The 222,410-nt window shown below is 62.6% G+C and carries 223 protein-coding genes, 11 tRNA genes and 4 pseudogenes (1 of these 238 running past the window's edge); 83 read left to right on the forward strand and 155 right to left on the reverse strand.

The genetic code is table 11. The features are described 5' to 3' along the window. The 4 genes from H4I97_RS08255 to H4I97_RS08270 form a co-directional block, all read left to right on the forward strand. Positions 1-353: the end of a hypothetical protein gene (locus tag H4I97_RS08255; protein ID WP_244658745.1), read on the forward strand. It extends 445 nt beyond the left edge of the window; only the last 353 of its 798 coding nucleotides appear in the window; its start codon lies off the left edge, out of view; the stop codon is at positions 351-353. Positions 354-476: 123 nt separating this feature from the next. Continuing rightward, on the forward strand, positions 477-1,955 hold the full coding sequence (locus H4I97_RS08260; protein WP_182307585.1) for a D-alanyl-D-alanine carboxypeptidase: 1,479 nt from the start codon (positions 477-479) through the stop codon (positions 1,953-1,955). A 51-nt stretch (positions 1,956-2,006) separates the two neighbouring features. Continuing rightward, the gene (locus H4I97_RS08265; RefSeq protein WP_182307410.1) at positions 2,007-2,276 is read left to right on the forward strand and encodes a hypothetical protein; all 270 of its coding nucleotides are present in this window, start codon (positions 2,007-2,009) and stop codon (positions 2,274-2,276) included. Between the two features lie 41 nt (positions 2,277-2,317). Then, entirely contained in the window at positions 2,318-2,845 is a 528-nt protein-coding gene (locus tag H4I97_RS08270; protein WP_182307411.1) for a gamma carbonic anhydrase family protein, read from the forward strand. A gap of 21 nt (positions 2,846-2,866) precedes the next feature. On the opposite strand, the gene H4I97_RS08275 is transcribed toward H4I97_RS08270, so the two are convergent. From H4I97_RS08275 to H4I97_RS08285, 3 genes are read right to left on the reverse strand one after another with little or no spacing between them, the layout of a single operon-like run. Further along, a complete protein-coding gene (locus H4I97_RS08275) occupies positions 2,867-3,262 on the reverse strand; it encodes a Fur family transcriptional regulator (RefSeq protein ID WP_182307412.1) in 396 nt (131 codons plus the stop codon). Positions 3,263-3,274: 12 nt separating this feature from the next. Continuing rightward, complete coding sequence (gene znuB / locus H4I97_RS08280; RefSeq protein ID WP_182307413.1) at positions 3,275-4,084, reverse strand: zinc ABC transporter permease subunit ZnuB; 810 nt, start codon at positions 4,082-4,084, stop codon at positions 3,275-3,277. Further along, a complete protein-coding gene (locus H4I97_RS08285; protein ID WP_182307414.1) occupies positions 4,077-5,003 on the reverse strand; it encodes an ATP-binding cassette domain-containing protein in 927 nt (308 codons plus the stop codon). The genes znuB and H4I97_RS08285 overlap by 8 nt, the downstream gene beginning before the upstream one ends. 103 nt (positions 5,004-5,106) lie before the next feature. Between H4I97_RS08285 and znuA the strand changes: the two genes are divergently transcribed. After that, entirely contained in the window at positions 5,107-6,072 is a 966-nt protein-coding gene (znuA, locus tag H4I97_RS08290) for a zinc ABC transporter substrate-binding protein ZnuA (protein ID WP_182307415.1), read from the forward strand. 91 nt (positions 6,073-6,163) lie between these two features. Continuing rightward, entirely contained in the window at positions 6,164-7,363 is a 1,200-nt protein-coding gene (locus tag H4I97_RS08295; protein ID WP_182307416.1) for a GTP-binding protein, read from the forward strand. Between the two features lie 27 nt (positions 7,364-7,390). On the opposite strand, the gene lpxB is transcribed toward H4I97_RS08295, so the two are convergent. From lpxB to H4I97_RS08365, 14 genes are all read right to left on the reverse strand, one after another. After that, on the reverse strand, positions 7,391-8,575 hold the full coding sequence (gene lpxB, locus H4I97_RS08300; RefSeq protein ID WP_182307417.1) for a lipid-A-disaccharide synthase: 1,185 nt from the start codon (positions 8,573-8,575) through the stop codon (positions 7,391-7,393). Continuing rightward, a complete protein-coding gene (locus H4I97_RS08305; protein WP_182307418.1) occupies positions 8,572-9,450 on the reverse strand; it encodes an LpxI family protein in 879 nt (292 codons plus the stop codon). Before H4I97_RS08305 ends, lpxB begins: the two co-directional genes overlap by 4 nt. Positions 9,451-9,455: 5 nt before the next feature. Continuing rightward, positions 9,456-10,271 (reverse strand): acyl-ACP--UDP-N-acetylglucosamine O-acyltransferase, encoded by an 816-nt coding sequence (gene lpxA, locus H4I97_RS08310; protein WP_182307419.1) that lies wholly within the window; start codon positions 10,269-10,271, stop codon positions 9,456-9,458. After that, positions 10,268-10,735, reverse strand: coding sequence for a 3-hydroxyacyl-ACP dehydratase FabZ (fabZ, locus tag H4I97_RS08315; protein ID WP_182307420.1), 468 nt, complete (start codon positions 10,733-10,735; stop codon positions 10,268-10,270). The genes lpxA and fabZ overlap by 4 nt, the downstream gene beginning before the upstream one ends. Further along, positions 10,728-11,792: a UDP-3-O-(3-hydroxymyristoyl)glucosamine N-acyltransferase gene (lpxD, locus tag H4I97_RS08320; RefSeq protein WP_182307421.1), complete on the reverse strand. Its 1,065-nt coding sequence runs from the start codon at positions 11,790-11,792 to the stop codon at positions 10,728-10,730. Before lpxD ends, fabZ begins: the two co-directional genes overlap by 8 nt. Before the next feature lie 50 nt (positions 11,793-11,842). Continuing rightward, the gene (bamA, locus tag H4I97_RS08325; RefSeq protein WP_182307422.1) at positions 11,843-14,173 is read right to left on the reverse strand and encodes an outer membrane protein assembly factor BamA; all 2,331 of its coding nucleotides are present in this window, start codon (positions 14,171-14,173) and stop codon (positions 11,843-11,845) included. Positions 14,174-14,367: 194 nt separating this feature from the next. Then, positions 14,368-15,498 carry an RIP metalloprotease RseP gene (gene rseP, locus H4I97_RS08330; RefSeq protein ID WP_182307423.1) on the reverse strand — a complete coding sequence of 377 codons (1,131 nt, stop codon included), beginning with the start codon at positions 15,496-15,498 and terminating at the stop codon, positions 14,368-14,370. Positions 15,499-15,522: 24 nt separating this feature from the next. Then, positions 15,523-16,356, reverse strand: coding sequence for a phosphatidate cytidylyltransferase (locus H4I97_RS08335; protein ID WP_182307424.1), 834 nt, complete (start codon positions 16,354-16,356; stop codon positions 15,523-15,525). Between the two features lie 2 nt (positions 16,357-16,358). Next, complete coding sequence (locus H4I97_RS08340; RefSeq protein ID WP_182307425.1) at positions 16,359-17,102, reverse strand: isoprenyl transferase; 744 nt, start codon at positions 17,100-17,102, stop codon at positions 16,359-16,361. A 47-nt stretch (positions 17,103-17,149) separates the two neighbouring features. After that, positions 17,150-17,710, reverse strand: coding sequence for a ribosome recycling factor (gene frr, locus H4I97_RS08345; RefSeq protein ID WP_182307426.1), 561 nt, complete (start codon positions 17,708-17,710; stop codon positions 17,150-17,152). Positions 17,711-17,768: 58 nt separating this feature from the next. Next, positions 17,769-18,491 carry a UMP kinase gene (gene pyrH / locus H4I97_RS08350; protein ID WP_182307427.1) on the reverse strand — a complete coding sequence of 241 codons (723 nt, stop codon included), beginning with the start codon at positions 18,489-18,491 and terminating at the stop codon, positions 17,769-17,771. A gap of 95 nt (positions 18,492-18,586) precedes the next feature. Then, positions 18,587-19,513: a translation elongation factor Ts gene (gene tsf, locus H4I97_RS08355; RefSeq protein ID WP_182307428.1), complete on the reverse strand. Its 927-nt coding sequence runs from the start codon at positions 19,511-19,513 to the stop codon at positions 18,587-18,589. Positions 19,514-19,774: 261 nt separating this feature from the next. Further along, positions 19,775-20,542 carry a 30S ribosomal protein S2 gene (gene rpsB, locus H4I97_RS08360; protein WP_112689767.1) on the reverse strand — a complete coding sequence of 256 codons (768 nt, stop codon included), beginning with the start codon at positions 20,540-20,542 and terminating at the stop codon, positions 19,775-19,777. 199 nt (positions 20,543-20,741) lie between these two features. Beyond that, positions 20,742-21,566 carry a cell envelope integrity EipB family protein gene (locus H4I97_RS08365; protein ID WP_182307429.1) on the reverse strand — a complete coding sequence of 275 codons (825 nt, stop codon included), beginning with the start codon at positions 21,564-21,566 and terminating at the stop codon, positions 20,742-20,744. Between the two features lie 120 nt (positions 21,567-21,686). Here H4I97_RS08365 and H4I97_RS08370 point away from each other — a divergent pair, with 120 nt between their 5' ends. The 4 genes from H4I97_RS08370 to H4I97_RS08385 are packed head-to-tail and all read left to right on the forward strand — an operon-like array spanning position 21,687 to position 24,571. Further along, positions 21,687-22,154 (forward strand): RidA family protein, encoded by a 468-nt coding sequence (locus tag H4I97_RS08370; RefSeq protein WP_182307430.1) that lies wholly within the window; start codon positions 21,687-21,689, stop codon positions 22,152-22,154. Next, positions 22,151-22,882 (forward strand): glycerophosphodiester phosphodiesterase, encoded by a 732-nt coding sequence (locus H4I97_RS08375; protein WP_182307431.1) that lies wholly within the window; start codon positions 22,151-22,153, stop codon positions 22,880-22,882. The genes H4I97_RS08370 and H4I97_RS08375 overlap by 4 nt, the downstream gene beginning before the upstream one ends. A 10-nt stretch (positions 22,883-22,892) precedes the next feature. Continuing rightward, positions 22,893-24,086 carry a GNAT family N-acetyltransferase gene (locus tag H4I97_RS08380; RefSeq protein ID WP_182307432.1) on the forward strand — a complete coding sequence of 398 codons (1,194 nt, stop codon included), beginning with the start codon at positions 22,893-22,895 and terminating at the stop codon, positions 24,084-24,086. Positions 24,087-24,145: 59 nt separating this feature from the next. Further along, the gene (locus tag H4I97_RS08385) at positions 24,146-24,571 is read left to right on the forward strand and encodes an HIT family protein (RefSeq protein ID WP_182307433.1); all 426 of its coding nucleotides are present in this window, start codon (positions 24,146-24,148) and stop codon (positions 24,569-24,571) included. Positions 24,572-24,739: 168 nt separating this feature from the next. Here H4I97_RS08385 and H4I97_RS08390 read toward each other — a convergent pair whose 3' ends face one another. Next, positions 24,740-25,594 (reverse strand): urea carboxylase-associated family protein, encoded by an 855-nt coding sequence (locus H4I97_RS08390; RefSeq protein ID WP_182307434.1) that lies wholly within the window; start codon positions 25,592-25,594, stop codon positions 24,740-24,742. A 116-nt stretch (positions 25,595-25,710) separates the two neighbouring features. Here H4I97_RS08390 and H4I97_RS08395 point away from each other — a divergent pair, with 116 nt between their 5' ends. Next, on the forward strand, positions 25,711-26,592 hold the full coding sequence (locus tag H4I97_RS08395) for a LysR substrate-binding domain-containing protein (protein ID WP_182307435.1): 882 nt from the start codon (positions 25,711-25,713) through the stop codon (positions 26,590-26,592). 3 nt (positions 26,593-26,595) lie between these two features. Here the strand turns inward: H4I97_RS08395 and H4I97_RS08400 are convergent, their stop codons facing one another. The 8 genes from H4I97_RS08400 to cysE all read right to left on the reverse strand — a co-directional run bounded on the left by H4I97_RS08400 (position 26,596) and on the right by cysE (position 33,089). After that, entirely contained in the window at positions 26,596-26,925 is a 330-nt protein-coding gene (locus tag H4I97_RS08400; RefSeq protein ID WP_182307436.1) for an AzlD domain-containing protein, read from the reverse strand. Further along, positions 26,922-27,674 carry an AzlC family ABC transporter permease gene (locus H4I97_RS08405; RefSeq protein ID WP_182307437.1) on the reverse strand — a complete coding sequence of 251 codons (753 nt, stop codon included), beginning with the start codon at positions 27,672-27,674 and terminating at the stop codon, positions 26,922-26,924. Before H4I97_RS08405 ends, H4I97_RS08400 begins: the two co-directional genes overlap by 4 nt. Before the next feature lie 119 nt (positions 27,675-27,793). Continuing rightward, positions 27,794-28,210, reverse strand: a complete 417-nt coding sequence (locus H4I97_RS08410) for a nuclear transport factor 2 family protein (protein ID WP_182307438.1) — start codon at positions 28,208-28,210, stop codon at positions 27,794-27,796. A gap of 116 nt (positions 28,211-28,326) precedes the next feature. Further along, complete coding sequence (gene clpA / locus H4I97_RS08415) at positions 28,327-30,774, reverse strand: ATP-dependent Clp protease ATP-binding subunit ClpA (protein WP_182307439.1); 2,448 nt, start codon at positions 30,772-30,774, stop codon at positions 28,327-28,329. 9 nt (positions 30,775-30,783) lie between these two features. Continuing rightward, complete coding sequence (gene clpS / locus H4I97_RS08420; protein ID WP_182307440.1) at positions 30,784-31,131, reverse strand: ATP-dependent Clp protease adapter ClpS; 348 nt, start codon at positions 31,129-31,131, stop codon at positions 30,784-30,786. Positions 31,132-31,373: 242 nt separating this feature from the next. Then, positions 31,374-31,733 carry a phasin family protein gene (locus tag H4I97_RS08425; RefSeq protein ID WP_182307441.1) on the reverse strand — a complete coding sequence of 120 codons (360 nt, stop codon included), beginning with the start codon at positions 31,731-31,733 and terminating at the stop codon, positions 31,374-31,376. 192 nt (positions 31,734-31,925) lie between these two features. Continuing rightward, positions 31,926-32,129 carry a DUF3126 family protein gene (locus tag H4I97_RS08430; protein ID WP_182307442.1) on the reverse strand — a complete coding sequence of 68 codons (204 nt, stop codon included), beginning with the start codon at positions 32,127-32,129 and terminating at the stop codon, positions 31,926-31,928. Positions 32,130-32,264: 135 nt separating this feature from the next. Further along, entirely contained in the window at positions 32,265-33,089 is an 825-nt protein-coding gene (gene cysE, locus H4I97_RS08435) for a serine O-acetyltransferase (RefSeq protein WP_182307443.1), read from the reverse strand. A gap of 73 nt (positions 33,090-33,162) precedes the next feature. On the opposite strand from cysE, the gene H4I97_RS08440 reads away from it, so the two are divergent. Next, a complete protein-coding gene (locus tag H4I97_RS08440) occupies positions 33,163-33,966 on the forward strand; it encodes an enoyl-CoA hydratase-related protein (protein ID WP_182307444.1) in 804 nt (267 codons plus the stop codon). Positions 33,967-33,978: 12 nt separating this feature from the next. Here H4I97_RS08440 and H4I97_RS08445 read toward each other — a convergent pair whose 3' ends face one another. Beyond that, positions 33,979-34,764: an alpha/beta fold hydrolase gene (locus H4I97_RS08445; protein ID WP_182307445.1), complete on the reverse strand. Its 786-nt coding sequence runs from the start codon at positions 34,762-34,764 to the stop codon at positions 33,979-33,981. A gap of 175 nt (positions 34,765-34,939) precedes the next feature. On the opposite strand from H4I97_RS08445, the gene H4I97_RS08450 reads away from it, so the two are divergent. Together H4I97_RS08450 and H4I97_RS08455 are read left to right on the forward strand one after the other, a co-directional pair. After that, on the forward strand, positions 34,940-35,185 hold the full coding sequence (locus H4I97_RS08450; RefSeq protein WP_182307446.1) for a zinc-finger domain-containing protein: 246 nt from the start codon (positions 34,940-34,942) through the stop codon (positions 35,183-35,185). A 30-nt stretch (positions 35,186-35,215) separates the two neighbouring features. Beyond that, complete coding sequence (locus H4I97_RS08455) at positions 35,216-36,379, forward strand: FAD-dependent monooxygenase (RefSeq protein WP_182307447.1); 1,164 nt, start codon at positions 35,216-35,218, stop codon at positions 36,377-36,379. Between the two features lie 2 nt (positions 36,380-36,381). On the opposite strand, the gene H4I97_RS08460 is transcribed toward H4I97_RS08455, so the two are convergent. Next, positions 36,382-37,572 (reverse strand): cystathionine beta-lyase, encoded by a 1,191-nt coding sequence (locus tag H4I97_RS08460; RefSeq protein WP_182307448.1) that lies wholly within the window; start codon positions 37,570-37,572, stop codon positions 36,382-36,384. A gap of 359 nt (positions 37,573-37,931) precedes the next feature. On the opposite strand from H4I97_RS08460, the gene H4I97_RS08465 reads away from it, so the two are divergent. The 4 genes from H4I97_RS08465 (at position 37,932) to H4I97_RS08480 (ending at position 42,203) form a co-directional block, all read left to right on the forward strand. Beyond that, complete coding sequence (locus tag H4I97_RS08465; RefSeq protein WP_182307449.1) at positions 37,932-38,960, forward strand: amino acid ABC transporter substrate-binding protein; 1,029 nt, start codon at positions 37,932-37,934, stop codon at positions 38,958-38,960. Between the two features lie 104 nt (positions 38,961-39,064). Further along, positions 39,065-40,258 (forward strand): amino acid ABC transporter permease, encoded by a 1,194-nt coding sequence (locus H4I97_RS08470; protein ID WP_182307450.1) that lies wholly within the window; start codon positions 39,065-39,067, stop codon positions 40,256-40,258. 1 nt (position 40,259) lies between these two features. After that, positions 40,260-41,417, forward strand: a complete 1,158-nt coding sequence (locus H4I97_RS08475; protein ID WP_182307451.1) for an amino acid ABC transporter permease — start codon at positions 40,260-40,262, stop codon at positions 41,415-41,417. A 15-nt stretch (positions 41,418-41,432) separates the two neighbouring features. Continuing rightward, entirely contained in the window at positions 41,433-42,203 is a 771-nt protein-coding gene (locus tag H4I97_RS08480; protein ID WP_182307452.1) for an amino acid ABC transporter ATP-binding protein, read from the forward strand. Positions 42,204-42,291: 88 nt separating this feature from the next. Here the strand turns inward: H4I97_RS08480 and H4I97_RS08485 are convergent, their stop codons facing one another. The 6 genes from H4I97_RS08485 to H4I97_RS08510 all read right to left on the reverse strand — a co-directional run bounded on the left by H4I97_RS08485 (position 42,292) and on the right by H4I97_RS08510 (position 44,918). Continuing rightward, entirely contained in the window at positions 42,292-43,053 is a 762-nt protein-coding gene (locus tag H4I97_RS08485) for a nuclease (protein ID WP_182307453.1), read from the reverse strand. Between the two features lie 127 nt (positions 43,054-43,180). Next, positions 43,181-43,257 (reverse strand) — tRNA-Arg (locus H4I97_RS08490). 55 nt (positions 43,258-43,312) lie between these two features. Beyond that, entirely contained in the window at positions 43,313-43,618 is a 306-nt protein-coding gene (locus H4I97_RS08495; RefSeq protein WP_182307454.1) for an ETC complex I subunit, read from the reverse strand. 66 nt (positions 43,619-43,684) lie between these two features. Continuing rightward, positions 43,685-43,761 (reverse strand) — tRNA-Pro (locus tag H4I97_RS08500). Between the two features lie 93 nt (positions 43,762-43,854). Next, positions 43,855-44,328: a DUF192 domain-containing protein gene (locus tag H4I97_RS08505; RefSeq protein ID WP_182307455.1), complete on the reverse strand. Its 474-nt coding sequence runs from the start codon at positions 44,326-44,328 to the stop codon at positions 43,855-43,857. A gap of 11 nt (positions 44,329-44,339) precedes the next feature. After that, positions 44,340-44,918, reverse strand: a complete 579-nt coding sequence (locus H4I97_RS08510; RefSeq protein ID WP_182307456.1) for a cold-shock protein — start codon at positions 44,916-44,918, stop codon at positions 44,340-44,342. Positions 44,919-45,102: 184 nt separating this feature from the next. Here H4I97_RS08510 and gloA point away from each other — a divergent pair, with 184 nt between their 5' ends. The 4 genes from gloA (at position 45,103) to H4I97_RS08530 (ending at position 46,973) form a co-directional block, all read left to right on the forward strand. Beyond that, positions 45,103-45,543, forward strand: a complete 441-nt coding sequence (gloA, locus tag H4I97_RS08515) for a lactoylglutathione lyase (protein ID WP_182307457.1) — start codon at positions 45,103-45,105, stop codon at positions 45,541-45,543. Between the two features lie 120 nt (positions 45,544-45,663). After that, positions 45,664-46,383 (forward strand): hypothetical protein, encoded by a 720-nt coding sequence (locus H4I97_RS08520; protein WP_182307458.1) that lies wholly within the window; start codon positions 45,664-45,666, stop codon positions 46,381-46,383. Positions 46,384-46,620: 237 nt separating this feature from the next. Further along, positions 46,621-46,695 (forward strand) — tRNA-Glu (locus tag H4I97_RS08525). 203 nt (positions 46,696-46,898) lie between these two features. Further along, positions 46,899-46,973, forward strand: a tRNA-Glu gene (locus H4I97_RS08530). A 32-nt stretch (positions 46,974-47,005) separates the two neighbouring features. On the opposite strand, the gene recJ is transcribed toward H4I97_RS08530, so the two are convergent. From recJ to H4I97_RS08550, 4 genes are all read right to left on the reverse strand, one after another. After that, entirely contained in the window at positions 47,006-48,808 is a 1,803-nt protein-coding gene (gene recJ / locus H4I97_RS08535) for a single-stranded-DNA-specific exonuclease RecJ (RefSeq protein ID WP_182307586.1), read from the reverse strand. Positions 48,809-48,917: 109 nt separating this feature from the next. Next, the gene (locus H4I97_RS08540) at positions 48,918-50,240 is read right to left on the reverse strand and encodes a homoserine dehydrogenase (RefSeq protein ID WP_182307459.1); all 1,323 of its coding nucleotides are present in this window, start codon (positions 50,238-50,240) and stop codon (positions 48,918-48,920) included. Positions 50,241-50,339: 99 nt separating this feature from the next. Beyond that, positions 50,340-51,563, reverse strand: a complete 1,224-nt coding sequence (locus tag H4I97_RS08545) for an LL-diaminopimelate aminotransferase (protein ID WP_182307460.1) — start codon at positions 51,561-51,563, stop codon at positions 50,340-50,342. A gap of 220 nt (positions 51,564-51,783) precedes the next feature. After that, positions 51,784-52,194: a gas vesicle protein GvpG gene (locus H4I97_RS08550; RefSeq protein ID WP_182307461.1), complete on the reverse strand. Its 411-nt coding sequence runs from the start codon at positions 52,192-52,194 to the stop codon at positions 51,784-51,786. 161 nt (positions 52,195-52,355) lie between these two features. Between H4I97_RS08550 and H4I97_RS08555 the strand changes: the two genes are divergently transcribed. From H4I97_RS08555 to radC, 4 genes and pseudogenes are all read left to right on the forward strand, one after another. Continuing rightward, positions 52,356-54,203 carry a PHA/PHB synthase family protein gene (locus tag H4I97_RS08555; RefSeq protein ID WP_182307462.1) on the forward strand — a complete coding sequence of 616 codons (1,848 nt, stop codon included), beginning with the start codon at positions 52,356-52,358 and terminating at the stop codon, positions 54,201-54,203. A gap of 10 nt (positions 54,204-54,213) precedes the next feature. Then, positions 54,214-54,942 carry a DNA/RNA nuclease SfsA gene (sfsA, locus tag H4I97_RS08560; protein WP_182307463.1) on the forward strand — a complete coding sequence of 243 codons (729 nt, stop codon included), beginning with the start codon at positions 54,214-54,216 and terminating at the stop codon, positions 54,940-54,942. A 33-nt stretch (positions 54,943-54,975) separates the two neighbouring features. Then, a complete protein-coding gene (map, locus tag H4I97_RS08565) occupies positions 54,976-55,812 on the forward strand; it encodes a type I methionyl aminopeptidase (protein ID WP_182307464.1) in 837 nt (278 codons plus the stop codon). Positions 55,813-55,910: 98 nt separating this feature from the next. Next, positions 55,911-56,651 (forward strand): annotated as a pseudogene (radC, locus tag H4I97_RS08570) (RadC family protein); the annotation flags it as partial. Between the two features lie 17 nt (positions 56,652-56,668). On the opposite strand, the gene H4I97_RS08575 reads toward radC, so the two are convergent. The 23 genes from H4I97_RS08575 to H4I97_RS08685 all read right to left on the reverse strand — a co-directional run bounded on the left by H4I97_RS08575 (position 56,669) and on the right by H4I97_RS08685 (position 79,354). After that, positions 56,669-57,973, reverse strand: a complete 1,305-nt coding sequence (locus tag H4I97_RS08575) for an ATP-binding protein (RefSeq protein WP_244658746.1) — start codon at positions 57,971-57,973, stop codon at positions 56,669-56,671. Positions 57,974-58,019: 46 nt separating this feature from the next. Beyond that, entirely contained in the window at positions 58,020-59,477 is a 1,458-nt protein-coding gene (locus H4I97_RS08580) for a sigma-54-dependent transcriptional regulator (protein ID WP_182307588.1), read from the reverse strand. After that, positions 59,477-61,132: an enoyl-CoA hydratase-related protein gene (locus tag H4I97_RS08585; RefSeq protein ID WP_342344138.1), complete on the reverse strand. Its 1,656-nt coding sequence runs from the start codon at positions 61,130-61,132 to the stop codon at positions 59,477-59,479. Before H4I97_RS08585 ends, H4I97_RS08580 begins: the two co-directional genes overlap by 1 nt. Positions 61,133-61,173: 41 nt before the next feature. Next, entirely contained in the window at positions 61,174-62,226 is a 1,053-nt protein-coding gene (gene hypE / locus H4I97_RS08590; protein WP_280527688.1) for a hydrogenase expression/formation protein HypE, read from the reverse strand. Further along, positions 62,223-63,380 carry a hydrogenase formation protein HypD gene (gene hypD / locus H4I97_RS08595; RefSeq protein ID WP_182307467.1) on the reverse strand — a complete coding sequence of 386 codons (1,158 nt, stop codon included), beginning with the start codon at positions 63,378-63,380 and terminating at the stop codon, positions 62,223-62,225. Before hypD ends, hypE begins: the two co-directional genes overlap by 4 nt. Beyond that, on the reverse strand, positions 63,377-63,604 hold the full coding sequence (locus H4I97_RS08600) for a HypC/HybG/HupF family hydrogenase formation chaperone (RefSeq protein ID WP_182307468.1): 228 nt from the start codon (positions 63,602-63,604) through the stop codon (positions 63,377-63,379). The genes hypD and H4I97_RS08600 overlap by 4 nt, the downstream gene beginning before the upstream one ends. Positions 63,605-63,606: 2 nt before the next feature. Further along, complete coding sequence (gene hypF, locus H4I97_RS08605) at positions 63,607-65,871, reverse strand: carbamoyltransferase HypF (RefSeq protein WP_182307469.1); 2,265 nt, start codon at positions 65,869-65,871, stop codon at positions 63,607-63,609. Between the two features lie 2 nt (positions 65,872-65,873). Beyond that, positions 65,874-66,794, reverse strand: coding sequence for a hydrogenase nickel incorporation protein HypB (gene hypB / locus H4I97_RS08610; protein ID WP_182307470.1), 921 nt, complete (start codon positions 66,792-66,794; stop codon positions 65,874-65,876). Next, positions 66,794-67,135, reverse strand: coding sequence for a hydrogenase maturation nickel metallochaperone HypA (gene hypA / locus H4I97_RS08615; protein WP_182307471.1), 342 nt, complete (start codon positions 67,133-67,135; stop codon positions 66,794-66,796). The genes hypB and hypA overlap by 1 nt, the downstream gene beginning before the upstream one ends. Continuing rightward, positions 67,128-68,225, reverse strand: coding sequence for a nickel-dependent hydrogenase large subunit (locus H4I97_RS08620; protein WP_182307472.1), 1,098 nt, complete (start codon positions 68,223-68,225; stop codon positions 67,128-67,130). The genes hypA and H4I97_RS08620 overlap by 8 nt, the downstream gene beginning before the upstream one ends. Further along, positions 68,222-68,743 (reverse strand): [NiFe]-hydrogenase assembly chaperone HybE, encoded by a 522-nt coding sequence (hybE, locus tag H4I97_RS08625; protein ID WP_182307473.1) that lies wholly within the window; start codon positions 68,741-68,743, stop codon positions 68,222-68,224. The genes H4I97_RS08620 and hybE overlap by 4 nt, the downstream gene beginning before the upstream one ends. Continuing rightward, positions 68,733-68,948: a rubredoxin gene (locus tag H4I97_RS08630; protein WP_182307474.1), complete on the reverse strand. Its 216-nt coding sequence runs from the start codon at positions 68,946-68,948 to the stop codon at positions 68,733-68,735. Before H4I97_RS08630 ends, hybE begins: the two co-directional genes overlap by 11 nt. Then, entirely contained in the window at positions 68,945-69,793 is an 849-nt protein-coding gene (locus H4I97_RS08635; RefSeq protein ID WP_182307475.1) for a hydrogenase expression/formation protein, read from the reverse strand. The genes H4I97_RS08630 and H4I97_RS08635 overlap by 4 nt, the downstream gene beginning before the upstream one ends. Next, positions 69,790-70,239, reverse strand: a complete 450-nt coding sequence (locus tag H4I97_RS08640) for a thioredoxin domain-containing protein (protein WP_182307476.1) — start codon at positions 70,237-70,239, stop codon at positions 69,790-69,792. The genes H4I97_RS08635 and H4I97_RS08640 overlap by 4 nt, the downstream gene beginning before the upstream one ends. 190 nt (positions 70,240-70,429) lie before the next feature. Then, the gene (gene hypC / locus H4I97_RS08645; protein WP_182307477.1) at positions 70,430-70,720 is read right to left on the reverse strand and encodes a HypC/HybG/HupF family hydrogenase formation chaperone; all 291 of its coding nucleotides are present in this window, start codon (positions 70,718-70,720) and stop codon (positions 70,430-70,432) included. Positions 70,721-70,792: 72 nt separating this feature from the next. Then, positions 70,793-71,374, reverse strand: coding sequence for a HupE/UreJ family protein (locus H4I97_RS08650; RefSeq protein WP_182307478.1), 582 nt, complete (start codon positions 71,372-71,374; stop codon positions 70,793-70,795). A 10-nt stretch (positions 71,375-71,384) separates the two neighbouring features. Next, a complete protein-coding gene (locus tag H4I97_RS08655; protein WP_182307479.1) occupies positions 71,385-71,987 on the reverse strand; it encodes a HyaD/HybD family hydrogenase maturation endopeptidase in 603 nt (200 codons plus the stop codon). Beyond that, positions 71,988-72,710: a Ni/Fe-hydrogenase, b-type cytochrome subunit gene (cybH, locus tag H4I97_RS08660; RefSeq protein WP_182307480.1), complete on the reverse strand. Its 723-nt coding sequence runs from the start codon at positions 72,708-72,710 to the stop codon at positions 71,988-71,990. It lies immediately after the preceding gene. A 12-nt stretch (positions 72,711-72,722) separates the two neighbouring features. Continuing rightward, a complete protein-coding gene (locus tag H4I97_RS08665; protein WP_182307481.1) occupies positions 72,723-74,513 on the reverse strand; it encodes a nickel-dependent hydrogenase large subunit in 1,791 nt (596 codons plus the stop codon). 16 nt (positions 74,514-74,529) lie between these two features. Continuing rightward, on the reverse strand, positions 74,530-75,615 hold the full coding sequence (locus H4I97_RS08670; protein WP_182307482.1) for a hydrogenase small subunit: 1,086 nt from the start codon (positions 75,613-75,615) through the stop codon (positions 74,530-74,532). 331 nt (positions 75,616-75,946) lie between these two features. Continuing rightward, complete coding sequence (locus H4I97_RS08675; RefSeq protein WP_182307483.1) at positions 75,947-77,389, reverse strand: nickel-dependent hydrogenase large subunit; 1,443 nt, start codon at positions 77,387-77,389, stop codon at positions 75,947-75,949. Further along, on the reverse strand, positions 77,386-78,378 hold the full coding sequence (locus H4I97_RS08680) for an NADH-quinone oxidoreductase subunit B family protein (RefSeq protein ID WP_244658747.1): 993 nt from the start codon (positions 78,376-78,378) through the stop codon (positions 77,386-77,388). The genes H4I97_RS08675 and H4I97_RS08680 overlap by 4 nt, the downstream gene beginning before the upstream one ends. A 97-nt stretch (positions 78,379-78,475) precedes the next feature. Next, complete coding sequence (locus H4I97_RS08685; protein WP_182307485.1) at positions 78,476-79,354, reverse strand: LysR family transcriptional regulator; 879 nt, start codon at positions 79,352-79,354, stop codon at positions 78,476-78,478. Between the two features lie 224 nt (positions 79,355-79,578). On the opposite strand from H4I97_RS08685, the gene ampC reads away from it, so the two are divergent. Then, positions 79,579-80,754, forward strand: coding sequence for a class C beta-lactamase (gene ampC, locus H4I97_RS08690; protein ID WP_182307486.1), 1,176 nt, complete (start codon positions 79,579-79,581; stop codon positions 80,752-80,754). A 67-nt stretch (positions 80,755-80,821) separates the two neighbouring features. Here the strand turns inward: ampC and tig are convergent, their stop codons facing one another. The 4 genes from tig to H4I97_RS08710 form a co-directional block, all read right to left on the reverse strand. Next, positions 80,822-82,303, reverse strand: a complete 1,482-nt coding sequence (tig, locus tag H4I97_RS08695) for a trigger factor (protein WP_182307487.1) — start codon at positions 82,301-82,303, stop codon at positions 80,822-80,824. A 185-nt stretch (positions 82,304-82,488) separates the two neighbouring features. Then, positions 82,489-82,573 (reverse strand) — tRNA-Leu (locus tag H4I97_RS08700). Between the two features lie 113 nt (positions 82,574-82,686). Next, a complete protein-coding gene (locus H4I97_RS08705; RefSeq protein WP_182307488.1) occupies positions 82,687-83,280 on the reverse strand; it encodes a GDYXXLXY domain-containing protein in 594 nt (197 codons plus the stop codon). Next, the gene (locus H4I97_RS08710; protein WP_182307590.1) at positions 83,277-84,380 is read right to left on the reverse strand and encodes a DUF2157 domain-containing protein; all 1,104 of its coding nucleotides are present in this window, start codon (positions 84,378-84,380) and stop codon (positions 83,277-83,279) included. The genes H4I97_RS08705 and H4I97_RS08710 overlap by 4 nt, the downstream gene beginning before the upstream one ends. Before the next feature lie 600 nt (positions 84,381-84,980). Between H4I97_RS08710 and H4I97_RS08715 the strand changes: the two genes are divergently transcribed. The 3 genes from H4I97_RS08715 (at position 84,981) to trmFO (ending at position 87,083) form a co-directional block, all read left to right on the forward strand. Beyond that, positions 84,981-85,127, forward strand: coding sequence for a DUF1127 domain-containing protein (locus H4I97_RS08715; RefSeq protein ID WP_129331061.1), 147 nt, complete (start codon positions 84,981-84,983; stop codon positions 85,125-85,127). Positions 85,128-85,398: 271 nt separating this feature from the next. Next, positions 85,399-85,542, forward strand: coding sequence for a DUF1127 domain-containing protein (locus H4I97_RS08720; RefSeq protein WP_112688511.1), 144 nt, complete (start codon positions 85,399-85,401; stop codon positions 85,540-85,542). A 128-nt stretch (positions 85,543-85,670) separates the two neighbouring features. Next, on the forward strand, positions 85,671-87,083 hold the full coding sequence (trmFO, locus tag H4I97_RS08725) for a methylenetetrahydrofolate--tRNA-(uracil(54)-C(5))-methyltransferase (FADH(2)-oxidizing) TrmFO (RefSeq protein WP_182307489.1): 1,413 nt from the start codon (positions 85,671-85,673) through the stop codon (positions 87,081-87,083). A gap of 12 nt (positions 87,084-87,095) precedes the next feature. Here trmFO and H4I97_RS08730 read toward each other — a convergent pair whose 3' ends face one another. The 5 genes from H4I97_RS08730 to yajC all read right to left on the reverse strand — a co-directional run bounded on the left by H4I97_RS08730 (position 87,096) and on the right by yajC (position 91,921). Then, entirely contained in the window at positions 87,096-87,554 is a 459-nt protein-coding gene (locus tag H4I97_RS08730; protein WP_182307490.1) for a hypothetical protein, read from the reverse strand. A 117-nt stretch (positions 87,555-87,671) separates the two neighbouring features. Beyond that, positions 87,672-88,514 carry a phytoene/squalene synthase family protein gene (locus H4I97_RS08735; RefSeq protein ID WP_182304293.1) on the reverse strand — a complete coding sequence of 281 codons (843 nt, stop codon included), beginning with the start codon at positions 88,512-88,514 and terminating at the stop codon, positions 87,672-87,674. Positions 88,515-88,538: 24 nt separating this feature from the next. Next, entirely contained in the window at positions 88,539-88,907 is a 369-nt protein-coding gene (locus H4I97_RS08740; protein WP_182307591.1) for an Mth938-like domain-containing protein, read from the reverse strand. A gap of 38 nt (positions 88,908-88,945) precedes the next feature. Then, positions 88,946-91,507 (reverse strand): protein translocase subunit SecDF, encoded by a 2,562-nt coding sequence (gene secDF / locus H4I97_RS08745; RefSeq protein WP_182304294.1) that lies wholly within the window; start codon positions 91,505-91,507, stop codon positions 88,946-88,948. A 63-nt stretch (positions 91,508-91,570) separates the two neighbouring features. Beyond that, positions 91,571-91,921, reverse strand: a complete 351-nt coding sequence (gene yajC, locus H4I97_RS08750) for a preprotein translocase subunit YajC (protein ID WP_182304295.1) — start codon at positions 91,919-91,921, stop codon at positions 91,571-91,573. Positions 91,922-92,136: 215 nt separating this feature from the next. Between yajC and H4I97_RS08755 the strand changes: the two genes are divergently transcribed. Then, entirely contained in the window at positions 92,137-93,009 is an 873-nt protein-coding gene (locus H4I97_RS08755) for an ATP-binding protein (RefSeq protein WP_182304296.1), read from the forward strand. 60 nt (positions 93,010-93,069) lie between these two features. Here the strand turns inward: H4I97_RS08755 and H4I97_RS08760 are convergent, their stop codons facing one another. The 14 genes from H4I97_RS08760 to H4I97_RS08825 all read right to left on the reverse strand — a co-directional run bounded on the left by H4I97_RS08760 (position 93,070) and on the right by H4I97_RS08825 (position 109,240). Then, positions 93,070-94,599, reverse strand: a complete 1,530-nt coding sequence (locus H4I97_RS08760) for a peptidoglycan DD-metalloendopeptidase family protein (protein ID WP_182304297.1) — start codon at positions 94,597-94,599, stop codon at positions 93,070-93,072. Positions 94,600-94,728: 129 nt separating this feature from the next. Then, a complete protein-coding gene (locus H4I97_RS08765; protein ID WP_378143284.1) occupies positions 94,729-95,370 on the reverse strand; it encodes a protein-L-isoaspartate(D-aspartate) O-methyltransferase in 642 nt (213 codons plus the stop codon). A gap of 8 nt (positions 95,371-95,378) precedes the next feature. Continuing rightward, complete coding sequence (gene surE, locus H4I97_RS08770; protein ID WP_182304299.1) at positions 95,379-96,155, reverse strand: 5'/3'-nucleotidase SurE; 777 nt, start codon at positions 96,153-96,155, stop codon at positions 95,379-95,381. A gap of 16 nt (positions 96,156-96,171) precedes the next feature. After that, the gene (gene serS / locus H4I97_RS08775) at positions 96,172-97,455 is read right to left on the reverse strand and encodes a serine--tRNA ligase (RefSeq protein ID WP_182304300.1); all 1,284 of its coding nucleotides are present in this window, start codon (positions 97,453-97,455) and stop codon (positions 96,172-96,174) included. Between the two features lie 102 nt (positions 97,456-97,557). Beyond that, a complete protein-coding gene (gene tatC, locus H4I97_RS08780) occupies positions 97,558-98,376 on the reverse strand; it encodes a twin-arginine translocase subunit TatC (RefSeq protein ID WP_182304301.1) in 819 nt (272 codons plus the stop codon). Then, positions 98,373-98,987: a Sec-independent protein translocase protein TatB gene (gene tatB, locus H4I97_RS08785; protein ID WP_182304302.1), complete on the reverse strand. Its 615-nt coding sequence runs from the start codon at positions 98,985-98,987 to the stop codon at positions 98,373-98,375. The genes tatC and tatB overlap by 4 nt, the downstream gene beginning before the upstream one ends. 224 nt (positions 98,988-99,211) lie before the next feature. Further along, positions 99,212-99,406, reverse strand: a complete 195-nt coding sequence (locus tag H4I97_RS08790; RefSeq protein WP_182304303.1) for a twin-arginine translocase TatA/TatE family subunit — start codon at positions 99,404-99,406, stop codon at positions 99,212-99,214. Between the two features lie 41 nt (positions 99,407-99,447). Continuing rightward, a complete protein-coding gene (locus tag H4I97_RS08795) occupies positions 99,448-100,551 on the reverse strand; it encodes an ABC transporter ATP-binding protein (protein WP_182304304.1) in 1,104 nt (367 codons plus the stop codon). A 94-nt stretch (positions 100,552-100,645) separates the two neighbouring features. Next, on the reverse strand, positions 100,646-101,368 hold the full coding sequence (gene scpB / locus H4I97_RS08800) for an SMC-Scp complex subunit ScpB (protein ID WP_182304305.1): 723 nt from the start codon (positions 101,366-101,368) through the stop codon (positions 100,646-100,648). Positions 101,369-101,372: 4 nt separating this feature from the next. Beyond that, positions 101,373-102,245: a segregation and condensation protein A gene (locus tag H4I97_RS08805; protein WP_182304306.1), complete on the reverse strand. Its 873-nt coding sequence runs from the start codon at positions 102,243-102,245 to the stop codon at positions 101,373-101,375. Further along, on the reverse strand, positions 102,242-103,258 hold the full coding sequence (gene nagZ, locus H4I97_RS08810; RefSeq protein WP_182304307.1) for a beta-N-acetylhexosaminidase: 1,017 nt from the start codon (positions 103,256-103,258) through the stop codon (positions 102,242-102,244). Before nagZ ends, H4I97_RS08805 begins: the two co-directional genes overlap by 4 nt. 118 nt (positions 103,259-103,376) lie before the next feature. After that, positions 103,377-106,130, reverse strand: a complete 2,754-nt coding sequence (locus H4I97_RS08815) for an SPOR domain-containing protein (RefSeq protein WP_182304308.1) — start codon at positions 106,128-106,130, stop codon at positions 103,377-103,379. 67 nt (positions 106,131-106,197) lie between these two features. Further along, entirely contained in the window at positions 106,198-107,958 is a 1,761-nt protein-coding gene (argS, locus tag H4I97_RS08820; protein ID WP_182304309.1) for an arginine--tRNA ligase, read from the reverse strand. Between the two features lie 64 nt (positions 107,959-108,022). Further along, a complete protein-coding gene (locus H4I97_RS08825; protein WP_182304310.1) occupies positions 108,023-109,240 on the reverse strand; it encodes a deoxyguanosinetriphosphate triphosphohydrolase in 1,218 nt (405 codons plus the stop codon). A gap of 188 nt (positions 109,241-109,428) precedes the next feature. On the opposite strand from H4I97_RS08825, the gene erpA reads away from it, so the two are divergent. Continuing rightward, the gene (gene erpA / locus H4I97_RS08830) at positions 109,429-109,761 is read left to right on the forward strand and encodes an iron-sulfur cluster insertion protein ErpA (RefSeq protein WP_182304311.1); all 333 of its coding nucleotides are present in this window, start codon (positions 109,429-109,431) and stop codon (positions 109,759-109,761) included. 56 nt (positions 109,762-109,817) lie between these two features. On the opposite strand, the gene H4I97_RS08835 is transcribed toward erpA, so the two are convergent. Beyond that, positions 109,818-111,320: a nucleobase:cation symporter-2 family protein gene (locus H4I97_RS08835; protein WP_182304312.1), complete on the reverse strand. Its 1,503-nt coding sequence runs from the start codon at positions 111,318-111,320 to the stop codon at positions 109,818-109,820. A gap of 211 nt (positions 111,321-111,531) precedes the next feature. Here H4I97_RS08835 and xth point away from each other — a divergent pair, with 211 nt between their 5' ends. Then, on the forward strand, positions 111,532-112,326 hold the full coding sequence (gene xth, locus H4I97_RS08840; protein ID WP_182304313.1) for an exodeoxyribonuclease III: 795 nt from the start codon (positions 111,532-111,534) through the stop codon (positions 112,324-112,326). Positions 112,327-112,335: 9 nt separating this feature from the next. Here xth and exoR read toward each other — a convergent pair whose 3' ends face one another. Further along, positions 112,336-113,133, reverse strand: a complete 798-nt coding sequence (gene exoR, locus H4I97_RS08845) for an exopolysaccharide production regulator ExoR (protein WP_182304314.1) — start codon at positions 113,131-113,133, stop codon at positions 112,336-112,338. Positions 113,134-113,208: 75 nt separating this feature from the next. Here exoR and H4I97_RS08850 point away from each other — a divergent pair, with 75 nt between their 5' ends. Continuing rightward, the gene (locus H4I97_RS08850; RefSeq protein ID WP_182304315.1) at positions 113,209-113,682 is read left to right on the forward strand and encodes a hypothetical protein; all 474 of its coding nucleotides are present in this window, start codon (positions 113,209-113,211) and stop codon (positions 113,680-113,682) included. Here H4I97_RS08850 and H4I97_RS08855 read toward each other — a convergent pair. From H4I97_RS08855 to H4I97_RS08880, 6 genes are all read right to left on the reverse strand, one after another. Beyond that, positions 113,672-114,829 (reverse strand): OmpP1/FadL family transporter, encoded by a 1,158-nt coding sequence (locus H4I97_RS08855; RefSeq protein ID WP_182304316.1) that lies wholly within the window; start codon positions 114,827-114,829, stop codon positions 113,672-113,674. The two genes, H4I97_RS08850 and H4I97_RS08855, sit on opposite strands and share 11 nt — an antisense overlap. Before the next feature lie 398 nt (positions 114,830-115,227). Beyond that, a complete protein-coding gene (locus tag H4I97_RS08860) occupies positions 115,228-118,071 on the reverse strand; it encodes a valine--tRNA ligase (RefSeq protein WP_182304317.1) in 2,844 nt (947 codons plus the stop codon). Between the two features lie 143 nt (positions 118,072-118,214). Next, on the reverse strand, positions 118,215-118,967 hold the full coding sequence (locus H4I97_RS08865) for a PopZ family protein (RefSeq protein WP_182304318.1): 753 nt from the start codon (positions 118,965-118,967) through the stop codon (positions 118,215-118,217). Between the two features lie 148 nt (positions 118,968-119,115). Beyond that, positions 119,116-120,444 carry a TolC family outer membrane protein gene (locus H4I97_RS08870; protein WP_182307592.1) on the reverse strand — a complete coding sequence of 443 codons (1,329 nt, stop codon included), beginning with the start codon at positions 120,442-120,444 and terminating at the stop codon, positions 119,116-119,118. Positions 120,445-120,750: 306 nt separating this feature from the next. Beyond that, positions 120,751-121,422 (reverse strand): protein-L-isoaspartate O-methyltransferase family protein, encoded by a 672-nt coding sequence (locus H4I97_RS08875; protein WP_244658608.1) that lies wholly within the window; start codon positions 121,420-121,422, stop codon positions 120,751-120,753. A 218-nt stretch (positions 121,423-121,640) separates the two neighbouring features. Continuing rightward, positions 121,641-121,715 (reverse strand) — tRNA-Asn (locus H4I97_RS08880). Between the two features lie 161 nt (positions 121,716-121,876). On the opposite strand from H4I97_RS08880, the gene H4I97_RS08885 reads away from it, so the two are divergent. The 7 genes and pseudogenes from H4I97_RS08885 (at position 121,877) to sseA (ending at position 127,809) form a co-directional block, all read left to right on the forward strand. Beyond that, positions 121,877-122,155: a PGPGW domain-containing protein gene (locus H4I97_RS08885; protein ID WP_182304319.1), complete on the forward strand. Its 279-nt coding sequence runs from the start codon at positions 121,877-121,879 to the stop codon at positions 122,153-122,155. 128 nt (positions 122,156-122,283) lie between these two features. After that, positions 122,284-122,357, forward strand: a tRNA-Cys gene (locus tag H4I97_RS08890). 210 nt (positions 122,358-122,567) lie between these two features. Next, on the forward strand, positions 122,568-122,909 hold the full coding sequence (locus H4I97_RS08895) for a hypothetical protein (RefSeq protein WP_182307716.1): 342 nt from the start codon (positions 122,568-122,570) through the stop codon (positions 122,907-122,909). 76 nt (positions 122,910-122,985) lie between these two features. Beyond that, on the forward strand, positions 122,986-124,434 hold the full coding sequence (locus tag H4I97_RS08900) for a cryptochrome/photolyase family protein (RefSeq protein WP_182304320.1): 1,449 nt from the start codon (positions 122,986-122,988) through the stop codon (positions 124,432-124,434). Positions 124,435-124,572: 138 nt separating this feature from the next. Further along, a pseudogene (locus tag H4I97_RS08905) lies at positions 124,573-125,609 on the forward strand (cysteine synthase A). Positions 125,610-125,619: 10 nt separating this feature from the next. Beyond that, positions 125,620-126,357 (forward strand): alanyl-tRNA editing protein, encoded by a 738-nt coding sequence (locus tag H4I97_RS08910; RefSeq protein ID WP_182304321.1) that lies wholly within the window; start codon positions 125,620-125,622, stop codon positions 126,355-126,357. An 18-nt stretch (positions 126,358-126,375) separates the two neighbouring features. Beyond that, entirely contained in the window at positions 126,376-127,809 is a 1,434-nt protein-coding gene (gene sseA, locus H4I97_RS08915) for a 3-mercaptopyruvate sulfurtransferase (protein WP_182304322.1), read from the forward strand. Between the two features lie 15 nt (positions 127,810-127,824). On the opposite strand, the gene H4I97_RS08920 is transcribed toward sseA, so the two are convergent. Further along, positions 127,825-128,655, reverse strand: a complete 831-nt coding sequence (locus H4I97_RS08920) for a DUF4344 domain-containing metallopeptidase (RefSeq protein ID WP_182304323.1) — start codon at positions 128,653-128,655, stop codon at positions 127,825-127,827. 167 nt (positions 128,656-128,822) lie between these two features. Here H4I97_RS08920 and H4I97_RS08925 point away from each other — a divergent pair. After that, positions 128,823-129,292, forward strand: a pseudogene (locus tag H4I97_RS08925) (DUF1203 domain-containing protein). 103 nt (positions 129,293-129,395) lie between these two features. Here H4I97_RS08925 and ald read toward each other — a convergent pair. Then, a complete protein-coding gene (gene ald, locus H4I97_RS08930) occupies positions 129,396-130,514 on the reverse strand; it encodes an alanine dehydrogenase (protein ID WP_182304324.1) in 1,119 nt (372 codons plus the stop codon). 155 nt (positions 130,515-130,669) lie between these two features. On the opposite strand from ald, the gene H4I97_RS08935 reads away from it, so the two are divergent. The 3 genes from H4I97_RS08935 to H4I97_RS08945 all read left to right on the forward strand — a co-directional run bounded on the left by H4I97_RS08935 (position 130,670) and on the right by H4I97_RS08945 (position 133,746). After that, entirely contained in the window at positions 130,670-131,131 is a 462-nt protein-coding gene (locus H4I97_RS08935) for an Lrp/AsnC family transcriptional regulator (RefSeq protein ID WP_114363049.1), read from the forward strand. Positions 131,132-131,291: 160 nt separating this feature from the next. After that, a complete protein-coding gene (locus H4I97_RS08940) occupies positions 131,292-131,561 on the forward strand; it encodes a PilZ domain-containing protein (RefSeq protein WP_244658609.1) in 270 nt (89 codons plus the stop codon). A gap of 199 nt (positions 131,562-131,760) precedes the next feature. Further along, positions 131,761-133,746 carry a bifunctional 2',3'-cyclic-nucleotide 2'-phosphodiesterase/3'-nucleotidase gene (locus tag H4I97_RS08945; RefSeq protein ID WP_182304326.1) on the forward strand — a complete coding sequence of 662 codons (1,986 nt, stop codon included), beginning with the start codon at positions 131,761-131,763 and terminating at the stop codon, positions 133,744-133,746. Positions 133,747-133,773: 27 nt separating this feature from the next. Here the strand turns inward: H4I97_RS08945 and H4I97_RS08950 are convergent, their stop codons facing one another. Then, the gene (locus tag H4I97_RS08950; protein ID WP_182304327.1) at positions 133,774-135,039 is read right to left on the reverse strand and encodes a GGDEF domain-containing protein; all 1,266 of its coding nucleotides are present in this window, start codon (positions 135,037-135,039) and stop codon (positions 133,774-133,776) included. Between the two features lie 230 nt (positions 135,040-135,269). Continuing rightward, a complete protein-coding gene (locus H4I97_RS08955; protein WP_182304328.1) occupies positions 135,270-135,593 on the reverse strand; it encodes an HlyU family transcriptional regulator in 324 nt (107 codons plus the stop codon). Between the two features lie 100 nt (positions 135,594-135,693). Here H4I97_RS08955 and H4I97_RS08960 point away from each other — a divergent pair, with 100 nt between their 5' ends. Further along, positions 135,694-136,731: a glycerophosphodiester phosphodiesterase family protein gene (locus H4I97_RS08960; protein ID WP_182304329.1), complete on the forward strand. Its 1,038-nt coding sequence runs from the start codon at positions 135,694-135,696 to the stop codon at positions 136,729-136,731. Here H4I97_RS08960 and ilvA read toward each other — a convergent pair. Next, positions 136,724-137,974, reverse strand: coding sequence for a threonine ammonia-lyase (gene ilvA / locus H4I97_RS08965; protein WP_182304330.1), 1,251 nt, complete (start codon positions 137,972-137,974; stop codon positions 136,724-136,726). The two genes, H4I97_RS08960 and ilvA, sit on opposite strands and share 8 nt — an antisense overlap. Before the next feature lie 100 nt (positions 137,975-138,074). Here ilvA and H4I97_RS08970 point away from each other — a divergent pair, with 100 nt between their 5' ends. The 3 genes from H4I97_RS08970 to H4I97_RS24535 all read left to right on the forward strand — a co-directional run bounded on the left by H4I97_RS08970 (position 138,075) and on the right by H4I97_RS24535 (position 140,205). Then, complete coding sequence (locus H4I97_RS08970) at positions 138,075-139,529, forward strand: TrkH family potassium uptake protein (protein ID WP_182304331.1); 1,455 nt, start codon at positions 138,075-138,077, stop codon at positions 139,527-139,529. A 70-nt stretch (positions 139,530-139,599) separates the two neighbouring features. Then, complete coding sequence (locus tag H4I97_RS24530; protein WP_244658610.1) at positions 139,600-139,839, forward strand: hypothetical protein; 240 nt, start codon at positions 139,600-139,602, stop codon at positions 139,837-139,839. A gap of 105 nt (positions 139,840-139,944) precedes the next feature. Next, positions 139,945-140,205, forward strand: coding sequence for a hypothetical protein (locus H4I97_RS24535; RefSeq protein WP_244658611.1), 261 nt, complete (start codon positions 139,945-139,947; stop codon positions 140,203-140,205). Positions 140,206-140,229: 24 nt separating this feature from the next. Here H4I97_RS24535 and H4I97_RS08980 read toward each other — a convergent pair. The 3 genes from H4I97_RS08980 to wrbA form a co-directional block, all read right to left on the reverse strand. Next, positions 140,230-140,314, reverse strand: a tRNA-Leu gene (locus H4I97_RS08980). Positions 140,315-140,393: 79 nt separating this feature from the next. After that, entirely contained in the window at positions 140,394-140,639 is a 246-nt protein-coding gene (locus tag H4I97_RS08985; RefSeq protein WP_182304332.1) for a PilZ domain-containing protein, read from the reverse strand. A 145-nt stretch (positions 140,640-140,784) separates the two neighbouring features. After that, entirely contained in the window at positions 140,785-141,381 is a 597-nt protein-coding gene (gene wrbA, locus H4I97_RS08990) for an NAD(P)H:quinone oxidoreductase type IV (protein ID WP_182304333.1), read from the reverse strand. A gap of 190 nt (positions 141,382-141,571) precedes the next feature. Between wrbA and H4I97_RS08995 the strand changes: the two genes are divergently transcribed. From H4I97_RS08995 to gpt, 3 genes are all read left to right on the forward strand, one after another. Continuing rightward, on the forward strand, positions 141,572-142,357 hold the full coding sequence (locus H4I97_RS08995; RefSeq protein ID WP_182304334.1) for a competence/damage-inducible protein A: 786 nt from the start codon (positions 141,572-141,574) through the stop codon (positions 142,355-142,357). A 111-nt stretch (positions 142,358-142,468) separates the two neighbouring features. Then, positions 142,469-143,311: a universal stress protein gene (locus H4I97_RS09000; protein WP_182304335.1), complete on the forward strand. Its 843-nt coding sequence runs from the start codon at positions 142,469-142,471 to the stop codon at positions 143,309-143,311. A 214-nt stretch (positions 143,312-143,525) separates the two neighbouring features. Then, positions 143,526-144,023, forward strand: a complete 498-nt coding sequence (gene gpt, locus H4I97_RS09005) for a xanthine phosphoribosyltransferase (RefSeq protein ID WP_182304336.1) — start codon at positions 143,526-143,528, stop codon at positions 144,021-144,023. 85 nt (positions 144,024-144,108) lie between these two features. On the opposite strand, the gene H4I97_RS24780 is transcribed toward gpt, so the two are convergent. Together H4I97_RS24780 and H4I97_RS09015 are read right to left on the reverse strand one after the other, a co-directional pair. Continuing rightward, on the reverse strand, positions 144,109-145,845 hold the full coding sequence (locus H4I97_RS24780) for a M10 family metallopeptidase (RefSeq protein WP_182304337.1): 1,737 nt from the start codon (positions 145,843-145,845) through the stop codon (positions 144,109-144,111). Positions 145,846-145,862: 17 nt separating this feature from the next. Beyond that, complete coding sequence (locus H4I97_RS09015) at positions 145,863-146,327, reverse strand: hypothetical protein (protein ID WP_182304338.1); 465 nt, start codon at positions 146,325-146,327, stop codon at positions 145,863-145,865. 611 nt (positions 146,328-146,938) lie between these two features. Here H4I97_RS09015 and H4I97_RS09020 point away from each other — a divergent pair. The 9 genes from H4I97_RS09020 (at position 146,939) to H4I97_RS09060 (ending at position 158,506) form a co-directional block, all read left to right on the forward strand. Beyond that, positions 146,939-150,754 (forward strand): vitamin B12-dependent ribonucleotide reductase, encoded by a 3,816-nt coding sequence (locus H4I97_RS09020; RefSeq protein WP_182304339.1) that lies wholly within the window; start codon positions 146,939-146,941, stop codon positions 150,752-150,754. A 265-nt stretch (positions 150,755-151,019) separates the two neighbouring features. Next, the gene (locus tag H4I97_RS09025) at positions 151,020-151,208 is read left to right on the forward strand and encodes a hypothetical protein (protein WP_182304340.1); all 189 of its coding nucleotides are present in this window, start codon (positions 151,020-151,022) and stop codon (positions 151,206-151,208) included. A 700-nt stretch (positions 151,209-151,908) separates the two neighbouring features. Beyond that, positions 151,909-152,451, forward strand: coding sequence for a Holotricin-3 precursor (locus tag H4I97_RS09030; RefSeq protein WP_182304341.1), 543 nt, complete (start codon positions 151,909-151,911; stop codon positions 152,449-152,451). 157 nt (positions 152,452-152,608) lie between these two features. Beyond that, entirely contained in the window at positions 152,609-153,106 is a 498-nt protein-coding gene (locus H4I97_RS09035; RefSeq protein ID WP_182304342.1) for an HIT family protein, read from the forward strand. Between the two features lie 67 nt (positions 153,107-153,173). After that, positions 153,174-153,536, forward strand: a complete 363-nt coding sequence (locus tag H4I97_RS09040; RefSeq protein WP_182304343.1) for a hypothetical protein — start codon at positions 153,174-153,176, stop codon at positions 153,534-153,536. A 97-nt stretch (positions 153,537-153,633) separates the two neighbouring features. Beyond that, complete coding sequence (locus H4I97_RS09045) at positions 153,634-155,139, forward strand: multicopper oxidase family protein (RefSeq protein WP_182304344.1); 1,506 nt, start codon at positions 153,634-153,636, stop codon at positions 155,137-155,139. 206 nt (positions 155,140-155,345) lie between these two features. After that, entirely contained in the window at positions 155,346-157,436 is a 2,091-nt protein-coding gene (locus tag H4I97_RS09050) for a copper-transporting P-type ATPase (protein WP_182307594.1), read from the forward strand. Beyond that, complete coding sequence (locus H4I97_RS09055; protein ID WP_182304345.1) at positions 157,433-157,975, forward strand: SRPBCC family protein; 543 nt, start codon at positions 157,433-157,435, stop codon at positions 157,973-157,975. Before H4I97_RS09050 ends, H4I97_RS09055 begins: the two co-directional genes overlap by 4 nt. A gap of 99 nt (positions 157,976-158,074) precedes the next feature. Then, positions 158,075-158,506, forward strand: coding sequence for a GNAT family N-acetyltransferase (locus H4I97_RS09060; protein ID WP_182304346.1), 432 nt, complete (start codon positions 158,075-158,077; stop codon positions 158,504-158,506). A 42-nt stretch (positions 158,507-158,548) separates the two neighbouring features. Here H4I97_RS09060 and H4I97_RS09065 read toward each other — a convergent pair whose 3' ends face one another. Beyond that, positions 158,549-158,785, reverse strand: coding sequence for a hypothetical protein (locus H4I97_RS09065; protein WP_182304347.1), 237 nt, complete (start codon positions 158,783-158,785; stop codon positions 158,549-158,551). A gap of 170 nt (positions 158,786-158,955) precedes the next feature. Here H4I97_RS09065 and H4I97_RS09070 point away from each other — a divergent pair, with 170 nt between their 5' ends. Further along, a complete protein-coding gene (locus H4I97_RS09070) occupies positions 158,956-159,270 on the forward strand; it encodes a DUF1883 domain-containing protein (RefSeq protein ID WP_182304348.1) in 315 nt (104 codons plus the stop codon). 7 nt (positions 159,271-159,277) lie between these two features. Here H4I97_RS09070 and H4I97_RS09075 read toward each other — a convergent pair whose 3' ends face one another. After that, positions 159,278-160,594, reverse strand: a complete 1,317-nt coding sequence (locus H4I97_RS09075) for a replication-associated recombination protein A (protein WP_182304349.1) — start codon at positions 160,592-160,594, stop codon at positions 159,278-159,280. Beyond that, positions 160,591-162,000 (reverse strand): DegQ family serine endoprotease, encoded by a 1,410-nt coding sequence (locus H4I97_RS09080; RefSeq protein ID WP_182304350.1) that lies wholly within the window; start codon positions 161,998-162,000, stop codon positions 160,591-160,593. Before H4I97_RS09080 ends, H4I97_RS09075 begins: the two co-directional genes overlap by 4 nt. 305 nt (positions 162,001-162,305) lie before the next feature. Here H4I97_RS09080 and H4I97_RS09085 point away from each other — a divergent pair, with 305 nt between their 5' ends. The 6 genes from H4I97_RS09085 (at position 162,306) to H4I97_RS09110 (ending at position 165,653) form a co-directional block, all read left to right on the forward strand. After that, entirely contained in the window at positions 162,306-163,439 is a 1,134-nt protein-coding gene (locus tag H4I97_RS09085; protein WP_182304351.1) for a cytochrome b/b6 domain-containing protein, read from the forward strand. After that, complete coding sequence (locus H4I97_RS09090; protein ID WP_182304352.1) at positions 163,436-163,840, forward strand: DUF1924 domain-containing protein; 405 nt, start codon at positions 163,436-163,438, stop codon at positions 163,838-163,840. Before H4I97_RS09085 ends, H4I97_RS09090 begins: the two co-directional genes overlap by 4 nt. A gap of 13 nt (positions 163,841-163,853) precedes the next feature. Then, positions 163,854-164,354 (forward strand): diheme cytochrome c, encoded by a 501-nt coding sequence (locus H4I97_RS09095; RefSeq protein ID WP_210297071.1) that lies wholly within the window; start codon positions 163,854-163,856, stop codon positions 164,352-164,354. 308 nt (positions 164,355-164,662) lie between these two features. After that, positions 164,663-164,986, forward strand: a complete 324-nt coding sequence (locus H4I97_RS09100) for an ArsR/SmtB family transcription factor (protein ID WP_182304353.1) — start codon at positions 164,663-164,665, stop codon at positions 164,984-164,986. Next, positions 164,983-165,393 carry an SRPBCC family protein gene (locus tag H4I97_RS09105; RefSeq protein WP_182304354.1) on the forward strand — a complete coding sequence of 137 codons (411 nt, stop codon included), beginning with the start codon at positions 164,983-164,985 and terminating at the stop codon, positions 165,391-165,393. The genes H4I97_RS09100 and H4I97_RS09105 overlap by 4 nt, the downstream gene beginning before the upstream one ends. A 47-nt stretch (positions 165,394-165,440) precedes the next feature. After that, positions 165,441-165,653, forward strand: coding sequence for a hypothetical protein (locus tag H4I97_RS09110; RefSeq protein ID WP_182304355.1), 213 nt, complete (start codon positions 165,441-165,443; stop codon positions 165,651-165,653). Positions 165,654-165,748: 95 nt separating this feature from the next. Here the strand turns inward: H4I97_RS09110 and ilvD are convergent, their stop codons facing one another. Next, complete coding sequence (gene ilvD / locus H4I97_RS09115) at positions 165,749-167,584, reverse strand: dihydroxy-acid dehydratase (protein ID WP_182304356.1); 1,836 nt, start codon at positions 167,582-167,584, stop codon at positions 165,749-165,751. Between the two features lie 270 nt (positions 167,585-167,854). Between ilvD and msrP the strand changes: the two genes are divergently transcribed. Beyond that, positions 167,855-168,805 (forward strand): protein-methionine-sulfoxide reductase catalytic subunit MsrP, encoded by a 951-nt coding sequence (gene msrP / locus H4I97_RS09120; RefSeq protein ID WP_182304357.1) that lies wholly within the window; start codon positions 167,855-167,857, stop codon positions 168,803-168,805. Continuing rightward, the gene (msrQ, locus tag H4I97_RS09125) at positions 168,805-169,437 is read left to right on the forward strand and encodes a protein-methionine-sulfoxide reductase heme-binding subunit MsrQ (RefSeq protein ID WP_182304358.1); all 633 of its coding nucleotides are present in this window, start codon (positions 168,805-168,807) and stop codon (positions 169,435-169,437) included. The genes msrP and msrQ overlap by 1 nt, the downstream gene beginning before the upstream one ends. Here msrQ and H4I97_RS09130 read toward each other — a convergent pair. Continuing rightward, a complete protein-coding gene (locus H4I97_RS09130; protein WP_182304359.1) occupies positions 169,423-170,367 on the reverse strand; it encodes a helix-turn-helix transcriptional regulator in 945 nt (314 codons plus the stop codon). The genes msrQ and H4I97_RS09130 overlap by 15 nt on opposite strands. 129 nt (positions 170,368-170,496) lie before the next feature. Between H4I97_RS09130 and H4I97_RS09135 the strand changes: the two genes are divergently transcribed. Continuing rightward, positions 170,497-171,705: a serine hydrolase domain-containing protein gene (locus H4I97_RS09135; protein ID WP_182304360.1), complete on the forward strand. Its 1,209-nt coding sequence runs from the start codon at positions 170,497-170,499 to the stop codon at positions 171,703-171,705. Positions 171,706-171,750: 45 nt separating this feature from the next. Here the strand turns inward: H4I97_RS09135 and lhpI are convergent, their stop codons facing one another. Continuing rightward, positions 171,751-173,484 (reverse strand): cis-3-hydroxy-L-proline dehydratase, encoded by a 1,734-nt coding sequence (gene lhpI, locus H4I97_RS09140; RefSeq protein ID WP_182304361.1) that lies wholly within the window; start codon positions 173,482-173,484, stop codon positions 171,751-171,753. A gap of 210 nt (positions 173,485-173,694) precedes the next feature. On the opposite strand from lhpI, the gene H4I97_RS09145 reads away from it, so the two are divergent. The 3 genes from H4I97_RS09145 to H4I97_RS09155 are packed head-to-tail and all read left to right on the forward strand — an operon-like array spanning position 173,695 to position 175,891. Continuing rightward, entirely contained in the window at positions 173,695-174,132 is a 438-nt protein-coding gene (locus H4I97_RS09145) for a YciI family protein (RefSeq protein ID WP_182307596.1), read from the forward strand. Between the two features lie 23 nt (positions 174,133-174,155). Then, positions 174,156-174,578, forward strand: a complete 423-nt coding sequence (locus H4I97_RS09150; RefSeq protein ID WP_182304362.1) for a VOC family protein — start codon at positions 174,156-174,158, stop codon at positions 174,576-174,578. Between the two features lie 47 nt (positions 174,579-174,625). Beyond that, a complete protein-coding gene (locus tag H4I97_RS09155) occupies positions 174,626-175,891 on the forward strand; it encodes an RNA polymerase sigma factor (protein ID WP_182304363.1) in 1,266 nt (421 codons plus the stop codon). 12 nt (positions 175,892-175,903) lie between these two features. Here H4I97_RS09155 and H4I97_RS09160 read toward each other — a convergent pair whose 3' ends face one another. Next, positions 175,904-176,719, reverse strand: coding sequence for a DUF817 domain-containing protein (locus H4I97_RS09160; RefSeq protein WP_244658768.1), 816 nt, complete (start codon positions 176,717-176,719; stop codon positions 175,904-175,906). Between the two features lie 114 nt (positions 176,720-176,833). On the opposite strand from H4I97_RS09160, the gene H4I97_RS09165 reads away from it, so the two are divergent. Beyond that, positions 176,834-177,253, forward strand: coding sequence for a DUF2809 domain-containing protein (locus H4I97_RS09165; protein WP_182304365.1), 420 nt, complete (start codon positions 176,834-176,836; stop codon positions 177,251-177,253). A 62-nt stretch (positions 177,254-177,315) separates the two neighbouring features. Here H4I97_RS09165 and rplQ read toward each other — a convergent pair whose 3' ends face one another. From rplQ to rpsL, 31 genes are all read right to left on the reverse strand, one after another. After that, positions 177,316-177,738 (reverse strand): 50S ribosomal protein L17, encoded by a 423-nt coding sequence (rplQ, locus tag H4I97_RS09170; RefSeq protein WP_112684647.1) that lies wholly within the window; start codon positions 177,736-177,738, stop codon positions 177,316-177,318. 116 nt (positions 177,739-177,854) lie between these two features. Next, complete coding sequence (locus tag H4I97_RS09175) at positions 177,855-178,865, reverse strand: DNA-directed RNA polymerase subunit alpha (protein ID WP_112684649.1); 1,011 nt, start codon at positions 178,863-178,865, stop codon at positions 177,855-177,857. A 100-nt stretch (positions 178,866-178,965) separates the two neighbouring features. Then, positions 178,966-179,355 (reverse strand): 30S ribosomal protein S11, encoded by a 390-nt coding sequence (gene rpsK, locus H4I97_RS09180; protein ID WP_015915761.1) that lies wholly within the window; start codon positions 179,353-179,355, stop codon positions 178,966-178,968. A 119-nt stretch (positions 179,356-179,474) separates the two neighbouring features. Next, the gene (gene rpsM / locus H4I97_RS09185; RefSeq protein ID WP_182304366.1) at positions 179,475-179,843 is read right to left on the reverse strand and encodes a 30S ribosomal protein S13; all 369 of its coding nucleotides are present in this window, start codon (positions 179,841-179,843) and stop codon (positions 179,475-179,477) included. A gap of 224 nt (positions 179,844-180,067) precedes the next feature. Further along, positions 180,068-180,724: an adenylate kinase gene (locus H4I97_RS09190; RefSeq protein ID WP_182304367.1), complete on the reverse strand. Its 657-nt coding sequence runs from the start codon at positions 180,722-180,724 to the stop codon at positions 180,068-180,070. Next, a complete protein-coding gene (gene secY, locus H4I97_RS09195) occupies positions 180,721-182,061 on the reverse strand; it encodes a preprotein translocase subunit SecY (RefSeq protein WP_182304368.1) in 1,341 nt (446 codons plus the stop codon). The genes H4I97_RS09190 and secY overlap by 4 nt, the downstream gene beginning before the upstream one ends. Positions 182,062-182,286: 225 nt before the next feature. Then, on the reverse strand, positions 182,287-182,766 hold the full coding sequence (gene rplO / locus H4I97_RS09200; RefSeq protein WP_182304369.1) for a 50S ribosomal protein L15: 480 nt from the start codon (positions 182,764-182,766) through the stop codon (positions 182,287-182,289). 16 nt (positions 182,767-182,782) lie between these two features. Beyond that, on the reverse strand, positions 182,783-182,992 hold the full coding sequence (rpmD, locus tag H4I97_RS09205) for a 50S ribosomal protein L30 (RefSeq protein WP_113462293.1): 210 nt from the start codon (positions 182,990-182,992) through the stop codon (positions 182,783-182,785). 14 nt (positions 182,993-183,006) lie between these two features. Next, positions 183,007-183,576, reverse strand: coding sequence for a 30S ribosomal protein S5 (rpsE, locus tag H4I97_RS09210; protein ID WP_182304370.1), 570 nt, complete (start codon positions 183,574-183,576; stop codon positions 183,007-183,009). Between the two features lie 146 nt (positions 183,577-183,722). Next, positions 183,723-184,085, reverse strand: a complete 363-nt coding sequence (gene rplR, locus H4I97_RS09215) for a 50S ribosomal protein L18 (protein WP_182304371.1) — start codon at positions 184,083-184,085, stop codon at positions 183,723-183,725. A gap of 12 nt (positions 184,086-184,097) precedes the next feature. Then, complete coding sequence (rplF, locus tag H4I97_RS09220; protein WP_182304372.1) at positions 184,098-184,631, reverse strand: 50S ribosomal protein L6; 534 nt, start codon at positions 184,629-184,631, stop codon at positions 184,098-184,100. Positions 184,632-184,674: 43 nt separating this feature from the next. Then, positions 184,675-185,073, reverse strand: a complete 399-nt coding sequence (gene rpsH / locus H4I97_RS09225; RefSeq protein ID WP_129331153.1) for a 30S ribosomal protein S8 — start codon at positions 185,071-185,073, stop codon at positions 184,675-184,677. A 12-nt stretch (positions 185,074-185,085) separates the two neighbouring features. Then, positions 185,086-185,391, reverse strand: a complete 306-nt coding sequence (rpsN, locus tag H4I97_RS09230; RefSeq protein WP_182304373.1) for a 30S ribosomal protein S14 — start codon at positions 185,389-185,391, stop codon at positions 185,086-185,088. A 33-nt stretch (positions 185,392-185,424) separates the two neighbouring features. Next, entirely contained in the window at positions 185,425-185,982 is a 558-nt protein-coding gene (rplE, locus tag H4I97_RS09235) for a 50S ribosomal protein L5 (protein WP_112684671.1), read from the reverse strand. Further along, positions 185,975-186,283 (reverse strand): 50S ribosomal protein L24, encoded by a 309-nt coding sequence (gene rplX / locus H4I97_RS09240; RefSeq protein WP_129331156.1) that lies wholly within the window; start codon positions 186,281-186,283, stop codon positions 185,975-185,977. Before rplX ends, rplE begins: the two co-directional genes overlap by 8 nt. A 14-nt stretch (positions 186,284-186,297) precedes the next feature. Continuing rightward, positions 186,298-186,666, reverse strand: coding sequence for a 50S ribosomal protein L14 (gene rplN, locus H4I97_RS09245; protein ID WP_182304374.1), 369 nt, complete (start codon positions 186,664-186,666; stop codon positions 186,298-186,300). A 233-nt stretch (positions 186,667-186,899) separates the two neighbouring features. Beyond that, positions 186,900-187,136 (reverse strand): 30S ribosomal protein S17, encoded by a 237-nt coding sequence (rpsQ, locus tag H4I97_RS09250; protein ID WP_182304375.1) that lies wholly within the window; start codon positions 187,134-187,136, stop codon positions 186,900-186,902. A 14-nt stretch (positions 187,137-187,150) separates the two neighbouring features. Next, positions 187,151-187,351 (reverse strand): 50S ribosomal protein L29, encoded by a 201-nt coding sequence (rpmC, locus tag H4I97_RS09255; RefSeq protein ID WP_028735898.1) that lies wholly within the window; start codon positions 187,349-187,351, stop codon positions 187,151-187,153. A gap of 11 nt (positions 187,352-187,362) precedes the next feature. Continuing rightward, positions 187,363-187,776 carry a 50S ribosomal protein L16 gene (gene rplP, locus H4I97_RS09260; RefSeq protein ID WP_129331158.1) on the reverse strand — a complete coding sequence of 138 codons (414 nt, stop codon included), beginning with the start codon at positions 187,774-187,776 and terminating at the stop codon, positions 187,363-187,365. Between the two features lie 38 nt (positions 187,777-187,814). Beyond that, the gene (gene rpsC / locus H4I97_RS09265) at positions 187,815-188,537 is read right to left on the reverse strand and encodes a 30S ribosomal protein S3 (RefSeq protein ID WP_129331159.1); all 723 of its coding nucleotides are present in this window, start codon (positions 188,535-188,537) and stop codon (positions 187,815-187,817) included. Continuing rightward, complete coding sequence (rplV, locus tag H4I97_RS09270; protein ID WP_182304376.1) at positions 188,537-188,926, reverse strand: 50S ribosomal protein L22; 390 nt, start codon at positions 188,924-188,926, stop codon at positions 188,537-188,539. Before rplV ends, rpsC begins: the two co-directional genes overlap by 1 nt. A gap of 3 nt (positions 188,927-188,929) precedes the next feature. Then, positions 188,930-189,208: a 30S ribosomal protein S19 gene (gene rpsS, locus H4I97_RS09275; protein ID WP_062282885.1), complete on the reverse strand. Its 279-nt coding sequence runs from the start codon at positions 189,206-189,208 to the stop codon at positions 188,930-188,932. Between the two features lie 15 nt (positions 189,209-189,223). Continuing rightward, positions 189,224-190,060 (reverse strand): 50S ribosomal protein L2, encoded by an 837-nt coding sequence (gene rplB, locus H4I97_RS09280; RefSeq protein WP_182304377.1) that lies wholly within the window; start codon positions 190,058-190,060, stop codon positions 189,224-189,226. 17 nt (positions 190,061-190,077) lie between these two features. After that, positions 190,078-190,371: a 50S ribosomal protein L23 gene (locus H4I97_RS09285; protein WP_182304378.1), complete on the reverse strand. Its 294-nt coding sequence runs from the start codon at positions 190,369-190,371 to the stop codon at positions 190,078-190,080. Next, positions 190,368-190,988: a 50S ribosomal protein L4 gene (rplD, locus tag H4I97_RS09290; protein WP_182304379.1), complete on the reverse strand. Its 621-nt coding sequence runs from the start codon at positions 190,986-190,988 to the stop codon at positions 190,368-190,370. Before rplD ends, H4I97_RS09285 begins: the two co-directional genes overlap by 4 nt. A 13-nt stretch (positions 190,989-191,001) precedes the next feature. Next, a complete protein-coding gene (gene rplC / locus H4I97_RS09295; protein WP_182304380.1) occupies positions 191,002-191,643 on the reverse strand; it encodes a 50S ribosomal protein L3 in 642 nt (213 codons plus the stop codon). Positions 191,644-191,815: 172 nt separating this feature from the next. Further along, positions 191,816-192,124, reverse strand: a complete 309-nt coding sequence (rpsJ, locus tag H4I97_RS09300; protein ID WP_006728688.1) for a 30S ribosomal protein S10 — start codon at positions 192,122-192,124, stop codon at positions 191,816-191,818. A gap of 363 nt (positions 192,125-192,487) precedes the next feature. Continuing rightward, complete coding sequence (gene tuf / locus H4I97_RS09305; protein WP_182304381.1) at positions 192,488-193,663, reverse strand: elongation factor Tu; 1,176 nt, start codon at positions 193,661-193,663, stop codon at positions 192,488-192,490. A 72-nt stretch (positions 193,664-193,735) separates the two neighbouring features. After that, positions 193,736-195,835, reverse strand: coding sequence for an elongation factor G (gene fusA, locus H4I97_RS09310; RefSeq protein WP_182304382.1), 2,100 nt, complete (start codon positions 195,833-195,835; stop codon positions 193,736-193,738). A 34-nt stretch (positions 195,836-195,869) separates the two neighbouring features. After that, the gene (gene rpsG, locus H4I97_RS09315) at positions 195,870-196,340 is read right to left on the reverse strand and encodes a 30S ribosomal protein S7 (RefSeq protein WP_129331165.1); all 471 of its coding nucleotides are present in this window, start codon (positions 196,338-196,340) and stop codon (positions 195,870-195,872) included. 79 nt (positions 196,341-196,419) lie between these two features. Continuing rightward, complete coding sequence (gene rpsL / locus H4I97_RS09320; protein ID WP_003507760.1) at positions 196,420-196,791, reverse strand: 30S ribosomal protein S12; 372 nt, start codon at positions 196,789-196,791, stop codon at positions 196,420-196,422. Between the two features lie 498 nt (positions 196,792-197,289). Between rpsL and H4I97_RS09325 the strand changes: the two genes are divergently transcribed. Next, positions 197,290-197,583, forward strand: a complete 294-nt coding sequence (locus H4I97_RS09325) for a transcriptional regulator (protein ID WP_182304383.1) — start codon at positions 197,290-197,292, stop codon at positions 197,581-197,583. 69 nt (positions 197,584-197,652) lie between these two features. On the opposite strand, the gene H4I97_RS09330 is transcribed toward H4I97_RS09325, so the two are convergent. From H4I97_RS09330 to H4I97_RS09395, 14 genes and pseudogenes are all read right to left on the reverse strand, one after another. Beyond that, the gene (locus H4I97_RS09330) at positions 197,653-198,705 is read right to left on the reverse strand and encodes a cytochrome-c peroxidase (RefSeq protein ID WP_182304384.1); all 1,053 of its coding nucleotides are present in this window, start codon (positions 198,703-198,705) and stop codon (positions 197,653-197,655) included. 155 nt (positions 198,706-198,860) lie between these two features. Further along, entirely contained in the window at positions 198,861-203,075 is a 4,215-nt protein-coding gene (gene rpoC, locus H4I97_RS09335; protein WP_182304385.1) for a DNA-directed RNA polymerase subunit beta', read from the reverse strand. 196 nt (positions 203,076-203,271) lie between these two features. Continuing rightward, positions 203,272-207,407, reverse strand: a pseudogene (gene rpoB / locus H4I97_RS09340) (DNA-directed RNA polymerase subunit beta). A 262-nt stretch (positions 207,408-207,669) separates the two neighbouring features. Next, on the reverse strand, positions 207,670-208,053 hold the full coding sequence (rplL, locus tag H4I97_RS09345) for a 50S ribosomal protein L7/L12 (protein WP_182304386.1): 384 nt from the start codon (positions 208,051-208,053) through the stop codon (positions 207,670-207,672). 58 nt (positions 208,054-208,111) lie between these two features. Beyond that, complete coding sequence (gene rplJ / locus H4I97_RS09350; protein WP_182304387.1) at positions 208,112-208,630, reverse strand: 50S ribosomal protein L10; 519 nt, start codon at positions 208,628-208,630, stop codon at positions 208,112-208,114. A 341-nt stretch (positions 208,631-208,971) separates the two neighbouring features. Then, on the reverse strand, positions 208,972-209,670 hold the full coding sequence (gene rplA / locus H4I97_RS09355; RefSeq protein ID WP_182304388.1) for a 50S ribosomal protein L1: 699 nt from the start codon (positions 209,668-209,670) through the stop codon (positions 208,972-208,974). Between the two features lie 2 nt (positions 209,671-209,672). Next, on the reverse strand, positions 209,673-210,104 hold the full coding sequence (gene rplK / locus H4I97_RS09360; RefSeq protein ID WP_099057545.1) for a 50S ribosomal protein L11: 432 nt from the start codon (positions 210,102-210,104) through the stop codon (positions 209,673-209,675). Positions 210,105-210,250: 146 nt separating this feature from the next. Beyond that, positions 210,251-210,781 carry a transcription termination/antitermination protein NusG gene (gene nusG, locus H4I97_RS09365; RefSeq protein WP_112691121.1) on the reverse strand — a complete coding sequence of 177 codons (531 nt, stop codon included), beginning with the start codon at positions 210,779-210,781 and terminating at the stop codon, positions 210,251-210,253. Positions 210,782-210,797: 16 nt separating this feature from the next. Beyond that, positions 210,798-210,998 carry a preprotein translocase subunit SecE gene (gene secE / locus H4I97_RS09370; RefSeq protein ID WP_112691122.1) on the reverse strand — a complete coding sequence of 67 codons (201 nt, stop codon included), beginning with the start codon at positions 210,996-210,998 and terminating at the stop codon, positions 210,798-210,800. Between the two features lie 184 nt (positions 210,999-211,182). Further along, positions 211,183-211,258, reverse strand: a tRNA-Trp gene (locus H4I97_RS09375). 126 nt (positions 211,259-211,384) lie between these two features. Next, positions 211,385-212,050, reverse strand: coding sequence for a hypothetical protein (locus H4I97_RS09380; protein WP_182304389.1), 666 nt, complete (start codon positions 212,048-212,050; stop codon positions 211,385-211,387). Positions 212,051-212,261: 211 nt separating this feature from the next. Next, on the reverse strand, positions 212,262-213,437 hold the full coding sequence (tuf, locus tag H4I97_RS09385) for an elongation factor Tu (protein ID WP_182304381.1): 1,176 nt from the start codon (positions 213,435-213,437) through the stop codon (positions 212,262-212,264). 222 nt (positions 213,438-213,659) lie between these two features. Then, positions 213,660-213,733 (reverse strand) — tRNA-Gly (locus tag H4I97_RS09390). Between the two features lie 22 nt (positions 213,734-213,755). Next, positions 213,756-213,840, reverse strand: a tRNA-Tyr gene (locus H4I97_RS09395). A 205-nt stretch (positions 213,841-214,045) separates the two neighbouring features. Between H4I97_RS09395 and rlmB the strand changes: the two genes are divergently transcribed. Next, positions 214,046-214,930 carry a 23S rRNA (guanosine(2251)-2'-O)-methyltransferase RlmB gene (rlmB, locus tag H4I97_RS09400; protein ID WP_182304390.1) on the forward strand — a complete coding sequence of 295 codons (885 nt, stop codon included), beginning with the start codon at positions 214,046-214,048 and terminating at the stop codon, positions 214,928-214,930. On the opposite strand, the gene H4I97_RS09405 is transcribed toward rlmB, so the two are convergent. After that, on the reverse strand, positions 214,927-215,238 hold the full coding sequence (locus H4I97_RS09405) for an MliC family protein (protein WP_182304391.1): 312 nt from the start codon (positions 215,236-215,238) through the stop codon (positions 214,927-214,929). The two genes, rlmB and H4I97_RS09405, sit on opposite strands and share 4 nt — an antisense overlap. Positions 215,239-215,480: 242 nt before the next feature. Between H4I97_RS09405 and H4I97_RS09410 the strand changes: the two genes are divergently transcribed. The 6 genes from H4I97_RS09410 (at position 215,481) to H4I97_RS09435 (ending at position 222,343) form a co-directional block, all read left to right on the forward strand. After that, positions 215,481-216,116 carry a hypothetical protein gene (locus tag H4I97_RS09410; RefSeq protein ID WP_182304392.1) on the forward strand — a complete coding sequence of 212 codons (636 nt, stop codon included), beginning with the start codon at positions 215,481-215,483 and terminating at the stop codon, positions 216,114-216,116. A gap of 13 nt (positions 216,117-216,129) precedes the next feature. Further along, positions 216,130-218,034: a DNA primase family protein gene (locus H4I97_RS09415; RefSeq protein WP_182304393.1), complete on the forward strand. Its 1,905-nt coding sequence runs from the start codon at positions 216,130-216,132 to the stop codon at positions 218,032-218,034. Further along, on the forward strand, positions 218,031-218,513 hold the full coding sequence (locus H4I97_RS09420; protein ID WP_182304394.1) for a hypothetical protein: 483 nt from the start codon (positions 218,031-218,033) through the stop codon (positions 218,511-218,513). The genes H4I97_RS09415 and H4I97_RS09420 overlap by 4 nt, the downstream gene beginning before the upstream one ends. Before the next feature lie 890 nt (positions 218,514-219,403). Further along, the gene (locus H4I97_RS09425) at positions 219,404-219,811 is read left to right on the forward strand and encodes a hypothetical protein (protein ID WP_182304395.1); all 408 of its coding nucleotides are present in this window, start codon (positions 219,404-219,406) and stop codon (positions 219,809-219,811) included. A 5-nt stretch (positions 219,812-219,816) separates the two neighbouring features. After that, positions 219,817-220,347 carry a hypothetical protein gene (locus H4I97_RS09430; protein ID WP_182304396.1) on the forward strand — a complete coding sequence of 177 codons (531 nt, stop codon included), beginning with the start codon at positions 219,817-219,819 and terminating at the stop codon, positions 220,345-220,347. Positions 220,348-220,432: 85 nt separating this feature from the next. Next, positions 220,433-222,343 (forward strand): phage tail tape measure protein, encoded by a 1,911-nt coding sequence (locus H4I97_RS09435; RefSeq protein ID WP_182304397.1) that lies wholly within the window; start codon positions 220,433-220,435, stop codon positions 222,341-222,343. Positions 222,344-222,410 lie beyond the last annotated feature (67 nt).

Raw genomic sequence — 222,410 nt, forward strand, 5'->3', positions numbered from 1 at the left:
GGCCGGCGGAGAAGGGGCTGTACGGCCTCACCCTCCACCGCCTGAAATCCGACGCCGGCTATGGCAATGAGGTCCTCCTTACGGCACCGCGACCGGGCGGGCCCGACTTTGCCGTGCGCTGCCTGCTTCCTGCCGCGGGCACTCCCGCCAGCAGTGGTGACTGCCAGCGCGACGTCCACGTCGGACGCGACCTCAGCGTCCTCTACCGCTTCTCGAGCAGTCTTCTTTCCGACTGGGCCGAGATCGACGACGCCGTCCGTCGCTACGTCACCGCACGGATCGACGCGGAGCCGCAACTTCCATCTAATTCTCCTAAAATTCCCGAGAATCCGGCAAGAAATGATTCATTATAAACCTCTTGGTAAGGCTACCGCCGTAAGCTCCGGCAAATTGGTCGCGTGGGGGCGCGCCCAAATTGTCCTGGTCAGCATACGAAGAGTTTCGCGGTGAAAAATATCAAGAATTCCCTCGACTTGATGTCCATCTTCTCGGCGTCGGTGCGCAAGGTGGCTCTGGTGGTCATGGCGGTCGCGGCACTGTCATTTGCCTCTTCGGCGCCAGCGAGCGCGGCTCCCACCTATGCTGGGATCGTCGTCGACGCGAAGACAGGCAAGGTCCTCTACAGCGAGAACGCCGACAGCCTGCGCTATCCGGCCTCGCTCACCAAGATGATGACGCTTTACCTGACGTTCGAGGCGCTCGAATCGGGCAAGATCAGCCTCAGCAGCCGCGTTCCCGTCTCTGCCAATGCCGCTGCGGAACCGCCGTCCAAGCTCGGTGTCGGCGCCGGGCGCTCTGTGACTGTCGAGCAGGCGATCCTTGCGCTCGTCACCCGTTCCGCCAACGATATCGCAACCGCGCTCGGCGAGTATCTCGGCGGCTCGGAGACACGTTTTGCCAAGATGATGACCGCAAAGGCCCGTAGCCTCGGCATGAGCAAGACGACCTATCGCAATGCCAACGGTCTGCCGAACACGGCCCAGATGACCACGGCGCGCGACCAGGCACGCCTCGGTATCGCCCTGCGTCAGCATTTTCCGCAGTATTACGGGTATTTTTCGACCCGCAGCTTCAAGTTCGGCAAACAGGTCATCGGCAATCATAATCGCCTGCTCGGAGCCGTGCGCGGTGTGGATGGCATCAAGACCGGTTATACCCGCGCAGCCGGTTTCAACTTGGTGACGTCCGCACAGGCTGACGGCCACTCGATCGTCGGCGTCGTCATGGGCTCCTCCTCCGGGGGCAAGCGCAACGAGACGATGAAGCAGCTGGTGCTTCGCTATCTTCCGAAAGCGTCGCGGTCCGGCAATGGCGACTTTGTCGTCGCTCGCAGCGAGTCGACGATCGCTCCGGAAGCGGCTGTTCCGGCAGCGCCTTCGGCGGCCATTGCATCCGCGTCCGCAGCCGCTGTCGATCTTCCCTCGCGTGGCCCGCTTCCGGAAATCCGTTACCAGCCAGCCGGCATGCAGACCGCATACGCAAGCACGGGCGGCACAAGTCCTGCTCTCGAAGCGGTCACCGCCCCTGTCGCCGCTCCGCCGGCCGCAAGTCTCCCTGTGCCGGCGCCTGCCCCTGCCTACATGCCCGAATCGAGCCTGAAGACGGCACGCATCACCAACGAGCAGGCGTCTCTTGAGCCGGTGGCGGCGCCTGCGCCCGCCGCCGAAGAGATCGACAACACCGTCACCGCTTCCACTCCGAAGATACCGTCGGGATGGGTTATTCAAGTCGGCGCTGCCGCCGACAAGAAGCTGGCAATGGAACTTCTGCGCAAGGCGCAGGACAAAGGCGGCAAGGTATTGCGTTCCGCCTCCCCCTTTACCGTCGCCTACAGCAGCGGTTCCGAACAGGTCCACCGTGCGCGCTTCGGCGGGTTCGCCGACCAGAAGACGGCTGTCAACGCCTGCAAGGCGCTGAAGAGCAAAGGATTTGGCTGCTGGGCTTCCCTGCAGTAAGCAGGAGGTCCGTCGGCCACCTCGAAATGTAGTGAGTACGAGGTAGCAGACATGGCATCGAACGAGAACCGCTTCGGCCTCTTTCCCCATGGCGGAGAGACGAGAAGGCCGTATCGTCCAGCACTTCATCCGCTTCATGAGGCGGCAATGCGGATTGCCGACCTCGGGCTCGGCCGGAAACGGTCGATGACCAAGGACCTGATCGGTCTGCTGCTCTGCCACGGCGCGCGCGCCTGGCGCTATTCGCAGCCCGAGACCAATATCCACCTGCATGTCTGCGCACCCGGAGGCCGGGCGCCGGTGGTGCTGAGGCTCCGCTGACCCGACGCAATCGACCACGGCCGGTACAACGGAGACCCGCGATGCCCCTTTACGCGCTAGGAAATTTCGTCCCGAAGACGCCGACCCAAGACCGGTTCTGGGTTGCACCGGATGCCCATGTGATCGGGCAGGTCGAGCTCGGGCTTGATGTCGGCATCTGGTTCGGGTCGGTACTGCGCGGGGACAACGAGCCGATCATGATCGGCGACGGGACCAATATCCAGGAAGGCGCAATGGTGCACGTCGATCCGGGTTTTCCCGTGCGGATCGGTAAGGGCTGCACGATCGGCCACCACGCGATCATCCACGGCTGCACGATCGGCGACAATTCGCTGATCGGCATGGGGGCGACGGTGCTCAACGGTGCCAGGATCGGCAACAACTGCCTGATCGGTGCCAACGCGCTGGTGACCGAGGGAAAGGAATTCCCCGACAATTCGCTGATCGTCGGCTCGCCGGCGCGGATCGTTCGCACGCTCGACGAGCGGGCCTCCGCGGGCCTCAGGCTCTCGGCGGAGAACTACATCCGCAACTGGCAGCGGTTTGCTCGCGAGCTGCGGCCGCTCTGAAGGGGCACTTGTCGCCTACCCTCAGCTACACTGGCGGCAGAGACCGCGGATCTCGATGGTCGTCTTCTCCGCCTTGAACTGTTGTCCCTTGGCCCATTCGGAGAGCCGATGGTCGATCGAGTGGTCGTGAAACTCGGTGACGCCGCCGCAGCTGTTGCAGATCGCGAATGCCACAGTGCCGTGGCGGCAGCAGTCCTGCGCCGGGTGGGAGCAGGCAACGAAGGCGTTGATGCTCTCCAGGCGGTGAACCAGCCCGAACTCCACCAGCTTCTCGAGCGCGCGATAGACCTGCAGCGGTGCACGAAATCCGTGGTCGCGCAGCCGGTCGAGGATCGTATAGGCCGACATCGGCCCTTCCGATTTCATGAGCGTGTCGAAAACGAGAGACTGGTTGCGTGTCAGTTGCGGTGTCGTCATGCTCTCCTCCGCTCAGCGGCCTGCGGTTTCGCCGGCCCGCAGCCTGAACGGCAGCAGGCTTGCGAGGAACAAGATAGTCGCGGCAACAACGATCGACGGTCCGGACGGCGTGTCATAGGTCAACGATCCGAACAGGCCGCCGGCGACGGCAAGCGCGCCGATCAGCGAGGCGAGCACGGCCATGATCTCCGGCGTCGACGAAAAGCGGCGTGCGGCGGCAGCCGGAATGATCAGCAGTGACGTGATCAGCATGATGCCGACGATCTTCATCGCAATCGCGATCACCAGCGCCATCAACAGCATGAAGGCGAGCCGCGACCGCTCGGGATTCATTCCTTCAGCTTCCGCAACCTCGGGATTGACGGTCGCCGCAAGCAGCGGCCGCCAGAGCCAGACGACGAGAGCCAGCACGACCGCGCCGCCGCCCCAGATGACGGCGATATCGGTGGGCGTGACCGCGAGAATGTCGCCAAAGAGGAAGGCGATGAGATCGAAGCGGACCCAGGACATGAAGGCGACCATGACGAGCCCGACCGCGAGCGTCGCGTGGCTCAGTATGCCGAGAAGCGCGTCGGCCGAAAGCGCCTGACGCCGCTGCAGGAGAAGAAGGACCAGCGAGACTGTGACGGCCACTGCGAAGACGCTCGCCATCAGGTTCACCGAGAAGAGCAGTGACAGGGCGACACCGAGCAGCGCGGAATGCGCCATCGTGTCACCGAAATAGGCCATTCGGCGCCAGACGACGAAGCAGCCGAGCGGCCCGGCGGTCAGTGCAAGACCAATGCCGGCGATCAGCGCGCGGGTGAAGAAGTCGTCAAGCATGGCGGCCGCCCCTTCTCTCTTCGCCGTGTGCCGGGCCGCTGGCAGCCTCATGCTGATGGGCGCCACCATGATCGTGGTCATGACCGTGATCATGATGATCGTGTCCCGCGTGGCCGTGATGACCGTCGCCGGGATAACAGTGTTCCGTCACCGAACCGTCGGCATGGAGTACCCGCCCGTCCGGCAAATGGGTATGGTCGTGTTCGTGACGATAGACGGCGAGCGTACCGGCCGCTCTTGCCCCGAAGAGACGCATATATTCCGGGCTCTGGCTGACATGGGCCGGCGTGCCGCGGCAGCAGACATGCCCGTTGAGGCAAATGACCGTGTCCGTCTCCGCCATGACGACATGCAGGTCGTGCGAGACCAGCAGGATGCCGCATCCGGTGCGGTTGCGGATGGAGGTTATGAGGTCGTAGAGCGCGATCTCTCCGGCGAAATCCACCCCCTGGAGCGGTTCGTCGAGGACCAGCAGGTCGGGCTTGCGGGCGATCGCCCTTGCCAGCAGGGCGCGCTGGAACTCACCTCCCGATAGGTGCTGGACCTCGGCACCCGCAAGATGGGCGATGCCGACGGCATCCAGCGCTTCGAGGATATCCCGTTCGGAAAGCCTGCTCGTCAGCGTCATCAGTCGACGTACGGTGAGCGGCATGGTCCAGTCGACGGCGAGCTTCTGCGGAACATAGCCGACGGTCAGGCCGGTCTCTCGCGCCGCCTGCCCCTCGTCAGGCCGCAGGACACCGATCGCCATCTTGGCGCTGGTCGATTTTCCCGATCCGTTCGGCCCGATCAGCGTCACGATCTCGCCGCGGTGAACGGCGAAATCGACGCCGCGGACGAGCCAGCGACCGTTACGGCGGACTCCGGCGCCGGAAAGACTGACGAGCGGCTTGCCGCCCGGTTTGGCAGAATGAAGCATGGTGACCCGACGTTTTGCTGTTGCGAACGGCTATGACACACGTTATAGCATTACGCAATTGATGTAATAACATTACATACCGTTCGCAAGCTGGAGTCACGAAATGAATCAAAGCCTCATCCGCGCGGCAGCATCGGCCGCCGCGCTGCTCGTCATGCCGTCCCTCGCCGCAGCCGAGGTCCGGGTCGTCGCCTCGGTCAAGCCGATCCATTCGCTGGTCGCCTCGATCATGCAAGGCGCGGGAGGGCCCTCGCTTATTGTGAGCGGCGCCGCTTCGCCGCATACCTACTCGTTGAAGCCATCGGACGCGCAGAAGCTCGAGGATGCCGACGTCGTCTTCTGGATCGGACACGATTTCGAAGCCTTTCTCGACAAGCCGCTCGAAGCACTGCCCGGCGACGCCAGGGTCGTCGCCCTGAGCGAAACACCCGAACTCATCAAACTTCCCTTTCGCGAGGGCGGCCCCTTCGAAGCCCATGACGACGGCGACCATGAGGACCACGCGGCCGAGGCGGGCGGCGAGGCCGAACACCACGACGACCACGAGCATGGCGGCATTGACATGCACCTGTGGCTCGATCCGATGAACGCCAAGGCGATGGCCAAGCAGATCAGCGATACCCTCGTTGCGGCCGACCCCGCGAACGCCGACATCTACCGGAAGAATACCGAAACGCTCGACAAACTGCTCGACGCGCTCGACAAGGAAATTGCCGCCACCGTCGAACCGATCAAGGACAAGCCCTTCATCGTCTTCCATGACGCCTACCAGTATTTCGAAAACCGCTATCATGTCCGCGTGGCCGGCTCCGTCACGGTCAGCCCCGAAACGATGCCGGGGGCCGAGCGCCTTTCGGCAATACACGCCAAGATCGGCGAACTCGGTGCGGCCTGCGTCTTCGCGGAACCGCAGTTCGAGCCGAAACTGCTGAACGTCGTCACCGAAGGCACCGCCGCAAGATCCGGTGTCCTCGATCCGGAAGGCGGGGCACTCACCGAAGGCCCAGCTCTCTATGGCGGCCTCCTGCGCGCGATGGCAGCCTCGCTCACCGAGTGCCTTTCCAAGTAATCCGTTGAACCAGACGAGGGCGGATGGCGACATCCGCCTTCTTTGGCTCTCAACTTGTTATAGTATTACATTTTTACAGGTAGGACATTCTATGAACAAGCTCCCCGTCACCGTTCTCTCCGGCTTCCTCGGCGCCGGCAAGACGACCCTGCTCAATCATGTGCTGCGGAACCGCAGCGGCCTCAGGGTTGCCGTCATCGTCAACGACATGAGCGAGATCAACATTGATGCCGCGCTGGTGCGGGACGGCGGCGGCGCCCTGTCGCGTACCGACGAACAGCTCGTGGAAATGAGCAACGGCTGCATCTGCTGCACGCTGCGCGGCGACCTGTTAAAGGAGGTGCGCGATCTCGCCGCGCAGGGCCGCTTCGACTACCTGCTGATTGAGGCGACCGGCATCGCCGAGCCGTTGCCGATCGCGGCTACCTTCGAGTTTCGTGACGAGGACGGCAGGAGCCTCTCCGACATCGCCCGGCTCGACACCATGGTCACCGTCGTCGATGCAGCGAACCTCCTGCGTGACTATAGCTCCTCCGACTTCCTCGTCGAGCGTGGCGAAGCGGCCGGCCCGGAGGATAATCGCACGATCGTCGACCTGCTGGTGGAACAGATCGAATTCGCCGATGTGGTCGTGTTGAACAAGGTCTCGCTTGCGAGTGAACAGGACCGCGATACCGCACGCAAGATCATCACCGGCCTCAACGCCGATGCCAGGATCATCGAGGCAGACTTCGGAGCGGTGGCGCCGGGCGACATCCTTGGAACCGGGCTCTTCGACTTCACCCGGGCGGAGACGCATCCACTCTGGTTCAAGGAGTTGCACGGCTTCAGAGACCATGTGCCGGAGACCGAGGAATACGGCATCTGTTCCTTCGTCTACAAGGCACGCGCGCCCTTTGATCCGGTCCGGTTTCAGGCTTTTCTCGACAGCCCGTGGCCCGGGGTCATTCGCGCCAAGGGCTTCTTCTGGCTCGCAACCCGGCCGCACCATGTGGGCGAACTCAGTCAGGCCGGACCGCTCGTCCGCACCGGCCGGATGGGGCTCTGGTGGGCGTCGGTGCCGCGCGCGCAGTGGCCGGACGATCCGGAGTTTCTGCGCGCAATGACGCCCTTCCTCGATCCCGTCTGGGGCGACCGCCGGCAGGAGCTCGTCTTCATCGGATGCGATCCGATGCGCGAGGAGAATATCCGCGCCGAGCTCGACGACTGCCTCGTTCCTGCAGAAGGTTTCACGCCGGAGGCGTGGCGCAACCTGCCCGATCCCTTCGCCTCCTGGACGACGCGTGCCTAGAGGCGCGCGTCACCCTGCACGCCCGGCTCAGAGAGACGAGACGACGCCCTTCTGCCGCAGAAGATCGAGAACGATCTCTGCGGCGGCCTCGCCCGGCGCGGTCTCGGTCTTCATCCTCATCCAGACTTCATCGAAGCCTGCAAGCATGGCCTTGCGCTCGAGGGTGTCGGAGGAAAGCCGCTCCAGCCAGCGGACGAGCGGACCGGGCCGCACCGCATCGTTCAGGTATTCCGGGACGACAGGATAGTCGGCGATGATGTTCGGCAGGGCCGCGGACCAGACCTTGATACGGTTCCTCATGAGCGTGATCAACCAGTCCGCCTTGTAGGCGGAGACGGTCGGTATGCCGGCGAGCCCGAGCTCCAGGATCACCGTGCCGGACGCCGCCAGCGCGACATCGGCCGCTTCGAAGGCCCGCCACTTCTCCACCTCCCCGAGAAGGATCTCCGGCTTCACGGCCCACGTATCGGTGATTGCGCGGATCCGTTCCACCTGCTTCGGGACAGCCGGCAGCAGAAGACGGGCCGGGCCGTTGCGCTCGACGAACTCCCGCACGACTTCGCCGAAGATCGGAAGGAGTGTCGTGACCTCGGCCTTGCGCGATCCCGGCAAGAGGAGAACCGTCCGCCTCGCGCCTTCGACAGGAGTGCCTCTGGCGATGCGGGCGGCGCGGGTCTCGACGAGCTTCGGATAGGCCGTCAACCGGTGACCGACGAAGCGGGTGTCCGGGCCACCGAGCCGCTCCATCACCCCGGGTTCGAAGGGCAGGATGGCAAGCACACGGTCGACGTAGGCGAGCATGTCGCGGGCCCGGTATTCCTTCCAGGCCCACACGCTCGGGCAGACATAATCCACGACCGGCAGATCGGGCAGAGCCTTGCGGACCTTCTTCGCCACGCGATGGGTGAAATCAGGGCTGTCGACGATCAGGAGCAGGTCGGGCTTTTCGGCGATGATCGCCTCGGCCGTCCACGAGATGAGCCTGATGAAGCGTGGCAGCCGCGCGAGCACCTGAGTCAGCCCCATCACCGACAGTTCGGAGAAGTCGAAGAGCGAGGTGAGCCCCTGCCCCTGCAACGCCTCTCCCCCGACACCGACCAGGTTCACCGGCCCCGGATACCGCGTCTTGAGCGCTGCCACGAGATCGCCGCCCAGGAGATCGCCCGAAACCTCCCCCGCGATGACGGCGATCTTGAGGGGCTTTGCGCTCACATCAGCTCTCCCGGCAGACCAAGATCGATCCCGCAGACGAAGATTCCGGCCGCGTCTGCGGCCTCCAGCACCGCCGCCCGCTCGATCACGAGCGCACGGCCCGCCTCAACGGCGATGCCCGCAAGTCCGGCCTTCACGGCGTTCTCGACCGTCGATCGACCGATTGTCGGCAGGTCGGCCCGGATATCCTGCTGCGGCTTGCAGAGTTTCACAAGCACGCCCTTGCGGTAGCTCGATATGCGGCCCTCAGCGCGAAGCCGGGCGACGCGTGCCAGCATAGCGTCCGTCCCCTCAACTCCCTCAAGCGCCACGATGCGGCCGCCGACGCTGACGGCGCCCTGCCCCACATCGAGCCGTCCGAGCGCCTCCGCAGCCTCGGCGGCCCGGGCGATGTCGCGCATGTCGTCGCTCGACGGCTTGATGCTGCCGAGCGGCCCGGTTTCGGCCAGCAGATCAGGAGCAATTTCGTGGGCGCCGAGCACCTTGCAGCCCTGCGCCTCGATCAACGCGATGACCATCTTCAAGACAGCATCGTCGCCGCCCGCAAGCAAGGTCTTCACTGCCATCGGCAGCTTCATCAGCGAGCGCAGGTTGACGTGGATGTCTCGAAAGGCCGGGCGGCGCTTGACGCCACCGGAAAGCACCACGCGGCCGATACCCTTCGCTTTCACGAGGCGGGAAAGCCCGGCCATGTCGCCAACGCCGATCACTGCGCTGTCGAAACCGTCCCATACCTGGTCGGATTCGTTACTGAGCCGGAAGATGAAGGGATCCTCGCCCGCCTCGCGGGCGGCTTCCGCTACGAAATGCGGAAGCATGCCGCTGCCGGCGACGATCGCCAGCCGACCGTCATCCTTTCCGGCAGGGGCTGACATCGCCGTCAGTTCTTTCCACGGAAGGGCGAGGAAAGCGCCCGGTCACTCTCGGCGGCGATGAAATCCAGGATCTCGATCACCTGCGGACAATCGAGATATTCCTCGCGAATGGCCGCAGCATTGGTGCGCGCAGAACCCTCACCTTCGAAGATCTGCTTGAAAGCGCGACGAACACGGTGGATGACCGCGCGCTCGACACCGGCGCGCGTCATGCCGACGACGTTCAGGCCGCCGAGCACGCCCGGGTTGCCGTTCAGCATGCCGTAGGGGATGACGTCGTAGCTAACCGCCGACAGTCCGCCGATGAAGGCGTGACGGCCAACGCGGGTGAACTGGTGCACGGCCGAACCGCCGCCGAGGATCGCCCGGTCCTCGACCGTGACGTGGCCCGCCAGCATGACGTTGTTCGACAGGATGATGTGATCGCCGAGCTTGCAGTCGTGGGCGACATGCGAGTTGGCGAGGAAGAGGTTGTTACTGCCGACCACGGTCTTGCCGCCGCCGCCGACCGTGCCGGCATTCATCGTCACGCCTTCACGCATCGTGCAGTTGTCGCCGATCGAAAGCGTGGTCTCCTCGCCTTCGTGATGAATGCTCTGCGGCTCGCCGCCGATGACGGCGCACGGAAAGATGCGTGCGTTGCGGCCGATCGTCGTAAGCCCCGTCACCGAAACGTGCGAAAGCAACTCGCATCCGTCGCCGAGCGCAACCTTCGGGCCGACATGGCAGAACGGCCCGATCTTCACGTTTTCGCCGATGACCGCGCCGTCCTCGACGACGGCGAGCGGATGGATGACGGCGCTTGCTGCGATGCCGCTCATTTATCGTCCTTGCGCATGATCATGGCGCCGATATCGGCCTCCGCTGCAAGCGCGCCGTCGACCTTGGCCTCGCAATGGAACTTCCAGATGTTGCCGCGCTGCTTCTGTTTCACGACGTGGAACTCGACGCGGTCACCGGGAACGACAGGCTTACGGAAGCGCGCGTTGTCGATCGTCATGAAGTAGACGAGATTACCGCCCTCGCCCTGCTTGCGTGCGCAGATCGCACCCGCCGTCTGGGCCATGCCCTCGACCAGCAACACGCCCGGCATGATCGGAGCATCGGGAAAATGGCCGGTGAAATGCGGCTCGTTTGCGGTGACGTTCTTGATGCCGATCGCGGAATTGTCGCCGTCGATCTCGATGATCCGGTCCACGAGCAGGAACGGATACCGATGGGGCAAAAGTTTCATGATCTCGAGGATATCCGCCGACCCTAGCGTCGGCTTCAAGTCTTCAACCATTCTTGCCCCCTTTCTCCTTCGCGCGGCTGTCGGATTGACCGAGCATGGCCGCCACGTCGCGCAAATAATCCTTGAGCGGCCGAGCCGGCACGCCCCCGTAGCGTTCGCCGGGCGGGACGTCCGAGAGGACGCCGCTCATCGCCGCGATCTGGGCGCCGTCTCCAATCGTAATGTGCCCATTGACGCCGCAGGCACCACCGATCATCACGCCGTCGCCGATCTTCGTGCTGCCGGCTATACCGACCTGGCTCACGATGCCGCAATGGCGCCCTATCTGGACGTTGTGGCCGATCTGCACCAGATTGTCGATCTTGGTGCCCTCGCCGATGACCGTGTCGTCCATCGTGCCTCGGTCGATCGTCGTGTTCGCGCCGATTTCGACGTGATCCTGAATGATGACCCGTCCGACTTGGACGATCTTCAGCATCCCGCGCGGACCCGGCGCATAGCCGAAGCCATCCTGCCCAATGCGGGCACCGTTGTGGATGATGACGTTGTTGCCGATCAGCGCCGCGAGAATAGACGCACCGGAGGCGATCGAACACTCGCGCCCGATACGCACGTGCTCGCCGATCACCGCGCCGGCACCGATCCGCGTCCCGCTGCCGATCTCAACATGGGCGCCGATCACCGCCATCGGCTCGACGACGACACCCGGCTCTAGTCTTGCCGTCGGATCGACGAACGCGGCCGGTGAGACGCCTTCCGACGTCCCGGCCGTCGTAAGAGGCCGCATCGCCTTCGGATGCAGGATCGCGCCCGCCATTGCGAAGGCCGTGTGCGGTGTCTTCGTCAGAAGGACGGGGACATGATCGGGAACGAGAGAGCGCAGCGCCTTGTCGCACAGGATCGCTGAGGCCTCGCAGGTCTGCAACTCATCGCGGTTCTTGCGCGACAGGATGTAACAGATCTGGCCCCGTTTCGCCCGGTACACGGGCGAAACGGAGTGGATCAGTCGATCTGCGTGATTCTCGTCTTCGAGTTCCGCCCCGATCTGCGCAGCCAATGAAGCCAGGCTTATGCCGTCATGGGGCGGGAAAAAATACTCATGCTCCATAAGCCATAGCCCCAGAACGTATTACTGCCTGCAGTCCGGGAGCACTCAACTCAGAACTGGTTCGCCATGCTGAAGCGGAAGTTCTGAACCTTGTCGAAGTCTTCCTTGACGACCGGCACGGCGTAATCGAACCGCAATGGCCCGAACGGCGATACCCAGACGATACCGGCACCGACGGACGCGCGCCACGACAGGTCCGTTCCGACGGCACCTGCGCTATTGGCAACGTCGTTGCCGTAGAGCGTACCGGCATCGGCAAAGACCGCACCGCGCAGGTTGAAGTCCTGCGGAATGCCCGGCATCGGGAAGCTCGCTTCAGCCGAAGCCGTAAAGTACGTCGTACCGCCGAGCGCATCGCCGTTTGCCATACGCGGGCCGATACCGCTGCTTTCGAAGCCACGCAGGTCCTTGCCGCCGATCATGAACTGGTCGAAGACCTTGAGCGATCCATCGGTCGAGACCACGTGGCCACCACCGAGCGAGACCGAACCGATGATGTCCATCTCGTCGGACAGACTGTGGAAATAACGGAAGCGTCCGTAGATCTTGTAGAAGTCGGAATCGCCACCGAGGCCGGCATATTCCTGCGTGACGTTCAGGTACATGCCTTCGCGCGCGATGATGCGGTCGTCCAGCGTGTTGTAGACCCAGGTATTGCCGATGATCGACTGCTTCCACGGGCTGCCGTCCACCAAATCCTGATAGGGAGCCGAAAGCGCTGCGTATTCCGAAGCGCTCGCGCTGTAGTCGATCTTCTTGTAGGTATACTTCAGCGTCGTCGCCAGATCTTCAGTGATCGGCGCCGTCACACGAACGGTACCGCCCTGCTCATCGTAATCATAGTTGTCATTGCTGCTGGTCGAGTTCTTGAAGAGATCGAAGCCGGCTGCGAGGCGGTAACCGAGGAAATACGGCTCGGTGAATGAGAAGTTGTAGCTACGGGCATTCTGGAAGCCGCCACCGGCCGCCAGGCGGATGAACTGGCCGCGACCGAGGAAGTTCTTCTCTTCGATCGAAGCTTCGAGCACGAAGCCGTCACCACCGACGGAGTAGCCGGCGCCGATACCGAACGAACCGGTCGGCTGATCCTCGACTTCCACGACGACGACGACACGGTCCGGAGCACTGCCCGGCGCAGTCGAGATATTGACCGTCGTAAAGTAACCGAGCGCTTCAAGACGGCGCTTGGCAGCCGAAATGGTTTCCTGGTTGAAGGCGTCGCCTTCACTGATGTCGAACTCGCGACGGATGACGTAGTCACGCGTACGGGTGTTGCCGCGAATCTCGACGCGTTCGACGTAGGCGCGCTCGCCCTGATCGACGAGATAGGTGACGCCGATCGTATTGTTTTCGAAATTGCGGTCGCCGCGCGGGACGACGCGCGCAAACGGATACCCTTCCGACGAGACGCGACGGGAGATCGCCTCCATCGACTTCTGAACATCCTTGGCGCTGTAGGTGTCGCCGGCACGCGACTCGACGTAGCGCTTCAGTTCTTCGCCATCGACGCCTTCGACGGTCGATTCGACGTTGATGTCGCCGAACTTGTAGCGCTCGCCTTCATCGACGGTCAGCGTAATCGTGTACTCGTTGCCGGCCTCGTTCAGGGACACATCGGAGGAAACGACGCGGAAGTCGGCATAGCCGTGATTGTAGTAGAACTGGCGCAGCGCCTCTTCGTCGGCGCGCAGCTTGTCCTCGTTGTAAACGTCGCGACGGGTCAGGAACGACAGCATGTTCGAGCGCTTCGTCTGGATGACCGAAGCAAGGCGACCGTCGCTGTAGGCCTGATTGCCGACGAAGTTGATCTGCGAAATCTTGGTGCGCTCACCTTCATTGATCACGAAGGCAAGATTGACGCGCCCCTCGCCCACTTCGGCGACCTGGGTCGTCACTTCGACATCGCTGCGGCCGATCGCGGAATAGGCTTCCTTGATGCGCTGGATATCGGCGGTGATGAGGCTTTCGCTGTAAGGGCCGAGCGACTGCGTCTGCACGACCGTCTGCAGCTTGTCGTCCTTGATTTTGCGGTTGCCGTTGAAGACGACCTGATTGACCAGCTTGTTTTCCACGACGGAAACCACAAGCGTGCCGCCGGAGACGGAAATCCGCACGTCGGAGAAGAATCCGGTCTCATAAAGACGCTTCACGGACTCGTCGATATCCGCATTCGAGAAGCTCTTGCCCGGTCTGATGGTGATGTTGGAACGCACAGCTTCGACACCGACACGCTGGGCACCACGGACATCGATACGCTGAATGACCGCCGCTTCGGCAACAACCGCCGATGCGAGAAAGGCGACACCTGCGCCAGATGAAACAACACCAGCAGACAACGCGACCGCCGATACTGCGTTCAAAAACTTTGAACCAGCCTTCATGTGTATTTCCAACCTTCTTCCCAATGTCCCGCAGCCGTATGCCGACTCCGGCCCGTGAGTGGTTTTAACGGGTTTTACCCTACAAGCAAGTGTGGACGTTAATTTCTATTTACTTCGTTTGTATCCGTGACCCAATCGCCACTACGAGTTTGAATCATCGTAAACAAATCGTATCGCACCTTTCAAGGAGGCCCTCATCCGATCAGCCGGCTGATGTCGTTCCACGTCGCGAAAACCATCAGTGAAAGGATCATCGCCAACCCGATCCGGAACGCAATTTCCTGGGCCGCCGCCCCGACCGGTTTCCCGCGCAGGGCCTCAAGCGCGTAGAGCACCAGATGGCCTCCGTCAAGGACCGGAACTGGCATCAAATTCAATAGTCCAAGCGAAACCGACAACACGGCCGCAAGATTGAGCAGAGCCAGAACGCCGAGTGTGGCCATCTGGCCGGACGCCTGCACCACCCGGACCGGCCCGCCGAGCTGGTCGGCATTCATCCGTCCTGCGAACATGTTTCCAATATAATCGACGGTTCCGGTAACGATATGCCAGGTCTGGCGGAAACCTTCTCCCACGGCCTGCACCGGCGACAGCGGCTCGATGCGGAAATTGCCGCTGTCCTTGTTGGTGACGATGCCGATCTGGCCCACTTCCATCGTGTTGCCGAAGCGATCGGTCGTCACCGTCCGGCGAGGCACCATTTCGAGATCCAGCAGGCTCCCGTCACGCTTTACGGTCACGACAACCGGGATTTCCGGCCGCATGGTGATGTAGCGAACGACGTCGTCGAACGTCTCTACCTTGGAACCGTCCAGCGCCACCAGCAGGTCCCCCGGCTTGACACCCGCGGCCTCCGCAGCACTCTCCGCCTTCACCTCGGCAACCACCGGATCGGCGACCGGCTTGCCATAGGCTCCGAAGATTGCCGCGAAGATCACGATCGCGAGTATGAAATTGGCGATCGGTCCGGCGGCGACGGTGATCGCGCGCTTCCACAGCCGGGCACCGGCAAGCGTCTGTTCCCGCTCCGCCGGAGTGAGACCGTCCAGCTCTCCGCCCGGACGGCTTGCCGCATCGGCATCGCCGAAGAACCGGACATAGCCGCCGAGCGGGATGGCGGAAATCTTCCAGCGCGTTCCGTGCTTGTCGGTATAGCCAACCAGCTCGGGGCCGAAGCCGACGGAAAAGGCGAGAATGCGGATGCCGGACCAGCGCCCGGCGAGATAGTGCCCCATTTCATGCACGAAGACGAGCAGGGACAGGATGATCACATAGGGCAGGATGTAGCCCGTGAGAAATCCAAAAAATGCCGTGATCTGATCCATTTCCGCTCCCTTTGATGGTTTGCGTCAGAGGCCGAGCAGGAAGCCGCCGAGCGAGTCTATTCCGGCGCCGGTGACCGCCGAATAGCCGACAGCCAGAAGGAAAGCCGAAAAACAGGCAAAAACAAGTCCGTCCACGCGGTCCATGACTCCGCCGTGTCCCGGAATGATCCGTCCGGAATCCTTCACGCCGAAGCGACGCTTTATGAAGGATTCGAAAAGGTCGCCGATCTGGCTCGATACAGAGAGGGCGAAGGCTACGGCCGGCACCCACAGCGCGATACCCTGGAAATAGGTAAGCACGACGGCAACGCCACCGGCAACCCCTGCTATCGTACCACCGATAGCACCGGACCAGGTCTTACCGGGCGATATTCTCGGCGCCAGTTTCGGCCCGCCGAAGGCGCGGCCGACGAAATAGGCGAGAATATCAGTGCCCCAGACGACGGCAAAGACGAAGAGCATCGCAACGAAGCCTGGCGAATCCTCGCCGCGGATCGCCGACAGCGAAATCGCGCTCAAGCCGGCGTAGAGGACGCCTCCGGGCTGCCACCAGCTCCATCGGCCGGCGATTGCCGGCAGCGCCGCCGTCAACACGAGCCCGGCGAAGAGCGGAACCGCCATTTCTCCGGAGGTCAGCAACAATGTTGCCGTGACCGCGAGAATAGAGAACCATCCCCATGCGTTGCCTCGCACGCTCTTTTCGGCGAGCCGCGTTATCATCGACCATTCGTAATAGACGAGCAGACCGATCACAGAGGCGACGGCGCGAAAGGCAAGGCCGCCGACCCAGGTCGCGGCCAGCACGATCGCGGCAAGGACGATCGCCGAATAAATGCGAAGACGGAGTTCACGGGTCATCGTTACGAGCTCACCGCCACGGGCGTGGCCGAGAGCCCGCCAAATCGCCGGTCACGTGCCGAATAGCGATCGAGTGCCGAAAAGAAGATTTCGCGTGTGAAATCAGGCCAGTATTCCGGCACGAACATAAGTTCAGCATAGGCCGCCTGCCACAGCAGGAAATTGGAGAGCCGCTCCTCGCCGCTGGTGCGGATAACGAGATCCGGATCCGGAATGCCGGCGGTGTCGAGCCTGTCGTTGATCATCTGCGCGTCGACATCCGACGGCTGCAGACGGCCTGCCTGGACGTCCGCGGCGATGCCCGCGCAAGCTCGTGCGATCTCGTCCCGCGAGCCGTAGTTGAAGGCGATGATCAAGGTCAGCGCACGATTGGCACGCGTCGTCTCTTCAGCCTCGAGCAGGAGCAGGCGGATGTCGTCGCGCAGGTGCACGCGGTCGCCGATCACCCGGATGCGCACGCCCTTGCGGTGAAGTTCGGCAAGGTCGCGCTGCACGAAGGTCTTCAGAAGGCCGAAGAGGTCGTTGACCTCAGCCTGTGGACGCCGCCAGTTCTCCGAGGAAAAGGCGAAGAGCGTCAGATATTTGACGTCCGCATCGGCGGCTGCCTGCACGACCTCACGGACCGCTTCGACCCCCTTGCGGTGCCCGACCGCCCGCGGCAGACCGCGCGCGTTCGCCCAGCGACCGTTGCCATCCATGATGATCGCAACGTGCTGCGGGGTAGCGCGGTTCTCGGATGTGGACATGTTCGATCCGGTTCTCCGTTCGGCAGGACGACAGGGACGGCGCGCCCTCAGACCTGCATGATTTCCTTTTCCTTCTCCACGAGCAAGCGGTCGACCTCAGAAATAGTATCGTCGGTCATCTTTTGCACTCTGTCCGACTGCGCGCGGCTCTCGTCCTGACCGATAACGCCGTCCTTCTCGGCCTTTTTAAGGCCGTCCATACCGTCGCGACGCACGTGGCGCACGGCGACCTTCGCCTTCTCGGCGTAGTCGTGGGCGATCTTCACCAGCGACTTGCGGCGCTCCTCGTTCAGTTCCGGCAGCGGAATACGGAGGTTCTGGCCGTCGATGATCGGATTGAGGCCGAGATTCGATTCGCGGATCGCCCGGTCGACGGCCCCCACCATCGACTTGTCCCAGATGGAAACGCCGAGCATGCGCGGCTCCGGGACGGTGATGTTCGCGACCTGATTGAGCGGTACCCGCGAGCCGTAGGCTTCCACCTGGACCGGATCAAGCAGGTTGGACGAAGCGCGTCCGGTGCGCAGCGACGCAATGTCGTGCTTGAAAGCGTTGATTGCGCCTTCCATCCGGCGCTTCAGATCGTTGAGATCAACCTCTGCAGTCATGATCATACTCCTGTAGTCGATATGGCCGGCAGCCTGGAGAAGGAATGCCCCGGCGTTTTCAGGTATCGGAAACGACCGTCTTCCTGCCGCCGCCGGCGAGAATGTCACGGAACCCGCCCTTTTCGTGGATGGAGAAGACGATGATCGGAATGTGGTTTTCGCGTGCCAGCGCGACGGCGGCGACGTCCATTACCGCAAGGCCCTTCTGGAGAACCTCGTCATGGGTCAGCGTTTCGAAGCGGGTGGCCGACGGATCCTTCTTCGGATCGGCCGAATAGATGCCGTCCACCTGGGTTCCCTTGAAGATCGCCTCGGCGCCCATTTCGGCGGCACGGAGCGCGGCAGCCGAATCGGTCGTGAAGAAGGGATTGCCGGTGCCGCCCGCGAAGATGACCACGCGGCCGAGCGAAAGGTGGTAGAGCGTCGCGCGCTGCGAAAAGCTCTCGCAGATTTCGGGCATGGCGATGGCCGAAAGCACTACCGTGTCGATGTCGAGTTTGCGGAGCGAGGTTGCCAGCGCCAGAGCGTTGATCACGGTCGCGAGCATGCCCATGTGGTCGCCGGTCACCCGGTCGCCCCCCTTGGAGGCCACAGCGACGCCGCGGAAGATGTTTCCGCCGCCAACCACGACGCCGACCTCCACACCCATGGCCCGCGCTTCGGCGATATCGGAGGCGATACGGTCCGCCACCGCCACATCGATACCGAAACCCTGGCTACCCATCAGGGCTTCGCCGGAGGCTTTCAGAAGAACGCGTTTATAGAGAGGTGCGGAAGGCATGATCGCTCCTTGAATGACTAGATGCCGGATACACGAAGGGCATCGCGTTGTCACGCGATGCCCATGTTTTTCCCAATGAAGGACGAAAGGGCGGATCAGCCCTTGGCAGCGGCTGCGACTTCGGCGGCGAAGTCGGAGGCTTCCTTCTCGACGCCTTCGCCGAGCAGCAGGCGAGCCATGCCGGTGACTTCGATAGGCGCGCCGACTTCCTTCTCGGCTTCCTTGATCGCAGCGCCGACGGTCAGGTCGGGATTGATGACGAAGGCCTGGGACAGCAGCGCGACTTCTTCGAAGAACTTGCGCATGCGGCCTTCGACCATCTTCTCGATGATGTTGTCCGGCTTGCCGGAAGCGCGGGACTGCTCGATGAAGACGTTGCGTTCGCGTTCGGCGACGGCGGCGTCGACTTCCTCGGCACGGATCGCGAGCGGGTTGGTGGCGGCGATGTGCATGGCGACCTGGCGACCGATGGCGTTCAGCGCATCCTTGTTGCCGGTGGACTTCAGCGCGACCAGCACGCCGAGCTTGCCGAGACCGTCGGCAACGGCGTTGTGGACGTAGGTGGAGACAACGCCGTCTTCGACGGAAAGCAGGGTCGCGCGACGCAGCGTCATATTTTCGCCGATGGTGGCGATCGCGTCCTTCAGGCTTTCGGCGACGGACTTGCCGGTTGCCGGGTAGGCGGCGGCGGCAATCGCGTCAACCGAACCGTCGGTCGAAAGTGCAACGCCGGCAATGCCACGAACGAGGTCCTGGAAGGCGTCGTTACGGGCGACGAAGTCGGTCTCGGAGTTCAATTCGACGACGACGGCCTTGGTGCCGGCGCTGGCGATGCCGATGAGACCTTCCGCTGCGGTGCGGCCGGACTTCTTGTCAGCCTTCGCGATGCCCTTGGCGCGCAGCCAGTCGATGGCGGCTTCCATGTCGCCGTTGTTCTCGGCGAGGGCCTTCTTGCAATCCATCATGCCTGCGCCGCTCTTTTCGCGCAGTTCCTTCACCATTGCAGCAGTGATCTCGGTCATTGTTTGCCTCTTGTCGGTTCAAGCGGTGCGCCCGCCCCGAAACGACGGAAGGCGCCCTGTTTGGGGCACGAACTGTACCCGGAAGTATGACAACGTGATGAAGCGGTGCCATCACGATAATAAACTCTGGTGACTATCGCGGCGGCGAGTTCGAAACGTCCGCGCTGCAAAGGAACAGGCCGCCACCAGCATTGCTGAGAGCGGCCCCGTCCCGTCAGGAAAACGCGGCGACAACCAAAAAGGCTCCGCCGCTCGCCATCGTCAGGCGCCGGCTTCGTCTTCGAGCGCCGGCTCGATCGGAGCTTCGGCGGAAGCGCCGATGTCACGACCGGAGGCACCCTGCTGACGTGCGATACCGTCGATGGCCGCGCGGGCGATCAGGTCGCAGTAGAGAGCGATGGCGCGCGAGGCGTCGTCGTTGCCGGGGATCGCGTAGTCGATCTGGTCCGGATCGCAGTTCGAGTCGATGATAGCGACGACCGGGATACCCAGGCGCTTGGCTTCATCGATTGCGATCTTTTCCTTGTTGGTGTCGATGATGAACATCAGGTCCGGGGTGCCGCCCATATCGCGGATACCGCCGAGAGCCTTGTTCAGCTTTTCGCGTTCGCGCTCGAGGTTGAGGCGTTCCTTCTTCGAATAGCCCTGGGCTTCCGAAGCGAGGATCTCGTCGAGCTTGCGCAGGCGCGCGATCGAGTTCGAAATGGTCTTCCAGTTGGTCAGCATGCCGCCGAGCCAGCGGGAGTTGACGTAGTACTGGGCCGAACGCTTTGCGCTGTCGGCGATCAGGTCGGAGGCCTGACGCTTCGTGCCGACGAACAGCACGCGACCGCCGCGAGCAACGGTGTCGGAAACGACCTGCAGGGCGCGCGAAAGCATCGGCACGGTCTGCGCGAGGTCGATGATGTGGATGTTGTTACGATCGCCGAAGATGTACGGCTTCATCTTCGGGTTCCAGCGGTGGGTCTGGTGGCCGAAGTGAACACCAGCTTCCAGAAGCTGGCGCATGCTGAAATCAGGCAATGCCATGCCTTTTTCTCCTTTTCCGGTTGAACCTCCGCAAGGCGAACAGCACCCTCTTCGAGAATGCCACCGGCGGAAACGTCCGGATTTCTCCCGGACAATCCCATGCCTTACGTGTGGAATGCCGCTCGCCATATAGCGAGTTCGTCAGGAAATCAAGGCTTTTGTCGGCAAAGACCGTTTCGACGAACCGCTATGGGCAGGACTACTTGCAGCCGCGGTCCTCGAGCATCTCCAATTTCGAGAGATGACCGCTCAGCGTGAAGTCGCCGTAGTCGAGGGTGAGGTCGCGGGTGACGCCATTCTCGTAGAGCTTGAAGGACTGGGTATAGACCGGCAACTGGTCTCCGGCCGTCTTGTCGTCGTAGTAGGCGATCGAGACCGGCCAGTACTTCGCCCGGGCCATTGCGCCGGCCTTTCCGGCGTCCGGTTCGTCCCTGCCCGGTTCGGTCGCATGGCCGACGATCGTCGTCGTCAGGTAGCTGCGGTCGCCGTCCTCCGAGCCGTCGAAGATGCGCGCCTCGAAAAAGGTCTCGCCCTTCCTCGCCCTGTCGATGACCTCCAGCATGTGTTCGGCCGGGAAGCGGCTGTCAGCAAGTTCCACCGCACGCTTGGCCGGACCGTCGATCTCGATCTTGACCCGGCCGTTCTCGTCCGCAGCCCTGCCCTTCACGTCCTTGTCGAGCTGGTCGTCGGTGAAGGACTTCGTTTCGAAGCGGAACCTGCCTTTGGCGATATCCTCGAAGGTGCGGCTCTGCTGGTCGGTTACCCGCACCTGTTCGCCTGTGTCGATTCGCGTCACGAAGCGGAAGTTGGTCGTGTAACCCTTGCACTCCGACCCGTCGAACTCATAGACCATGCGGCCGCGTATTGCCTCGATGCCGGCCCGTTCGGAGGCTTCCTTCAACTCGACGTCGTAGACGGCCCTGTGGGGCGCCAAACGCCCGGCGGCAGCTTCCGCCCCGCTCGCCGCCCAACCGGCGGCTCCGAGGGTGGCTAGAGCGGCAACCGCATAGCTCGAGCGAAACATTCAAAACCTCCTGTTGGACTGGCCGGGGATGATATAAGAACTGTCCCGGCGAAAGCGAGGCACGCCTTCGTGTAATGCAAGATTCTTTTTCGATGTTTACAACAAAACCGGGAAACTAGAATGTCCGAGACAATCGACAATCGTCTGGAAGCCATGGGTATCCGCCTGCCGGTCGCCGCCGCACCGGCTGCGAACTATGTTCCGTACGTCATCAGCGGCAACCTGCTTTACCTTTCCGGCCAGCTTCCCATGGAGGACGGCAAGATCGCCGTGACCGGCCTCGTCGGCGGCGACGTCGATCTCGCGGCTGCGCAGCGGGCCGCGGAACTCTGTGCCATCAACATCCTCGCACAGGCGAAAGCCGCGATCGGCGATCTCGGCCGTATCGCCCGCGTCATCAAGCTCAACGGGTTCGTCGCTTCGGCGCCCGGCTTCACCGAGCAGCATCTCGTGATCAACGGCGCCTCCAACCTCATCGCCAATGTTCTCGGAGACGCCGGCAAGCACGCCCGCGCCGCCGTCGGCATGGCCGCCCTGCCGCTGAATGCCGCCGTCGAGATCGACGCGATCCTGGAGATCGGCCAGTGACCGACGCGAGCTGGATCAAGGACCTGCCGGTCGCCCATCGCGGCTTCCACGACATGAACAAGGCCGTCTGGGAAAACACCCTTTCGGCCTTCCAGCGGGCGATCGACGCCGGCTTCGCGATCGAATGCGACGTGCAACTGTCGGCCGACAGCGTCCCCGTCGTCTTCCACGACCATGACCTGCAGCGGCTTTGCGGCATTGCCGGCGAGGTGCGCGAGCGCACGGCGTCCGAGCTCGGCCTGCTGTCGGTCGGAGGCACCTCCGATCACATTCCGACGCTCCGGCAGATGCTGGCGCTCGTCAAGGGCCGCGTTCCGCTGGTGATCGAACTCAAGGGCACCAGCGCCGAGGAAGATGACGGCTTTGCCGTGACCGTGCTCGACGTGCTCGAAGGCTACGAAGGCAAGGTCGCGCTGATGAGCTTCGACCACTGGCTGCTGAAGGACCTGAAGGCGCTCGACTGCCCCTACCCCGTCGGCCTGACGGCAGAAGGCGCCAAGCCGGAAACCTTCTTCGTGCATGACGAAGCGATGCAGTTCGGGCTCGATTTCATCTCCTACTGTGCGGCGCATCTTCCGAACAGCTTCGTCACCGCCCAGCGCGAACGCGGCATTCCGGTCATTACCTGGACGGTCAGGGATGAAATCATGCGGCAGCATACCTATAAATATGCGGAGCAGATGACCTTCGAGGGGTTCGACCCCAGGGAAACGGTCGCGACCGCCTGACGGGAGCAGCATGACGCAACAGGTATCCATCCGGATCGAACAGTCCTTTACAGCGATCCCGCCCGATCTCTGGGCCACGCTTGAGGGGGCTAGCCGCGACGAGGCCGGCGGGGCTTACAACCCCTTCAACGCGCATGGATACCTCTCCGCACTCGAAGCGTCGGGATCGGCGGCCGCCGAAACCGGCTGGCTCGGCCATCATCTGCTGCTGGCGGACGCCGCCGGAACCCTGATCGGCGCCGTCCCCTGCTATCTCAAGAGCCACAGCCGCGGCGAATACGTCTTCGATCACGGCTGGGCCGATGTCTACCAGCGCGCCGGCGGGCGCTATTATCCCAAGCTGCAGGCCGCCATTCCGTTCACCCCGGCGACGGGGCCGCGACTGATGGTGGCGCAAGGCCGACACCAGGCCGAGATCCGCGCGCTGCTCGCCGCAGGCCTGCGCCAAGTCACCGAGAAACTCGGCGTCTCCTCTGCCCACGTCACCTTTCTGCCGGAACACGAGCTCGGCGCCTTCGAGGGACAGGACTACCTTCACCGGACCGATCAGCAGTTCCATTTCCTGAACGCCGGCTACAGGGATCACGACGATTTCCTCGACACGCTTGCCTCGCGTAAGCGCAAGGCGCTGAAGAAGGAGCGGCGTGCGGCGCTCGAAAATGGCATCACGATCGACTGGCTCACCGGCTCCGATCTCACCGAGTCCGTCTGGGACCAGTTCTTCGCCTTCTACATGGACACCGGCAGCCGCAAGTGGGGGCGTCCCTATCTCACACGGGACTTCTACTCGCTGATCGGAGAACGGATGGCCGACGACATCCTGCTGGTGATGGCCAAGCGCGAGGGCCATTACGTCGCCGGTGCGATCAACTTCATCGGCGGCGACACGCTCTTCGGCCGCCACTGGGGCTGCATCGAGGAGCATCCGTTCCTGCATTTCGAGGTTTGCTATCATCAGGCGATCGACTTCGCCATCGAGAAGGGCCTCAGGAAAGTCGAGGCCGGCGCGCAGGGAGAGCACAAGCTCGCCCGCGGGTACCAGCCGGTGACCACCCACTCCGCCCACTTCATCGCCCATCCCGGCCTCAGGCGCGCGGTCGCCGACTATCTCGAACACGAGCGCCGGGAAGTCGAACAGATCGGCGAGTATCTCGGCGAACACACCCCCTTCAGGAAGGGCGAGCGCCAGTGTCGCGACGACTGACGGACGCTTGATCGGTCGCCTCGGTCGCGTTAGGTACGCAGCAAAACGAGGAGACAGAGATGACCAGCCCGGCCTACGACCCGAACAACATCTTCGCCAAGATCCTGCGCAACGAGATTCCCTCGGTCCGTCTCTACGAGGACGATCACACGCTCGCCTTCATGGACGTGATGCCGCAATCGCCGGGCCATCTTCTCGTCATCCCGAAAGAAGGATCGCGCAATCTGCTCGACGCCGATCCCGCAGTCCTCGCCCGCACGATGCCGGTCGTCCAGAAGCTGGCCGTCGCCGCCAAGGAGGCGCTCGACGCCGACGGCATTCTCGTCACCCAGTTCAACGAGCTCACTGCCGGTCAGACGGTCTTTCACCTGCATTTCCATGTCATTCCCCGTTACGAGGGCGTGTCGCTCCGGCCGCATTCCGGCCAGATGGAGGATATCGAGGTGCTGAAGGCCCACGCGGAGAAGATCAAGGCGGCGCTGTAAGCGCCACCCTCCCCTTGAGGAGGAGGGTCGGAGCGCAGCTCCGGGTGGGGTGACCTTTCAACGTCAAGATCACCCTTGGCACGCAACTTCACCCCCACCCGCGCGTCCGCGCGACCTCCCCCTCAAGGGGGAGGTGTCGATTCGGCCGGCCGCCGAAGTGTCCGCCCCCTATTCCGGATTGCGATAGCCGTTCCTCTCGGGGAACGGCCAATCTTTCAAAAGCTCCATGTCCGGCCGGAATATCTCGACCTTCAGCGGATAGCACGCGGCAGCGTCGCTCGAATGGGTGGCGCTGCAATCGCCGCCCGGGCAGGCAGAGAGCGCGCCGATGAGGTCGATTTCGGCGAAGAACTCGATGTAGTCGCCGGGACTGACCGGGCTCGCCTTCATGAAATACTGGTGCGTGTCGCTGGTAAAGCCGGTGCACATGAAGACGTTGAGCACGTCGTGGACATGCGGCTCGGCCTCGCGGAAGCCGAGGTGCTTCGCTCCGGCGAGCGCGCGCGTCAGGTTCGAATGGCAGCAGTGGTGATAGTCGCCACCGGAAAGCAGCCTGTTGGTATAGGGATCGCAGCGCGTGCCGATGACGTCGTGCAGGCCCGCCCCGTCGTCGTCCCAGCCGTACCAGGCGAGCGTATCGTGGGTGATCGTCGCCATCGGCCGCAGATGCGGCAGCGAACTCCAGAGCCGGTCGCCGACCGAAACATGGGTCGCGTGCAGCGCCCGCGTCTTACCGCTGAAGAAGCGTTCGGAGAGGTCCGCCGCGTTCCAGAGGTTGAGGTCACCGACCTGCGGTCCCTCGATGCTGACGACACGGAAGAAATGCCCCTTCGGCACTTCGAACGCTCCGCCTTCGCGCGGCGGGACGACGATTTCGTCGATCTTTTCAAGTGTTGCGCGGGCTTCTTCGAGTTGTGCTATGTTCGGAGCCTGCAAGGTTCCGTTAGGGTAGACGACGACGGGGCGACGGGCGCGACGCTCGGCGGCATCGGCGGGGGCCTTGACGGTGGACTTGGCGGTCATGAACGATCCTGCGCTCTCTTGGACGAATATCGGCATGGACACTGCACGGCCGCAAGGTCGCTGGCAATACGGCTTTTTCTTGCCATAAGGATAAGCATGACTTATCCTTCTTCTCCATGAAGCTCCCACCGCTGCCAAGTCTTCGCGCCTTCGAATCCGCCGCCCGCAACGAGAACTTCCGGCAGGCGGCCGCCGAGCTCGGCATGACGCCCGCCGCCGTCAGCCAGCATGTACGTAGCCTCGAGGACTGGCTCGGTGTCAGCCTTTTCGAGCGCCGCGCCCGCGGCGTGCGGCTGACGCCCGCCGGCCGGGAATTCGGCAAGGCGGTGACCGCAGGATTCGGAACGATTGCTGCTGCCGCCGAACGGCTCACCGCGGGAGCAAGAAGCCGCACCGTGCGTCTCGCCTGCCTTCCCTCGGTCGTCACCCATTGGCTGGCGCCCAGATTGCCGCGCTTCCGCGCCGCACATCCGGACATACAGGTTGCGATCTCCTACGCAGCAGGCGCAAAGACGGCGTCGGAAGCCGCGGCAGATCTGCTGATCCAGCACGGCACCCGTCCGGATACCGGAGCGGTACCGATCCTCTCCGGTGCAACACGCCCGACCTGTGCGCCGGTCTATCTGCATCGCAGAGGCCCGATCAGCGATCCCCGAGAGCTTCTCGAGGCCGATCTCCTGCATGACGAAAGCCCGGCCGCCTGGCGACGGTGGTTTGCCGAAGGAGGTCTCGAAAGCCCGCGCGAGGCAGGGCCGATCTTTGCCGATTTCAACCTGCTCCTGAGTTCGCTGACGGCCGGGCTCGGCGTCGCGCTCTGCCCGACCGCACTCATTGCCGACGAGCTTTCGAAGGGGAAACTCGAAATCCTGTTCGATCGCCCAACGGACGTGGAGAAGGCTTACTGGCTGACGGAAGCGGCAAGCCTCTCACCAGAAGCAGTGCTGATGCGCGACTGGTTGCTGGCGGAGGCAGCGGTCGCGATCCCTCCGGACGGCTGAGGCTCAGACGAAGGCGAGGCCGAGCGCCAGGAACGCCACGGAGACCACGACAGCGACGACGACCCGCTGCCCCGCGGCAAGGAACGCGACGAAGCCTAGCCCCGCCGCGGCGAGCCGCAGCCAGAGTGGCGAGGCTTCGAGACTGCCGGTCGGGAAGACGATGAGCTTCGCCGTCACCGCCATGACGAGCGAAGTGGCGACCGCCCTCACCCATTTCAGCGCCTCGGAATCCTCGTTCATGCGGTTGCCGGCGACCACGCCGAGCCAGCGCCAGACATCCGTCGCCAGCCAGCCGGCGACGAGGATGACGCCATAGATCGTATAGTCGTTCATCGGCTTTCTCCCTCGCGACGCTTCTGCCGAGCGGAGATGATCAGGCGGTCGACGAGGTAGGCGACCGTCCCGCCGCCGAGGCCGGCAATCAGCACGTCCATTCCAGGGACCACAAGCGAAAGCAGCGGCCCGCCGACGATCCCGATGAGAAACGCCAGTTTGAGGACAGGCTGGCGCGAGGTCGCCCAGATCGATGCGACGAAATAAATGGGCGTCAGAAAGAACAGAACCCCGGCCACCAGCGGCGGAAAGGTCTCGACGAGGCCGTAGCAGACGCCGACCAGGAGTGTGTTGGTGAGCGTCAACGTGATCGCGAAACCGGCAAAGTAGACGGTCCGATGCTCGCGCGGAACGGCACCGATGTGCTGGGTGGTGAACACCCAGGCGGTGATCGCGATGAAATGGGAAAGAAAGAGCAGCAGCCAGACCGGGGTGCGCGGCGTGCGGATTTCCGGAACGAGCGAGGCCACCATCGGCATCATCCGGATCGAGGAGAGCGAGACGGCGACGATGATCGCGAGAATATGGGCGCCGCTCGCGAGCATCCCGGTCAGGATCATCTTGGCCGGAAGCGCCCAGATCATCAGCGTCATGAACATCGCCGCGCCGCGAGAAATGCCGGCCTCGAGCGCGAAGGCGGCGAAACCGACGAAGGAGGTCATCAGGATCAGCGCCGGCAGGCTGAAAATGCCGCTTGCACCGCGCCGGAACCAGCGAAAAGATTCGGAATCGGCAGTCTGAAACGGCATCGGCAGATCCCAGGGAAGACGGCGGAGACCGACGAGAGACGCCGCCGGCACAGGTTTGCGCAAGCAATACCGGCGATTCCCGGCACGAGACAGCGGTTTTCCGCAACCCGGCCATTCCCTCAGCGCATGCCGTCGGGCCCGCCGCTCACCGAAATCATCAACCAGCTCCGTCCGCGCCGCTTGTACACTTCCGTCCAGCGACCGGCGACGGCCTGAGACGCGCCGCCTGCAGCCTCGACCTCCGCCTCGTAACGATAGTGCACGACGCCGACTTCGTGATCGAAGACCGTGACTTCAAGAGGCTGCAACCTGTAGCGGAGTATGCGCGGCGAACCCGGCCCGACGGACGTCACCGCCGCCTCGTAGTCATGCGGCCTGTCGAGGCCAGTCACCCAGCCGGTATAGTCGGGATGGAGAAGCTTGCGGACCGGTGCCGTCTCGCGCCGGCGGGCGAGCTCCCACAGCATCTCGACGTGCTCCCAGAGCAGCTGCTCCTCATCGCCGAGACGAGGTACCCCGCCGCTCTCATGCTCCATCTTCCGCTCCCCCAGTTTGCCGTCGACAGCACCGACGAGAAAACCCTCGCAGCGTGGCTGCGAGGGGTCAATTCACCTCTTCGTATAGCAAGGGACTACCACTCGAAGACCAACCGCTATTTCTTCTTCGGCACCTTGGGAACCGAGCCCCGTTTCTTCGGAGCCGGGCCTTCCTCGCTCGGCTCCTCTGCCGATGGTTTCGTCTTGCGGGCAGCCTTGGCCTTGCCGACGGTTTCGGCCTCCGCCTTCGGCTTGACCGGCGCGACATCCGGAACAGCATCGAGATCAAGAACCTCGGCGCCGGTCTCGTCCTTCTTGACTCCGACCTTGACGACGCCACCCTTCTTCAGCTTGCCGAAGAGGATCTCGTTGGCGAGCGGCTTCTTGATGTGCTCTTGAATGACCCGTGCCAGCGGACGGGCCCCCATCTTCTCATCGTAGCCACGAGTGGCGAGCCAGGCGATCGCTTCCGGCGCGAGGTCGAAGGTGACGTTGCGCTCGGAAAGCTGCGCCTCGAGCTGCATGACGAACTTCTGTACCACCTGGTGGATGACCTCGGTCGGTAGCGGGGCGAACTGGATCGTCGCATCGAGGCGGTTGCGGAACTCGGGAGTGAATAGGCGGTTGAGTGCTTCCTCTTCCTCGCCCGTCCGCTTGGACGAACCGAAACCGATCGCCGCCTTCGCGCCCTCCGACGCTCCGGCGTTGGTCGTCATGATCAGGATCACGTTGCGAAAGTCGATCTTCTTGCCATTGTGGTCGGTCAGCGAGCCGTGATCCATCACCTGCAACAGGATGTTGTAGATGTCCGGATGCGCCTTCTCGATCTCGTCGAGCAGGACGACCGAATGCGGGTGCTGGTCGACGCCGTCGGTCAGGAGACCGCCCTGGTCGAAGCCGACATAACCGGGAGGCGCACCGAGCAGCCGCGAGACGGTGTGGCGTTCCATATATTCCGACATATCGAAGCGCAGCAGTTCGACGCCGAGTGAAGCGGCAAGCTGCTTTGCGACTTCGGTCTTGCCCACACCCGTCGGGCCGGAGAAGACATAGCAGCCGATCGGCTTGTTCGGTTCGCGCAGGCCGGCGCGGGCAAGCTTGATCGACGTCGACAGCGCCTCGATCGCCTTGTCCTGGCCGTAGACCACCGAACGGAGCTCCTTCTCGAGATTGGCGAGCACCATCTCGTCGTCCTTGGAGACCGTCTTCGGCGGAATGCGCGCCATCGTCGCGATCGTCGCCTCGATCTCGCGCTCGGTGATCAGCTTGCGTCGCTTGGAAGCGGGCAGCAGCATCTGCGCCGCGCCGGTTTCGTCGATCACATCGATCGCCTTGTCCGGCAGCTTGCGGTCGGAGATGTAGCGCGCCGAAAGCTCGACCGCCGCCTTGATGGCCTCGTTCGTGTAGCGGAGCTTGTGATAGTCCTCGAAATAGGGCTTCAGGCCCTTCATGATCTCGATCGCGTCGTCGATCGAAGGCTCGTTGACGTCGATCTTCTGGAAGCGACGGACGAGCGCCCGGTCCTTCTCGAAGAACTGCCGGTATTCCTTGTAGGTCGTCGACCCGATACAGCGGATCGCACCCGAGGAGAGCGCCGGCTTCAGGAGGTTCGAGGCGTCCATGGCGCCGCCCGATGTCGCACCCGCACCGATGACAGTGTGGATCTCGTCGATAAAGAGCACGGCGCCCGGATACTCCTCGAGTTCCTTGACCACCTGCTTCAAGCGCTCCTCGAAGTCACCGCGGTACCGGGTGCCGGCGAGCAGCGTCCCCATGTCGAGCGAGAAGATCGTCGCATCCTTCAGCGCGTCGGGGACCTTGCCCTCGACGATGCGCTTGGCGAGACCTTCGGCGATCGCCGTCTTGCCGACGCCGGGATCGCCGACATAGAGCGGGTTGTTCTTGGAACGGCGGCAAAGCACCTGGATCGTGCGGTTGACCTCGTCGTTGCGGCCGATCAGCGGGTCGATCCGACCGGCGCGGGCCTTCTCGTTGAGGTTGACGCAGTAGGCCTTGAGGGCTTCCTGTTTGCCCTTGGAGGCGCCCTCTTCCTGGTCGCGCGCCTGCTTGGCCTCAGCTTCTCCCTCCTCGGCACCACGCGGCGGGCGAACCTGCGACGCGCCCGGACGCTTGCCGATGCCGTGGGAAATGTAGTTGACCGCGTCGTAGCGGGTCATTTCCTGCTCCTGCAGGAAATAGGCCGCGTGGCTCTCGCGCTCGGCGAAAATCGCAACCAGCACGTTGGCGCCGGTCACCTCTTCGCGGCCGGAGGACTGCACATGAATGACCGCGCGCTGGATGACACGCTGAAAGCCGGAGGTCGGCTTGGAATCCTCGTCATAACCCGTCACCAGGTTCGACAATTCGTTGTCGACATAGTCGCTTACAGTCTTACGAAGCACATCGAGGTTGACGTTGCACGCCCCCATCACGGCCGCCGCATCAGCATCGTCGATCAGCGCGAGCAGAAGGTGTTCGAGCGTGGCATATTCGTGATGCCGCTCGTTCGCGTAGGTCAGTGCCTGGTGCAGCGCCTTCTCGAGGCTCGGAGAAAATGTTGGCACGTCAAATCCTCACTTCTTTTCCATCACACATTGCAGCGGGTGCTCGTGCTGCCGGGCGAAATCCATCACCTGGCTGACCTTGGTTTCGGCAACCTCGTAGGTGAAGATGCCGCACTCCCCGACGCCATGATTGTGAACATGCAACATGATGCGCGTGGCCGCCTCCCTGTCCTTCTGGAAGAAGCGCTCCAGGATGTGGATCACGAATTCCATCGGGGTGTAGTCGTCGTTGAGCAGCAGCACGCGATACAGATTCGGCTTTTTGGTCTTCGGCTTCGTGCGCGTGATGACGGACGTGCCGCGACCCGCGTTGTCCCCGTCACCTTTCTGCTGCATGAAGACCGGCGTGGCGATCATGTTCTTCCATTCTCCAGTGGTTCGCCGGACGGCTGGCGCCGAAGCGAACACTTAGCACATTAAGGTAGTTCGTAATTTGGTGATTTTAAGCCCCCCGCAAAGGAGTGCAAACACATTTGCGTCGTAACGGCCGCGACCGCAGAGAAAAGCGGGGACAGCACAAGGGAGAACGCACAAGGCCGGCCACGGGTCCCGTGGCCGGCCTTGGTTTATTCGGATGCGCGATGGCGCGTAGGTTTGCCTCAGGCGGCCGTCGCGGCCGGGACACCGGCGGACTTCGACGCCTTCGCGGCCGGCGTCTCGTACGGCTTGTAGGCACTCTTGGCCAGGTCTGCGTACATTTCCGTCAGCTTCGTCGCCTCGGAAACGAAGCCCTCGTAGGCGCCCTTGACGAAATTCGTCTGCAGTTCGAGCGCACCTTCGACGCTCTTCACGCCTGTCAGGCTTTCCATATGCGCAACCGCATCCTGGAACGACTTCTTCGAATACTCGGTGGCTTCCGTCGCGATGGCCTGGAAGCCCTTCGCGATCTCTGCATAGTTCTTCAGCATCGCGTCCATGGCTTCCTTGCCCTTCGTGTTCGCATCATCGAAATTAAACATACGGCAGTGTCCCTTCTGCTTCATTTCGCTGCTGACCCACATAGCACATGCACAATTTTTGTCAATTGTTTTCCGCGATGCAATATCCCGCATTGGTTGTATACACCGGTAAAACAAAAGGCCGCCCGAGATGCGGAACGGCCCTTTTTGCTGATAAGGCAGACATATATCAGTAAATCTGCAACTTCAGGCTTAGAGATCGACGTCGAGGATCGCCATCGAGAAATTGTAGGAGAGATCGCCGTCCTCGTCGTCGCGGAAGACGACGCCGAGAAACTCGTCACCGAGATAGACTTCCGCGGAGTCGTCCTTGCGGGGACGAGCCTTGACCACGATGGCCGGGTTGAACGTCCGCTTGAAATAGGCGTCGAGCTTCTTGATTTCGTCGGGCTTCACTACAGTTCTCCATGGGGCGATTCAAGTTCGGGGCGCTTGTCGCACGGCCGCTCGGATGATGTAAAGACGCGGCTGCGGACAAATGACCACCGACCGGATCCCCTCGTCCGCCGTTATCGGCGCGGTTCTTCTGGTTCACGCCTCCGAGGCGAGTATCTGGTCCATCGAACGGGCCGGCTCGGCGCAGCCCGCCTCGCCCACGACCCGGGCCGGAACGCCGGCCACGGTCGAGCCCTTCGGAACCGGCTTCAAGACCACGGAGCCGGCAGCGACACGCGAGCAGCAACCGACCTCGATATTGCCGAGCACCTTCGCGCCCGCGCCGATCAGCACGCCGTCGCCGATCTTCGGGTGACGGTCGCTTCCCTCCTTGCCCGTACCGCCGAGGGTGACGCCGTGCAGGATCGAGACATTGTCGCCGATCCGCGCCGTCTCGCCGACAACGAGGCCCGTGGCATGGTCGAGGAATATCCCCTTGCCGATCCGTGCCGCCGGGTTGATATCCGTCTGGAAGACGCTGGAAGAGCGGCTCTGCAGATAGAGCGCGAAATCGCGCCGTCCGCGGTTCCAGAGCCAGTGTGCGAGGCGGTGGGTCTGGATTGCATGGAATCCCTTGAAATACAGGACCGGCTCCATGAAACGCGTGCAGGCAGGGTCACGGTCGTAGACCGCCTGGATGTCGACGCGCATGATCTGGCCCCATTCCGGCCAGTCCCTCACCATTTCCTCGAACGTCTGCCGCAGCAGGATCGCCTGAAGGTCCGCATGATCGAGCCGTTCGCAGATCCGGTAGATGACGCAGTCTTCAAGCGAGCGATGGTTGAGGACAGTCGAATAGAGAAAGGCGGCCAGGAGCGGATCATGCTCGGCTGCCGTGCGGGCCTCGTGGCGAAGCGAATCCCAGATGGGGTCCATCGACTTGATATGTTCGCCGTGGAGGACTTCTGTCTTTGCGGCCATTGCCGGTCTCCTCTGTTCCATCGCCTGTATATTATATAGGCTAACGCCGACGCAAACCAGATGGGCAGGACCGATGAAGCAAATCCGTGATTTCGCTGCAGGAAGAATTCGCGCCGAAAGCCGCGAAGGCATCGGCTTCCTGACCATCGACAATCCGGAGCGCAAGAACGCCATCACCGCGGCCATGTGGCGGGCGATCCCGGACGCCATTCACTGGCTGTGCGGTGAGGCCGGCGCGCGCGCGATCGTGCTGTCGGGTGCAGGCGAACACGATTTCAGCGCGGGCGCCGATATTTCCGAGTTCCCCGTCGTACGCAACGACACCGCGACCGCACGGCTTTATGAGGCCGACAACAGTGCAGCCTTCGCCGCTGTCAGGGAAGCGCGTGTGCCCGTCATCGCCGCGATCCGCGGCATCTGCTACGGCGGCGGCTTCGGACTTGCGGCGGCGTGCGACATCAGGATCGCCGACGAGACGGCGGCCTTTGCGGTGCCGGCCGCGCGCCTCGGCCTCGCCTATCCGGCCGACGCCGTTCAGGACTTTGCGCGATCGCTCGGCGATCAGATGGCGCGCAAGGTGCTCTATACCGGGCGCGCAATGCGCACCGCCGAACTGCTCGCCTGCGGCTTCCTGCTCGACGTCACGGCGCCGGAGACGCTGAGCGACAGGGTTTTCGCGCTCGCCGAGATGATCGCCTCCAATGCCCCGCTTTCGGTGCAGGCGTCGAAGCTCGCCCTGAGAGCCGTCGCTGAAGTCGATGACGACCTTCTGCGCGAAGCGGAGGTTGTCGGAGCCTCGACCTTCGACAGCGCCGACTATGCCGAGGGCCGGCGCGCCTTCTCGGAAAAGCGTAAACCGGTGTTCACCGGTGAGTAGACGAGGCGACGGTCACTGGCGACCGATCTCGCGATAGAAATCAAGCACGGCCTTCTTGAAGACCTTGTCACCGACCGCAAGCATATGGTCGCGGTTCGGAATATCGACCGCCCTCGCGTCCGGCATCAGCGCCGCCAGTTCCTCCGGAGAACCGGCGATGTCGTCCCTGGTGCCGACGGCGATCAAGGTCGGGACATCGACGCGCGCGATATCGGCGCGATCGACGAGCACGCGGGACTCCTGGATGCAGGCGGCGAGCGCAATGCGATCACTGCGGGTCTGTTCGGCAAAGGCCCGGAACATTCGTCCCCTCTCATGGGTCACGTCGGAAATCGACGGCGCCAGCAACGCCTCGGCGATCGGATCCCAGTCGCCGACGCCATCGCAGAGCCCGATGCCGAGCCCGCCGAAGACCAGCGAACGCACGCGGTGGGGATGCTCGAGCGCCATGAAGGCGGAAATCCTGGCCCCCATCGAATAGCCCATCACGTCGGCATCGGGCAGGCCGAGATGGGTCAGCAATGCGGCGGCATCCGCCGCCATCCGCGACGGATGATAGGCCTCCGGCTCATGCGGCCGATCGCTGGCTCCATGGCCGCGATTGTCGATTGCGATGACGCGGTAGCCGGCCTCCCCCAGCGTCTTCAGCCAGCCCGGATGAACCCAGTTCACCGTCGCCGTCGAGGCAAACCCGTGGATCAGCAGGATCGGCGGGCCGGACGGATCGCCGGCATCGAAATAGGCGAGCTGCAAGCCGTCGTGATAGAAAAGGGAGAATGCCGGCGCATTCAGGTTCATCGCTTCGATCCATGTCTTATTCGGGGCGTGACGGCGCGCACCTTAGTGAAACGTGCCCGCGCATCAAAGGCGCATTGCTCTCTTTTCTGTGGGTTTGGCGCGTGTTTGTCTCTACACATTCGCGGCGAAGGAGGATAATGTCCGCCGCAAAGCAAAAAGGCATTCGGAGAGACATATGGCCGGGCACACCATTCCCCACTTCCAGAACGACGGCGGACACCGCATGATCGAGATCGGCGTGAAGGAGTTCATGTGCACGGGCGCTTCCGCTCCCTTCGATCACCCGCACATCTTCATCGACATGGGCGACGACAACGAAAAGGTCTGCTCCTACTGCTCGACCCTCTATCGCTATAACCCGTCGCTGAAGGCCGAACAGACCGACCCCGCCGGTTGCGTCTATCACGTCAAGGCGGCCTGACGCCCCCCGCATTCCACGATCGGCAAGGCCATGTCCACCAACGTCGTCGCCATCATCGGAGCCGGGATGGCGGGGCTTACGGCTGCCCTGTCGCTGGCGCGACACGGGATCCGTAGCGAAATCCTCGAACAGGCACCACAGCTCGGCGAGGTCGGAGCCGGCCTGCAGATTTCGCCCAATGCCTCGCGAATCCTTCGCGAACTCGGCGTCCTCGGCGAGATCGAGAAGCGGTGGTGCGAGCCGCAAGAAATCCGGTTGAAATCCGGCGTGACACTTGGGGCACTGGCCGCCGTCCCGGTCGGCGCCTTCGCACGGGAGCGCTGGGGCGCACCCTACGGCGTCCTGCACCGATCGACGCTGCAACAGGCGCTGCTTTCGGCGGTCTTGCGCAATCCGCTCTGCAAGGTTCACCTCGGCTGTCACATCGAAAAGCCGGGCGACACGGAGATCGCCCGCGCGATCGGTGAGCAGCCGGATCTCGTCATCGGCGCCGACGGCGTCTGGTCGAGAGCCCGCGCCCGCATCCCCGGGGCACCGAAGTCATCCTTTTCCGGCAACATCGCCTGGCGCTTCACGATCGCAGGAGGAGGCGCGCCGAACTTCCTCGATCCGCTGAATGTCACTGCCCTCCTCGGCCCGAACAGCCACCTCGTCTGTTACCCGCTGAAAGAGATCGGCGGTTTCAACGTCGTGGCGATCGCCGCGGGCGTCGACCCCGGAGAAACCTGGTCGGAGGAAGGCAGCGAGCGACAGAGGCGCACGCTCACCGAGCAATTCTCCGGGTGGAACCCCGCTATCCGGACCCTGCTTTCGAGTTTGCGCGGCGCAACCTTCTGGCCGCTCTACCAGGCGGGCCCTGGCCGATGGCAGAACGGTCGCGACACGGTGCTGATCGGTGATGCGGCGCATGCGATGATGCCGTTTGCGGCGCAGGGGGCGGCGATGGCCATCGAAGACGCCTTCGAACTTGCCGGTCTCGTCGCGCGCACGCCGCTCCCCGAAGCACTCGCAACCTACGAGAACGTTCGCCAGGCGCGCGCCGCGCGTGTCGGCAAACGCGGTGCGTTCAACCGCTTCGCCTATCATGCGCGCGGCCCTGTGCGCATCGCCCGCGACCTAGTGCTTGCGACACGATCGCCGCAGAGCCTCGCCGCCGATCTGGACTGGCTCTACGGCTATCACGCAAAGGGCTGACGTCAGGCCGCGACGGCAGCCCTGAACCCGCGTTCGAGGTCGGCGATGATGTCCTCGACGTTCTCCAGCCCGATCTGCAGGCGAATGACCGGACCTTCGGCCGGCGCGGTGCGAATCTTGCGGTCGGAGAGGTCGACCATGACAGCCAGGCTCTCGTAGCCGCCCCAGGAATAGCCGAGCCCGAAGAGCGAGAGTTCATTGAGGAAGGCCCGCGCCTTCGGCTTGAAGTTTTCCCGCTCATCCACCTTCAGGACGAAGGAGAAGATGCCGCTCGCGCCCTTGAAGTCCCGCTTCCAGATGTCGTGGCCGGGGCAACTCGGCAGGCCCGGGTGCAGGACCGTCGCGACGTCGTCGCGAGCCTCAAGCCACCTGGCGACAGAAAGTGCGCTTCTGTTGTGATGTTCCAGCCGGAGATTCATCGTCCGCAGCCCGCGCAGGATCATGTAGGAATCGTCCGGCGAGCCGCAGATGCCGAGCGTGCCGTTTGCTTCCTTCAGCTGCGGCCAGTGGGCGGCATTGGCCGAGACCGTTCCCATCAGGATGTCGGAATGGCCGGACGGGTACTTCGTCGCCGCATGGATCGATATGTCGACGCCGAAATCGAGCGGCTTGAAATAGAGCGGCGTCGCCCAGGTATTGTCCATCGTGACGACACAGCCATGCCTGTGCGCAGCCTCGGAGATCGCGCGGATATCCTGCATCTCGAAGGTGTTGGAACCCGGTGCCTCCGTGTGGACGAGTTTCGTATTCGGCCGGATCAGCGCCTCGATCCCGGACCCGATCGCCGGATCGTAGTATTCGACGGTCACGCCGAGGCGGATCAGCATCGTGTCGCAGAAGTGGCGGCAGGGGCCGTAGACCGAATCGACGATGAGTGCGTGATCGCCGGCCGACAGGAAAGCGAGGAACGGGACCGTGATCGCCGCAAGGCCGCTCGGGACCAGAATGGTGCCGGCCGACCCTTCGAGCTCGTCGATCGCCTCGCAGAGCGCGTCCGTCGTCGGCGTGCCCCGCGTGCCATAGGTATACTTCTGCGACCGCGTTTCCATGGTCTCCACATTCGGGAACAGAACGGTCGAGGCATGGACCACGGGAGGGTTGACGAAGCCGTAATAGCTCATCGGATCATGGCCGACGTGGCACAAGCGCGTGTCCGTACCGGCGGCCGCCAGCATCTCTTTTCTGTCTCTCATGAGAACCAAGCCTTTCCTCGGGGATATGACGAGCGGATTTGTCGTATCCTCGAGGAAGGACGTCAAGGCGCGTCGAGGCATCCTCAACCGGAGTTTCGATGGTGGTTATGCGGTAAATCGGTGCTTTTTTAGCCAATTTCCGATTTTTTCCGCCATTTTCTGCCTGATTTTGATGCGGATAAGGCATTTTTCCAATTTTCTGCCCCATTTCGCGGACCGCAGTCTTGACCGTGGTTCATTTTAAGACTGTGATAGCGCGGCTCGCACCGGGAGGTCAGCGGGCCGGCGGAGGCATGAAATCGTTACAGCGAAGCGTGACCGTCGAATATTTCAAGAACAATAGACAAAGGTTGGGAAAAATGAACAAGAAGCTTCTGTCAGTCGCTCTCGGCGCTGCAGTCGTCGGCTTTGGCGCACCGGCTGCATTCGCCGGCACGCTCGACGACGTGAAGGCAAAGGGTTTCGTGCAGTGCGGCGTAAACGGCTCCAATCTCGCCGGCTTTGGCGCCCAGGACTCCTCGGGCAACTGGTCCGGCCTTGACGTCGATGTGTGCCGTGCCGTTGCCGCTGCCGTTTTCGGCGATGCGACCAAGGTCAAGTACACCCCTCTCTCGGCTAAGGACCGCTTCCCGGCCCTGCAGTCGGGCGAAATCGACATGCTGGCCCGTAACACGACCTGGACCGCCAGCCGCGACTCGCAGCTCGGCTTCGACTTCCGCGTCGTCAACTATTACGACGGTCAGGGCTTCATGGTTCCGAAGAGCCTCAACGTAAAGTCGGCACTCGAGCTCTCGGGCGCTGCCGTCTGCGTTCAGTCCGGCACGACGACCGAACTCAACCTCGCCGACTATTTCAAGGCCAACGGCCTCGAGTACAAGCCGGTCGTGTTCGAAAAGCAGGAAGAAGTCGACGCCGCCTATCAGTCCGGCCGTTGCGACGTTTACACGACCGACCAGTCCGGCCTGTATTCGATCCGTCTGTCGCTGGCCAACCCCGACGATCATATGGTTCTGCCGGAAATCATCTCCAAGGAACCGCTCGGCCCGGCCGTTCGCCAGAACGACTCCAAGTGGCTCGACGTCGTAACCTGGGCCCATTTCGCCATGGTCGCTAGCGAAGAGTTCGGCATCACTTCCGCCAACGTCGACGAAATGGCGAAGTCCGAAAACCCGGACATCAAGCGCTTCCTCGGCGAGGAAAAGGACCAGACCATCGGCAAGGACCTCGGCCTTGACGAAAAGTGGGCCTACAACATCGTCAAGCAGGTCGGCAACTACGGCGAGTCCTTCGAGCGCAACGTCGGCGCGGGCAGCCCGCTGAAGATCGAGCGCGGCCTGAACGCCCTGTGGACCAAGGGCGGTCTGCAGTACGCTCCGCCGATCCGCTAAGCGGTCGCAACCAGCATACCGGGAAGGCGCCTCGGCGCCTTTCCGATCGACAGAGTGAAAAAAGGCAGCTACGAAAAATGATGGCTGCGAACAGGGGATAATGCATGGCAGTGGTCGCCTCGGGCCGGGACGGCAATAGCCGTTCGGTGCACTCTTTGCTGTACAATCCAGCTTTCCGTCAGTTCGTCTATCAGGGACTGACTCTTGTCTTCATCATCTGGCTGTTCTGGTTTGCCGGAACCAACGCCGCCCAGAACCTCGCCCGCGCCAACATGACGGCCGGGTTCGAATTTCTGAGGAACCGCGCGGGCTTCGACATCGCCCAGACGCCGATCGCCTACTCAAGCGACAATACGTATCTGCAGGCGCTCACGGTCGGCCTCGTCAACACCTTGATCATCGCCGTGAGCGGGATCATCACGGCGAGCATCATCGGCCTGATCGTCGGCATCGGTCGACTGTCGCACAACTGGCTGATCTCCCGCCTTGCGACCGTGTATGTCGAGATATTCCGCAACATCCCGCCGCTGCTCGTGATCTTCTTCTGGTACAAGGGCGTACTGTCGCTGTTGCCGGAGGTCCGCTCGGCGCTGGCACTGCCGCTCTCCGTCTTCGTGAGCAACCGCGGCATATACATGCCGGCACCGGTCTTCGGCGAGGGCATAGGGCTTGTCGTCGCCGCCTTTGTCGCAGGCATCGTGGCCGCGATCCTTTACTCGCGGTGGGCGACGAAGAGACAGCTCGCTACGGGCAAGCGTCCGCCGGTCCTCTGGACCAACATAGCATTGATCGTCGGATTGCCGCTCGTCGTCTTCGTCGTCCTCGGTGCGCCGATCACTTTCGACATTCCGGAGCTCGGCAAGTTCAACATGCGCGGCGGCACCGTCATCGGTCCGGAGTTCCTGTCGCTTTACATGGCACTGTCCTTCTACACGGCGGCGTTCATCGCCGAGATCGTGCGCGCCGGCATCCGCGGCGTGTCGAAGGGCCAGACGGAAGCTGCGAGCGCGCTCGGCTTGCGCAGCGGTCCGACGACGCGTCTCGTCGTTCTGCCACAGGCGCTGCGGATCATCATTCCGCCGCTCACCTCGCAGTACCTGAACCTGACCAAGAACTCCTCGCTTGCCGTTGCCATCGGTTATGCCGATCTGGTCGCGGTCGGCGGCACGATCCTCAACCAGTCGGGCCATTCGATCGAGATCATCGCGATCTGGATGCTGATCTACGTGTCGATCAGCCTCGCGACCTCTCTCTTCATGAACTGGTTCAACGCCAAGATGGCTCTGGTGGAGCGCTGACATGAGCGAAAACAACGTCTCCTATCTCCGCCAGGAGTTCCTGGCACCCCGCCCCGCCCCGCTGAGTGATCGCTCGGTGTTCGGCTGGGCCCGCAAGAACCTGTTTGCGAGCCCGCTCGACGCGGTCACGTCGGTCATCTTCGGCACGATCATCGTCTGGTTCGTCGTGTCGACGTTCGACTGGCTGTTCATCTCGGCGGTCTGGACCGGCGAAGGCCGCGCAGACTGCGCCACAATCGCCCAGGGCGGGATCCAGCCGAATGGCTGGAGTGGCGCCTGCTGGGCCTATGTCGGCGACTGGTTCACCCAGTTCATGGTCGGCTCCTATCCCCGCGATCAGCTGTGGCGTCCGATCCTTGTCGCCGTCCTCTTCGTGGGCCTGCTCGTTCCGCTGCTGGTTCCTTCAGTGCCGCGCAAGGGGCTCAACGCCCTTCTGCTCTTTGTTGCGCTGCCGATCGTCGCCTATGTGCTGCTACTCGGCGGCTGGTTCGGCCTCTCCCATGTGGAAACCAGCCAGTGGGGCGGCCTGATGGTGACGCTGCTGCTGTCCTTCGTCGGCATCGTCGTCTCCCTGCCCTTCGGCATCGTGCTCGCGCTCGGGCGTCGCTCCGACATGCCGATCGTACGCTCCGCCTCGATCGGCTTCATCGAGCTCGTCCGCGGCGTGCCGCTGATCACCGTGCTCTTCATGGCGAGCGTGCTGCTGCCGCTCTTCCTGACGCCCGGCAACAACATCGACAAGTTCGTGCGCGCACTTGTCGGCGTCTCGATCTTCGCCTCGGCCTACATGGCCGAAGTCATCCGCGGCGGCCTGCAGGCCATTCCGAAAGGTCAGTACGAAGGGGCTGACTCGCTCGGCCTTACCTACTGGCAGAAGATGATCCTGATCATCATGCCGCAGGCGATCAAGCTGGTCATTCCGGGCATCGTCAACACCTTCATCGGCATGTTCAAGGACACCTCGCTCGTGTCGATCATCAACATGTACGACCTGCTCGGCATCGTGAAGGCGAGCTTCGGCGACGCCAGCTGGCTGACACCGGTGACGCCGCTCACCGGCCTGATCTTCGCCGGCTTCGTATTCTGGCTGTTCTGTTTCGGGATGTCGCGCTACTCGGCTTTCGTCGAGCGCCGCCTGGACAGAGGCCACAAGAGATAAATGAGAGGAACAAACATGGCCCAGCAAGCCGTTCAACCCGGAATTTCGCAGACGGAAGTCGCGGTCGAAATCGTCAACATGAACAAGTGGTACGGGGATTTCCACGTGCTGCGCGACGTCAACCTCAAGGTCATGAAGGGCGAGCGCATCGTCATCGCCGGTCCCTCGGGCTCCGGCAAGTCGACCATGATCCGCTGCATCAACCGGCTTGAGGAGCATCAGGCCGGACAGATCGTCGTCGACGGCATCGAACTCACCAACGACCTGAAGAAGATCGATGAAGTCCGTCGCGAAGTCGGCATGGTGTTCCAGCACTTCAACCTCTTCCCGCACCTGACGATCCTCGAGAACTGCACGCTTGCCCCGATCTGGGTTCGCAAGATGCCGAAGAAGGAAGCCGAGGAAGTCGCCATGCACTTCCTGACGCGCGTGAAGATCCCGGAGCAGGCCAACAAGTACCCGGGCCAGCTCTCCGGCGGCCAGCAGCAGCGCGTGGCGATCGCGCGCGCGCTCTGCATGAAGCCGAAGATCATGCTCTTCGACGAGCCGACCTCTGCGCTCGACCCGGAAATGGTCAAGGAAGTTCTCGATACCATGGTGGGTCTCGCCGAAGAGGGCATGACCATGCTCTGCGTGACGCACGAAATGGGCTTCGCCCGCCAGGTCGCGAACCGCGTGATCTTCATGGACCAGGGTCAGATCGTCGAACAGAACTCGCCGGCCGAGTTCTTCGACAATCCGCAGCACGAGCGCACGAAGCTGTTCCTGAGCCAGATCCTGCACTGAGCGGCAGGCTCCGCGCCGATACGAAAACCCGCCCGGCTGGTCGCCGCGGCGGGTTTTTCTTTGCTTCCCGGCCGTTCGCGAACGCGACCTAAGGACACCAGCCCTTGCGTTCCCCGGTTCGCGGCGCCGCCAGCCCTTCATTGAGCAGGATCGCTCCGAGCGAGCGGCCATTGCGCAGGACGACCTTGAATTCACTGCCCGAAGCGGCGACCGGCATGCCCGGAGCGACGAGATCGAAGGCGCCGGCGTTGAGCAACTCCTTGAGCCGGACCTTGGCGGCAAAGCCCTTGTCGCGTTCCGTCTGGCACTTCGCCCTCTCGGTCTGCGGCGCGACGGCATCGGCGAGCACGATCCTCGTCTTGCGATGCCAGAAGGTGTCGCCACTCGCGACACAATTGTCGAGCCCGGATGTCCCGCAATAGTAGAAGGTCGCGGCAAATCCCCTGCCCTCAATAGCGCCCTCGCTTGGCCGTTGCTGCGGCAGCGCTTGCGGCAAGGTCTTGCCCACGGGCGCGGGCGGGATCAGCGCCGCCGTCGTTCGCCCCGGTTCGGACTTCGGCTTCGGTGACGCACCGACAGGCGCCGGCGGAACGGGCTTCGCGGACGATGATTTGCTCGCGGTGGCGCTGTCCGCTTTCTTACCGGTTCCGCCACTCTTCGGCTGCACCAGAGCGGCAATCCTCGGCCAGTTCGCCTGCCACTGGTCACGATTGTCGTAAACGGCGATGGCGCCGGCAACGACGATCAGCGCGCCAGCCCATGGCCAGAGACTGCGGGACGAACGCGAGCTGGACGACTTGCGCCGCTTGCGCGGCGCGCGCTTGGATGACGAAGACGGAGAACGAGCCATGCGAATACCTCACGTCCCGCCCTTATCACGGCACGGGAGTCGTCGCCAGAGGGCGCGGGAACGGGACAGGAACAAGGTGACAATGGGCACCGCGACGATGGGCGCGGGAGCGGGAAAACCGGAGGATTGGCGACCCCTGTTGGACTCGAACCAACGACAACCTGCTTAGAAGGCAGGTGCTCTATCCAGCTGAGCTAAGGGGCCTCCGTGCGCCACCTCTGTCCGGCGGACGGCGACGGTCCTGAAAGGCCGGACGCGGTCAGTGCGTCCAGGGCTGCAGGCGGTTATAACGGAAATTGTCGGTATAGGATACGACCTGGCGCTTGGCTTCCTTGGGCAGGATCACCCGGTATTCGATGCCGTTGCGCCTAGCGAAAGCCTCTGCCTGTTCGAGCGTCTCGAAGGTGACCTTGACCTGCTGGCGCGTATCGGCCGAGCTCGTATAGCCCATCATCGGCTCGACCTTGCGCGGCACTTCCTGCTCGTATTCGAGCAGCCAGAACTGCGTCTTGGCCTTACCCGACTGCATGGCGGTCTTGGCGGGGCGATAAATCTTGGCGGTCATGTCGCAACGAGCTCCAAAGGACTGCGAAGGAAGATCCCTTCCCTGACGATCGCAGGACCACCGCGGTGGTCGGAGTGGAGAGATTCGAACTCCCGACCCTCTGGTCCCAAACCAGATGCGCTACCAGACTGCGCTACACTCCGTTCCAGCGATCATTGCCGAAATACACGGTTCACCCGCCGTGGGCAACAGCTAAAATCGACTTTTCGTCACCGTTCACAGTGACAAAAACGCTGTCATTTCAACGATGCCCGGGCTGCGTCGATGTCAACCCGGCTCCCCGGCACGATACCGAGGGCAGCCGACCGGCCGCCGTTGATCTCCAGCACATAACGAACAGGCCCCGGAGAGGCGATGATATCTTGCGAATAGGGCACGGTGCGCTCGGCGATACGGCTGACGACACCCTCCTCGTCGATGAAGAGCATGTCGAGCGAAAGCGGTGTGTTCTTCATCCACATCATCACCGTCCGCGCCAAGCCGAAATCGAAAATCATGCCCGCATCGGCGTCGAGTTCGGCCCTGAACATCAGGCCATGCTCGCGCTCCGCGGCCGTTCCCGCCCATTCGACCTGAAAGACATGGCGCTTGCCGCCCGGCGTTTCAATCGCCAGTGCCGCCTTGCGCAGGCCGGCCTCTTGCGCCGAAGCCGCGACCGGAAGCAACAAAAAAAGCGCCAGGACAGCGCTTCTCCAGATTTCACTGATCATAGGACGCAGCCTCAATGGGCGCGGGTCGCCGGGCCCGGATTGTCGGGATGGATCTCGGCGGCCATCAGCCCCTTCTCACCATTGCCAAAGCGTATCAGAACGCTCTGTCCCGGCCGAAGTTCCGTCAGGCCATAGCGCCGTAGGGTCTCCATATGGACAAAGATGTCCTCGGTCCCCTCGCCGCGCGTCAGGAAGCCGAAACCCTTGGTGCGGTTGAACCACTTCACCAGCACGCGCTCCAGCCCGCTCGTCGGCGTCACCTGCACATGGGTGCGCACCGGCGGCATCTGCGAAGGGTGGATCGCCGTCGACTGATCCATGGAGAGAATGCGGAAGGTCTGGTAGCCGCGTTCACGCTTCTGCACCAGCGCAACGATGCGCGTCCCCTCGAGGATGGTCTGGTAGCCGTCGCGCCTCAGGCAGGTCACGTGCAGGAGGACATCCTGCATGCCGTTGTCCGGAACGATGAAGCCGAATCCCTTGGCGACGTCGAACCACTTGACCACACCGGTGATCTCGAGAAGTTCGACGGCTTCCCCGGACAGCTCTTCGAACTCGGCGAGCCCTTTCGATGAAATCCTGTCGGCCATTTCCTCACGCCCCTCGAAAACGCGTCACATAGGTTCGTTAACTGATTCTTGACGATCAGATTAACATTTGCCCGTTGGTGTCGCGCAAGTCCCTGTCTAAGATATACCCAAATCCTTTTGACGCTTCATCCTTGCTCGAAGCTGTCGTCTGCTCCATATCCGGACACGTTATTAGGAGGACATCATGCGCTATCTTCACACCATGGTGCGCGTCAAAGATCTTGATGCGTCACTCGACTTCTACTGCCGCATCTTCGGCCTCGCCGAGGTGCGGCGCATCGAAAACGAAAAAGGCCGGTTCACACTCGTGTTTCTGGCCGCTCCCGGCGACGTCGAGGCAGTGCGCGACAAAAAGGCACCGTGCCTGGAGCTTACCTATAACTGGGATACCGAGGACTATACCGGAGGACGCAACTTCGGTCACCTGGCCTACGAGGTGGACGACATCTACGCCACCTGCCGGCGACTGATGGAGAACGGCGTGACGATCAACCGTCCGCCCCGTGACGGCTACATGGCCTTCGTGCGCTCGCCTGACGGCATCTCGATCGAGATCCTGCAAAAAGGCGAAGGCCTCGCACCGGTAGAGCCGTGGCTCTCGATGCCGAATACCGGAAGCTGGTAACGACCTCGGCCCGCCTCGCACAAGCTTGGCGGGCTATCACCCTGCTGAATACGCGGCTGGACGCAGTTTGTCTTCTGTTTCGGTCTCTGCCGCTTTCAACCAGTTCCGTGGGGTTTTCCAATGACCTGCCTGCCGAAATTGTCGGTGCGTCGCCGGATTGCGTGCCGGATCGTCCTCTGCGGCGTCGCCCTGACGGCACTGCAAGGCTGCGCGAGCACGGGCGAAAAAGCATCTGCAGCAGCGACAACCGATTCGGCGCCCGAGGTCGCAACGCTGCCGACTGGGACGATTGGAAGGAAATCGGCCGCGAAAGGCTCCGGCTATTCCGATCCGTCCGTCGTCGCGATGGCCGGCGACCGGCAACAGACGCCGGCGGCCGCTACGGCACAGAGGATTCCGGCCGCTTCAGGAGCGGCCACAGCCGGTCTCGCGGACGCCGTAATGCAGCCTGCAGCGATCAACGCCGGCCGTTCCAGCATCTTCGCACAGCAACAGGAGCCGGTGCCGGCGGACGCCGCCGCGTCGATGATGACCGCGGCGAGCCTCGTTCCGGCCGAAATGCCGACACGCCGCGTCAGCCCGATGACCGGCAGTCTGTTCAGTGCCCCGCAATATGCTTCCGCCGATCCGGTGGACCTCCCCGCCGACGAGCAAGTCACCCCTCAGCCGCTCGGGGACGACTCGCCGACCGTCACGGCCGGCGCTCCGGCAGAGCCGGACGCTAAAGAAGCTGCAAATTCCGAACCGGCTGCGCCCATTGCCGAGGATGCACCGGCGGAGCCGTCAAAGAAGACGCTTTTCCCGATTCTCGGGCGATTGCTCGGCAAGTCAAAGTCGTAGGACGCCCACTCTCAGCAACTCGTTCGGAGGGCGCGTCCTGTTCGTTTCAGCCGCCTTCCGCAAGGTAATGTTACCTGAGCATGCTTCAGAATTCATGCCTATCCATCTGACACCTAAGAACTTTTTCATAGACGCATCGTCAGAATCCACAGCCGTCACATTTTTTGCAAAAAACGAAAGAAAGCCGCTTGCGGGATTCCGAAGCCCTGACTATAAGGGCGCCACAACGAAGCGCACGCGCCCTTCGTCTATCGGTTAGGACACCAGATTTTCATTCTGGGAAGAGGGGTTCGACTCCCCTAGGGCGTGCCACTTTCTTTCCCTTGCGAGTAGACTGACATAGCCGCGACGCTGCCTCGTGCGCTCGCTCATCATGTGTCGCCACAAGCATTTTCGTCAGTTTTTCCCGTAACTTGACCGTCTCTCGATTTTTTTCGCGGACGGCCGGAAAAATGCATTTTTCCGCTTGCGGGATTCCGAAGCCCTGACTATAAGGGCGCCACAACGAAGCGCACGCGCCCTTCGTCTATCGGTTAGGACACCAGATTTTCATTCTGGGAAGAGGGGTTCGACTCCCCTAGGGCGTGCCACTTCCAATCTTCCGTACATCGTCGGATATCGCTCAGAACGCTTTCGCTGCGTCGGTGACACGTATCTGCACGCGCCGCGTTCCCTGCCAGTGCTCGGCACTGAGCGAGCCCGCGAGATGAACCTGATTGCCCCGCGAGGACAGCAGGAAATCGCCGAGTGGCGTTTCGGCGGCGCGGAAGGCTATCCCATCGAGCCGCGATCCGTCCTGCGCCTCGACGGTCACCTTCACATGATTGACACCGACAAGGCGCGAATCCCGCAAGCGATGCGCAGGAATGGCGAAGCAAGGTTGCGGGTGGCCGGCGCCATAGGGACCGGCCGTCTCCAGCTGGTCGATCAGCGCGATGGTGGCGCCGGATGCACCCAGCGCTCCGTCTATCTTCAGGCTGCGATTGGCGGCAAGCGTCGATACCTGGCTGCCTGCTGCCTCGTCGAAGAAGGCGCGCAGCCGGCCGAGATTGGCGCGTTCGACGGTCAGGCCGGCCGCCATGGCGTGACCGCCGCCCTTGACGAGCAGGCCGGCGTCGACCGCCGCCCGAACCATGCGCCCGAGGTCGAAGCCGTTGATCGAACGTCCAGATCCCGTTCCCTTGCCGGAAGAATCGAAAGCGATCGCAAAGGCCGGCCGCTTGAACTTCTCCTTCAGGCGGGCGGCAAGCAGCCCGACGATACCGGGGTGCCAATTATCGTGGGCCGTGACGATGACGGATGCCGTTTCGCCGGTGCCGTATTCGGCAAGCGCCTCCGCTTCCGCCTCCGCCAGCATCGCGGTTTCCATCGCCTGCCGCTCGCGGTTGAGTTCGTCGAGCCTCGCTGCGATTTCACCGGCGGCGGTGGCATCATCGAGCGTCAGCAAGCGGCTCCCGAGCGCGGCGTCACCGATGCGACCGCCGGCATTGATTCTCGGACCCACGAGAAAGCCGAAATGATAGGGCGTCACCGGCCCGCCGATACCCGCCACGCTCAACAGAGCCGCGAGACCGGCATTCTGCTGATGGCGGGCTGCGATCAGCCCCTTCACCACATAAGCGCGGTTGAGGCCCCTGAGAGGAACGACGTCACAAACGGTCGCGAGCGCCACGAGATCAAGCCAGGCGAGCAGGTCGATCGATCCGGCGCGACGGTCGCCCTGCTGTCTCAGCAGCCGCAGCGTGGCAACCAGCACGAGGAAGACGACACCCGCGGCACAGAGATGCCCCTGCCCCGACAGGTCGTCCTCGCGGTTGGGATTGACCAGTGCGTGGCAGGTGGGCATGGCGTGCGCCATCTGGTGGTGGTCGATGACGACGACGTCGATGCCGCGCCGGCGCGCCTCCTCCAGCGCCTCGAAACTGGTCGAACCGCAGTCGACGGTGACCACCAGCCGCGCGCCGCGCTCGATCAGCTGCCCGATCGCCACCGGGTTCGGGCCGTAGCCCTCGAAAATACGGTCGGGAATGTAGATCTCCGCCTCCGCGCCGAAATGCGCGAGAAAACGATAGAGGAGCGCTGAGGAGGCAGCACCGTCGACGTCATAGTCGCCGAAGATCGCAATGCGCTCGCCGCCGGCGATCGCCCGCACGATCCGCGCCGCCGCGGCCTCGCAATCGGTGAGCGATGCCGGGTCCGGCATCAGGGAGCGGATTGTGGGATCGAGAAAGGCCGGCGCTTCGTCGACGCCGACGCCGCGGCCTGCCAGCACGCGCGCCAGGATTTCCGGCATTCCATGAAGCTGGGCGATGGCGAGTGCGCGGTTCTGTCCGGCCTGATCGAGGCGCGAGACCCATCGCTGGCCGCTCACCGAGCTTTCCACGCCGAGGAATGCGCGCGGCACCGGATCGACCGGTTCATTCATGCCCATTTTATCTTCCCGCCCGTCGTCATTCCAGGTTTATCGCCCGCTGAAACACATACAGCAAGCCATCGGCAGCCTCGCCACCCCGCCCGGAAAGGCAGGAGCGCCGTCACACCGTCTTCGGCCGCTCGATGCGGATCGTCTGCGGTTCGCCGATAAGATATCCCTCCGCGCGGATGGCCGAGACCGCCTTGCGGACCGACTCCTCCATCGTCGCATGGGTAACGAGAATGATAGTCACCGGCGCGCCAATCTCTCCATCCGGCTGCGAGCGCTGCACGATCGATTCCAGCGAAATACCGTTGTCGGCCATGCGGGTCGCGACATTGGCGAACACGCCGATCTTGTCGGCAACGGTCAGCCGGATGAAATAACCGCCTTCGTGGCTGCGCATCTGCGCCCGGCGATAGGGTTCGAGCAGATGGGCCGGGCGGCCGAGTACCGGCACCTGCTGCGCGCCCGGACGGCTCTTGGCGATGTCGGTGATGTCGCCGAGCACCGCTGATGCCGTGGCACTGCCGCCGGCGCCGGGGCCGACCATCAACAGCTCGCCGAGAATGTCGGATTCCAGCGCTACGGCATTGGTAACACCGTCGACCTGCGCGATCACCGAATCGAGTGGCACCATCGTCGGGTGCACGCGCTGCTCGATGCCCGTGTCCGTCTTCTGCGCCACGCCGAGGAGCTTGATGCGATAGCCGAGCTCGTTCGCCGCGCGGATGTCCTCGATCGAGATATTGGTAATGCCCTCGAGATAGATGTCATCAGCGGCGATCTCGCTGCCGAAGGCGAGCGTCGTCATGATCGCGAGCTTGTGGGCGGTGTCGTTGCCCTCGATGTCGAAGCTCGGATCGGCCTCGGCATAGCCGAGCCGCTGTGCATCCTTCAGGCACTCGCCGAAGGAAAGGCCCTCCTTCTCCATCCGGCTGAGGATGTAGTTACAGGTGCCGTTCATGATCCCGTAGACGCGGGAGAAATGATTGCCGGTCAGCGACTCGCGTAGCGCCTTGATGACCGGAATGCCGCCGGCGACCGCCGCCTCATAATTGAGGAGAGCACCGTTTTTCTCCGCGATTCGCGCCAGTTCGACGCCGTAACGCGCGAGCAGCGCCTTGTTGGCGGTCACCACATGCAGACCGCGCGCCAGCGCTGCCCGAACGGACGCCTCCGCCGCACCGTTGGCGCCGCCGACCAGTTCGACATAGACGTCGATCTCGGCATTGGCGGCGAGGTCGAGGGGATCGTCGTACCAGGCGATTCCGGAGAGATCGATGCCGCGATCCTTGTTCCGGTCACGGGCGGACACCGCCGCAATCTCGATCTTCCGGCCGCAGGAAATGGCAAGCTCGTTGCTGCGCTGTTGAAGAATGCGAACCAGCGCGGCACCGACGGTGCCCAGACCCGCAATGCCAATCCTGAGGGCATCCGCCATAGATCAATTTCCCGAAACTTACGAATTGCATGAAAGGCGGCCGCGAACGGGCCGCCTGGACCTGATGGTCGGCGAGGTTATCGTCGTCGGCCGGAAAGCTCAACCTTGGCGGTGGGCGTTCAGCGAAATGACGTTGTGCATGGTTTCGTCGGCCGTCGACAGGAAGCGCTTGAGATTGCGCGCGGCCTGGCGGATGCGGTGCTCGTTCTCGACCAGCGCAATACGAACATAGTCGTCACCCATCTCGCCGAAGCCGATGCCGGGGGCGACGGCGATGTCGGCCTTCTCGACGAGAAGCTTGGAGAATTCGAGCGAGCCGAGCGGACGGAACTTCTCCGGGATCTTCGCCCAGGCGAACATGGTCGCCGCCGGCGGCGGCACTTCGAAGCCGGCCTTGCCGAAGGTCTCGACCAGCACGTCGCGGCGGCGCTTGTACACCGATCGGACTTCGGCGATGTCGGAACCGTCGCCGTTGAGGGCGTGGGTCGCCGCCACCTGGATCGGCGTGAAGGCACCGTAGTCGAGATAGGACTTTACGCGGGTCAGCGCCGAGATCAGCCGCTCGTTGCCGACGGCAAAGCCCATGCGCCAGCCGGGCATCGAGAAGGTCTTCGACATCGAGGTGAACTCGACGGTGATGTCCATTGCGCCGGGAACCTCAAGAACCGATGGCGGCGGGGTGTCGTCGAAGTAGATTTCCGAATAGGCAAGGTCGGAGAGCACGATCAGGTCATGCTTCTTCGCGAACGCGATCACGTCCTTGTAGAAGTCGAGCGAGGCGACGTGTGCGGTCGGGTTCGACGGATAGTTGATGATGAGCGCCAGCGGCTTCGGGATCGAATGGCGCACGGCACGTTCGAGCGGCGGAAAAAAGGTCTCGTCCGGCTCGACCGACATCGACCGGATGACACCGCCGGCCATCAGGAAGCCGAAGGCGTGGATCGGATAGGTCGGATTCGGGCAGAGGATGACGTCACCCGGTGCGGTGATCGCCTGGGCCATGTTGGCGAAGCCTTCCTTCGAGCCTAGCGTCGCGACGACCTGGGTTTCCGGGTTGAGCTTCACGCCGAAGCGGCGGGCGTAGTAGGCAGCCTGGGCGCGGCGGAGGCCCGGGATGCCCTTGGAAGACGAATAGCGATGGGTGCGCGGGTCCTGGACCACTTCGCAGAGCTTGTCGACGATCGCCTTCGGGGTCGGCAGGTCGGGGTTGCCCATACCGAGGTCGATGATGTCGGCGCCACCGGCTCGCGCGCTAGCTTTCAAACGGTTGACCTGTTCGAAAACATAGGGCGGCAGGCGCCGAACTTTATGAAACTCTTCCATCTCAAACCCCGTGGGATCGCGCGGTAGCATCCGCGCCAAGCGGGTTCGTTTGTTGCTCGTGACATGTTCCGTAACGAACCCGAAACCGGAACAGACCCTTTTGTGTGATGCAATGGCGAAATGCTGCGGCAAATCTGTGTCCGTCGACAAAGGACAAACCAGCCGAAGCGAGCGGTCGCACCCCGATTGCTTTGCTTCCAAATTGCAGCAAAGGCAAGCGCTATTTGGCCAGCGCCGCCTGTACGTCGACGCCGTGCTCTGCGGCGAGCTTGCGCAGCTCTTCCACTCGCCGCTGGTACTCGGCCTCAGAAATCGTGCCCGACTTGCGGGCGGAGGCGAGTGCCGACAGCTTCGCCTGCAGCGCCACCGCCTCCTCGTCGCTCATCTGAACGCTTGCGGCCGTCAGCGGCTGCGAGAAATCCGGATAGCCGTCCGGAGAGGTGCCGAGCGCCGGCGTCTGGGGGCTGCGAGCCCCATCGCTGACGGTGACGTCGAGCACGGAGGACCGCGGCCCGGCCGCAGCCGTCTGCCCGCCCGTCGACGAGCATCCCGCGGCGACCCCGAGTGCACCGGCCAGTGCCAGACCGGAAGCAAGACGCCACGTTTTCATCGCCCACATCGCTGCAATCATACCCATATATCCCAAACCGGCGCCGCAATGCATCCGGCGGTTGATCCCCGCTTCCGAATACGTCAGGAATGGCTTTCGTATTGCTGGAACTTGTAGTCGTTTTCAGGCAGGATAAGCAAACATAAAAGAGGACTCGCACGAGCACTCTCGGGAGGAACAGCTTGAGCAGAGACACCGAAGACGGTGCCACATCCGGTGCTACGGCCCAAGGCTTCGATCCGAAGCTGATTGAACCCTACATCGTCAAGGATCCGGAAGCGCTGGCAATCAATGTCGCCCGTGCCCTCGAAAACCTCGGCAAGGCCGCTTCGACATGGCTTGCGCCGCGCGAGCGCGGCGAGATCGTCGACCCGGTGTCGCAACCGCTGACGGAACTCGTCAAGACGATGTCCAAGGTCACCGAGTACTGGATGTCGGACCCGAAGCGGACGCTGGAAGCGCAGGGCCTTCTGCTGGCCGGCATGTTCGGCGCCTGGACGCGGACCGCGCAGAGGCTCGCCGGCGGCGAAGGCGCGGAGCCCGCGCCGCAGTTCCCGAACGACAAGCGATTCGCCGACGAGGACTGGCAGCGCAACCCGTTCTTCGACTTCCTGCGTCAGGTCTATTTCATCGGCAGCGACTGGGCCGAGCGCATGGTGCGCGATGCCGAGGGGCTCGACGAGCACACCCGGCACAAGGCCGCCTTCTACGTCCGGCAGATCACGGCTGCCCTTTCGCCCGCAAACTTCGTCGTCACCAATCCGCAGGTCTACCGCGAAACGGTCGCGAGCCACGGCGACAATCTCGTGCGCGGCATGAAGATGCTCGCCGAGGATATCGCGGCCGGCGGCGGCGACCTTCGTCTTCGCCACACCGACTACAGCAAGTTCGCCGTCGGCGAGAACATGGCGGTCACGCCGGGCAAGGTGATCGCCCAGAACGATATCTGCGAAATCCTGCAATACGAAGCGGCGACCGGCACGGTTCTCAAGCGGCCCCTCCTGATCGTGCCGCCGTGGATCAACAAATTCTACATCCTCGACCTCAACCCGCAAAAGTCCTTCATCAAGTGGTGTGTCGACCAGGGACATACGGTCTTCGTCATTTCCTGGGTCAATCCCGACGAGCGGCATGCCACGAAGGACTGGGAAGCCTATATCCGCGAGGGCGTCGATTTCGCCCTCGAGACCGTCGAGAAGGCGACCGGCGAGACCAAGGTGAACGCGATCGGTTACTGCGTCGGCGGCACGCTGCTCTCCGCCGCACTCGCCCTGCACGCCAAGGAGCGCAACAAACGCATCGCAAGTGCAACGCTCTTCACCACCCAGGTCGATTTCACCCATGCCGGCGACCTCAAGGTGTTCGTCGACGAAGAGCAGCTCGACGCGATGGAAGAGCGCATGCGGGCAAGCGGCTACCTCGAAGGCTCGAAGATGGCATCCGCCTTCAACATGCTGAGGGCCTCCGAGCTCATCTGGCCCTACTTCGTCAACAACTACCTGAAGGGCGAGGAGCCGATGCCCTTCGACCTGTTGTTCTGGAATTCGGACTCGACCCGGATGGCGGCCGCCAACCACTCCTTCTATTTGCGCAACTGCTATCTCGACAATGCGCTCAGCAAGGGACGGATGAAGATCGCCGGCAAGACCCTGTCGCTGAAGGACGTGAAGATCCCGATCTACAATCTCGCGACCCGCGAGGATCACATCGCGCCGGCCAAATCGGTTTTCGTCGGCAGCGGCCTGTTCGGTGGACCGGTCACCTTCGTGCTCAGCGGTTCCGGCCACATCGCCGGCGTGGTCAACCCGCCCGGCAAGCAGAAGTATCAGTACTGGACCGGCGGTGCGCCCGCCGGCGCCTTCGAGGAGTGGCTGGAAAGAGCAGAAGAGACACCGGGCTCCTGGTGGCCGCACTGGCAAACATGGGTCGAGTCGCTCGACGGCAAGCGGGTCCCTGCCCGCAAGGTCGGCGGTGGTGCGCTGAATGCGATCTCCGACGCGCCCGGCACGTACGTGCGCGAACGGGCGTGACTCCTACGCGATGAAGTTCGATCCCCCTCTCGTCCCTGCCCGGCTCATCCGGCGTTACAAGCGCTTCCTGTTCGACGCGCTGCTCGACGACGGAAGCGAGATCACCGGTTTTTGCCCAAACACCGGCTCGATGCTGGGGTTGACGGACGCCGGTTCGCGTATCTGGCTTTCCGATCACGCCGGCTCGGCGCGCAAACATCGCTATGCCTTCGAGCTGATCGAAGCCGACGATACCGTCGTCGGTGTCCACGCAGCCCTTGCCAACCGGCTCGGCGAAGAGGCGATCCGGATGGGCCTTGTCGACGATCTTGCGGGCTACGAGACGTTGCGGCGCGAACAACGCTATGGCCGGAACTCGCGCATCGACTTTCTTCTTTCCTCACCCGGACGGGCGGATGTCTATGTCGAGGTCAAGAACGTGCATTTCATCCGCGAGAATCGGCTTGCCGAATTTCCGGACACCGTGACCGCACGCGGCACCAGGCACCTCGAAGAACTTGCGGCGATGGTGGATGCCGGCCACCGTGCCATCATGCTCTATCTCATCCAGCGCGAGGATTGCGACCGCTTCCGTCTTTCGGGCGACCTCGATCCCGCCTATGCCCGCGCCTTCGCCGAGGCGAGACGGCGCGGAGTCGAGGCCTACGCCGTCAAATGCCGGGTGAGTGCCGCGGAAATCGCACCGCTTCAACTCATCGCAATGGACGAAGCCGCCCCTGCTGCATTATGTACGGTGTGACAATCGGAATGCATCCAACCTGAAAGCGGATGAATGGTAAATTACATCGACGCGGCAACGGCGCCGCTCAAGAATACGGGAGCGATCAGGCTCTACGGCCCCGAAGCCTTTGAAGGCATGCGCAAGGCTTCGCAGCTGACCGCGCGCTGTCTGGACGAACTCGCCTCCGTCGTGAAGCCCGGCGTCACGACGGACGCGATCGACCGCTTCGTCTTCGAATTCGGCATGGACAACGGGGCGCTCCCGGCCACGCTCAACTACCGCGGCTACACGAAATCCTGCTGCACCTCGATCAATCACGTCGTCTGCCACGGCATTCCGAACGACAAGCCGCTGCGCGAAGGCGACATCGTCAACATCGACGTTACCTACGTCCTCGACGGCTGGCACGGCGATTCGAGCCGCATGTATCCGGTGGGCGAGATCAAGCGCGCCGCCGAACGGCTGCTCGAAGTCACCTACGAGTGCCTGATGCGCGGGATTGCCGCGGTGCGCCCCGGCGCCCGCACGGGCGCCATCGGCGAGGCGATCCAGACCTATGCAGAGGCCGAGCGCTGTTCCGTCGTGCGCGATTTCTGCGGCCACGGCATCGGACAGTTGTTCCACGACTCCCCGAACATCCTGCACTACGGCCGGGCCGACGAGGGTCCGGAACTGCGCGAGGGGATGATCTTCACCATCGAGCCGATGATCAACCTCGGCCGCCCGCACGTGAAGGTGCTCTCCGACGGCTGGACCGCGGTCACCCGCGACCGCTCGCTGACCGCGCAATACGAGCACGCCGTCGGCGTGACGGCGACGGGCTGTGAAATCTTCACGCTTTCACCCGCCGGTCTCGACCGTCCCGGACTGCCGCCGCTTCGAGGCTGACGATGGGCAAACCTCCTTCCCTTTTCCCGGCAGACGATGAAGACGACAAAACCGTCGTTCCGGACCGGGAAGAGGCGGAGGAGGATACTGCCGCCGTCGATGAACGAAGCTTCTTCGCCGAGCAGCCTTCGAAACCACGGCCGATCTCCGGCGCGAACGCTCAGGAAGAGGCGCATTATATCGGTCATCGCGACAGGTTGAGAACGCGCTTCCGCGAAAGCGGCGAGGCGGCGCTCGCGGACTACGAGCTCCTCGAACTTCTGCTTTTCCGTCTCATTCCGCGCCGCGATACCAAGCCGATCGCCAAGGCGTTGATCGGCCGCTTCGGCACGCTCGCCGGCGTGCTCGGCGCACCGCCTGCCCTGCTGCAGGAGGTGAAGGGGATCGGCGAGACGGTGGCGCTCGACCTAAAGCTCATCGCAACCACGGCGCAGCGAATGCTGAAGAGCGAGCTCAAGGAGCGGCACGTGCTCTCTTCGTGGTCATCGGTGATCGACTACTGCCACGCGGCAATGGCCTACGAGACCACGGAGCAGTTCCGCATCCTCTTCCTAGACAAGCGCAACGCGCTGATCGCCGACGAGGTGCAGGGGCGCGGCACGATCGACCACACGCCCGTCTATCCCCGTGAGGTTGTGAAGCGGGCGCTCGAACTTTCCGCGACGGCGATCATCCTCGTGCACAATCACCCGTCCGGAGACCCGACACCGTCACGCGCCGACATCGACATGACGAAGACCATCATCGATACCGCAAAGCCGCTCGGCATCACCGTCCACGATCACATCATCATCGGCCGGCAGGGTCATGCGAGCTTCCGGGGCCTCCGGCTGATCTGAACGGCCCCTGCCCTTGCTTATGAGCGCCCATCGGCCACCGGCAGGACGACCCTGAACTCGGCGCCACCGTCCTTCGAGCGCCCGGCGGTGATCGTGCCGCCGAAATCCTCGATGATAGTGAAACTGATCCAGAGGCCGAGCCCGGTGCCCTCGCCGACCGCCTTGGTCGTGAAGAAGGGCTCGAAGATCTTGCTCATGTCCTCCTCGGCGATACCCGGCCCGTTATCCGCGACGGTGATCTCGATCGCGTGATCCAGCCGTCGTGCGGCGAGCTGTACCCGCGCACCATCTCGCCCTTCGACGGCATGGAGGGCGTTATCGGTCAGATTGACGATCACCTGGTGCAACTGCCCCTCATGTCCCTCGATGACGAGGTCCGGATCGCCGTCGACGACAATTTCGGCCTGCGCGTTCTTCGCTTTGGCCGCCAGGTGGGCGGAATTGCGCAAAAGCCGGCCGACATCGACCGCCTGGCGCTCGCCGGCCTTGCTGAAGGAGAGCCGCCGCAGGTTCTTGACGATGTCGCTCACCCGGTTGGCACCTTCGATCGTACCTTCGAGCAGCGATCCGACATCGGCGGTGATGGCATCGATCTTCAGGCTCTTGCGCAGCTCGGCGAGCCGTTCCGGCGCTTCACCGCGATGAATGGCGTCGAGATAGAAGATCAGGTTCTTGCGGTAGCGGTCGAGCGTATAGATGTTGCCGTAGACAAAGCTGATCGGATTGTTGAGTTCGTGGGCGACGCCCGCGACGAGGCGGCCGAGGCTTGCCATCTTCTCCTGCTCGATCAGCCGGCGTTGCGCCTGCTGCAGGTTCATGTGGGCGCGATGCAGTGCCTCGTAGGCCTGCTTCAACTCGCTGATCGGACGCCCGGTCAGGACCGCGCCGATGCGGCGGCGGCCGGCATCGAACAGTGCCGCACAGCGGATGGCGAGGCATTCCTCGTGGCCGTCGGCTGCGACGAGGTGCAGATCGCCCTCCATGACGTTGCCCTGGTGTCCGGCGGCGATCAGCCTTTCCGCCTGCGGCCGGTCGCGTTCAGCGAGATAGCCGAAGATTCGGCTTCCGAGCACCGCCTTCTCCTCATGCCCGGTCAGCTTCAGGAATGCGGGATTGACCTTCTTGATGCGGCCGTCGGCGCTGCAGGCGATCAGGACGTCCGATACCGACGCGATGACGCTCGAAATAAAGGTCTGTGCCTCCTCGAGCTCGGCATTCTTGCGCTCGAGGTCGGTCTCGTTGCGCAGGAGCTCGGAATAGACCTCGTCCATCCGACGGATGACGTCCACCCACATGGCTTCACTCGCCTGGTCGAGTTCCATCGCACCTCGAACGGAGCCTGTTCCATTGGAATGTCCGGGCATTGCCTCAGTCGGCGTCATCGTCGTCCTGGCCACGTCGCAGATCGTATCGTTCGAGTTTGCTTCGCAAACCAACGCGCGACAAGCCCAATTCGTCCGCCGTGCGGCTGATATTGCCGTGGTTGCGCTCCAGGCTCGCCTGGATTGCCACCCGTTCGACGTCCGCGACGATGTCCTTCAACTGCTTCACCCCGCAGTCGTTCACACCGTTCGGTTTTCGCTCGAGCACACCCACGATTTCCGGTGACAGCAGTGACGGCTCCAGCGGTGCATTTTCGTCGGACAGCACCACCATTCGCTGGATCTCGTTGTGCAGTTCGCGGACATTGCCCGGCCAGTGATAGGCATTCATGAGATCGAGCGTGCGCGGGTGGAAGCCGGGAACCTGGCGGTTGAAGGACTGGTTGATCTGCATGAGCATCCGCGCGGCGATGACCGGGATGTCCTCGGCGCGCTCCTTCAACGCCGGCATGTGGATCGGGAAGGCCGCAAGACGATAATAGAGGTCTCGGCGGAAGCGGCCGGCAGCCACCTCGGCGAGAAGGTCGCGATTGGTCGCGGCGATCACCCGGACATTGACCTTGCGCGGCCGCTGCGCGCCGAGCGGACGGATCTCCCCCTCCTGCAGCACGCGCAGGAGCTTCACCTGGAAGGCGGGCGAGGTTTCGCCGATCTCGTCGAGGAAGATCGAGCCGTTGTCGGCGAGTTCGAAGAGGCCGACGCGATCCTGATAGGCGCCCGTGTAGGCCCCCTTCTTGCAGCCGAAGAGTTCGCTCTCCAGCAGATCGTCCGGCAGGGCACCGCAGTTCTCGACGACGAAGGACTGGTCGGAACGGGCCGATTCCCGGTGGATGGCGCGTGCGAGCAGCTCCTTGCCGGTGCCCGAGGCGCCGGTGATCAGCACCGAAACGTCGTAGCGCGCCGCCTGTCGGGCGAGCCGGATCGAATGGACGAGCGGGCTACCCGGCGTATGGACGATCCGGTCGAAGCCAAAACTCTTCTGGGCGTTGCGGCGCTTGTCGGTGACGACTTTCTCCAGCCGGTCGCTCGCCGGCTTCACCTCGACATTCACCTCGCCCGCCGCATGTTGCAGCCGCCAGAGGCTGGCACTCTCGCGCAGGCAGGTCAGCAGTTCGTCCGGGTTCCAGGGCTTGGTGATATAGCGATAGATGCCGGCCTTGTTGACGCCGTCGATGATGTCTTCCGAGGCGGTATAGCCGGAGATGATGATGCGGATCGTGTCCGGCCAGAGTTCGCGGGCACGTCGCAGGAACGAGACACCGGATTCGCCCGGCATCCGCTGGTCACACAGGATGATCTGCACCAGTTCGCCGTTGAGAACGGCCTCCGCCTCCTCGGCGTTGCGGGCGCAGATGACCTCGAACTCGTCGCTCAGGATGCGCTGGATCGCCTCCAGCGAGCGCACTTCGTCGTCGACGACCAGAACGGTCGTGTGGGTATTGATCAAGGCCTGCACCCTGCGCCCCCCTGTCTGCCACCGTCGCCGGCGCGGTGAACGGCCAGCGTCGCCGGCGTTCTCGACTTCGCTATCTTATGGATAAAATTGAACCGCGCCACATGGTAGCTCGGATCGAAGCCGTAGAAATTGCGCCGCATGCGGGCAAGCTCCTCGGCCCGGTAGGCAGAGAGCGGTTTTTTCTCCTCGTCCGCAGCGAGCCGCGCCCGCTTCGCCGCAATCCGGTCATCGAGATCCGGTGCCGCGGCAAGCGCCTTCGCCGCCGTTCCGAGCGCTTCGAGCGCCTCCGCCCGTGCCCTCGGCAGCCGGCAGCTGCAAAGGCCGAGGCTCTCTGCCTCCGAAACGCCCATCGGCAATCTCGCCTGCGTAATCACACGCGCCCGCGTCTCGCCGACCCGGGCGGGAAGCAGGTAGGTCCAGTATTCCGACCCGTAGAGATTGCCCATGTCCTTGTAGTGCGGGTTGAGGATCACGCCTTCGCGCATCCAGACCTCGTCGGCTGCGAGCGACAGGAAGACACCGCCGGCACCGGCATTGCCGAGCACGGCGGCGATCACCAGCCGGTCGTCGGTGCGGATGATCGCCTCGACCAGATCGTTCATAGCGTTGATGTTGCGCCAGGATTCATCGGCCGGACTTTCGGCGTTTTCGATCAGCGAGAGATGAATGCCGTTCGACCATGCCTCGAAACCGCCCTGCAGTACAAGGACGCGCGTCGGCCGGGCCACTGCTGTGAGGAAAGCCTGCCGCAGTTCCTCGCAGTCCTCAGAGGACATCGCCCCGTTGTGAAAGGAAAAGGAAAGGAAACCGACTCCCTCCTCCTCCCGATAGGAGGTCCGCGACGGTGCGGCCAATTCCGGCACGCCCGCCAAGTGATCGGCGAGGAGCATCGCGGCCGGCAGTTTCAGCTGCTGCACGCCCGGTTCCCGCAGATGACCGAGCCACAGCGCGCCGTCGGCAAAGGCAATCGCGACCGCATCGCCGCTTCGTGCGACGACCGTGCCCGCAGGACCTGAACATTCCTCGGCAGGGCGCGCGTCATAGGCGCGAAACGTTCGCCCGGCGATCTCGATCATCGCGCCGGGGTCTCCGTCGGAGGCGTGGACGATCCGCAGTGCCTGCACGACCGTCATTGTCGAAGGATCGAGCGCGCGACGTTCCCGCGGCACCGACGGGCGGAGACAACCCTCGCCATCGTTCGCCTCCGCAAGCGGTGTTCGGTTTCCCGCCGCGATCCGCCCGATCGTCTCCAGCACGCAGGCGGTGGCGGCATCGGTCACCTCCTCGCGGTAGAGATCGGACTTGCGGGCCTCATGCATAGGGAACTCCCGAAAGGCCCACACCGGACCGGCATCCATCGCCTCCCGGGCCTCGACGAGCGTGACACCCCAGACGGGCTCATCCTCGAGAATCGCCCAGTCGAGCGCATTCGGTCCCTTGTCGCCGCGAATACCCGGATGCACGATCAGGCAGAGAACGCGCGACCAGATATCCTCCGGGATCGCCCGTTTGAGGAACGGCGCGACGATCACGTCCGGGGAGAAGAGATCCACCGCCTCGCGCGTCCGGTCGTCGTGGATGTCGAGTTCGACCGAGACGACGTGTCCCGCCTCCCGAAGCTCTACATGAAGACGCTGAGACAACGAATTGAAACTATGACATATCAGCAGGATGCGCATAGCGGTCAGCAGATGCGCGGCAGCTGCTCGCCCGACAGCCAGTCGACGATCCTGCCGCCACCGAAAGACGTCTCCATCTGCACGAAGCAGTGCTCGTCCGAGACCGCGTGGCCGATGATCGCAGCGTCCCGGCCGAGCGGATGGTTTCGCATCGCCGCGAGGATCGCCTCTGCTCCTTCGGGTGCAACGACCGCCACCAGCTTGCCCTCGTTGGCGACATTCAACGGATCGAGCCCGAGAAACTCACAGGCCGCGGCTACCTCCGGCCGCATCGGAATGCCATCCTCGTCGATCCGGAAACCGACCTTCGACTGGTTGGCGATCTCGTTCAGCGTCGCCGCCAGACCTCCGCGGGTCGGGTCGCGCATCAGCCGGAGATGTGCCCCGCCGGCCCCGACCATGGCGGCCGTCAGCCCATGCAGCGCCGCCGTGTCGGAGACGATGTCGACCTCGAACTCCAGGTTCTCGCGCTTGGACATCACCGCCACGCCGTGCTCGCCGATCGAGCCGGAGACGATGACTGCATCCCCCGGACGGGCGGCATCCGAGCGCAGGTCGAGACCCGGCGGAACCACGCCGACGCCGGCCGTCGAAATGAAGACGCCGTCCGCCTTGCCGCGCTCGACAACCTTGGTATCGCCGGTGACGATCGGCACGCCTGCCTCACGCGAGGCTTCCCCCATGGTCTCGGCGATCCGCGCGAGGTCGGCGAGCGGAAAGCCTTCCTCGATGATGAAACTTGCTGAGAGATAAAGCGGCGTGGCACCTGCCATGGCAACGTCGTTGATGGTACCGTGAACGGCCAGCGAGCCGATATTGCCGCCGGGGAAGAAGAGTGGCGAGACGACATAGCCGTCCGTGGTCATCACCATACGCCCGGCCGGCACCTGGAAGGCCGACTGGTCGTTGCCGGCGCGCAGCCAGTCGTTGTCGAAGGCCTTGTGGAAGATGCCCTCGATCAATTGCCCCATCGCCCGGCCGCCGGCACCATGGGAGAGATCGACCAGACCATTCCGGATGTCGAGCTTACGCCTGTAGGCTTTCAGAACCATGTTCACGCGACAGCCCTCCCCGCATTCGCTTCCTTTGCCTTTTCCCGGAAGCGGCCATAGGTCCAGTGGGCGGCGCAGGCCCCTTCCGACGAAACCATGCAGGAGCCCATCGGCGTGTCCGGCGTGCAGACGGTACCGAAGAGCTTGCAATCGGCCGGGCGCTTGACGCCGCGCAGGATCGCGCCGCACTCGCAGGCCGGGTTGTCGCTCGCCGCCGGCGTTTCAAGGTCGAAGCGCTTCTCGGCGTCGAAGCGGGCATATTGCGCGCGCAGCCGCAACGCGCTGTAGGGCACCTGCCCCAGCCCGCGCCACTCGAAGCTCTCCTTGAGTTCGAAATAGGTGGCGACCTCGGCCTGCGCCTTCTCGTTGCCGAAGATGGTGACGGCGCGGATATACTGGTTTTCCACCTCGTGGCGGCCGTCGTTCACCTGCTTCACCAGCATCAGGATCGCCTGGATCACGTCGAGCGGCTCGAAGCCGGCAACGACCACCGGCTTGCGGAACTCCTCGGCGAAGAATTCGTAAGGCTCGGTGCCGATCACCGTGGAGACGTGAGCGGGACCAATGAACCCGTCGATCTTGACCGTGCCGAGTTTGCGGACATCCGGGCTTTCGAGGATGTTCTGGATCGCCGCCGGCGTCAGGACATGGTTGCAGAAGACGGAGAAGTTCGGCAGATCCCTGGCGATCGCCATCTTGATCGCCATGGCGGTCGGCGGCGTCGTGGTCTCGAAGCCGATTGCGAAGAACACCACCTCTCGCTGAGGCTCCTGCTCGGCGATGCGGATCGCGTCGAGCGTCGAATAGACCATGCGGATATCGGCGCCGGCGGCCTTCGCCTTCAGGAGGCTCGATCCCTCCGAGCCCGGCACGCGCATCAGGTCGCCATAGGTACAAAGCGTGATTTCCGGGCGCATGGCGAGCGAGATCGCCGCATCGATCCGGCCGATCGGCAGCACGCAGACGGGACAGCCCGGCCCGTGGATCATCCGCACATTGGCCGGCAACAGGTCTTCAAGGCCGTAGCGCGAGATCGCGTGGGTATGACCGCCGCAGAACTCCATGAAATGGTAGGACCGATCTGGATCGGCGAGCGCGGTGATCTGCCGGGCGATGTCCTTGGCCAGTCGGCCGTCACGATATTCGTCGATGTACTTCATGCCGCCGCCCCTTCTGCCGCCTGCCGGATCAGTTCCAGCGTCCGTTCCGCCTCTTCCGGCTCGATCTTCGCGAGCGCATAGCCGACATGCAGCACGAGATAGTCTCCGGGCTGAACGTCGTCGACGAGGGCGGTCGAAATGACCTTCGAGACCCCATCCAGCGTCACCCTCGCCATCTCGCCGGGAAGCACTTCCTTCACCTGAACGGGTATCGCAAGACACATGCCTACGGCTCCTCCACTTGTGTTCTGTCGTTCGCGACGACGTGCCGCGCAAAGGCCGCCTGGCCGAGTGACAGGCCACCATCACCGGCGGGCACCGCCTGCGGCAGCCAGGTTTCGATGCCGGCAGCCGAGAGCCTTGCACGAAGGCCCTCCGCGAGCCTTCGGTTGGCGAGGCAGCCGCCGGAAAGCACGACGCGGTCGAGTCCCTCGGCCCTCGCGGTCGCGAGCGTCCATTCGGCAAGCCCGGCGACGAGCGTCGCATGAAAAAGGCTGGAAGCGTCCACTCCCTTGAGCCCTCGCTCGGCCATTCCTATCAGCAGCGGCCGGAAGTTGACGACACCGTTCTCGACCCGGTAGCCCCCGGTATCCGCCTCCACCTCGCGCGCAAGAGCCTCGAACTCCATCGCCGCCTGTCCTTCGAAACTCTGAACCATGCGGGTCCCGGCGATCGCCGCCGCCGCATCGAAGAGCCGGCCGAGGCTAGACGTTTCGGCAACACGCATGCCGCCTTCCAGCATCGCTGCAAGCCGCCCCGCCTCCGGCAGGTGGCCGAAGGTTTCCCGGGCGAGATCGCCGCGTCCGGCAGCGACCAGCGCGCCGACGCCCATCCGCCAGGGTTCACGCGCCGCACGGTCGCCGCCGGCGAGCGGCAGCGTCGCGAGATGACCGGCACGCCGCCAGCAGCAGCCGTCGAGCATCAGCAGTTCGCCGCCCCAGATGCCGCCATCGGCACCGTAACCGTGGCCGTCGAGGGCAAGCCCCAGCAAGGCGCCCTCCAGCCTGTGCTCGGCCGCGACCGCCGCGACATGGGCGACATGGTGCTGCACGCGCACCAGCGGCAGGCCGATATCTTCGGCAAGCCGGACCGAGCGGAAATCCGGATGCAGGTCGCAGGCGGCGTATTCCGGGCGGATTGCCAGAATGCGGCAGAGATGCTCGACCGCTTCGCGCTGGAAACGAAGCGTCTCGGCATTGTCGAGGCCACCCACATGCTGGGAGAGGAAGGCCTCGCGGCCGCGAGTCAGGCAGACCGTGTTCTTGAGGTCAGCACCGAGCGCGATTACCAATGGACCGTCCGAACCGAGGTCGACCGGCTCCGGCACGAAGCCGCGGGCGCGCCTCAGGAAGGCCGGGGCACCGGCCGCGACTTGCATTACCGAATCATCCGCCCTGACGAGGATGTCGCGGTCATGGGTGACGATAAGGTCGGCGATCGTCGCGAGCCGGCGCTCCGCGTCCTCGTTGGAGGCAGCGAGCGGCTCGCCACCCGGATTGGCGCTCGTCGCCACCAACGCAACCGGCTCTCCCGGAAATCGCCGCGACAGTTCGTCGAACAGCAGATGATGGACCGGCGCATAGGCGAGCATGATGCCGATACGGGAAAGACCGGGCGCAATTCCCGCCGGCAGCCTGCCCCGCCGATCGACGAGCACCACCGGACGGGCAACACTCGACAGCAGGTCCTCCTCCGCCGCGCTCGGAGCGGCGAAGCGGCGCGCCGCTTCGATATCCGCGACCATCACCGCAAAGGGCTTCTCGTCGCGGGCCTTTCGCCGGCGCAGCTCCGTGATCGCCTCGGCGTTCTGCGCGTGGCACATCAGGTGGAAGCCGCCAATCCCCTTCAGCGCGACGATCTTGCCGTCGAGGAGCGCTTCGGCGATCTCTTCGATCCGGTGGCTGAGGCGCGGACCGCAAGCCGGACAGGCGACCGGCTCGGCATGGAACCGTCGGTTTTCAGGATCGCGGTAGTCGGCAGCGCAGGCCGGGCACATCACAAAACCCGCCATCGACGTCTGCGCCCGGTCATAGGGCAGCGCACGGGTTATGGTGTAGCGCGGGCCGCAATGGGTACAGTTGACGAAGGCGTAGCCGAAGAAGCGGCTTTTGGGATCGCGCAGTTCCCGCAGGCAGTCCGGACAGGTGGCGGCATCGGCGCCGATCCGGGTTGCCACCTTGCCGCCGCGGCTTTCTGCAATCACGAAATCCGCATCGTGACCGAGCGGCCGCTCCTCGACCTCCACCGCATCGATGCGGGCGAGCACGGGTGCCTCAGCCCGCAGCGCCGTGCGGAACTCGTCGACCGCACCGCCCTCGATTTCGATTAGGACGCCTTCGCTGTCGTTCAACACGAAGCCGCAAAGCCCGTAGCGACGGGCGAGCCCGAAGGCGAATGGGCGGAAGCCGACGCCCTGCACGACGCCGCGCACCCGCAGGCGGAGCCTGCGCGGCGGCATCGAACGGGAGGAGGCCGGGTTCCGCTGCAGCATGCTCAGCCTGCCTTCGCGAGCGCGCGGGTGACGGCCATGGCAGCGTTCGCCTCGAGCCAGGAATAGAAGGCCGGCATGCCCTCACCGGTCCTTACCGAAACGACCAGCGTCTGCAGTCTCGGGTTCACCCGGAGCGCATTGGCGATGCAGGCCCCGACATCGAAATCGAGGTGCGGCAGGAGGTCCGCCTTGTTCAGGATCATCAGGTCGGCGGCGGCGAACATGTCGGGATACTTGAGTGGCTTGTCCTCGCCTTCCGTCACCGAAAGCAGCACGACCTTGTGTGCCTCGCCGAGATCGAAGGCGGCGGGGCAGACGAGGTTTCCGACGTTCTCGATGAATAGCACGCTGTTCTTTGCCGGCGCCAGTTCCTCGACGGCATGGCCGACCATGTGGGCGTCGAGGTGGCAGCCCTTGCCGGTATTGACCTGGATCGCCGGCGCACCGGTCTCGCGAATACGCGCCGCATCGTTGGAGGTCTGCTGGTCGCCTTCGACGACACTGATCGCCAGCCGCTCCTTCAGGTCGCTGATCGTTCGCACCAGAAGGCTCGTCTTGCCGGAGCCGGGGCTCGAGACGAAATTCAGGGCGAAGATGCCATTGGCCGCGAAATAGGCCCGGTTTTCCGCGGCAAAGCCGTCGTTCTTCGACAGGATATCGCGCTCCACCTGGATGATGCGCTCCTGGCTCATGCCGGGGACGTGGATGCCGGCGATTCCCTGCCCGTAATGGATGAGCCCCTCCTCGCCATGATCATGGTGTTGGTGATGCTCATGATCGTGAAAATGGTCATGGCCATGCGGATGCGCGTGGTCGTGATGATCGTGGTGATGATGGTCGCCGTGATGATGTCCGTGCCCGTGAGCGTGGCCATGACCCTTTTCGACAACGGGCTCCGTCCCGCAACCGCATACCGTGCACATTATATCACCTCCAAATCCCTGATCTTCAATTCGTCGCCTGCCGTCATCTGCACATGATACTGCCCGCATTCCGGACAGGCCCCGAACCGCTCCGCGAGCGGCACCGTCTTGCCGCAGTCGAGGCACCAGCCTTCACCTGCCACCCGGTTGATGCGCAGCTCCGCTTCTTCGGCGAAGCTGCCGCGACGAACCGCGTCGTAGCAGAAGAAAAGTGCGTCGGGGTCGACGTGGCTCAGCACGCCGACATCGAGGCGGATCACCTGCACCCTGGCGGCGCCGGCCTTTTGCGCCGTCTCGCAGGCGATCTCCACGACACTTTCCATCAGCGACATCTCATGCATGCGCTGCCTCCTTCAACCTGATCTCGAACGCCACGCAGGGATCGAAGAGCGCCGCAAGCTGCGAAACCGTGGTGCGGGCGGTCTCACCCTCCCCGATGCGGCTCGACAACAGCGTTTCGACGAAGGGTCCGGCGGGGTGAAAATTCCACTCCGTCGGAGCGAGGATGCGATAGGCAGAAAGCCTGCCGTCCGCGCCGATCTCCGCCTCGTGATAAAGCCTCCCCCGCGCGCACTCGACCGCGCCAAAGCCGGTATTGTGGGACAACTCCCCCTGGCGCATCAAGCCCGCGATATCCTCTGCCTTTCCTTCCGCGAGCGCCCGCATCGCATTCAGGCTCTCGCGGACATCCTCGAGACGCGCGGAGAACCGGGCAGCGAAATGCGGACCGTGCACTGGCAGGATGCCGCCGAGGCGGGCATAGGCGCCGGTCTCGACCACCCGTCCGTCGAGATGCGGCCGCGCGCAGAAGCCGGCATCGCGGCGCATGAGGTCCGCGACCACATCGTCCTCGTCGGGCGAGAGCGCGTCCGCGGCCCGGCGGGGGAAACTGTCGATGCCCCGCAATTCGGCGAGGATCGCGCCGCACAGGGTATCTGCGGACGGAAGTTCCGCCTTCCCCGCACCCAGCGCAGCCGCGGCATCCGTCAGCGTCGCCACGGATACGGCCGTCTCGACGTTCGTTGCCGCTCCGGCGATGATTGATTGCGAGGCGGCAAGCGCCTTGCGCAGCGCGGGTGCAGCCTGGGCGGCAAAGCGCGCACCGGTATTTGTCGGCCATTGCATGACGAGCGCGCGCAGTGTCTCGAACACCCGCTCCGCCAGCACGCCCATGGCGAGATTGCGCCGCCTGTCACCCGACACCGGCTCACCTCTTGCTGCGGCGACGGCGAGCGTCGATGCCGTCGACTGGGCAAAGCCGCAAAGAGAGAAGAGCCGACCCGCGAGCTGTGGTGCCTCCTGCGGATTTCGGCCGACGAACATCTGCGCCAGTCCCTGCGGACGATCGGCGGAAAGCGCGACCGCGCAGACCTGCCCGCGCGATACGGTCACGTCGATCCTGATCGAGCCGGCGCCGAGCGCGAAGGTCATGGCTGCGCCTCCTCGCGGGAGCCGAAATGCCCTCGCAGGAGGTCGCGCCGATTGACCGCAGGTGCCGACGGTGGTGGCTCGGCGAGCGCCTCGGGATCGAAGAAGGCGTCGGCCGCTTCCATGGCGGTCGCGACTGCCGCTTCCATCGTCGAAAATTCGAAGACCGGCGAGAAGAGCGAGCAGGCGTCCACCCGGCCGATACCCTCCAGCTCACCGGCGATCAGCTCGACTTCGCCCGCGGGAAGGAAGGCACGCACCGTCGTGCCGTTTGCCGCCGGCGGGCTTTCCGTTCCGGGCAGATCGACCGCGAGCAGGTTCATGAACCACGGCGTGACGACGACACCGAAGGCGCGGCCGCCCCAGGGACGGAAGCCGCAGCTTGCGACGCCGAGCGCGGCATTGCAGATCGGCACGTCGGCCATCGCCGTCTCGGCGATCGCGCGGTAACGTACCTCCAGCCGCCGCGCGATCTCGGCCGCCTGCATCTCCGCGGTCTGCCGGTCCGCTTCAGCGTCCATCGCCGAGCCTCATAAACTTTTCCTGCGGGGCATCGCAGTTCGGGCAGCGCCAGTCCGGCGGCAGGTCGGCAAAGGCCGTCCCGATGTCGATCTGCCAGACGGGATCGCCTTCGGCCGGATCGTAGACATGCCAGCAGATCCCGCATTCCATGCGGTCGGCAGCGTCCATCGTCTCGCGCTTGCCGAAATTCTCGAAGCCGCTCATTTGAAATAAGCCTCCTCGATCTCCCTGAGGCGGCTTTCGGAATCGCGAAAATCCTCCTCCGCGGCGATCGCGACGGAAGGCGTCCCGCCGATTTCCAGCGTATCGAGGATGATCGTGTCCATGGCGTTGTAGAACTGCACCGACCATACATGGCGGACACCGGTCGCAAGAATCCGGCAGGTGCCGTAGCCACGGGACGTCAACTGCACCGGACCGGGGCCGAGCGTATCCTGCAGGAAGCCCATGTCGTCCGGGCTCATCGGCAACAGCGAGAAGGTGATCGTGTGAGACGGATCACCCTCGCCATAGGCCGCGACGCGCTCGCCGATTTCGTGCAGGACGGGCATGACGTTCATGGCGCCGGCCGGCGGCTCGCCGACGGCAAGGACCGTCGGCAGCGCGGACGGCGCTTCGCGGACGGCGGCCGGGATCGCGGCAACCTCGATGTAGTCGGCAAGGAGAACTCCGTCCGTACTCGTGAAGCGGATGCGCCAGACGCCGGCCATCACCGCTTCCTGGATCTGTGCAAGGACGCCGTTCCGCAACGCGACGACGCCAGCAACCTCACCCTCGCCTAAGGTCTGCGAGATGAGCTCGCGGTCGTCCTCGGGAAAATCGGTGATGTCGAAGAGCGTCCCCGGCTCGTCGGCCTTCTGGACCGCCAGCGCATCGGCGATCTTCGGCAACAGTTCCGCAGTCCTCCGGCAGCGGCGGATCATCTCCTCCGCACTCGCGGTCGCGAGATAGTTCAGCCTGCGGGTGGCCGTCGGCGGCTCCGCGTCGATCGGCATGACGGTCATTGCCGCATCCTCGCCCTCCGGGGCGACCCAAAACCCGGCCTTCATGCCCTTGCTCCCTTACCTGAATAGTTGATTTCCACCTTCGGCCCCGTGGATGGCTGCAGGCCCGGCGCGCCGGGCAACAGCCAGCGGCCGATCTCCTCGATATATTCCGACCAGTCGCGGATACACGGCAGCACGCCGAGTACCGCGTCGCCACGCGTGACCACGAGGCTCGGCATCATCACGACGTGGAAACGGGCCTTCAGCTTCTCTTCGGCATGACGGGCGACCACCCCACCCTTGAGCCGCCCCTGAAAACTCTGCAGGATCTCCGGCATCACCACCGCGACGTCGTTGCTCTCGCTGCGCTGCGCCGGATCACCGGTGAAAAACAACAGGCTATGCTCGGGCTCGGACGCCTCCTTCGCGAGGAAGGCGTCAATTGAGGTGTCATCTATGACGGGTAGTTTCATCCGCTCGCTCAAGGCGCGGACCAGAAATGACGGCATTCACTCCTCCCATACCGGCGTGACCGAAGGTCTCCGCCCTATACGGAGCAAAGCCCGTGCCAGTTGGCAGAAAAGTCACATTCCATTGAAATGAAAGCGATATTTCCAGTCCGGCATACACGGAAAATGACAATGGCGGAAACTTTCTTTCCGCCATTGTCATTTTACTTTCCATTTACCCGGCCTGAGGTCACCGCAGGTGTTCGGGCAATTCCGGTTCGCGCGAAATCAGGTCTTCGAAAAGCGCCTCGAAGGGACGCCCGCCGACCGCCTCCGAAAGGCCGGTGAGCGCGTTGTCGATCGCACTCGCCTCCTCCGCTCCGAGCGCCCGGATTGCCGAACCGAGATGGGTCAGCAGGTAGGTGCCGGGCTCCTGGGTACCGACAAGCATTAATGAGACGCGATACCGCTCACCGTGGCGCTCGCACAGCGCCTCGAATTCGCCTGCCTCGACGACCCGCATGGGAATTCCGATGCACATCCGCCTTCTCCGACACTGTGTTCCGCGACGCCGGAAAGCCCCCAGCCCCCGGTTGGAACATTTTTCGATCCGTCAGCCAGCCAGCAACGCTAGGCCCGCGACGGCAACGAGGCCGCCCGCTGCCCGCCGCAGCATCCCTTCGGCGTTACCGAAGCGCGCCATGCCGAGACCGAGGCCCACGGCATGCAGAAGACCGGTTGCGAGCACGAAGCCGGCAACATAGCTCCACTGGTTTGCCATGGCCGGCAATTCGACCCCATGGGCTTGGCCATGGAACAGGGCACAAGCGCCGACGAAGGCCGCGGCGAGCGGCGTCGGCACCCGGACATTCAGGAGGACGACAAGACCGATCGCAGCGACCGAGGCGGCAATCAGCGTCTCCACCATCGGCAAGGCAATGCCGGTGATGCCGAGGAGTCCGCCAGCGACCATCACGCCCATGAAGGAGAGCGGAACGAGGTATCGCGCCCGCCCGCCTAGGCTCGCGGCCCAGAGGCCGACGCCGATCATCGCCAGCATGTGGTCGAGCCCGGTGAAGGGATGCGAGAACCCGGCCTCGAGTCCGTGACTGTGAAGTCCGACGCCGGTGTGTGCCTCGGCGGTCGCGGGAAGCGCCGCCAGCACGAACAGCGCAAGTGTACGAAATCTCTTCATTGTCGTTCCCCTAGAGGTTGGCGCCGGCAGCGCGCGCGGTGCGCCGCTCGTAGCTGTCGAAATCGATGTCGTTTTCCAGGAGCGGCGGCACCGTCGCCCCCTCGGGACGCCGCGTCACCGCGACACCCCAGCGTCCGAGAATATCCGCCGCCAGTTCGACGGCTGCGGGTATCACCGCTGCGACCGGGCCGGTCAGCGGACCGCCCCAGTCTTCGAGGTCCACCGGCTGGCAGCCGATCAGCGCGAGCCGCTCGGGATACCGCCCCATCAGATCGGCGGCACTCAGCACCTCCTGAAAGCCGGTCTGGTGCAGGCTCATCTTCTTGGCGCCGGTGAATTTCGGCACCTCGTCGTCCTCCACCAGCTTCAGCGTCGCAGGTTCCAGGCCGTAGTCGATCGCGTCGAAGACGATCAGCCTGTCGTGCTCATTGACGAACTGGACGAGATAGAGCCCCTGCGTGCCGCCATCGAGCACGGTGACGTTCTCCGGCACCTCGAAGACCCTGTGAAAGGCCTCCACCGCCCGGACGCCGAAGCCCTCGTCCGCCCAAAGGATGTTGCCGATCCCGAGAACGAGGATCCTCGGCGTGGTCGTCGCGACCGCTTCCGCCATTCAGTCCTCCCTGTCCTTGAACATGCGCTCACCGGAAATCATCGAGGAGATGATGCTCTGGCGGCTCATGATGTCCTCGCGGACGGCCACGTAGATATGGACCATCACGAAGAGCAGGATCACCCACATGCCGAGATGGTGCCAGGTGTGCAGGTCCTGGCTGTTCGGGAAGATCGAGAACACCCAGCCGAACAGCGCATATTCCCAACTGTCACGCCCGGCCCCTTCGCTATAGAGGGCGAACCCGGTCACCACCATGAAGACGAGCGGCAGCGTAAAGGCGAGGAACATCGTGAACTGTGCCAGCGGATTGTGGCCGACATACTTCTTCGGCTTGGAGGTGAGGAAAGTGTACCACTTCACCTCATGCCACCATTCCTTCCAGTACTGCCCCTTCCAGAAGGGCACGTAGAAAATCTGCCGGGCGTGCACGTTTCCGACGAAAGCCCAGTAGATCCTGAGAAGCAGGAAGACCGCGAGCACCTGCCCGGCGGCGAAATGGGCAAAGCGGATGTAGCCCATCAGGAAGTCTGCACTCGCCTCCCCCGGCACAGCCGGGAGAGGTGAACCGATGAAATAACCCGTCAGCGCCAGCGTGAAGATCGCGAAAGCGTTGACCCAGTGCCAGATGCGGACCGGCGCCTCATAGACATAGACGCTCTGGCGCTCCACGGCGGCTTCGCCGTGGGAGTCTGAGGCGGTGAGGGATTCGTGCATGGTCATTGCCGGTCCTCCTCACCGCACCTGAACCTTTGCCATTTCCTGACCGTCCGGGCTCATCACATGCGTGGAGCATGCGAGGCACGGATCGAAGGAATGGATGGTTCTGAGGATTTCGAGCGGCTGGGCCGGATCGGACATCGGCGTGTCCATCAGTGAGGCTTCGAACGCACCGATATTGCCCTGCGGGTCGCGCGGGCTGCCGTTCCAGGTGGTCGGCACGACGCACTGGTAGTTCTCGATCTTGCCGTCCTTGATCTTGATCCAGTGGGCGAGTGCACCGCGCGGAGCCTCGGTGAAACCGACGCCCTTCACTTCCGAAGGCCAGGTTTCCGGCTTCCACTTGTCGACGAACGCCGTCGCGCTGTCCCCGTTCTTGATATTGGCGATCAGCTTGTTCTGGAAATGCCGCATCTGGTAGCCCGCCCACTGCGATTCCAGTGCGCGCGCCGCGGTCCGGCCGAGCGTCGAGAAGAGCGCCGAGGTCGGCAGGCCGAGATCCTTCAGAACCTTGTCGACCGGGTCTTTGAACTCCGCCTTGTTCTGGGCGTAGCCGACGATCCAGCGGGCGAGCGGGCCGACCTCCATAGCATTGCCGCGCCAGCGCGGGGCCTTGATCCACGAGTATTTGCCGGCCTCGTCGAGTTCCTCGATGTTGGTCTTGGTGCCCTTGGCGTTGGGGCCGAGCTCGTAATGCGGCTCGGTAACGCCATCCCAGGGGTGGAGTCCCTTGCTCTCGTCCGGATACTTGTACCAGGAGTGCGTGACATATTCCTGGATCTGCTCCGGATCGGCGTGATCGACCGGGAAGACTTCCGAAAGATTGCCGTTGATGATCGCACCGCGCGGCAGTTTCAGGCTCGCCTCGCTGTAATCGTTGGCATGTTCCGGCACGTCGCCGTAGGCGAGCACATTTTTGCCCGAAAGCCCGCCGCCATAGAGCCAGTCCTTGTAGAAGGAGCCGATCGCCATGATGTCGGGTATATAGACCTTGTCGTTGAACTCGATGAGCTGGTCGATGATCGAGGTGACGTAGTTCAGCCGCTCCATGTTGATCGCGCCCACGGCACCGGTGCCGTCGACATTGATCGGACACGGCACGCCGCCGACCAGCCAGTTCGGATGCGGGTTCTTGCCGCCGAAGATCGTATGGATCTTGACGATCTCCTTCTGGAAGTCGAGCGCCTCCAGGTAGTGGGCGACCGCCATGAGGTTCGCTTCCGGCGGCAGCTTGTAGGAAGCGTTGCCCCAATATCCGTTCTTGAACGGGCCGAGCTGGCCGGATTCGACGAACTTCTTGAGCCGCCCCTGGATGTCCTTGAAATAGCCGGGAGAAGAAAGCGCCCAGTCGGAGACGGACTGCGCAAGCGCCGATGTCGCCTTCGGATCGGCCGAGAGCGCCGAGACGACGTCGACCCAGTCGAGTGCGTGCAGGTGGTAGAAGTGCACGATGTGGTCGTGCACCTGCAGCGCCAGCTGCATCAAATTGCGGATCGAGTTGGCATTCTCCGGAATGCTGATGCCGAGCGCATTTTCCACCGCACGCACCGAGGTGAGTGCATGGGTGCCGGTGCACACGCCGCAGATCCGTTCGGTGAAGGCCCAGGCGTCGCGCGGATCGCGGTTCCTCAGGATCACCTCGATGCCGCGCCACATGGTGCCGGTCGAGACGGCGTTGCGGATGACGTTGTTTTCGTCGACGTTCACCTCGACACGCATGTGACCTTCGATGCGGGTGACCGGGTCGACCACGATGCGCTTTCCGGTATTGTCGAGCGTGAAGCCGTTTGGCGTCTGGATTGTCATGGATGGTACCCTCCCCTTATGCGTCGGTCTTTTCGCGGCTCTTGGCGGTGACCCGCTTGACCGCGGTGATGCCGGCATGGGCGACGATCGCCGCACCGACGACGCCGGCCGCCGTCCTGCCGATCTGGTCGGCATTGGCCTCGACGCCGAACTGGTTGATCGTGGTCAGGCGGTCGTAGAAGCTGCCTTTGTCCCAGAAGCCCTCTTCCGAACAGCCGATGCAGCCGTGGCCGGACTGGATCGGGAAGGAGACGCCGTTGTTCCAGCGGACCGTCGAGCAGGCATTGTAGGTCGTCGGGCCCTTGCAGCCCATCTTGTAGAGACAGTAGCCCTTGCGTGCGCCCTCGTCGTCCCATTCCTCGACGAACTGGCCGGCGTCGAAATGCGGACGGCGGTAGCACTTGTCGTGAATGCGCTGCGAGTAGAACATCTTCGGGCGGCCCTGCCGGTCGAGTTCCGGAAGCTTGCCGAACGTGGTGATGAAGGTGACGACGCCGGTCATGACTTCGGCAATCGGCGGACAGCCCGGAACCTTGATGATCGGCTTGTCCTTGATGACCTTGTCGATCGGGGTGGCCTGCGTCGGGTTCGGCTTGGCCGCCTGCACACAGCCCCAGGAGGCGCAGGCGCCCCAGGCGATGATCGCCATGGCGTCTTCCGCCATCCATTTCAGCTTTTCGACGAAGGGCTTGCCGCCGTCGATGCAGAACATGCCATCCTCGTTGAGCGGCGGATTGCCCTCGACGGCGAGAATGTACTTGCCCTTGTACTTTTGCTTGGTCTCCTCGAGGATTGCTTCGGCCTGGTGGCCGGCAGCCGCCATGATCGTGTCGTCGTAGTCGAGCGAGATCATCGACAGCACGACATCCTTCACCAGCGGATGGGCCGAGCGGATGAAACTCTCCGAGCAGCAGGTGCATTCCAGACCGTGCATCCAGATCACCGGAACACGCTCCTTGGTCTCCAGCGCCTCCTCCATCGCCCTGGCGCCCGAGGGACCGAATCCGAGGCTTGCCGCCGTCAGCGAGCAGAACTTGGTGAAGCTCCTGCGCGTGATGCCCTGGCGGCGTATGACATCATAGAAGGTTTCCGTTGCGGCCATTGATCTCCTCCAGCCTTCCTAGCCCGAGCGGCCTGTCGCGCAATTGCGACCCGCGCCGCGTCTCTTCGTGAAGCTGCGCCGGGCCCGGAGCCTTGGGAGCCCACTTGCCAGCACATACCCGCTGCAGAACAAGGGCGGGCTACGGACTCTAAGGACAGCAAGAAGCAGACCAGATCGAAGCTCTTCGAGAGAGCTTGATCCATCAAACTGAAATCACTGGAGATTCTTTACTTTGCCCGAGGCGAGCAACGTGCTCGTTACGTCCGCCCCCGTCGGCAGGTGTTCACGGGCTTGTCAACGGTGGAAAGCCGATGACCGCCCCTGACGAATATCAATGGGCGGTGCAGACCATGCAGGGGTCGAAGGAGCGGATGACATGCTGGAGGGCGGCCGACTTCGCGCCGAGCCCACCGGTATCGAGCCCGGAAAGCGCGCTTTCGAGAGGTCCCGGCACGCCGGCGGCATCGCGCGGAGAGAAGTTCCAGGTGGTGGGTGCGATAATCTGGTAGTGGCTGATGCGCCCTTCGCTGAGACCGACCCAATGGCCGAGCGCGCCGCGGGCCGCCTCGACGAGGCCAGCCGCCGCGGCATCGTCCGGCAGGGCAAAATGCGCGCAAAATTCCTCCTTCAGCCGTAACTGCCGACACCAGCCCTGGCTCGCGTGCACGAGGATCGCCGCCTCCAGGAGCCGCGCGACAATCCGCGTCCGTACAGAGGTTGCGCCGCCTTCGGCAATCAGCGCGGCGACCAACGGATGACCGGAAACGGCAAGGCGCGCGGCAGCACCGACCTCGGCCGGACGGCCGGAAAGCCGCGGCGCCTTGGCCCAGGAGTAGGCATTTTCCTTCTCCGCCTCCGGCAGCGTCTCGGCAAGTGCCGGATCGGCACTCGTCGGCGCAAACCATGCACAGGTTGCGTCCTCGGAGATCGCCGCGACGTCGAGCGGCGCCAGCGCCCCGCCTGCCGACGCGACACCGCGTTCGAAGAAGGAGCCATTCGCGTCGTGATAGGCGCCGAAGGACAACAGCGGGCCCGGCCCTCTCCCCATGCTTTCGAGGCCGAGATCGGCGGCAATCGTCAGGAAGAACGGAAAATCGCCCCGCGCCCGCTCGGCATAGCTCGAGAGCTCCGCCGGTGTCTCCATCGCGAGTATCTCGTCGAGCGAAACGCCGAACACCGTCTCCTCGAGAAAGACCTGAAGTTCGCCGAGGATCGCGGCAAGCTGCACTCGTTCGCCAACGTCGATCGCCCGCGTCGTCCCGCCGGGCTGGAAGGCGAGCGAATGCGGCCACTTGCCGGCGATGATCCCCATCACTTCGAGAAGACGACGGCGGCGCGGCAGGAAGGCGGCGGAGCCGCTGCCGCTCACGGCCTTGAAACGGGTCGCGGCCTGCTCGAACCAAGAGCGCCGGGCATATTCGGCGCGGGCGAAATCCGGCATGAAGAAGAGATAGAAGTGCGTCAGGTGATCGGCGATGTTTTCCGCCGCATGGGCGATATTGGCGGCGACATAGCCATTCGGCGCAGCAAGCCCGCCCGCCAGATTGCGCAGCGCGGCGGCCGCGGCGATCGACTGCGACACCGAACAGATGCCGCAGATGCGCGGCGCGATCACCAGCGCGTCGAGACCCGGACGGCCGGAAAGCAATTGCTCGAAACCGCGATAGAGCGTCGTCGTCACCTCGGCCCGGGCGATGACGCCGTCCTGGATGTCGAGCGCGACTTCGAGGTCACCCTCGACACGGTTGAAGGGCCCGGCGATCACCCGCGTCATTCGTCGTGCCCGCCTCGCCGCGGATCGCGGACCACCCGGTCCGAGGTCGCGTTCTGCCGGACACGATCCGGCGTTGCCGATTTCGACAGCGCGGCGAGCGCCACGAACCATGCCTTCGGCATGTCGAGCGGCAGGCCGACGGGAATGCCGCCCACCTTCGGCGTCTTCAGGAAATCCTCCGTCTGCTCGAAGGCGGGTGACGTGCAGGCCACGCACGAGAAGCCTCCGTGGGTGCAGGAGCCGCCGCCGTTCCAGCTGCGCTGGTTGCAGTCGCCGACCGCCTGCGTCGCCTTGCAGCCGAGATGCTCCATCAGGCAGCCGAGGTCGGAGAGCTTTTCGGCGCTCGCCTTGAATTCATAGTATTCGTTGCGTTCGCAGCCATGATGAGCGAGCGTCTTGGCGAAGAATTTCGGCCGGCCGAGGCGATCGAGATCGCTCTCGTCGAAATCGCCCATCTGCAGCGCCGCCAGCGTCTCCATGATCCAGCCCGGATGCGGTGCACAGCCGGCGACGTTGATCACCGGCAGACCGGAGCGGGCGCGAAAATCCGGCCCGAGCACGCCACCCAAGATCGAACCTTCGTATTGCAGGCCGGATGCTTCCGCAGGGTCCGGTTGCGCGGCGTGGACGCCGCCATAGGCGGCGCAGGTGCCGACGGCGATGCAGTGGTCGGCAAGCGGCGCCAGCTCACGAACCCAGGAAAGCATGGTGCGGCCGGTGCCGGCGAGCCGGTTATAGAGACCGGTGCCGTTCGGCCCGCGCAGGATCGAGCCTTCGATGCAGAGGAAATCGAGCGGCGTGCGTCCGGCCGCGACGTCATCGAGGATGGCGATCGCCTCCTCCCCGCTCTCCTCGCTGAGGGAAGGATGCCAGAGGAGATTGATACCGAAATTCTGCAGCTCGCGCACCCAGCCGCGCGCGCCGTGGTCGAGCACCGACATGGTGCAGCCACCGCAGCTTCCAGCCTGCAGCCACAGGAGATTGGTCATTCGGATGCGCCGTCCTGCTCTCTCGCGATCCGTCATGTTTGACACCTCGTCCGCGGCCGGTCAACGGGACGACGGTCTCCGTGCCGGCCTCGTCGTGTCAGGGTTGCTCTGCTGCGCCGAGGATCCAGTCCCGGAAGCGCATCATCGCCGGCGTCTCCGTTCGCGACTGCAGCCGCGTGAGCCAGTAGCCGCCGATCGTCACGGCGGCATCGAAGGGCCGCCGGATCGTTTCCGATTGCAGCAGGCGGGAAAACATCGCCGGCGGGGCGAGCGCGATGCCGGCCCCCTGCAGCGCCGCCTCCATCATCGCAAGGGAGGAGTCGAAGACGATGCTCCCCGAGACGGGCATGGTCTGGCGCAATCCGGCCGCCTCGAACCAGCGCGGCCATTCGTCCGCCCTGTAGGAGCGCAGCAACGTGTACTTGAAGAGATCGGTGGGTGTCTCCATCTGCTCGGCGATCTCCGGGATGCAGAGCGGCGAAAGCGGTGCCTCCGTCAAGGGTATTGCGTCCACACCGTGCCAGGCCCCTTCCCCGAAGCGGATCGCGTAGTCCAGCCCCTCCGCCGCAATGTCCACGCGGTTGTTGTTGGTCGAAAGCCGCAGGTCGATGAAAGGATTTTCGGCACGGAAGCCGGCCAATCGCGTCAACAGCCAGCCGACGGCGAAGGTCCCGACCGCTCCGACGGTGAGTACCTCGCGACGATGGCCACCCTCGAGACCCTCGAGCGTTCCGGCGATCCGGTCGAAGGCGTCACGCAGCGACGGCAGCAACGTCTCGCCTTCCTGTGTCAGCATGAGCCCGCGGGGAAGCCGCTTGAAAAGCGTGACCTTCAGCTGCGTCTCCAGGCTCTTCACCTGATGGCTGACGGCCGCCTGGGTCACGCAGAGTTCGATTGCCGCTCTGGTGAAGCTCAGGTGCCGCGCGGAAGCCTCGAAGGCACGCAGCGCGTTCAGGGGAAGATGCGGACGGACCATCGGATGACAATACTTTTTCTAATGACTCCTGCAAGTTAACGTCGTTTGGGCGCCGAGCGCAACCCGCCTATACCTGAGACGCTCCTTCACCTTCCGTCGTCGACGAGCGGAAAACTATGCCTCGCGGGAGGTCGAACGCAGAGCCTTGACGCAGATCCCATGACATGGCCGGCCGCAGCGATACGCGGCGAAGCCACAGCCAGAATATAAGGAGATGAATTGCCATGAGGAATTCTCTTGCCGCCAGATCGATCGCTCCCGCCACCATTGCCGTATCGATTCTCGGCACGTGCGCCGTCGCCAAGGCAGATGACATCGAGAGCCGGCTCCGGCGCGCGACCGACGAGGCAATCCGGCCGATCATGAAGACGTACAAAGTACCGGGCATGGCTGTCGCGGTGACCGTCCAGGGCCGCCGCTATGTCTACAATTACGGTGTCGCCTCCCTGGAGAGCGGGAAGAAGGTCGATGACGCCACGCTCTTCGAGATCGGCTCCATCAGCAAGACCTTTACCGCGACACTGGCCTCCTATGCGGGCGAAACAGGGGCCCTCTCGTTGTCCGACAGCCCCGGCAAATATGTACCGGATCTTGCCGGCAGTGCCTTCGACAAGGTGAGCCTTCTTAACCTTGCCACCTACACGGCCGGCGGCCTGCCCTTGCAGTTTCCCGACGACGTCACGCAGAAGAACATGATTGCCTACTATCGGGACTGGCATCCGGATCACGCGCCGGGAACCCACCGGCGCTACTCCAATCCGAGTATAGGCCTGTTCGGCTATGCGGCCGCGGCGAGTTTGGGGACGCCATTCGACGACCTGATGCAAGACAAGCTCTTTCCCATGCTCAAGCTTTCCAACACCTACATCCATGTGCCGAAGGAGCGGATGCCCGATTATGCCTACGGTTACTCGAAGGCCGGCAAGCCGGTCCGCGTCAAACCCGGCGCCATGGATTCCGAAGCCTACGGCGTGAAGACATCCGCCTCCGACCTGATCCGCTTCGTCGAGGCGAACATGGACGGACGGGGCCTGGACGAAACCCTGCAGCGCGCCATCGCCGCCACCCACACGGGCTACTACCGCGTCTCGGGGATGACGCAGGGTCTCGCATGGGAGATGTATGACTATCCTGTCGAAGTCGACACGCTGCTTGCCGGAAACTCTCCGGAGATTTCCTACAAGAGCAACGTGGTCGAAGCGCTGGAGCCCCCGGCCGAACCACGCACGAACGTCTGGATCAACAAGACCGGCTCTACCGGCGGCTTCGGAGCCTATGCGGCTTTCGTCCCGGAGCGGCGGATCGGTATCGTCATCCTTGCAAACCGAAACTATCCGATCCCGGATCGCCTGCGCGCCGCCTATCGCATCATGACTGCGCTCGACGGACCGACCGACTGAAGACGGGCACATGTAAAAAGGGGCCGCCCGACGGGCAGCCCCTTCCGTATCCTCACTGAGGAATTGATTACTCGGCGTCGCCTTCGGCAGCCTTCTTCTTCGGGGCCGCCTTCTTCTTCGGAGCGGCTTCCTCGCCTTCGGCGGCGTCTTCGGCCTTGGCAGCAGCCTTCTTCTTCGGGGCTGCCTTCTTCGCAGGCTTTTCAGCGCCTTCGGCTTCGTCGTCGGCGAGCAGCTCTTCTTTGCTTACCTTCTTGTCGGTGACGTCGATTTCACCGAGCAGGTGGTCGACCACCTTCTCTTCGAAGATCGGCGCGCGCAGCGAGGCGGAAGCGCCCGGGGTCTTGCGGAAGAAGTCGAGGATCTGCTTTTCCTGACCGGGGAACTGCTGCAGCTGTGCATAGAGAGCGCGCTGCATTTCTTCCTCGGTTACTTCGACACCGGCCTTTTCGCCGATTTCGGAGAGGACGAGGCCGAGGCGGACGCGACGCTCGGCGAGCGTGCGGTATTCGTCACGGGCCTTCTCTTCGGTGGTGTCTTCATCCTCGAAGGTCTTGCCGGACTGGGCGAGATCGGTGTTGATCTGGCGCCAGATGTTTTCGAATTCGGCTTCGACCAGGCGCGCCGGGGTTTCGAACTGGTACATCTCGTCGAGCTGGTCGAGGATCTGGCGCTTGACCTTCTGACGGGTGACCGAGCCGAACTGGCTTTCGATCTGGCCGCGGACGACCTCCTTCAGGCGGTCGAGCGATTCGATGCCGAGCTTCTTGGCGAGTTCGTCGTCGAGCGTGATTTCACCCGGAGCGGCGACTTCCTTGACGGTGACGTCGAAGGTCGCTTCCTTGCCGGCAAGATGCTTGGCCGGATAGTCTTCGGGGAACGTGACGGTGATGACCTTTTCGTCACCGGCCTTGACGCCCACGAGCTGGTCTTCGAAGCCGGGGATGAAGCGGTTCGAGCCGAGAACGAGTTCGGCGTCGGTGTCGGTGCCGCCATCGAAGGCAACGCCGTCAACCTTGCCGACGTAATCCATGGTGACGCGGTCGCCGTCGGCGGCCTTGCCCTTCTTGGTTTCGTAGCTGCGGGCGCTTTCGGCGATCTTGCGGATCTGGTCCTCGACTTCGCCTTCTTCGATGTCGACGACTTCACGCACGACCTTGAGGCCGGAAACCGGCTTCAGCTCGATCGGCGGAATGACTTCGTAGGAGAGCGTGAACTCGAAATCTGCCTCAGCGTTGAGGATCTTGTCGGCTTCGGCCTCGTCCTCGGTCATCGTGACTTCGGGCTGGGTCGCAGACTTCTCGCCGCGCTCCGAAAGGATCGCGCTCGGCTTCTCGCGGATGATCTCGTTGACGAGTTCGGCCATGATCGACTTGCCGTAAACCTTCTTCAGATGCGACATCGGCACCTTGCCGGGGCGGAAGCCGTTGATACGGACCTTGTCCTTGGCATCGGCGAGGCGCTCATTCATGCGCTGTTCCATGTCCTTGGCCGGAACGACGACCTTGATTTCGCGCTTCAGCCCTTCAGCGAGCGTTTCGATAACCTGCATGTTTTTACCTTCATGTCGTGGCGGCCGTGCTCGGACAGCCGGTGGTTTTCATTGAGCACGACGCCGGAATTCTTCTTTCCCGGGCGTGGCTGGTACGCAATCTTCAAGCATTTTGCCAGGCAAAATGGCGCAAAGGGTGACAGGAACGGCTGTTTCGCCCCTCCCGGCAACCCGCGCGGTAATCCTGGTGCGGGTAGAGAGACTTGAACTCCCACGCCTTGCGGCACCAGAACCTAAATCTGGCGTGTCTACCAATTCCACCATACCCGCGTCCAAAAGAACCGCATGCTGCCTTCGCGCATGGCCCCTCCGGAGCGCGCGTCTCTATATCACCCGTTTCCGTTCGCGCAAAGGAAAAATGACGGCCGGCCTCGGGGCCCTTGTCAGTAGAGCGGCTCCTCGTAGGCAGGGATGCCGCGCACCCTGAGTTCCCGAATCTGCGCCTGCCCTCCGGCGCCGACACGCGCTGCGACCGATACCTCGTCGTCGTTGCGCGCATCCTCGATCGGCCTGCCCTCGCCCTCCGGCACGTAATAGCGCTCGATGCCGTAGTCGACGCTGATTTCGCCCTCCTTGTCGTCCGGAGGCGTATAAAGACGGAAGCGCTGCGTGCGCAGAACCACCGACCCTTCCGCCGGCGGCAGATCGCCGAAGGCGGCCTCGGCAACCGTCCAGTAGCCGTCCGGCCCCGGCCTCAGCCGCACGTTCATCCGCGTCCAGCTTCCGGGCGCCGGCCAGTCGCCCTTGACGAGGGAGGCGGGAATCCGGGACACCTCGTAAGACAGCACGACATAGTCTCCGCGCAGAAGATCACGCGGATCGACCGGCACCGTCTTCAGGACCACCTCGGTGCCGGAGCGCAGGATCGCCGCACGGTGCTCGACCATGTAGAGCAGGACGGCGGTAAAAAGGGCCGACACACCTGCGGCAACGAGAAGATAATAGCGGCCGCCTGGGGTTCCGGTTGCGGTGTTCATCGGCCGGCCTCCTCGGCTCTGCGGGCAAAGAGTTTTTCCATACGGACGACGACGAAGGCGAGTACTGCGACCACCAGGCCCGAAAGCAGGAAGAAGCCGGAGGTACCGAGCATGGAATCGATCGTCACGAAGGAGAGATAAAGCACCTCGCCGGCAAAGACCGTGTAGGCGAGATAGCGTACCGCGCCATTGTCACGCCCGTCGAACGCCAGGGCGAGCAGCACGAAGGCGATGGTCGCCGACGCGAGCACGGCAAGCCGCCCCCCGGCATCATACTCAAAATGAAGGGCAACAAGGCCGAGTACTGTGAGCGCACACGCATAGAAGGCCGGCGCCGCTCCCGCCCGGCGCGCTACCGCCTCCAGAGGAGAGCCCTTCACCGTTAACGCGACGAAGGCCAGTGTCCCCAGCAGTGCATAGACTACGGCCGGCCAGACTTCCTCGCTCAGGCCATAGAGCCAGCCGAGCCAGGAAAGACCGACGAGATAGGCAAGATGGCGGGCGCGCTCCGCGCCGGTTCGATAGACGAGCGCCAGCACGATGACGGCGCAGGCGATCGGCGACCAGCCATAAAGCCAGTCCCATTCCCAGTCGAACTGGTCGACAATGGCAAAGGAGACAGCGAAGGCGAGAAAGCCGGCGGCGACCGTCACCGCTGCGGAGCGGAAGAGGAAAGCCGAGACCACGGCGCCCGAAAACCAGAGCAGCATGGCATCCGCGGTGTCGCCGGACAGATGATAGAGTTGCCCGATCAGAGCGATCGCGCCGCCGAAACTCATCGTGCCGAGCACCAGGGCCGCACCGCCCAGACGATCCGCACCGCGGCCGAAGGCGACGCCTGCGGAGAGATGGAAGACCCAGACGAGGGCAACGACGGAGATTACCTTGGCGCCGCGGGGGATTTCCTCCCAGTTCGCCGCGATCAGCAGCAAGATGGAGGCGGAGATCAGCAGCGCCGCCAGCATGGTCAGCACGCCGCCGACGCTGAAGCCCGATCTGCGCTGGTCGTATTCGGCGAGCATCGCATCGGCGGCGGGACGAGCCAGCAGCCCCTTGTCGACCCACAGATCGAAGTCGCGTTTCAGCCTTCCGCGATACATCGTCTCCCCCTCGATTTCCTCGATAACCTGCGCTGCCTTGCCGCATATCGCCGCGTCGCGTTTCGTGGCACTCTGATTTGCGAGAGTGGAAATGACAATGCCCTTTCGAGGGCCTTTCGCGACGCTCTCGTTGGCCATGCGCAGATTGCATGCCTTCCATGAGAATATTGCACTGCACAAAGCGAAGTCGGCGTACTATATTCAAGCCATAGAGATCGCGCTTGAGGCGCCCCGAAGCGACCAAGGGATCTCGACGAAATTCGGTGCCACACACTCCTCCTCCCAGTGTCGCACCGATAAGACTGGCGGCACTCCTCCTCCCAGTTGCCAGTCACCCAAAATGACGCTCACCGGACCTCCTCCCCCGGTGAGCGTTATTTGTTTTCACCATTCCTCAACCGAACCACCTTTTCTTGCGCCCCTCTTAGGTGATGCAAAAATGGACAGTTAACGATCGGTAAACGGCGCTATCATGCATTTGATGCATGGGTGGCATACAAACTTGGCTCTACATGATTTTGCGACGCAGCATATATTGAGCTCATGAAATCGAAAGCGGCGCCGAGGACGGCCGCCGCAGGAAGTCCAAGGAGACCAATCATGAACTTTGCTCGCTCGCTTACCAACTGGCGCAAGTACCGTCAGACCATCAACGAACTCGGCCGCATGTCGGACCGCGAACTGCGCGACCTCGGTATCGGCCGCGAAGACATCCGTCGCGTCGCCCGCGACGCCATTGCCGGCTGATTTACAGCCGCTTCCAATCCGGAAGAAATGAAAGGCCTCCCCTCGCGGGAGGCCTTTTTTCGTCTTCGCCGGGCGACGGAACGATCATCCGCGCTCCGACGTCGTGCCGGTTTTCTGAGCCTCGCCTAAATTCTCGCCATGCTTTGCACATTTGCATAGCAGTCGCTCGATTTTTGCACTGCACAATATTGTTTTACGAGCGTATAAAAGGCTCAATCGCTGATGCCAAGGACGGCATGAACAGCGAAATCAATGTCCCGAGGAAACGACCATGAACCCGATCCGCTATGCCAAGAACTGGATGAGCTACCGCCGCACGATTTCCGAGCTCGGCAACCTGTCCAACCAGGCGCTCTCCGATATCGGCATCACCCGCTACGATATCCGCAACATCGCAGCACGCTCCTTTCGCTAAGCACTGATGCCGGCCGCTCCGCAGTCGCGGGGCACCACGACATGAAGAAGACGCCGAACGGCACCGCATGGTGCCGTTTTTGATTCGTGGCGATTGGAACCGTGGGCGCCGCGTGATAAGCACCCCGCATGACGAAGACAGAGACCCTCTCCCCCATCCATATCGTCGGCGGCGGCCTCGCCGGTTCGGAAGCGGCCTGGCAGGCGGCCCAGGCCGGCGTGCCGGTGATCCTGCACGAGATGCGCGGCGTGCGCGGCACCGATGCCCACAAGACCGACGGCCTTGCGGAGCTCGTCTGTTCGAATTCCTTCCGGTCCGACGACGCCACCTCCAATGCGGTCGGCGTCATCCATGCCGAGATGCGCCTTGCCGGATCGCTGATCATGGCCGCGGCCGACCGGAACCAGGTCCCGGCGGGGGGTGCACTTGCCGTCGACCGAGAAGGCTTTTCCGCCGCCGTCAGCAGCGCGATCGAAGGCCATCCGCTGATCACGGTGGTCCGGGAGGAAGTTGCAGGCCTTCCGCCCGAGGAATGGGGCTCGACGATCGTTGCGACCGGCCCGCTCACCTCGCCTGCGCTCGCCGAAGCCATCCGCCTACAGACCGGGGCAGATGCCCTCGCCTTCTTCGATGCCATCGCGCCGATCGTCCACCGCGAGTCGATCGACATGAACGTCTGCTGGTATCAGTCGCGCTACGACAAGGTCGGACCAGGCGGAACCGGCAAAGATTACATCAACTGCCCACTCGACGAGGCGCAGTACAACGCATTCATCGACGCGTTGATCGCCGGGGACACCGTCGGGTTCAAGGAATGGGAGGGCACGCCCTATTTCGACGGCTGCCTGCCGATCGAGGTCATGGCGGAGCGCGGCCGCGAAACGCTGCGGCACGGGCCGATGAAGCCGATGGGCCTGACCAATGCGCATAACCCGACGGTCAAGGCCTATGCCGTCGTCCAGCTACGTCAGGACAACGCACTCGGCACGCTCTACAACATGGTGGGCTTCCAGACGAAACTGCGTTACGGGGCCCAGGCCGAGATCTTCCGGATGATTCCGGGCCTCGAAAACGCGGAATTCGCTCGCCTCGGCGGCCTGCATCGCAATACCTACATCAATTCGCCGGTCCTGCTCGACGAAACCCTGCAGCTCAAGAGCCGCCGCGGCCTGCGGTTCGCCGGCCAGATCACCGGCTGCGAAGGCTATGTCGAGAGTGCATCCATCGGCCTGCTTGCCGGCCGCTTCGCTGCGGCCGAGCGAAAGGGTGAGCCGGTCCGCCTGCCGCCTGCAACGACGGCCATGGGTTCGCTCCTCAATCACATTACAGGCGGCCATATCGTCACCGACGAGGAACCGGGCAAGCGGTCCTTCCAGCCGATGAACATCAATTTCGGCCTGTTCCCGGAGCTGGAGCCCGGCTCGATCACCAAGCCCGAAGGCGTGAAGCGCTTTCGTGGCAAGGACAAGACGATCATGAAACGCCAGCTGATCGCCGCCCGGGCAATCGCCGACTGCAAGTGCTGGCTCGAAAGCGTCTGACTGCCGTTCCCGTCAGCCTTTGGCGAGCGAGCCGTCCGCGTCTTTGCGGGCGCTTGCGCTGACGTAGTTGCCGAGCAGCCAGAGCGAGACCTCGGCAGCCTCGGCCGCGGACGTAAAGACGAACTCGCCGTTGTGGAATGGAGCGTCCAGAAACTCGATCGACAGCCCGCGGCCGTTCGGCAGGTCTCGCACCCTTACCGTGCCCGGCTCGATCAGGTGGCAGGCAAAGTGACTGCGCATATTGCGCATGAAGCCGGTCTTGTTGTCGTGAAGACGGACGAAGACGGCCTTGCCGTCCGCAGTCGCGCGCAGATTGCGGATTGCTTCGTTGGGAAAGGCACGACCGAACTGCAGGATCGCTAGGCCGGTATCGTGGGACTCCTCGCTCGTCGCCTGCCGCGCCACGCGCGTCGCTCCGACGGCGAAAAGTGCCAGCAGTCCAAAGATCACCATCCACGTGACAAGCGTCACATCCGCCTCCCTCTTCTCATCCCGTTCGCTCGAGCGACGATGCGAACAGTTCCGGCGTATCTCGACGTCGCGATAGGAACGGCTCTAGCAGCCGAGGCTTGCGCGAATTTGGCCGCCTCAGACCCGCCGCCAGACCGCCGCCCACATGAGCAGCAACTGCCGACGCCATTGTGGAGCTCGAATCTCTTCCTCGAAGACGCATGCTGGCCTTCTTACGGCGCGATCGAGCACAGGCCCGACCAGCGCCACCGGCAGATAGGTCGGCATGATCGCAGCAGGCAATGCGCCGCCATCGCGGACTTTCGCAAGATGCTCGCGACCGAGGCCGGCAAAGGCTTCGACGGCGGCGGACATCCGCGGGTGATCCTCGCCGGCAAGAAATCCCTCGCGATCGAGGCCGACGGCGTTCAGGATTTCCACGGGAATATAGAGCTGGCCACGCGCTCTCGTTCGCGGCAGAAGCAGGATCGCACCGGCGACCGCCTGCGCCACCCCGGCATGGCCGGCGCGTTCGGCACAGTTCGCCGCTTCCTCGGGCGCGAGTACCAGACTTGAAAGCTGTATCAGAGCGGAGGCCGTGTCTCCGGCATAGCCCTCGAACATGCCGCGGCTCTCGATCGGGTCGTCGTAGAGATCGAAGATGCGGGCGTCGAGCATCCGCAGCAGTGCCTCGACCGGCAGGTCGTGACGCCGGATGGTCTCGAGAAGAAGCGCACCGAGCGGATTGCCCGCCGTCTCGCCATGTTCGACGCCGGACACGAGATCACGCCAGTACTGCAGCCGAACCTCGCCCGGAAGCGGCTCGCGCACCACGTCGCGGATTCTCGCAAGTTCCGCGTTGAAACCGTAGAGGGCAGTGAGCCCGGCGCGCTTGTCGGCGGGCGACAGCAGCGTCGCAAGGTAGCGATCCCGATCGGTATCGCGCAGGCCGGCGAGGCAGATGGCTTCGTTGTCCGACATCGCCTTTTCCCAAGAGAACTCGTATCAGACCGCGATCAGCGCGGCGGCCACGGCCCGTTGTTCGGCAAGCATGATGTTGTAGGTGCGAACCGCCGCGCCCGTCCCCATCGGATCGCTCGCGACACCACGTTCCCGGAGCGCTGCCTTGAGGTCGGCAGGGATCGGACGCAGGTCCTTCCCGGTTCCGACCAGCAGCACCTCGATGCCGGCGGCCTCCTCCAGCACGCGCCGGAAAGCCTCGACGGAAAGCGGATCGCCTTCCGCCATCTCCCAGCCATATATGCCGGAAGGCAGCAGAAGCAAGGAGCCGCGGTGGGACATATCGGCGAAACGGAAGCCGCCATTACCGTAGGCATCGATCGGAGCACGTCCGGGGAAATGCGCCTCCCGCATAACGATACCACGATTGGCCGGCGCCTCCGCCACCGCGATCAGGCCCCTGCCTTGCCGGCGGGCAGAATCTCGCCTTCGGCGCCCTTGTCCTCCTGCTGGAAGCTTTCCGGACGCAGCTTGAAGGCAATCAGGACCGGCGCTGCCATGTAGATGGACGAGAAGGTGCCGATCAGCACGCCGAACAACATGGCGAGCGTGAACGACGCAATGACCTCGCCGCCGAAGATGTAGAGCGCTAGGAGGGCGATCAGCGTCGTCGCGGCCGTCAAGACCGTGCGCGACAGCGTCTGGTTGATCGAGGCGTCGATCAGCACGTCGAGCGGCATCTTCTTGTAGCGCCTCAGGTTCTCGCGCATACGGTCATAGACCACGACCGTGTCGTTCAACGAGTAGCCGATGATGGTCAGGATCGCCGCGATACTCGTCAGATTGAACTCTATGCCGGTGACGACGAAGAGCCCGAGGGTGAGGATCACGTCATGCAGGGTCGCGATGATCGCGCCTGCCGCAAACTGCCATTCGAAGCGGAACCAGATGTAGATCAGAATGAGCAGGAGCGACACGCCGACGCCGATCGTGGCATTCGCCGTCAGGTCGCTCGAAACGGCGGGCCCGACCACTTCCACACGACGGAACTCATACTGGTCCTGAAGCTCCTGACGCACGAGCGAGATCGCCGACTGCTCGGCGTTTTCGCCGCCCTCCTGCGACTGCAGACGAACGAGCACGCTCGACGGATCGCCAAACCCTTGCGCCTGGATTTCCCCGAGGTTGAGCTCGCTCAGCCGTTCGCGAATGTCGCCGATGTCGGCCGCCCCTTGCCGTGCCTTGAGCTCGATCAGCGATCCACCCTTGAAGTCGATGCCGAGGTTCAATCCGACCACGACGAAGCCGATAAGCGAAGCTGCGATGAGAGCGCCTGCAGTGGCGAAGGTGAACTTGCGGATCGCCATGAAGCGGATGTTCTGGGTGTCGAACATGCCGGTGCGAATGCTCTTCGGCAGGTGCTTCGGCCGACGCCAGCGGAACCACATGGCCATCAGCCACTGGGTCATCGTGAAGGCGGTGAAGACGGTGGTGACGATACCCACGGCAAGCGTGACCGCAAAGCCGCGAACCGGGCCGGAACCGAGGAAGAACAGAACGACAGCGGCGATGAGGGTCGTCAGGTTGGCGTCGACGATGGTAGCGAATGCCTTCTTGAAGCCAACGTCAATCGCCTGCGCCAGCGAACGGCCGTTCTTCACCTCTTCGCGGATGCGCTCGTAGACGAGGACGTTCGAGTCGACCGCCATGCCCATCGTCAGAACGATACCGGCGATACCCGGCAGCGTGAGCGTCGAACCAAGTGTCGTCAGGGCTGCGAAGATCATCGTGATGTTGGCAGCGAGTGCGATATTCGCCATCACACCGAACGTGCCGTAGAAGGCGAGCATGAACAGGACGACCGCAATCGCGCCGATCACCGACGCGTTCAGGCCGGCGCTGATCGAGTCCGCACCGAGACCGGGGCCGACGGTGCGTTCTTCGACGACCGTCAGGGTCGCGGGCAGCGCACCCGCGCGCAGCAGCACGGCAAGGTCGTTTGCGCCTTCGACGGAGAAGCCGCCGGAGATCTGGCCGGAGCCTCCGACGATCGGTTCCCGGATGACGGGCGCGGAAATCACCTGATCGTCCAGAACGATCGCGAAGGGCCGGCCGACATTCTGTTGCGTCGCCTGCGCAAAGCGCTGCGCGCCCTTGCTGTCGAAGCGGAAGGAAACGACCGGCTCATTGGTCTGCTGGTTGAAGGTCGCCTGCGCATCGACGAGGTTTTCGCCGGAAACCAGTGACCGCTTCTCGACGAGATAGGGTACCGCCGGATCGTCCATGGAATAGAGAACCTCGGAGGAAGCCGGCGGGCGTCCGTTGATCGCCTCTTCGACCGGCATGCTGGTATCAACCATATGGAAGGTGAGCTTGGCGGTCTGGTTGAGAAGCGATTTCAGGCGCTGCGGATCGGTGAGGCCGGGAACCTGGACGATGATACGGTCCTCGCCCTGGCGCTGGATCAGCGGCTCGGTGGTGCCCAGCTCGTCCACACGACGGCGGACCACCTCGATCGACTGGGTCAGGGCCGAGGCAGTGCGATAATCGATGCCCGCATCAGTGAGGTTGAGACGCAGAAGCCCGCCCTCGCCCTCCGTCATCGTGACTTCCTGCACGGTACCGCCGGTCAGGCCACCGACGCTGACAGCCTGTGTCAGCGGCGTGAGCGCTTCCTTTGCCGCCTCGATCTTGTCCGCATCGGTGATGCGCACCTGAATCTGCTGACCGACTCCCGAGAGACCGGTATAGCGAATGCCCGCCTCACGAAGGCTGTTGCGGATGTCGCCGACGGTCGTCTCCAGCCGTTCCTTGATGATATCGGCCTTCTCGATCTTCAGCATGATGTGGGAGCCACCCTGAAGGTCGAGACCGAGCGTGACCTTCTTCGAAGGGACCCACGACGGAAACGACGCGAGCTGCTCGTTGCTGAAGAAATTGGGCATGGCGATCACCACGCTCACCGCGACGGTGAGCCAGATCAGGATCGTCTTCCAGCGGGAGATATACAGCATGAAACTCTCGAAATCAGATTATGACAACCGTTGGCCGTGCCTCTCGGGGCGCCGCACGAACGATCAGGATGCCGCGTCGGCCTTGACCGGTTCGCCCTTCACGCGAACTTCCGCGACGTAGCTGCGCAGAACGCGGACCTTCACGCCGTCGCCGATTTCCACGTCGAGTTCCTTGTCGTCGACGACCTTCGCGACCTTGCCGACGATGCCGCCACCGAGCACGACCTGGTCGCCACGCCGGATGGAGGAAAGGGTTTCCTCGCGCTTCTTCATCTGCTGGCGCTGCGGCCGGATCAAGAAGAAGTACCAGACGACCATCAGCGGCGCGAAAAGGAAGAGCATCTCGAGACCGGAGCCGAAGCCGGTTGCGCCCTGGGCTGCTGCGTCCTGCGCGAATGCCTGCGTAATGAACATGGAAAAAAACTCCCTAGAGAACAAGGCTTGCCGGCAACCGCTGCTGCCGCTTCAGGTCGCCGGAATATAGTGGCGAGCCAAGCGATTGCAACAGAAACGGCGACCGTGCGTACCGATTCAAGGCGTCTTACCCTTTCATGCCGCAAAAGGCCATGCTACCGCCCGGAAAAAGCGGACATAGCCGCAGCCGTCTTCACCTTCGCGAGGAAACAGTCATGGCCGAGGAACTCAACCTCCTGATCCTGAATGAACTGCGCCGGCTGACGGTCGCCGTGGAGCGGCTGGCAGGTCCTGCCCCTGCACAAAACGACTGGGATGCCGCCGACTGTTTCGTCTGGGTGCCGCCACGCAGCCATCTGCAGCCGGTTCCGCGCCCCAATCGAGTCGCACTGTCGCTCATCCGCGGCGTCGATCACGTCCGCGACATCCTGCACGAGAACACGCTCCGCTTCGCAGAAGGCTTTCCGGCCAACAACGTCCTGCTCTGGGGCGCACGCGGCATGGGCAAGTCGTCGCTGGTCAAGGCCGTCCACGCCGACGTCAAGGAGGCCACCGGTATTTCGCTGAAGCTCGTCGAGGTGCACCGTGAGGACATTTCCTCGCTACCCGTCCTCCTCGAGATGATGAAGGCGGCGCCCCACCGGGTGATCGTCTTCTGCGACGACCTTTCCTTCGATCACGACGACACCGCCTACAAGTCGCTGAAGGCTGCGCTCGATGGCGGTATCGAAGGCCGCCCCGACAACGTGCTCTTCTACGCCACATCCAACCGTCGCCACCTACTGCCGCGTCACATGATGGAGAACGAACAGTCGACCGCGATCAACCCCTCGGAAGCGGTCGAGGAAAAGGTCTCACTCTCCGACCGCTTCGGCCTCTGGCTCGGTTTCCACAAATGCAGCCAGGACGACTACCTGACGATGATCGACGGGTACGCGGAACATTTCCGCCTGCCGCTCGACCGCGAGACACTGCATGCCGAAGCGCTCGAATGGGCGACCACCCGCGGCGGCCGCTCCGGTCGCGTCGCCTGGCAGTACATCCAGGATCTCGCCGGGCGGCTGCGCATCACCATGGAACGCGGCTGACAGGAACGAAAAAAGGTCCGGGATGCCGGACCTTTTCTACGCTCTCCTGGTACGCAATACCTATTCCAGGAAGGTCATCGGATTGACCGGGGTCGCATCCTTGCGCACCTCGAAGTGCAGCAAGGGGCGCTTGGCGCTGCCGCTCATGCCGGAGGTCGCGAGTTGCTGGCCGCGCTGGACCTTCTGTCCGCGCTGGACCTTCAGCGCGTCGGCGTGGCCGTAGACGGTCACGGTGCCGTCATCATGGCGGACGAGAACCGTGTTGCCGAGTTCCTTGAGACCGTTGCCAGCATAGATGACGACGCCATTTTCCGCGGCCTTGACCGGCGTGCCGGCGGGGACAGAGATGTCGATCCCGTCGTTGCGCTTGCCGTCGACGTTCGCGCCGTAGCCGGCGACGACCGCACCCGTGACCGGCCAGCGGTACTTGCCGATCCCGGTAGTCTCCGGCGCTTCCTCTTTGATCGTTGCCGACGCGACCTCGCCCACGGTCCGGGTGGCATCCGGCGGCTGGTAGGCGACCGGCGTCGCCTTCTTCTTGCCGGCGGCAGGGACCGAAGCCGTTTTCAACGTCGCATCGGACGGGTTGGCGGCGGCGACCTTCGTTGCGACGGCAGATGTCGCCCCCGCGGCCGGAATCGTCAGCGTCTGACCGATGCGGATATTGGCCGAGGAGAGGCCGTTCGCAGCCTTGAGGGCCTCGATCGGCGTGCCAGTCGCCCTGGCGATCTTGGTCAGCGTGTCACCCGGCTTGACGACATAGCTGCCGCCCTGCCCGGCTCCCGCAACGTTCTTGCCGGTGGCGCCCGACTGCTGAACCTGGAGCTTTTCGCGACTGCCGGGGGTATTCGGCAGGACGGCAACCTTCTGCTCCTGCTGAGGCAGTTGCGTCGGCACCTTGCCCTTCTCCGGCAGGGAAGCGACGTCCGCAGAAGCGCGGGCCGCATTACCGCCAAGACGCGGGATAATCATCAACTGCCCCGGGGCGGCGTCGGATGCCTGGCTGAGGCCGTTCGCCTTCAAGATCGCAGCTTCCGGCACACCGAAACGCTTGGAAAGCGTGGCAACCGTCTCGCCGGGACGGAGAGTGACGCGGGATTCGTTGGCGGTAGCCCAGTTGCCGGCCGGCGGATTGCTGCCGGTGGCAAGGTCGTCCCCGACCGCCTTTTGCGCCGTCTGCGCGGCAGGGAAAGGCTGCGCCATCGCCTGCTGCCGTCCGGCACCAGCCGTCGGAGCGGCAAGCTCCGCACGCTGCACGGCGACCGGGGAGCTCGCCATACGGGCAGCCGATCCCGAGGTCGAGGGCTGCGCCGGATAAGGCTGGCCGAGTGCCTGCTGGCGGGTATTGTAGTCCTGCTGGTATGACGGCTGAGCGCTCGCCACTTCCATGCTCGGCGTCGGATGCGCGGCTATCCCTACACCGCCATCCCCCCGCTGGGGAATCGAGGCGGTCGTCAACGTGTCCTGGGAGAAGACGGAACTGAAGCGGGTCGCATCGGAACTGCATCCGGCAGCGACGCTCGCCAGCAGCATCGCACTTGCGATCCGGACGATAGGCAGTTCGGTTTTCAGCGACGAATTTTCACGCATAACTCGACCCACAAAATACTCAACTGGATGTGGGATGATTAAAGCGCGTTAGTGTTACCGCCCGGTTAACTGACGAGAATCGCGGTGAACTATTTGGCAACGACACGTTGTCGCGTGCGCGGACGCCGCTCAGAGATAAGAGGCAATCTTGGGCACGAGCGGCAGGTAAGGCACCTGGAAGAGGTCCTCGCGCTCGAAACGGCTGCCGGTCTTCGTCAGCCGTACCATCATGCAGGTGTCCTCCGCCACCATCAGCGGAGCCAGGAAGACTCCGCCAGAAACCAGTTGCTCCGCGTAGAAACGCGGCATGGCCGGAAACGCTGCACTCGAAAGAATGCGATCGAAGGTGCCCTCACCCGGAAGCCCGTTGCTGCCGTCGGCCTGACGCAGAACGACATTGCGGATACCGAGCTTTTCGAGCCTGCGTTGCGCATCGGCGACCAGCGTCCTGTAACGGTCGATCGAGACGACGCGCTCGGTAAGCCTGCCGAGCACGGCTGCCATAAAGCCGCTGCCGGTGCCGATGTCGAGCACCCGCTGTCCTGGCTTGACGTTCAGCCGGTCGAGGAGGCGCAAAGCAAGATCGGCACCCTCCATGAACGCGCCGCAATCGATCGGAATGGTGCGGCTGGAATAGGCCTGGTCGGCGAATTGCGGCGGCACGAACGCCGAGCGCGGGGTCTGTTCGACGGCGGTCAGGAGGTCAAGGTCGGAAATCCCCTCGGCGCGCAGGCGCAGGACCAGAGCGGCAAAGCCTTCCTTTTCGACCATCGCCGATTTCAATCGTTCACCCCGTATCCAAGCGCCTTCGCGACCCGATCCTGCGCACTGTAGTCGGTCAGGTCGAGCTTGAGCGGCGTGACCGAAATCCTGTTGTTCTTGACCGCGTGGATATCCGTGCCCTCACGGAAATGCCCCTGCCGTTCGCCGAAGCGCAGCCAGTAGTACGGAAAACCACGGCCGTCCGAGCGCTGCTCGACCGTCAGGCCGAAATCGAGCTTGCCCTGCGAGGTGACCGAGATCCCCTGCACCTCCTTCGGCGCACAGTTCGGAAAATTGACGTTGAGCAGCGTATCCGGCGTCATCTCGGCCGCCATCAGCTTGCAGATGAGATCAGGAGCGAGCGCTTCTGCGTTTTCCCACGGTATGTAGCGCGGCCCTTCGGGCGTATAGGTGTAGCTCTGGCTGAGCGCGATCGAGCGTACGCCCTGGAGCGTCCCCTCGATGGCACCGGCAACGGTGCCGGAATAGGTCACATCGTCCGCGAGGTTCGACCCTGCATTGACGCCCGAGAGCACGAGGTCTGGCTTTCTGTCCATGACCTCACGGATGCCCATGATGACGCAGTCGGTCGGCGTTCCGCGCAGGGCGAAATGCCTGTCGGAGACCTTCCGCAGGCGCAGCGGTTCGGAAAGCGTCAGCGAATGCGCAAGCCCGCTCTGGTCAGTCTCCGGCGCGACGACCCAGACGTCGTCGGACAACGTAAGGGCGATACGCTCCAGAACCGCAAGTCCTTCGGCGTGGATGCCGTCGTCGTTAGTGAGCAGAATGCGCATCCGAACCTCGTTCCCGTCAGGCAGCCTTCTCGATCCGCTTCAGACCACCCATGTACGGCAGCAACGCGTCGGGGATCGTGATCGAGCCGTCCTCGTTCAGGTAGTTTTCCATGACCGCGATAAGGCAGCGTCCGACCGCAACGCCCGAACCATTCAGCGTGTGGACAAAGGTCGTCCCCTTGTCGTCCTTGCCGCGATAGCGAGCGTTCATCCGCCGCGCCTGGAAGTCGCCGCAGACCGAGCAGGAGGAAATTTCACGATAGGTGTTCTGGCCCGGAAGCCAAACCTCGATGTCATAGGTCTTGCGGGCCCCGAAGCCCATGTCGCCGGTGCAAAGCGTCATTGTGCGGAAGTGCAGTCCGAGCCGCTTCAACACCTCTTCGGCACACGCCGTCATGCGCTCGTGCTCGGCAATCGAGCTCTCCGCATCGGTGATCGAGACGAGCTCGCACTTCCAGAACTGGTGCTGGCGCAGCATGCCCCGCGTGTCGCGCCCTGCGGAACCCGCTTCCGAACGGAAGGACGGCGTCAGTGCCGTAAAGCGCAGTGGCAGCTTCTCCTGTTCGAGGATTTCGCCCGAAACCAGGTTGGTCAGCGTCACCTCGGCGGTCGGGATCAGCCAACGCCCGTCGGTGGTCTTGAACAGGTCCTCGGCAAACTTCGGAAGCTGGCCCGTGCCATACATCGCCTCGTCGCGCACCATCAGGGGCGAGGAGACTTCCGTATAGCCGTGCTCGGTGGTGTGGAGATCAAGCATGAACTGGCCGAGCGCACGTTCGAGCTTCGCCAGCTGACCGGTCAGAACCGTGAAGCGCGCGCCCGAAAGCTTCGCGGCGCGCTCGAAATCCATGTAGCCCAGCGCTTCGCCGATCTCGTAGTGCTCTTTCGCGGCATGGTTCCAGGTCGGCTTCTCACCGACGACCCGCTTCACCACGTTGCCGTGCTCGTCCTGGTCGACGGGCACGTCGTCCAGCGGAATGTTCGGAATGCGCGACAATGCGTCAGTGAGTTCGGCCGAAACCTGCCGCTCCGCTTCTTCGGCAGCCGGCATCGCATCCTTCAGATGTGCCACTTCCGCCTTCAGCTTCTCGGCAAGCTCCATATTCTTCTGCGCCATCGCCGCGCCGATTTCCTTGGAGGCGGCGTTGCGGCGCGACTGCATGTCCTGCAGACCCTGGACGACGGAGCGGCGCTTCTCGTCGAGCGCAATCAGACTTGCCGCCTGCGGTTCCGCACTGCGCTTTGCCAGCGCCGCGTCAAGAGCCTCGGCGTTTTCACGGATCCATTTGATATCAAGCATTGTCGTTCCAGGTCGTGTTGTCTTGGTCGGGCGAGAACGGTTTCGTCGGCACCGGCCCCGCATGTCCGGAGCCGGCGTCTAAAGGAATACTGCCGGCGCAGCTCAAACGTTGCCGGCGCCCGCGGATTCGTCCGCCTCGACCACAGCCGTGGCAGCGCGCTTGCGCTCCACGAGTCGCGCAGCATAGATCGCCACCTCGTAGAGAAGGATCGTTGGCAGCGCAAGACCGATCTGGGAGACCGGATCGGGCGGAGTGAGGACCGCGGCAATCACGAAGGCGACCACGATAAAATACTTGCGCTTTCCGGCAAGCCAGGCGCTTTCGAGCAGGCCGACCCGCGCCAGCAAAGTCGTCACCACAGGCAGCTGGAAGACCAGGCCGAAGGAGAAGACCAGCGTCATGATGAGGCTCAGATATTCCGATACCTTCGGCATCAGCGAGATCGCGATGCCGTTCTGGTCCGGCGCCTGCTGCATAGCCAGGAAGAACCACATCACCATCGGCGTGAAGAAGAAATAGACCAGCGCAGCACCGATCAGAAACAAGACCGGCGACGCAATGAGGAACGGCAGAAACGCCTGGCGCTCGTTCTTATAGAGGCCCGGAGCGACGAACTTGTAGATCTGCGCGGCGATGACCGGAAAGGCGATGACCAGCGCACCGAACATGGAGACCTTCACCTGGGTGAAGAAGAACTCCTGCGGTGCCGTATAGATGAGCTCCGCCTTCGAGACGTCGAGGCCGGCCCAAATGACCGCCCACTTGTAGGGAACGACCAAGAGATTGAAGAGATCCTTGGCGAAGGCGAAGCAACCGATAAAGGCGACAAAGAACGCCACGAGCGACCAGATCAGGCGCGTGCGCAATTCGATGAGGTGTTCGATCAGCGGCTGCGGCTTGTCTTCGAGATCGCCGCTCATTGACTATCCTCTTTCTTCGCAGTGCGCGGCTTGCGAGCGGCGGGCTTCGCCCCCGCTTCGGTCTTCTTCGAAGCCGGTGCCGCCCGTTTGGGGGCCGCCTTCGCGGCAGGCGCGGCCGTCGCCTGCTCGACCTTCGGCTTGGCTGCCCTTTTGGCGGCTGGCTTCGGCTTCCCCTCGTCCACGGGGGCCGGGGCGGTCAATTCCGGCGGAACGCCGCTGACAGGCGCCGGCATTGCCGGAGCTACCGGCACGGCGACACTTTCGCTCGCCGTCGTTTCAGCCGGCGCTTCCTTCGGCTTCACATCCGGAGAGGTCGCCTTCTGCAATTCACTCTTTATCTCGTTGCCGGCCTGCCGCAGCGGGTTGACGGCATCGCGAAGCGCGTTCGCAGGGTTGAGGCTTCGGACATCGCTGACCGTCTGCCGCAACTCGTCGAGTTCGGCCTCACGCAAAGCCTCATCGAACTGCGCGCGAAATTCGCCCGCAGTCTTGCGCAACCGCGAGGTCATCTTTCCGAACGCCCTAATCATCGGTGGAAGGTCCTTCGGACCGACCACCACGATCAGAATCACGGCAATGACCAGCAGTTCGGTCCAGCCAATATCGAGCATAAATCAGGCTCCTGAAGCCATCGCCCCTCGTGTGCCGACTTCCAAGCGATCACCGTCTGCGGCCAGCGTCGAGCGAATACTTGAGATCGCAAGGAAGACTGGCAACATTTCGGCACTAGCGCTGTTGAACTCGATGTCCGGTGTAGAGGCAAGCCGCAAACGCCGCAACGAACTTCAAAATCCATCACACCAGGAAGGACCGCGTGTACCCGGCCGGGACCGGGTTACTTCGTTTCGTCGGCCTTGTGCTCGACGGTCTTGCCCGGAGCTTCAGGGGTATCGTCGTCGGCCATGCCCTTCTTGAAGCTCTTTATGCCCTTGGCGACGTCGCCCATCAGTTCCGGAATCTTGCCGCGGCCAAACAAGAGCAGCACGATCGCCAGAACGATCAGCCAGTGCCACATGCTAAAAGAACCCATTACAAACTCCCTCGGTTTTGCGTAACCTCGATGTAAGATGTTTACGCATCTTTTTCAAATGCCAAAATGTCTCGCGGATCGACCTTCACGGTCACATCCTTGAGGCCCGGTGGCAAGAGATCAGCACGGATTCGCGCACGAACCGGCTGCTCCCGTCCGGGAACTGCAAGCGTCAGCATCTCGACCACGCCGAGAAACCGCCGCGACACGATGCGGGCCGGGATCGGACCGCCTTCCGGCAGCACATGCACGCCCGACAGGCGCACCGCGACGGAAACATCACGCCCTTCCGGAATCGTTCCTGCGGAGGCGACACCGAGCGGCGTCTCCACCGCCCCGTTCCTGACGATACCGGAAAACTCGTTGATCTCGGAAAAGAAGGCCGCCGCAAAGAGGTCCTTCGGCCGCCGGTAGAGATCATCCGACGTCCCGACCTGAACCAGCTTTCCATCGCGCAGAAGGGCGATCCGGTCGGCCATGCGCATGGCTTCCTCGGCATCGTGAGTGACGACGACGGCGGTTGCACGCGTCTCCCGCAGGATCGCCAGCGTGTCGGCGCGGATCGTATCCTTCAGGCGGGAATCGAGGCCCGAAAACGGTTCGTCCATCAGGAGCACGCCCGGCCGCGGTGCGAGCGCCCGGGCGAGCGCCACGCGCTGCTGCTCGCCGCCGGAGAGGACATGCGGATACTTATCCGCATAGTGGGCGAGACCGACACGCTCGAGCGCCAGCATCGCCTCGGCCCTCGCCTCGCCGGACGGAAGCGCTGTGAGGCCGAAACGAACGTTGTCGATCACGCTCATATGGGGAAACAGCGCGAAATCCTGAAACATCAGGCCGATGCCGCGCTGCTCGGGCGGCACGAAACCCGACGGCCCCGCCACCTCGCGCTCGTTGAGGAGCAACCGGCCGGAGGTCTGGACCTCGATGCCTGCGGCGATACGCAGCAGGGTCGTCTTGCCCGATCCGGAAGGACCGAGCAGGCAAAGTACCTCACCCGCCTCTGCGGTCAGCGACACGCCGCGAATGGTTTCCTTGCCGTGATAGCTGTGACGGATGTCCTCGAAGCTCAGGCGGGCCGCAAAAGTCACGCCGGCCGTGCGCCTGGCGCTGCCTCGCGGTGCGATTGCCGTGTTCGAATTCATTCCACCGTCCGAGCGGCTGCGCTCTTTGCCGTTACGGCGGCCTTCCGGCTGCCCGCAAATCCGGGCGCAACCCGTTGCAGTTCAAAACATGACCCTAATCGTCCGGTTCACCACCCGGAGTCAAGAGGCCAAGTTCCTCGAGATCGAGTTGCGTGATCGGATCCTCGTCCTCGGTCAGGTCGTCGCCGATAGCCGGAATGGCAATGTTGAAGTTGGCAGGGATGCGGCCGGAGAGCAGGCCCGCCCCCTTCAGCTCCTCGAGGCCGGGCAAGTCGCGAAGCTCCTCGAGCCCGAAATGGTCGAGGAAATCACGTGTGGTGCCGAGCGTCACCGGACGGCCCGGCGAACGCCGCCGGCCGCGAAAACGGACCCAGCCAGCCTCCATCAGCACGTCGAGCGTTCCCTTCGACGTCTGGACGCCACGGATTTCCTCGATCTCGGCGCGCGTCACCGGCTGGTGATAGGCGATGATTGCCAGGACTTCGAGTGCGGCGCGGGAAAGCTTCTTCGCCTCGCTTTCCTCCTTGCGGATGACGAAGGAGATGTCGGCTGCGGTGCGGAAGGCCCAATGGTCGCCGATCTGCACGAGGTTCACCCCGCGGCCGGCATATTCGACCTTCAGCGTCTGCATCAGTGTCGTTACGTTCGTGCCGCGCGGCAGGCGATCCGCCAGAAACTTCTCCGAAACAGGCTCGGCGGACGCGAACACCAGTGCTTCCGCAATCCTCAGAGCCTCGCGTGCCGCTCGGTCGCGTTCGGGTGTGAATTCGTGGTCGTCGCCGAGATCCAACCGCTCCTCCTGCAACGCCTCCTCCATGACCCTACTCCGACGATGCGAGCTCGGCGGCCCGTGGCCCACCGCGCATGTAGATCGGCGTAAAGGCGCCCTCCTGACGGATTTCGAGGCGACCTTCGCGGACAAGCTCCAGCGAGGCCGCAAAGGCGCTCGCGATCGCCGTCACGCGTTCCTCGGGCGTCGTCGCATAGCGCAAGAGGTACTGGTCGAGCGTCGTCCAGTCGCCGATCTCGCCAATCATGCGCGTCAATATGGCGCGGGCGTCGGCGAGCGACCAGACGCGGCGCCGTTCGATCGTCACCTGGGTGATCGACTGACGCTGGCGCAGCGCCGCATAGGCGGTCAGCAGATCGTAGAGCGTCGCCTCGTAGGTGGATTCGATCCGCGTCGGCACATGTTCGGGGGCGCCGCGCGCATAGACGTCGCGACCGAGGCGGTTGCGATTGATGAGGCGCGTCGCCGCTTCGCGCATCGCCTCCAGCCTCTTGAGGCGGAAGGCGAGCGTTGCCGCCATCTCCTCGCCCGAAGGACCGTCGTCCTTCGCCTGTTGCGGGATCAGGAGGCGGGACTTCAGGTAGGCGAGCCACGCCGCCATCACCAGATAGTCGGCCGCCAGCTCGATGCGGATGCGCCGGGCGGTCTCGATGAATTCGAGATACTGTTCGGCGAGCGCCAGAACGGAAATCCGCGAGAGGTCGACCTTCTGGTTGCGGGCGAGATAGAGCAGCAGGTCGAGCGGGCCTTCGAAACCCTGTACGTCGATGACCAGCGCCGGCTCGCCGGACAGGCGTTCGGACTCGGCCTCCTGCCAGAGCTTCTCCATCGGCGTGGCGGCGGACGCTCCCTGCCCTCCGGTTCGCTGACGGTCGGCCGGGGCCTGTCCGGGGCGGCCGTTCATGCCGATGCCCTCAGGCTCTCGAATTCGTCGCGGAGTGCGACCTCATCCGCCTCTCCCACGAAGGTCAGCGCCGCCTCGACAGCAGCAGCCCGCTCACGCGGCCTGCCGGCGAGCGGCGGAACCTGCGCGGCCACTGCCCGCATTTCCTCCATCACGCCGTTGCAATGAAGGACGATGTCGCCACCGCCCGCGACGATCGCTGCCGCCCTTTCGCCAAGCGTGCCCTTCAGCGCATTCATTGAGGAGTCGTCGGAGATCAGCAGGCCCTCGAAGCCGATGCGGCCACGGATGACATCTTCGATGACCTTGCGCGAGGTCGACGCCGGATGGTCGGGATCGATCGCGGTGTAGACCACATGGGCACTCATCGCCATGAGTTCGTTGCTGAGGCGCTTGAACGGTGCGAAATCGTGCGCTTCGAGTTCGGAAAGAGGCGTCGCTACCACCGGCAGTTCGTGGTGGGAGTCGGCCATGCCGCGGCCGTGGCCGGGAATATGCTTCATGACCGGTAGTACGCCACCGGACTTCAGCCCCGCCGCTGCCGCTTCGCCCATTTCGCCGACGGTCACCGGATCGGTTCCGTAGGCCCGGTCGCCAATGACGTTACTTGCCCCCTCAACCGGAACGTCGAGTACCGGCAGGCAGTCCACATTGATGCCAAGCTTGAGAAGATCGACGGCGTGGAGCCGCGACATCAGCCAGGCGGCACGCAGCCCCTGGCTGCGGTCGCGGCGGTAGATGTCGCCGAGCACCGCGGCGGAAGGATAACGCGGCGCGATCGGCTCGCGGATGCGCTGGACGCGACCACCTTCCTGGTCGATCAGCACCGGGGCGTTACGGCCGCCGACGGTTTCGCGCATCTCCGCCACCAGATCGCGGATCTGCGAAGGCTCGGAAAGATTGCGGGCGAAGACGATGAAGCCCCAGGGCTGTTCGTCCCGGTAGAAGGCCTTTTCATCGGCGGTCAGCTTCAGGCCGCTGCAGCCCAGGATCATCGCTTTGTTGTTGCTCATGCCCGAATCATAAGTGGCGCAGGTGAAAAGCCGAAGCGCCACGCAAGGTCATGCACAAGAAAAATGGCGGAAACACGGGGTTTCCGCCATCCTATCATGGATTTTTCGGGTTCGGACCTTACTTCGCCACCAGGCAGGTGCCGCCGGCCGCCCTGTAACGCTCGCAAAGGGCAACGGCTTCATCCTTGCTCCCGCCTGCGATCCGGACCCGATAATAGGTTCCCTTCCCGGCAATCTCCGCCTTCTTGATCTCGTAGGCACGGCCGCCGATCACGCCGGAGAACTTCGCCGAAAGGTTCTTGTAGGATTTCTCGGCATCGGCTTCCGAAGGCAGCGAAGCGATCTGGATCACGTAGCTGCCGGCCGGCACCGCCGAGGCGGGAGAAGCCGCCGCGGTTTCTACCGGCTTCACGTTGCCGCGTTCGGTCACCGTGCTCACCACGTTGACCGGCTGTTCTGCCGGGCGTGCAGTCGGAACCGGCGCGGAGACTGCGGGAGCGGCGGTCGTCGCCGCAGGCGCAGCTTCCACGGGCGCCGCAGCCGTTTCGGCCGCAGGCGTGACCGCGCCGGAGGTGGCCGGCTGCGCCGTGGTCGGAGCCGCGAGTTCGGCAGCGGCCTGCTGGTTCGCCGTGTCTGTGGGTACTGCGGGTGCGAGGGGGGGCTGGCCGGCGGGTTCGGCAGTCGGCGAAGCGAGTGCCGAGGCCGTCGGCGTCGTCGTTGCCTCGGCTGCCGGCTGCTCGACTTCCTGCGCCACCAGCGTTCCATCGGGACGGACGATCATCGTGCGCACCTTGCGCGGCGTGATCGTCACGGGATCGCTGGTGTTGCCCGCAGCCTGCTGGTCCGCAGACTGGTCGCTCGGCAACAGTCGCGGGTCTTCCGTTTCGCCGACCGGCGTCGGCATGGCATCGGGCTCGTTTTCACCCTCGAGTGGCAGCGTCTCCGGAATCAGCGTCTTCTGGACGACATCGACCGGCTCCTCGCTCGACGAGATCAGGCTCGGCTGCTTGGGATCGTCGACGGCGGCGCCGGCAACCCTGTCGTAGACAGCCTTGTCCTGGTTCGGCACGGTCTTGCCGCCCTTGTTCTCCGGGACCACCTTGACCGGTTCCTTGTCCGCGGCGATCACGACCGGCTCACCCGAGCCGAGAACGGATGATTCCGACCCTGTCATCCAGGCATAGAGACCACCGCCGGCCAGGAGCACCAGCACGCCGGCGGCGGAGGCCGCCAGGAGCCGGGCGCGGGAAGGCCGCGGTTCGTCATAATCGATCTCTTCGGCGGTCGATTGAAGCGGAATGCGGTTGACGGCGCCGGCAAAACCCTTCTCGCCCTCGTAGGAGCGCTTGAGGTCCTGTTCGAGGGCTTTCTCGAAAGCCTCGAAGTCATCGGCGACAGCTGGCGCAGCGGCCGTGACCGGGGCCGCTGTCGGTGCGGCCGCAGGCGCAGCGGTGGCCGGAACCACCGCGTCGCTCAGCAGCGTCGCCAGCTCGGTGTCGATGTCGAGCTCGTAATCGTGGCGTGGGGCAACCGGTTCCTTGTGTTCGTGGACCGGAATCTCCGGCACATCCAGGGTCGCGATCGTTTCGGGATTTTCGTCCTGCTCCGCAATCTCCGAGAGGTCGAAGGGCAGTTCTTCATCCTCGGGCATTGCCGGCGCAGCGACGGGCGCTGCGACGGACGAGACTGTTGCCGCAGCTTCTGGCGCGACCGCATGCCTTTCGGCTGCAACGGGCGTCGACGGCGGCGTTATCACGGCAGCCGCCTCGCCACGAAGACTTTCGGCGGTGGCCGGCTGTTGCGGTTCGGGTTCGATCTCGAGATCGGAGAAGTCGAGTTCGATGTCATCAAGATCGAGTTCGAATGCGCCATCGGCAAAAGGATCGAATGCATCCTCATCGATGGCTGCCGAGGGCGCGGCGACCGGTGCCGCCGAGGGTTCGACAGCAGCCTGAGGAACCGATCCGGACCGGTCCTCGTCGGCGGCGAATTCGTCTGCAAAGGAGAACGAGAAATCGGGCTCTGCCCGCGCGGCCGGTGCGGAGAATTCAGGCGAGCTCTCCGGCGAGGCCACGGCCGGAGCGTCATAGCTCGATGCGCCTTCAGGAAACACGTCGAAGTCAGACACGGGCAGTGGTTGCTGTGCGGGCGTATTGCCGGACGCAGCGCGTTCGATCGTCTGCAGACCGGTACCAGACATCCAGTTCGATGTCTCGACCGGGGTCAAGCGCGGCGCCTCGTCCACCGCTGCGGCAACAGGCTCTTCGCGCTCCATCGCGAAAGATGGCTCCACGCGCGGGGCGGAAGGCTGCGGAACATGGAAGTTGGCAAGCGGCAATCTCAGGCGCGGCTCCGCGTCGCCCTTCGGCCAGACCGGCTCTACCGGAGCGGCGGACACCGCCATCTCGAGTTCGTCGGCGAGGTCGGAGGACATCGTCTCCGCAGCCTCGGGAACGAAGGCCTGCTCGGCACTGCGGAACGTTTCCTCGGCCTCAGCAAGCACGGCCTCGTTTGCGCCTGCCGTATTCAGGTCGAGTTCCTCGCCCTCGTCGATCGCATCGAGAACCGGTACGGACTCCTCGACATCGGGAGCAACATCGAGCGGCGCCATCACCGGCTCGACCTGTGGAGTTAGCGACTGACCACGATCGTAATTCTCGAACTCCCGCAGCAGTTCGTCTTCCAGGCTGAACGGCGCATCGACCGGGGCAACCGGCGCGGCAGGGCTTTCGACGACCTGCGGTTCACGCGGCACGTCGCGAGCGGCGGGCGGCTCGAAGCCGACAATCCGGGCCAGTTCCGCCAACGGATCATCGTCGGCGAAGTCTTCACCGCCCAGTCGACTGTTGAATGCGGCTTGTTTCTGTACCATTACCTAGTTCCACTCACTAACGCGACTACACGCCATGCCAGTGCTTTGTGGGGAAATGGTGACAATACTATCGCATTTCAACCGGAGCATCAGTGCCCGTAATGGTCAGTCCGGACTTCAGAACAGAGGCGACAGCACGCACCAGCCCAAGCCTGGCGATGCTCAATTCTCGGTTTTTATCGTTAACAAATCGTAATTCCGGCTGATCCTTGCCTTTATTCCAGTGCGCGTGGAAAGAACTGGCGAGATCATAGAGGTAAAACGCGACGCGATGGGGCTCCTGCGACTGTGCCGCAGCTTCGATCACGCGCGGATATTCGGCAAGTTTTGCAACCAACTGCAGCTCGGCGGAATCCTCGATCCTTCCCTTCACCGCAGACGACAGGTCGAGCCCGTCGAAGTCGAGATCGGGGAATGCTTCCTTCGCCTGGCGGAATACCGACATGCAACGGGCATGCGCGTACTGTACGTAGAACACCGGATTGTCCTTGGACTGTTCCGTCACCTTGGCAAAGTCGAAGTCCAGCGGCTCGCTGTTCTTACGGTAGAGCATCATGAAGCGGACGGAATCGCGGCCTACCTCTTCGACGACGTCGCGCAGCGTCACGAAGTCTCCAGACCGCTTGGACATCTTCACCGGCTCGCCATCGCGGTAGAGCTTGACGAGCTGGCAAAGAAGAACGGTGAGCTTGGTCTTGCCGCCGGAGATCGCCCGTGCGACCGCTTCCAGGCGCTTGACGTAACCGCCGTGGTCGGCGCCGAGCACGTAGATCATCTCGTCGTAACCACGGTCGAACTTGTCCTTGAAGTAGGCGACGTCCGCGGCAAAATAGGTATAGCTGCCGTCGGACTTCATCAGCGGCCGGTCGATGTCGTCACCGACCTCGGTGGACCGGAAAAGCGTCTGTTCGCGATCCTCCCAGTCCTCCGGGAGCTGCCCCTTCGGCGGCGGCAAGGTTCCGCGGTAGACGTGCCCCTTGAAGGTGAGATCGTTGATCGCCGTGCGGATCGACGCCGCACCATTGGCGTGCAGCGTGCGCTCCGAGAAGAACACATCATGATGGACGTTGAGTTCGGCCAGGTCGTCCCGGATCATCGCCATCATGGCGTCGATCGCCTTGTCCTTGACGATCTGCAACCACTGCTCTTCCGGCATGTTATGGAGCCTGACGCCGTATTCCTCCGCGAGCGCCTTGCCGACGGGAACCAGATAGTCCCCCGGATAGAGGCCGGCCGGAATCTCGCCGATGTTCTCGCCGAGTGCCTCGCGATAGCGCAGGAATACGGAGCGGGCCAGAACGTCGATCTGCGCACCGGCATCATTGATGTAGTATTCCTTGGCGACCTCGTAGCCCGCGAACTGCAGGAGATTGGCGAGCGCGTCGCCCACGACCGCGCCGCGGCAGTGGCCGACATGCATCGGACCGGTCGGGTTCGCCGAGACGTATTCGACATTGACCTTGTGGCCCGTGCCGACCGACGAGCGCCCGAAGTCGGTTCCTTCAGCGATCATAGCGGAGAGCAACCGCTGCCAGTAGGCCGTCGACAGACGGATATTGATGAAGCCGGGGCCTGCGACCGAGACTTCGGAAATGTCTTCGTCTTCCTTCAGCTTTTCGCAGATGATCTCGGCCAGGGCGCGAGGATTGGTCGACAGCGGCTTGGAAAGCACCATCGCGGCGTTGGTTGCGGCATCGCCATGGCTCGCATCGCGCGGCGGCTCGACGACAATCCGTCCGAAATCAAGCGAAGAACGCTTTTCCTTCACGATTTCCAGTGTTTCTAGCGCGTTCTTAATTCTTGTTTCGAAGTCAGCGAAAAGATTCATCTTCATTTTCCACGCCGGAAGCTTCGAGCTCCGGTTATGTAAAGGGGAATTTGCTGGCCGCTGCCTACCGTAAATCGGGAGTCCGGTCAAACAGACGGCGGTGCGCGTTGACCGCGTAGGTGTCGGTCATCCCGGCCAAATAGTCACCCACGTGGCGAGCTTTTGCAGGTTCATCCAGCCCGGCGATGTGATCGACCCAATAATGGCTGCTCATCAGCGACGGATCCCGCATGTAGGCCTGGAAAAGATCGGTGACGATCTGGGCCGCGCCGGCGCGGATGCGCATGATATCGGGATGACGGTAAATGCGGCTGAACAGAAGGCGCTTGATCTGCCGGTCGGTCTCGGCCATCCCCGCGGAGAAGGTCGCGATTGCGCTGTCGGCGTGGCGGACATCCGCCGCACATCCCGGCTTGACCTCCCGCAGACGTTCCTGCGCGACGGAAATCACGTCCTCCACCATGCGGGTGATCTGTCGGCGGGTGATCTCGTGGGTGAAGCGGCTCGCCTCGAGTCCCGGATAGAGCCCGTGCACTTCGGCCATCAACCCTGCGAGGAACGGCACATCCTCCAGCATCTCGAAGGTGAGGTAGCCGGAGCGCAGGCCGTCATCGATGTCGTGGGTGTTATAGGCGATATCGTCGGCAATCGCTGCCACCTGCGCCTCGAGGCTGGCGAAGGTATCAAGTTCCAGGTCGTGGAGTTCGCAGTAGTCGCGGATCGGCTTCGGGACGGGTCCTCGCGTGCCCTGCCCCTCCGGCGTCAGGAGCGGCCCGTTGTGCTTCACCAAACCTTCGAGCGTCTCCCAGGTGAGGTTCAGCCCGTCAAATTCGGCATAGCGACGCTCGAGTTTCGTCACGATCCTCAGCGACTGAGCATTGTGATCGAAACCGCCATAGGGCTTCAGCACATCGTGAAGCGCGTCCTCGCCCGTGTGCCCAAAAGGCGTATGGCCGAAGTCATGTACCAGCGCCACGCCCTCGGCGAGGTCTTCGTCCAGCTTCAGGGCTCTCGCCAGCGCACGGGCGATCTGGGCGACCTCGATCGTATGGGTGAGCCGCGTCCGGTAATGATCGCTGTCTGTGCCGATAAAGACCTGTGTCTTATGCTTCAACCGTCGAAAGGCCGTCGTGTGGACGATGCGGTCACGGTCGCGCTGGAAGTCGGAGCGCGTCGGACTGCTCACTTCGGCAAACAGCCGCCCGCGCGACGACCAGGGGTCGGAGGCATAGACTGCCCGCTCCCCGGTACCGAAACCCAACACAGTCCTGTCAATCGTCATCGTCCGTTCCGTCTCATCCCCATTGACGCCCGTTGCCCGCCTTCATACCTATAGCAGACGATCCCGCAAGCAAGAGAGCGCGGCGGGAGCCGATTTGCCGGCAAAATGGAGCGGACGGACCCGCTTCCTGCCGACTGCAGGGATCAACAATCGATTTTCCACGGGCCTTGAACCCGTCAGGAGGACAAATGAGCGAATCGACCGTCACCCTTTCTGACGCCGCGGCGAAAAGGATCGCAGCCGTGGTTGCCGCCGAAGAGGACAAGCGCGCCCTGCGCGTCTCCGTCGAGGGCGGAGGCTGCTCCGGCTTCTCCTACAAGTTCGACCTCGAGGGGGCGCCGGAGTCCGACGACCTCGTCATCACCAAGGACGGCGCGACAGTCGTCATCGATCCGGTCTCGCTGGTCTACATGACCGGTTCGGAGATCGACTTCGTCGACAACCTGCTCGGTCAGTCCTTCCAAATCAAGAATCCGAACGCCGTGGCCAGTTGCGGCTGCGGGACCAGTTTTTCGATCTGATTTCGCCAATACTGCGGTGAAAACCGGCCGGGCTCTAACCCGGCCGGCTGTCGTCGTCAGTGACCTCCATCGCCGGCCATGGCAGCTTTGCGCACTTCCGCTTCGCTGGCGGAAGAGGTGCCGTTGAAGAAGACATTCAGCACCACGGCCGAAATCGAGGCCAAAAGAATGCCGGAATCGATCAGCGGATGAATGCCATGCGGCATCCACTGCTTGAAGTTCGGCGCGACCAGCGGGATCATGCCGACACCGACGGATACAGCGACGACGAAAAGATTGTTGCGGCTGGTCTTGAAGTCCACGCCCGAAAGGATCCGGATCCCCGTCGCGGCGACCATGCCGAACATCACCAAACCGGCGCCGCCGAGCACGACGGTCGGCAGCGATTCCACCAGCGCCGCCATTTTCGGAAGCAGACCGAGGATGATCAGAATCAGCCCGCCCGCGACGCAGACGAAACGCGACCTGACGCCGGTGACGCCAACGAGGCCGACATTCTGCGAAAAGCTCGTATACGGGAAGGTATTGAAGATACCGCCGATCAGCGTGCCGAGACCATCGGAGCGAAGGCCCGCCGCCAGCATAGGCTGGGTTACCGGCTTCCCGGTCATCTCACCGAGGGCCAGAAACATGCCGGTCGACTCGATCATGACGACAAGCATGACGATGGTCATCGTGACGATCAGGACGGGATCGAAGATCGGCATGCCGAAATGAAAGGGAAGGACCGGCGCAAACCAGGCGGCATTCGCCACCTTGTCGAAAGTCATCATGCCGGTGGCCGCGGCAAGAATACCCCCGATGACGATGCCGAGGAGCACGGAAATATTGGCGACGAACCCCTTGGCGAAACGTGCGATCAACAGGATCAATACCAATACGACGGCCGAGACAGCAATCCCCGACAGGGGAGCATAAGCCGCATTGGGTATACTCGCCGCAAGGCCGAGCTTCGGCGGGACTTCGGGGACCGCGCCGGCACTGGTCGCTGCCAGGGTCTTGATGTCCTCGAGCCATTTGGCGTGCGCCGGATCGACAAGGCTTGGCGCCGTCGGTCCGAACGGATTTCCGAAGATCCAGTTGATGCCGATCCGCATCAGCGAAACGCCGATGATCAGGATGATCGTGCCGGTTACGACCGGCGGGAAGAAGCGCAGGAGGCGGCTGACCAGCGGTGCGATCAGCATGGCGACGATGCCGGCACCGATGATTGACCCGAATATCAGGCGTGCGCCATCGGCACCGCCCGAGATATTGGCCATCGAGACCATCGGACCGACCGACGCGAACGTAACGCCCATCATCACCGGCAGGCGGATGCCGAACCACTGGGTGACGCCGAGCGACTGAATCAATGTAGCGATGCCGCAGGCGAACAGGTCTGCGGAGATCAGAAAAGCGACGTCTTCCGGCGGCAGTTTCAACGCGCGTCCGATAATCAACGGTACGGCGATGGCACCGGCATACATGACAAGAACGTGCTGCAGACCGAGTGTCGCGAGCCGCGACATCGGCAGCACTTCGTCGACAGGATGCGTCTTCGTACTGACATTTGGCATGAGTAGTGTCCCCTTTTTTGCGGACGTTTGTCGCCCGGCGCTGCTTGCCCCGAATGGAGCGTCCGCCGGCTCGCCCTCCCCAGGAGCCGGTCAAGGAAGAATGGAGTGTCGTCATGGAATGTCAAAGGGGCCGCAGCCGGCAATGCACAAAAGCCGGTGGCAAAATTCGCCCTGTCGTCTATGAAGAAGGGAAGACGAAGGGAAGCAATCCATGAAGATCGCCACTTGGAACATCAACGGGGTGAAGGCGCGCATCGCAAATCTCTGCGAGTGGCTGAAGAGCTCGGCGCCCGACATCGTTTGCCTCCAGGAAATCAAGTCGGAAGACGCCAGCTTTCCCAGGCTGGAGATCGAAGCGCTTGGCTACCACGTGGAAACGCACGGCCAGAAGGGATTCAACGGGGTAGCCCTGCTCTCGAAGATGAAGCCGGACGAGATCAACCGCGGTCTGCCCGGCGATGATGGGGACGAGCAGGCACGCTTCATCGAAGGCGTGTTCTCGGTCAAGGGTGGGGCATTGCGCGTCTGCTCGCTCTACCTGCCGAACGGCAATCCCGCGGACGATCCGGTAAAATATCCTTACAAACTCGCCTGGATAGAGCGGCTGAAGGCGTTCGCCGAAGACCGTCTCGCGCTCGAGGAACCGCTGATCCTCGCCGGAGACTACAACGTCATCCCCGAGCCCTACGACTGCCACGATCCGCGGGTCTGGGCGGGCGACGCCCTCTTCCTGCCGCAGACGCGCGAAGCATTCCGCCGGCTCGAACATCTCGGCCTCGTCGACGCGGTGCGCGCCACAACCGACGAGACGAAGCTTTATTCCTTCTGGGATTACCAGGCCGGTGCGTGGCAGAAGAACAACGGTATCCGCATCGACCACCTTCTGCTCTCACCGGAGGCGACCGACCGCTTCCGGGCCGCGCAGATTGAAAAGCACGTGCGGACCTGGGAAAAGCCATCCGACCACGTACCGGTGTCAGGCTGGTTCGATTTCGAGGCAGCCTGAGGGCAGCCATCACTCCGGTTGGTGGTAAATCTCCGGAGCGAGCGCAATCGCGACGCGACGGTCGTCCTCGCTGGCAAGAGAAAAGGCCTGCTCCTGCAGGTCCTGCATCCAAAGACAGTCGGACGGGCTGCACTTGTCCAGCGCCGCAGTCATGAAGGCGAGCCCGCGGGCGCTCTGGCCTTCCTGGAAAATCAGGTTGCCGAACACTGCCATCGCGCCAGGATGTCCGCTCTTGCGCGCCAGATTGAGCCACTTCTTGGCCTGCTGGATGCTGGTCTTGCCGCCCTCGCCCGACAGCATCATCCTGGCAAGCTGGAACTGCGCCTCCGGGACGCCGAAGGTCGAGGCCACCTGGAAATAGAGCTGACGCGCCTGAGCCAGATCGATCTTGACCGGGCTGCCGGGAATCCCCTTGCGATAGTAGCCGGCCAGTGCCAGCAACGCATTGACGAAGAAGCCGGTGTCCTCCGAACCGGGCTCGACACCCTGGCTTGCGATCTCGGCGTAGATCTTGAACGCCTCGAAATCGTCCTCGACGACGCCGTCGCCATCCGCATACATATTGGCCAGCGCCCAACGAGAACCGGTATGACCCTTCTCGGCGGCATAGCGGTACGCCTCGACAGCCTCCTGCTTCTGGCCATTCTTGTAAGCCTTGAAGCCGAACTTGAAGAGGTCGAAGGGTCCTGACTCCTTGGTCACGCCGGCGTTGATATCGAACGCGTGGCCCGCCGCTGTCCCGGCCAGGACAAAAAGCAGCGAGGAGAACAGAACCTTACCCGGATATTTCCAGTCTGGCGTTTGCATGATTGCGTATTTCTTCCACATCACCACATACGACGGTAGCCTTCGAGGCCTCGTCGGGCTCGATTTACCTTGTCCGTGAAACAATTGTCCGCGACGCTGGTGAACATACCGTTCACCGTCACGCCTCCTCTGGCATGCTTTGCTTTGCCAGGCATTGAGCGGTCATCGTCGACCTTCATCAAGGTAGTTTGTATTTCGGGCAAGACTGCGGCTGTGGTCGTCGCGGGCGCCAAAAAACTCAAGGCGCGATCCCTGGATACCGATCTTCTCGGCGCATCTGCGGGATTCAGAAGGTTTTCTGCGGCTACAAGGCTCATGTCTTACTCAACCGACGAACTACGCAACACCCAACTCAAGCATTCGTCAGGACATCGCTGCGCTCAGTTTGTGGCGGGAAATGGACAAAATCCCCGGATCTCCGGCACCCCCGCAACGATAGGGAAAATGTTGCAGATTCATCACAATCGATCGACTGCCACGAACTTACAAAACGAAAAGCCCGGGCGAACCGGGCTTTTCAATTTCAACGAATGCGCTCTCAGAAAGTGATCCGGTAGGAACCGGAAACCGCGTAGGCCCAATCGCCGTTCGCCGTGGCATTGTAGCTCGCACCGTCCGCCAAGGACTGGCTGCCTTCGGTCAGGTAGCTGACAGCGCCGCCGAAGCGAAGCTCGCCGGGACCGGCCTTGACCGAAACGCCGGCAGCGACGGTCCAGGTGTCGGAGTAGATGTCTGCACCAGTGCCGACGCCGCTGTCCCAGGTGACATTTACCGTGCCAGCGAACTGTTCGTTGAACTTGTGGGCGACGCCGGCCTGAAGCGTCCAGCCGTCCTTCCAGTTATAAACGTCCTGCTGGGGCGTGTAGCCACCCGGCGCGAGCGGATTGCCGACGCTGTAGTCGAGGGTCTGCAGAACACTCCAGTCTGTCCACTTGACCGAGCCGTAAACCAGCCAACCGGGCGCGACACCCGTCTGCAGGCTGAGCTTCAGCGACTGCGGCAGCGTGCCACTACCGAAGGCGTCCTGCAGTCCGAAAGGCGCGATCGCCGGATCCCAATCGAACGAGCCCTCATCGGCATCGTGCTTGACCTTGGAGCGATACATCAACTGCGCACGCATCGCATATTCCGGGATGTCATAGGCGACACCCAGGCGATATCCGAAGGCTGCGTTATCCTCGAGCTTCAAATCGCCGCGATATGCGTTCGCGGTGTACTTAAAGTCCTGCAGGAAAACGCCACCGAGGAAGTGGATACGTCCCTTGCCCGCCTGCGCACTCACATCGCAGGTCGCACCATATTCGTTGGTGATGAAGTCCTTGTGGCTGGCGCCCGCGCCGCCGCTGAGCAGGCTTGCCGTTTGAGCCTCCGGGCCGTAATCCGCGTCGGCCCCGAAAGGCTGCGTGTAGGTGAAAGCGCAGCCAAGATTCTCCGACATCTGGAACTTCGCAGCGAAGCTCGGAATCCAGTAGTCGTTGCTATAACGGTCATCGGTGGCTGCGGCGCCGGCGATGGTGTCAAATTTGCGGTGCGGCGAGACGTAGATGACGCCGCCCCGCGCCACATACGTGCCGTCCTCGAACAGGATGTCCGTGTCGGCTTCACCACGGCTGAAGCCACCGGCATTCGCCACGGACGCCAGAGCGCCGAAACCGACTGCGAATACGACGCCGGATTTAAAAAATTGCTTTGCCATCTCTCTCCCCACTCCAAGGCATAACGACTGCCTGCATTCTAATCACAGGCTTCGATATCACAACGTTACCAAGTGAACGGCCACAACCATTGAGGAGCCTGCAAATTTACGTAAAATACTGACGCGCACGTAAGAAATCGGACACCAAAGAAAATAATTCCCCACAATAGCCTTTCTTCACGCCACATTGGTATATTTTTCCAATGCGCATGCGGTCTGTTGCGCCCGAAGCACACTCACACATTTGTGAAGCCATCGTCCGAGCAGCGCTTCTCGAAGCGCTTCGAGGCACATTTTCCATGCCGAATCAAATTGATATGAAGAAGCCGCAGGCCTTTCGGCATGCGGCTTCGCAAAAATGCACAGGAACCCGGAGACTCGCGGAAGGTTGCCGTGACTCAACCGGCCTCCGCCAAACGCTTCAGAGCGGTATCGAGGCTCGCGCGCTGGATCTCCAGTTCGCCGTAGCGTTCGCGTTCGGCGGCGACGACATCCGGGTTGGCGTTGGCGACGAACTTCTCGTTGGCGAGTTTCGAGGCGATACGGTTCATTTCCTGTTCGACCTTGGCGATCGCTTTTTCCAGCCGGGTCCTCTCCGCGCTGATATCGATGAGACTTCCGAGCGGCAGGCAGGCGGTCGCCTCACCGACGACGATCTGCGCGGCGCCCTTCGGAGCCTCGGCGGCAAGCGAAATGCTGTCCACACGCGCCAGCCGCTTGATCGAAGCCTCGTGACGCCGCAGACGCTCCTGGGTGACGCCATTCGCCGCGACGACGACGAGCGGTGCAACGGCTCCGGGCGGCACGTTCATCTCGGCGCGCGCCGAGCGGATACCGGAGACGAGATCGACCAGCCAGTTGATGTCGCTCGCAGCGCCCTCGTCGGCGAAGTCGGGTGCCGGCCATGCTGCGTGGCAGAGCAGCGTTTCCCGCTCCCTGCCCTCACCGGCCGTGTGTGCCCAGAGTTCCTCCGTGATGAAGGGCATGAAGGGATGCAGGAGCTTGTAAGTCTCCTCGAGCACGTAGGCGGCGCAGGTCTGTGCCTCCTTCTTGGCAATCTCGTCGTCGCCCGAAAAGACCGGCTTCAGAAGCTCTAGGTACCAGTCACAGAACTGGTTCCACACGAAACGGTAAAGGGCGCCCGCCGCATCGTTGAAGCGGTAGTTGGCAATCCCTTCCGTCACCTCGCGCTCGGTCCGCGCCAGTTCCGTCAGGATCCAGCGGTTGATTTCGAGCGTCGTCGTTTCCGGAAGAAAATGCGGATCGTTCGCCGCGCCGTTCATTTCGGCGAAACGGGTCGCGTTCCAGAGCTTGGTGCCGAAATTGCGGTAGCCGGCGATACGCGCCGGGTCGAGCTTCACGTCGCGGCCCTGCGCCGCCATGATGGCGAGCGTGAAACGCAGTGCATCCGCGCCGTATTCGTCGATCAGCTGCAGCGGATCGATGACGTTGCCCTTCGACTTCGACATCTTCTGGCCGTTCTTGTCACGAACCAGCGCATGCACATACACCGTATGGAATGGCTCGACCGGCGTGCCGTTCTCGTCCTTCATGAAGTGCATTCCCATCATCATCATCCGGGCGACCCAGAAGAAGATGATGTCGAAACCGGTGACCAGCACGTCGGTCGGGTAATACTTGGCGAGCGCCTCGGTCTTCTGCGGCCAGCCGAGCGTCGAGAACGGCCACAGCGCGGAGGAGAACCATGTGTCGAGCACATCCTCGTCACGCGTCAGGATCTCGCCCGGTGCGAAATTCTCGAGCTTCTCCTCGACCCAGGCCTTCCACGGACCTTCGTGGGAAATGTAGTGCTGAATGGCGGCGTGCAGCGCCTCCTCTTCCGTCTTTTCGACGAAGACCTGGCCATCCGGACCGTACCAGGCGGGAATCTGGTGCCCCCACCACAGCTGCCGCGAGACGCACCAGGGCTGGATATTCTCCATCCACTCGAAATAGGTCTTTTCCCAGTTCTTCGGGACGAACTTCGTGCGGCCTTCGCGAACGGAAGCGATCGCCGGCTTGGCAAGCGTTTTGGCGTCGACATACCACTGTTCGGTCAACCGTGGTTCGATCGGAACACCGCCGCGGTCGCCATGCGGAACCATGTGCTTGTGTGGCTCGATCTTGTCGACCAGTCCCTCGGCCTCGAGGATCTCGACGATCTTTTTGCGGGCGGCGAAGCGGTCGAGCCCTTCCAGTTCGGACCAGACCATCTCCTGCTCGCGGGTCGGTGTCAGTCCTTCGAGGAAGTCGTCATTGCCGACGATACCCACCGTCGCGTCGACGTTCAGGATGTTGACCATGTTGAGGCCCGCGCGCTTGCCCACCTCGAAGTCGTTGAAGTCGTGGGCCGGCGTCATCTTGACCGCACCGGTTCCGGCAGTCGGGTCCGGATACTCGTCGGCGACGATCGGAATGCGGCGCCCGACGATTGGCAAGATCACGTGCTTGCCGACGATCTCCTTGTAGCGCGCATCGTCCGGATGGACGGCAACGCCGGTGTCGCCGAGCATCGTCTCCGGACGGGTCGTCGCGACGACCAGATAGTCGCGCGTCTCCCATTCCGCCGGATTGCCGTCTTCGTCGAAGGCGACCGGATGCTGGTAGGTGACGCCATCCTCGAGCGGATATCGCAGGTGCCAGAGATTGCCGTTCACCTCGATCTGTTCGACCTCGAGGTCGGAGATCGCCGTCAACAGTTTCGGATCCCAGTTGACGAGACGCTTGTCCTTGTAGATCAGCCCCTCCTTGTAGAGGCTGATGAAGACCTCGATGACGGCTTCGGAGAGCCCCTCGTCCATGGTGAAGCGTTCGCGCGACCAGTCGCAGGACGCACCGAGGCGACGCAGCTGGTTGAAGATCAGGCCACCGGATTCGTTCTTCCATTCCCAGACCTTCTCGACGAAGGCCTCACGGCCCATCTCGCGCCGTCCGGGAAGCTGCCGCTCCATCAATTGCCGCTCGACCACCATCTGCGTGGCGATGCCGGCATGGTCCATGCCCGGCTGCCACAGCACGTCCTTTCCGCGCATGCGCTCGAAACGGATCATCACGTCCTGCAACGTGTTGTTGAGCGCGTGGCCCATGTGCAGCGAACCGGTCACGTTCGGCGGCGGGATGACGATGGTGAAGCTGTCCTCGCCCGGCTTGGCATTGGCGCCGGCGCGGAATGCGTCAGCATCCTCCCAGGCCTTGGCGATTTTCGGTTCGACTGTCGTGGCGTCGTAGGTTTTTTCGAGCATTTCCTGACCAAACCCAGAAAGCGTTGAAGGGATCAACACGATTGATGTCATTTAAGCGGTAAACCGGACGGGGCCGCCAGTGTCAACAAGAAAGCCGCCCCGGACACCGGAGCGGCCTGTCTCTAACTTCGTCGAGAGAACCGTCAGCGACGCGGGCCGCGCGCCACCCGTTCGATCTCCTCGCGCACCAGCCGTTCGACGAGCGTCGGCAGATTATCGTCGAGCCATTCCTGCAACATCGGACGGAGCATTTCTTCCGCCATCTCGTCGAGGGAGCGACGCTGGCTGCCGTCGATCGCCTCGGCGAGTTCGCCGAAGGAACGGGCGACGTGTTCGTGCGTCTCCGCCGAAACCAGCGCCTTGCTTTCGGTGTCCGTCGACGGAGCGGCCGGCTCCGGCGCCTCGACGATCGCCTCTGCCCGCACATCCGTCATGACGAACGTTTCGGCCGCCGCGGCGGCATTCGCGGACGCTTCCCGCTCCGGCTCCACCTGCGGGACGGACGAGCGAAGTTCGGCCATCCGGCTGGTCATAACGGGGCTGACCGACGACGAAGCCTCGACCGGGCGACCGGCCACGGGTTCGCTCTGTTCGACCCGCTCGCTGGACGAGCGGACCCGGGCGGCCAGATCGGCAAGGGAAATGTTCTTCGGGGCAGGCTTTTCGGCCGGTTCGACCGCCTGGACGGATGCCGCCCCGCGATCGTTTGCGGCATGCATGGCAGGAGCCGCTTCGTCTATTGCCAAAGCGAGATCGTCGTCCTCGTCTTCGTAGACCGGCGGGAGGGAGGTCGAATCCAGCTTGGCGCTTTCCGGATCGTTGCTCTCGATGATCCGGCGGATCGATGCCAGGATCTCTTCCATCGACGGTTCACGCGCTACGCTTGGCTGAGCCATGTTCTTCCCCGTTTTCCCTGAAGATTCAATTGTCGGCACGGCGACCGATCATTGATTCGTCTCACCTTAGGATACTCCTGAGGTGAAAAAAATCACGCCGCAGGCTCGCTTCGGCGTGATGCACAGGTTTATTCGGGAAGAAACGACCTCAGCGGCCGTCGACGGTGCGCAGGCCGATCCACTTGTCCTTGACGGCCTCGTAGTGCACCTCGGAACGATATTCGGCGACCTGAAGCCCCTGGCTCTGGATCGTCAGCTTGCCGGATGCGGCGAGGACCGAATAGCTCGCAACGACCGCGTTGCGCTGATAGCTGACAAGGCTCTCCTTCGCCTGAAGCACGGTATCCTGTGCATTCAAGACGTCGAGCGTCGTCTTCTGCCCGACATTGCGTTCCTCGATGACACCCTGGAGAGCCAGATTGGCGGCACTCAACTGCTTGCGTGCGGCCGAAATCGCCGCAGTTGCGGCCTGCATCTGGGCATAGGCCGAGGTGACCTGCTGGCGTACCGCCGCGCGCGCCGAGTCGACCATGATTCGCTGTTCGCCAAGTGTCTCCTTCGCCTGACGGATGCGGCCGAATTCCGCCCCGCCCTGGTAGAGCGGCACCTTCAGCTGCGCGGTGATCGAAGCGCTCGAATAATCCGTATCGCTGGCGCTGGTATTCGACGTCGTATGGCGACCGACATTACCCTGGATGACCACGCCGGGAAGCAGCATGCCTTCCGCCGACTTCACCTGATAGCCGGCAGCGTCCACCGAGTGCAGGGCGGCAAGGACCGACGGATGTTCGCGGATTGCCGAGGCGACCGCGTTATCGAGGCTCGACGGCAGCGCCTTGCTTGCCGGATTGGGCTGCCTGATCCCGGAGGGCATCTCGCCGACGACCTGCACATAGGTCGCCTCGCTCTGCTTCAACTGGGCGATCGCCGCGGCGAGAAGCGCCTGCGCACCGGCAAGCTGTGCCTCTGCCTGGCTGACGTCGGTGCGCGTCCCCTCACCCACTTCGAGACGGGCATTGGCCGCGTTCAGCTGCTCCTGCAGGAAGGCGAGGTTCTGCTTGCGGATGACGACGATCTGCTGGTCGCGGGCCACGTCCGCATAGGCCTGTGCGGCGGCAAGCAGGATGGAGATCTCGTTGGCCTTCAGATTTTCACGGTTGGCGAAAACGCCCGATTCCGCCGCGCGTACATTATTCAGCGTCTGGAATCCGTCGAAGATCATCTGCGTGATCGAGAGGCCGACATCCGTCTGGTTGTAGTCGTTGGTATAGCCGGACGGCATACCGCTCATGTGACCGACAGAAATCTGCGTCGCCGAGGCCGTGGCCGCAATCTGGGGCCGCATGCCTGCCTTGGCGATCGTGACGTTTTCATCGGTCGCTCTCAAGCGTGCCCGAACGGCGTTCAGATCCGGGTTGTTCTCATAAGCCTTTGCCATGGCACCGAAGATCGTTTCGGCGGCGGCCATTCCCGGCATCAGCGTCAGGATGGACGCCAGAGTGGCGGCAGATACGGTCTTTCGAATGAACGACACGGGCATCAACTCCAAATTTTTCCGCTACCGCGATGCAATCCTCAACCGAGATCATGACCTCAGTACCGGACTGTCGCGGAAGCTCCCCCCACCTAGATGACCCGGCGCTCGCAAAGCCGCAACCCGGGCGGCCCGCTCACAAAAAGAAAACCGATGCGACGTTGCCAAAAAACAACATGCCGCATCGGTTCGATCAAAGGCAATTCGGGATGGCAGCGCCATCCCCTGCCAATATGTCGCAGGCTCGGATCAGAATACGAATTCAGCAGCCTTGCGGAAGCCCGGCAAGGGCTTCACCGAGGTGTTGAAATACTCGCTGAAGGAGGAAACGCCATGGGCGCGGACAAACAGCCGTGCACGGGCTGCGTTGCCGTAGCCGACGACGGCGACGAGTCGACCGCCCTCATGCAACTGCGCCAGCAGTGCTTCGGGCACTTCCTCGACGGCGCCGTTGATGAAGATAACGTCGTACGGTCCTTCGCCGGCATAGCCCTGCTCAAGATCGCCGGTGACCACTGCCACATTGTCGTGACCGAGTTCCGAAAGCGTCGCAGTGGCGCTGGCGGCCAAGGCCTCATCGCACTCGACGGCGACCACCGAACCGGCAACCTGCGAAAGGATCGCGGCAGCATAGCCTGCGCCGCAACCGATCTCGAGAACGACGTCGTCCTTTGTAATGGCCGCGAGCTGAACCAGTTTCGCGAGCGGCGACGGTTCCATGATGTAGCGGGGCGGGTTGCCGTCCCTGGCAGGCGCGATCTGCAGGTCCTCGTCGATATAGGCCAGCGGCTTCAGTTCAGCCGGCACGAAGGCCTCCCGCGGTACCGTCAGGAACGCCGAAAGCACGGAGTGCGACGTCACGTCGGTCGTGCGTATCTGGTTGTCCACCATCTTGGTGCGTGCAGCTTCGAAGTCCATCATGATTGTCGTCCCACTTGCGGCCGGGTGTGTGTCTCTCGGCGTGTCTTAATTGCAGGAAGGGCCGCTTTCAAGGCTTCCCCTTCTGGATCAGGGGAAATCGCGACGAACTGCCGACGAAACCCCAAACAAAAGGTGGGAAGAGCCGGCAAGGCCGGAAAAAACAAAAGCCGGTTCGGATACCGAACCGGCCTTGCTTTCAGCAAATCTGCTGATGAAACTGGCTCCCCGGGCCGGATTCGAACCGGCGACCTGTCGATTAACAGTCGAATGCTCTACCGCTGAGCTACCAGGGATCACCGCTCGCCGCGGCGTGAGGGGGCTAATACAAATGCTTGCTCGATTTGCCAAGCGGTTTTTTCAAAAAAATGCCGTCCCCTTGTTCAATTCTCCTCAGCACCCATCTTTTCCCCAGGCGGGACAAGGTTTTGGCACCTTTCCGTGATATGGGTAGCGAATGGCCGAGAAAAAATATCGTATCGACAGGGAGAGAGGTCGCCTGATCCTCGGGAAGCTGGAGATGCCTTTCCCGCGTTCGCGCAACGGGAGGGTCGCGGTGGGCTCCGGCCTGGTCGCCGGCGGTATTCTCGGTTTCCTCCCGATCCTCGGCTTCTGGATGATTCCGCTGGGGCTGCTGATCCTCTCCCAGGAACTGCCCTCGGTACGCCGGCGCCGGCGCAAGGCGGCGATCTGGTGGCGAAAGCGCTATCCACAGGTCAACCGCGCGGGCCGCTGAGTCCGGAGCGAATTTTCCGGCGCCGACGATGCGGGCGACAAAAAAACTTGCGCGCGCGGCGCTTCCCCCTTGCACTCGTCTTTGATCCGTTCTAAACGCCCGTCACCACTCGCTTTTACAGCACGGATGGCCTCGTGGCGGAGTGGTTACGCAGAGGACTGCAAATCCTTGCACCCCGGTTCGATTCCGGGCGAGGCCTCCACCGCTCTCCACATTATCATTTCGCCGCAAGCCCGCGCGGGCCGGATTCGGTCTGTCGCGTTTCTCACGTCTTTCGTGCCGATCCGCACCTCTCGCGGAACCTTCCGACTGTCAACGCGTTTGGCGGTGCCGGCGTGCGCACCCCCCTGAGGCGCGGCGGCAAAAAACGGCATCGTTCCCCGCTTCCTCCCCCGGGAAGCGGGGTTTGCCATTGGCGGGTTCCCGCGCAGATAAAAAAATCATCCGAGCTGGAACAAAGAAGGCGGCGGCGCGTTTGTCGCGATCGCCGGGCCGCGCCATCCACTTTGTGCGGTCCTGCGAGGTTGCTCCCAGCCCGGTCTCTACTCGGAGACGGAACAACTTGCGGCGGGTACGAACCCGCCGCATTTTTCTTTTCTCGCCGGTTCGCGAAGGATGCCCTTCGGAACAATCCCTGTCCGCGGCCATTCTTCTCCGGAACCCTGCGAAGGAGAAAACGATGAACCAGCTCATCTATCTTGTCGGCCTCGTCGTCGTGGTGATCGCAATCCTGTCTTTCTTCGGCTTCGCCTGAACAGATGCTCGAGGCCTAGGCTGTTCGCTCCGCGTCCCGTATAAGATGCCGGCAGCAGCGACGGGCGAGACGGCAGATGCAGGATCCAGGCGACACACCGGTCATACTCTGGTTCCGCAAGGACCTGAGGCTCGGCGACAACCGCGCGCTCGTCCATGCAGCCGCGACGGGGCGGCCGGTGATTCCCCTCTATATCCATGAGCCGAACAACGGGCCGCTCGGCCGCGCGCAGTGCTGGTGGCTGCACCATTCCCTTGTCGCCCTCGGCCGCTCGCTGGAAAGGCTCGGAAGCAGGCTCATCCTGCGTAGTGGCCCTCCGCAAGCCGTTCTCTCGACACTGATTGCAGAAAGCGGGGCGACCGAGGTGCTCTGGAACCGGCGTTACGACCCCGATGGAATCGAATCCGATTCGGTTCTAAAGGCTGCGCTTCGCGGCGACGGGATCACCGCCCACAGTTTTTCAGGCCAGTTGTTGCACGAGCCGTCGCGGATGAAGACGGGTACCGGCGGCTTCTACCGTGTCTACACGCCGTTCTGGCGCGCCTTCGAAAATTCCGGAGAACCCGAGGAACCACTCCAGCCGCCGACCGCCATGCCCGCCCCGGACGTATGGCCGGACACGGAGACGCTCGACGATTGGCGCCTCCTGCCGACGACGCCGGATTGGGCCGCCGAGTTCCGCAACGTCTGGACGCCCGGAGAAGTCGGCGCCCGAAGGCGGCTCCAGGATTTCGTCAGCGGCGGCCTTCAAGGCTATGCCATCCGACGCGACTTTCCCGCCGAGCCGCATGTCTCCATGCTCTCGCCGCACCTCGCACTCGGCGAAATCTCCCCGGCGCAGATATGGCACGCGACACGCGGGCTTGCCGGCGATGTACCCGTGGAGGACGTTACGAGTTTTCGCAAAGAGCTCGTCTGGCGCGAGTTCAGCTATCACCTGCTCTTTCACTTCCCGGAACTGCCACGGCGCAATTTTTCGGAAAAGTTCGGCGGTTTTCCGTGGCGCAGCGATCCAGACGGCCTGCGGCGATGGCAGCGCGGCGAAACTGGCTACCCGATCGTCGATGCCGGCATGCGGCAGCTCTGGCAGACCGGCTGGATGCACAACCGCGTCCGCATGATCGTCGCCTCCTTTCTGGTCAAGGACCTGCTGATCGACTGGCGGGAGGGGGAAAGCTGGTTTCGTGACACTCTCGTCGACGCCGATCCGGCGTCGAATGCCGCGAGCTGGCAATGGGTCTCCGGTTCCGGAGCGGATGCCGCCCCCTTCTTCCGCATCTTCAACCCGGTCAGCCAGGGCGAAAAATTCGATCCCGAGGGCGCCTATGTGCGAAAGTTCGTGCCCGAGCTCGCGCGCCTCGACACCCGCTACATTCACCGGCCATTCGAGGCACCGGCCGCAGTCCTTGCCAAGGCCGGCATCGACCTCGGAAAGACCTACCCGCAGCCGGTCGTTGACCACAAGATGGCGCGCGAACGGGCGCTCGCAGCGTTTCGCGGCCTCGCCGTTTCATCGTCCGGATAGTCCGCGCCTGCCGCGCGGGCACTCGAAGCACGGTTTTTCTATACCCATGCGCCGCAGGGGAACCGAATTCCTTGTCTTATTCACCTTGAGATTTGAAAAGTCGCTTCTTAATCTTCTGACAAAGAGAAGGCTCATCCCATGGCATTTCATCCCTCCGTCCTCGAGGCGATCGGCAATACGCCGCTCATTCGGCTGAAGAACGCCTCGGAGGCGACCGGCTGCACCATTCTCGGCAAGGCGGAGTTCCTGAACCCCGGCCAGTCGGTCAAGGATCGCGCCGCGCTCTACATCATCCGCGATGCCGAGCGGAAAGGCCTGCTGGCGCCCGGCGGCGTCATCGTCGAAGGCACGGCCGGCAATACCGGCATCGGGCTCACACTGGTCGCCAAGGCGCTCGGCTACCGGACCGTCATCGTCATCCCGAAACCCAGAGCCAGGAAAAGAAGGACGCACTGCGTCTGCTCGGTGCCGAGCTCGTCGAGATCCCGGCCGTTCCCTACAAGAACCCGAACAACTACGTGCGGCTCTCCGGCCGCCTTGCCGAACAGCTGGCGAGGACGGAGCCGAACGGCGCGATCTGGGCGAACCAGTTCGACAACACGGTGAACCGCGACGCCCATGTCGCGACCACCGCGAGGGAAATCTTCGCGCAGACGGACGGCAAGGTGGACGGTTTCATCTGCGCCGTCGGCTCGGGCGGCACATTGGCCGGCACCGCGGCCGGGCTGCGGGAACTGAAGCGCGACGTCAAAATCGGCATCGCCGATCCCGAGGGCGCCGCCCTCTACGAATACTATCGGAACGGCGAACTGAAGTCCTCCGGCTCCTCGATCACCGAAGGTATCGGCCAGGGCCGCATCACCGCCAATCTCGAAGGCTTCACCCCCGATTTCGCCTATCAGATCCCCGATTCGGAAGCGCTGCCGATCATCTTCGACCTCGTCGAACAGGAGGGGCTATGCCTCGGCGGCTCGTCGGGCATCAACATCGCCGGCGCCATCCGCCTTGCCCGTGAGCTCGGTCCGGGGCATACCATCGTGACCATGCTCTGCGACTACGGCAACCGCTACCAGTCCAAGCTCTTCAACCCCGCCTTCCTCGCGTCGAAGGCCCTGCCGGTCCCCGGCTGGCTCGAGATGCAAGCTACGTTTGAGCTGCCCTTCGAGGCCGCGTAAGGGAGAAATCATGCCGACCACCGCTCTTTATCGCGACGACTTCTATCTTTCGACCTGCGAGGCGGTGGTGACGGCGGTCAACGGGGACGGCAGCATCGAAACCGACCGGACCTGCTTCTACGCGACCTCGGGCGGCCAGCCGGGCGACACGGGTTTCCTGGAGCGCAGCGACGGTTCGAGGATTGCACTCGACGTGACCCGGCACGGCGCATCGAAGGACATCATCCTTCACATACCGTCGGAAGGGCAGGATCTTCCAGCGGTCGGGGAAACGATCGTCATGCATGTCGACTGGCCGCGCCGGTACAAGCTGATGCGCATGCACACCGCCTGTCACCTGCTCTCCGTCGTCTGCCCCTTCCCGATCACCGGCGCCGCCGTCGGCGAGGACGAATCGCGGGTGGACTTCGACATGACCGAGACGATCGACCGCGACACGGTGACCGGCGAACTGATGCGGCTCGTCGCCGAGAACCATCCGATCTACCTGCAATGGATCACCGATGAGGAACTCGCCGCCAATCCGGGCATCGTCAAATCGAAGAACGTGCGGCCCCCCGTCGGAATGGGCCGGGTGAGCCTCGTCTGCATCGGCGAAGACTCCGCCGTTGACAGCCAGCCCTGCGGCGGCACACATGTTTCCGAGACCCAGGAGGTCGGGGCGATTCATATCGCCAAGATTGAAAAGAAGGGCAAGGAGAACCGCCGGTTCCGCATCCGTTTCGGAACGCCGGACGCCCTTGCCTGACGGCAACGGGAGAAAACCATGCCTGCGGAGAAAAGCCGCTTCGTCGTATCCGCCGATTGGGTGGAAAAACAGCTCGGCGCGCCCGAATTCAAGATCGTCGACGCGTCCTGGTACCTGCCCGCCCAGGGTCGTAACGGTGCGGCCGAATACGCGGCCGGGCACATTCCCGGCGCGGTCTTCTTCGACCAGGACGTCATCGCCGACCAGACGACGGGGCTGCCGCATTCGCTTCCCTCTCCGGAACTCTTTGCCGAGGAGGTCGGCAAGCTCGGCATTTCGGCGACCGACACGATCGTCGTCTATGACGGCCCCGGCATCTTCTCCGCACCGCGCGTCTGGTGGATGTTCCGCGTCATGGGTGCCCGCAACGTCTACGTGCTCGACGGCGGCCTCGATGGCTGGAAGGCGGAAGGCCGGCCGCTCGAGACGGACCTGCCCGAACCGGCACCGGCCAATTTCGCCACCAGTTTCCAGCGCGATCGCCTGACCTCGTTCGAGGAAATGCAGGAGATCGCCGACAACGGCTCGCGTCAGATCGCCGATGCGCGACCGGCGGGACGGTTCACCGGCGACGAACCGGAGCCGCGCGAGGGTATGCGTTCGGGGCACATGCCCGGCGCCCGAAGTGTGCCGGCGCTTTCGCTCTCCGAGGGCGGACACCTGAAGGACCTCGCCAAGCTTCGCTCGATCTTCACCGACGCCGGGATCGACCTCACGAAGCCGGTCGTAACAAGCTGCGGCTCCGGCGTGACGGCGGCAGTGATAACGCTCGCGCTCGAATCGCTCGGCCATCGCGAAAACACGCTCTATGACGGTTCCTGGTCGGAATGGGGCGGACGTTCCGAAACGCCGGTCACCACCGGCCCCGCCGGACCAGTCGCATCGAGGGCACACGGCCCGCTTCGCGCCCATGTTACGCGGCTCGAAATGACCGCGCCGCCGAAGACGAGCCTGCCCGTGCCGGTCAACATCCAGACGGCGATCATGCGGGCGGTCGAAATTCCCCTGCCCTTCTACCGCTTCCTGCAGCGCCAGGTCGGCGGGCGCTGGCATTGGCATGCGCGGTTGCGGATGAACGACGCCGAGTTGCGCGCGATCGTCCACGACCCGAAGGTCAGCATCAACGTTCTCTACGTCAACGGAGCGCCTGCCGGCTTCTTCGAACTGGCGCAGAAGAACGACGACGTCGTGGAGCTGTCCTATTTCGGCCTGATGGAGCACGTGCTCGGCATGGGTCTCGGCAAGTGGTTCCTGCTGCAGGCGCTCTATCTCGCCTGGCAGAACGATCCCAAGAAGGTGACGGTCACGACCAATACCCTCGACCATCCGCGCGCCCTGCAGCTCTACCAGCGCTTCGGCTTCTCGCCGGTCGAAACCTTCGACGCTCTCGTGGAGCCGCTCACCGAGGAAGAACTGCTTCAGATGATCCGCCGGGACGCGGCCTCTCCGTGAGGCCGCGCCCGTCGGTCATTCGGCCTTGTTCAGCAGATAGTCGGCGATCAGCGTCATGTGCATCTGCGCGAGCTCGTAGCAATAGGTGAGCTCGCGTTCACCCGGATGCCAAAACGCATTCGGCTGGCCGCACGCCTTGGCCGTGATACGGATGCCATCCTTCAGGTTATAGCTCTCGGCGAACACGTCCCGCACGACCTCGAGCAAGCCTGCCGACTGGATCATCGAGGCATAGGCCGCGAGTTCTTCATCGGCGACCTTCTCATAGGTCACCTTCATGTCCGCCTTCTTGCCGTCGGTCCTGTTGTAGGGTGCGAGCACGCTCATCCAGCTCTGTGCAGTCTGGACGTATTCGACCGCGCACTCCTCGCGCCGCTCCTTCGGGTAGTCGATCGAGTCGGCGAACTGCTTGAAGCCCTCGGCATCGTTGCCGACCATCATGCACACCATCTGGTAGGCACGCTGCTCGTCGAGCCCGTGGCTGTCCCAGAAAGCGAGCTCGTCGCCGTTCTCGGTGCTCTTGTCGCTCGCGAGGAACCAGCCGTCGGCCGAATCGGTGATCGCCTGGTCGAGCGTCTCGTCATGAGCCTCGAGAAGCAGGATCGACGACAGCGCGTCGACGGCGTCTTCCTCACGGCCGAGAACCGGCACGCCGAGTTCGGAAACCAGCATGTGGCCGGCTTCGTGGAAAAGAACGAAGATCGCGTTGCCGGTGACGAAATTGATCGTCTCGGTCATCTGTTCGTCATTGAGCTTGCCGAGATCGAGCACCTCTTCCGATCGCGCAGCATGAGGCATCGCGAACGCGACGCAGGCAAGCGCCGCACACATAAGTTTTCTGAGCATAATTCCCCCGAATTCTACAGCCCCGATTACTTTGCATAGTGCATCCGGGCACGGGGCGGCAATCTGCGGAAACAACCAAATTTGGGCCGAATTTTCCGCAATCCGGCAGGAAACGGGTGGTTCGGGAACGTCCTCGGCGGAAAATGGTGCGATCGAAAGGAGACACCATGTCCATGATCCGATTTTCCGCCTTACCGTCCACCATTGCGGCCTCCTATCGCGAGGGGGAAGCCGACGCCTATGGCCTCGCCCCGGAACGAAGCGTTTCCGATGGCGACGGCGTTCCCTGCCGCCACTGCCTGCGTCTGGTCGGTGCCGGCGAGCCTTACCTCATTCTCGCGCACCGTCCCTTCCCGCACCCCAGCCTTATGCGGAGACCGGGCCGATCTTCCTGCATGCGGAGGCCTGTGAACGTCACGACGGCGGAGAGGCGCTACCGCCGATCCTGCGGCACCCGAGCTACATCCTGCGCGGCTATGGCGACAACGACCGGATTGTCTACGGTTCCGGCGCCGTCACCCCGCGCGAGGAGATCCGGCAATATGCCGCCAAGCTTCTCGAACGGGAAGATATTGCCTACGTGCACGTCCGGTCGGCCACCAACAATTGCTACCAGTGCCGTATCGACAGGGCATGAGCGGAAACGCGAACGACCGGCCAGAGACTGGCCGGTCGTGACACATGCAGCGACGTTCCGCGGTTCTTACGTCACGGAATGCTCGCCGAGGCGCAATCTTACATTACGCCACGTTAAGGACCATTTCCGGCGCGTGCATCTCGTAGCCGAGCGCTTCCGCGACCGGACGGTTGGTGATGCGTCCGCGGTGCACGTTGAGGCCATTGCGCAAGTGACGGTCTTCGGCGAGAGCGCGCAGGCCGCGATCGGCGAGCGCAAGGCCGTGCATAAGCGTAGCGTTGTTCAGGGCCTCGGTGGACGTGACCGGCACGGCGCCGGGCATATTGGCGACACAGTAATGAACCACACCGTCGACTTCATAGGTCGGATGCGAATGCGTCGTCGCATGCGAGGTTTCGAAGCAGCCGCCCTGGTCGATCGCAACGTCGACGATGACGGCACCCTTCTTCATGCCCGAGAGCATTTCGCGGGTGACAAGCTTCGGCGCAGCGGCACCCGGGATCAGCACGGCGCCGATCACCAGGTCGGCGGCGAAGACGGCCTGTTCGAGGCTGTCGATCGTCGAGTAGAGGGTGCGGACGCGACCGGCGAAGATGTCGTCGAGCTGGCGCAGGCGCGGCAGCGAGCGGTCGATGATGGTGACTTCGGCGCCGAGGCCGGCGGCCATGCGCGCGGAATGCAGGCCGACGACGCCACCGCCGATGACGGTGACCTTGCCCGGAAGCACGCCGGGAACGCCGCCGAGCAGCACGCCGCGGCCGCCATGGGCCTTCTGCAGTGCCGTGGCACCGGCCTGGATCGCCAGGCGACCGGCGACTTCCGACATCGGAGCCAGCAGCGGCAGGCCGCCGCGGTCGTCGGTCACGGTTTCGTAGGCAACGGCGGTAACGCCGGATTCGAGCAGACCCTTCGTCTGCTCCGGATCGGGAGCGAGGTGCAGGTAAGTGTAGAGGATCTGGCCTTCACGCAGCTGCGTCCATTCCGACGGCTGCGGCTCCTTGACCTTCACGACCATGTCGGCACGAGCGAAGATGTCCTTGGCCGAACCGACGATCTCGGCACCGGCAGCAATATAGGCACCGTCGTCGGCGCCGATACCGCCGCCCGCGCCCGTCTCGATCAGCACCTTGTGACCGTGCGCCACGTATTCGCGCACGGCACCCGGGGTCAGCCCGACGCGGTACTCGTGATTCTTGATTTCCTTGGGGCAGCCTACCAGCATTTTTGTTCCTCTCTTGCGGCGTTTATCGCCTCGGGTGATTTGACCCAAGATTTGAAACACCGAAGGCGCAAAATGTCCTTGCAAATTTCGATTTTGAGCATCATTAATTTCGCGCATTATTGCGCGTAAAAATGAATTCATCGAAGGATATTCGAATGCAGGAACTGGATGCGATTGATCTTGCGATTTTGAAAGCGCTTCAGCAAAACGGTCGCATGACCAACGCGGAGCTCGCCGAGAAGGTCGGACTAAGTGCTTCGGCCTGTTCGCGGCGCCACGACATCCTTGAGCGATCGGGGGTGATCAGCGGTTATCACGCGCGGCTGTCGAATAAGGTACTCGAATATAAGATGATCGCAATCGTGCACATCTCGCTTTCGGGCCAGTTCGCGAAAACACTCTCCGATTTCGAGGCTGCCGTAAAGCGCTGTCCGAACGTCCTCGTCTGCTATCTGATGTCCGGCGAATACGACTATATCCTCCGCGTCGCGGCCAAGGACCTCGAGGACTACGAGCGCATCCATCGCGATTGGCTGTCTGCCTTGCCACATGTGGTCAAGATCAACTCCAGCTTTGCTCTCCGCGAGATCATCGACCGGCCGAATGTCGGCCTTTGATGCATATAGCGACAATTTTAACGACAAGATTCAACGACCGGCAAAGAACTCCTCCTAAGGTTGCGTTTAAGGACAACCTTTTCGGGGAACCATGACGAAATCAAACCTGAATATGGAAACACGGCGGGCATCGCGGCAACGCTGTCGGGTCGACAGCAAGGTGAAGTATCTGCAGCAGGAAGCCAATGCGCGGATGGTCGACGTCTCGCGAACGGGTCTTGCGCTCGAACTTGCGACACCGCTCCACGCCGCCGCCGGCAGCGTCGTGCAGATCCAGAACGACCACCTCGGTCTGATCGAAGCCACCGTACGCTGGCGCAGGGCGAGTCGTCTCGGCGTCGAAGTCATTAGCACGAGCAATACGCTCGCACAGATGTCGGCTTACTTCCGGCACTTCCACAAAGAAGTCCGTCCGGTTCTAACCCGCTGATCGAGCGGAAAAGGCATACCGTCGCTGAAGGATCACGGGGCACTTCGCACGGAGCGACGGCCCCTGTCCTCCGTGTCTCGCCGCTGCAAACACCGCAGCGGCCACAACCGACACATGCCTGTCATTTTCCGGATGCACTTGTGCCTAAACGGCTCTAGTCTTGCCCGTCGCAAGGGCAGCCACCGGAGGAAGACCCCACATGTCCCTGTCTGATCTGCATCCCATTTCGCGCCGCAGTCTCCTCGGGGGCTTTGCAGCGACCACCGCTCTCGTCGTCCTCCATCCTTTCGCCGCCCGGGCGAACGGCAACCAGGCCCACCTGCGGCTCATGGAGACGACGGACATCCACGTCAACGTGATGCCCTACGACTACTATGCCGACAAGCCGAACGACACAATGGGGCTTGCCCGCACCGCGTCGATCATCGATTCGATCCGCGCCGAAGCCGGAAACTCGATGCTGATCGACAACGGAGACCTGCTGCAGGGGAATCCGATGGGCGACTACATGGCCTATGAAAAGGGCATGAAGGCCGGCGATCTGCATCCGGTCATCAAGGCGATGAACGTGCTTGGCTACGAGTGTGGCACGCTCGGCAACCACGAGTTCAACTACGGCCTGGAGTTCATGTTCAACACGCTGGGCGGGGCGAACTTTCCGATCGTGTGCGCCAATCTCACGAAGGGCAAGCTGGCCGAAGATCCGACGAAGGACGAGCTTTACTTCAAGCCCTACACCATTCTCGACCGCAAGATCAGAGACGGCGCCGGCAACGAAAACCCGATCCGCATCGGCTTCATCGGCTTCGTGCCACCGCAGATCATGGTCTGGGATGCAAAGAACCTCGAAGGCCGTGCACAGACCCGCGACATCGTCGATACGGCGCGGGCCTGGATCCCGGTGATGAAGGAGGATGGTGCCGACCTCATCGTCGCGCTTTCCCACTCAGGCATCGACGGGCACGGCCAGAGCGACCGCATGGAAAATGCGTCGCTCTATCTCGCCGGCGTTGCCGGCATCGACGCGGTCTTCACCGGGCACCAGCATCTGGTCTTCCCCGGCCCGAAGACCTGGGACGACGTGCCGGGCGCCGACCCGATCAAGGGTACGCTGCTCGGCAAGCCGGCGGTGATGGGAGGGTTCTGGGGCTCACATCTCGGGCTCATCGACCTCCTCTTGGAGAAGGACGGCGCAAGCTGGCAGATCGTCGACTTTACCTGCGAAGCACGTCCGATCTACCACCGCGACGACAACCGCAAAGTCGTCGCGGACGTGTCCGACAAGCCCGAGATCATCGCGTCCGTCGCCACCGAGCACGAGGCTACGCTGCAATATGTCCGTACATCGGTCGGCAAGACGTCGGCGCCGCTCTATTCCTATTTCGCGCTCGTGGCCGACGACCCTTCGGTGCAGATCGTCTCGAATGCGCAGACCTGGTACATCCGCGAAATGCTGAAGGACTCCGAATACAAGGACTATCCGATCCTTTCGGCGGCGGCGCCCTTCAAGGCCGGCGGACGCGGCGGCCCCGACTATTATACGGACGTCGCCGCCGGCGACATCGCGATCAAGAATGTCGCCGACCTCTATCTCTACCCGAACACGGTCCAGGCGGTGCTGGTGACCGGCGAGCAGGTCAAGAACTGGCTCGAGATGTCGGCCGGCATGTTCAACCAGGTGGAGCCCGGCGCGAAGGACGCACCGCTCCTCAACCCGCACTTCCCCTCCTACAATTTCGATGTGATCGACGGCGTCACCTACCAGATCGATCTCGCCCAGCCGCCGAAATATGACGGCGACGGCAAGGTCATCAATCCGGAGGCGAACCGTATCGTCAACCTGCACTTCGGTGGACAACCGATCGATCCCGGCCGCAAGTTCGTGGTCGCGACCAACAATTATCGTGCCGGTGGCGGCGGAAAATTCCCGGAGATCGCAGCCGACAAGGTGATCTTCGTCGCCCCGGACACTAACCGCGACGTCATCGTCCGCTACATCGTCGAGCAGGGCCAGATCAATCCGTCCGCCGACGGCAACTGGTCCTTCGCCCCGAACAAGGGCGCGACAGCGCTGTTCGAGACCGGACCGAAGGGTCGGCAATATGCGAAAGACGTCAAAGGCGCGAAGATCGAGGATGCGGGCGACGGAGCGGAGGGCTTTGCGAAGTTCCGCCTGATTCTCTGACCTAGGGACGCGGCGCCGGACGCGGCTTCAGGCGCCGCTGTCCGGCCGGCCTTCCGTGCGGTTGCGGCCTGCATTTTTCGCGCGATAGAGGCGGTTGTCGGCCGCCGCAAGCAGGCTGGTGAAGTTCGCTCCGTCTTCCGGTGCCGTCGCGACGCCGATACTGACCGTCACAGCCCCGCCGCCATGGTCTCGGACACCGACGGCGATCTCCTGTCGCATGCGCTCCGATATCAGCAGTGCGTCGGCGTGATTGGCCTCCGGCAGGACGACGACGAATTCCTCACCGCCGTAGCGAAACAGCAGGTCGCCGGTTCTGGTGCCGCGATGCAGTTCGTCGGCCACCTCGCGCAACACGCTGTCTCCGTGAAGATGGCCGAAGCGATCGTTCACCGCCTTGAAATGGTCAACGTCGACGATCGCGACGCTGAGCGGCTTGCGACGCTCGGTCGATTCCCGCAGCAGGCGCGGCGCCTCGATCTCCATCCGTCCGCGATCGAAGGCGCCGGTGAGAACATCGCGACCCGTCCGCGCCAGCAGGTCCTCGTAGCGCTCGCGGAATGTCAGGTCGGTGAAGACGTCGCGGATCGGGCGGCGCGCCAACACCATGCCCGGATCACGAAAGACCATCTGATAAAGCGCAAACATCGCCGAATAGAGAACCGCCGCCGCCATCTTCGCTTTCCACCCACCCCAGAACACGGCCGCGGGGGCATCGTAGAGATAGGCGAGCAGACCATAGAAGCCGATCTGGTCGAAGGTAAGCACGAGCACGCTGCTTGCGGCGACCCTGGTGATCGTCGGCCCGGGGAGGATCCGACCGATCCGCTCGTAGAGCAGGATGATCGCCAGCGAGTCGATGTAGAGAAGGGCCGTCCCCCAAAGCATCAGCAGCCCCATCTCGCGGAGAAAAGCCACGTCCGCCGTCTGTCCGGGCGTCAACGACACCGTGTGATGGAGCAGCAGGAACTGCGCGATGACGAGCGTTACGGCATTGCCGATGAACAGGCCGTAGATAGGCTGACGAACGGTTGCAGCGTCCTCCTTGATATAGAGCATCAGGATCATCACCAGCTTGCCGGCAAAGAAGATCGACGAGCCCGGCGAGACGATGCCGATCGGCAGATCGACGTAGAAGACAGCAGCCAGATACGTCTCGACGAAATGCATTACGCCGAGCGCAGTCAGAAAAACGCCGAGCCCGATCCGGTGACGAAAATGAAGGAGCGTGGTCAGCAAGGTGAAGTACAACACCGCCTCGACCACGAAGAGCGCAAGATTCGTGCTCTGGTTCATCCCCGTTTTGCCCCCTTGTCCCGACGCCTTCAGCCGAGCCGCGCGGTTGCCATGCAGCACCGCTCCGGCGAATGCACCGCGAGTCGCTATACCCTAGCGTACTTCTGGATTTGAAGATCGTCTCGGCGCAAGCCGCAAGACGTCAAGAACGTCCGAATCCCTCGACTGTTTTGCGCAAAACCGCCGCTGCGATCAAAGCAGGAAAAGGCCGAGGGATCGAATGCCGGCCGTCAGACCGGGCGCGACTTGACGCCATCCGCAAAGAGGCCGGCGCCGTTCTGATCGATGATCTGGCGTGCCTTGCGGAAGGTGCATTCGAGAGCATCATCGGCGGAAGTGAAGACGTCTGCCCGGATGAATGTGCGTTCCAGCGTTTCCCCGTCGACCACCTTTTCGATTCGCCCGGCCAGGCGATACTGGCTTCCCTCACGAATCGGAGCGGCGTGGATTGTGCAACCGGCATGAGCCTGAGGTTCGGCCGTCGCCGTCGGGGCAGGCTTGTCCTTCGACGCGCCGGAGAAGGCCGAAAAGATGTTCGAGAAAAACGATGCCATTTGTTCTGGTTAGCATATCCGCGCGGCATGAAGAAGACCCCGACCACCGAAATGCCGGATTTGCAGAGAGGCTCGTGGCGAATTCGCTGCGGGAGACATCATGATTCGCATCACCTCGGTCGCCGCGTCGCTCGTGATCGCCCTCCTCTGGGGCGTGAACACCAGCCTGTTTTCGCGCTTTCCCGAGGGAGGGGCGCCGCGCTTGCTCGCCCATCGCGGACAACACCAGATCTTCGACCGTGAAGGGCTCACCGCCGAGACCTGCACGGCAAGCCGCATACTTCCCCCAGAACATGCACTCCTCGAAAACACCATTCCGTCGATGCGTGCCGCCTTAGACGCCGGCGCCGCCGTGGTCGAGCTCGACGTGCACCTGACGCCCGACGGCAGCTTCGCCGTCTTCCACGACTGGACGCTCGACTGCCGAACCGAAGCGAGCGGGATCACCGAGGAAACGCCGATGGCGCGACTGAAGCAGTTGGACGTCGGATATGGCTATACCGCCGACGGCGGCGCGACGTTCCCCTTCCGTGGTCATGGGATCGGTATGATGCCGACGCTGACCGAGGTTCTCGAAGCGCTGCCGGAGGGTCGCTTTCTTGTCAACTTCAAGAGCCGCCGCGCCGAGGAGGGCGAGACACTGGCAAGGCTGCTGAATTCAAATCGTACCTATCGCGCGGCGGTGTTTGCCGTCTACGGCGGCGGCGAGCCGACTGAGGCCGCCGTCGCGGCGGTGCCGGGTCTCGAGGGCTACAGCGCCCGGAGTGCGAAGGCATGCCTGGTCGGCTATCTGGCACTCGGCTGGAGCGGCTACATGCCCGAGGTTTGCCGCAACACGCTCGTGCCCGTGCCGGTCAATTACGCCTTCCTGCTGTGGGGCTGGCCGGAAAAATTCTACAACCGCGTGCAGGCGGCCGGCTCCGACGTCATTCTGCTCGGAGCCCACGAGAAAGGCGACACCGGCAGCGCCGGGATCGACGACGTCGAAACGTGGAGCATGGTTCCCGTCGGCTTCCCGGGTTTCATCTGGACCAACCGGATCGAAAAGGCCCGCGCCTATGCGGAGGAGAGCGGCTTCTGTTCCGGGGACAGCGGCGGATGCCGGTTCGGCACCCTGCCCTCCTCTCCGGTCAGATGATGAGGTTGGCGAGGATTTCGTTCTCCGTGATGTCCTCGAAACCGAGCCCCGCCCCTTCGAAACGGCCGACGAGCTCCTGGAAATTCCGCCGGTCTCTCGTCTCGATGCCGATCAGGATGGAGCCGAAGTTGCGCGCCGACTTCTTCAGGTATTCGAAGCGCGCGATGTCGTCGTCGGGGCCAAGCAGGTTCAGGAAATCACGCAAGGCACCGGGTCGCTGTGGCAGCCGAAGGATGAAGTACTTTTTCAGTCCCGCATAGCGCATCGCCCGTTCCTTGACGTCCGGCAAGCGTTCGAAGTCGAAATTGCCGCCGGTGACGATCGCCACCACGGTTTTACCTTCGATCACCTCGCGCGGCAGCAGTTCGAGGGCGGCAATCGACAGCGCACCTGCCGGCTCCAGCACCACGCCTTCGATGTTCAGCATATCGGTGATCGTGACGCAGATCGCATTTTCCGGCACCACCTGCACCTGTTCGGGCGCGAAGTGCTTCAAGGCCGCAAAATTGAGATCACCGATCCGTGCAACGGCCGCGCCGTCGACGAAATTGTCGACCCTGCCAAGCGTCACGACCTCACCGGCCTCGAGACTCTTCCTGAGGCTTGGCGCTCCGGCCGGTTCGGCAAGCAGAAAGCCTTCCGATGGCAAGGCGTCGGAGAGATAGCCGGTAATCCCGGAAGACAGACCGCCCCCGCCGACCGGGATGGCGACGAGATCGAGCTTTTCACCCTCCGGCAATTGCTCCTCGACCTCGGCGGCGACGCTCGCCTGCCCCTCGATGATGTCGGCATCGTCGAACGGCGGCACCATATGACCGCCGATCGCCTCCACGTGTTCACGGGCAGCCGCATAGCACTGGTCGAAGATATCGCCGAAGAGGCGGATGGTGATGAATTCTCCGCCGAAGATGCGGGTCTTGTCGATCTTCTGCTGCGGGGTGGTCACCGGCATGAAGACCACGCCCGGTACGCCGAAATGGCGGCAGACGAAGGCGAAGCCCTGAGCGTGATTGCCGGCGGATGCGCAGACGAAGGTGGTATTGCCGCCGCCAGCGGCGATGACCTTGCGGAAGAAGTTGAAGGCACCGCGGATCTTGTAGGAACGAACCGGCGTCAAATCCTCCCGTTTCAGGTAAATCCTCGCCCCGAGCCTCGCGCTCAAGTGCTCGTTGAACTGCAGGGGAGTTGCCGGGAAGATCTCCCGCATGGCTTCTGCGGCCGCCCGCACGTCGTTGCGCGTCACGTCATCCATCCATTGAAAAATTACACTTCTCCCGCTATGGCATATGCCCATTGCGGAGACAAAGGTTCTTTCCGCGGCACCGCGAACGGGAACGCCCTCATTGAACGTCAGCCTTTTCCGCTTCTCGATATACATCGCCGCCATCTGCGGTCTTTATCTGTCGACGGCGATGCTCGTCCCCGCGATGGTAGATCTCTACTACGGCCATTCCGACTGGCAGATCTTCGCGCTCTGCGCGTTCATGGTGGGCGGCCTGTCGCTCATGACGGCAATGGCCACGCGCTGTCCGCCCCCCGTCTTCACGAAGCGGCTCGGCTTTCTGCTCGTCAACCTGCTGTGGACGGTCTTTTCGGTGGTCGGCGCGCTGCCGATCCTGCTTTCGGGGCAGGTCACCGGTTTCGCCCAGGCTCTGTTCGAATCGGTTTCGGCGGTCACGACCACCGGCTCCACCGTGATGGCCGGGCTTGACCATATGCCACCGGGCCTCCTGCTCTGGCGCTCGCTGCTGCAATGGCTCGGCGGCATCGGCATCGTGGCCCTGGGCCTGTTCGTGTTGCCGTTCCTGCGTGTCGGCGGCATGTCCTTCTTCAAGATGGAATCGTCCGACATCGCCGACAAACCGTTCGCGCGTCTTGCGAACTTCACCCGCGCCTTCTTCGCGATCTATCTCGGGATAACGCTGCTCTGTACGATTGCTTACGACTTCGGCGGAATGAGCCACTTCGATGCGATCAATCATGCACTGACGACGGTCGCCACCGGCGGCTTCTCGACCCACGACGCCTCGTTCGGCTATTTCAGAAGCGGTCTCCTGCTGTGGATCTCCACCTTCTTCATGACCGTCTGCAGCCTGCCGTTCTCGATTCTGATCGTCTTCATCGTGCGGGGGCGCCTCGACTCTTTGCGCGATCCGCAGATCGGCGTCTTCATCGCCTATCTCAGCGCCTTTTCGGTCGCGACTGCAGTCTACAACCACTTTGCGAACGATGTGGAGTTCGCGTCGGCACTCACCCATTCCTTCTTCAATTTCTCTTCGGTCCTGTCGACGACCGGCTATGCCAGTCAGGATTACACCCAGTGGGGGCCTTTCGTCGTGATGGCCGCATTCTTCGCCACCTTCATGGGCGGATGTTCCGGCTCGACCGCCGGCGGGATCAAGTCCTACCGCTTCGTCATCCTCGCCAACATCGTGACGATCGGATTGCGAAAGCTCGTCTATCCCAACGCCGTCTACTCCGTCCGCTACGGCAGCCAGACCGTGGATGCCGATACCCAGCGTACGGTCTTCCTGTTCTTCAGCGCCTACCTGTTCCTGTGGGTCGTCGGCTCGATGGCGATGAGCGTATTCGGATACGACCTGCTGACGTCGACGTCCTCGGTGATCACCGCTCTCTCGAACGTAGGTCCGGGGGTCGGCGAAGTCGTAGGTCCCGCCGGCAATTTCTCGACGATGAACGAACCCGCACTGTACGTTCTGTCGCTGATGATGTTGCTCGGACGTCTCGAGGTCCTGACCGTCCTCGTGCTCCTGATGCCGACCTTCTGGCGCGGCTGACGACAGCCCCTTGACTGCCGGACCGTTTGGCAGAACTCTCGAAATCATCGGGACGGGAGGGGCTTTTCAAATGTCAAGTTTTCGAAGGGGAAACCGCCGACGGTTCCGCCGCATCTGCGGCGTTTTATGTGCGTCGCTGCTTGTAGCTTTCCCGGCGGTCGCCGGTCCGCTGGCCGAGGCTGCGAAGGTGGCCGAGGAGGAGGCCGCCGCCGGCGACGCGGTTGGTGCCTACGAGACGATGACCGAAGCCGTCGCCGACTTCGCCATGGCGCTTCCCTTTACAGTCAAGAAGGCGGTCTTCGTCACCTGAAAGCCGGCGGCCTATGGCGCCTATGAAGCGAAGGCGGACTCGACGTTTAAGACCGGAGAGCCGCTCGTCACGTATCTCGAACTCGTCGGCCTCGATTGGAAACCCGTGGAAGGCGGCAAGCACCAAGCCAACTTCATGGTCGATCTCGCGATCACCGATGCCGCAGGCCAGACTCTCGCCTCTCAGGAGAATTTCGGAGACTTCACGTTCACGGGCTTCGTACGGAATCAGGAAATCTTCACGGATCTGACGCTGGACGTCAGCGGTGCCGACCCCGGCGACTACGTTCTGCGCTATACGATCAAGGATACGATCGGCGGCAACACCGCGAGCGTGGAGCAGCCCTTCACGCTTGCTGCGCAATAGGAAGCCATGGCCGCCAGACTCAATTGGTGCGGACGACGGGGGTCGAACCCGTACGGATCGCTCCGAGGGATTTTAAGTCCCTTGCGTCTACCAGTTTCGCCACGTCCGCGCGGCTTCTGTTTCAACGAGTTGCTCGCAATCGTCAAGGGTGCCCGCGGCGATTGCGATCTTCTGTGCCTGCGCTCGCATCAATCCTCGAAAGAGACGCCGAGTTCGGTCGGCGTGCGCCAGCGCACAGCGCAGTTGTGACGTTTGCCGTCCTCGAAGTTCAATCCGAACGAATCGGGGATGCCTGCGGTGGACGGGAGCACCAGCTTGGCGCCGCCCGGCGAGAGATTTCGCGCCATACAGTCCATCGTCGAGAAACCGTTGTTGAAGACGATGCGCGCTCCCTTGAGCGAGCGCAGGCGTGGCTCGGTCCTATTGTCGTCCATCGCGTTCCATCCCCTGCCGAGAAACATGCAATATCACGCAAGAATCATACAACGGCCGGAAGATTGCGTCAGTACAAATTGTTATCCAGGCAAACGAAAAAGCGCGGGAACGAGTCCCGCGCCTTCAACGTCGAACGACTGAAAATCAGGCGAGCTTGGTCGCGATGCGTGCCACATGCACACCTTGGTAACGAGCGGCCTCGAGCTCGACTTCCGAAGGCTGGCGCGAGCCATCGCCGTCCGTGATGGTGGAGGCGCCGTAGGGCGATCCGCCCTTCACCGCCTCGACGCCCATCTGTCCCTGGAAGGCATAGGGCAATCCCGCGACCACCATGCCATGGTGCAGGAGGGTCGGAATGAATCCGAGGATGGTCGATTCCTGGCCGCCATGCTGGGTGGCGGAAGAGGTGAAGACCGAGCCGACCTTGCCGACCAGCGTGCCATTGAACCAGAGGCTACCGGTCTGATCCCAGAAATTGCGCATCTGCGAGGCGACGGTGCCGAATCGCGTACCCGCGCCGACAATGATTGCATCGTACTCGGCAAGTTCATCGACCTTGGCAATCTCGGCCTTCTGGTCGAGCTTGAAATGGGAGGATCTTGCAACGTCTTCCGGAACGAGCTCCGGTACCCGCTTGACGGTCACCTCTGCACCGGCCGACTTCGCGCCTTCTGCAACGGCGTACGCCATGGTTTCGATATGGCCGTACGACGAATAGTAAAGAACCAGGACCTTTGCCACGAAATGTCTCCTTCGTTGTGGGCGATCACCCTTTTGCTGGTCTCCATTTAGCACTCAGCGCCGCCGCGGAAAGGTCGCGGCGGCGAGACGCTGTGTTCACTATCCGCCGCAGTGATGTCTGCGACCGATCTTCTCAAAGGAGGTGCGACCCGCTAGACAGGGAGTAATCATTTCCCAACGGACGATCTCCATGACCGATGACATCAAGACGGCCGCCATGCTCGCGATCGGCGACGAACTGCTCTCCGGCAGGACGAAGGACAAGAATATCGGCCATCTCGCGGATGTTCTGACGCTTGCCGGGGTCGACCTGAAGGAGGTCCGCATTGTCGGTGACGAGGAAGACGCGATCGTCGAGGCGCTCAATGCGCTGCGTGCGCGGTACGACTACGTTTTCACCTCGGGCGGAATCGGTCCCACTCACGACGACATCACTGCCGATGCCGTCGCGAGGGCATTCGGAGTTCCCTGCACGCACGAGGCCGAAGCGATGCGACTGCTCGGCGAGATGTATGCGCGCAGAAACATGGAATTCAGCGCGGCGCGCCAGCGTATGGCACGGATGCCGGAGGGAAGCCGTCACATTCCCAACCCGGTATCGACAGCACCCGGATTCATCATCGGCAACGTCTACGTGATGGCCGGCGTCCCGCAGGTCTTCCAGGCCATGGTCGACAACGTAATTGCCACGCTGCCCGCCGGTACCCGTGTCCTCTCGCGGGTTGTCCGCTGCCCCTACGGCGAGGGCGATATCGGGACGGCGCTCGCCGTGGTACAGGGCGCTCACCCTTCGACCAGCATCGGCTCCTATCCCAAGTTCGACGGCGAGCGGTTCTCGACCGAACTTGTCGTGCGCTCGCGAGACGAGATCGCCCTCGACGCAGCGGCATCTGCGATCTCGGCGATGATCGAGAAAATCGCTGAACAAAAACAGACGGTTCAGGCGGAGCGAGGACACCCGGCCGAGCCAGTCTGACCTGTTCTTTTCTTCGTGTCGTGGATTGACCGAAGTCAAGGAACCGCGCCACAATCGCCTGCATAGAATTCTGGTGCGGGACTCTCCCGTGTCACCGCTGAGGAGGCAATCATGGCGTACAAGACCATTCTCGCTGTCCTGGATACCCCCAAGGACGCGCGGCAAATTACCGAATTCTCCCTCTCCATCGCCGATCGGTTCGGCGCGCACGTTATCGGCCTCCATGCGGAAGCCATTGCCTCCGTACCGCTGGTGGCGCCGATGGAAATTCCGGATCCTGCAACGGTCCAAGCGCTGCAGGACATGGCACACGACGAGACAGTGACGATCGAGCAGTTCTTCCGTGACCGTTGCGCGCGGGAAGGCGTCTCCTACGAGTGGCGAAGTTTCTTGTCCTCCGCCGGCCTCGGCGCCGCCTCGCTGGTCGACAGCGCCCGCAGCTGCGATCTCGTGATCGCCGCCCAGGGAGATGAAAGCATCCTTTCCGAAAGCCGTGCAGAGCTGGAGCACTTCCTGTTCGAGAGCGGCCGGCCCGTCCTGCTCGTCCCCTACATCTTCAAGCAACCGAAACCGATCAAACGCGTTCTGATCGCCTGGAACGGTTCGCGCGAAGCTGCGCGGGCGACGTTCGACGCCCTTCCCTTCCTGAAGGGCGCAGATTCGGTCGAGGTCTTCTCCGTAGAGGCTCCCGAACAGAGCGGTCGCTCCACCACGGTTGCCGGCGCGGAAATCGCCGCCACGCTCGCCCGCCACGGCATAAACGTAACCGTTTCGCAGGTGGCATCGGACGAGATGCCCGCTCCCGCAGCCATCGAAAACCGTCTGTCGGACAGCAGCATCGACCTTCTCGTCATGGGCGCCTACAGCCACAAGCGGTGGTGGGAGACACTCTTCGGCGGCGTGACCCGCACCGTGCTCGATTCGATGACGGCGCTCACGCTCCTCTCCCGCTGAGCGGCTGGCGCGGCGCCCTTGCCATGCGCCGGCAAAACCCGCTAATAGCAGCGGTCAAAGACGAAAGCCCCCGGGGGCGACATTCGCGCGGCGCCAACCGCGCGAATCGTGTTTTTGGCCTCGCGCCGACACGACGATGGTCGCTTCCAGCCCGGCACGTCCGACAACCCGCCGGACCTCCGGCGCCTAACCGAACGTCTTGCGGAGTCCTCGAATGTCCCTCCCCGATAAAGCCTTTCCCGTTTCCTGGGATCAGTTCCATCGCGATGCCCGCGCGCTTGCCTGGCGCCTCGCCGGCCTCAACCAGGAGTTCCGCGCGATCGTGTGCATCACGCGTGGAGGGCTTGTTCCTGCCGCGATCATCTCGCGCGAGCTCAATATCCGCCTCATCGAGACGGTCTGTATCGCCTCTTACCATGACTACGCGAGCCAGGGCGAGATGAACGTCCTGAAGGGGATAACGGCCGATCTGACGGAGAACGGCGGAGAGGGCGTGCTCGTCGTCGACGACCTGACGGACACGGGAAAGACCGCTTCCGAGGTGCGGGCGATGCTGCCAAAGGCGCATTTTGCCTGTGTTTACGCCAAGCCAAAGGGAGTCCCGACGGTCGACACGTTCGTGACCGAGGTCAGCCAGGACACCTGGATCTATTTCCCCTGGGACATGGGCTTCACTTATCAGGAACCAATCGCCAAGGGCCACAGGGGCTGATTTTTCCAGAGCTGAAAAGTAAGAAGCGCCGGCGAAGAAAACCGCCGGCGCTTCTGTTTTTTCGGTTCGCCCAGCCCGCGGATCGTTAGATCACATGAAAGTCTTGGTAGGTCAGCGCCAGGCCAGCCTTCAGGTGTGCGAACAACACCCTGCCGCCGGCGGCACTGCCGTTCGAGTCATAATAGAGGTTGCCGGTGTCGGTCTCGTAGATGATCCGGTCGTTGGAATCGTGAGCGACACCTGCGGTGCTGGCGAAGAAGGCGGAGGAAGCGAGCGTTCCGGTCGTTGTCAGTGCCTTGAACACCGCGTTTTCGAGCCAGATCGTATCATCCGCGACCGAGAAATCGGTGATCGTGTCGACGTTTCTCGACGAGTTCAGCGTCGTGTTGAAGACAAACGCATCCGCGCCGGCTCCACCCATCAATTTGTCGTTGCCGACTCCACCGTAAAGCCGGTCGGCGCCTAAACCGCCACTGATGGTGTCGTTACCGCCAGCACCGTTCAGGACGTTGTTGCCTCCGTTGCCTTTCAGAATGTTCGCCAGCCCGTTTCCTAAGCCGTTGATGTTTCCGGAGCCGGTGAGGATGAGGTTTTCGACGGAGGTGTAGGATCCCAGCGATATACTGACTGACGCATGAATCTTGTCCACGCCACCCGCGTCAATAATCTTGTCCCCCCTGTCCGACATAACATAGATATCGTTTCCGGTACCGCCATTTAGGGTATCCGCCCCACCGCGGCCATCAAGGACATCGTTCCCCGCGCCGCCGGTCAGAACGTTCGCCGCTGCATTGCCATAGATCCTGTCGTTGCCCGAACCACCGATCGCGTTTTCGATGATCGTTCCGCGGGCGATACCGAGATTGCCGACAAGTCCGGCGGTATCGGAATAAGTCTCGGGATTGAGATCGATCCGCTGCGCGACCTTCACCCAACTGAAATCGATGGTGTCCACGCCGCCGGTATCAACGATCGTCGCCGCAATGGGGTCACCGTTTGCGAAAGAGCTGTAATTATACGTCGTATTTCCAGAATTGATGGCAGTCGTGCCGTAAAGATCGCGGATTGCCAGTACGTCGGCGATCATCGGCGTGATGATCCAGGCGAAGCTCGCATCGACGTAGGTGTTATCGTCCTGGGAGAAGTACGACATGATCGTCGCCTGCCAGGAATCATTCAGGTAAGCGTTGTCGACTCCGTAGGTAGCATTTCCGTTATAGGGACCTGCGTGTCCGAGGCCGAGCGCATGCCCGATCTCGTGAATGTAGGTCTGCATCGAGTAGGTGTCTTTCGTCAGACCGTAGTAGTTGATCCAGTCGGTCGAGATGTTGACCTCGGACGAAATGATCGTGTTGCCACTGGTCGTAGAGCTCGACCACGCCTCGTGACTGCCGGCATCGTCGAAGGTGATCTTTGCGGAGCCTGTCGTGTAGGAGAACTTCAGCCCCGAGGCGGCGGTCCACGCCGCGAGCGCCCATTTGGCGAACTGCTGGCCAGATGCCGTCAAGGCCGTGATATTGACGGTGATGGTGCCGCCGGCGTTGACGTCGAACGCGCGCCAGCTCGCACCTTGCGAATTCCAGTAGCCGTCCGTCAGATAGGAGGCAATCTGGTCGTTGGTGAAGACCGGCAGCGCGGCCTTCGTGACGGTTCCGGCAAACGAGGTCGAGAAGGCGGCAAACACATCGTTTACCTGGTCGGACCCGTCCTCATCGGTCGAAGACGCGTGGCTTGCCGAACGGGAGCCGGCGTCCGTGACCTGCAGGTCATAGCTGCGTTCATGCATCTCGAAAGCATCAACGCTATTCAGGCTCCTTGACATATCTTCTTCCCCAATCGTCAAAGCCGGTCGAAATCAATATCCGATACCTGCACCAGATCGCGCGCGAACTTCGCAATCGTCCGGGCGTTCAGAGCGGCATCCGAAATGCTGGTGCTGATGGTCGGGCCATGCACAAAGCCGCCGTTGGATTTCCCCATCCAGGAAAGCCTGCCGGAAATCCGCCGCTCATCGAGTGCGATGATTTCGAGCCTTACGGTAGAACCGGCCGGCGGCGCGTCCAGACGCTTGCGCGCCTCGCCCTCGACGGAAGAACAGGCCAGCCGGAAATTCTCCGTCATGGCAACGCCTGTCGCCGCCTGACATTCGAAAACGAGTGATTCGGCGCCAGCACTGCTAGCCATCGACGTGGCCACGACAAACGGCAATAGCGTCCCGATCCTCTTCATAATCCAGTCTTGCATATCAGGCTGCCACCTTACGAAACAGCCTTTAGCAGACCGTAAATGCGAATATTCTCGCATGCGTTGTGTCGTTAACGCATTCGCGCAGCTCGTGCAACTACAATACTCTGCTATCGCAAGATATCGACGCGATCGTGGATATCGTGCGTCGAGAACGTGACGGCGGGCCGCCCTTTGGCCCCTGCCGGCGTCGGACCGTGCAGAAAACACAAGTGATTCCATCAAGATCGCCGGTTTCCCCGTTTTCCACAGGTGAACACACAAGATGTGGTGTTAACCATTTCGGGGCAAACCAGCCCTTGACGGAATCGCCCGTTTCAAAGTTAATACATTCTTATGTTGCGGCGGCGGCTGGACCGGGATTAACGAGACCGGTTCGTTCCAGAAAAATCGCGATGCGAAGCGAGGGAGCAGTTCACATGACGTGGGCGCAACCTGTGGGCATTCGTGCGCGAAATTTTCCGCCTAAATGCGACACGGGGACTGGCGGAAATAAACTGTTAATACTATATTTAGTGTTTGCAGCCACATTCACCACAAGATACAGGTCGATCATCACGGGAATGATTCACCTGAACGATATGAAGCGAGACCGGCTGCACGCGTCGAACCGAGTGGCCGGACGGGATTTGTCGCGCCGTCTGGCGCCGAACAACGAGGGACGAAGGCAGATGCGCATCGAACGCCGATTTACCAAGCCGGGTCAGTCGCCCTATGCGGAGATCGAATTCCGCAAGGCGGTGAGTGAAATCAAGAATCCGGACGGCTCGACGGTCTTCCGGGCCGCGGATATCGACGTGCCGGCGCAGTTCAGCCAGGTCGCGACCGACGTGCTGGCGCAGAAGTATTTCCGCAAAGCCGGCGTTCCGAAGATCGTCAAGAAGGTCGAGGAGAACGATGTTCCCTCCTTCCTCTGGCGGTCTGTTCCGGACACCGAAGCGCTGAAGGCGCTGCCGGAGAAAGAGCGCTACGGCGCCGAAACCGACGCCCGTCAGGTCTTTGATCGTCTCGCCGGCACCTGGGCCTACTGGGGCTGGAAGGGCAAGTATTTTTCGTCGGAAGAAGACGCCCTCACCTTCCGCGACGAACTCGCCTACATGCTCGCCACCCAGCGCGTCGCGCCGAACTCTCCGCAGTGGTTCAACACCGGCCTGCACTGGGCCTACGGCATCGACGGTCCCGGCCAGGGCCATTTCTACGTCGACCCGTTCACCGGCAAGCTCGTCAAGTCGAAGTCGGCCTATGAGCATCCGCAGCCGCATGCCTGCTTCATCCAGTCCGTCGAGGACGACCTCGTCAACGAGGGCGGCATCATGGATCTCTGGGTGCGTGAAGCGCGCCTCTTCAAATACGGTTCCGGCACCGGTTCCAACTTCTCCTACCTGCGCGGCGAAGGCGAGAAGCTTTCGGGCGGCGGCAAGTCCTCCGGACTGATGAGCTTCCTCAAGATCGGCGACCGCGCGGCGGGCGCCATCAAGTCGGGCGGCACGACGCGGCGCGCCGCCAAGATGGTCGTCGTCGACATCGACCATCCCGACATCGAGGAATACATCAACTGGAAGGTCAAGGAAGAGCAGAAGGTGGCCGCCCTCGTCACCGGCTCGAAAATGGTCGCACGGCACCTGAAGGCGATCATGAAGGCCTGCGTCAACTGCACGGCCGACAACGACGCCTGCTTCGACCCGAACCAGAACCCGGCGCTGAAGCGCGAAATCCGCGCTGCCAAGAAGGACCAGGTTCCGGAAAGCTACATCAAGCGGGTCATCCAGTTCGCCCAGCAGGGCTACAAGGACATGGAGTTCAAGACCTACGACACGGACTGGGATTCGGAAGCCTATCTCACCGTCTCCGGTCAGAACTCCAACAACTCCGTTTCGCTCAAGGACGACTTCCTGCGCGCCGTTGAAGACGACGGCGAATGGAACCTGACTGCCCGCAAGGACGGCCGCGTCATGAAGACGCTGAAGGCGCGCGACCTGTGGGAGAAGATTTCCTACGCCGCCTGGGCGTCGGCCGATCCTGGCCTGCACTTCAACACGACGATGAACGACTGGCACACCTGCCCGGCCGCCGGTCCGATCCGCGCGTCGAACCCGTGCTCGGAATACATGTTCCTCGACGACACGGCCTGCAACCTCGCCTCGCTCAACCTTCTGCAGTTCAAGGACGCCAAGACCGGCAAGATCGCAATCGGCGATTATGAACATGCCGTGCGGCTGTGGACCGTCGTGCTCGAAGTCTCGGTCATGATGGCGCAGTTCCCGTCGCGCCAGATCGCCGAACTGTCCTACGAATACCGCACGCTCGGCCTCGGCTACGCAAACATCGGCGGCCTCCTGATGTCGTCAGGCATTCCCTACGACTCCGCCGAAGGCCGCGCCATCTGCGGCGCGCTGACCGCGATCATGACCGGCGTCTCCTATGCGACGTCCGCCGAGATCGCTTCGGAACTCGGCCCCTTCCCGGGCTACCAGCCGAACCGCGACCAGATGCTGCGCGTCATCCGCAACCATCGCCGCGCCGCCCATGGCATTTCCGAAGGCTATGAGGGCCTGTCGGTCGACCCGGTTGCACTCATCCATGCCGATTGCTCCGACCCGGCGCTCATCGCCCATGCGACCGCCGCCTGGGACAAGGCGCTGGAACTCGGCGAAAAGCACGGCTACCGCAACGCTCAGGTTTCGGTTATCGCCCCCACCGGCACGATCGGCCTCGTGATGGACTGCGACACCACCGGCATCGAGCCTGACTTCGCGCTGGTCAAGTTCAAGAAGCTCGCCGGCGGCGGCTACTTCAAGATCATCAACCGCGCCGTTCCGGAAGCCCTGCGCACGCTCGGCTACTCCGAAAGCCAGATCGCCGAGATCGAGGCCTATGCGGTCGGCCACGGCAACTTCAACCAGGCACCGGCCATCAACCCCGGCACGCTCAAGGCCAAGGGCTTTACGGACGAAAAGATCGAGGCCGTCAACGCCGCGCTGAAGAGCGCCTTCGACATCAAGTTCGCCTTCAACCAGTGGACGCTCGGCGCCGACTTCCTGAAGGAGACGCTGAAGGTCACCGACGAGCAGCTTTCCGACATGAGCTTCAACCTCCTGGAGCATGTCGGCTTCTCGAAGAAGGACATCGAAGCCGCCAACATCCACATCTGCGGTGCGATGACGCTGGAAGGCGCCCCCTTCCTCAAGGCCGAGCACCTGCCGGTCTTCGATTGCGCCAATCCGTGCGGCAAGATCGGCAAGCGTTACCTCTCGGTCGAAAGCCACATCCGCATGATGGCGGCCGCCCAGCCGTTCATCTCGGGTGCGATCTCCAAGACGATCAACATGCCGAACGAGGCGACCGTCGAGGATTGCGGCAGCGCCTACATGCTCTCCTGGAAGCTCGCGCTGAAGGCGAACGCGCTCTATCGCGACGGCTCCAAGCTCTCGCAGCCGCTCAACTCGGCGCTGGTCGAGGACGAGGAAGACGAGGATGCCATTGAGGATCTGATCCAGCAGCCGGCCGCCGCCCAGGCGGTGACGGTCACCGAAAAGATCATCGAGCGCGTCATCGAGCGCGTCACCCGTGAACGCGAAAAACTGCCGAACCGTCGCCAGGGCTATACCCAGAAGGCGACCGTCGGCGGCCACAAGGTGTATCTCCGCACCGGCGAATTCGGTGACGGCCGCATCGGCGAGATCTTCATCGACATGCACAAGGAAGGGGCCGCCTTCCGTGCGATGATGAACAACTTCGCCATCGCCATCTCGCTCGGCCTGCAATACGGCGTGCCGCTCGAGGAATATGTGGAGGCCTTCACCTTCACCAAGTTCGAGCCGGCCGGCATGGTCATCGGCAACGACGCGATCAAGAACGCGACGTCGATCCTCGACTACGTGTTCCGCGAACTCGCCGTCTCCTATCTCGGCCGCCACGACCTCGCCCATGTCGACACGTCGGACTTCTCCAACACTGCGCTCGGCAAGGGCATCAAGGAGGGCAAGACCAACCTCGTCTCCACCGGCTGGACCCGCGGCTACAAGCCGACGCTGGTCGGCGGCACGGGCATCGACCGCTCGCTCGCCGAACCGAAAGGTGCCTCGACCGCCGCTCCCGCCAAGGCTTCGGCCGGCGGCAACGTGACGGCCTTTGCCGGCTCCGCCGCCCGCAAGCTCGACACGACAGTGGCGATCTCCACCTCCGAGATCGTCTCCTTCAAGCGGGACTACGAGGAACGCGCCGCCGAGCTCGCCGAGGAAATCGAGGCCGAGACGGTGGCCGACGAGGTGGGCCAGGAAAAGACCGCCCTCTTCTCCGACAAGGCCGCCGCCGACGCGGCATCGGCCAAGGCGGAAGCGAAGAAGGTCGAGGCCGAGCGCCGCATGCGCTCGATCGCCCAAGGCTACACCGGCAACATGTGCTCGGAATGCCAGAACTTCACCATGGTGAGGAACGGCACGTGCGAGAAGTGCGACACCTGCGGGGCGACGAGCGGGTGCAGCTGAGGGGAACTTTGAATAATAGCGGATTTCAGCCCGAGGATTTTTCTTCGGGCTGGAGTTCAAAGAAGAACAAAACGAGATTCCAATTTGCGTGTGTTTGAAATAGCAAAGCCGGAGTCAACGACCCCGGCTTTGAATACCGCGAAAAGGCCGAAGCCCACGCGGGGCAATGAGACTCGCATCCCCTGCCTGTAGCACGGTTAGTATATGGGGTTTCGTGTCTCAGAGTCGAGGTAGCTTTGGCAATTCGGAGTCATAGGAGATAAATATGGCACGAAATACCGGAAATGACTTCAGGCGTGGCGCGATCACGGGCCGTACACAGTTCGAACGCCCTGACGGGCACTTTCAGAAAAGGGACGAACGAACTGGTCACTTCATGGAAGTGAAGCAGTCTGAAGGGAAATTTAAGGGCGTCGCGATGGAACCAGACGGTCGCGATACCGAAAACTCCTAAATTGCACCACGCGGGCAATTTCGTGCCATCGGAATTGCCCGTAGTGCTCAACGTGTTTCATCAGCCGCCGCCCGTCCTCTCCTCTTGTGGGAGAGGTAACAAAAATCGCGATCTTAGCGTCAGCTAAGTCGCAGATTTTGTTGGTGAGGGGTAAGACGGCGGGCATGACACACACACCCGCACCTGCAATTTCCAGGCACTTAGCTCGCGCTAAGATGCTGAAATTGCTCCATCTCGCACAGGTTGACAGTGGATCCTCGGGTCAAGCCCGAGGATGACGTAGACCGTGGTTGCGCCGGTGGCGAAGGTAACGTCTTCTGTTCGCAGAGGTGTCGGCAGGGGGCGCCTGCGCATTCAGCCAGAGGTGTCATCCTCGGGCTCGACCCGAGGATCCACGACCAAGTCCGAGCTTCGAACGGCAACGAAACGGTGCGATACGCCCGCCGCCGCCTCTACCACGAAAGCGAAGAGAACACCGCCGCTGCCCGCTACCTGAATTTCGGGGGAGGACGCCGACCGCAAGCGCTTTGACCGAAGAGCCCGTTGCTTTGGACCCGAATTCCTCATGCCATATTAATGTTCCTATCCTTCCTTCTAATGCACGCGGAGCACCGCGGCCGCGGTTCACATGGCCCCGGAAGAATGGGGAATACCCCAACCCGTCACGAAGAAGGTGGGAAACACGACAACGGAGGTTCCAATGAAACATCTTGCGCGCGTTGCGGTCTGCACCGCCGCTCTCGCCGTCGCATTGGCGATGCCGCCCGGGGGCGGCTTCGGCTTCGTCGACCAGGCGCTTGCCGGCAACGGAAACGGCAACGGCGGGGGGAACGGGGGCGGACATGGCGGCGGCAACGGTGGCGATCACGGCGGCGGAAACGGCGGTGGCCAGGGCAGCGGTCATGCCTCCGACAAGTCGCGGAACGGCAATGCCTACGGCAAGCTCGACACCAGGCCGGCGAAGGTGAAGGAAACGGAGACCGAAACGTTAGGCGCGGAGGAGCTCGGCCCGCTCAACGCCGCCCACGCCTCACCGGTCGCGCGCATGTTCGCCTCGCCAAATTCGGCCGTCGGCAAGGTGGCGACCTATCAGCAAGCCCGCGCCGCAGCACTGACGCTCGAAGACCCCGCCGCCCAGACCGCCGCCCTCGACGCCGCGGTCGATCAGCTGGAGGCAGGTTTCGGTCTGACGCTCACCTCCGACCAGATCGACGAGCTGAACGCAATCCTCGATTCGCGCTGAGTCCGTCGACTTCCTTCGCCCTCTCCTTACGGACAGGAGAGGGCCGCGGCATTCGGCCGGAAAGGCCGCAACCGGACGCGATTGCGGCCGCATGCGCCTTGAAACCTTCGCGCGAATCAAGAGACGATCGCGCTTCCGTTTCACAACAGGGCCTACCATGTCTCTTTCCTTCGACATCCGCATGGCAGACGTCGATTTCGCGCGCATGGACGTCTGCGAGAGCGAGCACTGGCAGACCCGGCTCCATTTCAACCAGAGCTATCTCGGGCGCTGCCTCGTCATCGCGAAGCGCGTGTCTGACACCTCTCTCGCCACCTGCAGCGACGAGGAATACCACGATCTTCGATGCGTCCTGCAGCGCTATGAGCGCGTCGTCGGGGCGGCCTTCCAGCCGGCGCGCTTCAATTATACGCAGCTCGGCAACGAGTGGCCGCAGCTCCACGTTCATGCGATTCCGCGTTACGACACGCCACGCCAGTGGAAGCACTACGCCATTTCCGATACCCGCTACCACCAGAACCCCTCGCCCAAGCCGCCGCCGCCGGTGCCGCTCGAGGAAGCCTATGCGATCGCCGCCCATCTACGGGCGCTGTTTGCCGCGGACGGTGACGCCGTCGGCCGGCTCCCCCTTGAGAATGCCGCAAAAGCGTCCTAGATCAAGGTGAGTGACGGAGACGGCGCATTCGATCCCGATGCATCGTCCTTCGCGGAGATCTGGCCTGATGCGGCAATTGCGCGATTTCGGGAGAATGGCATGGCTGGTGCTGCTCGTTGCGGCCGCGCTTGCCTTCGCCGGTGCACCCGGCGCCAGTGCGCACCAGACGAACTGCGGCAGTGTCATGACCGTCGTGGCCGACGGCGCTCACCAGCACCATCATACAAACTCCGGCGGTACCACCGCCGCAAAGGCGGCTGCGGTTCCCTGCTGCACGACGGCCTGCCCGCTCTGTGTTTCGGCAGCCGGTCCTGCCGGCGTTACCCGCCAGACAGCGGCCTTCCTCCATCTTCGGTTTGCCGAACGCCAGTTCGGCCTTTCCGGCAGCGAGCCTTCCCCGGATTTAGAACCACCACGAACCCTCGCCTGATCGATCCGCCAGCCGCGTCCCAGCGGCGGCATGTCCCCACATGCATGGATGAAACTGCTGTCGGCCACACCGACGCAACGATCAGGAGAAAAAGATCGTGTATCGCCGTAAATTCCTTAAGACCCTCGCCCTCGGCACCGCCGCGGTCGGGTTCGCCCCTTCCTTTCTGTCAACCTCCGCACGGGCGGCCGCCGATCCATCAGCGAAGCGGCTTGCCGTCACCAGCCGCGTGCTCGACGTCAACGGCAAGCCGGCCAAGGTCTTCGGGCTCGTCCAACCGGACGGCACGCCCGGCCTCACGCTCGACGCAGGCGCCGATTTCGACGTGCTGCTCGCCAACGAAACCGCCGAGTCGACGCTTATCCACTGGCACGGGCTCACCCCGCCCTGGGCCTTGGACGGCGTGCCGGACAATCCGGCCGCCCTGCTGAAGGCTGCGGAAACCCGCCGCTATACCTTCCCCGCCGGCAGCGGCGGAACGCACTGGATGCACGCCCACACCCTGCAGGAACAGAACCTGCTCGCCGCACCGCTGATTGTCCGCCGCCCCGAGGAAGCGGCAAGCGATGAGCAGGAGGTGGTCATCCTTCTCCACGACTTTTCATTCCGGTCGCCCGAAGAACTCCTCGAAGAGTTGAAGGGTGGTGACGACCACGGCACCGACCAGATGGGCGGGATGCCGATGGGCGGAATGTCCGGCATGGGCCATATGGGCCACGGCATGGGTGGTTCCATGGGTGGTGGTTCCATGGGCGGCGGCTCCATGGGTGGCATGGCGATGCCCGGCATGGGCGGGATGGCCGCCATGGACCTCAACGACATCGAGTACGACGCCTATCTCGCCAACGACCGCACCTTGGACGATCCCGAAATCGTCCAGGTCGAGAAAGGCGGACGGGTGCGACTGAGGATCATCAACGGCGCCACTGCGACCGCCTTCACCATCGACACAGGCGAGGTGCTCGGCCGTCTCGTCGCGGTCGATGGCCAGCCGGTGCAGCCGATCGCCGGCACGCGCTTCCCGGCCTCCATGGGCCAGCGGCTCGACATCGTGGTCGAGCTGCCCAAGGAGGGCGGCGCTTTCCCGGTGCTCGCCTTGCGCGAAGGCTCGACGAAGCGGACCGGCATCGTGCTCGCGAGTGCCGGGGCCTCGATCGGCAAGTTCGCCGGTGACGGCGAGGAGACCGGCCCCGTGCTCGATCTGGCACTCGAACAGCGGCTCAGGGCCGTGACGCCGCTCGACAAGCGCCCGCCCGCCCGCAGCTACCGCATGGTGCTCGGCGGTGACATGGCGAGCTACACCTGGTCGATCGCCGGCGCCGAGGCGCTTGCCGTCGGCACCGGTGAGCGCATCCGCTTCGTCGTGCAGAACATGTCGATGATGGCGCATCCGATGCACCTGCACGGTCACCACTTCCAGGTGACGGCGGTCAACGGCGTCACGATCGCAGGAGCGCTTCGCGACACCGTGCTGCTGCCGCCGATGGCCGAGGTCGCGCTGGAGTTCGACGCCGAAAACCCCGGACGCTGGCCCTTCCACTGCCATCATCTCTACCACATGGCCTCGGGCATGATGGCGTTCGTCGCCTACGACAATGCCTGATAGAATGCCCGGGCGAGGTTACACCTCGCCCGGGTTCCGACCTTTAACGCAAGGAGGCAATCGTGGCTGAAGAGCACCACCACCATCATCACGGTCATGACCACAAGCCGGCCGGGCAATCTGCTCATCACCCTCATGAATCGGGCGGAACAGTACCCCCTGCACCGGATGCCTCCGGCAAGGGCGGAACCGTCTACACCTGCCCCATGCATCCGCAGATCCGCCAGCTCGGTCCCGGCAACTGCCCGATCTGCGGCATGGCGCTGGAGCCGGAGACGGCGACGCTCGATTCGGGCCCGAGCCCGGAACTCCTCGACATGCAGCGACGCTTCTGGATCGGACTTGCGCTCGCGCTGCCGGTCGTGCTGCTGGAGATGGGACAGCACCTCTTCGACCTGCATATGCTGATCGAGCCGACGACAGGCTCCTGGATCCAGCTGGTGCTGGCGACGCCGGTGGTGCTCTGGGCGGGTTACCCCTTCTTCGAGCGTGGCTGGGCTTCGCTGGTCTCGCGCCACCTCAACATGTTCACGCTGATCGCCATGGGCACAGGCACGGCATGGATCTACAGTGTCGTCGCGACCGTCGCCCCGTCTGTGTTCCCCGCGACCTTCCGTTCCGGTGACGGCGCGGTCGACGTCTATTTCGAGGCGGCCGCGGTGATCACCGTGCTCGTCCTGCTCGGGCAGGTGCTCGAATTGCGGGCACGCGAACAGACGGGCGGTGCGATCCGCGCGCTCCTCGATCTCGCGCCGAAGACCGCCCGGAGGGTGCGCAGCGACGGGACAGACGAGGACGTGCCGCTCGACCTCGTTGCGGCCGGCGACAGGTTGCGCGTCCGTCCGGGCGAGAAGGTTCCGGTCGACGGTGAGCTTCTCGAAGGCCGCAGTTCCGTCGACGAATCGATGATCACCGGCGAATCCATGCCGGTCACGAAGGAGCCGGGCGCCAAGCTGATCGGCGGCACGATCAATCGCACCGGCGGCTTCGTCATGGAGGCTCGCCGCGTCGGACGCGACACGGTACTCTCGCAGATCGTCCACATGGTCGCCGAAGCGCAGCGCTCGCGGGCGCCGATCCAGCGGCTCGCCGATGACGTTTCCGGCTGGTTCGTGCCGATCGTCATTCTCGTCGCGCTTGTCGCCTTCGGCACCTGGATGACGATCGGGCCGGAGCCTCGCTTCGCCCACGGCCTCGTCGCGGCCGTCGCCGTTCTCATCATCGCCTGCCCCTGTGCCCTCGGGCTTGCGACACCCATGTCGATCATGGTGGGCGTCGGGCGTGGCGCCGGCATGGGCGTTCTGATCAAGAACGCCGAGGCGCTCGAGCGGATGGAAAAGATCGACACGCTCGTCGTCGACAAGACTGGCACGCTGACCGCCGGCCGCCCCGAGGTGGTCGCGACTGCCACCGTTCCCGGCGTCGAGGAGACCGAACTCCTGCGGCTGGCCGCAAGCCTCGAGCGGTCGAGCGAACACCCGCTGGCGGCCGCGGTGGTGAACGCCGCCGAAGCCCGCAAGGCCGCGCTCGCCGATGCGCAGGACTTCGACAGCCCCGTCGGCCGCGGCGTGACGGGTACCGTCGAAGGCCACAGGCTGATCATCGGCAGCCACCGGATCATGGCCGACGAGAAGATCGATGTTTCGGCCCTGACGGAGAAAGCGGAGGAACTGCGCGGCGAAGGCGCGACGGTGATCTTTACCGCCGTCGACGGCCGGTTGGCCGGTCTCTTTGCAATCGCGGACCCGATCAAGCCGACGACGCCGTCCGCCGTCAGCGCACTCCTTGCGGAAGGCGTTCGCGTGGTCATGCTCACCGGCGACAATCGCACCACCGCGAACGCCGTCGCCCGCAAGCTCGGGATTACCGAGGTGGAAGCGGAGGTCCTGCCGGAACACAAGAGCGAGATCGTCGCGCGGCTGCGCAAGGAGGGCCGCGCCGTGGCAATGGCGGGCGACGGCGTCAACGACGCTCCGGCTCTTGCCGCCGCCGACGTCGGCATCGCCATGGGAACGGGAACCGACGTCGCGATCGAAAGCGCGGGCGTCACCCTCCTCAAGGGCGATCTCGAGGGCATCGTCCGGGCGAGGCAGCTGAGCCGCGCGACCATGCGTAACATCCGCCAAAACCTCTTCTTTGCGTTCATCTATAACGCGCTCGGCGTACCCGTCGCGGCGGGCGTGCTCTATCCCGCCTTCGGCCTCCTGCTGTCGCCGATCATTGCGGCGGCGGCAATGGCACTCTCCTCCGTCAGCGTCATCAGCAATGCGCTGCGCCTGCGGAGCGCACGGTTATGACCTACGGCGGCGGCCGTCAGCAGGAGAGCGAGAACGCAATCTATGCCCATTCGGCCGCCGTCGACCTGGAAATCGCGGCCACGCCCGAAGATCTGTTCGACGCGCTGGACGATCCCACGCGCCTCGGCCGTCACATGCGAAAGCCGTCGTTGATGATGCTCGGCGGCTGGATGCGCTACCGCCTCGACGAGGGGCAGGGCCGGGCCATCGGGTCGGGGATCCGGATGGACGGGCGCTTCGCTTTCCTCGGTCTTGCCGTGGACGAGGTGGTGATCGAGCGTCGACGGCCGTTTCGGAAGGTGTGGGAGACGCGTGGACGTCCTCGCCTTCTGGTGATCGGCGATTACCGGATGGGTTTCGACATCGCGCCCGCCGGGGAAGGATCACATCTTCACGTCTTCATCGACTATGACGATCCCGGCACCTCCCTGGGGCGGTTCGCCGGGTCGCTGTTGGGGCCGATCTACGCCCGCTGGTGCGTGCGACGGATCGCCGAGGATGCGGCCGATCTCGCCAAGTCTCCGAAAGCAGGCATATGAATTGCCATGACCGCGTTGTTCCCAGGACGCCGCACGCGGTAAGATCGCGCCGGTGATTCCCGTCGCCGGCGCGTTCCCTCCCCTGAAACGAGACTTTCCATGCAAAGCCCCGTCATCGATGTCGTCGTCAGCGACACGCCGCCCGAGGACCGTGATGCGGTGCTTGCGGTACTGCGCACCTACAACCAGGCGCAGACCGGGCGCGTCCGCGCGGCCGATTTCGCCGTGCTGCTGCGTGACCCGGAAACGGAGGCGGTGATCGGCGGACTCTACGGAGAAGAGAGCTATGGCTGGGGCTTCATCAAGTATCTGGTGGTGCCGGAGAACCTCCGCGGGCTGAGTCTCGGCAGCCGGCTGATCAAAGAAGCGGAAGAGATCGCCCGCCGGCGCGGGTTCGTCGGGGTCTGGCTCGACACCTACGACTTCCAGGCGCGGCCTTTCTACGAGAAGCTCGGCTACGAGGTCTTCGGCGAACTCGAGGGCGGTGACGGCGCTCGTGGCCAGTTCTTCCTGAAGAAGCGTTTTTCCTGATCGTCTGCCGGGGGAGCAGACTGCCTCCCCGGCGCACCGCCGTCAGGCGCTGTACCTGTTTTCCCGCCAGTTATACCAGTTGCGGATACGCAGGTGCGGCGCGATCACGCGCGAGACGAACGGGGTCAGCGCGAATGCGAGCACGATGACGGCCGGCAGCAGGTATTTCGCCTGCTCGTTCAGGGCCGGAACGGAAAGAACGGTGACGGCGCCGACTCCGAACAGCACGGCGTTGACCATCATCCCTACCATCGCAGTGATGAACAGATCGGTTTTCATGATCGCCTCCTCGGCCCACGGGGCCTGTCTGACTACATGTACCGGCTCAACGCGGGGCGGACACCGATGGTTCCGGAAGCGACGGAGTGGACATCGTGCGGTCAGGCCACCAATCCTTAACCGGCAGGCCCTAGAGTGTGTTGCAAAGCAGTGACTGATGCGAGACTTGCATGCCGAACCCGACCTTCCGCTTTACCCACTACGACCTCAGTGAACAGCCGGCCGGTGCGATCATCGAGGTGACGCTGAACGCCGTGAACAACGTGCGCCTGATGACGGCGACGAACTTCCAGCGCTTCAAGGAGACCCTGGACTTCAAATATGTCGGCGGCGTCGCCAAGAAATCGCCGATCCGGTTGACGATCCCGGAAGCTGCACATTGGCATCTGATCGTCGACATGGAAGGCCATCACGGGCTGGCCGATTCCTCCGTCCGCATGATTGCCTCGCCGTCCCGCCAGCAGCGCCAGCAGAAGGCGTCGTAACCTGCGATCAACCGCCGCCGCGCTCGCGGCGGAGCTTGGACCACCAGTCGAGACGCTTGCGGATCTCCCGTTCGAAGCCACGTTCCGGTGGATCATAGAAGGTCTTGCGGCCCATCTTCTCCGGGAAATAGTCCTGTCCGGAAAAAGCGTCCGGCTCGTCGTGATCGTAGCGGTAGCCCTCGCCGTAACCTTCCCCCTTCATGAGCTTGGTCGGCGCATTCAGGATGTGCTTCGGCGGCAGCAGCGAACCATTCTCCTTGGCCACGCGCATCGCCGATTTGTAGGCGGTGTAGACGGCGTTCGACTTCGGCGCCGTGGCGAGATAGACGCAGGCCTGTGCAAGCGCCAGTTCTCCCTCCGGTGAGCCGAGGTAATCATAGGCATCCTTGGCGGCGTTGCAGATCACCAGCGCCTGTGGATCGGCGAGACCGATATCCTCGACGGCCATGCGGACCAGACGCCGGCCGAGATAGAGCGGGTCCTCGCCGGCGTCGAACATCCGGCAGAGATAGTAGAGTGCGGCATCGGGATCGGAGCCGCGCACCGACTTGTGGAGCGCCGAGATCAGATTGTAATGGCCGTCCTGCCCCTTGTCGTAAACGGGCGCGCGCCGCTGCACGATACGGGTCAGGCCCTCGGTATCGAACACCTCGTCCTTGCGGGCGGCACGCCAGACTTCCTCGGCAAGCGTCAGTGCCGCCCTGCCGTCGCCATCGGCCATGCGGATGAGGCTTTCCCGGGCTCCGCCGTCGAGCGGCAGCGGCTTGCCCTCCACCGCCTCGGCGCGCGTGAGCAGCGTCTCGAGACTTTCTTCGTCATGGGGTTTGAAGGTCAGTACCCGGGCGCGGGAAAGAAGAGCGGCGTTGAGCTCGAAGGAGGGGTTCTCCGTGGTCGCGCCGACGAGGATGATCGTGCCGTCCTCCATGACCGGCAGGAAGCTGTCCTGCTGGGCGCGGTTGAAGCGATGGATCTCGTCGACGAAAAGCAGCGTCTGGCGGCCGTTCATACGTCGGGTCCGCGCGGCTTCGAAGACCTTCTTGAGATCCGCGACACCGGAGAAGATCGCCGAGATCTGCTCGAAGGCAAGACCCGCCTCACCGGAGAGCAGCCGGGCGACGGTGGTCTTGCCGGTGCCGGGCGGTCCCCAGAAGATCATCGAGCCGAGCGAGCCGCTGTCGATCATCCGGCGCAGGACGCCGTCCTCCCCCGTCAGATGCTCCTGTCCGGTCACCTCGGCAAGCGAGGTCGGGCGCAACCGGTCAGCAAGCGGCCGCTTCGAGGCGACGGTGTCTGGAACCTGCGGAGCAAAGAGATCGTCGCTCATCGGAACAATTGCCTGATACGCTCGCCGTTGCGCTCGATCTCCACCCGCCAGATGCCGGGATCGGAGGCGGCCAACGCCTCCATGTCGGCGCTCGACGCGATGTCCGTGCCATTGACGGCAATGATGATGTCGTGGGGCTGGAAGCCGAGCCGGGCTGCGATCGAACCGCCGTCGATGGCGGTTATGACGACGCCGGTGAGTTCCGTCGGCATGTGCAGTTCGTAGGCGAGCCGGGGCGACAGATTGGCGACGGTGGTACCGGCGAACGGGCTGTGACCGCCGATCGCCCTTTCGTCGCGCGGACGGGTTTCGGGTGCCGCCGCCAAGGGAAGGCTGATCTCCTTTTCCGACCCGTTATCCTTGACCGTCAGCGTCACCGAGGTCCCGAGACCCGCCGTCGTCAGCCGGTAGCCGAGTGCATCGGGATGCTCGACGGGAACACCGTTGACGGCGGTCACCACCTGTCCGGGACGCAAACCAGCCTTCGCGGCCGGTCCGTCCTCTACGACGCGGACGACCAGCGCGCCGCGCGGCCGGTCGAGCCCCAGCGCCTCGGCGACATCCGAGGTCACGGCATCGAAGGAGGCGCCGATATAGGGGCGTTCGAAGCTGACATCACCCCGTTCGGCGGCGGCCAGGAAGACCGTGACGAGATTGGCGGGGATCGCGAAGCCGACACCGTTCGACCCGCCGCCCTTGGAGAAGATCGCCGTGTTGATGCCGATCAGCTCGCCGTTCATGTTCATCAGCGCGCCGCCGGAATTGCCCGGATTGATCGCCGCGTCGGTCTGGATGAAGAAGCCGAAGTCGCCTTCCGTCACCTGATTACGGGCGAGCCCCGAGACGATGCCGCTCGTGACCGTCTGGCCGACGCCGAAGGGATTGCCGATCGCAAGCACCAGATCACCGACCTCGATCGCGTCGGAATTACCGATCTTCAGGGCCGGCAGGGGCTCGCGCGCATCGATCTTCAGCACAGCGAGGTCGAGGCGGTCATCCTTCAGCACCACCTTGCAGGGGAACTCCCGTCCGTCGGCGAGCGCGACCTTGATTTCGTCGGCACCGCCGATCACGTGGTTGTTTGTGACGACGATCCCCTTGGAATCGACGATGACGCCCGAGCCGAGCGAGGTCTGTTTCTCGCTGCGGTTCGGCATGCGCTGGCCGAAGAACTGTTCAAAGAACGGGTCACCGGCGAAGGGCGACATGCGCCGCTGCACCATGCGTTCGGCATAGACATTGACGACCGAGCCGTGGGTCTCGCGTACGAGCGGCGCGAAGGAGAGCTGCATCTCGGCCTGCGAGCGCGGCAGGACCTTGGCCGCCTCCTGGGCGGAAACAGAAAACGGCGACAGCAGAGCGAGCGAAAGCGCCGAAACGGCAGCGAAGCGGAGCAGGCCTTGCATGGGAGACTCCCGATAGAATTACAGAATGGCTTTTAGTGCGGAGCGGACCGGAAGGAAACGGCAAATCGCCCTCTCCGGATTCCCACAATTAGCCAGCCATGGCGCATTTCCAAGGCCAGCGACATTACAACTCGGTCATGTTCCCGGATAGCAGGCTCCTCTCCGTTCCGGAGCACCGTCCGTCGACCCGGCGCATAAGCCGCTGATTGAATTGCGCTTTATCAATTCCAACCAAGGGCGTTCAGGTAGTTGTCAGGAAGCCCGTCTAACTTTCGTCGGGACGAACCGATTCCAAGGGAACGAAGATGGCCGACCAGTCACCGCCGAGGGACACCCGCATTACCGTATGGGACCTGCCGGTCCGCGCCTATCACTGGGCCCAGTTCCTTCTCGTCACGGTCGCCGCCGTTACCGGCTTCCTTCTCGGCGGTCGGTGGATCGAGCTGCATGTCTGGGCCGGCGCGGCACTCGCCGCCCTCCTCGTCATCCGTATCGTCTGGGGCTTCGCTGGCAGCACCTATGCACGCTTCTCGACGTTCCTGCCGGCGCCAAGAACGGTACTCTCGCATGTCGGCGAGCTGAAATCGGGAACCGCTCGTCCCCATCTCGGGCATAATCCGCTCGGCGCCCTGATGATCCTCGCGCTTGTCGCCGTGATCACCGGCCTCGTCATATCCGGCACGATCGTCTTCGGCGGCGTCTTCAAGAAGGGGCCGGGCGCCGCCCTCTTCTCCTTTGCAACCGGGTTCTCGGCGCGCGAGATCCATGAACTGCTCGCCCTGGCACTGCTCGGCCTGGTCGGGCTGCATATCGCCGGCGCGCTCTTTGAAAGCCGGCGCACAGGTGAAAACCTGACCCGGGCGATGGTGACGGGGCGCAAGCGGCTGGAGCCCGGCATCCACCAGGAAAGGCCGATTGCCGCCCGGCCGCTGGTGGCCTTCGTCACGCTACTCGTTCTGTTCGGTGCGGCAGTGCCGCTCGGGCTCTCGCTCGCAGCCATACCCCCTTCAGGCATGCCCGTAGCGCAACTCGATCCCGTCTACCGCCAGGAATGCACCGCCTGCCACATGGCCTATCATCCGAGCCTGTTGCCCGCCGCCAGCTGGCAGGCATTGATGGAAAACCTCGACGACCACTTCGGCGAGGATGCGAGCCTCGATCCCGAAACGGCGTCGACGATCACGGCATTCCTGACCGCGAATGCCGCCGAGACTGCCGACACCAAGCCGGCCAACGCCTTCCGCCGTCTCGATCCGGCATCGCCGTACGAACTCACGGCCACACCGTTCTGGAAGCGCATGCATGGCGAAATTCCGGACTCCGTCTTTTCGGCAAAGCCCGTGAGCAGCAAGGCGAACTGTGCCGCCTGCCATCGCGATGCCGAGAGCGGTGCCTTCTATCCAGCCAATATCAACATCCCGAAGGAGGACTTGAAATGAAGAAGACAGCGACGATCCTGCTGTGCGGCCTCGGACTTCTTGCGGCAGTGCCGGCAAAAGCTGACCCTGCGCGCGACGCGATCCTGAAGGACTATGCGACCGCTGCGGGCGTCACCTCCTTCTCTGCCGAGGCCGGCAAGACGTTGTTCCAGGCGAACCACACCGGGGGCAAACCAGACACGCCGTCCTGCACGACCTGCCACACCACCGATCCGCGCCAGGCGGGCAAGTCGCGGGTCGGCAAGCCGATCGAGCCGATGGCCGTATCGGCCAATGCGAGCCGTTTCACCGATGCCGCGAAAGTGGAAAAATGGTTCCGCCGCAACTGCACCTCGGTCCTCGGGCGCGAATGTACCACCGAGGAAAAGGGGAATATCATCACCTATCTGTCCAGCCTCTGACCGGAGATTTCCGATGACGATGACACTGAAATCCGCCCTCAAACTGGCGCTCGTCGCCGCCGCCTTCTCGGGTGCCGCCATGCTCGGCCCCGCTTTCGCCGATGACGACGAAGGTGGCGAAGGCGGCATTCGCGCCGTCACCAACGAGACGGCGAAGGCCGAGTGTTCCGCCTGCCACATGGCCTATCCGCCGGGGCTGTTGCCGCAGCGCTCCTGGCAGGCGCTGATGGGCAACCTGTCGAACCACTTCGGCGAGGATGCAAGCCTCGACGAACCGGTCCGCAAGGAAATCGAGGACTATCTGGTCGCCAATGCAGCGGATGCAGGTGGCGGCTCGATGCGCGGCCTCAAGGCCGACCAAACACCGCTGCGCATCTCCGAACTGCCGTGGTTCACACGCGAACACGGCTCCAAGCTCATCGCCCGGGCGAAGGCGAACCCGAAGATCGGTTCGATATCGAACTGTGCCGCCTGCCACCGCGGCGCCGAACAGGGCTATTTCGAGGACGACTGATCAGAAACCAAAAGGCGCCGCCTTCCACGTCGGCGGCACCGAACGCAGGGCCCGCCGACGCGCTCCCGCCGGCGGGCCTTGTGCATAGAGAGATCAAGAGGTCTCGCGGCTGGACAGCCGGACGTGACGACGTTCCATACCGTTACGCCATCTACGTCGCTAATTAGTTTTTTCGCGAAATATCTATTCAATCACTTACTTGCCGGACACTCGCCACTGGCGTCACTGGCATGCCTGTCCTCGCGACTTGACTGACCCATAACTCTACGGTTATAGAAAAATCCATAGCCAACGAGTTATCGATTTCCATGCCGAATGCACACGATCTCCTTTTCCGAACCCTTGCCGACCAGACCCGCAGGGCCATCTTCGAACGGCTCTGCCGCGAGGGAGACCAGACTGTCGCCGCGCTGACGGCCAAGGCTGGCGTCTCGCAGCCGGCGGTATCGAAACATCTTGCGGTACTGAAACGGGCGGGGCTTGTGAGCGATCGCCACCAAGGACGTCAGACCCACTACAGCGCCCGGATCGAAGCCCTGGCGCCGCTGGTCGACTGGACGAAGCAAATGTCCGGCTTCTGGCACACCCGCTTCGACGAGCTCGAAGACCTACTCAGGAGGATGGACCAATGACCACTGCCGAGACTGCAACGCGCTCCGTCGTCGTCGAGCGCGAACTTCCCTTTCCGCCGGAGAAAATCTGGCGCGCGCTGACGCAGCCGCATCTCATCGCCGAATGGCTGATGAAGAATGAGTTCAAGCCGGAGACCGGCCACCGCTTCAGGCTGGAAGCCGACTGGGGCTCAATCCACTGCGAGGTCCGCACGGTCGAACCGAACCGGGCGCTTTCCTATACCTGGGACGCCTACGATCTCAGGAGCGTCGTGACCTGGACCCTCACCCCCATGGAGAGTGGCACGCATCTGCGCATGGAACAGACAGGCTTCAAGCCAGACCAGCCGCGCTACTACGGCGGAGCGAAAGCCGGCTGGCCGCAGTTCATCGACAAACTCGAAGCCGTCCTCGAGCGGCTGGACTGACGTCAGCACGCAACGCCCGCCCGACCTCCGTTACGAAGGAGCAGAGCATGACCTGGAATGCCGGAATACGCCAATTTCACCGCTGGACGTCGATCATCTTCACCGCGACCGTTGCCGCGAACTTTGTCACGATGTCGTTCGGCGAGCCGCCTGCCTGGGTGACCTATTCGCCCCTACCGCCGCTCTTTGTCTTGCTGCTCAGCGGCCTCTACATGTTCGCCCTGCCGTATTTCGGCAGGCGTCGGCGCGCGGCGGCGTAAAGCAGAAAGAACGCAATCATCTTTGCTGCAAATAAAAAGCCGCCGACTCCCGCCGGCGGCTTTCCCGTTTCTGTCCGTAGAAGCGGCTTCCAGCCCTATTCCGGCAGGATGCGGACTGCACCCTTGTCGGCGGAGCTCGCGAACGCGGCATAGGCCTTCAGCGCCGTCGTCACGTTGCGCTTGCGCGGGGTCGACGGTTTCCAGCCGGCCTCGTCCTGTTCCGCGCGGCGGCGGGCGAGCTCGTCGACGCTGACCGAAAGATTGATCGTGCGGTTCGGGATGTCGATCTCGATGGTGTCGCCGTCGCGAACCAGGCCGATCGTGCCGCCGTTTGCCGCTTCCGGCGAAACGTGGCCGATCGACAGGCCCGAGGTGCCGCCGGAGAAGCGTCCGTCGGTGATCAGCGCACATTCCTTGCCGAGACCCTTCGACTTCAGATAGCTCGTCGGATAGAGCATTTCCTGCATGCCGGGGCCGCCCTTCGGGCCTTCGTAGCGGATGACGACGACGTCGCCGGCGACGACCTCGTTCGACAGGATCGCTTTCACCGCCGCGTCCTGGCTCTCATAGACCTTGGCCGGACCGGTGAACTTCAGGATCGACTCGTCGACGCCTGCCGTCTTCACGATGCAGCCGTCCAGCGCGATGTTGCCCTTCAGAACGGCGAGGCCGCCGTCCTTGGAGAACGGGTGTTCGACCGAGCGGATGATGCCGTTCTCGCCGTCGGTATCGAGCTCCTCCCATCGGGCACTCTGGGAAAAGGCCGTCTGGGTCGGGATGCCACCCGGCGCGGCCTTGAAGAATTCGCGCACCGTCTCGGAATTCGTGCGGGTGATGTCCCAGCGATCGATCGCGTCGCCGAGAGAGGCGGCATGGACGGTCGGGCTGTCGCGATTGATAAGGCCACCGCGGTCGAGCTCACCGAGAATGCGCATGATGCCGCCCGCCCGGTGAACGTCTTCCATATGGACGTCGTTCTTGGCGGGCGCCACCTTCGAGAGGCAAGGGACCCGGCGCGACAGGCGGTCGATGTCGTCCATGGTGAAATCCACCTCCGCCTCATGGGCAGCGGCGAGAATGTGCAGCACCGTGTTGGTGGAGCCGCCCATGGCGATGTCGAGCGCCATGGCGTTCTCGAAGGCGGCCTTGGAAGCGATGGTCCGCGGCAGGACAGTGGAATCGTCCTGCTCGTACCAGCGGCGGGCGAGGTCGACGATCAGATGACCGGCCTCGACGAAGAGCCGCTTGCGATCGGCATGGGTGGCGAGCGTCGAGCCGTTGCCGGGCAGCGACAGACCGAGCGCTTCCGTCAGGCAGTTCATCGAATTGGCCGTGAACATGCCCGAGCAGGAGCCACAGGTCGGGCAGGCGGACTGTTCGATCGCCTTGACGTCCTCGTCGGATACCTTGTCATCGGCGGCAGCGACCATCGCGTCGACGAGGTCGAGCGCATGCTTCTTGCCGTGCAGGACGACCTTGCCGGCCTCCATCGGTCCGCCGGAAACGAAGACCGTAGGGATATTGAGGCGCAGCGACGCCATCAGCATGCCGGGGGTGATCTTGTCGCAGTTGGAGATGCAGACCATGGCGTCGGCACAGTGGGCGTTGACCATGTATTCGACGCTGTCGGCGATGAGTTCGCGCGACGGCAGCGAATAGAGCATGCCGTCATGGCCCATGGCGATGCCGTCGTCGACGGCGATCGTATTGAATTCCTTGGCAACGCCGCCGGCCGCCTCGATCTCGCGGGCGACCAACTGGCCGAGATCCTTCAGGTGGACGTGGCCCGGAACGAACTGGGTGAACGAGTTCACCACCGCGATGATCGGTTTGCCGAAGTCGGCATCCTTCATGCCCGTCGCGCGCCAGAGACCGCGCGCGCCCGCCATGTTGCGGCCGTGGGTCGTGGTTCTTGAACGATAAGCTGGCATCGGTGGTTCCTCGGATCTGTCCTGGTTGCTTTTCCGGGCGCGCGCGGCAATCAAGTGCCGATCTCATGCGCATACCTATGGATTTCCCCTGTCCTAGTGCAATCGGGGGAAAGTGTCACTATCAGCATACCCCAAAACGGTACGCCTGGCACGACTGGCCGGTTTCCTCACGAAATCGTGGCTCGACGTTTCTTTTCACACGACTGAAACTCTGGTCCAATTTCCTGCGTATACTCTTCAGGAACGCAACAGCTACGAGAGAGCAGAGCCATGTCATCCTATCGTCCGCCCAGGATCGCCGCGAGCGAGATCACCCCGCCGGCGCTCTACATGAGCCGCCGGGCGCTGATGGCGACGGCGGGTGCAGGACTTGCGCTCGCCGCCCTGCCGAAATCGCTGCGCGCCGCGCCTTTGGCGGCAAAGCCCAGCGACTACAAGGTCGACGAGACGGTCACCTCGAAGGAGGACGCGACCAGCTATAACAATTTTTACGAATTCGGCACCGACAAGACCGATCCGATCCGCTATTCCGACGATTTCAAGCCGCAGCCATGGCGGGTGGAAGTGGGCGGGCTGGTCGCCAAGCCCACCGTCTTCGGCATAGACGACATCATGAAGGACTTTCCGATGGAGGAGCGCGTCTACCGGATGCGCTGCGTCGAGGCCTGGTCGATGGTGATCCCGTGGATCGGTTTTCCGCTTTCGGCCCTGCTCGACAGGGTTGAGCCGCTCGGCAGCGCCAAATACGTCGCCTTCGAGACGGTCGTTCGGCCCGACGAGATGCCCGGCCAGCGCGGGCTCTTCCAGCCGCTCCGCTGGCCCTATGTCGAGGGCCTGAGGCTGGACGAGGCACGCCATCCGCTGGCGATCCTCGCGACCGGCCTTTACGGCGAGACGCTGCCGAACCAGAACGGCGCGCCGCTCCGCCTCGTCGTGCCGTGGAAATACGGCTTCAAGGGCATCAAATCGATCGTCCGGATCACGCTCACCGAGAAGGAACCGCCCTCCACCTGGAACCTCTCGGCACCGCACGAATACGGCTTCTACGCCAACGTCAATCCGGCGGTCGACCACCCCCGGTGGAGCCAGGCGACGGAACGACGGATCGGTGAAGGCGGCGGCCTTTTCGGCGGTGCCCGGCGCGAAACCCTGCCCTTCAACGGCTATGCGGACGAGGTCGCCGGCCTCTACGCCGGCATGGATCTCGCGAAGTATTATTGATGCCTGCCCTCCCTGCCCGCTACCGACCGCTTTCCGTCTGGGCGCTCTATGCGATCGGCCTCACGCCCGGCCTCTGGACGTTCTACCTTGGGGTTACGGCCGATCTGGGCGCCGATCCGGTCAGGACCTTCGAGCACTTCCTCGGTCTCTGGGCCCTGCGCTTCCTGTGTCTGACCCTACTCGTCACGCCGGTTCGCGATCTATTCGGCATTAACCTAATTAGCTACCGGCGAGCATTGGGGCTGCTTGCCTTCTGGTACGTGCTTGCGCACTTCACCGTCTACCTGACCCTCGATCGCGGGATGATCCTGACCTCGATCGCCGGCGATCTTGCCAAGCGGCCTTACATCATGCTCGGCATGGCGGGGCTCGTGATGCTGATCCCGCTGGCGCTCACCTCCAACCGCTGGTCGATCCGCAGGCTCGGGCCGCGTTGGACCACGCTGCACCGGCTCGTCTACGTCATCGCCGCCGCCGGCGCGCTTCATTATGCACTGTCACTGAAGTCCATCACTGCCGAGCCGGCCTTCTATATCGCGGCAGTCGGCATTCTTCTCGGCTATCGGCTCGTGCGGCCGACGCTGATGAGCCGGAAGCGTCAGCGCAAGGCACAATTCTCAGCGAGAGCCTAAGGTCGCCGGCCGGGCGCACGGTCGGTCGAGACGCTTCAAGGTCTCGACGGGCGTCTCGCCGTAGTGCGTTCGATACATCCCGGAGAAGCGCCCGAGATGGAAGAAGCCCCACCGCATGGCGATCTCTGAAACGCCGCCCGGTGACGATCTGGTGTCGAGCAGTTCGCGGCGGGCGCCGTCGAGCCGCGCCAGACGCAGCCACAGCGACGGCGGCATGCCGACGGCATCGAGAAAGGCGGAACGCAGGCGTTCGAGCGGCACGCCGAGATGACAGGCAAGCGACGGTAGCGTGACCGGTTCGCCCGGATCATCCGCAATGTGCCGCTCCACCCGCCGGAACAGGTCGAGCGAGGCGCGCCGGCTGGTGAGCCGCTTGCTGTGCTCGTCGAAGGCGGCCCAGAAGTCCAGAAAACGTTCGGCAAGCAGGTCCGGCAGAACCCGTTCGAGATCGGCGGACGGCCGTCCCTCCAGGGCTCCGAAGCCGAGCAGGCAGGAGAGCCAGTCGCCGAGTGCCTCGTCGGCCGGCGAACGGGTCCGCGAGCGGACGGACGAACCTCCGGTCGAAAGCCCTATCGCCTCGACCGGCAGCGTAAGGCTGATGAGGTCGCTCTCCTCGCCCACGACGGTCATCAACTCCGTTTCGCCCTGACGCAGCGCAACCATCGTGCCCATCTCGTGATGACCGTTGACGCGCCAGCCACCCTGCGCCGTGATCGGGAAGATAAAGGAGAGCTTTCCGGCCGGGCTTCTGGTCTCCTGCGCAACCGACGGAGCGATACGCTCGCGGCTGATCACCGCATCGCCGACCGCCATCAGTTCGAAGGAGGCGCCATAGGTCCCGCGGCTCACCTGCCGATAGCTCTGCACCCACTCGCCGTCGCAGGCGTCGTGTTCACTCGCATCCCGGAGAGACTGTCGCTCGTAGAACATCGTCCAACCATCGCCTTGCGATCCGGGTTTGCCCGGAAAACAGGCAGAAATCATCACACGAAGCGGATAGCCAGTCCACCCGTAGATGCCCTACCCCTTATGGATCGATAAAAAAGGGGAACTTCCGACATGCAGAAACGAGTTCTTTCGGCCGTGATCCTGGCCGCTCTCGCGATACCCGCACTCGCCCGGGCGGACGACGACAAATGGCTGACACCGACCATGGTCGACGCCCGTGCGGCGATGATGACGCCCGAGCTTTCCTTCCTCACCTTCCAGCACATCGACTCTATCTTTGCGACGAGACCGGTGCAGGCTGGCGACAGCGTCTGGGCGCTGCCCTCCGAACCGCGCGCTATCGGGGAGAAATTCGCGCTCGGCGATCAGTCCCTGCCGCTCGAAGACTTCCTCGAGAAGACCGCGACCAACGGGCTTTTGGTGATCCGCGACGGCAAGATCGTGAACGAGATCTACCGCAACGGCCTCAACGAAAAGGGGCACCACATCTCCTTTTCCATGGCGAAGTCGATGCTGGCGACGATGATCGGCATCGCCGTCTCCGAGGGCAAGATCAAGAGCATCGACGACAAGGTCGTCGACTACCTGCCCGACTGGAAGAGCTCGGCTTACGCCAACGTCTTGATCCGCGATCTCCTGATGATGCGCTCGGGCGTTGCCTGGCTGGAAGTGTATGAATTCGGCAGCGAGACGCAGCTGACCGAAGTGCACAACAATTCACTCGTCGCCTACAAGTACCGCTGGTGCGACTATGCGAAGGACCGCGCCAAGACCGAGCACAAGCCGGGAGAGGTCTTCAACTATTCGACGCTCGACACGTCCGTTCTCGGCTGCGTCCTCGAAAAGGCGACCGGCATGAAAGGCGCGGACTATCTGAGCGAGAAGATCTGGAAGCCAGCCGGCATGGAATCGGACGCCTTCTACATGCTCGACGGTCCGGACTCCGTCGGCCGCGAGTTCTTCGGCGCCGGCATGAATGCGGCGCTGCGCGACTACGGCCGCTTCGGCCTGATGATGCTCGATGACGGCAAGGCGAATGGCCGGCAGGTCATCCCGGCAGACTGGGTGAAACAGTCGACGGTGCCGGATGCGACAACGGAGCCCGCGAGCAAGGATGACTGGCTCGGCTATGCCTATCAGTGGTGGACGGTGCCGGGTTCGGACGCCTACGCCGCAATCGGCCTCTTCAACCAGTTCATCTATATCGATCCGCCGAGCAGGACAGTGATCGTCAAGCTCGATTCGCCGGCCGATCCGCTCGGCTTCGAGAAGGAGAACATCGCCTTCTTCGAGCAGATCGTCAAAAACCTCGCGAACTGAGGTGCAACTCAGCAGGGCCGGTCGTTCCGGCCCTGCGATGCGCATTCAGCCGGTCAACCAGGCCGGTGGTGCATCCGGGCTGCGGCCGAGGACAGCCGCCTCGACGCATCCTGCAAGGCCGGCAAAGCGCACCTCCTTGCCGCTCAACCCCGGACCGTAATGGGCGTATTTGCCGGAATTGGTGAGAATCAGGCGCGCCGCCGGCGGTACGATCGGCGGCATCACCGTGCACCAGCAGGCATCGCGAACGAACGTGACGCCGAAAGCTTCCAGCTCGGCGGCAATGCCATTGTCGGCGATCCTTTCGTAAGTGGAACGGCTTGCCGTAACGGTAAGTGCCACGCCGGGATGTTTTCTCCGCCCACGGCAGAGTTCGGCGAGACGCCGGCATTCCTCAGCCGAAAAGTGCGGATTGCCGAGCGCGACCAGGTCGACCGGCTCGCCGGCCACCGGATTGAAGCTCCGCCAGACCGCCAGCAGGTCCGCGTGCGACACGGTGAGCACGGGCAGCGTTGCGCCGCCCGTGGCGGCCTGAAGCGCCGGCGCCTCGGGCGTCACCCCGACGATGTGGAACATCGGCGCGGCGGAGGTCGTGGCGAAAGCTGCGCCGAAGGCCTTCAGGTCGTCGCTGCTCGGCGCGGCCGTTTCCAGTCCCGTCAGGACCGGTATGGTGTTCGGCGCGAGCAGACCGACCTGATAGCCGAGCAGCGGCCAGAAACTGTCGTCGCAGCCGGCCATTGATTCGACGTCGACGATCAGCCGGGCCTTGCGGTTCTGGTCGATATGGCAGCCGGCATAAGGCGCGCGTCCGGTGAGCGCGATACAGATGTCGAGAAAGTCCGGATACTTCATCGTGCGTGCGCCGAGCACGCTGTTGGCATAGACGACGGCATTGGATTCCGCCCAGGCGATGTCCTCGCCACGATGCGGAGCGTCGTTAAGCTGGTAGGGTGCGCAGGTGAAGGTCGGGGCCGCTCCCATACGGACATAGGCGTCGGCAAGAGCGCTTGCGGCCTGCGAGCGCGCGGGATCCGTTCCCTGCTCGCGCCAGCGCGCCTGATCCACCGAGATCGCATTGAGCGAGGTCGGAACGACGACGCGACCGCCCCAACCGGCAAGTTTCTCGGCGAAATCGAGGCTCGCAGGACCGGTATAGATACAGCCGTCGACATGGACCTGCGCCACATTGATCAGGCGCTCCGCCCCTTCGAGCCGCGCCATTCGGGTGACGATCCGCATCGCAAGGCTGGTTGCGCGGGGAACGGACGCTGAAAGCAGATCGCGATCTTTTTCGGTAAGTGCCAATCGGTCGACGGATGTGGCGAGTTCGCCGCCGCGCACCGGTGTGGCGTCTGGCTCGAACACAGAACCGCTCCCGACACACAGGCTCTTCCGTCCCTCGAGACGGACGAAATCCTGCGGATCGAGCACGGCTATCGGAAGAGAACGGCCATAGACCTCTTCGGCGACGATCACGCCGAGGGTGAGGATGTCCTCGCGTTGCGAGAACACCATGGCAGCGGGCGCCAGTCCGTTGACGATCAGTTGCAGCAGCACCGCACTGCCCGTGCAGGACCCACGACCGCCCGGCATTGCCGGCACGGCACCGGCGAGGCAAAGCCCGTGAAGTGGATGGGCATGGTCGATGACGACGCCGGTCTCCGGATCGACCCCGCCCCAGAAGCTCAAGGCAGTCTCAGAGAAAAGAAGCGGCCCTTCCGCCCTGCCCTCGACCAGCATCGCCGCGGGCGCCGCGAACGCCTTACCTTTCTCGTCCATGGTGGCCTCCCCTGGTGTCGTCATTCTCCACCTCATAGCACTCAGGCAAGACGCGGCAAGGAACCAACCATCCGGCCAATGTCGGCCGCCATCAACACGCTGCAAGCGATCGGCAAAAAAGATTCATCACCCATGTCGATTTCTGCAACACTCGTTCGTCATGGTGTCGGGCATGCCGAGGCGGCCTTGGTTCAACAGAGGAGAAGAACGATGCGTGTAATGGTCATGGTCAAGGCGACGACAGACAGCGAAGCAGGCGTCATGCCGTCCACCGAACTGCTCGAAGCGATGGGGAAGTACAACGAGGAGCTGGTCAATGCCGGCATCATGCTGACCGGCGAAGGGCTGAAACCCTCCTCCAAGGGCAAGCGTGTCGCGTTCGACGGTCCGGGCCGCCGTGTGATCGACGGCCCCTTCGCCGAGACCCGCGAACTGGTTGCCGGCTACTGGATCTGGGAGGTCAAGGACATGGACGAGGCGGTCGAATGGGTCAAGCGCTGCCCGAATCCGATGCCGGGACCGAGCGAGATCGAAATCCGTCCGGTCTATACGATGGAGGACTTCGCCGAATCGCTGACCCCGGAAGTGCGCGACCTGCACGAGCGGACCGAGGAACGGCTCGCCGGGCGTGAAGCCGGCAAATCTTGAGCCACCAGCGAAAGGAAAATGTCATGGAAAAGATGATCTTCGTGAACCTGCCGGTGCGGGACCTGACAGCGGCGACCTCGTTCTACGAGGCGTTGGGCGGCACGCGCAATCCCGGCTTCTCCGATGAGCAGACGAGTTGCATGATCTTTTCAGGCGCCATCGGCGTGATGCTGTTGACGCACGAAAGGTACGCTACCTTCACCAGCCGTCCAATCGGTGATGCGCGAACCGAGAGCCAGACGCTCATCGCCCTCAGCGTCGAAACGCGCGACGAGGTCGACCAGATCGTCGAGAAGGCCGCCCACGCCGGCGGCAAGGCCGATCCGAACCCAATGCAGGACCACGGCTTCATGTACAGCCGCTCGGTGGAGGACCCCGACGGCTATGTCTGGGAGATCCTGTGGATGGATCAGGCGGCCGCGGCGGGAGGACCTCCCGGCGAATGACGCCCAAGCTGCGTTGACTGGGCTGCGGGAGCCTCCATAATCCGTTCATGGAGGCTTCCGACACACATCGCGTGGCAGAGACCGTCTTTCGCATCGAGCGCGCCCGGCTGATCGCCGGTCTCAACCGCATGGTACGCGATGTCGGCTTCGCCGAAGATCTGGCCCAGGAGGCGCTGGTCACGGCGCTTTCCGAATGGCCGAAAACGGGCGTGCCGCAGAACCCGGCCGGGTGGCTGATGGCGACCGCCAAACGGCGCGCCATCGACATCTTCCGCCGCCGCCGGATGCAGGCACAGAAGCACACCGAAATCGGTCATGATCTGTCGCTCGAGCGGGATACCACGATCGAGGAGGTCGAGGCCGCCATGGATGATGATATCGGCGACGAACGCCTGAGCCTGATCTTCACCGCCTGCCATTCGCTGCTCTCCGTCGACGCCCGGGTGGCGCTGACGCTCAGGCTGATCGTCGGGTTGACGACGGAGGAAATCGCCCGTGCCTTTCTCGTCGGCGAAGCAACGATCGCCCAGCGAATCGTGCGGGCGAAGAAAACCCTCGCCGGGTCTGGTCTCACCTACGAGGTGCCGCGCGGTGAGGACCGCGACCGGCGTCTCACTGCTGTACTCGAGGTCATCTACCTTATCTTCAACGAAGGATATGCGGCGAGCGCCGGCGACGACGCCATGCGGCCGCAGCTCTGCGCCGAGGCGATGCGGCTCTGCCGCATCCTCTCGGGCCTTGTACCCGACGAACCGGAGGTTCATGGCCTCTTGGCGCTGATGGAGCTGCACGCCTCGCGGTTTCCGGCCCGCACAGGCGCCGATGGCGCGCCGGTCATGATCACCGAACAGAACCGCGCCCGCTGGGACCGTCTTCTCATCCAGCACGGGCTGGCCGCACTCGGCCGGGCCGAACGGCTTGGTGGGGCGGACGGCCCCTATGCGCTGCAGGCGGCGATCGTGGCCTGCCATGCCCGGGCGCCGCGGGCCGAGGCCACCGGCTGGCGACAGATCGCTGCGCTCTACGACCGGTTGAGCCGCGTCATGCCCTCGCCGGTCGTCGATCTCAACCGCGCCATTGCTCACTCCATGGCCTTCGGGCCGGAGACGGGCCTCGAACTGCTGGCGCCACTGGAAGCCGAGCCGGCGCTGCAAGGCTATGCCGGAATGCCGGCGGCACGCGGCGACTTCCTGCTGCGCGCCGGGCGACGGGCGGAAGCGAAGGCGGCCTTCGAAAAGGCCGCGCGCCTCGCCGGCAATGCCGCCGAGAGACGATTCCTGACCGCCCGCGCAGCGGCCTGTGGCGGCGGCTGACGCAATGCTCTCTTACGCGGGGATATAGATTCGCTCCCGGACATGCTTCAGCGAAGCGACGATGGTGAAGGTCATGATGACGAGCAGCGTCCATGAACTCCATTTGCCGAGATGCACCGTGGACCACGCACCGATCTGGTTCGGATAGTGCCAGACCGCGAAGAAGGTCGAGATGTTCTCGGCGAGCCAGATGAAGAAGCCGATCAGGATGAAAGCGAGGATCAACGGCATTTTCCGGTCTCGGTCGAACGGGCGAAACACGACGGTCGCACGCGCATAAAGTCCGATCGCGAGTGCGGCAATGTACCAGCGGTAGTCGCCGATATAATGATGGGTGAAGAAGTTAGCATAGATGGCGACCGCCACCAGCGTCGCCATCCAGTAGGGTGGGTGGTGCTGAACCCGGACGTCGAGCAGGCGCCACGCCTGGATGACGTAACTGCCGACGGCGGCATACATGAAACCGGAAAAGAGCGGTACGCCGAACAGCTTGGTATAGGCGAAATCAGGATACGCCCAGGACTGGATCGCACTTGAAGTCTTGAAGACCTCGAGAACAAAACCAATCACATGGAAGAGGCAGATGGCCTTCAATTCATCCAGCGTCTCGAGCCGCGTCCATATCATCCAGGCCTGGATGCCGAGCGCGATGACGAGAAGCAGGTCATAGCGTGGAATGTCGAGGAGGCCGGCGCGCGGCGTCACGAAGATCGAGACGAAGAACAGTCCGGCAAAGAAGCAGGCGCGGGCTTCCTTGATACCGAAGAGCAGGAATTCCACCGCGAAGCGCCTGACCCCGTTGAGTTCGGGAGCCGGTGCGAGCTCCATCAGCCGGCGGTCGAAGCTCTGCGGAAGGGCTGTGGGGCGGGCCTGTAACGTCGTCATCGAATCTCCCATCCGTCAGGGTGTTGCCTTATCGGCGTGCCCAACTAGAAAGACCGAATGGGAAAAATCAAGGCATGCACGCAATTACGAGTGAAGAGACTGGCTGTCGCCGGGATAGTGATCGTGGCCGGACTTGTGCTGCGGCTCACCGGCTACGAGGCAGGCTTGCCCTACCCGCTCGTCAAGTACGGCGGCTCGGGGCTGTGGGGTATGATGGTCTTCTGGCTGGTTGCCGCACTGCTTCCCGACCGGTCCGTTCGCCGCGTTGCTGTTCTCGCCGGCGTCGTCGCCGTAGCGGTCGAGCTCATCCGTCTCTATCACACGCCCTGGCTCGATGCCTTCAGGCTCACGCTTGCCGGTGCCCTTCTCCTTGGCCGGATTTTCTCCGTCTACAACATTCTCGCCTATCTGGCGGGAATAGCGGCCGCCGCCCTCATCGATCAGCGGCTTCTCCTCCGCGAGGCCGCGGCGGACTAGAACGCAAGAAGGCCGGAGGTTTCCCTCCGGCCTTTTCAATCCTTCCCTTACGGGCAAGAAACTTACGCTGCTTCAGCTTCGGCTTCAGCGGCGACGCGGGCCTTGTCAGCTGCGCCCTTGGCGTCGACATCGCGTTCAACGAACTCGATGACGGCCATTGCTGCGTTGTCGCCCTGGCGGAAACCGGCCTTCATGATGCGCAGGTAGCCGCCGTTACGGTTGGCGTAGCGGGTGGCGATCGCATCGAAGAGCTTGCGGACGGCGTCCTGGTCCTGGATCTGCGAGATGGCCTGACGACGAGCGTGCAGGTCGCCGCGCTTGCCGAGCGTAACGAGCTTCTCGACGATCGGGCGAATTTCCTTCGCCTTCGGGAGGGTCGTTACGATCTGCTCATGGGTGATGAGCGAAGCAGCCATGTTGGCGAACATCGCCTTGCGGTGGCTGGCGGTGCGGTTCAGCTTGCGGCCGGCTTTCTGGTGGCGCATTGCTATTCTCCTTTAAGTGCAGGCTCTGTCTCAGAGGCTGCCGTTTCCTGACACATACGGGCAGTCGCCCGCAGTTTGACTGGAAAAGGCAGAGATGAACCTGCCTTTTTTGTTTCTTAGTACTGGTCTTCGTAGCGCTTGGCGAGATCTTCGATGTTTTCCGGCGGCCAGGCGGGCACTTCCATACCGAGGTGCAGGCCCATGGAAGCCAGGACTTCCTTGATCTCGTTGAGCGACTTGCGACCGAAGTTCGGTGTGCGGAGCATTTCCGCTTCCGTCTTCTGGATCAGGTCGCCGATGTAGACGATGTTGTCGTTCTTCAGGCAGTTCGCCGAACGGACCGAAAGTTCGAGCTCGTCGACCTTCTTGAGCAGCGCCGGATTGAAGGCGAGCTCGGTGACGGCCTCTTCTTCGACTTCCTTCTGCGGCTCTTCGAAGTTGACGAACACGCCGAGCTGGTCCTGCAGGATGCGGGCAGCGAAAGCGACCGCGTCCTCACCTGTGACCGAGCCATCGGTTTCGATGGTCATGGTCAGCTTGTCATAGTCGAGAACCTGGCCCTCACGGGTGTTTTCGACCTTGTAGGACACCTTCTTGACCGGCGAGTAGAGGCTGTCGACCGGGATGAGGCCGATCGGAGCATCTTCCGCGCGGTTGCGCTCGGCCGGAACATAGCCCTTGCCGTTGTTGACCGTGAACTCCATGCGGATCTCGGCACCCTCGTCGAGCGTGCAGATCACGTGGTCGGGGTTCAGGATCTCGATGTCGCCGACCGTCTGGATGTCACCGGCGGTGACGACGCCCGGGCCCTGCTTGCGCACGACCATGCGCTTGGAATCGTCGCCATCCATCTTGATGGCGATTTCCTTGATGTTGAGCACGATGTCGGTCACGTCTTCCCGGACGCCCGGGATCGACGAGAACTCATGCAGCACGCCGTCGATCTGGACGGCAGTGACGGCGGCGCCGCGCAGCGACGACAAGAGAACGCGACGCAGCGCGTTACCGAGCGTCAGGCCGAAGCCGCGTTCCAGCGGCTCAGCAACCAGCGTTGCCTTCGTGCGACCGGACGAGGTGAACTCCACCTTGTTCGGCTTGATCAGTTCCTGCCAATTCTTCTGAATCATGTTTTTACCTTCCGTTCGTTGCCACCATCCAATCGTGGCAACCGAGCATTAGAAGCGTCGAGAAGGGCGCACCGGCGCCCGTCGACTGGATGAATAATGATCAGACGCGGCGCTTCTTGCGCGGACGGCAGCCGTTGTGCGGGATCGGCGTAACGTCGCGAATCGAAGTGATCATGAAACCGGCGGCCTGCAGAGCACGCAGCGCCGATTCGCGGCCGGAACCCGGACCGCAGACTTCGACTTCGAGCGACTTCATGCCGTGTTCCTGCGCCTTCTTGGCGCAGTCTTCCGCTGCGATCTGAGCAGCGAACGGGGTCGACTTGCGCGAACCCTTGAAGCCCTTGGCACCGGCCGACGACCAGGCAATCGCATTGCCCTGCGCGTCGGTGATGGTGATCATCGTGTTGTTGAAGGTCGAGTTGACGTGTGCAACGCCCGACGAGATATTCTTGCGCTCGCGACGGCGAACGCGGGTGGCTTCCTTGGCCATTTTATTACCTTTCTTGATCTCTTCGCCGCCGTAGTTCCAGCGGCTCCACCTTGAAGACAATAGGCAGTGGGCAGTAGGCTCTCCCTACCGCCTACTGCCCAAAGCCCGTTGCCTGCAAATTACTTCTTCTTACCGGCGATCGCCTTTGCCGGACCCTTGCGGGTACGGGCATTGGTGTGCGTGCGCTGACCGCGAACCGGGAGGCCGCGGCGATGACGCAGGCCGCGGTAGCAACCGAGGTCCATCAGACGCTTGATGTTCATCGCGGTTTCGCGACGAAGATCACCTTCGACCTGATAGTCGCGGTCGATCGCTTCGCGAATCGCCAGAACTTCAGCGTCCGTCAGCTGATGAACACGCTTTTCAGCCGGGATACCGACCTTCTCGACAATTTCCTGTGCGAACTTCGGGCCGATCCCATGAATGTAACGGAGCGCGATTACTACGCGCTTCGCGGTCGGGATGTTGACGCCAGCGATACGTGCCACGCCTATTCTCCTTGCGTTCCAGTTGCCATCCGGCAAGTGGTGTCTGGTTTACGCAGCCAAACAGGCCGCGCGTTCAAATTCGGGTCCTCAACATGTCAAAACGATCGAACCCGGTCCTCCGTGCGGAAGAACGCGCCGATCGCTTACATGTCGCGAGTTGGCGCGCTATTTAGCGGAATCAGTCGACAAAAGCAACTGTTCCGGTAAAGATTCTTGAAGCCTCGTCAGCCCTTCACGGTTGCGAGGATCGCCTCAATGTCCGCGGTGACGGCATCCATGTCCTTCATGCCATCCACGGATTGCAGCTTGCCCTTGGCATAGTAGTAGCCGATGAGCGGCGAGGTTTCCTTGTAGTAAGCCTCGAGCCGGGCCTTCATGGTCTCGGCATTGTCGTCCGGACGGCGCTTGAACTGCGTCGATCCGCAGGTGTCGCAGACACCCTCGACCGTCGGCTTCTTGTCGGTGTCGTGATAGACAGTCCCGCAATTGCCGCAGGAATAGCGGCCCGAAACGCGCCGGACCAGTTCCTTGTCGTCGACCCGGAGCTCGACGACCACGGAAAGATCCAGCCCCTTGTCCGCGAGCATCTTCTCCGTCGCATCCGCCTGTACGAGCGTGCGCGGAAAACCATCCAGAATGAAACCGTCGGCACAATCCGGCTGATCGATTCGCTCCGAGACGATGGCGATCACGATATCGTCCGAGACCAGCTTGCCCGCGTCCATGACGGCCTTGGCACGCTTGCCCACCTCGGTCTCCGCGGCGACCGCTGCACGCAGCATGTCACCGGTCGACAATTGCGGAATGCCGTGCTTCGCGACGATACGCTGGGCCTGGGTGCCTTTCCCCGCACCCGGCGGTCCCAAAAGGATAAGTCTCATCGTCCCCTCTTTCCTCCACGCAACTTCGACTTCTTGATCAGGCCCTCATACTGCTGGGCAATCAGGTGGCCCTGAATCTGTGCTACAGTATCGAGGGTGACGCTGACAACAATCAAAAGCGAAGTACCACCAAGGGATAATGGAACGCCGGTGCGGGCGACCAGGATCTCGGGGAGGATACAGACGAAGACGAGGTAGATCGCGCCGACCACGGTGACACGCGTCAGCACGTAGTCGATGTATTCGGCGGTACGCTCGCCCGGACGGATGCCGGGAATGAAGCCGCCATGCTTCTTCAGGTTGTCCGCGGTGTCCTTCGGGTTGAAGACGATCGCGGTATAGAAGAAGGCGAAAAAGGCAATGAGAGCGCCGTAGAGCACCATGTAGAGCGGCTGGCCATGGCCGAGCGCCGCGACGACGGTGGTCGCCCAGGAGGGCAGCGTCGAGGTGCCGGAGAAGCCCGCGGCAGTCGCCGGCAGAAGCAGCAGCGAGGACGCGAAGATCGCCGGGATGACGCCCGAGGTGTTGAGCTTCAGCGGCAGGTGCGAGGTGTCGCCCTGGAACATGCGGTTGCCAACCTGACGCTTCGGATACTGAATGAGCAGACGGCGCTGCGCACGCTCGACGAAGACGATCAGTCCGATGACGGCGATCGCGACCACGATGACCGTCAGGATGAGCGCCGTCGAAAGGGCACCCGTGCGGCCGAGTTCGAGGGTCCCGGCGACGGCGGACGGAAGGCCCGCGGCAATACCGGAGAAGATGATGAGCGAAATGCCGTTGCCGATGCCGCGCGAGGTGATCTGCTCGCCGAGCCACATCAGGAACATGGTGCCGCCGAGAAGCGTGACCACGGTCGAAAGGCGGAAGAACAGGCCGGGATCATTGACCAGGCCCTGCCCGCTCTCCAGCCCGACGGCGATGCCGTAGGCCTGCAAGGTGCCGAGGAGAACGGTGCCGTAGCGGGTGTACTGGTTGATGACCTTGCGGCCCTGCTCGCCTTCCTTCTTCAGGTTCTCGAGCGCCGGGACGACGGACGTCATCAACTGCACGATGATCGAGGCCGAGATATACGGCATGATCCCCAGGGCGAAGATCGCCATGCGCTGCACGGCGCCGCCGGAGAACATGTTGAAGAGGCCGAGAATACCGCCGGCCTGCCCCTTGAAGGCGGCCGCATAGGCTTCGGGATTGAGACCGGGCAGCGGGATATGCGTGCCGAGACGATAGACAAGAAGCGCGGCAAGAGTAAACCACAGCCGCTTCTTCAGATCTTCCGCCTTCGCAAAGGTCGAAAAATTGAGATTCGAGGCCAATTGTTCCGCTGCAGAAGCCATGAAATTCTCCGCGTAACCCGATCCGGAGCGCGCACTCCGGAGGTTATTCACCAAATCGTTTTCAGAAAACAGGGCGCGGCATGATTGCGGAGAAACCGCTCGCCTCACCTTGTTTTCCAGAATCTCCCGGAAGACGAAACAACGTCACCCCTTCTGAGGATCGTGAGGCTCACATATGGGAGCAAAATCGCCCGGTGTGAAGCACCCCGGGCGATCAAATCGTACTTATTCAGCGGCTTCCGCAGCTGCGATGAGCAGCTTGATCGAACCGCCGGCCTTCTCGATCTTTTCGATCGCGGCCTTGGAAGCGCCGGCAACCTCGAGGGTGACCTTTGCCTTCAGTTCGCCGTCGGAAAGAACGCGAACACCGTCCTTCGGGCGACGGATGACGCCGGCAGCCTTGAGGGCAGCAGCATCGATCGTTGCCTTCGGATCGAGCTTCTTGGCATCGATCGCGGTCTGGATGCGGCCGAGCGAAACGGTCACGAATTCAGATGCGAAGATGTTGTTGAAGCCGCGCTTCGGCAGACGACGGTAGATGGGCATCTGACCGCCTTCGAAGCCGTTGACGGCAACGCCCGAACGAGCCTTCTGACCCTTGACGCCGCGACCACCGGTCTTGCCCTTGCCGGAGCCGATACCGCGACCAACGCGGATACGGTCCTTGGAGGAGCCTTCGTTGTCCTTGATTTCATTCAGTTTCATGGTGACTTCCTCCGTCTCACTTCTCGTCGACGACGCGAACGAGATGCTGGACAGCACGGATCATGCCACGAACCGAAGGGGTATCCTCCAGTGTGCGGACCCGGTGCATCTTGTTGAGGCCCAGCCCGATGAGCGTCTTGCGCTGGACTTCCGGGCGGCGGATGGGCGAGCCGATCTGTTCGATCGTGATCGTCTTTGCTTCAGTCTTCTTCGTAGCCTTAGCCATGGTTCAGACTCCTCTTATTCTTCAGAGGCGTTGCCGGAAGCGGCACGGCGAGCCTGGAGCGTGGCATACTTGAGGCCGCGCTGAGCTGCGATGTCCTTCGGGTGCACCTGGTGCTTCAGGGCGTCGAACGTGGCGCGAACCATGTTGTACGGGTTCGACGAACCGGTCGACTTGGCGACGACGTCGTGCATGCCGAGCGTTTCGAAGACGGCGCGCATCGGACCACCGGCGATGATACCGGTACCAGCCTTGGCGGAGCGCAGCAGAACCTTGCCGGCGCCGTGGCGGCCGTTAACGTCGTGATGCAGCGTACGGCCGTCACGCAGCGGTACGAAGATCATGTCGCGCTTGGCGGCTTCGGTCGCCTTGCGGATTGCTTCCGGCACTTCGCGTGCCTTGCCATGGCCGAAACCGACCCGGCCCTTCTGGTCGCCAACGACGACGAGGGCTGCAAAGCCGAAACGACGGCCGCCCTTCACCACCTTGGCGACGCGATTGATGGCGACCAGCTTGTCTACGAACTCGCTGTCGCGCTCTTCACGGTTCGCACGATCATCGCGCGAACCACGCCTGTCCTGTGCCATTGTCCTGTTCCTTTTTCTTTTCCGGGTGCAATCGGCAGATTACGAAAAAATTTCGCCCTGCCCTTGCGGGTCATGGGACGAAATCGGGGAAACCGGCTAATGCCGGAAATCCGCCCGGACTGCAAGTCCGGGCGGAAACTCTCAAATCAGAATGCCAGACCACCTTCGCGGGCTGCATCGGCGAGAGCCTTGATGCGGCCGTGATAGATGAAGGCGCCGCGGTCGAAGACCACTTCCTTGACGCCGGCCTTGACGGCACGCTCGGCGACGAGCTTGCCGACGGCAGCTGCGGCTGCGACATCCGCGCCAGTCTTCAGCGACGAGCGAAGACCGGTGTCCAGGGTCGACGCGGCAGCCAGCGTACGGCCGGCGACATCGTCGATGATCTGGGCATAGATGTTCTTCGACGAGCGATGAACCGACAGACGCGGACGGCCATTGGCCACCGCCTTGATCTGACGCCGTACGCGATTGGCACGACGAACCAGTGCTTCTTTTCTGCTTGCCATTTCGCGCGTTCCTTACTTCTTCTTGCCTTCTTTGCGGACGATCCGCTCTTCGGCATACTTGACACCCTTGCCCTTGTAGGGCTCAGGGCCGCGGTATTCGCGGATCTCGGCAGCGACCTGACCGACCTGCTGCTTGCTGATGCCGGAAACCACGATTTCCGTCGGCTTCGGAACGGCGATCGAGATACCGACCGGCGGTTCGTAGACGACGTCATGGCTGAAGCCGAGCGCCAGCTGCAGGTTCTTGCCCTGCATGGCGGCGCGGTAGCCGACGCCGTTGATCTCGAGCTTGCGCTCGTAGCCGTCCTTCACACCTTTGAAGATGTTCTCGATCATCGTGCGGGACATGCCCCACTTCGAACGAGCATCCTTGGTGTCGTTGACCGGCTGGACGACAACGGCGTTGTCTTCCAGCTTAACGGAGATTTCGTCGTTAGCGACGAAGAACAGTTCGCCCTTCGGACCCTTGGCGGTGACCTTCTGGCCATCGACAGTGGCCGTGATCCCTGCAGGAACCTGAACGGGCTTTTTACCGATACGAGACATTTTTGAAATCCTGTCTGTTCGCTCTGGAGATCCCTGCCCTGTCTTAGAAGACCGAGCAGAGAACCTCGCCACCAACGTTCTGTTCGCGAGCCTGGTGATCGGCCATCACGCCCTTCGGAGTCGAAAGGATGGTGATGCCGAGGCCGTTCGCGACCTGCGGAATGGACTTAACCGAGACATAAACCCGGCGGCCCGGCTTGGAGACACGGCCGATCTCGCGGATGACCGAAGCACCTTCGTAGTACTTCAGTTCGATCGTGAGTTCGGACTTGCCGTTGTCGTAGTCGACCTGGCTGTAGCCGCGGATATAACCTTCGGCCTGCAGGACGTCGAGAACGCGGGCACGGAGCTTGGAGGCCGGGGTGGTTACCGACGCCTTGCGGCGAGCAGCACCGTTCCGGATGCGGGTGAGCATATCGCCCAACGGATCAGTCATCGTCATTTATCCGTCTCCTTACCAGCTCGACTTGACAATGCCCGGCACCTTGCCGAGGTTGCCCAGCTCGCGAAGCGCGATACGCGACATCTTGAGCTTACGGTAGAATGCGCGCGGACGACCGGTCACTTCGCAACGGTTGCGAATGCGGGTCTTGGAGCCATCGCGCGGCAGTTCTGCCAGCTTCAGGGTTGCCTTGAACCGCTCTTCGATCGAGAGAGACTGGTTCATGATGGTTGCCTTGAGAGCGGCGCGCTTGGCGGCCTGCTGGGCAACGGTCTTGCGGCGGCGCTTGTTCTTTTCAACTGCGCTGGTCTTCGCCATATGGAAGTTCCTCTTCTACGCTCGTCGTTACGGTTACTGACGGAAGGGGAAGTTGAACTCTTTCAGAAGAGCCCGAGCTTCGTCGTCCGTGTTTGCCGTCGTGCAAACGATGATGTCCATGCCCCACATCTGATCAACCTTGTCGTAGTTGATCTCAGGGAACACAATGTGTTCCTTGATGCCCATGGCGAAGTTGCCACGGCCGTCAAAGCTCTTCGGGTTCAGGCCCCGGAAGTCGCGAACGCGCGGCAGCGCGATGTTGATCAGGCGGTCCAGGAATTCGTACATGCGGGCGCCACGAAGAGTAACCTTCGCGCCGATCGGCATGTTTTCACGAACCTTGAAGCCGGCGATCGAGTTGCGTGCCTTGGTGATGACCGGCTTCTGGCCGGCGATCGCCGCGAGGTCGGCGGCAGCAATGGTCGGCTTCTTGGAGTCGCCGGTAGCTTCGCCCACGCCCATGTTGATCACGATCTTGTCGATCTTCGGGATCTGCATTTCGTTGGCGTAGGAGAAAGCCTCCTGCATGCTCTTGCGGATCCGGGAAACATATTCCTTCTTGAGCCGCGGCTCGTACTTTGCCTCAGCCATCGATCACATCTCCCGAACGCTTGGCCACACGCACCTTCTTACCGTCGACCACCTTGAAACCGACGCGAGTCGGTTTGCCGTCCTTGTCCATGACGGCAAGGTTGGACAGATGCACGGAAGCTTCCTTGCTGATGATGCCGGCTTCCTGGCTCTGGGTCTGACGCTGATGGCGCTTGACGATATTGACACCACGAACGACCGCACGGTCTTCCTTCGGCATCACCTGAATGACTTCGCCGGAACGACCCTTGTCCTTACCGGTGAGTACGACGACCTTGTCGCCCTTACGAATCTTTTGCATCGCTTGTCGCTCCCTTACAGTACTTCCGGAGCCAGCGAGATGATCTTCATGTGGTTCTTGGCGCGAAGTTCGCGCGGAACCGGTCCGAAGATACGGGTGCCGATCGGCTCTTTCTTGTTGTCAATGAGGACGGCAGCGTTGGTGTCGAAGCGGATGACACTACCGTCTGCACGGCGGATATCCTTGGCGGTACGAACGACGACCGCCTTCATCACGTCACCCTTCTTCACGCGGCCGCGCGGGATCGCTTCCTTGATCGAAACGACAATGATGTCGCCGACCGAAGCGTACTTGCGCTTGGAACCGCCCAGCACCTTGATGCACATGACACGACGTGCGCCGGAATTATCCGCCACGTCGAGGTTAGTCTGCATCTGAATCATGTCAGGTCGCCTTCTTGTTGTACCGGAACGGTTGGGCGCAAAGCCCCCTATTCCGGCTCATGATAAATCTCGATTTTCGCGCGGGAGGATATTGTCAAGGCGGTTTCCCGTCGAGGGACCTTCCCTGCGCTCAAAGCAAAAGAACGCTCGCTTTCCGAGCGTTCTTGCGCCGATGTGGTGCTTCATACAGATTTTTGCGCAAGGTGCAATACCAAAGCGCAAATCTCCGTCGATCACGCGTGGGCGGCTACCACCGTCCAGCGCTTGTCCTTCGAAATCGGCGCACATTCCTCGATGGAAACGACATCACCGATCTTGTACTGATTGCTTTCGTCGTGAGCCTTGTACTTCTTCGAACGACGAACCGTCTTCTGGAGGAGCGGGTGAGCGAATCGACGCTCAACACGAACCACCACGGTCTTGTCGTTCTTGTCGCCGACGACGACGCCCTGCAGAATGCGTTTAGGCATATTATTCTGGTCCTTTAGGCCTTGGCTTCCGCCGCCTTCTGGCGGGCGATGGTTTTCACGCGTGCGATGTCCCGACGGACTTCCTGGATACGCGAAGACTTTTCAAGCTGGCCTGTCGCCTTCTGGAAGCGCAGGTTAAACTGCTCCTTCTTCAGCTTGGCAAGCTCATCATTCAACTGGTCGGCGCTCATGGCGCGAACATCTGCGGCTTTCATCGGCCTGATCCTCACTCTGCAATGCGCTGAACGAAGCGCGTCTTGACCGAGAGCTTGGCTGCGCCGAGACGCAGAGCCTCGCGGGCGATCTCTTCGGAAACGCCGTCGATCTCGAACATCATACGACCGGGCTTGACCTTGCAGGCCCAGTATTCGACGGAACCCTTGCCCTTACCCATACGGACTTCGGTCGGCTTCGCCGTGACCGGAACGTCGGGGAACACACGGATCCACACACGACCGGCGCGCTTCATGTGGCGCGTGATGGCGCGACGAGCCGCTTCGATCTCGCGAGCGTTGACGCGGTTCGGTTCCTGAGACTTCAGGCCGAATTCACCGAAAGCCAGATCGAAACCACCCTTGGCGACGCCCTTGATGCGACCCTTGAACTGCTTGCGGTACTTGGTACGCTTTGGCTGCAACATTTTCTTACTTCTCCGAGCTTATCTTTCGCCAGCGTCTATCAAGCGTTCTCGCGACGCCGCTCGCCGCGTTCGCGGCTTGCCGGACCCTGCGAGTCGCCTTCGAGCGCACGGCGCTCAGATGCCATCGGATCGTGCTCAAGGATTTCACCCTTGAAGATCCAGACCTTGATGCCGCAGATACCGTAGGCGGTTTCTGCTTCGGCGGTGCCGTAGTCGATATCCGCACGCAGCGTGTGCAGCGGAACGCGACCTTCACGGTACCATTCGGTACGGGCGATTTCCGCGCCACCGAGACGGCCGGCGCAGGTGATCTTGATGCCTTCGGCGCCAAGACGCATGGCCGACTGGACGGCACGCTTCATCGCACGCCGGAACGCGATACGACGTTCCAGCTGCTGGGCGATCGACTGAGCGACAAGCGTCGCGTCGATTTCCGGCTTGCGCACCTCGACGATGTTGAGGTGCGTTTCCGAATTCGTCATCTCCGAGAGCTTCTTGCGGAGCTTCTCGATGTCTGCACCCTTCTTGCCGATGATCAGACCCGGACGAGCCGAGTGGATCGTGACGCGGCACTTCTTGTGCGGACGCTCGATGACGACCTTGGCGATGCCGGCCTGCTTCAGCTCCGACATCAGGTAGGAGCGGATCTTCAGGTCTTCATGAAGCAGCTTGCCGTATTCGGCGTTGTCGGCGAACCAACGGCTGTCCCAGGTACGGTTGATGCCGAGACGGAAACCGATCGGATTGATTTTCTGACCCATTATGCGGCCTCCTCAGTGGCTTCGACTTCCCGCACGACGATCGTCAGGTGCGAGAACGGCTTTTCGATGCGCGATGCGCGGCCGCGGCCACGAGCGTGGAAACGCTTCATGGTGATCGACTTGCCGACATAGGCTTCCGCAACGATCAGCTGGTCGACGTCGAGATCGTGGTTGTTCTCGGCGTTCGCGATGGCCGATTCCAGCGTCTTCTTGACGGTGCCGGCGATACGCTTGCGCGAGAACTCGAGGTCGGCGAGCGCGCGGTCAACCTTCTTGCCGCGGATCATCGCGGCAACCAGGTTGAGCTTCTGGGGGCTGACGCGGAGCGTGCGCGCAACGGCTTGCGCCTCGTTATCCTTCAGCCGACGTTCGGCTTTTGCCTTGCCCATTTCTTACTTCCTCTTCGCTTTCTTGTCCGCACCGTGACCGTAGTAGGTCCGGGTGGGAGCGAATTCTCCGAACTTGTGTCCGACCATGTCTTCGTTGACGCTGACCGGAACGTGCTTGCTGCCGTTGTAGACGCCGAAGGTCAGACCTACGAACTGCGGCAGGATCGTGGAGCGACGGCTCCACATCTTGATCACTTCGCTACGACCGCCTTCGCGAACCTTCTCAGCCTTCTTGAGAAGATAGCCGTCAACGAACGGACCTTTCCATACTGAACGAGCCATTAATGACTACCTCTCTTACTTCTTCTTCAGGTGGCGGGAGCGCATGATGAACTTGTCGGTCGACTTGTTCGAGCGCGTGCGCTTGCCCTTGGTCGGCTTGCCCCACGGGGAAACCGGATGACGGCCACCGGAGGTGCGGCCTTCACCACCACCGTGCGGGTGGTCGACCGGGTTCATGACGACACCGCGGTTATGCGGGGTCTTGCCACGCCAGCGCGTGCGACCAGCCTTGCCGTCGTTGATGTTGCCGTGGTCCGGGTTGGACACGGCACCGATCGTCGCAAGGCAGGAGCCGTGCACGAGGCGCTGCTCACCCGAATTCAGGCGAAGGATCGCCATGCCGGCGTCGCGGCCGACCAGCTGAACGTAGGTGCCTGCAGAGCGGGCGATCTGACCGCCCTTGCCCGGCTTCATTTCGACGTTGTGAACGATCGAGCCGACCGGGATGTACTGCAGCGGCATGGTGTTGCCGGGCTTCACGTCTACAGCCTTGTCGGACGCGATGACCTTGTCACCGGCGGCGAGGCGCTGCGGCGCCAGGATGTAGGCCTGCTCACCGTCCGCATAGGTGACGAGAGCGATGAACGCCGTACGGTTCGGGTCGTATTCCAGGCGCTCGACGGTGCCCTCGACGTCGAACTTGCGACGCTTGAAGTCAACCATACGATAGGTGCGCTTGTGACCGCCACCGATGAAGCGGGCGGTGATGCGGCCGAGGTTGTTACGACCACCGCTTTTGGTCAGACCTTCCGTCAGAGCCTTGACCGGCTTGCCCTTGTAGAGGGCGGAGCGGTCGACGATGACGAGCTGACGCTGGCTCGGCGTGGTCGGATTGAAGTGTTTCAATGCCATTGTTCTTGTTCCCTACCTCAGACGCCCGTCGACACGTCGATGGACTGACCTTCGGCGAGCGTTACGATCGCCTTCTTGACGTCCTTCTGCTTGCCGGCGAAACCGCGGAAACGCTTGATCTTGCCCTTGCGCAGCAGCGTGTTCACGGCCGTGACCTTGACACCGAAGAGCGATTCGACGGCAGCCTTGATTTCCGGCTTCGTGGCGCTCTTGGCGACGTTGAACACAACCTGGTTCTGTTCCGAAACCATGGTCGACTTTTCGGTGATCGACGGAGATACGATCACATCGTAGTGGCGAAGATCAGTCATTTGAACCGCTCCTCCAGAGCTTCAACCGCAGCCTTGGAAAGCACGAGCTTGCCGCGACGCAGGATGTCGTAAACGTTGATGCCCTGAACCGGCAGAACATCGATGTTCGGGATGTTCTGGGCAGCGAGCTTGAAGTTGCTGTCGATTTCGGCGCCGCCGATCACGAGAGCGTTGGTGAGGCCGAGCGAGGCGAAGTTGCCGACGAGAGCCTTGGTCTTGGCTTCGGTCGCGACCAGCTGATCGACGATGATCAGCTCTTCAGCCTTGAGCTTGGCGGAGAGAGCGTGACGCAGGGCGAGCGCACGAACCTTCTTCGGAAGATCCTGGGCGTGGCTGCGGACGACGGGGCCGTGGGCCTTACCACCGCCGCGGAACTGCGGAGCGCGAGCCGAATGGTGACGAGCGCGGCCCGTACCCTTCTGCTTGTACATCTTCGAGCCGGTGCGGGAGACTTCCGCGCGACCCTTCGCCTTGTGCGTGCCCTGGCGCTTGTTGGCAAGCTGCCAGCGGATCATGCGGGCGATGATGTCCTCGCGCGGCTCCAGGCCGAAAATTTCATCCGACAGGGAAACCTTGCCGGCGTCTTTGCCCTCGAGGGTCTTGACGTTCAATTCCATTGGTTTGGCTCCCTTACTTCGATGCCGACTTAACGGCGTCGCGGACGATGATCCAGGAACCCTTGGAACCGGGAACGGCGCCCTTCACAAGGATAAGACCCCGATCTTCATCGGTCGAAACGACTTCAAGGTTCTGCGTGGTGACGCGCGTCTGACCCATGTGACCGGCCATGCGCTTGCCCTTCCAGACACGACCCGGATCCTGGTTGGAACCGGTCGAACCGTGGGCGCGGTGCGAGACAGACACACCGTGCGTAGCGCGAAGACCGCCGAAGTTGTGACGCTTGATGGCGCCGGCGAAACCCTTACCGATCGTGGTGCCGGTCACGTCGACCAGCTGACCCGCGGCGAAGTGGCCGGCAGTGATCTGCGAACCGACGTCGATCAGGTTTTCTTCCGAAACGCGGAACTCGACGAGCTTCGCCTTCGGTTCGACGCTGGCAGCAGCGAAGTTGCCGCGCATGGCCTTCGACGTGTTCTTTACCTTGGCAGCGCCGGCGCCCAGCTGGACGGCCGTGTAGCCATTCTTTTCCTTGGTGCGGTGAGCGACAACCTGAACATTGTCGAGCCGCAAAACCGTTACCGGGATATGCTCGCCGGCGTCGTTGTAGACGCGGGTCATTCCCACTTTCTGTGCAATCACACCTGAACGCATCAGTTCGTTCCTCTTGAGAGTCGTGTCGGGGTCTCAACGACCCTTCCTTGCCTCTTTGTTTAAGGATTCCTGCAAAGCCCTTCCGGACCAGGAGGTTTCCCGTTTCGAGAAGTCGTTGGCAGGTCTTGCCACGTACCTTCCTTGTTATTTCGGCTCTCGCCGGAATCTCTTCTTAAAGCTTGATCTCGACGTCTACGCCGGCAGCCAGGTCGAGCTTCATCAGCGCGTCGACGGTCTGCGGGGTCGGATCAACGATGTCGAGCAGCCGCTTGTGCGTGCGCATCTCGAACTGTTCACGGCTCTTCTTGTCGACGTGAGGCGAGCGGTTGACCGTGAACTTTTCAATGCGGGTCGGAAGCGGTACCGGACCGCGGACGCTTGCACCGGTACGCTTGGCGGTCGACACGATCTCCCGCGTGGAGGCATCGAGAACCCGGTGATCAAACGCCTTCAGGCGGATGCGGATATTCTGGCCGTTCATTCGACTTGTCCTTGTTTCTTTTCTTGCGTCCCGCGTACGCAGAGACAGTGAATTACCAATTGCTGGCCGGCCCCTGATTTTCAAAAATCACAGGGACACCGAAGGTGCCCCTGTCACTTGTAAGCATGAGGTGCCCTGCCCGCCCCGATCCGAGAAAAACAGACCGGAAAATTGCAGCGCAAAAACCGGACGAAGCAAATCACCGTCCGATTCTGATCTAGGCCGGCGACATACACTGCCGCCGGCAATTCGTCAATCGATTACTCGATGATCGAGGCGACGATGCCGGCGCCGCGTGCAAATCGCGCTTGCGCGCCATTTGCACCACTTCAATGCGTCGGCAGCTTTCGGCCTCGCGATCGATTACTCGATAATCGAGGCGACGATGCCGGCGCCGACGGTGCGACCGCCTTCGCGGATAGCGAAGCGCAGCTTTTCTTCCATCGCGATCGGAACGATCAGCTCGACTTCAACCGTCACGTTGTCGCCCGGCATGACCATTTCCGTGCCTTCCGGAAGCGACACGATGCCCGTCACGTCCGTCGTGCGGAAGTAGAACTGCGGACGGTAGTTCGTGAAGAACGGCGTATGACGGCCGCCTTCTTCCTTCGTCAGGATGTAGGCCTCAGCCATGAACTTCTTGTGCGGCTTGACCGAACCCGGCTTGCACAGGATCTGGCCACGCTCAACGCCGTTGCGGTCAACGCCGCGCAGCAGCGCGCCGATGTTGTCGCCGGCCTGGCCCTGGTCGAGCAGCTTGCGGAACATTTCAACGCCCGTGCAGGTCGACTTGATGGTCGGACGGATGCCGACGATCTCGACTTCTTCACCGACCTTGATGATGCCACGCTCGACGCGGCCGGTCACAACCGTACCACGGCCCGAGATCGAGAACACGTCTTCGATCGGCATCAGGAACGGCTGGTCGATCGGACGTTCCGGCGTCGGGATGTAGGCGTCGACGGCATCCATCAGAGCGCGGATGGCGTTCTCGCCGATTTCCTTGTTGCTGTCTTCGAGAGCAGCAAGAGCCGAGCCCTTGATGACCGGGATTTCGTCGCCCGGGAAGTCGTAGGACGACAGAAGTTCGCGAACTTCGAGCTCGACGAGTTCGAGAAGCTCGGCGTCGTCGACCTGGTCGACCTTGTTCAGGAACACGACGATCGCCGGAACGCCGACCTGGCGGGCGAGCAGGATGTGTTCGCGGGTCTGCGGCATCGGGCCGTCGGCAGCCGAGCAAACCAGGATCGCGCCGTCCATCTGGGCGGCACCGGTGATCATGTTCTTGACGTAGTCGGCGTGGCCGGGGCAGTCGACGTGCGCGTAGTGGCGGTTCGCCGTTTCATACTCGACGTGCGCCGTCGAGATCGTGATACCACGAGCCTTTTCTTCCGGTGCCGCGTCGATCTGGTCATAGGCCTTGAATTCACCGAAGTACTTGGTGATCGCCGCCGTCAGAGACGTCTTGCCATGGTCAACGTGGCCAATCGTGCCGATGTTAACGTGCGGCTTCGTGCGCTCAAACTTACTCTTTGCCATTTTCGGCTCTCCATTCTTTCATCTCCCGGAGGGGAGAAATTCGTTAAATGTTCAGGTTTTGGGGTATTCCGGTCACTTCTGACCGGAATACTTGGCCTGGATTTCCTGGGCGACGTTGCTCGGCACGGGAGCGTAGTGGTCGAACACCATCGAGTACTGCGCGCGGCCCTGCGACATGGAGCGCAGGCTGTCGACGTACTTGAACATGTTCGCCAGCGGAACGTGCGCGTTGATGACGATGGCGATGCCGCGCTGCTCCTGGCCCTGGATCTGACCACGGCGGGAGTTGAGGTCACCGATGACGTCACCGACGTAGTCTTCCGGCGTAACGACCTCGACCTTCATCATCGGTTCGAGGAGCTGTGCACCAGCCTTGCGGGCTGCTTCACGGAAGCAGGCGCGCGAGGCGATTTCGAAGGCCAGAACCGAGGAGTCGACGTCGTGGAAGGCACCGTCGATGAGGGTCGCCTTGACGCCCAGCATCGGGAAGCCTGCCAGCGGACCGGAAGACAGAACGCTTTCGATACCCTTCTGAACGCCCGGGATGTATTCCTTCGGAACGGAACCACCGACGATCTTCGACTCGAACTTGAAGTCTTCGCCTTCCGGGTTCGGTTCGAAGATGATCTTGACGCGCGCGAACTGGCCGGTACCACCGGTCTGCTTCTTGTGCGTGTAGTCTTCTTCACAGGTCTTCGTGATGGTTTCACGATAGGCAACCTGCGGAGCACCGACGTTGGCTTCGACCTTGAACTCGCGACGCATGCGGTCGACGATGATGTCGAGGTGAAGTTCGCCCATGCCGGCGATGATCGTCTGGCCGGATTCCTGGTCGGTCTTGACGCGGAACGAAGGGTCTTCAGCAGCCAGACGGTTGAGCGCGAGGCCCATCTTTTCCTGGTCGCCCTTAGACTTCGGCTCGATCGCGATCTGGATAACCGGTTCCGGGAATTCCATGCGCTCGAGGATGACCGGCTTCAGCGGATCGCAGAGCGTGTCGCCCGTCGTGGTTTCCTTGAGGCCGGCAAGAGCAACGATGTCGCCTGCGAAGGCTTCGTCGATGTCTTCACGCGAGTTGGAGTGCATCTGCAGCATGCGGCCGACGCGCTCGCGCTTGTCCTTGACCGTGTTGAGAACAGAAGAGCCCTTTTCGAGCTTGCCCGAATAGATGCGGCAGAAGGTCAGCGAACCGACGAAGGGGTCGTTCATGATCTTGAACGCCAGCATCGAGAGCGGCTCGTTATCGTCGGGGTGACGCTCGATTTCCGCTTCGGTCTTGACGTCGATACCCTTGATCGCCGGAATGTCGATCGGCGACGGCAGGAATTCGACGACGGCGTCGAGCAGCGGCTGAACGCCCTTGTTCTTGAAGGCCGAGCCGCAGAACATCGGGAAGAACTTGACTTCGATCGTACCCTTGCGGATAAGCGCGCGGATCGTGTCGTTGTCGGGCATGTTGCCCTCGAGATAGGCTTCCATGGCGGCTTCATCGAGTTCGACGACCGTTTCGATCATCTTCTCGCGCCATTCTTCAGCCCTGTCCTTCAAGTCGGCCGGGATTTCGACGATGTCCCACTGCGCGCCAAGCGATTCGTCGCGCCAGACGAGAGCGTTCATCTCGATCAGGTCGACAACGCCCTTGAAGTCGTTTTCAGCGCCGATCGGGAGCTGGCAGACGACGGCGGTCGCGCCGAGACGGGTCTTGATCATCTCGACGGAGCGGTAGAAGTCCGCGCCGATCTTGTCCATCTTGTTGCAGAAGATCATCCGCGGAACGTTGTACTTGTCCGCCTGACGCCAGACAGTTTCCGTCTGCGGCTCGACGCCGGCGTTGGCGTCGAGGAGAGCGACAGCACCGTCGAGAACGCGCAGCGAGCGCTCGACTTCGATGGTGAAGTCGACGTGGCCGGGGGTGTCGATGATGTTGAAGCGGCGCATCTTGCCGTCGCGACCCTTCCAGAAGGTCGTGGTCGCAGCAGACGTGATGGTGATACCGCGTTCCTGCTCCTGCTCCATCCAGTCCATGGTCGCAGCGCCGTCATGGACTTCGCCGATCTTGTGCGACTTGCCGGTGTAGTAGAGGATGCGTTCGGTCGTCGTGGTCTTACCGGCGTCGATATGAGCCATGATACCGAAGTTGCGGTAGTCTTCGATTTTATATTCGCGAGCCATGATGGACTGCCTTTCAAATATCGATCGGTTCTGATTACCAGCGGTAATGCGAGAACGCGCGGTTTGCGTCAGCCATCTTGTGCGTGTCTTCACGCTTCTTGACCGCACTGCCACGGTTGTTGGCAGCATCCATGAGTTCGCCGCAGAGGCGATCGACCATGGTGGTCTCGTTGCGCTTGCGTGCAGCAGCGATCAGCCAGCGGATGGCAAGAGCCTGACGGCGCTCCGGACGAACATCGACCGGGACCTGGTAGGTCGCACCGCCAACGCGGCGGGAGCGGACTTCGACATGCGGCGCGACATTGTCGAGCGCCTGATGGAAGACGGCCAGCGGCTCCTGCTTCAACTTGCCCTGAACGGCGTCGAAGGCACCGTAGACGATGCTTTCAGCGACCGACTTTTTGCCGTGAAGCATGATGGCATTCATGAACTTCGTGACGACGAGATCACCGAACTTCGGATCCGGGTTGATCTCACGCTTTTCTGCACTATGGCGACGGGACATACTTCTTGTCTCTCAACTGTTAAGGCGCCTTATCACGCGGAGAACCTCGCGCAGCGCCGAATTCCAAACGAAAACCGAATTACTTCGGACGCTTCGCACCGTACTTGGAACGGCGCTGCTTGCGGTTCTTGACACCCTGGGTATCGAGAACGCCGCGAATGATGTGGTAACGGACACCCGGAAGGTCCTTCACGCGGCCGCCACGGATCATGACGACAGAGTGTTCCTGAAGGTTGTGGCCTTCACCCGGAATGTAGCCGATCACTTCGAAACCGTTGGTCAGACGGATCTTGGCAACCTTACGAAGTGCCGAGTTCGGCTTCTTCGGGGTCGTGGTATAAACGCGGGTGCAAACGCCGCGCTTCTGCGGGTTTTCCTGCAGGGCAGGAACCTTGTTACGCTTTACCTGCGCCTGACGGGGCTTGCGGATAAGCTGGTTTACGGTAGGCATACAACCATCCCTTATAAATCTTGTCTCTCAAGCCCTTCCGGGCCGTTACTTTTGCCATTTCCGGCGACGGACACACCCTATCCTCATGCGCAAAATGTGGCCCTACCCGCTCTTCGCGGATGGACCACAATGATCAGAGGACGCATCATCGACGCGTCATGTATGCAGCATTTGTATCTTCAAGTGCGTTTTAGACCCTGTTTGAGGTGAACTCCGGAACATGGCGTTCCGAAAAGCCTAACCTCACATGGGTTCCGATGTCGGGCGTACTACTGTTTTCACCTGCTGACGTCAAGTCACAATCGCAAATTATCGGGTCGGCAGGCCGCCGTTCCGGCCATTTGACGGCGCGGACCAACGATATATAGCACCCCCCTGGCGATTTTGCATGGGCCTCGTAATGAAAATCGGCTAGAAACGACAAACATCCTCCAACCCTTCGCACGGGCTCTTCCGCTCCCGCGCGATTCGATTCCCGACTCAGGAAAGAAGACCGAGATGGCCCACAATCCGGACAACGACAACAATTTCGACACGCCGATGGTCTTCATCATCATCGCCAAGGGCTATGAAGAGGAAGGCGGCGAAGGCGTCGACCTTCACATCCTGTTGCGCGCGCCCGACGACGACTCCGCCGTTCGCGAGGCTCTGAACGCGCTGTCCGAAGAAGGCTTCGTGGAGGCCGATCTCGACCAGATCGGCATGATCAACGACGCGCCGGACGAAGAGCCGCACGCCTCCGCCTATCAGGGCGCGCTGGAAGGCGAGATCGCGATCATCCGCTTCAACTGAAAGCCGCGTGCTCGCAGCACCGCAGGGGCCGCCGGACATGCCGGCGGCCTTTCTCGTCTGTCGACAGGTCTATTTCTTGACGATCTTCCCGTTCGGCCGCGGCGTCGCGTCCGTCTCCGGCGGCAGGACCGGCACGCTCACCTCCGGCATCCTGCCGGTCAGGGAATTGAGGAAAGCAACGATTTGCGTCACCTCCTGATCGCTCAGTTCCTGCCCGAGCTGCGCCGTGCCCATGATCGCCACCGCCTGCTTCAGGTCCCAGACTTTCCCGGAGTGGAAATACGGCGCCGTCAGCGCGACGTTGCGGAGCGGAGCCGCACGGAAGACGTAGGAATCGTCCGCCGTGTTGGTAATCGCGAAACGCCCCTTGTCGTTCTGCGGCAGCACGTCCGCGCCCGGTTTTTCGACGACGCCAAACGGGAAATACCCCTGCCCGCCCACATTGATGCCCGTGTGACAGGAGGAACAGCCCTTGTCCATGAAGAGCGCGAGCCCCTGCTTCTCGTCCGGGGTCAACGCCTCTTCGTCGCCGTTCAACCACGCGTCGAACGGTGCCGGCGTAATGAGCGTCGCCTCGAAGGCCTCGATGGCCCTGGCGAAATTGTCGAAGGTGACCGGATCGGCTTCGCCGGGAAAGGCCGCCTTGAACCACTCGCCATAGTCCGGCATGGACTTCAGCGTCGCAACGACGTTCTCCGGCGTGTTCGCCATCTCGACGCCCGCCTGCACCGGCCCCTTGGCCTGCGCCTTCAGGTCCTCCGCCCGGCCGTCCCAGAACTGGGCGATATTGAAGACGGCGTTCAGCGCCGTCGGCGCATTGCGCGGCCCCTTTTGCCAGCCGTGGCCGATCGAGGTCTCCAGATTGTCGTCGCCGCCGGTCGCTAGGTTATGACAGGAATTACAGGAGAAGACGCCGGACGCGGATACGCGCGGATCGAAGAACAGCGCCTTGCCAAGCATGATCTTGTCCGGCGTGATCGGATTGTGAGCCACCGCCGGCGTCGTTGATGGCAACGGCTTGAAGACCTCGAGCGAGCGCGCACGAATGTCGGGAACAGCGTCGGCGGCCATGGTCGAGGTCGCAACCAGAAGGGCCGAGACGGTAGTCGAAAGCTTCTTCATGGGGAGTCTCCATTCGGTTTCGAACACCCCATAGTTTAGACTTATTCTAATAATGCACCTTGCGATAGATCAAGGTCGATGTGCGCCACCCGCAGATGCAAAAGACCGCCCGGATTGCTCCGGGCGGTCTCTTCATGTTCGAAATGGCGCGACGGTTATTCGCCGGCCGGGAGGTTCTCGCCAGCGGCGAGGTCCTGCAGCATCGGGGTCGCGACATCCGCACCGGTGCCCTTCTTGCGTTCCTCGAGGATGAGGTCGTCGCGCGAGGTGGCGATGCGGCGGATCTGCGTCATCGTTCCGCCGGTACCGGCCGGGATCAGGCGGCCGACGATGACGTTTTCCTTGAGGCCCTGCAGCGTGTCGGTCTTGCCGGCGATCGCAGCTTCCGTGAGAACCTTGGTGGTTTCCTGGAAGGATGCGGCCGAGATGAACGACGGCGTCTGCAGCGAGGCCTTGGTGATACCGAGGAGGACAGGCTCGCCGTATGCCGGCTTCTTGCCTTCCTCGATCAGGCGATCGTTTGCGTCTTCCAGCTCGATGCGGTCGACATTGTCGCCGACGATGTACTGGCTGTCGCCCGAGTCCGTGATTTCGACCTTCTGCAGCATCTGGCGAACGATCACCTCGATGTGCTTGTCGTTGATCACAACGCCCTGCAGACGGTAGACTTCCTGGATTTCGTTGACCAGGTACGAGGCCAGAGCCTCGACGCCCTTGATCGCCAGGATGTCGTGCGGAGCCGGGTTACCGTCGAGGATGTAGTCACCCTTTTCGATGTAGTCGCCATCCTGAAGATGGAAGGGCTTGCCCTTCGGGATCAGGTACTCGACCGGCTCGACACCGTCTTCCGCCGGCTCGATGATGACGCGACGCTTGTTCTTGTAGTCGCGGCCCAGCCGGATCGTGCCATCGATCTCTGCGATGATGGCATGGTCCTTCGGACGACGGGCTTCGAACAGTTCGGCAACGCGCGGCAGACCACCGGTGATGTCCTTGGTCTTGGCGCTTTCGAGCGGCGAACGGGCGAGAACATCACCCTGGGAGACCTTCTGGCCGGGTTCGACCGACAGGATCGCATCGACCGAGAGCTGGAAGCGGGCTTCCCCGCCACGCGACAGCTTGAGCACGTTGCCGGCGACGTCCTTGATGACGATCGCAGGCTTCAGGTCGGCGCCGCGCGGGGTCGAACGCCAGTCGATGACCTGACGCTTGGTGATGCCGGTCGACTCGTCGGTCGCTTCCAGAACGGAGATGCCGTCGACGACATCCTCGAAGTGTACGATACCTTCGACTTCCGTCATCATCGGGCGGGTGTATGCATCCCACTCGGCGAGACGCTGGCCGCGACGGACCTTGTCACCATCGTCCACGAAGACCTTCGAACCGTAGGCGACGCGCTGCGAAGAGCGTTCGACGCCGCGTTCGTCGAGGATCGTGATCGCCAGGTTGCGGCCCATGGCAATGAGATTGCCTTCGGAGTTGCGCAACATGTTGCGGTTCTTGATCGCGATCGTACCTTCGTACGACGCTTCGAGGAACGACTGGTCGACCACGTTCGCGGTGCCGCCAAGGTGGAAGGTACGCATGGTAAGCTGGGTGCCCGGCTCACCGATCGACTGCGCGGCGATGACACCGACGGCCTCACCCATGTTGACCGGCGTACCGCGAGCAAGGTCGCGGCCGTAGCAGACGGAGCAGACGCCCGTCTGAACTTCGCAGGTCAGAGCCGAGCGAATGCGGATCGACTGGATGCCAGCCTTCTCGATCTCGACGACATCGGCTTCCATGATCATCTTGCCGGCATCGACGATACGCTCACCCGTGACCGGATGATCGATGTCGTCGAGCGCGGTACGACCCAGAACGCGGGCGCCGATGGAGGCCACGACCTGGCCGGCGTCGACGATCGCCGTCATGGTCAGGCCCTTGTCGGTGCCGCAATCGACCATGTTGACGATGCAGTCCTGCGCCACGTCGACGAGACGACGGGTCAGGTAACCGGAGTTCGCGGTCTTCAGGGCGGTGTCTGCAAGACCCTTACGGGCACCGTGCGTCGAGTTGAAGTACTCGTTCACGGTCAGGCCTTCCTTGAAGTTCGAGATGATCGGCGTCTCGATGATCTCGCCCGACGGCTTGGCCATGAGGCCGCGCATGCCGCCCAGCTGGCGCATCTGGTTCGGAGAACCACGAGCACCCGAGTGGCTCATCATGTAGATCGAGTTCATCGGCTTCTGGCGACCGGTCTCGGGGTCGAATTCGACCGCCTTGATGCGGGCCATCATTTCTTCCGCGACCTTTTCGGTGGCCTTGCCCCAGGCGTCGACGACCTTGTTGTACTTCTCGCCCTGCGTGATCAGGCCGTCGTTGTACTGCTGCTCGTATTCCTTGACCAGCGTTTCGGTGTCACCGACGATCTTCGCCTTGGTTTCCGGAATGATCATGTCGTCCTTGCCGAACGAGATGCCGGCGCGGCAAGCATGCGTGAAGCCGAGCTGCATGATGCGGTCGCAGAAGATGACCGTGTCCTTCTGTCCGCAATGGCGGTAGACCGTGTCGATCATCTTGGAGATGTTCTTCTTGGTCATTTCCTGGTTGCAGATGTCGAACGGCACGTTGACATTCTTCGGCAGAAGCTCGCCGATGATCATGCGGCCAGGCGTGGTTTCATAGATCTTCGAAACCGGCTTGCCTTCGGCATCGACGGTCTTGAAGCGACCACGGATCTTGGCGTGCAGCGTGACGACCTTGTTTTCCAGAGCATGGTGCAGCTCGCCCATGTCGGAGAAGGCCATGCCTTCGCCCGGCTCGTTCTGGTTCTGGATCGACAGATAGTAGAGGCCGAGAACCATGTCCTGCGACGGCACGATGATCGGCTGACCGTTTGCCGGATGCAGGATGTTGTTCGTCGACATCATCAGCACGCGGGCTTCGAGCTGGGCTTCGAGCGACAGCGGCACGTGAACGGCCATCTGGTCACCGTCGAAGTCGGCGTTGAAGGCCGTGCAGACGAGCGGGTGCAGCTGGATCGCCTTGCCTTCGACCAGCATCGGTTCGAAGGCCTGGATGCCCAGACGGTGCAGTGTCGGTGCGCGGTTCAGGAGAACCGGATGCTCGCGGATGACCTCGTCGAGGATATCCCAGACTTCCGGCTTTTCCTTTTCAACCAGCTTCTTGGCCTGCTTGACGGTCGAGGAGTAACCCTTGGCGTCCAGACGGGCGTAGATGAACGGCTTGAACAGTTCGAGCGCCATCTTCTTCGGCAGGCCGCACTGGTGCAGCTTCAGTTCCGGCCCCGTCACGATAACCGAACGGCCGGAATAGTCGACGCGCTTGCCGAGCAGGTTCTGGCGGAAGCGGCCCTGCTTGCCCTTGAGCATGTCGGACAGCGACTTCAGCGGACGCTTGTTGGCGCCGGTGATGACGCGGCCGCGACGGCCGTTGTCGAAGAGCGCATCGACAGATTCCTGCAGCATGCGCTTTTCGTTGCGGATGATGATGCCCGGCGCGCGCAGCTCGATGAGGCGCTTCAGACGGTTGTTACGGTTGATGACGCGGCGATAGAGATCGTTGAGGTCGGACGTCGCGAAACGGCCGCCATCGAGCGGAACCAGCGGACGCAGGTCCGGCGGGATGACCGGGACGACTTTCATGATCATCCATTCCGGGCGATTGCCGGACTCGATGAAGTTCTCGACGATCTTCAGCCGCTTCATCAGCTTCTTCTGCTTCAGATCCGAGGAGGTGTCGGCAAGGTCCGAACGCAGGTCGCCGGCGATCTTGTCGAGGTTCATCGAGGCGAGCATCTCGTAGATGGCCTCTGCACCGATCATCGCCGTGAACTGGTCTTCACCGTACTCGTCGACAGCCAGCATGTACTCTTCTTCGGAGAGAAGCTGGTGTTCCTTGAGCGCCGTCAGGCCGGGCTCGGTCACGATGTAGTTCTCGAAGTAGAGGACGCGTTCAACATCCTTCAGCGTCATATCGAGGAGCGTCGAGATGCGCGAGGGAAGCGACTTCAGGAACCAGATGTGGGCGACCGGGGCTGCGAGCTCGATGTGGCCCATGCGCTCGCGGCGAACGCGCGACAGCGTGACTTCGACGCCGCACTTTTCGCAGATGATGCCCTTGTACTTCATGCGCTTGTACTTGCCGCACAGGCACTCGTAGTCCTTGATCGGTCCAAAGATGCGCGCGCAGAACAGGCCGTCACGTTCCGGCTTGAACGTACGGTAGTTGATCGTCTCCGGCTTCTTGATCTCGCCGTAGGACCAGGAAAGGATCTTTTCCGGCGACGCGATCGAGATGCGGATCGAATCGAAGTGCTGGGCCGGCACCTGCGGGTTGAAAAGGTTCATGACCTCTTGGTTCATGCCTGTCTCCTTGATGGGGCAAAGAGCCCTCAATTGGGTCACGGTGGCGGCGAAATCCCGGGTTGCCGCTCCGGACCCCTAAATGACAATAACCGCGAAATGCGGCGAAACTCCCCTGCCCCGGCCAGATCCGGAACGGCTGTCCCGGGAGGGGATGGGGTGCGCGGCCTTCGCCACGCACGCCCTTGTCAACCTGTTATTCGGCGGCGTCCGGAAGCTGGCTCCCGTCCTCGGTACCGATCTTCGAGTTCTCGAGCTCGACGGAGAGACCGAGCGAGCGCATTTCCTTGACGAGAACGTTGAAGCTCTCGGGAATGCCCGCCTCGAAGGTGTCGTCGCCGCGCACGATCGCCTCGTAGACCTTGGTACGGCCCGCCACGTCGTCCGACTTGACGGTGAGCATTTCCTGCAGGGTGTATGCTGCACCGTAGGCCTCGAGCGCCCAGACTTCCATTTCCCCGAAGCGCTGACCGCCGAACTGCGCCTTGCCGCCCAGCGGCTGCTGGGTAACGAGCGAGTACGGACCGATCGAACGCGCGTGGATCTTGTCGTCGACCAGGTGGTTCAGCTTGATCATGTACATGTAGCCGACGGTGACCTTGCGGTCGAAGGCTTCACCGGTACGACCGTCGTACAGGACCGACTGACCCGACGGATCGAGACCCGCACGCTTCAGCATCGAGGCGACATCGCTTTCATGCGCACCGTCGAAGACCGGAGTCGCGATGGACACACCGCGCTTGGCTTCTTCGGCGAGCTTGACCAGCGACGCATCGTCGAAGTTCTTCACTTCGTCGTGGGCTTCGGACGCGTAGATGTCCGTCAGTTCCTTCCGCAGATCGCTGATGTCGAGGTGCTTGCGATAGTCCTCAAGCATCTGACCGATCTTCCTGCCCATACCGGCGCAGGCCCAGGCAAGGTGCGTTTCGAGGATCTGGCCGACGTTCATGCGCGACGGCACGCCGAGCGGGTTCAGCACGATGTCGACATGCGTGCCGTCTTCGAGGAACGGCATGTCCTCGACCGGAACGATGCGCGAGACGACACCCTTGTTACCGTGACGGCCGGCCATCTTGTCGCCCGGCTGGATCTTGCGCTTCACAGCGACGAAGACCTTGACCATCTTCATGACGCCCGGAGGCATTTCGTCGCCGCGCTGGACCTTCTCGACCTTGTCCATGAAGCGCTGTTCGAGGCGCGACTTGGATTCGTCGTACTGGGCACGCAGCGCTTCGACCTCGCTCTGGACCTTCTCGTTCTCGACGGCGAACATCCACCACTGCGAACGCGGGTACTCCGAGACGACGGCGTTGGAGAGCTCGACGCCCTTCTTGAAGCCCTTCGGACCGGCGATGGACGCCTGGCCACGCAGCATGTCGAGCAGACGGCCGTAGACATTGCGGTCGAGGATCGCCTGTTCGTCGTCGCGGTCCTTCGCGAGACGCTCGATTTCCTCGCGCTCGATCGCCATCGCGCGTTCGTCCTTCTCCACGCCGTGGCGGTTGAAGACGCGAACTTCGACGACGGTGCCGAACGTGCCAGGCGGCATGCGCATGGAGGTGTCGCGAACGTCGGAGGCCTTTTCACCGAAGATGGCGCGCAGAAGCTTCTCTTCCGGCGTCATCGGGCTTTCGCCCTTCGGCGTGATCTTGCCGACCAGAATATCGCCCGGCTGAACCTCTGCACCGATGTAGACGATACCGGCTTCATCGAGGTTGCGCAGCGCTTCTTCCGAAACGTTCGGAATGTCGCGCGTGATTTCTTCCGGACCCAGCTTGGTGTCGCGGGCCATGACCTCGAACTCCTCGATGTGAATCGAGGTGAAGACGTCTTCGCTCACGATGCGCTCGGACATGAGGATCGAGTCCTCATAGTTGTAGCCGTTCCACGGCATGAACGCGACGAGCGCGTTGCGGCCGAGCGCCAGGTCGCCGAGATCGGTCGACGGACCGTCCGCGATGATGTCGCCCTTGTTCAGAACGTCACCGACGGTGACCAGCGGACGCTGGTTGACGCAGGTGTTCTGGTTCGAACGCTGGAACTTCATCAGACGGTAGATGTCGACACCCGACTTCGACGGATCGAGGTCTTCCGTTGCGCGGATAACGATACGGGTCGCATCCACCTGGTCGACCACGCCGCCGCGACGGGCAGCGATCGCAGCACCCGAGTCACGGGCGACGACCGGCTCCATGCCGGTACCGACGAACGGAGCTTCCGCACGCAGGAGCGGCACGGCCTGACGCTGCATGTTCGAGCCCATGAGAGCGCGGTTGGCGTCGTCGTTTTCCAGGAACGGGATGAGCGCGGCCGCAACCGAGACGAGCTGCTTCGGCGAGACGTCCATCAGATTGATGGTGTCGCGCGGGGAGAGCATGACTTCGCCGGCGTGACGGCAGACGACGAACTCTTCGACGAAGGCGCCGTCGGCGGTCATCTCGGAGTTCGCCTGGGCGACGTAGTACTTCGCCTCTTCCATGGCCGACAGGTATACGACCTCGTTAGTCACCTTGCCGTCGACGATCTTGCGGTACGGGCTTTCGATGAAGCCGTACTTGTTGACGCGGGCGAAGGTGGCGAGCGAGTTGATCAGACCGATGTTCGGTCCTTCCGGCGTTTCGATCGGGCAGATACGGCCGTAGTGGGTCGGATGAACGTCGCGGACTTCGAAGCCTGCGCGCTCGCGGGTCAGACCACCCGGGCCAAGAGCCGAAAGACGGCGCTTGTGGGTGATTTCCGAAAGCGGGTTCACCTGGTCCATGAACTGCGAGAGCTGCGAGGAACCGAAGAATTCGCGAACGGCGGCAGCCGCCGGCTTCGCATTGATCAGGTCCTGCGGCATGACCGTGTCGATCTCGATCGAGGACATGCGTTCCTTGATCGCGCGCTCCATGCGGAGCAGGCCGAGACGGTACTGGTTCTCCATCAGTTCGCCGACGGAACGGACACGACGGTTGCCGAGGTTGTCGATGTCGTCGATCTCGCCCTTGCCGTCACGCAGTTCGACCAGCATCTTGACGACGGCCAGGATGTCGTCCTTGCGGAGCACGCGGACGGTGTCCGGGCAGTCGAGGTCGAGACGCATGTTCATCTTGACGCGACCGACGGCCGACAGGTCGTAGCGCTCGGCATCGAAGAACAGCGACTGGAACATGGCTTCGGCCGATTCCATGGTCGGCGGTTCGCCCGGACGCATGACGCGGTAGATGTCGAACAGCGCGTCCTGGCGGTTCTCGTTCTTGTCGGCGGAAAGCGTGTTGCGGATGTAGGCGCCGACGTTGATGTGGTCGATGCCGAGAACCGGGATCTCGTCGAACCCGGAATCCAGAATCACCTGCAGCGACTTCTCGTCGATCTCGTCTCCGGCTTCGAGATAGATCTCACCGGTCGCCACGTTGACCATGTCCTCGGCGAGATAGTTGCCGTAGAGATCGTCATCGCTGGACTTGAGGGCCTTCAGGCCCTTTTCCTGCAACTGCCGGAGCAGACGCGGGGTCAACTTCTTGCCTGCCTCGACGACCACTTCGCCGGTGTCGGCGTCGATCATGTCGGTGATGGCCTTGGCCCCCTTCAGCGCTTCCGGGCTGAACGGAACGCGCCAGCCGTCAGCGTCGCGCTGGTAGACGGACTTCGAATAGAAGGTCGAGAGGATCTCTTCGCCGTCCATGCCGAGTGCCATCAGCAGCGACGTCACGGGGATCTTGCGGCGACGGTCGATACGTGCATGGACGATGTCCTTGGCATCGAACTCGATGTCGAGCCAGGATCCGCGATACGGGATCACGCGCGCAGCAAACAGCAGCTTGCCGGAAGAATGGCTCTTGCCCTTGTCGTGATCGAAGAACACGCCCGGAGAGCGGTGCATCTGGGAAACGATGACGCGCTCGGTACCGTTGACGATGAAGGTACCGTTGTTGGTCATCAGCGGCATGTCGCCCATGTAGACCGACTGTTCCTTGATGTCCTTGATCGAGCGGGCACCGGTGTCCTCGTCGATATCGAACACGATGAGACGCAGCGTCACCTTGAGCGGCGCAGCATAGGTCAGGTCACGCTGGCGGCATTCATCGACGTCGAACTTCGGCGGTTCGAATTCGTAGGACACGAATTCGAGCATCGAAGCGCCCGAGAAGTCGGTGATCGGGAAGACGGACTTGAAAACGGCTTGAAGTCCCTCGTCGGGACGCCCCCGCGGGGTTCGTCGACCATGAGGAACTGGTCATAAGAAGCCTTCTGAACCTCGATGAGGTTCGGCATTTCCGCGACTTCTGGAATTTTTCCAAAAAACTTGCGTACGCGCCTGCGACCATTAAAGGAAAGGGTCTGAGCCATCGTCGCTCCTTGTCAATTTGTGCATCCGGGCCTGCAACAGACGGAACCTGCTGGCCAGTCAGGTCCGTCAATCAATGGGAAACGTTCAACCTCGTTCCTGTCACCGAACGGCCGGCCGGATTGCCTGGCGGGTCGGGTTGGAACCATCCTCTTGAAGAACCCATTACCCAAAAGCCGTTTTGACGGGCTTTTGGGTAATCTGTTCTCGAGAAACGGCGAATGGGAGAGGACAAAACGTCCCCTCCCACAAGCTGTTCCGATATTACTTGACGTCGACCTTGGCGCCGGCTTCCTCAAGCTTCTTCTTGAGGTCAGCAGCTTCGCCCTTGGATACGCCTTCCTTGACCGGCTTCGGAGCGCCTTCGACCAGGTCCTTGGCTTCCTTGAGGCCGAGGCCGGTGATGCCGCGGACTTCCTTGATGACGTTGATCTTGTTGGCGCCGGCATCGACGAGGATGACGTCGAATTCGGTCTTTTCTTCTTCAGCAGCAGCAGCAGCGCCGCCAGCAGCGCCACCAGCGGCAGCAACGGCTACCGGTGCAGCAGCCGAAACGCCCCACTTTTCTTCGAGCATCTTGGAAAGCTCAGCGGCTTCCAGAACGGTCAGCGAGGAGAGGTCTTCAACGATCTTTGCGAGATCAGCCATTTTACTAGTTCCTTTTGTTCGGTTCGAACTGGTTCGATATTAACAGCGAAAAACCACCTTAGGCGGCTTCGTCCTTCTTGGCGTAGGCCGAGAACACGCGGGCAAGCTGGCTTGCCGGTGCTGCGACAACCGTAGCGATGCGGGTAGCCGGGGCGTTGAGGAGGCCCAGCAGCTTCGCACGCAGCTCGTCGAGCGAAGGCAGGGTCGCAAGCGACTTGACTGCATCCGCGTTGAGAGCGGTTGCCCCCATGGCGCCGCCGATAACAACGAGCTTGTCGTTGGTCTTGGCGAAATCCATGACGACCTTCGGAGCCACAATCGGGTCTTCGCTGTATGCGATCAGCGTCTGACCCTTGAAGAGATCAGAGATCCCTTCCGACTCCGTACCCTGAAGAGCGATCTTGGCCAGACGGTTCTTCGCGACTTTGACGGTGCCGCCAGCAGCGCGCATCTTCGAACGGAAGTCGTTCATCTGCGCGACTGTGACACCAGCATAGTGGGCCACGACAACCGAACCGGAAGCCTTGAAGACTTCGTTCAGCTCCGTGACGAATTCGCGTTTTTCCGCTCTTTCCACTGTCTGTCTCCAGTTGGCAGGACCGATGTCTCGGACCCTGCCGGTTTGCCTTTGCCTCAAGGGATCCTTCAGATCGGACCCCAAGCGACGCTTGAGGATCCTGTCCCCTCGCACTGTCGCCGTCTGGCTCCAGGCACAAGGCACACTAGGCTCGAACCGACTCTTTCAAGACACCACGTGCCTTTCCAAATCCGGGTCTTACCCGTCTCATGCAGACCATGACGATTAAGGCCAAAGCCGCCTGCAATCTCGGACAGGAGTTCCGGGTTTCCCCGGAAATTCCCGGTCCTTTCGGACCGGAAATCACTGTATTCCGGAGCCTCGCGGCTCCGGAAGAATTCTTAGGCCGCAGTGACCGACGACGGGTCGATCTTGACGCCCGGGCCCATGGTCGAGGAGATCGCTACGCGCTTGACGTAGTTACCCTTCGCACCAGCGGGCTTCGCCTTGATGACGGCGTCAGCGAAGGCCTTGATGTTTTCTTCGAGCGCCTTGGCGTCGAAGGAAGCCTTGCCGATACCGGCATGAACGATACCGGCCTTCTCGACGCGGAACTCAACGGCGCCGCCCTTGGAAGCCTTGACGGCACCGGCGACGTCCATGGTGACGGTCCCGACCTTCGGGTTCGGCATCATGCCGCGGGGTCCGAGAACCTTACCGAGACGACCGACGAGCGGCATCATGTCCGGGGTCGCGATGCAGCGGTCGAAGTCGATCTTGCCACCCTGGACGATCTCGACGAGTTCTTCCGCACCGACGATATCCGCACCGGCTGCCTTGGCCTCATCAGCCTTGACGCCACGGGCGAAGACGGCGACGCGAACGTCGCGACCGGTGCCGTTCGGCAGGTTGACGACGCCACGAACCATCTGGTCGGCGTGACGCGGGTCAACGCCGAGGTTCATCGCGATTTCGACGGTTTCGTCGAACTTGGCGACGGCCCGTTCCTTGACCATTGCGATGGCGTCCGACAGAGCGACGAGCTTCGCCGGATCAATGCCTTCGCGGATCTTCTGAATGCGCTTTGCGAGCTTAGCCATGATCAACCTACCACTTCCAGGCCCATGGAGCGGGCAGAGCCCTCGACCATCGCCATTGCGCCTTCGACGTCGGCTGCATTGAGGTCCTTCATCTTGCCTTCGGCGATCGCACGGACCTGAGCCTTGGTGATGGTACCGACCTTCGCACCCTTGCCCGGCGTCTTGGAGCCGGAGGTGATCTTCGCTTCCTTCTTCAGCCAGTAGGTAACCGGCGGCTGCTTCATCGCGAAGGTGAAGGACTTGTCCTGGTAGTAGGTGATGACGACCGGGATCGGCATACCCTTTTCCATTTCCTGCGTGGCGGCATTGAACGCCTTGCAGAATTCCATGATGTTAATGCCACGCTGACCAAGTGCCGGGCCGATCGGCGGGGACGGGTTTGCCGATCCTGCCTTGACCTGCAGCTTGAGCTGGCCTGCAACTTTCTTAGCCATTTCTCTCTGCCTTTCCTTAAGGACCGGTCGCCCGGCCCGAAAATGCCGACTTGCATCGGCGGCTGCGGTTGCGTGGTGCGTCTGAAAGACCCGGCTTCAGGCCTTCATCCTCCCACGCGGAACAGGGCGGATGACCGCCCTGATACTCAGACCTTCTCGACCTGAGAATACTCAAGCTCGACCGGCGTAGCGCGACCGAAGATCGACACCTCCACCTTGAGCCGCGAACGCTCTTCGTCGACATCCTGAACGGTGCCGTTGAACGAGGCGAACGGACCGTCGGAAACGCGAACCTGTTCGCCGATCTCGAACGAGACGGAGGACTTCGGGCGCTCGACACCTTCCTGGACCTGGCCCAGGATGCGCTCAGCCTCGTAGTCCGGGATCGGAACCGGCTTGTTGTCGGAACCGAGGAAACCCGTCACCTTCGGGGTATTCTTGATGAGATGATAGGCCTCGTCGGTCAGATCGGCGCGCACCAGGACATAGCCCGGGAAAAACTTGCGCTCGCTGTCGACCTTGCGGCCACGCCGCACTTCGACCACCTTCTCGGTCGGCACGAGGATCTTCTCGAAAAGATGCTCGAGCCCCTTCTGCCTGGCCTTCTCCTCAATGGATTCAGCCACCTTCTTCTCAAAATTCGAATAAGCGTGGACGATGTACCAACGCGCCGCCATGTCCGTCTCCGCCCGATTAATTACCGACGCTCAGCACCAGGCCGATAAGCCAACCGATGATCTGATCTGCCGAAAAGAAAAACAGCGCCGCAAAAAGCACCATGAAGAGAACCATGGCCGTGGAGATCATCGTCTCGCGACGAGTGGGCCATGTCACCTTGTTCGTCTCGGAGCGGACCTGCTGCAGAAACGCAAACGGATTTGTCTTGGATGCCATCTATTGCCCACGCTTTTACGGCGCGTAAAGCCGACTATGTCAGCCCCACGCACCGCGTGTCTGTTTCACCCTACATAAACACCGATTCCGTATTTCACAAGAGCGAAATCGATATTATGCAAACTTTTGCCGGCCCGCCCGATTGCCTCGGGCGCGCGGTTCTACGTCCTCTTCGAAAGGGACATGGCAGGGGCAGAGGGGCTCGAACCCCCGACCTGCGGTTTTGGAGACCGCCGCTCTACCAACTGAGCTATACCCCTAGACCCGGCACCGGCGCGACATAAAATCGCGTCCTGCGCGCTGGCATGGCGCTCCTTTAAGGTGAGCCGAAACGATTGGCAAGCCTGTTTTTCGCTTTTTCGACAGGCCGGTGCGATCTTTCACGCTCACCAGTGACGCTGCACGCGGGCACCGAAGGTGGCGGAGCTCGAGCGGAACGGATCGGAGATATCGGCAGTGAGGGCGACGCCCCTCAAGAGCCTCTTTTCCATACCGAGATTCGTGTGAGCGGCACGGGTGCGCCCGTCGAGGACGCCGTCCATCCGCAAGGATGTGCCGAGATCGGAAAAATCGACCTTCACCGACTGCCGCGCGACGATACCGACGGAATGTCCCGCAATCGCGCTCGCTTCCACCGCACGGGAAGCAGCAATGTCGATCGCCGGCGTCGCCGACCACTGTCCGGTCTGCGAGAGCGAAAGCGCCTGGCGGCCGATCGCAGGGTCATAGCCTGCGCCGGCGCTCACCTGCCAGGCACCGGAGGCGGTCGCCCCTGCCCCCAGCGCGACGCTTCCCCAAAGGCGGAATGGCACCTCCCGCGATCCATCGCTGCCCTTCGTCGCCGCCGTCATCGTCGTGTCGGCACCGACGCTCGGGGAGAACAGGCCGGACCAGCGAAGGCCGGTGCGAAACTGGAAGGCGCGATCACCGGCCTTCGAGACGTTCCAGATGAGCGGCCGGCCGTCATCGGCACGCGCCGCCGCGCCGAGAGGCAGGCAGCCGAACGCCAGGCAAACGGCAACAGTCGTCGCCGCGGAACGAATCGTCTTCACATCGGGAACCGTGGTTTGTCGGCCGTCGAATGCGCTCGAACCATGCGAGCGCGGCGAAATCACTGATAACTTTCTACCACCACGGGAGCTCTGCCGCAACCCGCAGGCCTGCAGCGCAGCCTTCCTGCCCGCGCATGACGAAGGATTATAAAAAGACGAAAGCCCCGCCGTTTCCGGCGGGGCTCTCCCGGTCCCTTAAAGGAACCGAAACTTACTCGATGATCGAGGCGACGATGCCGGCGCCGACGGTACGGCCGCCTTCGCGGATAGCGAAGCGCAGCTTTTCTTCCATCGCGATCGGAACGATCAGCTCGACTTCAACCGTCACGTTGTCGCCCGGCATGACCATTTCCGTGCCTTCCGGAAGCGACACGATGCCCGTCACGTCCGTCGTGCGGAAGTAGAACTGCGGACGGTAGTTCGTGAAGAACGGCGTATGACGGCCGCCTTCTTCCTTCGTCAGGATGTAGGCCTCAGCCATGAACTTCTTGTGCGGCTTGACCGAACCCGGCTTGCACAGGATCTGGCCACGCTCAACGCCGTTGCGGTCAACGCCGCGCAGCAGCGCGCCGATGTTGTCGCCGGCCTGGCCCTGGTCGAGCAGCTTGCGGAACATTTCAACGCCCGTGCAGGTCGACTTGATGGTCGGACGGATGCCGACGATCTCGACTTCTTCACCGACCTTGATGATGCCACGCTCGACGCGGCCGGTCACAACCGTACCACGGCCCGAGATCGAGAACACGTCTTCGATCGGCATCAGGAACGGCTGGTCGATCGGACGTTCCGGCGTCGGGATGTAGGCGTCGACAGCATCCATCAGAGCGCGGATGGCGTTCTCGCCGATTTCCTTGTTGCTGTCTTCGAGAGCAGCAAGAGCCGAGCCCTTGATGACCGGGATTTCGTCGCCCGGGAAGTCGTAGGACGACAGCAGTTCGCGAACTTCGAGCTCGACGAGTTCGAGAAGCTCGGCGTCGTCAACCTGGTCGACCTTGTTCAGGAACACGACGATCGCCGGAACGCCGACCTGGCGGGCGAGCAGGATGTGTTCGCGGGTCTGCGGCATCGGGCCGTCGGCAGCCGAGCAAACCAGGATCGCGCCGTCCATCTGCGCAGCACCGGTGATCATGTTCTTGACGTAGTCGGCGTGGCCGGGGCAGTCGACGTGCGCGTAGTGGCGGTTCGCCGTTTCATACTCGACGTGCGCCGTCGAGATCGTGATACCACGAGCCTTTTCTTCCGGTGCCGCGTCGATCTGGTCATAGGCCTTGAATTCACCGAAGTACTTGGTGATCGCCGCCGTCAGAGACGTCTTGCCATGGTCAACGTGGCCAATCGTGCCGATGTTAACGTGCGGCTTCGTGCGCTCAAACTTACTCTTTGCCATTTGAATGCTTCCTATGATCGTAAATGGTTGACCCGGCAAACGGGTTTAGTGCCGCCGTTTAAGGCTTTCGCAGCAATTGCGCAAGACCTATTTGCTCTGCGCGGCAAAGGCCGCGGCATGGGCGATCCGGATACCGTCTCGCCTGCGCAAAATAGACCGAAACAGCCGGCCGGCACCGGCGACAGACCGGCAAACACGCGAGTTCGGGTTGTGGGTGCGATTTGGAGCGGGTAGCGGGAATCGAACCCGCGTATTCAGCTTGGAAGGCTGCTGCTCTACCATTGAGCTATACCCGCGGTGTTCGATCCGATGTCGGAATGGTGGAGGGAGTTGGATTTGAACCAACGTAGGCTGAGCCAACGGATTTACAGTCCGTCCCCTTTAACCACTCGGGCATCCCTCCAGTCTCCGACCGGATCAAGCGACCAAGCTTTCTCCAGATCCTCGGAGCGATGCCCCCGTGATCTGCGGCGGGTATATGACCGCCCTGCCGGTCGATGTCAACACGATGTCAGGGGAATTTTGCCGAAATTTTTCCGCGCCTCGCAAAAACGCCGCCGCCGCCGGGCACCTCTATCCGCCGCAAGACTTCGTCGCTATAAAGCCGCATGGCCAAAGACACTTCCAAAGACAGATCCGCCCGCGACAGCCACTATGCCACCTTGCGCCGCCAGGTGCGTGACGCCAAGCGCGAGAGGGGAGAAATCCCCACCCCGGCACCTCAGAAGCGGAAGAAATCCGCCGAAGGCTGGACACCGCCGCAGCTCGCTCCCGAGCAGGTGCTGCTCTACGGCCTGCACACCGTCCGTGCCGCTCTCGACAACCCCGAGCGCAAGCTGATCAAGCTTTCGGCGACGCAGAATGCGCTGGTCAGGCTCGAAATCTCATCTGTGGAAAACCTCGGAATTCCGTTCGAGACGGTGACGCCGCAGGACCTCGACAAGATCCTCGGTCCTGAAGCGATCCACCAGGGCGTGATGCTGGAGACCCGGCCCCTGCCCGTCCGACGCCTGGAAGCGCTGAAGGAAAGTCCGCTCCTGCTCGTGCTCGACCAGGTGACGGACCCCCACAATGTCGGCGCCATCATGCGTTCGGCGGTTGCCTTCAATGCCGGAGCGGTGATCACCACCCAGCGCCACAGCCCGACCGAATCGGGCGTGCTGGCCAAATCGGCCTCGGGCGCCCTCGAACTCATCCCCTACATCCAGATCACCAATCTCGCCGATGCGCTCGGCGAACTGCACCGCCTCGGCTTCTATTCGATCGGTCTCGATTCGGAGGGGCCGGCCCCGCTCGAAGGCACCTTCCGCGGCGAGAAGATTGCGCTCGTGCTCGGTTCGGAAGGCAAGGGCCTGCGCCAGAAGACGCGCGAAACCGTTAATGCGCTCGCCCGGCTCGACATGCCGGGGGCGATCAAGTCGCTCAACGTCTCCAATGCGGCAGCGATCGCGCTCTACGCCTCGCGGCAGTTCCTCGCGAAGGCTGCGTCCTAGTCGGTGTCTTCCGCTCGGCAGACGAGCGGTGCCGTCCCCGGCACCGTGAGGGTCGCATCCTCGCCCCTGCCCCGCAGTTCGACACCATCCGCCTCGTATCGGAAGCCGTCGCCCGAGATCGCGACCGGGAGATCGTAGGCCTTGCCGTCCGGGAAGCGCACATAGGCCGTATCGTTCTCGAAACGCACGGTGAACGTGCTGCCGTTCTCACACATGTAGACGGCCGTCGGCACGTCCTCGGCAATAGCCGGCACCGCCGGCACGGCAAACGCGACCAGTCCTGCAAACACGCGCAAACGTCGGATCATGGGAGCCTCCTGCAACTCTGACGATCATAACGCAACGAGGCACGCGGGACTACGACAAATGTCAAGAAGGGCGGAGAGCGGAAGCGGGCGGCAAAGAATGGCCCTGAGAAAAATGGTGCCCCCGGCAGAAGTAGAAGTTACTTTATGTATCAATAACATAAGTAGGTTCGTCAGGGGAAATCTGACCATTGATTTCCAATCGCTTTTCGAACGGTACCCCTCACCCTATGTGTCGGTGCGCCATGGCGTATGAGCTTACTCCACAAGATCACCAGGTCGTGTGGGCGTTCGGCGATCTGGTCATGGGCCGCGTCGATCTGCCGGGCGCCATACTCAAGAGAAACCTTGATGCCGGGGCGATTTACGATCTCTACATCCTCCTTCAAGAGGCCGAGAAACAAAGCTCGGACGCCATCGTCCGGCTAGGCTGCGAACCTCGCTCGTCCAGCGCCAAATTGGCGGCGGCCAAAGAAGCTCGGGTCACTCGAATAGGCCGCATTCTCTGCGGCTATCTTCAATCTGAAGAATCTTTCGATGCCATCTCATCGCGACATCATCTCTCTGCGCGCGACCGAGAGTTGACGGTCGCGCTGCTCGTGGACCGCCACCGACGGATCGGGCGTGCGCTGCGGACCATGTTCGACGTTTCCAGGGCCAACGAGAAGCTGGACTTGCAAAACAGCTATCAGGCCTCTGCGGCGGTGGATGTGAACTTTGCCGAGCGCCGCCGGCTCGCGCGGAACGCCAACCACGTTGCCAAGCTAAAGGGCGGACGAGGTCTGCAGCTTCGGACCATCATGAAGAAATTCAATCTCAGCGTCGACGACGCGCTTGCGGTCGTCGGACGCGGCCGAGACGGGAGACCGGCACGTGACTAGGACAACAGAAAGAATGGTTCCCGTCGTCGTCCTCGATATGCTGGCGGAGCGGGTAGCGCTTGATCGCGTCTATTCCTCCGGGGACTTGCCGCTCTCCCTGGTACCGGAAGATATCCCGGAAGACTGGCGCAAATTCCTGCCGTTCGACCGTCTGCAGCATGGCCACCGTCGCGTTCACAAGATGCTGCGCAACCCGCCCGGCGGGCTTTCCGTCATCATGAAGAGGGTTCGGTCCGATGGTCCCGCAAAAGGGCGAAAGATGCTGCATTCGGTGGAAGTCGTTGTGGTTGGTGGCGACGGCGAGCCGCGACGCGGAAAGGGGAAGATCGATCCAACGGCCATCGAATATTGCGCAGGTCTCGACCACTCGGACACCGATAACGCCAAACGGCTTCTCACCTATCACGAGGGGAAGATCCTCGTCATTGCGCAGGACAAGGCGAAAGAGCCGATGCTTGCAGTGTGGGACGGCCGCAAATGGGACTATAGGCAGGGGCGCGAAAAGGCGACCTTGCTGGCCCAGGAGATCGGCGACCTTATCCAGATCGAGGCGACGCACCTGAAACCCGACAAGGATTGGCAGGAAGCGATCGACGAGGCCAAACCGCACAGAGAGATTGCCGAGGAAGACCGGACGGGCGACCAGAAGAAGACCGTCGCGAAGGCCGACGAGGCGCTTGCGGAATATGCCAAACGAGTGAAACGCCGACGGGAATTCGGCGTGTCGAGCAAGAACTCGCAGCGCGTCTCCTCCATGCTGAAAATGGCGTGGCCGCACGTACTCAAGAGGCCCGACGAATTCAACGCTGATCCTCTCCGTTTTGCCTGCCAGAACGCCACGCTGACATTCAAGCCTGTTCACTCTTCGGATGGTTCCGGCACCTGCCAGTATGTCCGCCTAGAGGTATTGCACGGACATCGGTCGGAACACCTGATCACGCAGCTTGCCAATGCGAGCTTCGATCGAGACTCGGAATGCCCGGAATGGATAGCCTTCCTTGAGAAGGTGCTTCCTGACCCTGAAGTAAGGCGGCTTGTGCAGGTCGCGTCGGGGCTCGGCCTCGTGGGCGTGAAGGTGCAGAAACTCTTCTTCCACTACGGCGCAGGGGCGAACGGCAAATCGGTCTACATGGAAGTGCTGGCGCGGCTCCTGGGTGACATGGCGGTCACCCTGCCGGCGACCTCTCTCATCGGGGAGAGCGGACCAGGCGGCGGGGCGAGCCCCGACCTCGCCCGCCTCTACGGCTGCAGATTCCTTCGGGTGAAGGAGCTTCCGGAAGGTGAGGACCTGAAGGAAAACCTGGTCAAGGAGCTGACCGGCGGCGAGACGATCACGGCTCGCGATCTGTTTGCGGGATACATGGATTTCGAGCCGCTCTTCGTCGCAATGATGAGTGGGAACGGATATCCGCGCATCAAGGGAACCGACGAAGGTATCTGGCGCCGAATGTCCGTCGTCCACTGGCCTGTGAAGATCCCCGACGCCGAGCGGCGCGAATTCGAGGAGATGATGGCGATGTTCAAGCCGGAATATTCCGGCATCCTGAACTGGCTCATCGAGGGCGTTGCAATCTTCCTGACGGAAGGCCTCGTCATTCCGGAGGCGGTGCGCGGGGCGACACAGGAGTATCGTGACAGCCAGGACCCGACAGCAGCCTTCGTGGCGCGGTGCATCGTCGTGCGGCACGGCGCGGAGATACCCGCAGGCGAGCTTTATGATGCCTATGCGCGGTTCGCCGAGGCGGAGCGCGGTCGGCCGATCTCCAACAATGCCTTCGGCCGGATCGTCGCCCGCAAGTTCACACGGATCAAACGGCGGGACCGCTTCGTCTACACCGGAATTGCCCTGTCGGACGAGTTTTCGGCGCCACGGCCGACATACGGCGATGACGAGCCCTTTCCGGAGAGTGGCCTTTGAGCTCTTCCTCTCCGGTCCCGCAGGAAATCGAACCGTTCGAGATCGCGGCGCTGCGGCGGCTTCGGGACCATCTCGACGAAGGCAAGGACCTCCCCGAGGATTGCCGCTCTTTCATCGTCGACCGGCTGGACGACTACCTCGGACGGCGGGGCGAGACATCGCTCGACAAATCGCTCGGCCTGCGCCGTCATGGCGGCATTTCTCTGGAGCGGGAAGAGCGTCTTCGATGGCGTGACCAGGCGCTGAGCCGTCTGTGGCGATCATGCGAGCAGTTCCGCGAACACCCGCCGATCGCGGCGGCGCGGCTCATGGACCTCTCTGCCACCTCCTATGAGACCAGACGGTGGCCGCGCGAGCGCAGAGGGGCGCCGCCGCCTGCCGAGCCTGCCGCGACCTGGTGGGCGATCCTGCAGCGCGGCCTCGCCATCCCAAAGGCCAAGCGGCTGCAATCCATCCTTCAGCGGTACGATTGCCCCTGACCCCCTCCCGCAGTCCGAGCGCCCAACCTCAGAATGAGACCGGATTTCCGGTCTCATTTGCGTTTGAACGTCTCGTTTCCCGTCGCATAAAACGGCGAGATATGTATTCCGCGGTGGATTGTGGCGTATCGTGGTAGGCGGTGGCGGATAGTCGAAATTCGGAATTCAAAAGCGATTTCAGAGACTTGCATCTGGCGTGGTGGATGTGGTGGAATTTTTGGGGGGTATATACATATACGAGAAAAAATAGTGACATTTCCGCTCGGAAAAACTCTCTATGCGTATACGCGTAAAAATCCACCACATCCACCGAACTAATTGAATTATATAGATAATACCCACCACAGAAATCCACCACTACCAACCACAATCCACCACAGAGTGGTGGATGGAATGGATGTTTGATCTGTTGGTCGCCTTGGCGTTGGTCTTGGTTCTCAAGGGCCGTCGGGCACCCCCTGGGTTAGGGACCGTACCCCGTTCCCCACCCCTGCGGGCGGAGAAGCGCCCGATATCCCGCCAGTCTGACCTTTAATTCAAAGCCTAAACTAAACTAAAGCTGCTAAAGGTCGCTAAAAGTCATTCGATTTCAAAGCTGTAGATGGAAATTCAAGGAACCCTTTGGATTTCCCGAAAGGGCTTCCATGGTCGATCCTGCGAAAGGAGACTGTGATGCCCATCAATAAAATCGAACACGGCCGGGCGAGGTTTGCGGCCAGTGTGCTCTCCCAGAGGGGCGAGATCTTCGCCGCACGCCGAGCCGCGTTGGAACCGGCCAGTCACCAGTCGGGCGCATCATCCCCGGCATCGGGTGCTGCACGGTCACACGACACTCCCTCTATGGCGTCGATCGCGGAGTCCTTCTGGTCTCGCCGGAAAGGTGGGAAGTGATGCAGGACACGTTGAACTGCCCGCACGCGCTGGACCTGTCACGGATGCAGGTCCTTGAGCAGAAGGTTCGCGACCTGAATGTGCAGAACCAGGCCGGCGTCGCAAGACATCAAGAGTTGCGTAAGAAACTGCAGAACGCCAACGAGCGTCTGAAGTACAGTGCGAGACAGCTTGACGACGCGCGGCACTACGGAAGTGCGTCGCACGACAATCATTCGACATCACCACACCCGCTGGACATCTCGCAGCTGAAGAGGAAGGTCGAGCAGGCCAGAGCCGAAGTTGCGGATGTCGAGAAGCAGATCAAGGACAATCAGGATGTGCAAGAACTGACTTCCGAGAAATTTAACGCCGCGGTTCGTCTTCGGGATCGGTGCAAGGCGTTCGTTGCCGATCTCGTAGGGTGATTGACATGACGAATATCAGAGAAACGATCGAAAAAAGTCGAGCCGCCTCCCGCGGAGCAATGCAGGAAGTCAGGGAGGGCATATCCTCCATTCGAGCCCGGATCTCGTCGATAAATGACGAGATCAAAAAGATCAGTCGCGCCCATGTTCCGCTCAATGTCGCGACCGCGAGAATTGACGCTCTTGTGAACGAGTTCAAGGAGAAGCAGGCGGAGGCTCTTCCTCTCGCCGAGAGGTTTCTCACCCCGGACTACACAATGCCATCGTTCCGGTTCGACATGATCGCGCTATTTCTGGCGGCCGACAGTGTCGGGGAGCACCTGAAAGCTCAGGTTCGGGAGAAAGTCGAAAGTGCAGGGTCCATCGACGACGCGGAGCGGCACATGCGGCTTGCAGACCTCGATCGCCAGTTGCTCGATTGCGAACTGTCTGAGGAGAGCATCATCAGGCAGGCCGAAGGTATGGGCTTCGACGTCATCCGCCGTCCCGACGCGGACCCGAGAGCGGTACTGGCGCACGACAAGGTTCTGCCATGAGCCCCCGCCCCATGGGTGGGCTTTGTAATGACAGCAACGACAAGGCGGCGAGACCGAACGCGTAGACCAAACGGAGACAAGATAGATGAGCAAACTTTCCGCCTCGCTGGTGGTCGATCTCGTCGACAAGACCGGCGCCAAGACACAGGCCATCATCGGAAACATGAACCGGCTGAAGCGCGCCGAGCGCGACTATATGCTGGCAGATCGGGGCCTCCGGCTCTCCAATCGCGACCGGGCGATGGAACGGATGATGATGGAACAAGCCGCGTTCGAAGAGGAGCGCATCAACCGCATGAAGCTCATGGCTACCCGTATCGGCGCCGGTGTGGCGGTCGCCGGCTACGCCGGCATTCAGGCGTACAAGAGCTTCGCCACCGCCGAACGGCGGATCAACCGCATCCTGGTCAATTCGGATCGCGGAATTTCCGATATCCAGCCGACCATGCGGAAGCTGCAGCAGATTGCCAATGACGCTGCGCTTTCAATCGACGACGTGACCGGGGGCCTCGAACGGCTTGTCGCAACCGGCATGTCTCTCGACCAGGCGCTTACCTTTCTGCCGGCGATAGCGATGACGGCGCAGGCATCCGGAGCGACGATGGACGACGCCGCCAATTCGGCGGCGGCAATGGCTTCCTCGATGAAGATCGGCGGGCGCGACATGCAACTGGCGTTCGACATGCTGGCCAAGGGTGGCAAGCTCGGCCAGTTCGAACTGAAGGAGATGTCTCAATACCTGCCGGAGCTTCTGCCGGCCTTTGCCGCTCTCGGATACGAGGGAACCGAGGGGCTCGAAAAGCTCGTCGCTATGCTGCAGACGGTGCGCATCCAGACGGGAACCAGCGCGACGGCCGCGAACAATCTCAGCAACATGTTCCAGAAGATGACCTCGCCGGAGGTTCGGTCGAAGTTCAAGAAGACCTTCGGCATCGACATCCGCGGAGTGCTGAAGGAGGCGGACAAGCAAGGCAAGGACCTGGTCGACACTCTCCTTGACATGGTCATGATCGCGACGAAGGGCGATCTTAGCAAGCTCGGCGACATCTTCGGGGATAAGCAGGCCATGGACGCCGTGCGTGCTCTCATCCAGTTGCGAGAGGAGCGGAGACGGTTCGAGCAGGAAATTCACAATGCCGCCGGCACGGTGAAGAAGGATAACGAGCAGATCCTCGCCGACAGCGAAACCAAGCTTCAGCGGCTCGCGAACCTCTCGCTGAAACTCGCGCAGCAGGTGGGCAGTGGCGTGGCGGCCATCATGAACCCCGTACTTCAACACACGACCGATACCATCGACGGGGCACTTGAAGAGATCCATGGGCTCTATCAGATGAGCCCGGAAGAGCGGATAACGCACCGCGCCAGGTTCGAGGCCGAATATCGCAAACAGCACCCAGACGCGGGGCGACGGGAGATTAGGGACGCCTATCAGGACGCCATGGGCCGGTACAGCCGCGGCGAGAGCAAGACCTGGGAAGACGAGGTGAACAACATCCACCGGAAGAAGGTGCTCGACAACTATATCAACGGACGCACCCCACAGAGCCGCGGACGACAGAACGCCTCCAGCAGTCTCGGGGTGTCGACCGGCGCCATCCCCTTTCCGTCAGCGCGTCCGGACCCGAGCACGCTTGGCGGGCGCGAACGCACCGGCAAGTTTCCCTCGCATGGCACATATGACGCCAGCGCCTTAGACGATGGCGGGCGGGCGGCGGCAATGGATGAGTTCATCAACGGGCCGGAGAAGCTGATGGACGGCTTCATAAAGGCGAGCAGTGCCGCCTCGGACAATCTGGCCGATGGCGGCAACCGCGCGGCCGACACCATGAAGGCATCGGCCGGACAGATCGGGACCGCGATTGGAACGTCTGCCGCGCAGAGTTTCCTTTCCAGGGTACAGGGATCGCTCGGCGCGCTTCTGCAAAATCCGGGTGGCGGCAGGCCAACGGGGCAGATCGTGAAGGAACAGATCAACGGACAGTTCGTCGACCCGTGAGGCAGGGGCTCTGAAAGTGCTCGTATTGCCGCCCCCCCTGGGTCAGGGACCGTATCGGCCTTCCCCC

It is taken from the genome of Ciceribacter thiooxidans (assembly GCF_014126615.1).
In the GTDB taxonomy this organism is placed as follows: domain Bacteria; phylum Pseudomonadota; class Alphaproteobacteria; order Rhizobiales; family Rhizobiaceae; genus Allorhizobium; species Allorhizobium thiooxidans.

Coding starts and splice junctions, on each gene's coding strand:
- rpsN (WP_182304373.1), bottom strand. CDS start 185,391: ATGGCGAAGACCAGCGCAGTTGAAAAGAACAAGCGCCGCCGCAAGACC.
- H4I97_RS09155 (WP_182304363.1), top strand. CDS start 174,626: ATGGAGGCTTCCGACACACATCGCGTGGCAGAGACCGTCTTTCGCATC.
- H4I97_RS08920 (WP_182304323.1), bottom strand. CDS start 128,655: ATGCTCAGAAAACTTATGTGTGCGGCGCTTGCCTGCGTCGCGTTCGCG.
- H4I97_RS09415 (WP_182304393.1), top strand. CDS start 216,130: ATGGTTCCCGTCGTCGTCCTCGATATGCTGGCGGAGCGGGTAGCGCTT.
- fabZ (WP_182307420.1), bottom strand. CDS start 10,735: ATGGTTGAAGACTTGAAGCCGACGCTAGGGTCGGCGGATATCCTCGAG.
- H4I97_RS09065 (WP_182304347.1), bottom strand. CDS start 158,785: ATGAAAACCGATCTGTTCATCACTGCGATGGTAGGGATGATGGTCAAC.
- serS (WP_182304300.1), bottom strand. CDS start 97,455: ATGCTTGATATCAAATGGATCCGTGAAAACGCCGAGGCTCTTGACGCG.
- ampC (WP_182307486.1), top strand. CDS start 79,579: ATGAGGAATTCTCTTGCCGCCAGATCGATCGCTCCCGCCACCATTGCC.
- H4I97_RS08380 (WP_182307432.1), top strand. CDS start 22,893: ATGACGCAACAGGTATCCATCCGGATCGAACAGTCCTTTACAGCGATC.
- rpsJ (WP_006728688.1), bottom strand. CDS start 192,124: ATGAACGGCCAGAATATCCGCATCCGCCTGAAGGCGTTTGATCACCGG.
- H4I97_RS09100 (WP_182304353.1), top strand. CDS start 164,663: ATGCCGAATGCACACGATCTCCTTTTCCGAACCCTTGCCGACCAGACC.
- lhpI (WP_182304361.1), bottom strand. CDS start 173,484: ATGGACGAGAAAGGTAAGGCGTTCGCGGCGCCCGCGGCGATGCTGGTC.
- pyrH (WP_182307427.1), bottom strand. CDS start 18,491: ATGCCTTCCGCACCTCTCTATAAACGCGTTCTTCTGAAAGCCTCCGGC.
- H4I97_RS08460 (WP_182307448.1), bottom strand. CDS start 37,572: ATGAGAGACAGAAAAGAGATGCTGGCGGCCGCCGGTACGGACACGCGC.
- H4I97_RS08760 (WP_182304297.1), bottom strand. CDS start 94,599: ATGCGTGAAAATTCGTCGCTGAAAACCGAACTGCCTATCGTCCGGATC.
- surE (WP_182304299.1), bottom strand. CDS start 96,155: ATGCGCATTCTGCTCACTAACGACGACGGCATCCACGCCGAAGGACTT.
- H4I97_RS08265 (WP_182307410.1), top strand. CDS start 2,007: ATGGCATCGAACGAGAACCGCTTCGGCCTCTTTCCCCATGGCGGAGAG.
- H4I97_RS08985 (WP_182304332.1), bottom strand. CDS start 140,639: ATGGACGACAATAGGACCGAGCCACGCCTGCGCTCGCTCAAGGGAGCG.
- rplA (WP_182304388.1), bottom strand. CDS start 209,670: ATGGCTAAGCTCGCAAAGCGCATTCAGAAGATCCGCGAAGGCATTGAT.
- exoR (WP_182304314.1), bottom strand. CDS start 113,133: ATGCAAACGCCAGACTGGAAATATCCGGGTAAGGTTCTGTTCTCCTCG.
- H4I97_RS09190 (WP_182304367.1), bottom strand. CDS start 180,724: ATGAGACTTATCCTTTTGGGACCGCCGGGTGCGGGGAAAGGCACCCAG.
- H4I97_RS08575 (WP_244658746.1), bottom strand. CDS start 57,973: ATGGAACTCGACCAGGCGAGTGAAGCCATGTGGGTGGACGTCATCCGT.
- H4I97_RS08790 (WP_182304303.1), bottom strand. CDS start 99,406: ATGGGTTCTTTTAGCATGTGGCACTGGCTGATCGTTCTGGCGATCGTG.
- H4I97_RS09050 (WP_182307594.1), top strand. CDS start 155,346: ATGCATCCGCAGATCCGCCAGCTCGGTCCCGGCAACTGCCCGATCTGC.
- recJ (WP_182307586.1), bottom strand. CDS start 48,808: ATGAATGAACCGGTCGATCCGGTGCCGCGCGCATTCCTCGGCGTGGAA.
- H4I97_RS08505 (WP_182307455.1), bottom strand. CDS start 44,328: ATGATCAGTGAAATCTGGAGAAGCGCTGTCCTGGCGCTTTTTTTGTTG.
- H4I97_RS09060 (WP_182304346.1), top strand. CDS start 158,075: ATGCAAAGCCCCGTCATCGATGTCGTCGTCAGCGACACGCCGCCCGAG.
- H4I97_RS08540 (WP_182307459.1), bottom strand. CDS start 50,240: ATGGCGGATGCCCTCAGGATTGGCATTGCGGGTCTGGGCACCGTCGGT.
- rplF (WP_182304372.1), bottom strand. CDS start 184,631: ATGTCTCGTATCGGTAAAAAGCCCGTTCAGGTTCCTGCAGGGATCACG.
- H4I97_RS08440 (WP_182307444.1), top strand. CDS start 33,163: ATGAAGCAAATCCGTGATTTCGCTGCAGGAAGAATTCGCGCCGAAAGC.
- H4I97_RS09285 (WP_182304378.1), bottom strand. CDS start 190,371: ATGACTGATCTTCGCCACTACGATGTGATCGTATCTCCGTCGATCACC.
- H4I97_RS08795 (WP_182304304.1), bottom strand. CDS start 100,551: ATGAATTCGAACACGGCAATCGCACCGCGAGGCAGCGCCAGGCGCACG.
- H4I97_RS09095 (WP_210297071.1), top strand. CDS start 163,854: ATGACGATGACACTGAAATCCGCCCTCAAACTGGCGCTCGTCGCCGCC.
- cybH (WP_182307480.1), bottom strand. CDS start 72,710: ATGACCATGCACGAATCCCTCACCGCCTCAGACTCCCACGGCGAAGCC.
- rpsQ (WP_182304375.1), bottom strand. CDS start 187,136: ATGCCTAAACGCATTCTGCAGGGCGTCGTCGTCGGCGACAAGAACGAC.
- H4I97_RS08960 (WP_182304329.1), top strand. CDS start 135,694: ATGATTCGCATCACCTCGGTCGCCGCGTCGCTCGTGATCGCCCTCCTC.
- rplE (WP_112684671.1), bottom strand. CDS start 185,982: ATGGCTGAGGCAAAGTACGAGCCGCGGCTCAAGAAGGAATATGTTTCC.
- H4I97_RS08655 (WP_182307479.1), bottom strand. CDS start 71,987: ATGGCGGAAGCGGTCGCGACGACCACGCCGAGGATCCTCGTTCTCGGG.
- frr (WP_182307426.1), bottom strand. CDS start 17,710: ATGACTGCAGAGGTTGATCTCAACGATCTGAAGCGCCGGATGGAAGGC.
- tsf (WP_182307428.1), bottom strand. CDS start 19,513: ATGACCGAGATCACTGCTGCAATGGTGAAGGAACTGCGCGAAAAGAGC.
- H4I97_RS08640 (WP_182307476.1), bottom strand. CDS start 70,239: ATGCCGTCATTTCTGGTCCGCGCCTTGAGCGAGCGGATGAAACTACCC.
- hypC (WP_182307477.1), bottom strand. CDS start 70,720: ATGTGCATCGGAATTCCCATGCGGGTCGTCGAGGCAGGCGAATTCGAG.
- H4I97_RS09080 (WP_182304350.1), bottom strand. CDS start 162,000: ATGCAAGGCCTGCTCCGCTTCGCTGCCGTTTCGGCGCTTTCGCTCGCT.
- rpsB (WP_112689767.1), bottom strand. CDS start 20,542: ATGGCATTGCCTGATTTCAGCATGCGCCAGCTTCTGGAAGCTGGTGTT.
- H4I97_RS09175 (WP_112684649.1), bottom strand. CDS start 178,865: ATGATTCAGAAGAATTGGCAGGAACTGATCAAGCCGAACAAGGTGGAG.
- tatC (WP_182304301.1), bottom strand. CDS start 98,376: ATGAGCGGCGATCTCGAAGACAAGCCGCAGCCGCTGATCGAACACCTC.
- ald (WP_182304324.1), bottom strand. CDS start 130,514: ATGCTGGTAGGCTGCCCCAAGGAAATCAAGAATCACGAGTACCGCGTC.
- H4I97_RS08455 (WP_182307447.1), top strand. CDS start 35,216: ATGTCCACCAACGTCGTCGCCATCATCGGAGCCGGGATGGCGGGGCTT.
- tig (WP_182307487.1), bottom strand. CDS start 82,303: ATGCAGGTTATCGAAACGCTCGCTGAAGGGCTGAAGCGCGAAATCAAG.
- H4I97_RS08870 (WP_182307592.1), bottom strand. CDS start 120,444: ATGCCGGGAATGGCCGCCGCCGAAACGATCTTCGGTGCCATGGCAAAG.
- H4I97_RS09075 (WP_182304349.1), bottom strand. CDS start 160,594: ATGAGCGACGATCTCTTTGCTCCGCAGGTTCCAGACACCGTCGCCTCG.
- H4I97_RS09035 (WP_182304342.1), top strand. CDS start 152,609: ATGTCTCTTTCCTTCGACATCCGCATGGCAGACGTCGATTTCGCGCGC.
- lpxA (WP_182307419.1), bottom strand. CDS start 10,271: ATGAGCGGCATCGCAGCAAGCGCCGTCATCCATCCGCTCGCCGTCGTC.
- H4I97_RS09330 (WP_182304384.1), bottom strand. CDS start 198,705: ATGAAGAAGCTTTCGACTACCGTCTCGGCCCTTCTGGTTGCGACCTCG.
- H4I97_RS09435 (WP_182304397.1), top strand. CDS start 220,433: ATGAGCAAACTTTCCGCCTCGCTGGTGGTCGATCTCGTCGACAAGACC.
- H4I97_RS08600 (WP_182307468.1), bottom strand. CDS start 63,604: ATGTGTCTTGCGATACCCGTTCAGGTGAAGGAAGTGCTTCCCGGCGAG.
- H4I97_RS08480 (WP_182307452.1), top strand. CDS start 41,433: ATGGCCCAGCAAGCCGTTCAACCCGGAATTTCGCAGACGGAAGTCGCG.
- H4I97_RS08270 (WP_182307411.1), top strand. CDS start 2,318: ATGCCCCTTTACGCGCTAGGAAATTTCGTCCCGAAGACGCCGACCCAA.
- H4I97_RS08740 (WP_182307591.1), bottom strand. CDS start 88,907: ATGCGGGAGGCGCATTTCCCCGGACGTGCTCCGATCGATGCCTACGGT.
- H4I97_RS08815 (WP_182304308.1), bottom strand. CDS start 106,130: ATGGTACAGAAACAAGCCGCATTCAACAGTCGACTGGGCGGTGAAGAC.
- scpB (WP_182304305.1), bottom strand. CDS start 101,368: ATGGAGGAGGCGTTGCAGGAGGAGCGGTTGGATCTCGGCGACGACCAC.
- rplV (WP_182304376.1), bottom strand. CDS start 188,926: ATGGGCAAGGCAAAAGCCGAACGTCGGCTGAAGGATAACGAGGCGCAA.
- H4I97_RS08755 (WP_182304296.1), top strand. CDS start 92,137: ATGGCCGAGGAACTCAACCTCCTGATCCTGAATGAACTGCGCCGGCTG.
- H4I97_RS08685 (WP_182307485.1), bottom strand. CDS start 79,354: ATGGTCCGTCCGCATCTTCCCCTGAACGCGCTGCGTGCCTTCGAGGCT.
- H4I97_RS08835 (WP_182304312.1), bottom strand. CDS start 111,320: ATGCCAAATGTCAGTACGAAGACGCATCCTGTCGACGAAGTGCTGCCG.
- rplX (WP_129331156.1), bottom strand. CDS start 186,283: ATGCAAAAGATTCGTAAGGGCGACAAGGTCGTCGTACTCACCGGTAAG.
- H4I97_RS09040 (WP_182304343.1), top strand. CDS start 153,174: ATGCGGCAATTGCGCGATTTCGGGAGAATGGCATGGCTGGTGCTGCTC.
- H4I97_RS08395 (WP_182307435.1), top strand. CDS start 25,711: ATGAAGCTCCCACCGCTGCCAAGTCTTCGCGCCTTCGAATCCGCCGCC.
- hypF (WP_182307469.1), bottom strand. CDS start 65,871: ATGCTGCAGCGGAACCCGGCCTCCTCCCGTTCGATGCCGCCGCGCAGG.
- rpsC (WP_129331159.1), bottom strand. CDS start 188,537: ATGGGTCAGAAAATCAATCCGATCGGTTTCCGTCTCGGCATCAACCGT.
- H4I97_RS08285 (WP_182307414.1), bottom strand. CDS start 5,003: ATGCTTCATTCTGCCAAACCGGGCGGCAAGCCGCTCGTCAGTCTTTCC.
- trmFO (WP_182307489.1), top strand. CDS start 85,671: ATGACGAAGACAGAGACCCTCTCCCCCATCCATATCGTCGGCGGCGGC.
- H4I97_RS09015 (WP_182304338.1), bottom strand. CDS start 146,327: ATGCGAGAATATTCGCATTTACGGTCTGCTAAAGGCTGTTTCGTAAGG.
- H4I97_RS08910 (WP_182304321.1), top strand. CDS start 125,620: ATGCCGACCACCGCTCTTTATCGCGACGACTTCTATCTTTCGACCTGC.
- H4I97_RS08875 (WP_244658608.1), bottom strand. CDS start 121,422: ATGATGGACTTCGAAGCTGCACGCACCAAGATGGTGGACAACCAGATA.
- H4I97_RS08945 (WP_182304326.1), top strand. CDS start 131,761: ATGTCCCTGTCTGATCTGCATCCCATTTCGCGCCGCAGTCTCCTCGGG.
- rseP (WP_182307423.1), bottom strand. CDS start 15,498: ATGGATCAGATCACGGCATTTTTTGGATTTCTCACGGGCTACATCCTG.
- H4I97_RS09130 (WP_182304359.1), bottom strand. CDS start 170,367: ATGTTCTACGAGCGACAGTCTCTCCGGGATGCGAGTGAACACGACGCC.
- H4I97_RS08735 (WP_182304293.1), bottom strand. CDS start 88,514: ATGTCGGACAACGAAGCCATCTGCCTCGCCGGCCTGCGCGATACCGAT.
- H4I97_RS09405 (WP_182304391.1), bottom strand. CDS start 215,238: ATGATCCGACGTTTGCGCGTGTTTGCAGGACTGGTCGCGTTTGCCGTG.
- rplB (WP_182304377.1), bottom strand. CDS start 190,060: ATGGCATTGAAACACTTCAATCCGACCACGCCGAGCCAGCGTCAGCTC.
- rpoC (WP_182304385.1), bottom strand. CDS start 203,075: ATGAACCAAGAGGTCATGAACCTTTTCAACCCGCAGGTGCCGGCCCAG.
- rpsS (WP_062282885.1), bottom strand. CDS start 189,208: ATGGCTCGTTCAGTATGGAAAGGTCCGTTCGTTGACGGCTATCTTCTC.
- H4I97_RS08445 (WP_182307445.1), bottom strand. CDS start 34,764: ATGAACCTGAATGCGCCGGCATTCTCCCTTTTCTATCACGACGGCTTG.
- rpsH (WP_129331153.1), bottom strand. CDS start 185,073: ATGACGATGACTGATCCGTTGGGCGATATGCTCACCCGCATCCGGAAC.
- lpxD (WP_182307421.1), bottom strand. CDS start 11,792: ATGGAGCATGAGTATTTTTTCCCGCCCCATGACGGCATAAGCCTGGCT.
- H4I97_RS09105 (WP_182304354.1), top strand. CDS start 164,983: ATGACCACTGCCGAGACTGCAACGCGCTCCGTCGTCGTCGAGCGCGAA.
- H4I97_RS08400 (WP_182307436.1), bottom strand. CDS start 26,925: ATGAACGACTATACGATCTATGGCGTCATCCTCGTCGCCGGCTGGCTG.
- rplL (WP_182304386.1), bottom strand. CDS start 208,053: ATGGCTGATCTCGCAAAGATCGTTGAAGACCTCTCCTCGCTGACCGTT.
- H4I97_RS08260 (WP_182307585.1), top strand. CDS start 477: ATGTCCATCTTCTCGGCGTCGGTGCGCAAGGTGGCTCTGGTGGTCATG.
- H4I97_RS08765 (WP_378143284.1), bottom strand. CDS start 95,370: ATGGTCGAAAAGGAAGGCTTTGCCGCTCTGGTCCTGCGCCTGCGCGCC.
- H4I97_RS08465 (WP_182307449.1), top strand. CDS start 37,932: ATGAACAAGAAGCTTCTGTCAGTCGCTCTCGGCGCTGCAGTCGTCGGC.
- rplD (WP_182304379.1), bottom strand. CDS start 190,988: ATGGAATTGAACGTCAAGACCCTCGAGGGCAAAGACGCCGGCAAGGTT.
- rplC (WP_182304380.1), bottom strand. CDS start 191,643: ATGCGTTCAGGTGTGATTGCACAGAAAGTGGGAATGACCCGCGTCTAC.
- sfsA (WP_182307463.1), top strand. CDS start 54,214: ATGAAGTTCGATCCCCCTCTCGTCCCTGCCCGGCTCATCCGGCGTTAC.
- hypB (WP_182307470.1), bottom strand. CDS start 66,794: ATGTGCACGGTATGCGGTTGCGGGACGGAGCCCGTTGTCGAAAAGGGT.
- H4I97_RS08805 (WP_182304306.1), bottom strand. CDS start 102,245: ATGAACGGCCGCCCCGGACAGGCCCCGGCCGACCGTCAGCGAACCGGA.
- H4I97_RS09145 (WP_182307596.1), top strand. CDS start 173,695: ATGCGTGTAATGGTCATGGTCAAGGCGACGACAGACAGCGAAGCAGGC.
- tuf (WP_182304381.1), bottom strand. CDS start 213,437: ATGGCAAAGAGTAAGTTTGAGCGCACGAAGCCGCACGTTAACATCGGC.
- H4I97_RS08635 (WP_182307475.1), bottom strand. CDS start 69,793: ATGAAGGCCGGGTTTTGGGTCGCCCCGGAGGGCGAGGATGCGGCAATG.
- tuf (WP_182304381.1), bottom strand. CDS start 193,663: ATGGCAAAGAGTAAGTTTGAGCGCACGAAGCCGCACGTTAACATCGGC.
- H4I97_RS08935 (WP_114363049.1), top strand. CDS start 130,670: ATGCAGGAACTGGATGCGATTGATCTTGCGATTTTGAAAGCGCTTCAG.
- rpmC (WP_028735898.1), bottom strand. CDS start 187,351: ATGAAAGCCGCAGATGTTCGCGCCATGAGCGCCGACCAGTTGAATGAT.
- H4I97_RS09325 (WP_182304383.1), top strand. CDS start 197,290: ATGGCCCACAATCCGGACAACGACAACAATTTCGACACGCCGATGGTC.
- H4I97_RS08630 (WP_182307474.1), bottom strand. CDS start 68,948: ATGAGCGGCTTCGAGAATTTCGGCAAGCGCGAGACGATGGACGCTGCC.
- H4I97_RS08715 (WP_129331061.1), top strand. CDS start 84,981: ATGAACTTTGCTCGCTCGCTTACCAACTGGCGCAAGTACCGTCAGACC.
- H4I97_RS09430 (WP_182304396.1), top strand. CDS start 219,817: ATGACGAATATCAGAGAAACGATCGAAAAAAGTCGAGCCGCCTCCCGC.
- hypD (WP_182307467.1), bottom strand. CDS start 63,380: ATGAAGTACATCGACGAATATCGTGACGGCCGACTGGCCAAGGACATC.
- nusG (WP_112691121.1), bottom strand. CDS start 210,781: ATGGCGGCGCGTTGGTACATCGTCCACGCTTATTCGAATTTTGAGAAG.
- rplR (WP_182304371.1), bottom strand. CDS start 184,085: ATGGCAAGCAGAAAAGAAGCACTGGTTCGTCGTGCCAATCGCGTACGG.
- H4I97_RS08475 (WP_182307451.1), top strand. CDS start 40,260: ATGAGCGAAAACAACGTCTCCTATCTCCGCCAGGAGTTCCTGGCACCC.
- H4I97_RS08410 (WP_182307438.1), bottom strand. CDS start 28,210: ATGGAGCATGAGAGCGGCGGGGTACCTCGTCTCGGCGATGAGGAGCAG.
- H4I97_RS09000 (WP_182304335.1), top strand. CDS start 142,469: ATGGCGTACAAGACCATTCTCGCTGTCCTGGATACCCCCAAGGACGCG.
- H4I97_RS08305 (WP_182307418.1), bottom strand. CDS start 9,450: ATGTCAGCCCCTGCCGGAAAGGATGACGGTCGGCTGGCGATCGTCGCC.
- H4I97_RS08335 (WP_182307424.1), bottom strand. CDS start 16,356: ATGACCCGTGAACTCCGTCTTCGCATTTATTCGGCGATCGTCCTTGCC.
- H4I97_RS08885 (WP_182304319.1), top strand. CDS start 121,877: ATGGCCGAGAAAAAATATCGTATCGACAGGGAGAGAGGTCGCCTGATC.
- znuA (WP_182307415.1), top strand. CDS start 5,107: ATGAATCAAAGCCTCATCCGCGCGGCAGCATCGGCCGCCGCGCTGCTC.
- clpS (WP_182307440.1), bottom strand. CDS start 31,131: ATGATCGCCACGCCGGTCTTCATGCAGCAGAAAGGTGACGGGGACAAC.
- H4I97_RS08665 (WP_182307481.1), bottom strand. CDS start 74,513: ATGACAATCCAGACGCCAAACGGCTTCACGCTCGACAATACCGGAAAG.
- H4I97_RS08425 (WP_182307441.1), bottom strand. CDS start 31,733: ATGTTTAATTTCGATGATGCGAACACGAAGGGCAAGGAAGCCATGGAC.
- znuB (WP_182307413.1), bottom strand. CDS start 4,084: ATGCTTGACGACTTCTTCACCCGCGCGCTGATCGCCGGCATTGGTCTT.
- H4I97_RS09150 (WP_182304362.1), top strand. CDS start 174,156: ATGGAAAAGATGATCTTCGTGAACCTGCCGGTGCGGGACCTGACAGCG.
- H4I97_RS08405 (WP_182307437.1), bottom strand. CDS start 27,674: ATGCCGTTTCAGACTGCCGATTCCGAATCTTTTCGCTGGTTCCGGCGC.
- fusA (WP_182304382.1), bottom strand. CDS start 195,835: ATGGCTCGCGAATATAAAATCGAAGACTACCGCAACTTCGGTATCATG.
- xth (WP_182304313.1), top strand. CDS start 111,532: ATGAAGATCGCCACTTGGAACATCAACGGGGTGAAGGCGCGCATCGCA.
- hybE (WP_182307473.1), bottom strand. CDS start 68,743: ATGGACGCTGAAGCGGACCGGCAGACCGCGGAGATGCAGGCGGCCGAG.
- secE (WP_112691122.1), bottom strand. CDS start 210,998: ATGGCATCCAAGACAAATCCGTTTGCGTTTCTGCAGCAGGTCCGCTCC.
- rplK (WP_099057545.1), bottom strand. CDS start 210,104: ATGGCTAAGAAAGTTGCAGGCCAGCTCAAGCTGCAGGTCAAGGCAGGA.
- H4I97_RS08860 (WP_182304317.1), bottom strand. CDS start 118,071: ATGCTCGAAAAAACCTACGACGCCACGACAGTCGAACCGAAAATCGCC.
- H4I97_RS08620 (WP_182307472.1), bottom strand. CDS start 68,225: ATGACCTTCGCGCTCGGCGCCGGCTCGATCAGGATCGACGTGACCGTA.
- H4I97_RS08995 (WP_182304334.1), top strand. CDS start 141,572: ATGACCGATGACATCAAGACGGCCGCCATGCTCGCGATCGGCGACGAA.
- gpt (WP_182304336.1), top strand. CDS start 143,526: ATGTCCCTCCCCGATAAAGCCTTTCCCGTTTCCTGGGATCAGTTCCAT.
- H4I97_RS09425 (WP_182304395.1), top strand. CDS start 219,404: ATGCAGGACACGTTGAACTGCCCGCACGCGCTGGACCTGTCACGGATG.
- H4I97_RS09085 (WP_182304351.1), top strand. CDS start 162,306: ATGGCCGACCAGTCACCGCCGAGGGACACCCGCATTACCGTATGGGAC.
- H4I97_RS08675 (WP_182307483.1), bottom strand. CDS start 77,389: ATGACGCGGGTGATCGCCGGGCCCTTCAACCGTGTCGAGGGTGACCTC.
- H4I97_RS09110 (WP_182304355.1), top strand. CDS start 165,441: ATGACCTGGAATGCCGGAATACGCCAATTTCACCGCTGGACGTCGATC.
- H4I97_RS09135 (WP_182304360.1), top strand. CDS start 170,497: ATGCAGAAACGAGTTCTTTCGGCCGTGATCCTGGCCGCTCTCGCGATA.
- map (WP_182307464.1), top strand. CDS start 54,976: ATGGTAAATTACATCGACGCGGCAACGGCGCCGCTCAAGAATACGGGA.
- H4I97_RS08340 (WP_182307425.1), bottom strand. CDS start 17,102: ATGTCCACATCCGAGAACCGCGCTACCCCGCAGCACGTTGCGATCATC.
- H4I97_RS08365 (WP_182307429.1), bottom strand. CDS start 21,566: ATGTTTCGCTCGAGCTATGCGGTTGCCGCTCTAGCCACCCTCGGAGCC.
- secY (WP_182304368.1), bottom strand. CDS start 182,061: ATGGCTTCTGCAGCGGAACAATTGGCCTCGAATCTCAATTTTTCGACC.
- rlmB (WP_182304390.1), top strand. CDS start 214,046: ATGGCCAAAGACACTTCCAAAGACAGATCCGCCCGCGACAGCCACTAT.
- H4I97_RS08710 (WP_182307590.1), bottom strand. CDS start 84,380: ATGTATCGCGGAAGGCTGAAACGCGACTTCGATCTGTGGGTCGACAAG.
- H4I97_RS08510 (WP_182307456.1), bottom strand. CDS start 44,918: ATGGCCGACAGGATTTCATCGAAAGGGCTCGCCGAGTTCGAAGAGCTG.
- H4I97_RS08385 (WP_182307433.1), top strand. CDS start 24,146: ATGACCAGCCCGGCCTACGACCCGAACAACATCTTCGCCAAGATCCTG.
- H4I97_RS08545 (WP_182307460.1), bottom strand. CDS start 51,563: ATGGAAGAGTTTCATAAAGTTCGGCGCCTGCCGCCCTATGTTTTCGAA.
- H4I97_RS09055 (WP_182304345.1), top strand. CDS start 157,433: ATGACCTACGGCGGCGGCCGTCAGCAGGAGAGCGAGAACGCAATCTAT.
- rplQ (WP_112684647.1), bottom strand. CDS start 177,738: ATGCGCCACCAGAAAGCCGGCCGCAAGCTGAACCGCACCGCCAGCCAC.
- secDF (WP_182304294.1), bottom strand. CDS start 91,507: ATGCTGTATATCTCCCGCTGGAAGACGATCCTGATCTGGCTCACCGTC.
- yajC (WP_182304295.1), bottom strand. CDS start 91,921: ATGTTCATTACGCAGGCATTCGCGCAGGACGCAGCAGCCCAGGGCGCA.
- sseA (WP_182304322.1), top strand. CDS start 126,376: ATGCCTGCGGAGAAAAGCCGCTTCGTCGTATCCGCCGATTGGGTGGAA.
- H4I97_RS09160 (WP_244658768.1), bottom strand. CDS start 176,719: ATGGAGCTCGCACCGGCTCCCGAACTCAACGGGGTCAGGCGCTTCGCG.
- bamA (WP_182307422.1), bottom strand. CDS start 14,173: ATGAAGGCTGGTTCAAAGTTTTTGAACGCAGTATCGGCGGTCGCGTTG.
- rpsL (WP_003507760.1), bottom strand. CDS start 196,791: ATGCCTACCGTAAACCAGCTTATCCGCAAGCCCCGTCAGGCGCAGGTA.
- H4I97_RS09025 (WP_182304340.1), top strand. CDS start 151,020: ATGGCACGAAATACCGGAAATGACTTCAGGCGTGGCGCGATCACGGGC.
- H4I97_RS08865 (WP_182304318.1), bottom strand. CDS start 118,967: ATGGCTCAGCCAAGCGTAGCGCGTGAACCGTCGATGGAAGAGATCCTG.
- H4I97_RS09020 (WP_182304339.1), top strand. CDS start 146,939: ATGCGCATCGAACGCCGATTTACCAAGCCGGGTCAGTCGCCCTATGCG.
- H4I97_RS08275 (WP_182307412.1), bottom strand. CDS start 3,262: ATGACGACACCGCAACTGACACGCAACCAGTCTCTCGTTTTCGACACG.
- H4I97_RS08295 (WP_182307416.1), top strand. CDS start 6,164: ATGAACAAGCTCCCCGTCACCGTTCTCTCCGGCTTCCTCGGCGCCGGC.
- H4I97_RS09090 (WP_182304352.1), top strand. CDS start 163,436: ATGAAGAAGACAGCGACGATCCTGCTGTGCGGCCTCGGACTTCTTGCG.
- argS (WP_182304309.1), bottom strand. CDS start 107,958: ATGAATCTTTTCGCTGACTTCGAAACAAGAATTAAGAACGCGCTAGAA.
- erpA (WP_182304311.1), top strand. CDS start 109,429: ATGAGCGAATCGACCGTCACCCTTTCTGACGCCGCGGCGAAAAGGATC.
- H4I97_RS08520 (WP_182307458.1), top strand. CDS start 45,664: ATGACCTGCCTGCCGAAATTGTCGGTGCGTCGCCGGATTGCGTGCCGG.
- H4I97_RS08495 (WP_182307454.1), bottom strand. CDS start 43,618: ATGACCGCCAAGATTTATCGCCCCGCCAAGACCGCCATGCAGTCGGGT.
- H4I97_RS08855 (WP_182304316.1), bottom strand. CDS start 114,829: ATGGCAAAGCAATTTTTTAAATCCGGCGTCGTATTCGCAGTCGGTTTC.
- H4I97_RS08825 (WP_182304310.1), bottom strand. CDS start 109,240: ATGACGATTGACAGGACTGTGTTGGGTTTCGGTACCGGGGAGCGGGCA.
- msrQ (WP_182304358.1), top strand. CDS start 168,805: ATGCCTGCCCTCCCTGCCCGCTACCGACCGCTTTCCGTCTGGGCGCTC.
- rpsK (WP_015915761.1), bottom strand. CDS start 179,355: ATGGCCAAGGAAGCCACCCGCGTTCGCCGTCGCGAGCGCAAGAATATC.
- H4I97_RS08680 (WP_244658747.1), bottom strand. CDS start 78,378: ATGACCAATCTCCTGTGGCTGCAGGCTGGAAGCTGCGGTGGCTGCACC.
- cysE (WP_182307443.1), bottom strand. CDS start 33,089: ATGGCCGCAAAGACAGAAGTCCTCCACGGCGAACATATCAAGTCGATG.
- gloA (WP_182307457.1), top strand. CDS start 45,103: ATGCGCTATCTTCACACCATGGTGCGCGTCAAAGATCTTGATGCGTCA.
- H4I97_RS24530 (WP_244658610.1), top strand. CDS start 139,600: ATGTCAAGTTTTCGAAGGGGAAACCGCCGACGGTTCCGCCGCATCTGC.
- H4I97_RS08450 (WP_182307446.1), top strand. CDS start 34,940: ATGGCCGGGCACACCATTCCCCACTTCCAGAACGACGGCGGACACCGC.
- H4I97_RS08390 (WP_182307434.1), bottom strand. CDS start 25,594: ATGACCGCCAAGTCCACCGTCAAGGCCCCCGCCGATGCCGCCGAGCGT.
- rpmD (WP_113462293.1), bottom strand. CDS start 182,992: ATGGCTAAGGCTACGAAGAAGACTGAAGCAAAGACGATCACGATCGAA.
- H4I97_RS09070 (WP_182304348.1), top strand. CDS start 158,956: ATGCCGAACCCGACCTTCCGCTTTACCCACTACGACCTCAGTGAACAG.
- hypA (WP_182307471.1), bottom strand. CDS start 67,135: ATGCATGAGATGTCGCTGATGGAAAGTGTCGTGGAGATCGCCTGCGAG.
- H4I97_RS08705 (WP_182307488.1), bottom strand. CDS start 83,280: ATGAACACCGCAACCGGAACCCCAGGCGGCCGCTATTATCTTCTCGTT.
- H4I97_RS08720 (WP_112688511.1), top strand. CDS start 85,399: ATGAACCCGATCCGCTATGCCAAGAACTGGATGAGCTACCGCCGCACG.
- H4I97_RS09410 (WP_182304392.1), top strand. CDS start 215,481: ATGGCGTATGAGCTTACTCCACAAGATCACCAGGTCGTGTGGGCGTTC.
- msrP (WP_182304357.1), top strand. CDS start 167,855: ATGTCATCCTATCGTCCGCCCAGGATCGCCGCGAGCGAGATCACCCCG.
- H4I97_RS08550 (WP_182307461.1), bottom strand. CDS start 52,194: ATGATTGCAGCGATGTGGGCGATGAAAACGTGGCGTCTTGCTTCCGGT.
- H4I97_RS08470 (WP_182307450.1), top strand. CDS start 39,065: ATGGCAGTGGTCGCCTCGGGCCGGGACGGCAATAGCCGTTCGGTGCAC.
- nagZ (WP_182304307.1), bottom strand. CDS start 103,258: ATGAGCAACAACAAAGCGATGATCCTGGGCTGCAGCGGCCTGAAGCTG.
- H4I97_RS08900 (WP_182304320.1), top strand. CDS start 122,986: ATGCAGGATCCAGGCGACACACCGGTCATACTCTGGTTCCGCAAGGAC.
- H4I97_RS08485 (WP_182307453.1), bottom strand. CDS start 43,053: ATGGCTCGTTCTCCGTCTTCGTCATCCAAGCGCGCGCCGCGCAAGCGG.
- H4I97_RS08650 (WP_182307478.1), bottom strand. CDS start 71,374: ATGAAGAGATTTCGTACACTTGCGCTGTTCGTGCTGGCGGCGCTTCCC.
- rplN (WP_182304374.1), bottom strand. CDS start 186,666: ATGATTCAGATGCAGACTAACCTCGACGTGGCGGATAATTCCGGCGCA.
- ilvD (WP_182304356.1), bottom strand. CDS start 167,584: ATGCCAGCTTATCGTTCAAGAACCACGACCCACGGCCGCAACATGGCG.
- tatB (WP_182304302.1), bottom strand. CDS start 98,987: ATGCTCGATATTGGCTGGACCGAACTGCTGGTCATTGCCGTGATTCTG.
- H4I97_RS08950 (WP_182304327.1), bottom strand. CDS start 135,039: ATGAACCAGAGCACGAATCTTGCGCTCTTCGTGGTCGAGGCGGTGTTG.
- H4I97_RS09030 (WP_182304341.1), top strand. CDS start 151,909: ATGAAACATCTTGCGCGCGTTGCGGTCTGCACCGCCGCTCTCGCCGTC.
- rpsE (WP_182304370.1), bottom strand. CDS start 183,576: ATGGCACAGGACAGGCGTGGTTCGCGCGATGATCGTGCGAACCGTGAA.
- H4I97_RS08955 (WP_182304328.1), bottom strand. CDS start 135,593: ATGGCATCGTTTTTCTCGAACATCTTTTCGGCCTTCTCCGGCGCGTCG.
- H4I97_RS09165 (WP_182304365.1), top strand. CDS start 176,834: ATGGGAAAAATCAAGGCATGCACGCAATTACGAGTGAAGAGACTGGCT.
- rpsG (WP_129331165.1), bottom strand. CDS start 196,340: ATGTCCCGTCGCCATAGTGCAGAAAAGCGTGAGATCAACCCGGATCCG.
- H4I97_RS24780 (WP_182304337.1), bottom strand. CDS start 145,845: ATGTCAAGGAGCCTGAATAGCGTTGATGCTTTCGAGATGCATGAACGC.
- H4I97_RS08370 (WP_182307430.1), top strand. CDS start 21,687: ATGTCCGAGACAATCGACAATCGTCTGGAAGCCATGGGTATCCGCCTG.
- rplP (WP_129331158.1), bottom strand. CDS start 187,776: ATGTTGCAGCCAAAGCGTACCAAGTACCGCAAGCAGTTCAAGGGTCGC.
- rplO (WP_182304369.1), bottom strand. CDS start 182,766: ATGAAACTGAATGAAATCAAGGACAACGAAGGCTCCTCCAAGGACCGT.
- H4I97_RS08670 (WP_182307482.1), bottom strand. CDS start 75,615: ATGGCCGCAACGGAAACCTTCTATGATGTCATACGCCGCCAGGGCATC.